The sequence below is a fragment of the Streptomyces sp. NPDC002886 genome, from assembly GCF_042888445.1.
GTDB lineage: Bacteria > Actinomycetota > Actinomycetes > Streptomycetales > Streptomycetaceae > Streptomyces.
This window is the reverse complement of the sequence record NZ_JBIAPV010000003.1, coordinates 1119958-1336438: the sequence shown is the minus strand read 5'-3', so window position 1 is coordinate 1336438 and position 216481 is coordinate 1119958. Positions and strand designations below refer to the sequence as shown.

The window sequence follows — 216481 nt, the reverse complement described above, 5'->3', positions numbered from 1 at the left end:
GGGGGGACCCTGTGGGAGAGTAGGACGCCGCCGAACAATCATTGTAGAGAGCCCCGTACCAGGGAACTGGTACGGGGCTTTTCTGCGTTTACGGGCCAATTAATGTGTGGTCTCGGGATCGGGGGCGTGAAAACCTGTTCCGCATGAACGCCGTGGACCCGATCGACCAGGCGCGACGCCTCGCGCACGACCGCTTTCCCGACGCGCTCGCCGTGATCCTCGCCGGATCCACGGCCGCGGGGCGGGCGACGGGAAGTAGTGATCTGGACATCGCCGTGCTCATCGAGGACGGCGGTAAGACCTGCCGGGAGACGATCCGCTTCGAGGGACGGGTCGTGGAGCTCTTCGTCCACACGCGTGCCGGGCTCGCGGAGCTGTTCGCGATGGACCTGGCCGCCCGCCGGCCCGTGCTGCAGGCGATGTACGTTTCCGGTCTCGTCCTGGTCGACAGGGACGGGGAGGCCGGCCGGGCCCGGGCCCTGGCCGAAGCGGACTTGCGCCGGGGGCCGGTGGCGCTGGACGCCGACACCGTGGAGACCAAGCGGTACGGGCTCACCGACGCGCTGGACGACCTGGGCGACGCGAGCGATCCGGTGGAACGCGTGGTCATCGCCGGGTCGGTGCTGGCCGGCGCCGCCGAGCTGCTGCTCGACCACCACCGGGCCTGGCGGGGCGGGGACGGGAAGTGGCTGCCGCGGCGGCTGCTGGAAGCGGACCCCGAGCTGGGGGACGCACTGCTCGCCGGGCACCTGGAGGCCTGTACGGCCGGGGACCCGACGGCCCTGGCCGCAGCGGCGTACCGCGTCCTCGAGCTGGTGGGCGGACCGCTCCGCGAGGGCTACCGGAGGGTCTGGCGGGGCGCCGCCCATCCGGCGGGCGAGGTCTCGGTCGTGCAGAACGTGGCGATCGACTGTGCGGACGCCTACGAGCTCGCCCGGTTCTGGAGCCGGGTGACCGGCCGTCCCCTGGATCCCGAGTACGGGCCGGGGGACCGGGAGACGCAGGTGGTGATGGCGGAAGGGCCGGTGCTGTACTTCAACCAGGTGCCCGAGCCGAAGACCGTGAAGAACCGGATCCACCTGTGCCTGCGCCCCGGGACCTCGCGCGACCGGGAGGTGGACCGGCTGCTGGCCCTCGGCGCCGGCTTCCTGGCCGATCACCGCAACCCCGACGGTTCGGGCTGGGCGGTCCTCGCCGATCCCGAGGGCAACGAGTTTTGTGTCCTGCGGAGCGAGTCCGACCGGGCGGGCGGTCGGTGAGGATCCGCCGTGAGGATCTTTGGAAGTCCTGCGGATGCCCGGCATGGGGTCCGGATGGATTGGCCCTGACGGCTCGTAGGGTTGTCGCATGGGCTACGACCTCGTCATCTTCGACAACGACGGCGTGCTGGTGGACAGTGAGCCGCTCGCCAACAGCATCCTCGCCGGTTACCTGACCGAGCTGGGGCACCCGACCTCGTACGAGGAATCGCTTCGCGATTACATGGGTGCCGCGGTTCACCGGATCCACGACCTGGTGCGGGAGCGGACCGGGCAGGCGCTGCCGGCCGACTTCGACAGCACGCTGCACGCCCGCACCTTCGCGGCCTTCGAGCGGGAGCTCAAGCCCGTGCCCGGGGTCGAGGGGGTGCTGGCGGCTCTGGTGGAGAGCGGGACCGCGTACTGCCTCGCGTCCTCGGGGAGCCACGAGCGGATCCGCGTCGGGCACCGGGCGGCCGGGCTCGACGAGTGGTTCGAGGAGGAGTGGATTTTCAGCTCGGAGGATGTGGGGAAGGGCAAGCCCGCCCCCGATCTCTTCCTGCACGCCGCCGACCAGATGGGCGTGGCCCCGGCACGGTGCGTGGTCGTCGAGGACAGCCCGCTGGGTGTCCAGGCCGCGCTGGCCGCGGGGATGGACGTGCTCGGGTACACCGCGATGGTGCCCGCGGACCGGCTGCCCGGCGCCACGGCCTACTTCGGCGACATGAACCAGCTGGCCGGGCTGCTCGGCCTGGAGGTCGACACCACCGGGTCCGGGTACACGGGGTACGGCGGCGGGTTCTCGCACTGAGGCGACCGAAGTGAGGCGATCGCAGTGCAGCGATCGCAGTGCGGCGATCGCGCTGACCCAATCGATATGTGATCGCTCTACCCACCGGTAGGTCCGGCGCCTACGCTGAGCCGCCATGACAGCAGACGTGCGGCTGCGCCGCGGGCGCGGGGCGTTGGGATTCAGTTTCTTCGTGCAGGGCGTGGCCTTCGCGCTCCTCGTGACGCGGATCCCCGCCATTCAGGACCGGTACGGGATATCCGACGCGCTGCTGCCCGTCTTCCTGGCCGCCGTGCCGATCCTCGCCGGTGTGTCCAGCGTGGCCACCGAGCACCTGGTGAAGCGGGTCGCGCCCAGCACCGTACTGCGGTGGGCGCAGCCGCTCGTGCTGCTCGCTCTGCTGGGGGTCGGCGCCGGCAGCCGGATGTGGCACGTGGCGCTGGCGCTCGGGGCGTTCGGGCTGTTCGTGGGGGCGCTCGACGCTTCCATGAACATGCTCGGGGTGAGCCTGCAGGGCGCGTACGGCCGCAGCATCATGCTCGGCTTCCACGCCTCGTACAGCCTCGGCGGGATCCTGGGTGCCTCCGCCGCGTGGGCGGGGGCGCACTGGCACCTCTCGCTGTTCAGTTCCTATCTGCCGGCCGTGGTGGTGCTGCTGCCGCTCGCGCTGTTCGCCAGCCGGTTCTACGTGGACCGGGACGGCAAGGCCGCCGGGGCCGACGCGGCCAAGGGGCTCGGGCCGGGCGGGTTCAAGCTGCTGCTGCCGCTGTGCCTGGTGATGGCGTGTGCGTACATCGGGGACTCGACGGTCTCGAACTGGAGCGCCAAGTACCTCCAGGACGTGCTCGGCAGCTCCGAGCAGGCCGCCACCGTTCCGTACAACGTCTACATGGTGACCACCCTGCTCGGGCGGGCCGTCGGGGACCTCGGGGTGCGGCGCTTCGGGGCCGTGGCCGTCGTACGCATCGGGACGGTCGTCGCGGCGGGTGGATTCGCCGTGGTCGCGGCGGCGCCCGGGCCGGCGGTGGGGATGCTCGGCTTCACCCTGCTGGGGTTCGGGCTGTGCGTGATCGTGCCGCAGACCTTCGCGGCGGCGGGCCGGCTCTTCCCGGACTCCTCCGACACCGCCATCGCGCGGCTCAACATCTTCAACTACGTCGGATTCCTCATCGGGGCGCCGCTCGTGGGCGGGATCGGGGACGCCTGGAGCTACCGGGGGGCGATGCTCGTGCCGATGGTGCTGGTACTCGTCACTCTTTTCTATGCCCGCTCGTTCGCCGCGGAGCCCGCCCGATACGGTGTCCGGCATGAGCGGCGAACCGGTGACCGGGCTGTTGATGTGGGACGAGGCGGTAACGAAGTATGACTTCGGGCCGGGCCATCCGATGGACCCGGTGCGGCTCGAGCTGACCATGGGCCTGGTACGGGCCTTCGGGCTCGACCGTGAGCTGGAGGTACGGGCGGGCCGGGCGGCCGGGGACTCGACGCTGAGGCTGGTCCACCGCGAGGACTACGTCGCGGCGGTGCGCGAGGTGTCCGCCGACCCCGGGGTCGCGGACGGCTCGTACGGGCTGGGGACGACGGACGACCCGGCGTTCCACGGGATGCACGAGGCGTCCGCGCTGATCGCCGGGCAGTCGGTGGCGGCGGCCGAGGCGCTCTGGCGGGGGGAAGCCGCGCACGCCGTGAACTTCGCCGGCGGGCTGCACCACGCGATGCCCGGCGGGGCCGCGGGGTTCTGCGTGTACAACGACGCGGCGCTGGCGATCGCGCGGCTGCTGGAACTCGGGGCCGAGCGGGTCGCCTACGTGGATGTCGACGTGCACCACGGGGACGGGGTCCAGGCGGCGTTCTGGGACGACCCGCGGGTGCTGACCGTCTCCCTGCACGAGCACCCTCGGACGCTGTTCCCGCAGACGGGCTGGCCCGAGGAGACGGGCGGGCCGGCGGCGGAGGGGTCGGCGGTGAACATCGCGCTGCCCGCCGGGACCGGGGACGAGGGGTGGCTGCGGGCCTTCCACGCGGTGGTGCCGGAGCTGTTGGAGGACTTCCGGCCTCAGGTGCTGGTGACCCAGCACGGGGCGGATACGCACTTCGAGGACCCGTTGGCCCATCTGGCGGTGTCGCTGGATGCGCAGCGGGCGGTGATGGAGGCGTGCGACGAGCTGGCGCACGCTTGGGTGGAGGGTGGGCGGTGGCTCGCCCTCGGTGGGGGCGGGTACGCCGTCGTGGACGTGGTGCCGCGGTCCTGGACGCACCTGGTGGCCATTGCCGGGCATCGGCCGATCGATCCCGAGACGGCTGTGCCGGGGTCTTGGCGGGATGCGGTGTATGCGCGGACCCGGGAGGTGGCGCCCGGGCGGATGACGGATGGGCGGGTGCCGGGCTTTCGGGACTGGGAGGGTGGTTACGACCCTGCCGATCGGATCGACCAGGCCGTGCTCGCCACCCGGCGGGCGGTGTTCCCGTTGCGCGGGCTGCTGGCCTGAGGAGCCCTGCGGGGCTGTCCCCTACCCGCCCTTCCACCATTCCCCGGGCTGCGCCCGGACCCCCTGGGGCTCCGCCCCAGACCCCGCGCCTCAAACACCGGCGAGGCTGGATACGGCTGGCGTTGGGCCAACGGGTGCGGGATTGGCCAGAACTGGCGAGGTGTCAGGGTTCTTGCGGGAGCATCGGGAGGGTGTTGAGTACCGGCGCGCTGCGTGCGCATCTTCTGGCCGCCCGTCTGGCCGGGCCCGTGGCCACCTCGCGGGAGGAAAGCCTGCGCAGTTACCGGCTGTTCGCGGCGCGGGATCCGCGGGTGCTGCTGGGGCTGGATCCCACGTGGGGGTGGGGCGAGGGGGATCTGCTGCGGCTGATGGCGCAGAAGTGCGGGGTCTCGGCGGATCCCGCGCACGTCAGGGGGCCGGACGTGATCGATCCGGAGCTGACGGTGGCGGGGCTGGAGGCCTTCGCGGAGAGGCTGCGGGCGGCCGCGGACGCGCGGGCCCCGGTGTTGTTCGGGACCGGTCACCCGCACCGGCTCCTGGGGTTCTACGCCAGCTTGGCCGCTGCCCTGTCGGCGGTGGGATGTGATGTCCTCACTCCGGCGCGGGGGGCACCTGTCGACATGCAGACCCGGTTCGGCGTACGCACGCACCGCATCGATTACGTACGAGGGGTCGCACTGGTGCGGGAAGAGGGCGTGCGGCCCGACGGGAGTGACACCGGCGCGCACTCCCATTCGCCGCTGCCGGTTCGGATCGCGCTCGGGGCGCTGGCGGAGGCCGGCGGGCCGTTGCCGGAGCTCGTGGTGGGGGATCACGGGTGGGTCTGCGGCGCAGGTCAGCTCGGTGTGGAGGCGATCGGGCTGGCCGACACCGATGATCCCGCGCTGTTCGTGGGGGAGGCGGAGGGGCAGGTGTCGGTGGCGGTTCCGCTTGATGACGCGGTGCGCGCGGACTACTACCGACCGCTCACTCGCTATGTACTCAATCGGGCGAGTCTGTCGCTTCGTCAGGAGTGGACGTAGCTCCTCTTCCCCACTCGTATCACACGCCCCTACTCTGGTGAGTGAGCGTGCGACGACGGGGCGTAACCGGAGGGGAAGCCGGTGCCCGTCATGCGCGGAAGGTCAAGGTGTGTCATGGCTGCTGGCGAGAGGCCTCTCAGTGAGGTTCAGTTCCTGACCGTGGCGGAGGTCGCCTCGGTGATGCGAGTGTCGAAGATGACCGTGTACCGCTTGGTGCACAACGGACATCTGCCCGCAATCCGGGTGGGCCGGTCCTTCCGGGTCCCCGAAAATGCGGTGCACGAGTACCTCCGCGAGTCCTTTGTGGGGGTGGAATCGGCCTGAGGGCAAGGGTCGGGAGCCCGTGGTTACCCCTCGGGGGCACTCGGATTACAAGCTCAGAGCTCGGGCGGGTAGGCTAGGCCGACGTAGGTCGTGTGGGCCCCGACGCCCCGCACCGAATGAAGAGAAGTGAGCGAGGGTAGTCGTGGGCTCTGTTATCAAGAAGCGGCGCAAGCGGATGGCTAAGAAGAAGCACCGCAAGCTGCTCAAGCGCACCCGCGTCCAGCGCCGTAACAAGAAGTAAACGGCAGCTGTACGTGTTCTCCGCAGCCCCCCCACCATTCTGGTGGGGGGGCTGCGGTGCAGCCGGAGACGGTTGTTCCGATCTAGGGAGGCGCTGAGCTCGTGGGGAAGGTCGTGCTGGTCACCGGGGCTGCCCGGCAGCTGGGGGGCCGCTTCGTGCGGCGGATCCAGCGGGATCCCGAGGTCGAGCGGGTGATCGCGGTCGACGCGGTGACCCCGCCGCACCGGCTCGGCTCGGCCGAGTTCGTCCGTGCGGACATCAGGCAGTCGGGGATCGCCCGGGTGCTGGCGGAGAACGCCGTCGACACGGTCGTCCATCTCGCGGTCACCGGGGGAGCGGCGACGGGCGCGGGCTCCGTCTCGTACGGCACCGTCAAGGAAACCAACGTCATCGGGACGATGCAGCTCCTGGGAGCCTGCCAGAAGTCCCCGACGGTACGGCGGCTCGTGGTGAAGTCCAGTACCAGTGTGTACGGGGGCACCTCGCGGGATCCGGCCGTCTTCACCGAGACCACGCAGCCCAAGTCGCTGCCCACCGCCGGCTTCGCCAAGGACGCCACCGAGGTCGAGGGGTACGTACGGGGCTTCGCGCGCAGGCGCCCCGACGTCGCGGTGTGCGTGCTGCGGTTCGCGAACATCCTCGGGCCCTTCGCCGACTCGGCGCTCGCCGAGTACTTCTCGATGCCGGTGATCCCGACCGTGCTGGGCTACGACCCGCGGCTGCAGTTCGTGCACGAGGACGACGTACTGGACGTGCTGCGCCTCGCCTCGCAGACCAGCGGGCCCGGCGGGCTCAGCGGGACCTTCAACATCGCCGGCGACGGGGTGCTGCTGCTGTCGCAGTGCGCCCGGCGGCTGGGACGGCCGACGGTGCCGCTGCTGCTGCCCGCGGTGACGTGGGTGGGCGCGGCACTGCGGGCGGTCGGGGCGACGGAGTTCTCGCCCGAGCAGATAAGGCTCCTCACGCACGGGCGGGTCGTGGAGACCACGCGGATGCGGGAGGTGCTGGGATTCGAGCCGATGTATACGACCGCCGAGACCTTCGCCGACTTCACGCGGAGCCGGAGCGGCGGGCTGCTCCCTCCGGAGCGGGTCGCGCGGGCCGTGGACCGGGTGGCCGGGATGCTGGACGTGGACATGGATGGAGCGAAGCGATAGTGGCGGACGCCAAGGTCATTCCGTTCGACGAGGACCGGCCGCGACGGCGGTCCTCGCCCGCCCGGCGGGTACGGGTCGCGCCGGAGGCGCCGCTCGCGCCCGCCGCGCAGCCGGTGGAGCTGGTGGAGCCGGCGGTGGAGGCCGTACCGGAGCCGGCCGAGCCGGGGGAGGGCTGGGACCGGCGGATCGCCGGCGGGCTGGCGTTCCTGCGGCGGCGGATCACCGGGGAGTACGAGGTCGACGACTTCGGCTACGACAAGGAGCTGACGGACCAGGTCCTGATGTCCCTGATGCGGCCGCTGTACGACAAGTACTTCCGGGTCGAGGTCAAGGGCATCGAGAACATCCCGAAGGAGGGCGGTGCGCTGATCGTGGCGAACCACTCCGGGACCCTGCCCCTGGACGGTCTGATGCTCCAGGTCGCCGTGCACGACCAGCACCCCGCGCAGCGCCACTTGCGGCTGCTGGCGGCGGACCTGGTGTTCATGCTGCCCGTGGTGAACGAGCTCGCGCGCAAGGCCGGGCACACGCTGGCCTGCGCGGAGGACGCGCAGCGGCTGCTGGAGGCCGGGGAGCTGGTGGGCGTGATGCCCGAGGGCTTCAAGGGGATAGGGAAGCCGTTCGGGGACCGGTACAAGCTCCAGCGGTTCGGGCGGGGCGGGTTCGTGTCGACCGCGCTGCGTGCGGGGACGCCGATCGTGCCCTGCTCGATCGTGGGGGCCGAGGAGATCTACCCGATGATCGGGAACTCGAAGACGCTGGCGAGGCTGCTGGGGATCCCGTACTTCCCGATCACGCCGACGTTCCCGCTGCTGGGGCCGCTGGGGGCGGTGCCGCTGCCGACGAAGTGGACGATCCAGTTCGGGGAGCCGATCCCGACGGACGGGTACGCGGCGGAGGCCGCCGAGGACCCGATGCTGATGTTCAACCTGACGGATCAGGTGCGGGAGCAGATCCAGCACACGCTGTACAAGCTGCTGGTGCAGCGGAGGTCCGTCTTCTTCTGACCGGCAGGGTTGGTGACCGGCGCGGTTGGTGACGCACCGAAGCGCCGGCGGGACTGGATTTCCCAGACCTGCCGGCGCTTCGGCGTGTGGTGCCGGTGGTGCCGACCGGTACTAGTCGGCGTCCTCCGCCTTGATGCCCAGGCCTGGGAGCAGGCCGGGGAGGAGGGGCGGGAGGGTGATGTCCGGGTGGGCGGGCGGCGGGGTGCCGTCCGGCTCGGACGGGGTGGACTGGCCCTGGCCCGTGGGCGGGTCCAGGAGGTTGCCCGTGCCGCCCAGGAGACCGCGCCCGTCCGACGGCGGGGCCTTCGGGGAACCCGAGGTCTGCCCCGCGGGTGGACTGGGGGCCGCCGACGGGGTGCCCGGAGAGGGCGCCGTCTGCTGCTTGCCCGCCGGGGCGCTCGGCTTCGTGGACGGACCGGAGCCGCGGGTCTGTTCCGGAGGCTTCGGGAGCAGGCTCTGGAGCGGCGCGACCTCTTGGTCTATGGCCTGGAAGACCGACTCCACCTCACCGCCGACGTCGGTGAGCTGCGCCGGGAGGTTCCCCCGGAGCTTGGCCCACGCGTCCCGGTGCGAACGGGAGAAGGAGGACAGCGCCTGGATGGGGCCGAGCGAGCCGTCCCGCTCGTACGCGGCCTGGAGCAGCCGGTGGCCCTCCGACGCGTCGTGCTTCATGCCCGCGAGGGCTCGGCGGATCTCGCCGAGGGACTCGTGGTCGAGCGCGCCGAGACGGCCGCGCTCCATGAGCCGACGGGCTTCCGACAGGCGGCTGGAGGCCTGGTCGAGATAGAGCTCGCCCCGGTCCGAATCGCCGTCGGCCATCCCGAGCCGGATGTCCTCCATGCCCCGCTTCACGGGGTACAGATGGTCACCCGGCAGGGCGTCCGTGCTGGCAGCGGCCACTCCGCTGAAGGCCCCCGCGGCCACACCTACGGTGAGACCGCCTGCCGCAATGCCCTTGGACCAGCGGGAGCGGGGCCGCAATTTCCGGAGCGAGGTCGCCCGGTGGGCGCCGCGGCCGGTCCGCTGTTCGGGCACTTGAGGGTCGGCGGCCACGCCGCCCCCGGCCCTCTCTTCCATCACCTTGGCTTCCATGGCGGCAATGAGCTGGGCTCGTTGCACCACTTTGACCTCGGGGTCCAGCACCGGGCGCGGCATTCTTTCGCCGAGCACGCTCGCCAGGGCCAACAACCGGTCGTGGTCGGCAGGTTCGGCAGGTGCCTCGGACTGCTCGGCCGCCGGGTCCGGTTCCGAAAGGTCGGACGGGGTCCGCTCCTCCAGGGCCTGGGCGAAGGCGTTCGCCCGCCGGTGCGGAGTCACGTTCGCGATCACTGGCGGCACCTCCTCTCGTCATGACGATCGACTCCCCAAGGTGTCCGGAAGGTTGCCTTCCTTGAGCACATCCACACTTTCGAGTGAGCGGCTTCAAGCAGGGCTTGTCCAAAGGGAGCCTGCATTCCCCACAACGAGCGGCGCGGCACTTGGGTTACGGACGAAGGATGATCGGACCACAGCGACGTCGGATTCGTCACTGCCGTCCCCGCCGTCCCAGTCGTCGAGGACGGCGGGGACGTCGGTGGAGTCGGTGTCATCAAGGTCATCAGGGAGGGGTACCGGAATGTGAGAGAGGTGGCGTCAGCGGGCGTCGTCGGGGAGCAGGCGGGCCAGCGTGCGGACCGCCCGGTACTGGAGGGTCTTGATGGCACCCTCGTTCTTCCCCATCACCCTGGCCGTCTCGGCGACCGAGAGGCCCTGCAGGAAGCGCAGGGTCACGCACTCCTGCTGCTGCGGATTGAGTTTCCGTACGGCTTCCAGCAGGGCCGCGTTGGAGAGGGACTCCAGGACGGAGTCCTCGGGGGACCGTTCCACCTCGTTGGCGTCGAGCATTTCGCCTGTGGTGACCTCCAGGCGGAAGCGGCTCGACTTGAAGTGGTCGGCGACCAGGTTGCGGGCGATCGTCACGAGCCAGGCGCCGAAGTCGCGGCCCTGCCAGGTGAAGGTGGAGATGCGGCGCAGCGCACGCAGGAAGGTCTCGCTGGTGAGATCCTCCGCGGTCGCCTTGCCGCCGACGCGGTAGTAGATGTAGCGGTAGACGGTGTCGCTGTACTGGTCGTACAGGCGTCCGAAGGCATCGGCTTCGCCGGCCTGGGCGCGTTCGACCAGGTCCATCATGCGGGCCTGGTCGCTGTCCGCGGTGGGGCGGCGGGCGGCCGGCGCGGTGGTCCCGGAGGCTGCGCCCCCGGCGGACGAGCCGCCGGCGCGACCGCGTCTGCCCACCGTTGCCCCGCCGTCGGTCAGGGCATAGCAAGGACCGGCCGGGCCGAGTCCGGCGGGGACCGCGGTGGCGAATGCGGGGGCGGTGTACGCGGTGGGGACGAAGCCGCGCAGCTGGTCGAGGACCGTTGCGCGCAGCGTAGCCAGGCCCGAGGCGTCAACCCCGACAGGTGGGTACACGGGACTCCCAGAGGCAGAGCTTCCATCACGTGCAGTGCGGGACCGTTCACCCGTCGTAGCGACAGATGGCGGTGGCATGCGTTTGAGGAGAATAACGCTTCGTACAGGCAGCGCTACACCCAGTTGCTCAAATCACCGGTTACGACACTTCTGTTGCGTGTCGAGGGCATATTCAGGCACGGATGGTGATCGATTCTTGATCGGTTGGGTGCGCGGAATGCCTGCTTCCACAGTGGCTCGCGACCGAGTGGGGCAGCGCGGAGTGCCGCGCCGGGGGCGCGGGTAGAGGTGAGCGAATGCCCGGGGCGGGGGAGTGCGCCGGGTGTGGTGGGGCGGGAGGCCGGGCAGGGCCCCGTGGCCGCTACTTGCGGCGGCGGTGCAGGGCGATCGCGGCGGCCGTGCCGCCCGCGATCGCGCCGACGCCCGCGGCGGCCGGGACGCCGATCTTCACGGCCTTGCGGCCGGTCCGATAGTCGCGCAGGCGCCAGTCGTTGGAGCGGGCATGCTTGCGCAGTTTTGTGTCGGGATTGATCGCGTACGGATGTCCGACCAGCGACAGCATCGGAATGTCGTTGTGCGAATCGCTGTACGCCGCGCAGCGCGCGAGGTCGAGCCCCTCGGCGGCGGCCAGGGCGCGGACCGCCTCGGCCTTGGCGGGCCCGTGCAGCGGCTCGCCGACCAGCCGCCCGGTGTAGACGCCGTCCACGGACTCGGCGACGGTGCCGAGGGCTCCGGTCAGGCCGAGCCGGCGGGCGATGATCGTGGCGGTCTCGACGGGGGCGGCCGTGACGAGCCAGACCTTCTGGCCGGCGTCGAGGTGGGCCTGGGCCAGGGCGCGGGTGCCCGGCCAGATCCGGGTCGCCATGTACTCGTCGTAGATCTCCTCGCCGATGGACATCAGCTCGGAGACCTTGTGTCCCTTGACGATGGACAGCGCGCTGTCGCGGGCGTCCTGCATGTGCTCGGGGTCCTCGACCCCGGCCAGCCGGAACCAGGCCTGCTGCCAGGCGAAGCGGGCGAGCTCGCGGCGGCGGAAGAACTCCCGCTTGTAGAGGCCGCGGCCGAAGTGGAAGATCGCGGCGCCCTGCATGACGGTGTTGTCGAGGTCGAAGAAAGCGGCGGCCAGGTCGTCCCCGGCGACGGGGAACTCCGGCTCTTCCGGCTCGGCGGGCTCATCGGCCTCGGCGGGCGCCTGCGGGGCCTGTGGCCCGGCGGTCGCGTCCGGTCCGGCTTCCACGTGGTCACGGGAGTCCGTCTCGAGGGAGTCCGCGCCGTCGAAGTCCTCGTCGGCCAGTGCGGACTTGCGGGCGGCCTCGGCCGAGGCCTCGCCTGCCAGCACGCTCCGCGCGGTGGCGGAGCGCCTACGGGGGGTGAGCCATCCCAGAGCGGCCATGACGCGAGCATAGCCACTGTGTTCGGGACTTCCCGAACCGATGGGAGTCGGGGGTGTGAACTCTTCGCCGCGACGGACCGGGCCGGTCGCGGCGGAGGCGCGGGAGAATGGGCGCATGAGTCCTTTGCTGCGCCGTGCCCAGAAGAAGCGTCCGGAGGAGCGGTTGGTCACGCTCATCGGGAAGCCGGGGTGCCATCTCTGTGATGACGCCCAGGAAGTGGTCGAGAAGGTCTGCGCCGAGACGGGTGCACAGTGGGAGAAGAAGGACATTTCTCAGGACGAGGAGTTGTACCGACTGCACTGGGAGCAGATCCCGGTCGTCCTGGTGGACGGCGAGCAGCACACCTTCTGGAGAGTGAACCCTGACCGGCTGCGACGGGCATTGCAGGCTTGAGCCGTCGGGCGGTTACCATCGTGGGCGATTTATGGGGTCTCGGGGGCGTATTGGTGAGGAGTGTGTACCGTTTTGCCCCCTTCGGGAATTGAACGGGTTCGGCGTGTCGCCGGTTCCCGGTCCATACGCCCAAGGCGCGTGACCCCGGTCACTTTGCTCGGACAAAGCGGACACAATCTTTGTGCACGCGTTCACAAAGACATAGCCTGCATTCGACGGGGTGGTCCTGGGACAAGTGGCCACCTGCAGCCCCGCTCATCCCGCAGGAGCATCGTGGCAACTGGCCGAACTCACCGACCGGCGACCCGCAGCCGAGGTATTCCCGAGGCCACTGTCGCCCGGCTTCCGCTGTACTTGCGTGCCCTCACCGCGCTCTCCGAGCGATCGGTGCCCACGGTGTCCTCCGAGGAGCTGGCCGCGGCCGCCGGAGTCAACTCCGCGAAGCTCCGCAAGGACTTCTCCTACCTCGGTTCCTACGGGACCCGCGGCGTCGGGTACGACGTGGAGTACCTCGTCTACCAGATCTCCCGCGAGCTCGGGCTGACCCAGGACTGGCCGGTCGTCATCGTCGGCATCGGTAACCTCGGCGCCGCGCTGGCCAACTACGGCGGCTTCGCGTCCCGCGGTTTCCGCGTGGCCGCGCTCATCGACGCCGACCCGGCCATGGCCGGCAAGCCGGTGGCGGGGATGCCCGTGCAGCACACCGATGACCTGGAGAAGATCATCGAGGAGAACGGCGTCTCGATCGGGGTCATCGCGACCCCGGCGGGGGCCGCCCAGCAGGTCAGCGAGCGGCTCATCGCCGCCGGAGTGACCTCCATCCTGAACTTCGCGCCCACCGTGCTCTCCGTGCCCGAGGGCGTCGACGTGCGCAAGGTCGACCTGTCGATCGAGCTGCAGATCCTGGCCTTCCACGAGCAGCGCAAGGCCGGCGAGGAAGCCGCCGCCCAGGCCGCCGCGGGCGGTTCCGTCGCGGGCGCCGGCACCGGCACCGGTGCGGCTCCGGCCGCCGCCGTCGTGCCGCCCGCCGGCCGGGCCGCCGCCGTCGCGCGCAAGGGCGGCCCCGACGGGGACGTTCCGGCGGTGATGCCGGCATGAGTCTGCTCGTCGTTGGGCTGAGCCATCGCAGCGCGCCCGTGAGCGTGCTGGAGCGCGCCTCGCTGGCCGCCGATGCCAAGGTCAAGCTGCTGCACGACACGCTCGCCGCGGAGCCGGCGGCGGAGGCGGCGGTGCTCGCCACCTGCAACCGCATCGAGCTGTACGCGGACGTGGACAAGTTCCACGCGGGCGTGGCCGAGCTGTCGACGCTGCTGGCGCAGCACAGCGGTGTCGCGCTGGAGGAGCTCACTCCTTATCTCTACGTGCACTACGAGGACCGGGCCGTCCACCATCTCTTCTCGGTGGCTTGCGGGCTGGACTCGATGGTCGTCGGTGAGGGGCAGATCCTCGGGCAGATCAAGGACGCGCTGGCGCTGGGGCAGGAGCTCCACACGGCGGGTCGGCTGATCAACGATCTTTTCCAGCAGGCGCTGCGGGTCGGCAAGCGGGCGCACTCCGAGACCGGGATCGACCGGGCGGGGCAGTCGCTGGTGACCTTCGGGCTGGAGCAGCTCGCCGTGCGGGTGCCGGTGGAGGAGTGGGCCGCGGGGAAGCGGGCGCTCGTCATCGGGGCCGGGTCCATGTCTTCGCTGGCCGCGGCGACGCTGGCGCGGGTGGGTGTGGGCGAGATCGTGATCGCCAACCGGACCGCCGAGCGGGCGGAGCGGTTGGCCGAGATTCTGGTTGCCTCGGGCACCGGGGTTACGGCTTCCGCCGTGCCGATGTCCGCGGTTGCGGATGAGCTGGCCCGGGTGGATGTCGTCGTGTCCTGTACCGGGGCCACTGGGCTGGTGCTGACCGGGGATGACGTGGCCGCGGCCGTGGAGGGGAGCCCTGCGGGGCCGTCCCCTACCCGCCTTTCCACCGTTCCCCTGGGCTCCGCCCCGGACCCCTTCGCGGGTGCGGCGCCGTTGCCGGGGGCCGGCCCCCGGACCCCCGCGCCTCACACGCCGGCGGGGCTGAGTGGTGCCGAGACCCCGGCGGGGCTGGATGTGGCCGCGTCCGTTGACGCCGACCTCGTTGCGCGGCTTGCCGTGCTCGCGGGGGAGGGGCGGCGGATCGCCGATGGCGGGGCCGTGCGGAGCAAGGCGGTCGTCGAGGAGCGGGACGGGTGTCCCGTCGGGCTCGAGGCCCTTGCTTCCGATCCAGGGCGTACCGCCGACGGGCGGGCCGCGCTCGCCGGAGTGGACGCCGGGTCGCTGGAGCTGCACGGGACCTGGGCCGACCAGGGCGAGGCCGCCGCGCAGCGGCAGCAGCCGCGCAAGGGCGTACGGGACCAGGCGGACGCGCAGCCCGTACGGCTCGCGCTGCTGGACCTGGCCATGCCGCGCGACATCGACGCCGCCGTGCACCGGATCCCGGGAGTCAGGCTCGTCGACATCGAGTCGCTCGCCGAGACGAGCGCGGACGCGCCCATGGCCGCGGACGTCGACGCCGTACGCGCGATAGTGGCCGCGGAAGTGGCCGCCTTCGGGGCCGCCCAGCGGGCCGCGCACATCACGCCGACCGTGGTCGCCCTGCGCGCCATGGCCGCGGAGGTCGTCGCCATGGAAGTGGCACGGCTCGACGGACGCGTGCCCGATCTCGACGAGCGGCAGCGGGCTGAAGTGACTCAGACCGTGCGGCGCGTCGTCGACAAGCTCCTCCACGCGCCGACCGTGCGCGTCAAGCAGCTCGCGAGCGAGCCCGGCGGCGCCGGGTACGCCGAGGCGCTGCGCGAACTCTTCGATCTCGACCCGCAGACGGTGGCCTCCGTCAGCCGGGCCGACGAGGCTGACAAGAACCACGACTCAGGACGGGCATCATGAATCCACGTCTCGACCAGCCACTGAGGCTCGGCACGCGGCGCAGCAAGCTGGCCATGTCCCAGTCCGGGCATGTCGCCGAGGCGGTACGGGCGATCACCGGCCGGCCCGTCGAGCTCGTGGAGATCACGACCTACGGTGACGTGTCCCGCGAGAGCCTCTCCCAGATCGGCGGCACCGGCGTCTTCGTCACCGCCCTGCGCGAGGCCCTCGTACGCGGGGACGTCGACTTCGCCGTGCACTCGCTGAAGGACCTGCCGACCACGCAGCCCGACGACCTCGTCATCGCGGCCATGCCGCAGCGCGAGGACCCGCGCGACGCGCTCGTCGCCCGGGACGGCCTGACCTTCGAGCAGCTGCCCGACGGTGCGCGGATCGGTACCGGTTCGCCGCGCCGCAGGTCGCAGCTGCACGCGTACGCCCGCTCGCTGGGGAAGGTCATCGAGACCGTCGCCATCCGCGGCAACGTCGACACCCGGATCGGGTTCGTGCGGGACGGCGAGCTCGACGCGGTCGTGCTGGCCGCCGCCGGGCTCAACCGGATCGGCCGAGGCGACGAGGCCACCGACCTGATCTCCGTGGACAACATGCTGCCGGCCCCGGGCCAGGGTGCCCTGGCCGTGGAGTGCCTGGCGTCCGACACGGACCTGATTTCCGCGCTCGCCGAGCTCGACGACCCGTACACCCGGGCCGCCGTGACCGCCGAACGCGCCCTGCTCGGCGCCCTGGAGGCCGGCTGCAGCGCCCCCGTGGGCGCGCTCGCCGACCTGCTGGCCGACGGGCAGATTGTCAATGAGATGCGCCTGCGTGGAGTCGTGGGAACCCTCGACGGTTCCACGCTGGTGCAGCTGTCCACCACCGGTCCCGTGCCCCAGTCGTACGACGAGGCCATGGCGCTCGGCCGCGAACTCGCGGACGAGATGCTGGCCAAGGGCGCGGCCGGTCTGATGGGGGAGCGGTCGCTTTGAACCCCACAAGCCCAACCACCTCCGCGTTTCCGTCCGTCGCCGTCCAGGGGCACGTCACCTTCCTCGGTGCCGGCCCGGGCGACCCGGGACTGCTGACGCTTCGCGCCGTGGAGGCCCTGGCCGCCGCGGACGTACTGATCGCGGAGCCCGAGGTGCTCGAGGTCGTACGTACGCATGCGCGCGCGGGGGTGGACACGCCACAGCTGACGATTGCTGACGAGAAGTCAGCAGCCGCCGGAGTCCCGGTCATCCGAGATGCCGCCAATCTTGTCATGGAGGCCGCGCGCTCCGGCAGGCGGGTCGTCCGTGCCGTCACCGGCGACCCCGGGCTCGACGGGAACGCGGCCGAGGAGATGCTCGCCTGCGCCACCGGCGGCATCCCCTTCGAGGTCGTCCCCGGCGTCGCGACCGCCGTCGGCGTGCCCGCGTACGCCGGTGTCCCGCTGGCCGGCAAGCAGGGTGCGGACGTGAGGTTCGTGAACGCGCGGACCGCCTCCACGCGCTGCTGGAGCGAGGTGGGCGCCAGCGACGGCATCCTCGTCGTCTCCGCGACGCTGGAGACCGTCTCGGCGGCGGCGGCCGAGCTGATCGGCGCCGGGCGCAAGCCCGATACCCCGCTCACCGTGACCGTGGCCGGTACGACGACCCGCCAGCGGACGTGGAGCGCGACCCTCGGGACCATCGCGCAGGTGTTCAAGCAGGGCAAGATCCTCCCCTCGCCCGAGGGCGCGCGCTCCGTCATAGCCGTGGTCGGTGAGCACGGCGCCGTCGCGCGCCGCGAGGAACTGTCCTGGTTCGAGTCGAAGCCGCTGTTCGGCTGGCGCGTGCTCGTGCCGCGCACCAAGGAGCAGGCAGCCTCGCTCTCCGACCAGCTCCGTTCGTACGGCGCGGTGCCCCACGAGGTGCCGACCATCGCCGTGGAGCCGCCGCGCACCCCGCAGCAGATGGAGCGGGCCGTCAAGGGCCTCGTCACCGGCCGCTACGAGTGGATCGCCTTCACCTCGGTGAACGCGGTCAAGGCCGTCCGCGAGAAGTTCGAGGAGTACGGGCTCGACGCCCGTGCCTTCGCCGGCATCAAGGTCGCCGCCGTCGGCGAGCAGACCGCCGCCGCGCTGGTGGAGTTCGGCGTCAAGCCCGACCTCGTGCCCAGCGGCGAGCAGTCCGCGGCCGGTCTGCTGGAGGACTGGCCGCCGTACGACCCGGTCTTCGACCCGATCGACCGCGTCTTCCTGCCGCGCGCCGACATCGCCACCGAGACCCTGGTGGCCGGGCTGATCGAGCTCGGGTGGGAGGTCGACGACGTCACCGCCTACCGGACCGTGCGCGCCTCGCCGCCGCCGCAGGACACCCGCGAGGCGATCAAGGGCGGCGGCTTCGACGCCGTGCTCTTCACGTCGTCCTCCACCGTGCGCAACCTCGTCGGCATCGCCGGCAAGCCGCACAACGTCACCGTGATCGCGTGCATCGGCCCGGCCACGGCCAAGACGGCCGAGGAGCACGGGCTCCGGGTCGACGTGCTGTCGCCGGAGCCGAGCGTGGGCAAGCTGGCGGAGGCCCTGGCGGAGTACGGGGCCGCGCGCCGCGAGGCCGCGAAGGAGGCCGGGGAGAGCGTGTACCGGCCGAGCGAGCGGCGGCCGGGGGCGCGCAGGCGCCGTACGACCTGATGGCCGTCTTAGCGGCCGCTTCAGCGGTGTTAGTTGGCAGGGCCCGGGTGCGGTGCGCACCCGGGCCCTGTGGCATGTTCGGGCCGTGACGGAACCCACGGATCCCGATGAGGCGGTGGCCGCGCTGTGCGCGGCCGTGGCGGCGTACGACCAGGAGGCGGCCAGGGCGCTGTTGGAGGCCGGCGCGGACCCCGACCGGGTGCTGCCCGACGGGTCGACCCCGCTGCTGCGGGCCGTCGAGGGTGGCTCCCCGGCGATGGCGACGGCGCTGCTCGGCCACGACGCCCGCCCGCGGTTGCCGGAGGCGGAGCGCGGCCGGCTGCTGGACGCGGCCCGGGAGTGGTACGAGGAGGGCGCGCAGGAGCGGCTGCGGCGGCTGACGGGGGCGGCGGGCCCGGCGGACGTCGCGTGGGTGACGGACTCGGAGTACGCCACCGTCCCCGAGATCACCCTCGGAGGGCGGCGCGTACGGGCCGGACACGGCGCGGTCCTGACCGATCTGGAGTGGGCCTTCCGCGTCCTGGCGCCGGTGGCGGAGCTGGTGGCCCGCGGGGCCCGGTCCCCGAGGACGGAGCACGTGGACCGGAACGCGGCGCTGTATGTCCTCAGCAGCCGCGTCAGCGCGCAGACGTGGGGCCAGGCGGTGGCGTTCCGGCACGATCCGGATCCGCTGCGGCGGGCCTTCGTGGTCGACGTGGTCCGGTACCGGCTGTGGGGGTGGTTCGAGACCGCGCACGCGGGCTGGTACGAGAAGGAGTGCAACCGGATCCTCGTCGAGTGGGAGGCCGAGGAGACCGACGCGGGCGTACTGGGCGGGGTGCTGGAGGCGCTGGGCGAGGCGGAGGTGCCCGCCCGGGAGGCCATCGGCTTGCGGCGCGCCGGGCATCCGGAGCCGGGGGTGCGGCGCTGGGTGCCGGGCCTCTTCGACTGGTGGCCGTCCGAGGACGCGACGCGGGTGCTGTCCCCGGAGGTGCGGCGGGCGCTGCGGGTGCTGTGCCGCGACGAGGACGGCGGGGTGCGGGCCGCGGCCGCGGGGGTACTGGCCGGCGAGGAGCCGCAGGAGGAGGACCTGGCGCTCCTGCCGGACCTGCTGCGGGACCCGGACCCGGAGGTCGTACTCCGGACCCTGCGCGGCCTCGGCTCCGTCACCCGCGGTGTGCCGGAGGTCGCCGAACTGCTGGTGCGGTGCCTCGACTCCGACGACCAGGAGGTCCGGCTGGGCGCGGCCCACTGCCTGGCGGTACGGGACGACCCGCGCACCCCGGAGGCCTATGCGAAGGTCGGCCCGCTGGGCCCCGAGTACGAGGGTGACTACCGGGCGGACGGGCTGTGGCGGTGGAAGTGGCGGAACATGCGCGACCCCGAGCCCGATCCCGACCCTTCGTAGCGCACCCCTAATCGCGTGGCGCGCTCCCACGGCCGTGTGGCATGTTCCGGGCATGACGGCACTGGGGGAAGCGGTACGGACGGGCGACCCGGAGGCGGTACGGGAGCTGCTGGAGGGCGGCGCGGATCCGGACGCCCCGGACGGGGACGGACTGCCGCCGCTGTGCGCGGCGGTGGCGGCGTTCGCGTACCGGGCCGCAGAGGTGCTGGTGAGGGCCGGCGCGGACCCGGACCGGGTGCTGCCCGACGGTACGACCCCGCTGCTGCGGGCCGTCGAGAGCGGCTCCCGGGCGGTGGTCGGCGCGCTGCTGTGGTCCCAGGACCTGCCGGCGCCGGAGGAGCGGCTGTCGCAGAGGGAGCGGGCACGGCTGCTGGACGCGGCCCGACGCTGGTACGGGGCGGGTGCGGAGGCGGAGCTGCGGCGGCTGACGGGGGCGGCGGGGCCGGCGGACGTTTCGTCGGTCGAGGAGGAGTGGTGCCAGGTCGAGCAGATCGCGCTCGGCGGGCTGACGGTGCGCGCGGGACACGGAGCCGTACTGACCACCCTGGAGTGGGTGTTCGGCGTTCCGGTTGCCCTGGAGGAGCTGGTGGCCCGCGCCGTCCGGCACACCGACTCGCACGTGGACTGGTTCTCTTCCTCATACCGGCTCGGCGAACGCCTCGCGGAGGGCAGCCGGGAGGTGGTGACGGCTCTGCGGCACCACCCGTCCCCCGTCCATCGCGGCTTCGCCGCCGACTGGCTGCTGACCCGGCAGTGGCACTCCCCGGCCGACGCGTACCCGTACGACGAGGAGGACCGGGAGCTCCTCGCCGCCTGGGCGGACGTGGAGGCGGACCCCGCGGTCCTCGCGGTGGTGCTGTGGGCCCTCACCGAGCACGACGTGGGACATCCGAGGCTGGGGGCCATCGGCCTGAGGTACGCCGTACACCCGGATCCCGGGGTGCGCTTGCGTGCGGTCGACTGCCTGGGCCGGACCGGCGGGCCGTGCCCGGCCGCGGAGGACGGGGCCCTGCGGCTCCTCGTGAGTGACCCCGACGACGTGGTGCGGTACTCCGTCGCCCTGCGCTTCCTGGCGGGGGAGACGGATGTGGACGCCATGCGCGGTGTGATCCGCGACCTGGTCCGGGACCCGCTCAGCCCGATGCGGCGGGTGGCGGCGGACGGCATGGCGGAGTCCGCCGACCGCACGGCCGATGCCACGGAGCTGCTGCTGTCCCTCCTGGACGCGGACGATCGGCTGACCCGGATGATCGGCGCCTACGGCCTGGCTCTGCGGGACCATCCCGGCACCCCGCAGGCGTACAAGAGGGTGGAGGAGCTGGGCCCGCTCCGCGGGCCGGACCACCGGGCGAACGCGCTCTGGGCCTGGCGGGCCCGGCAAGATCCGAAAGAGACGGCCTAGGCTGGTCCCGACTGCTGTCGAAGCTCGAAGAGGCGACTAGAAGATGAGCACGTACGGATCCTTCCCCGGCTCGCGGCCCCGCCGGCTGCGCACCACCCCGGCGATGCGGCGGATGGTCGCGGAGAACCGGCTGCACCCCTCGGACCTGATCCTCCCGGCGTTCGTCCGGGAGGGCATCAGCGAGCCGCTCGCCATCTCGGCGATGCCGGGCGTGGTCCAGCACACCCGGGACACGCTGCGGAAGGCGGCCGTGGAGGCGGTCGAGGCCGGGGTCGCGGGCATCATGCTCTTCGGCGTTCCGGCGGACGAGAACAAGGACGCGCGGGGCACGGCCGGCACCGAGCCGGACGGGATCCTCCAGGTCGCGATCCGCGACGTGAAGGCGGAGGTGGGCGACGATCTGGTGATCATGTCCGACCTGTGCCTGGACGAGTACACCGACCACGGCCACTGCGGTGTCCTGGACGAGCACGGCCGGGTGGACAACGACGCGACGCTGGAGCGCTACGCCGAGATGGCGCAGGTCCAGGCGGACGCGGGCGTCCACGTGGTGGGCCCGAGCGGCATGATGGACGGCCAGGTCGGCGTCATCCGCGACGCGCTGGACGAGACGGGCCACGACGACGTCTCGATCCTCGCGTACACGGCCAAGTACACGTCTGCCTTCTACGGTCCCTTCCGCGAGGCCGTCGCCTCCTCGCTCCAGGGAGACCGCAAGACGTACCAGCAGGACCCGGCGAACGCGCGGGAGTCGCTGCGCGAGCTCGCCCTCGACCTGGAGGAGGGCGCCGACATGGTGATGGTCAAGCCGGCCGGCCCCTACCTCGACATCCTGTACCGGGTCGCCCAGGCGGTCGACGTACCCGTGGCGGCGTACCAGATCAGCGGCGAGTTCGCGATGATCGAGGCGGCGGCGGAGAAGGGCTGGATCGAGCGCGAGCGCGCCATCCTGGAGACCCTGCTCGGCATCAAGCGGGCCGGCGCGGACACGATCTTGACCTACTGGGCGACCGAGGTCGCGGGATGGCTGCGCGCGGAGCGGTGACCGGGGCCGCCCCGCGGGCGCGGGGCGGGTTCAGCGGCGGCGGTTGACGGTCGCGAGCAGCGCCTGGGCCGAGGCGAGGCCGGCGGCGTCCCGCTCCGTCTCCGCCAGGCTGTACATGATCTCGGCGAGCAGGACCGAGAGGCGGCCGTCGTTGACGCGGGTCAGCGGCTCGGAGCCCTCCCAGGCGGCGTCGCGCACGGAGGTGTCGGTGATGCCGCCGGCCGGGACGGCGGCGGTCAGCAGGCGGTTCGCGATGCTGCGTTCCAGGTCGGTGGGGACCCAGGCGCCGCTGTCGAGGTCCCTGGCGAGGTCGAGGGTGTGGCGGCGGAGAGCGGTCGGGGTCATGGCGTGGCCTGCTTTCGCTTCGTGGGTGGGGGGCGTGGAGGGCGGGGCGCGGGCGGCGAGGCGGTCGGCCCGGACCGGTCAGAGGGTCGTGCGGCGGACGGGCTGGGCGAGCGACCGGATCGGGGTGACCCGGGAGGTGAGGCCGGCGGCCGGGAGGTCCCGCAGGACCAGGGAGTGGGCGCGGATCCGGCTGCCGTCGCCGATGGTGACCGGGCCGAGCACCGAGGCGCCGACGCCGATCAGCACGTCGTCGCCGACGACGGGGTGGCGGCGCGCGCCGGGTTCTCCCGCGTGGGACCAGCCGCGGGAGCCGAGGGTCACCCCGTGGTACAGCGTCACGTCGTCGCCGACGCGGGCGGTTTCCCCGATGACGACTCCGAAGCCGTGGTCGATGAAGGCCCGGCGGCCGAGCCGGGCGCCGGCGTGGATCTCCATGCCGGAGAGCTGCCGGCCGACGAGCGTGAGCAGGCCGGCGGCCGTCCGGTGTCCGCGCAGGTGGAGGCGGTGGGCGATGCGGTGGAGCGCCAGCCCGTGCCAGGGCGCGTGCAGCATGGCGTCGCGCCGGCGCGGGCGGGAGGGGTCGCGGGCGACGACCGCGTCGAGGTCCTCGCGGATCTGCCGCAGGAGCGTGATCCGCCCGGCCCCGGGGCAGGGCGCGGTCCCGGGTAGGGACCGGAAGCCGCTCACGGCCGGACCGCCGTCGCCTGCTGGGAGTCCAGCCGGTTGATGCGGTACATCGTGCGCTGGAACAGGTCCTGCGCGGTCAGTACCGGGTAGCGCTCCGGTTCGCGGACCGCGGGCCGGCCGGGGAGCGGGGAGAGGACGGTCCATGGGGTGGGGTGGCAGAACTGCACGATGGAGAGCCTTCCGCCCTGTTGGCCGGGTGCCGCGACGACGCGGTGGACGGCGGCCCGGGCCAGTCCGCCGGTGAGCCGTTCCAGGACCATGCCGACGTTGAGGACGGCATAGCCCTCGGGAACCTCGATCGGCATCCAGGCACCGTCGACGAGCACTTCGAGTCCGGCGGCGGTGGCCCGGGGCAGGGCGGTGATCAGGTCGAAGTCCTGGTGCTCCACCATCCAGACGTGCTCGCCGGAGGGTGCGGCGTCCATCGGCGGGTACCAGGTGGCCCGGTTGACGACGGGGCCGTCCTCCAGCATCTCCTCGAAGTAGCCGGGGGCGGCGCCCAGCGCCCCGGCGATCCGGCGGACCACGTCGAGCTGGAAGGCGGCCATCCGGGCGTGGAGTTCGCCGAGGACGGCGCCGATCCCGGGGACCAGGTGGTCGGGGAAGGCGGCCGGGGGGTAGCGGGCCGGGTAGCGCTCGCGCAGCGGGTGGGCGGCGGGCAGTTGGGCGCCCCAGTGGAACAGCTCCTTCCAGTCGGGGGTGCGGCCCTTCTCACCCTTTTCGATCAGGGGCGGGAGGAACCCGGACTGGCCGTTGGAGCCGGGCAGCCGGGAACCGGCCTTGACTTCCGCGGGCAGCTCGAAGAACGTGCCGAGCCGGCCGTAGGCCTCGTCCAGCAGGGTCTCCGGCACCGTGTTGCGGACCAGGAAGAATCCGTCGCGCAGTGCGGCGCGGACGTGCTCGTCGCCGCCGGTGGTGCCGAGTGCGATCTCCTTGAGCATCGCCGGGCTCTCCTCTCTCCTCCTGCGCCTCAGACCGCGGCGAAGGACAGGGTCAGGTACTTGAGGTGGTGGCCCTCGTAGACGAAGTGGCGGTCGATCTCCAGCCGGCCGGTGGAGCGGAAGCCGTTCGCCTCGTAGAGCTCGGTGACGAGCTCCTCGGTGAGCCACCAGTTCAGGCGCCCGTCCGCGAGCGGGTGGGGGGTGATCGCCCCGTCGGGGCTGAGGAAGACGCTGACCACCCAGACGCCGCCGGGCCGCAGCATCTTGCGGCCGTGCTCCACCCACGGGGCCCAGTCCTCGCGGCGCTGGTGGTGCAGGCAGCCGTTGTCGACCAGCAGGTCGAGGCCCTCGGCGTGGAAGCCGAGGAAGTCGCCCTGGTGGAAGCGGGTCTTTCCGTGCGCGACATCGGGGGTGTCCCAGACGTCGAGCAGGTCGAGGCCGGTGACGTCGGCGTCCAGCCATTCGGCGAGGGAGGCGGTCTGCAGGCCGCGGCCGCAGCCGATGTCCAGGACCCGGGCGGGGCCGGCGCCCGGCTCGGTCTTGTCGGTGGGGGCGGCCGCGATCGTGAAGTGGGTGACGCGGTCGTTGGTGACCGCTCCCGACCAGGAGTCGCGGTTGTCCTTGTACCACTGCTTGAACGAGCTGCGGACGACCTCGCGGTAGCCGCAGTAGTCGCGCTCGGCCGCTTCCGCGTCCGCGGCGCTGCGGCCGTTCACGGTTTCGCGCGTATCAGTTTCCTGCGGCATGCTCCCACTCCTCGATTGTTCCGCGGCCTGCGACGACCGCGACTGCGTTGCGCCCTTGCGGGCCTTGGTCGACTTCCGCCGAGGCGCTGAGCCAGGCCCCGGCGCCGCTGCTGGAGACGGAGATCCCGTGCTCGTGACGCAGGTGGCGCATGGCTTGGAGGGCCTGCGGATAGGCGACGTTCTCGTACGTGAAGAAGTCCTCCGGGAAGGCGGCGAGCAGGGGTTGGCGGATGCCGTGGCCCAGCCCGCCCGTCCCCTGCATGCGGCGGGCGCCGTCGGGCGCGCGCCGGTCTCCGTACGTGGCCTCCGCGGGGAGGACGGCGATGGGCCGGCACTGCGGCCAGGTGCCGGTCAGCGCCATCGCCGTGCCGGCCAGGCTGCCGCCGGTGCCGACGGCCGCGGCCAGCGCGACCGGTTCGACCCCGTAGCCGGAGAGCTGGCCGATGATCTCCGCGCCGGTGTGCTCGCGGTGCATGGCGGCGTTCTCGGCCGAGCAGTGCTGGAGGAGGAGCTGCCGGTCCTCGCGTTCGGCCACGAGGACGGCCTCGTCCATCGCGCCGAGGAAGCCGGTGCCCTCGCGGCTGAGGGTGATCCGCGCGCCGTGCCGGCGCAGGGAGGTCAGCAGCCGCTCGGACGCCCCGTAGGGGACCACCAGGTGCAGGTCCAGGCCGAGTTGGCCGCAGAGCTCGGCCAGGGAGACGGCGAGGCTGCCGCCCGAGTACTCGGTCACGCGCACCTCGGGGGTGCCGGCCGCGGCCACGGCCGTACACAACAGGGCGTATGCGGTACGGGACTTGACGGTGCCCGCCGTGTTGGCGGCCTCGGCCTTGAGCCAGACGCGGCCGCGTCCGGCCCGGCTGGGAACCGGGACCAGGGGGGTGTCCCCGATGCCGGTGCGGATCGCGGCGAGCCCCGGCAGCAGGCGGTGCGCGGCGGCCTCCAGCGGGGCGAAGGCCCGGTTCAGGTCGGCCGGGGCCGGCGCCCGGTCGGTGAGGGCCCGGCAGATGGCTTCGAAGCCGGGCAGGACGGGCGTCGCCCCGGGGGAGACGGCGGTGCTCATGTGGGTCGCTCGCCGGTGGCGAGGCGGAACCCGACGGGGTACAGCGGGCCGGGGAAGGCGCCGTGGCGGCGCCGGGTGCGGGTCAGGTCGCCGAAGCGGGAGAAGGATCCGCCGCGGGCGATCCGGTAGGTGCCCATCGACTCGACCAGGTGGTCGGCGACGAAGGGGCCGTCCGGGTAGGGGGCGTAGTCGTCGGCGGTGAACTCCTCGACGTTGCCGCCCATGTCGTGGGCGCCGTACGGGGAGCGGCCGGCCGGGAAGGCGCCGACCGGGGTGGTCGTGTGGACGCCGGATTCGCGGGTGTTGGCCGCGGCCGGGTCGAAGCCGCCGGGCCACGGGTAGGGCAGGCCTTCGGGGCCCTTGGCGGCGTACTCCCATTCGGCCTCGGTCGGCAGCCGCCACGGGTGTCCGGTGCGCTCGGTGAGCCAGGCGGCGTAGGCGTCGGCGTCCTGGGGGCGGATGCCGGCCACGGGGTGGTTGGCCCGGTCCCAGGGGTAGGCGCCCAGGTACCAGGTGGTGGGGCGCTCCTCGCGGCCGGTGTCGGCCAGGAAGGCGCGGTACTCGCCGTTGGTCACCGGGTAGGTGGCGATCCAGAACGCGTCGAGTTCCACGGTGTGCTCGGGGCACTCCTTGAGGATCCAGGCCTCCTCCACGCCCACGTGCTCCCAGGCGGCGGTGACGTAGCCGGTCTCGTTCTCGGGCAGTCCGATGCGGACGCTCGCGCCGGGCACGTGGGAGGTGGCCGGGCCGGCTCCGGTGGCGGGGTCGGGGATGCGGGGGTCGCCGATGAGGCCGAGGACCGTGCCGGCGGCGAGCCGCTCGGACAGCGGGAGCGCGGGGTCTTCCACGGCGGCGGCGAGTGCGTCGGCGCCGGTGCCGTCGCCGACGGGGGTGCCGGGCGGTCGTACGGCTTGCAGCCGGTCGGGGTCGGCGAGCTCGGCGTGTTCCTTGAAGTGGGGGGAGTGGGCCAGGTCTTCGATGCTCAGCGTCATGCCGCGGCCTCCTGAAGCAGGGCGAGCGTGTGACCGCCGAGTTCGGCCTTGGCGGACAGGTACCGGGAGTTCTCCGCCGTGATGTACACGCCGGTGGGGACGACCCCGGTGATCTCGATGCCGTGCGCGAGCAACTCCCGTACCTTGTCCGGGTTGTTGGTGAGCAGGCGGATCCGGGTCAGGCCCAGGGCGTGGAGCATCGCGGCGGCGGACGCGTAGTCGCGTTCGTCGTCGCCGCGGCCTATGGCGCGGTTCGCGGCGAAGGTGTCGTAGTCCTGGGACTGGAGGACGTAGGTGTCGAGCTTGTTGTAGAGGCCGATGCCACGGCCCTCCTGGCGCAGGTACAGGACGGCGCCGCCGTGCTCCGCGATGTGGCGCAGGGCCTCGTCGAGCTGGGGGCCGCAGTCGCAGCGGGCCGAGCCGAGGACGTCGCCGGTCAGGCACTCGCTGTGCAGCCGCACCAGCGGCGCCTCGGTGTCCTGGGGGCGGGTCGGCACGGTGATCGCGAAGTGCTCGCCGGGGTCGGGCAGGTGGTGGAAGGTGATGAGGTCGGCGCTGCGGTCGCGGACCCGTGAGAGCGTCACGGGGACACGGGCCCGGACGGCGGCCGGGACGGCCCCGGGGGCGGCCGTGGCCGTGGTCGGGTCCGGTGGGGCGTGGTGGGGGGAGTCGGCCGGGCGCGTCATGCGGCCACCTGCTTCCGGTCAGCGCTCAGCGCGATGTCGTCGATGTGGAGGGAGTGCTCGATGCGGGCGGAGCCTGCGGCGTCCTGGCCGACGATGACGATCCGGCCGTCCCAGCCGGCCACGGCCACCCGGCCGTCGGCGAGCTGGAGCATGCAGGACAGGCCCTGCGTGAAGTCGGCGAGGACGCGGCCGGAGGCGAGGGTGCCCGCCGAGTCGGCCCAGTCGACCTGCCAGGAGTAGAGGTTGAAGTCGTACGAGCCGGCCAGGACGACCGGGCGCCGGGTGTCGCCGAGCAGCGCCACGCACTTGACGGACTCGTCGGAGCCCAGCAGCGTCTGCAGCTCCTCGGTGCGCCAGGCGCCGTCCTCGGCGCGCGAGACCCGGCCGACCTTGACGGTGTGGTCGCGGGAGGCGCTGGCGACGGCGGAGCCGTGCGGGCCGTGGAGGCCGGCGACCGCGTTGACCAGGTTGCCGTGCTCCCACAGCTTGGCGCGGCCGCGCAGCGCGCCGGCCTCGATGGTGCGGTCGGTGGCCGCGGAGAGGAACCCGCCTCCGGGCAGCTGGGCCAGGGACTTCACCGAGCCGCCGTGGGCCTCGACGCGCTCCTGGAGTTCGAGGGTCACCGGGTCCAGGACGAGGAACTCGCCGTTGTAGGTGCCCGCGACGATGCGGCCCCCGTCGACGGTGAGGGAGGGGATCGGCGCGCCGAGCCGGGCGCTGGTGGTGCGGGCGCCGTCGTAGCGGATGACCTGGCCCGAGTAGGTGCCGGCGTAGATCGTGTCGCCGTCGGTGGCGAGGGACAGGATCGGGCCGTCGGTCAGCTCGATCGGGGTGGCCCGCGACTGCGTGCCGTCCTCGAGGTGCACGGCGAAGACGGTGCCGCTGTCGCCGCCGATGATGAGCTCCTCGCCGCGGGCGGCCAGGGCGTTGGGGCCGTGGGTGGCGCGATCGGGTCCGGACAGCTCCTCGGCGCTCGCCATCGCGTACAGGTGCGGGGCGTTGCGGAAGGAGCCGGCGGCGACCAGGCCCTGCGCGGCGGAGACGGAGCGCGGCCACACGCGCAGGTCCGCGACGGTGCGCAGGCGCGTGCCGGAGCGGTCGAACCAGTGCAGGGAGCCGTCGTAGGCGCCGACGACGAACGCGGAGTCGTCGTCGGCCCAGTCGACCGCGCGGGCGGCGGAGGTGGAGACCTCGACGGTCAGTACGAGGTCCAGCTCGCGGCTCAGCAGGTCGACGGAGCCGTCGTCGCGGGCCACGGCGAGCAGGTCGCCGGCGCGGGACCAGGCGCAGCCCTCGATGGAGGAGTCGTAGTGGCGCTTGCGCACCGCGAAGGAGCCGGAGGCGGGGTCGCTGACGGCCACGAGGCCGTCTTCGCCGACGGTCGCGGCCAGGCCCTCGGCGCTGACGGAGACCATCATGCAGTGGGCCTCGTGCGAGCCGACCTCGGTGAGGAAGGTGCCGTCGAGCACGGACCACAGGGTGGCGCGGCCGTCTTCGGAGACACAGATCAGGCGTTCGCCGTCGGGGAGCCAGGCGACCGAGTTGATGTCGTCGGTGTGCCGGGCCAGGACGTTGACCAGCGTGGCGGGGCCTTCCAGGGGGACGCGCCAGATGCCGACCGTCTTATCGGCCGAGGCCGTCGCGAGGAGGGTCGGATCGGCCGGGTTCCAGGCGGAGGAGTTGACCAGCCGGCGGTGGCGCAGAGTCGCCGTCTCGGCGGGACGCGAGGGGTCGTCCGTATTCCAGACGATTACCGTTCCGTCGTAGGAGCAGGTGGCGAGGCGGGAACCGTCCGGACTGAAGGCCACGTGGGTGATCGGGGCCGAGTGTCCGGTACCGGATTTTGGAATCGAGATGGTGCGCACGTTGTCTCTGTCCTTTTCTCCAGGTACCTCGGGAGGCCGGGTCCGCTGGTGGTTGTCCAGTTCTCTAAGCTGCAAGTTAAGGGGAAGGCGGGGGCCCGACAATGCGGCTCGGAGCAATATGGGAAGTCGATGGACCTGATGTACTCGGATGCTTCTGTTTGACCTTTCGATAAACTTCTGAGTGGTTATCGGAGGGGATCGGAGCGGGAACGAAACAGGAACAGACCGGGAAGACGTGATGGAGTGAACGGGGTTATTCCCCTTCATCCTTGCCCGCGTCCCGCATTCCCCTCGATGCTGCAGGAGAAGAAGAAGACTCAAGGGGCTGAGCACATGCATGTTGTTCTGCTTGGGACGTCATACGTCAGAGGTTTTGACGTCGTTGCCGACATGGCCGACGACGGAATCGAGGTCAGCTTTGTCACGGCGAGCCTGGACGCCTACCGCGCCGATCCCGGCTTCGAACACATCGCACGGGCCGCACGGGTGGTGGAGGTGGCGGACCTGGCCGACAGCCAGGACCTGACCGCCACGCTGCGCGGCCTGCTCGGCCCCACCCCCGTCGACGGGGTGATCTGTCGCGACGACAACTTCCACTACCGCGCCGCCCTGTTCGCCCGCGACCTGGGCGTGCCGCACGAACTGCCGGAGACGGCGCGGCTGATCGGCGACAAGGCGGCCGTACGGGAACGGCTCGGGAAGGCCGGCATCGGCAGCCTGCGCTGGCGCCGGGTGGTCACCGAGGAGGAGGGGCTGGCGGCGGTCGACGAGATCGGGCTGCCGTGCGTGGTCAAGCCGACGGTCGGGCGCCACTCGGTCGGGGTCACCGTGGCCTGGACCCGGGAACAGGCGGCCGGCGCGCTGGCCGGGCTGCTCGCGGATCCCGCCGGGGGCTCGGGGTCGGGGTCCGGCTCAGGGTCCGGCTCCGGCTCGGGGTCCGGCTCCGGTGACGGGCCCGTCGCGCTCGTCGAGGAGTACGCCGCCGGGCGGCACGTCAGCGCCGAACTGCTGGTCCAGGACGGCCGTACGGTCCTGCTCGGCTTCTCCGAGCGGTCGGCGGCGGCGCCCGGGATCACCGCCGAGCTGGGCGGGCACTTCCCGGCCCGCTTCGAGGGCATGGGCGCGGCGCGCCGGTTCGTACTGGACGCGGTCGAGGCCCTGGGGGTGCGCGCCAGCGCGCTCCACGTGGAGCTGCTGATCACGGCGACCGGCCCCGAGCTGATCGAGGTGAACGGCCGGATCGCCGGCTACGTCGTACCGCGGCAGATGTCGTTGGCGCTGGACCGCTCCATCACCCGGGACCTGGTGGCCGTCGCCACCGGCACGCGGGTCGAGGACGCGGCGCCGCCGGTGGCCACGGTGGCGCTGCGGACGCTGTGGAGTCCGGAGGGCGGGATCGTGCGCGGTGCCGCCCCGGCCGTCTCCGAGCTGCCCGCCGGGGTCATCGACTGCCAGGTGTCCGTCCACCCGGGTGACCGGGTGCGGGCGCTGGCCACCAACCACGACCGGTACGGGTACGTGATGGTCCGCGGCGCCGACGTGGCGAGCGCCGTCGGCCTCGCGGAGGAGGCGGTCGACCTGGTGCGGGAGTCGCTGGCCGTCGCGCCGGTCGCCTCCGGCGCCGGGGAGGGGCCCGAACCCGCGGGCGGTGAGCACCTGGTGCTGCTGCTGCACGGGGACGAGCAGGCCGAGCGGGTCGCGCGGGCCGCGGCCGCGGTGACGGCGAGGCTGACCGTGCTGCGGCGCGACCGGCTCACCTTCGACGCGGTGCGCGCGCGGTTCCTGGCGGCGCACGAGCGCCACCCCGTGGCCGGGGTGCTGTCCTGGTCGGGCGAGTACGAGCGGGAGGCGCGGCAACTCCGGGCCCTGGCCGCGGGCGGGTCCGGCGCAGACTTCGGCGACGACCTGTTCGGCGACGATCCGTTCGGCGAGGATCCGTTCGGCGACGGGCTGTTGGAGGAGACCGTCTTCGTTGCCGACCCCGTGCACACCGTGCTGGCCGTGGCCGGCGGTGGGCGCGTCGACGTGCTCGCCGTCATCGACGAGAGCGGCGACCAGGCCGCCGACGACGCCGGATCCGAGCGGCGGCTGGTCGCGGGGCCGGTGCCCGCGCGGCTGCGGGGCCGTACCGAGGGGGCCGTGCGGGCCGCCGGGATCGAGGGGCCCGTCCGGGTCGTGTTCGGCGGCCGGGACGCGGAGCCGCCGCTGGTGCTGGCCGGGTTCGACCGGCAGGTCCTGGACCTCTACGACGCCGCCCACCGGCGGAGCCTGGTCACGGCGGTCGCCGAGAGCGCGCTGGGCCGGCCCGTGCGCGCGGCGCTGCCCGACGCCGGGCGGGTCGCCATCCAGCGCCACGTCCCCTCGGAGCAGGGCCGCTTCCGCATCGTCGCCGCGACCGACGCCGCCCAGCTCCACGACTTTCCCGAACTGGCGCGCGCGCGGACCCCGCTCGCCCGCGAGGGCGTCCACGACGGACCGGTGACGCGCCTGGAGTACACCGTGGCGGGCCCGAGCGCCGCCCACGCCGAACAGGCGGCCGCCCGGGTCGAACGGGCGCTGGTGTGGAAGACCGAACCGGCCGACCGGACGCACGTCCTGGTGCTGGACCGGCAGGGCCCCAAGGTGTGGACCAGGGGCGACGGCACACCGCTGCTGGACCCGGAGCGGTTCCGGGTCAGCATCCTGAGCTCGGCCGCCGCCGACGCTGAGGGGGCCGCCGCCGACTTCGCCGCGCGGACCGACGTCTTCGACCACGGTTCCGTACGGGTGCTGGCCGGCGCGGTGCACGCGCTGCACCCGGTGGACCGGGTCGCGACCGTCTCCGAGAAGCTGCTGGCGCCGGCCGCCGAACTGCGCACGCTGTTCGGGACGGCCGGCGGCGACCCGGCCACGGCGCGCAAGTTCACCGACAAGGCGGTAATGAAGCGCATCGCCCGCCGGGCCGGGATCCGTACCGCCGACGGGCACCTCGTGCACACGCCCGAGGACGTCACCGACCTCTTCGACCGGCACGGCCGGGTCGTGGTCAAGCAGCGTGACGGCTCCGGGTCGTTCGGGGTGTCGGTGCTCACCGAGCCCGCGCACGTCGAGCGGTGGGTGCGCGAGGAGTTCAGCCCCGGCACCCACCTGTGCGAGGGGTTCGTGGACGGCGACATGTGCCACATCGACGCCGTCGTCCACGACGGCGAGGTGATCTGGGACGTGTCGCGCTACGAGACCGACACCCTGTGCGTCTCCCGGCTGGAGCCGCTGTCCTCGGTCACGGTCGCCGACCCCGCCGTGCGCGCGGCCGCCCGCGACCTGCTCGGACAGGTCGTCGACGCCTGGCACGTCGAGTCCGGGGTGCTGCACCTGGAGGCGTTCGTGGACGCCTCCGGGACGTTCACCTTCTGCGAGGTGGCCGGCCGGCCGGGCGGCGCGGGCATCGGCGAGGCGTTCCGCGCCACCACCGGCGTGGACCTCGTCCACGCCAAGATCCTCACCGACGTGGGCCTGGACCCGAGGACCGGGCGCGTCGAGCCGGTGGGCGCGTACGCGGGCTGGACGGTGCACTTCACGACCGGCGGGGTGCTGCTGGACTTCGACGACTCGGCGGTGGCCGGGGACGCGTACTTCCGCCACGTCCCCTACCGGATCGGGGACCGGGTCCCCGTCCAGCAGTTCTCGGGAACCGGCGCCAGCACGCACGTCTTCGCGGGCGACTCGCACGCCGAGGTCAAGCGGCTGGTCGCCCGCGCGGAGCAGGAGGTGTGGCTGGTGGTCGGGTCGCCGGAGTCCGAGGAGGCCGGCGGATGATCCTCGGCATCCTCGGCAGCCCGTCCCGGAACTCGGTCTCGCGCCGGGTCCTGGAGCTGGCCGCCGCCCGGATCCGGGCGGCCGGGGCGGAGTACGAGCTGCTCGACCTGAGCGTGGAGTACCCCGAACGGCACCGGATCGAGCACTACGAGACCCCGCCGCCGGGCAGCCAGACGGCCCGGCTGCGGGCCCGGATCGCCGGGGTGAGCGGGGCGGTCCTGGCCACGCCGGTCTACCACGGCTCGTACAGCGGGCTGCTCAAGAACGCCCTGGACCACCTGACGAACGACGCCCTGGCCGACCGGGCCGTGGGCCTGATCGCCGCGGGCGGCGGGCCCCGCGGGGCCGGCACCGCCTGCGACCAGATGCGGTCGGTGGTGCGGGCGCTCAGCGGCTGGGCCGTCCCCACCCACGTGGCCTCCACCGGCTCGGACTTCGTGCCGGGGCCCGCGCTGGAGGGGCTGCACGAGCGGATGGACGACCTGGTCGCCCAGCTGCTGTCCTTCCGCTCGGCCCGCGCCCTCGCGCCGGCCCCGGCAGGTGAATCCGTACGCGTACCGGGTCCGCGGCCGCCCGCCTGCTGTTCCGCGCCCCTCGTCAACCACTGACCCGACCGACCCGACCGACCCCACCGACGCACCCGCCCAACCCCACCGACGCACGTCGCAGAAAGGACGCGCCATGACCTCCCACACCGCCCGCCCGTCCGCCGAGGCCGCCGAACAGCCGCACCTGCTGCTGATCTCCGGCGTCGGCGGCCACGCGCCGGCCAAGGCGCTCGATTCGCTGTCCCGTATCAGCACGACGGTCTCCGTCGTCCACATCTCGGCCTGGGGCGACCCGGAACCGGTGCGGGCGGACTGGGCCGCGCGCGGGCTGAGCGGCGAGTTCCGCACCGCGGCCGACCTCGACGACGCCGTCGCCGTGGGCCTCGACCTGAACGAGCGGCTCCCGCTGTCGGGGATCGTCACCTACTCGGAGCTGCTGCTGCGCCCGCAGGCCGAACTCGCCGAGCGGCTGGGGCTGCCGGGGAACACCCCGCAGGCGGTGGCCGTCGCCCAGTCCAAGTCCCGGCAGCGGCGGGTCTTCGCCGAGAAGGGGGTGCCCTCGCCGGGGTTCGCGGAGCTGCACGGGGAGGAGGACCTGGCGGCGGCGGCCCGGCGGATCGGGTTCCCGGCCGTCTTCAAGCCCTCGCTGGGCGCGGGCAGCCAGAGCGTGCGCCTGGTGCGCACGTACGAGGAGCTGCTGGAGGCCTACCGGGCCGGCCGGGCCACGGTGTCGGCGTTCCTGCAGAGCGAGGACGTCTTCCTGCTGGAGGAGCGGCTGGAGCTGGAGGCCGACGGGGAGACCGGCTGGGCCTCGTACTGCAGCGTGGAATCGCTGCTGGCCGCCGGGGAGCGCCACCACCTGGTGGTGTCCGACCGGTTGGCGCTGCACCACGGCTACGCCGAGGAGGGCGCGTCGATGCCGTCCAGGCTCGACCCCGCCGCGCAGGCGGCGGCCGTCGACTGCGCGGACCGGGCGATCGCCGCGATCGGGCTGACGACCGGGGCCGTGCACACGGAGATCGCGCTGACCCCGGCGGGGGCGCGCGTGATCGAGGTCAACGCCCGGGCGGGCGGGCCGATGCCGGTCCTGTTCGAGGTATCGGCCGGCTACGACTACGCCGCGCAGATCGGGCGCAGCGCGCTGGGGCTGGCGCCGGACGCGCGGCCGGAGTTCGGGCGGGCCGCGCTGCTGCGGATGGTGCCGATCCCGGAGGGGGACTGGCGGGTGGCCGCGCAGACCCCGACGCCGGAGCTGCTGGCGTCCTTCCCCGAGCTGGTCTACGTGGCCCCGCGGTTCGGACCCGGACAGCCGGCGGTCCGCGAGCGGACGCTGCACCTGGCCACGTTCATGCTCAGCGCGCCGACGCCCGACGCGGCGCGCGAGCGGTCCCACCTGATCGAGCGGGCGCTGGGCATCGAACTGGAGCCGGCCGCGTGAGCCGGGCCGGTCCGTTCCCCTCCCTCACGACGTTGGGACCGCACTCATGAAGAAGCGCTTCTACGCAACCGGCCTCGCCGACGCCGTCGGGCTCGGCATGCACCTCTCCCTGTCCGTCCTCTTCTTCGACAAAGCCGTCCACCTGCCCAATGCCCAGATCGGGCTGGTCCTCGGCGTCGCCGGTGTCGCCTCGCTGCTGGGCGCCATGCCCATCGCGCGGGCCGCCGAACGCTTCGGCACCCGAAGGATGCTGACGATCCTGTACCTGGTGCGGGCCGCGGCCTTCCTGGGGCTGGCCGCTTCCACCACCTTGGTCGCCGCTCTGCTCGCCTCGGCCGTGGCCGGGCTGCTGAGCCGGGGCATCAGTCCGCTCATCGAGTCGGGACTGATCGCCCGGGCCGGCACCGAGGAGGCGGTCGGTTCGCTCGCCCGGCTCCGGTCGCTGCGCAACGCCGGCATGGCCGCGGGCGCGCTGCCCTCCGGGGCGGCCATCGCGATCGGCGAGGCCTGGGCGTACCAGGCGGTGATGGTGCTGTCCGCCGTCCTGTTCGTCGGGTGCGCCGCCCTCTGCCGTACGTTCGCCGACAGCCGGCACACCGCGCAGGCCGGTGTCTCGCGCACCAGCGTCCTACGCGACCGTGCCTTCCTGCGGATCACCGCCCTCTACGGGGCCCTGACCATGTCGGCGCTGGTCCTCGGCCTCGGCATCCCGCTGTGGGTGGTCCAGGAGACCCAGGCCCCGGCCTGGACGGTCACCTTGGTCCAGCTCCTCAACACCGCTCTCGTCATCGCCCTGCAGGTCCGTGTCAGCAAGGGCTCCGACGACTTCTCCACCGCCCGCAGGATGATGCGGCGCGGCGGACTCGTCTCGGCGCTGGGTGCAGTGGTCGTACCGCTGACGGCGTTCGGAGGCCCGACCGCGGACCTGGCCCTGGTGGTCGCAGCGGCGCTGCTGTTCTCCCTTGGGGAGCTGTACGTCATCGCCGGCACCACCGGCGCCGCCCTGCTGCACATCCCCGAGGGCCGCAAGCCCGCCTATCTCGCCGCCTTCAACCTCGGCTTCGCCGTCACGACCGTGGTCGGGCCCCCGCTCATCACCGCCTCCGTCGGCTGGGCCGTCTGGAGCTGGCTGGGCTGGGCGGTCTACTTCGCCGCGGTCGGACTGGTCGCGATGCGGGTCCCGGCTCCCCCGGCGACCGGCGCCAAGGTGGCGCACACCGTCGGAGCCGACGCGTGAGGCGGGTCGAGGCAGCGCTGGAGCGGGCCCCGCACAATCCCCTCTGCGCGGGCTACCGGCACCCTCGTACGACATGGCTCAGCCCGCCTGCGGCCGCTGCCGGACCCCGGTCGGACTGCCGGACGAAGCCGCCGCCCGAGTGCGGTATGCGGCGTGGGAGGCGCCGATCGCGACGGTGTGGGCGGCCGAAGCGAGAGTGAGGTGACGGTGCCAGCCCTGGAAGGAGCGGCCGGCGAAGTCGCGCAGGCCGGCCTCCTCTCCGGTGGCGGCGCTGTCGAGGGCCGTGCGGTGGGTGAGCTTGGCCATCCGGGTCAGCGCGTCGAGCGAGGTGGTGGTGAGGTCCGTGAGCCAGAACTCGGTCGGCGGGTTGTTCGGGTTGGTCCAGTGGCCCATCAGCAGCCACTGCTGGGGGCTCGGGGCCGCCCGGCGGGCCTGCGGCAGCTCGACGCGGATGCCCGCGACCAGGCCGGTGCGCACGGTCGGGGTGCCGGTGGCCGCGTCGAGCCACTCGACGGGCCGGCGCAGTCCCCGGATGTGCTGGAGCATGTCGCTGACCGGGATGGGGCCCGCCCCGTACCCGGGCATCGCCGTGTCGGCGACCCGCAGCTGGTCCATGGCCCGCAGCCGGGCTATGACGGGAACGCCCGCCGCGTGGAAGCGGCCCAGTACGGTGCTGCTGACGTAGTCGCGGGAGGGGATGACCACCGGGCGGCGCTCGACGTTCCAGCCGAGGACCTCCAGGCCCACCTGAGCGGCGGACTCGCCGGGCGACTTCTCCTCCACCCAGTCCGGGATGTTGGCCTGCCGGCGCTTCTCCTCGTCCTGGAGCCAAGGGGCGGAGAGCGACAGGCTCCAGTTCACCGGGGCGCTCATGGCCTCCGAGGCCATCCACAGCCCGAAGGAGTGCTGGCCGTGCACGGAGTGCCCCAGTTCGGGGACGAAGCGGCGGTCTATGCCCACCGAGCGCTCGCCGGCCTTCTGGATGGGCATGGACTGGATGACCCAGGCCTTGGGGCGGATCATGCGGTCCACGTGGCGGGCCAGGGCCGCGCGCATCGGGGCCCAGTCCCAGGTGGATTCGGTGATGAAGTGGTGCAGCGACTGCTCGGTGCCCGCCCCGCCGACCACTCCGGCCAGGTTCCGGATGGACTTGCGCCCCTCCGCGTAGAGCAGGCCGCGCAGGTACTGCTCGCCGCGGGCCCGCTGGTCGCTGCGGCGCAGCAAGGAGAACAGCTGCGGGCTCAACTCCGCGATCAGGGCCTCCGTCATCCGCGTGTGCTGCTCCGCCAGGGCGGCGGGGCTCATGCCGGGCTGTTCGGGTTGCGCGTGGGCCGGGTGCGCCGGAGGCGCGGTGGTCGTGGTGACAGGTGCCTGATAGGCGCTGTGCGCGGCGGCCGGCCGAGTGCCGGAATGGTGCGCCGTGCGACGTACGGTCCGGTGTCCGCCACCGGGGCCAAATGTCTTCATCTCTGCTCCCGAGTCCGAGTCAGGAAGCCACTCTCGGACCGGGCGTTCCCGCCTCGTTCCCGTTCTGCTACCGCTGCCCCGTAACGCGAGGGATCCGGAATAATGGTCTCGACCAGGAATTATTTGATGACCGGGCAGGGGCGGCATGTCGAATTCGGTGGGGACGCACGTTCGGTTCAACATCCTCGGGCCATTGGAGGGCTGGGTCGGAGGGGAGAGAATCAGACTCAGTGGCCAGATCCATGAGCGAGTTCTGGCCACACTTCTGCTCGAACCGGGAAATGTTGTCCCTGTCGCCCGCCTTGTCGAGGCCGTTTGGGATGAGGAACCGCCGGTCACCGCTTCCCACCAGGTACGCAAGGCCGTAGCGGACCTCCGTCGCCGGATACCGGATGGCGGGAAGTTGATCATTACGGACGGCCCGGGGTATCGCGTCGAGGTGGCCGAGGGGCAGCTCGACCTGCACGAATTCCTGAGCCACGTGCGGGAGGCCCGGACGGCCGCCGGCGAGGGACGTACCAAGGAAGCGGCCGAAAGCCTACGGTCCGCCCTGGCCGTGTGGCGCGGTCCGGTGCTGTCGGGGGCAGGTGGATCGGTGGTGCAGTCGGCCGCCGCGGTGCTGGAGGAGCGCCGGCTGGCCGCCGCCGAACAGCTCTGCGAGATGCGCATGGCCCAGGGGGAGTCCGGGGAGGTCGTCGGCGACCTGCGCACGCTCATCGCACAGCACCCGTTGCGCGAGACCCTGCGCGGCCAGCTCATGCTGGCCCTCTACCGCTCCGGCAGACAGGCGGACGCCCTGGCGGAGTACGCGCAGGTGCGCGAGCTGCTCGTGGAAGAACTCGGCATCGACCCGAGCGCGCGGCTGACCAAGATGTACGAGAACATCCTGCGCGCCTCCCCGGAACTGACCGGACCGGACGCCGCGCCGCCGGGGACCGCGGTCGGTCCCGTGGACGGAGCGGGAACAGAGGAAGCGGACGGGGAGGTGGACGCGAGCGGACCGCCGCCCTGGGCCGCCCGAGTGCGCGGCGCGCCGTGCACCCTTCCGCCCAGCCTCCCCGACTTCACGGGCCGCGAGCGCGAACTGGCCGAAGTGCTGGAGGCGTGCCGCCCCGTGGAGGGGGACGGCCCCCGGGTCGTCGCGGTCGACGGCATGGGCGGCGCCGGCAAGACCTCGCTGGTGGTGCGCGCCTCGCACCAGCTGGCCGAGCAGTACCCGGACGGCCAGCTCTACATCGACCTGCGCGGATTCACCCCCGGCGAGGAGCCGATCTGCCCGGGCGTCACCATCAGCGGCCTGCTGCGCGTCCTGGGCGTTCCCGCGGACAGCATCCCGGACGACGAGGCGGGCCGGATCGGGCTGTGGCGGTCCACGCTCACCGGCCGGCGCCTGCTGCTCCTGCTCGACAACGCCTTCGAAGCCGGCCAGGTGCTGCCCCTGCTGCCGTCCTCCTCTGAGTCCCTGGTCCTGGTCACCAGCCGGGCCCGGCTGCTCGACCTCGACGGCGCCCGGTGGATCTCGCTCGGCGTGATGCCGCCGGAGGAGAGCCGCGCGATGCTCACCGAGATCCTCGGCGACGACCGTGCCTCCCGCGAGCCCGAGGCCGCCGGTGAACTCGCCGAGCTGTGCGGCCACTTGCCGCTGGCGCTGCGGCTGGCGGTGGCCCGGCTGCGCAACCGCCCCCGGTGGACCGTCCGGTACCTGGTCGAGCGCCTGGACGACGAGACGCGCCGGCTGGACGAGCTCAGCGCGGGCGAGCGCAGCGTGGCGGCGACGCTGAACCTGTCCTACCGGGCGATGGAGGTCGAACTCCAGGGCGCTTTCCGCCTGTTAGGGCTGCATCCGGGCGCGGAGGTGGACGTCTACTCGGCCGCGGCGCTGCTGGAGGCGGAGGTCCGCGACGCGGAGGACATGCTGGAGGACCTCCTCGACATGCACCTGATGGTGCAGAACGAGCCGGGTCTGTACGCGTTCCACGACCTGGTGCGCACGTACGCGCTCTCGCTGGGCGACGGGCGGCAGGGCGGGGCGGGCCGGGAGGCGGCCGAGCGGCTGCTCGGGTACTACACGGGGGCGACGGAGGCGGCGTGCGCGCTGCTGTTCCCCACCCGCCGCAAGATGGACCTCACCCCTCCGGACTCCGGGTTCGCGCTGCCGTCGATGCGGCACGAGGACCGGATCCTGGAGTGGTTCGACAGGGAGGCCACGGGCATCCAGGCCCTGTTGGCGCAGGTCGCCCAAGAGGGGTCCCCCCAGCAGGTGTTCGTCCTGGCCCGCAACGCCTCCTTCCACCTGAACATCCGCAGCAGGCACACCGAGTTCGAGGCGGTGTGCCGGGCGGGTCTGGTGGCGACGCGGAACATGGGCGATTCCCAGCTCATTTCCCGGGCCCTCAACAACCTCGGTGTGGCGCGGTGGAAGCTCGGCCGGTTCACCGAGGCCGTGGAGGCGGGGGAGGAGTCGCTCGACTGGACCAGGAAGTCGGGAGACCTGGAGGACCAGGAGGCGACGCTGGGCCTGCTCGGGCTCGTCCACTACGCGCTGGGCAACCTGGAGCGCGCGTACGACTACACGATGCAGGCGCTGAAGCTCGTCGAGGGACGGGACGACGTCCGCATGCCGCACTCGCGGATGGAGGACCTGAACACGGTCGTCTCGGTGTGTACCTCGCTCGGCCGCTACGAAGAGGCGGCCGATGCCGCGCGGCAGTCGATCGAGAGATGCAGACAGCTGCACGTGCCGGGCGAGGAGCTCGTCGCGTGGACGGGCCTGGCCATGGCCCAGTGCGGAATGGGCGAGTTCGACGAGGCGGCGGCCAGCCTGACGAAGGCGATGTCCCTGGAGAGCGCGGCGTGCATGCCGGAGAACCGCGCGCTGGCCCACGCGGTTTCGGCGGACGTCTACGACCGGCTCGGTGACGCGGAGCGCTCGCAGGAGTGCGAGGACAAGGCGTTGTCGCTGATCAGCCCGGCGACCCCGCCGCAGCGCCGGTCCAGGGCGGCGAACTTCCTGGCGCTCAAGCACAGCCGGCACGGCCGGTACGAGGAGGCCCTCGAACTGCACGAGCGGGCTCTCCACTACGCGGAGGCCGCCGGGTACCAGATAGAGGTGGCCCACGCGCTGAACGGGATGGCGGAGGCCTGCCAGAAGCTGGGCCGGCCGGTCGCGGCCGAGTACCAGGAGCGGGCCGACGCGCTCTTCGAGACGATGGGAGTGCCTTCGCGCGGCCGTCGGGTCGTCTGATCGGGCTCCCGTGCTCCGCGCGCGGGAGCGCGGGAGCGCGGGAGCGCGGACAAAACAGTGGTGCCCCGTCCGGATCCGGACGGGGCACCACTGGTGTGCGCGGCGGGGATCTACCGCTGGGGGGACGGTGCCGGCGACGGAGCGTTGGGGCCGCGCTCGTCGGCCAGGACGGTGTGCCCTGTGCTGGTGCCGTTGGACTGGCCGTCAAGCTCGGACGCCACACCCAGACCGAAGGTGAGAGCAACCGCGAAGATACCGACCAGACCAGCAAGCTTACCGCGCATTTCGTTCCCCTAGTTGTCGTTTGAGTCCCGTGCCGCTTTCGACAAACAGAGATTCGCAAGGGGCGTTCCCATGCCGTTCCTACTCGGTTACCGGGGTGAAGGTAACGGAGGGAACGGGCGGGAAGGAAGGGAGAATGCGCGGGTTTCAAGAATTGGACATTGGCTGGAATCGGGCAGATAAATTTCTTGTGAACTTCCTGTCAGAAAAGCGAAATACGCAGTTCCGTTTCGAGACTTGCCAGGTCACGCGTGTGGCCATGGGCGACGATATGGCCGTCCGGTCGGATCAGGTAGTAACCGGCGGCACGGCAACCCGCCTGCGAGGCCGCGTCCTGGCGCCGCAAAAGCACCTGTCGCAGCTGCGGCCACTTCGCCACCACGTGCCCCAGCTCCCGCTCCCATTCCCGGCTGCCGTCGGAGACGACCGCCAAGTGCCAGGAGTGCGGGTCCGCCGAGGGACCCGAGATGCCGTACGCGAGGGCAAGGCGCCGCGGGAAGACCGCGCCGACCTCCAACGCGCCGGGCAGGGCCCTGCGCACGCGGCAGGCCGTCCAGCCCGAGGGCTGCTGGCTGTCGCGGGTGACTTGGTAGGACAGCCGGCGGCCGGCCATCACCGGGGCGTAGAACTCCGAGACGATCCCGGTGCGGTCCAGCAGCCGGAACGCCGCGTCGCGCGCCGCCACGGTCGCCTTGGCCTTGGCCACCCACGCCTTGGTCTGCAGGTCGGTGTCGCGCACGATCTGCCGGGTGACCTCCGAGCGCTCGTCCCCGTAGGAGGCGAGCAGCGAGGAGGGGGATTCGCCGCGGATCACCGCGGCCAGCTTCCAGGCGAGGTTGTGCGCGTCCTGGAGGCCGTTGTTCATGCCCTGCCCGCCGGCAGGGCTGTGCACGTGGGCGGCGTCGCCGGCCAGGAAGACCCGGCCGCGCTGGAACTCGGTCGCCCGCCGGGCGTGGACCCGGAAGACGGCCTTCCAGACCGCCTCCTTGATCCGTACGCCCCGCGGCCCGCGCTCATCGATGATTCCCTGCATCATCGTGGCGTCGACCTCGCCGTCGCCCTGCGGCATGACGGACAGGAACCGGAAGATCCCGCCCGGGATGGGCACGATCACCAGCGCGCCGTTCGCCGACTGGTAGAAGTGGCACTCGTCCGGCGGCAGATACCCCTCGATGTGGGCGTCCACCAGGGCGAAGGCCATCTCGTACGTGGACCCCTCGAAGCCCACGCCCAGTTGGCCGCGCACCGCGCTGCCCGCGCCGTCGGCGCCGACGACGAACGGCACGCGTACCCGCTCCAGGCCCTGGGAGGTCTCCAGGACGGCCGTCACGCCGTCGGTGGCCTCGATCCGGCCGGAGTAGTCCACCCCGTCCAGGGCCAGCAGCCGCACCCCGCGCTCGATCTTGCCGCCGAGCTCGTACAGCTTCTCCGTGAGCAGCCGCTCGGTGACGTGCTGCGGAAGGGTGCGGCACGCCAGGTCGTCGGAGAACCCGAACGAGGCCAGCGGCCGCCGCTCGGAGAAATAGCTCAGCGTGTTGACCCGTACGGACTCCGCGCCGACCGCCACGCCCAGCCCGGTGTCCTCGAGGATGTCGAGGGCACGGGGCCAGACGGACAGCGCCTTGGGCGTCAGCATGGGTTCTGCGGAACGGTCGATCACCCGGACCCGGATGCCGCGCCGCAGCAGCTCTACGGCGGTCAGCAGGCCGGTGGGGCCCGCCCCGACGACCAGCACGTCCAGGTCGGACGGCCGGGCGGCGGGCGCCGCTTCGCTCTCTCTCGTGGTCCGGATCTCGCCGGTGATCAGGTCAGCCATGGCCTCTGGGACTCTCTCAGTCGGTACGGACGCCGGTGGTGGTGGAGTTCTCCGGCTCGGTGGGCAGCCGGTCGAGGCTGATGCCGAAGTGGGTCTTGTAGGCGGCGATGACGGCGGCGTCGTCGCCGAGGACGGTCTTGGTGCGCTGGTCGCCGTCCACGATGTTCAGGTGCCGGCCCTTCAGGGTGACCAGGCCGTTCTCCGTGCGGATCGAGCAGAACAGCGCCTGCAGGAACGAGGAGTCGGGGGCCGTGCGGTACCACCACAGCGAAGGCCCGTAGTCCTCGATCCGGACCGGGGTCTCGACCACCTGGTAGAGCGGGCGGCCGCCGAGCCACAGGTCGACGGTGCCGGGCTGCCCCTCGACGTCCTTGAGCTGGTACTCGCCGTGCGGGTCGCTCTGGACCTCGCGGCTGGTCCAGTCGAGCGGGAAGCGGCTGTTGCGGCCGAAGCCGGTGTCGACGAGGTAGACCTCCTCGCCGATGGTCACCCTCAGCGCGAGGTGGCCGAGCAGCGGGCCGAGGCCGTCCGGCCGGTGCACGCGGCCCGGGAGGATGTCCACCTCGTAGCCGAGGGCCTCCAGTACGAAGCCCAGCGCGGGGTTGACCTCGTAGCAGCCGCCGCCGCGGTTCTCCCGGGCGACCTTGTCGACGGACCGCTTGTCCATGTGGATCTCGCGGCCTTCGAGGTGGTAGTCGAGGTTCTCGAACGGCACCGACAGCACGGCGCGTTCGGCCAGGTGCTTGAGCCCGGCGGCGTCCGGGCGTGCGGGCCGGCTCGCGCCGATCCGGGTCAGGTAGGCGTCGACGGCGGCGTCGTCGATCACGGTTGCGTCCAGCATGGAATCTCCTTGAGGGGTGTCGTCCCCTGGGTGCAGGGGGGAGAGGGGAGAGCGGCCTACCAGCGGATGAGCGACAGGCCGAGGGCCATGCCGCCGCCGAAGCCGGCGAGCAGGACCAGGTCGCCGGCGTTCAGCCGGCCGGAGCGCGCCGCGCGGTCGAGGGTGATCGGTACGGAGGCCGAGCCGGTGTTGCCGTACTCCTCGTACGTGGTCCACGTACGCCCCTCGCCCACGCCCAGGTCGACGGAGAGGTTGTCCAGCATCCGCCCGTTGGCCTGGTGCGGGACGAAGTGGTCGAGGTCGGCGGGGGTCAGGCCGTGCTCCGCGAGGAACCCGCGGATGGCGGGCGGGACGTTGTCGGCCACGAAGTCGCGGACTCCGCGGCCGTTCATGGTGAAGTACTGGAGGCCCTCGGCGAGGGTCTCGGCGGTGGTCGGGATCCGGCTGCCGCCGCCCGGCACCTCGATGAGGTGCCGGTCGGCGGCATAGCTGGCGAGCCGGTTGGCGAGCACGCCGCGCTCGGGCCCGGGCTGGGACCCGGGCTCGTACTCGGCCGGCGTGCCGAGTACGGCCGCGCCCGCGCCGTCGCCGAACAGGATCGTGGTGCGCCGGTCCGTGGGATTGAGGATGCGGGAGTAGACGTCCGCGCCGATGACCAGCGCGTACCCCCCGCCCCCGGCGGCCGCCAGCATGCTCTGGGCCGTGGTCAGGGCGAACAGGAACCCCGTGCAGACACCGTTGACGTCGAACGCGGCCGTGCCCTGGTCGGCGCCGAGTTCGGCGGCGACCACGGCCGCGGTCGGCGGCTGCGGCTGGTCGGGGGTGGAGGTCGCCACCACGATCAGCGACAACTGCGTGGCGCGAATGCCGGCGCTTTCCAGCGCCTCGCGCCCCGCGATCACCGCGAGATCGGATGTGGCCTCATCGGACTTGGCCCAACGGCGATTGCGTATACCGGTTTTGCCGTGGATCCAATCGTGATCGACTCCGGCAGGTGCCCCGACTTCGTCGTTGGAGACGATGTGAGACGGTACGTAAGAGCCCGTACCCAGCACGCCCACCGGAACAGAATTCTGAGCACCGTGCATTCCCGTCGTGATCATTTTGTCGGCTCCTCAACAGCTTGAAACTTATGGTTCCGTCCCGGAGAAAAGCCGACAACGGCGTCCGCGGGACCTTGTCAGGTAGAGCTGCTCGCGGTCCGCGATCAGGCGGCGAGCATGCGCGCCGTCAGCGCGGCGAGCAGGTTCCCGGTGATGCTCGGGCCGTTCAGCGTCAGCACCGATTCCGCGTGGAATTGCATCGAGGCGAAGTGCGGACCGCGCAGCGCGTGCACCTCACCCGTCTGCGGATCGCGGCTGATGTCCACGAGCCCGATTCCGGGGACGATGGCGGAGTCCACCGAGGATCTGGCGGCGAAGGTGTTGTAGAAGCCCACCCGTTCCGTCCGGCCGAAGAGGTCGATCTCCCGCTGCACGCCCTGGTTCGGCTCTTCGCGGCGCACCAGTTCGAAACCGAGGGTGGTGGAGAGCACCTGGTGGCTCAGGCAGACCGCCAGGAAGGGCCGGCGCTCGTCCAGCAGGGTCCGTACGGCCGAGCGCAGGTGGTCGATCTTCGGGTGGCCGCCGTCGCGCGGGTCGCCGGGGCCGGGGCCCATCACGACCAGGTCGTGGCCGTCGAAGGAGTACGCCTCGTCGAACCGGCTGACCGTGACGTCCAGGCCCAGCGAGACGAGCTGGCGGGCGATCATCGCGGTGAAGGTGTCCTCGGCGTCCACCACCAGCACGCGCCGTCCGGACAGCGCCGGGTCCACCGTGAGCCGGTCCTGGTCCTCCTTGAGCCAGTAGTCGGCGATCGTGCGGTTGCGCCCCTCCAGCGCCGCCCGCACGTCCGGGTGGGACGCGAATCTGGCCCGGTTGCCGCGCGATTCGAGCGCCGCGAGCAGTCCGGCCGCCTTCGCCTTGGTCTCGGCCACCTCCGACCACGGGTCGGAGTGACGCACGAGGGTGGCGCCGACGCCGATGCGGACCTCGCCGGCGGTGCCGATGTCGGCCGTGCGGATCAGGATGGAGGAGTCCAGCGCGTGACCGCCCTGTTCGTCACGCCCGATCAGGGCCAGCACGCCGCTGTAGTAACCGCGCCCCTGGGGCTCGTACTTGGCGATGACCGTGGCCGCGCTCTCCAGCGGGCTGCCGGTGACCGTCGGCGCGAAGAGGGTCTCGCGCAGGATCTCCTCCGGCGCGCGCCCGCTGCGGCCCTCGATGAAGTACTCCGTGTGGGCGAGGCGGGCCATCTCCTTGAGGTACGGGCCGTCCACGCGGGCGCCGCCCTCGCAGATCCGGGCCATCATCTTCAGTTCCTCGTCCACCACCATGTACAGCTCGTCGACCTCCTTGGTGTCGGCGAGGAAGTCCATGACCTCCGGCAGGGAGGGGCCGGACGCCGGATAGCGGTAGGTGCCGCTGATCGGGTTCATGACGGCGGTGCCCTCGCGCAGGCTGACGTGGCGCTCGGGGCTGGCGCCGACCAGCGTGCGCTCGCCGGTGTGCACGACGAAGGTCCAGTACGCGCCGGACTCCCGCTCCAGCAGCCGCCGGAAGAGGGTCAGCGCGTGGCCGGTGGAGTACTCGCGGATCTGCGTGGACCAGGAGCGCTTGATGACGAAGTTGGCGCCCTTGCCCTCGCCGATCTCGTCCGAGATCACCCGGCGCACGGTGTCCGCGTACTCCTCGTCGGAGATGTCGAACGCTCCGCCGTCGAGCTCGATCGGCAGGTCGGGGATGAGCGACAGCGCCTCGACCAGCGAGACGCTCTCCTGGTCGGTGACGGTCATCGCGACCAGCGGGGTGTCCTCCTCGGGGGCGGCGAAGCCCCGCTCGGCGATCTGCCGGTACGGGACCAGCGCGAGCACCTCGTGCCGGGCGGCGCCGGTGGCCGGCGCCGTGGCGGCCGCGGCGCCGGGAGCGCGCAGCTCGGCGAGGGTCGCCGCCGTCGCGGTCTCGCCGACGACCACGTCGAGGATGCCGGGGCCGGTGGCCTCGGGACGGTAGAGGAGTGCGAACGGGGGTGGGTCGGCGCCCAGTACGCGGGCCAGCAGCGGTGAGCTCATCCGGCGATCTCCTTCGCGGTGGTGACCACGGCGCAGCGCTTGGCCGCGTAGTCGATGGCCAGCCGGTGTTCCTGCGCGCTGAAGTCGCCGATGGCGTCCGCGACCAGGAAGGTCTCGATGTCGTGGCTGAACGATTCGATGGCCGTGGTCAGGACGCCGACGTGCGCGTACACGCCGCAGATGACCAGCTGGTCGCGGCCCGCGGCGCGCATCCGCTCCAGCAGGTCGGTGTTGAAGAAGGCGCTGTAGCGCCACTTGGTGCAGACCCAGTCCTCCTCGGTGGGGGCGAGCGCGGGCACGACCTCCCGGTCCTCGGGGCTCGTACGCATTCCGGGACCCCAGATGTCGGCCAGCAGGCCGCGCTGCTCGGGGGTCATGCCGCCGGGCTGGGCGGTGTAGGCGACGGGGGCTCCGGCCGCCTTGAAGTGCTCGCGCAGCAGGACGGCGTTGCCGGTGAGCTCCTCGCGCAGCCCGTCGGGGAACGGCGCCAGGAAGTAGCGCTGCATGTCGTGGACGAGCAGCACCGCCCGGTCCGCGTCGAACGACCACTGCGGTACGGAGGTGGGGAGATCTCCCGCGGTGGGGAGGGGATAGGGCTCTATGGTCGGTATGCCGGCCATGGGGTTCCTCTCGGGGTCTCGTTCCTCAAAGGGGTAGAGCGGAAGGGGGAGTTCACGCGCCGAGCGTGGCTCCGCCGTCCACGGTGAGAACGTGCAGGGTGATGTGGGCCGCGCGGTCGGACAGCAGGAAGAGCACGGCTTCGGCGATGTCCGTGGTGCGGGCGAGCTTGCCCAGCGGGATGCCGACCTTGAAGGCGTCGGGGCAGCCCGCGATGGTCTTGGAGGGGCCCTGCTCGTCCTCCCACATGGAGGCGAGCATCGCCGTGTCGGTGGACCCGGGGGCGACGACGTTGCAGCGGATGTTGTGTTTGGCGACTTCCAGGCCGAGTGACTTGGTGAGCATCGTCGCGGCGGCCTTCGAAGCCCCGTAGGCGCCCATTGCGGCACGCGCGGTGCCGGCGGCGTTCGAGGCGACGGTGACGATCGCGCCGCGGCTGCGCGGGATCATCCGGTTGACCGTGGTGCGCGACACCCGGAAGACGCCGCTGACGTTGACCTCGAAGGTCTGCAGCCAGTCCTCGTCGCTGAAGTCCTTGATCTCGCCCATGCGTAGGATGCCCGCGGTGTTGACGAGCATGTCGAGCGGTCCGAGTTCGTGTTCGACGGTGTCGACCACGGCCTCGACCTGCGTGGTGACGGTGACGTCGGCCGGGTAGGCGCGGGCACTCAGCCCGTCGGCTCTCAGCTTGTCCACCGCCTCCTCCAGGCGCTCGGCGTCGCGGTCCACGGCGGCCACTGTCGCGCCCTCCTCGGCGAGCCGGCGGGCGACGGCCAGGCCGATGCCTCCCGCTGCTCCCGTGACGAGGGCGACCTTGTTGTCCATGTCCCAACTCCCTGCTGCTCGCTTAGGTCCGCCACGTCGACACCACGGCGAAGGCCTGGTGAGGATTGAGGCGGGGGTCGCAGAAACTCGTGTAGTTCTCGCCGACCGACTCGATGCGGTCGACGTCGCTCGCGCACTCGGTGACCTTGTCCGGCGTGGTTTCCAGGTGCAGGCCACCGGCGACGCCGCCGTGGTGGACCACGACCTCCTGGAAGCCCCGCACCTCTTCGATGACGGTGTCGACGAGGCGGGTCTTGAGGCCGCCGGGGGCCGAGACGGTGTTGCCGTGCATGGGGTCGGTCAGCCAGATCACCGGGTGGCCGGCCTGGACGACCGCGTCGACGAGCGCGGGCAGCCGTTCGGCCACCAGGTCCGCGCCCATGCGGGCGATGAGGGTGAGGCGGCCGGGCTCGCGCCACGGGTCCAGTCGCCGGCACAGCTCGACCAGCTCCTCCGGATCCATGGACGGACCGACCTTGCAGGCCACCGGGTTGACGACGCCGGCCAGCATGTCCACGTGGGGGCCGTCGATCTGCCGGGTGCGCTCGCCGATCCACGGGAAGTGGGTCGAGGTCAGCAGCGTGCTGCCCTCCTCGTCCCAGCGCAGCATGGGCAGTTCGTAGTCGAGGAGCAGGGCCTCGTGGCTGGTCCACACCGCCGGGCAGATGCCCGAACGGCGCGCCGGGTCGGTCCAGCCCAGGTGGGCCATGGCCTCGGCGGCGGAGTCGTAGCCGGCCAGCAGCCGGTGCGGGTCGGGGATCCGCTCGGCGAGGCTGGCTTCCGGGCCGTTGACCATGTGGCCCCGGAACACCGGGAGTTCCAGTCCGTCGACGATCTCGGTCGGGCGCGAGCGGGGCTTGGCGAACTGTCCCGCGAGCCGGCCGATGCGGACCACCGGGCGGTGCGTGATCATCTTCAGCGTGCCGGCGAGCAGGTCGAGGAGCGCGGACTTGCGGGCGATGTACCCGCCGTCGCACTCGACGGGGTCCTCGGCGCAGTCTCCCGCCTGGACCACGAAGGCCCCACCCGTGGCGACGCGGGCGAGGTGGGAGCGGAGCCGGCGGACGTCCCCGGCGTTGACCAGGGCCGGTCGCCGGGAAAGCTCCTCCTTTACTTTCGGTAGCTCCGGGAAATCAGCCCAGTCGGGCTGCTGGAGAGCGGATTCTGTCCTGACGGTAAGTGGGGCGGTAACCACGGGAAACTCCCAGTCGTGGGCAGCGGGGGGCGCAATTGTCGAAATGGAAGTGCGGCGGAATACGGATGCTGGGCTCAATTTGCGCCAGCTTCCACGGTGGGTGGGTCACTTCGTCAAGTGGTGTCCGGGAACGGAGGCGGTGCCCGTTATCCGGTGCACGTCACCTGACAAACGCGGAGCGCGGGGTTTCCCTAAGCGGCCGGCCCGATCAGAATCCGATTCATGCATGCCGCCTATATCGAACAGCTCGGCCCCGCCGAGGTCATCCGCTACGGCGAGCTCCCCGCTCCGCGGCCGGGACCGTCCGAGGTCCTCGTCGCGGTCGAGGTCGTCTCCGTCAACCACGTCGACACCTTCGTGCGCTCCGGCGCCTGGAGCACCCCGCTCGACTTCCCCTTCGTGATCGGCAGGGACCTCGTCGGCACGGTGCTCGGCGCCGGCCCCGCCGTCGCCCACCGCTTCGCGCCGGGCGACCGGGTCTGGTGCAACAGCCTGGGCCACGACGGCCGCCAGGGCGCCGCCGCCGACCAGGTCGTGGTGCCCGCCGACCGCCTCTACCCGCTGCCCGACGGGGTGGAGCCCGAGGACGCAGTCGCCCTCGCCCACCCGGCCGTCACCGCCTATCTCGCCCTCTTCGACCAGGGCGGGATCACCGCCGGGGACACCGTGCTGGTGGGCGGCGCCGCGGGCAACGTGGGCAGTGCGCTGGTCACCCTGGCGGCGCACGCCGGAGCCCGGGTGATCGCCACCTCCTCGCCGCGCGACCACGCGTACGTACGGGGTCTGGGCGCGGCCGAGGTCCTCGACTACAACCACCCCGACCTGCCGGGGGCGATCCGCGAACTCGCCCCCGACGGGGTGGACATCCACGTGGACACCTCGGGCCGCAACGACCTGGAGACGGCCGTGGACCTGCTGGCCGGCCGGGGCCGGATCGTGCTCCTCGCGGGGTTGCGCACCCGTCCGGTGCTGCCGGTGGGGCCGCTCTACCTCAAGGACTGTTCGGTGCGCGGGTTCGCCATCTCGCACGCCACCGCGGGCCGGCTCGCCGTCGCGGCCGCCCACGTCGGCAAGCTGATGGCGGCCGGGCTGCTGCGTCCGCGCGCCACCGAGGTGCTGCCGCTGTCGGCCGCCGCCGAGGCGCACCGGCTGCTGGACGAGGGCAAGGTGACGGGAAAGCTCGTCCTGCGGACAGGGGCCTGAGCGGAAGCCGGAGTCGGTAATTCCGGAAGTCCGGAAGTCCGTACATCCGCCGATCCGTCGGCGGTCGGATTTACGTGCATCCTGAATTCAAATGGCGTCGTGGAATTGATTTCGCGACGCCGTTCCGGCATGCCCGGATGCGCCCCGGTGTGTTTTCGTCATTGACTTGACGGACCCGGTGGAAGGCCATTGGCCGTCGAATTTCCGGCAGCTAGTTTTCTGGCCATGACGAACTCCATCATTGATTCGACCCCGCTTTTCGAGGTCCGTGCGGACATTCCCGTCGCGGCCACCGCACAGGAGATCTACGACGTCGTCAGTGATCTGACGCGCAGCGCCGAGTGGAGCCCGGAGTGCAAGGGCGGCGAGTGGATCTCGGGCGAGCCCTCCAGCGTCGGCGCGATCTTCCGCGGAGAGAACCTGCGCGCCGAAGACGTCGTCGGCTGGGCCCCGCTGGTCCGCGGCACCTGGTACACCGAGGCCCGCGTCACGGCCGCCGAGCCGGGCCGCACCTTCCGCTGGATGATGCTCACGCACGTCCAGGGCGACCAGGAGTCCATCTGGGGCTTCGACATCGAGCCGGCCGAGCAGGGCCAGGGCTCGGTCCTCGTGCACCACTTCCGGATGGGCGAGGCCACCGCCGGCATCCACAAGATCGTCGCCGATCTCGACGAGGTCCAGCGCAAGCAGTTCATCACCGACTGGACCGAGAAGCTCGAGCGGGACCTCGACGCCACCCTCGCCCGCATCCGCGACGTCGTCGAAGGCCGCTGAGTCCCCTCGCCGCACCGCCGGCGGCCGGCTCCGGCCACCCCCCCCGGGCCGCCGGCGGCCGCTGAGTCCCTTCGCCGCACCGTCGGCGGCCGGCTCCGGCCACCCCCCGGCCGTCGGCGGACCACTTCCCGTACGCCCCCGAAGACACTCTTGAGAGAACGAGGCCATGCTTCTCCAGCGCATAGGAAACAAGGGCATCCGGCTGGGTACGCTCTTCGACCGAGCGGCCGACCGCACCCCCGCCGGCCTCGTGGTCCTGGACCACGACCTGGACATCGCCCCGCAGCTCGGGCGCCGCGCCACCTTCACCGAACTCGCCGACCTGGTCGATGACTTCGCCTCCCGTCTGTGGGCGGCCGGGGCACGGCCCAACCACCACGTCGTCGTGCACAAGTCCGACGGCTTCGACATCTCCCTGCTGGCCTGCGCGATCGCCCGCATCGGCGCGATCCCGGCCCTGCTCTCCCCGAAGCTGGACGGTGAGACGGTCGCCGTGCTGGTCCGCCGCATCGACCGGCCCTTCCTGATCACCGACCAGGACAAGCTCGACCACCACCTGCCGGCCGAGATCTTCGACATCACGGCCAAGGTGCTGCTGACCACGGGTTCCCACGAGGGGGCCGTGGAACTGGCCGACCTCGCCGGCGTCGCCCGCGTCCCGGCCATCCCGATGCCGCCGGACCACCCGACCCTGATCACCCACACCTCCGGCACCACCGGCACCCCGAAGCTGGCCGTGCACACCGGCCACACCTTCGAGTCCCGCTACCGCCCGCAGGCCACGGTGTTCTCGGCCGTCGCCAAGCGCGAACCCGTCGCCCTGCACGTCTCGTTCGTGCACTCCCGGCTGTTCACGGCCATGCCGATCTCGATCCTCCAGGGCCACACCCTGATCGTCCTCAAGGAGGACGACCCGGAGACCGTCGGCGAGATCTTCGCCCAAGTCCCGCCCGGGTTCATCGAGGCCCACCCCAACACGTTCCTGCGCTGGGAGGTGCTGGCCGACGACCCGCGCGGCCCGCTCGCCAACGTCAAGTACTACAGCTCGACCTTCGACGCGATCCACCCGCGCACGGTCAGCATCCTGCTCAACGCCACGAAGCGCCGCAGCCCCCTCTTCGCCCAGGCCTACGGCCAGAGCGAGGTCGGCCCCATCGCGGCCCGCACCTACACCCGCAAGGGCGGCGCGGACTTCGACGGCCGCTGCGTGGGATCGCCGTTCCCCGGCATGACCGGCGTCCGCGTCGTCAGCCGCGACGGCAACCCCGTCTCCAAGACCAATCCCGGTTTCATCGAGATCAAGTCCGACGGCCGCATCATCACCTACCTCGACGAGCACGAGCGCTGGGAGAAGCAGGTCCACGACGGCTGGTGGCGCATGGGCGACCTCGGCTACCGCACCAAGTGGGGCTGCCTGCACCTGCTCGACCGCGAGGTCGACGAGATCCCCGGCATCGGCTCCACGCTGGAGATCGAGGACAAGCTCTTCACCCGGCTGCACGAACTCATCGAGGTCATCATCATCCCCGGCGCCGACGGCGTCCCGATCCCCGTGGTCTGCACCCGCGACGACAAGCCGCTCGACGTGATCGCGTGGAAGTCCGCGGTCATCGGCCTGCCGAAGCTGGCCGACCCGGTCCAGTGGCGCCTCGAGGACGTCCCGCAGACCTCCACGACCAAGATCAAGCGCCTGGAGCTCGCCCGCCTCGTCGCCGCCGGCTCCACCGTCTAGTCCGGGACGGGCGCCGGACCCGGCGCCACCGCCGGGCCCGCCCGTCCCGCTCACCACCTTCCTCCGCAGGCCGGCCCCCGCCGCCGGGGAGCAGGCGCTGCACGACCGCCGCACGGGCCCCGCCCCCCACGGGCGACCCTCACAGCATCGGAGAAACAGCATGAGCAAGTCATCCGTCGAGATCGGCGTCGTCGGTGCCGGGCCCCGCGGCCTGTCCGTCGTCGAGCGCCTCGCCGCCAACGAGCGCGAGAATCCCTCGCACGGCTCGGTCGTCATCCACGTCGTCGACCCGTCGGCGCCCGGCGCCGGCAAGGTCTGGCGCTCCGGACAGTCCCGCCACCTGCTGATGAACACCGTCGCCTGCCAGATCACCGTCTACACGGACGAGAGCTGCAAGATCGACGGCCCCATCGAGCCCGGCCCGAGCCTCTACGAGTGGGCCAAGTCCCTCTCCGTACTCGGCCAGTTCGACGACTACGACGAGGCCACGCTCGCCGAGGCCGCGGCCATCGGCCCGGACACGTACCCGACCCGCGCCTTCTACGGCAGCTACCTCGGAGAGTGCTTCCAGCGCGTCATCGTCGGCGCCCCCAAGCACGTCAGCGTCCAGGTCTACGGCTCCCGCGCCGTCGCCCTCGCCGACACCCAGGGCATCCCCGGCGGCCCCCAGGGCATCCGCCTGGAGGACGGCACCCGCCTCAACAACCTCGACGCGATCATCCTGGCCCAGGGCCACGTCCCCGCCCGCCTGACCCCGCGCGAGGCGCGCACCGCCTCCCTGGCGCGCATCCACTACCTGACGTACCTGACGCCGGGCAACCCGGCCGACGCCGACCTCGCGCAGATCAAGCCCGGCGAGCCCGTGCTGCTGCGCGGTCTGGGCCTGAACTTCTTCGACTACATGTCGCTGTTCAGCCACGGCCGCGGCGGCACCTTCTCCCGCGACGCCGACGGCCACCTCACCTACCAGCCCTCCGGCCAGGAGCCCCGGCTGTACGCCTTCTCCCGGCGCGGCATCCCCTACCACGCCCGCGGCGACAACGAGAAGGGCGCGTACGGCCGTTACTACCCGAAGCTGCTGACCCCGGCCTACGTCCAGGGCCTGCGCCGGCGCGCCGAGGAGGGCGGCACGGTCACCTTCAACGGCGACCTGTGGCCCTTCATCTCCCGCGAGGTGGAGAGCGTCTACTACGGCGCGGTCCTCCAGGCCCGCGGCCGCGGCGCCGAGCGCGAGGAGTTCACCGACCGCTACCTGTCCCTCGCCGAGCCGGCCGAGCGCGTCGCGCTGCTGGCGGAGACCGGCATCGAGGAGAGCGAGCACTGGAGCTGGGAGAAGCTCTCCCTGCCGTACGGGGACACCCAGTTCGCCGACCGCGACGACTTCCAGCGCTGGCTGACCGGCTACCTCCTGGACGACGTGGCCGCCGCCCGCCAGGGCAACGTCACCGGCCCGGTCAAGTCCGCCCTCGACGTCCTGCGCGACCTGCGCAACGAGGTCCGCCTCGCCGTCGACCACGGCGGCCTCGACGGGGACTCGCACCGCGACGACCTCGAAGGCTGGTACACCCCGCTCAACGGCTTCCTCTCCATCGGCCCGCCGGCCACCCGCATCGAGGAGATGGTCGCCCTCATCGAGGCCGGCATCCTCACCCTCACCGGCCCCGGCACCCAGGTCCGCATCGACACCAACTCCCAGACGTACCTGGCCGAGTCCTCGGCCGTCCCCGGCGCCACCATCCGGGCCCAGGTCCTCATCGAGGCCCGCCTGCCCGAGCCCGACCTGCGCCGCACCGCCGACCCGCTGCTCCAGCACCTGCTGGACACCGACCAGGCCAAGCCGTACGTCATCACCGGCGGCCAGGGCGGCTACCAGACCGGCGGCCTCGCGGTCACCGAGCGCCCCTACCGGCTCATCGACGCCCGCGGCACCGCCCACCCGCGCCGCTTCGCCTACGGGGTGCCCACCGAGTCCGTGCACTGGGTCACGGCGGCCGGCATCCGGCCCGGCGTCGACTCCGTCACCCTCGGCGACTCCGACGCCATCGCCCGCGCCGTCCTGGCGCTGCCGACCGTCGCACACGCCCCGGCCGGCATCCGCGCGGTGATCGACGACGACGCCGACGGCATCCTGCCCGGCGTGATCGTATGACCGAGGGAGACCTCACGACCGGGGGAAACCCCCTCATGGACGCCGGCCTGCTCTCCCCCGTGCGGGCCGGCACCCCGGCCGAGGCGGCCCTCGGCGACGAAGCGTGGCTCCAGGCCATGCTCGACGCCGAGGCCGCCCTGGCCAGGGCCCAGGCGGGACTCGGCACCCTGCCGAAGACCGCTGCGGACACCATCACCGGCGCCGCCCGGGCCGAGAACTTCGACCTGCGCGCCCTCGCGCTCGCCGCGCGGGAGACCGCCAACCCGGTCGTCGGCCTGGTCCAGGCCCTCACCGCGGTCGTCCGCGAGGAGGACCCCGAGGCCGCCGAGTACGTCCACCGGGGCTCCACCAGCCAGGACATCTTCGACACCGGCGCCATGCTGGTGGCCGCCCGGGCCCTGCGCCTGGTCCGGGCCGACCTGGCCCGGACCGCGCGGGCCCTGGCGGGCCTCGCGGCCACCCACCGCGACACCCTGATGGCCGGCCGCACCCTGGCCCTGCACGCCGTGCCCACCACCTTCGGGCTCAAGGCCGCCGGCTGGCACCGGCTCGTCCTCGACGCCGACGCCCGGCTCGCCCGGGTGCTGGAGGAGGGCCTGCCGGTCTCGCTCGGCGGAGCCGCCGGAACCCTCGCCGGGTACCTCGAATATGCCGACATCGACCGCCCCGACCTCGCGGCAGACACCGAACACCCCTACCTGGACCGGCTGGTGGACGCCTTCGCCGCCGAGACCGGGCTCGCCCGGCCCGTACTGCCCTGGCACGCGCTGCGCACCCCGCTCGCCGACCTCGCCGCCGCGCTGGCCTTCACCGCCGGCGCGCTCGGCAAGATCGCCGTCGACGTGCAGTCGCTGACCCGGACCGAGGTCGGCGAGGTCGCCGAACCCGCCGGCGTCGGGCGCGGCAGCTCCTCCGCCATGCCGCACAAGCGCAATCCGGTGCTCGCCACGCTGATCCGCGCGGCCGCCTTGCAAGTTCCGGTGCTGGCCGCCGGGCTGACCCAGTGCCTGGTCACCGAGGACGAGCGCTCCGGCGGCGTCTGGCACGCCGAATGGCAGCTGCTGCGCGAATGCCTCCGGCTGACCGGCGGCGCCGCGCACACCGCGGTGGAACTCGCCGAGGGCCTGGAGGTCCGCGCCGACCGGATGCGCGCCAACCTCGGCCTCACCGGGGGCCAGGTCGTCTCCGAGCGGATCGCCGCCCGCCTCGCCCCCCGCCTGGGCAAGGCCGCGGCCAAGCAGCTGCTGACCGAGGCCTCGGCGGTGGCCGCCGCGAGCGGGCAGCCGCTGGGCACCGTACTGACCGGGATGACCGACGCCGGGCACGGGCTCGACGCCGCGTACATCGCGCAGCTGTGCGACCCGGCCCGGTACAGCGGGGGAGCCGGCGCGCTCGTGGACCGGGCACTGGCCGACGCGGAGCCCGCCGCCCCCACTGTCCCCACTGTCCCCGCCGCCCCCACTGTCCCCGCCCTTTCGCCCGCTTCACCCGTCACACCCCCTTCGCATTCCTGACCGGACACACACCCGGACCGCACACGAGGAGGAACCGATGACCGCCCCGAGATCCGCATCCGCCAAGAGCCGCTGGATAGAGGACTGGGACGCCGAGGACGAGCAGTACTGGGAGAACGGCGGCAAGAAGATCGCCCGCCGCAACCTCTACCTGTCCGTGGCCTCCGAGCACGTCGGCTTCTCCGTCTGGAGCATGTGGTCGGTCCTGGTGCTGTTCATGACGCCGAAGATCGGGCTGGGCTTCGCGCCGGACGAGAAGTTCCTCCTCGTCGTCACCCCCACCCTCGTCGGCGCCCTGCTGCGCCCCTCGTACAGCTACGCCGTCACCCGCTTCGGCGGCCGCAACTGGACGGTCTTCGCCTCCGCGATCCTGCTGGTCCCGGCCCTGCTCACCGTGTACTTCATCCAGCAGCCCGGCACCCCGCTGTGGGTGTTCCTGCTGATCAGCGCGCTGGGCGGGGTCGGCGGCGGCAACTTCGCCTCCTCCATGACCAACATCACCAGCTTCTTCCCCCGCCGCCACCAGGGCTGGGCGCTCGGCCTGAACGCCGGCGGCGGCAACCTCGGCGTCGCCGCCGTCCAGCTGCTGGGCCTGCTCGTCATCTCCGTGGCCGGCGACACCCACCCCGCGTACATCGCGGCCTTCTACCTTCCGCTCATCGCCCTCATATCCCTGCTGTGCGCGGCCAAGATGGACAACATCGCCGCCGTACGGACCGACCCCGGGGCCCAGCGGGAGGCGCTCGCGCAGAGCGACACCTGGCTGATCTCGCTCCTCTACATCGGCACCTTCGGCTCCTTCATCGGCTACGGCTTCGCCTTCGGGCTGGTCCTGCAGACGCAGTTCGGCTCCACCCCGCTGGAAGCGGCCTCGTACACCTTCCTCGGACCGCTGCTGGGCTCCTTCTCCCGCCCGTTCGGCGGCTGGCTCGCCGACCGCTTCGGCGGCGCCCTGATCAGCCTCGCCACCTTCGCGGGCATGGCGGTCGGCACGGGCGTCCTGCTCCTCGCCGCCGACCGGCACTCGCTGCCGGTGTTCATCGGCGGGTTCACCGTGCTGTTCGTGCTGAGCGGCATCGGCAACGGATCCGTCTACAAGCTGATCCCCGCGGCCTTCGCCCGCCGCGCCGAGGCCAGCATCGTGGCCGGTCACGACGCCACCGGGGCCTTCGCCTCGGCCCGTCGCCTGGCCGGCGCCGCGATCGGCATCTCGGGCGCGATCGGCGCCCTCGGCGGAGTCGGCATCAACCTGGCCTTCCGCGGCGCCTACGGCGGCGGCGCGGGCAGCGGCACCCCGGCCTTCCTGACCTTCATCGCCTACTACGGCCTGTGCGCGGCGGTGACCTCGGTCGTGTACCTGCGCCGGGAGCGTGCGAAGCCGCCGGTCGCCGCGGCGGGAGCGGGAGCGTCCGGCGAGGTCCGCACGACGGAGAGCATCCATGCCTGAGCGGACCGGGTCCGGTGGTGCGGAGGTACGCACGCACTGCCCTTACTGCGCCCTGCAGTGCGGGACCTTGCTCGCGGCCGGTGACGCGGCCCGTGACGGCGGCGGGGACGGCCGGGCCGACGGGGTCCGCGTCCGGCCCGATGCGGTCACCGTGCGCCCCGATCCCGAATTCCCCGTGAACCAGGGCGGGTTGTGCCAGAAGGGGTGGACCGCTCCGGCCCTGCTGACCACGCCCGACCGGATCCGTACCCCCATGGTCCGCGACGCGTCCGGCGCCCTGGTCCCCACCGACTGGGACACCGCCCTGGACTTCGTGGCCGCCTCCCTGGCCCGGATCCGCGCCGAGCACGGACCCGACGCCGTGGGCGTCTTCGGCGGCGGCGGACTGACCAACGAAAAGGCCTACCTGCTCGGTAAGTTCGCCCGCGTCACCCTCGGGACCTCGCAGATCGACTACAACGGCCGCTTCTGCATGTCCTCCGCCGCGGCCGCCGGCAACGCCGCCTTCGGGCTCGACCGCGGCCTGCCCTTCCCCGTCACCGACCTCGGCTCCGCCGACACCGTCCTGCTCGCCGGGGCCAACCCGGCCGAGACGATGCCACCCCTGATGCGGCACCTGTCCGACGCCCGGCTGATCGTCATCGACCCGCGCCGCACACCCACCGCCGAGCGCGCGGCCCTGCACCTGCAGCCGCGCCCCGGCACCGATCTGGCCCTGGCGCTCGGCCTGTTGCACATCCTGATCGTCGACGGCCACACCGACCGGGCGTACGTGGACCAGCGCACCACCGGCTTCGACGCCGCGTGGAAGCGCGCCGCGTCCTGGTGGCCCGAGCGCGTCGAGAAGGTCACCGGCGTCCCCGTCAGCGACCAGCGCGAAGCCGTGCGGATGCTCGCCGCCGCCGAGCGGGCGTACGTCCTCACCGGCCGCGGCGCCGAGCAGCACAGCAAGGGCACCGACACGGTCGCGGCCTTCATCAACCTGGCCCTCGCCCTGGGACTGCCCGGCCGCGAAGGCAGCGGCTACGGCTGCCTCACCGGCCAGGGCAACGGCCAGGGCGGCCGCGAACACGGGCAGAAGGCCGACCAGCTGCCCGGCTACCGCATGATCACCGACCCGGCCGCCCGCGCCCACGTGGCCGGGGTCTGGGGCGTGGACCCGGACACCCTGCCGGGCCCGGGGCGCAGCGCGTACGAGCTGCTCGACGCGCTCGGCACGGACACCGGCCCCAAGGCGCTGCTCGTCTTCGGTGCCAACCCCGTGGTCTCCGCCCCGCGCGCCGACCACGTCGAGCGGCGGCTGGCCGGCCTGGACCTGCTCGTCGTCGCCGACTTCGTGCCCTCCGAGACCGCCCGCATGGCGGACGTGGTCCTGCCCGTCACCCAGTGGGCCGAGGAGGAGGGAACCCTCACCAACCTCGAAGGCCGCGTCCTGCGCCGCCGCCGGCTGCTCTCCCCACCGCCCGGTGCCCGCTCCGACCTCGCCGTCCTGCGCGGCCTGGCCGTCCGGCTGGGCGACCTTCCCGAGCGCTACCCCGCCGAACCCCGCGCCGTCTTCGAGGAGTTGCGCCGCGCCTCGCGGGGCGGACCCGCCGACTACTCCGGGATCAGCTACGAACGCCTCGACGCCGGGGAGGCCCTGCACTGGCCGTGCCCCTCCGTCGACGGTCCCGCGGAGCACCCGGGCACCCCGCGCCTCTTCCTGGAGCGCTTCGCCCACCCCGACGGACGGGCCCGCTTCGCCGACGTGGAACACCGCCCGCCCGCCGAGGAGGCGCACGCGGAGCACCCGCTCTACGCCACCACCGGCCGGGTGCTCGCCCAGTACCAGTCCGGGGCCCAGACCCGACGGGTGCCCCAGCTGCTCGCTGCGGCCCCCGAGGCGCACGTGGAGGTCCACCCCGACACGGCGGCCCGGGCCGGCCTGACCGACGGCGGCCACGCCCGGGTCACCTCGGCCCGCGGCAGCACCCTGGCCCGGGTCCGCCTGGACCCGACGCTGCGCACCGACACGGTGTTCCTGCCGTTCCACTTCCCGGGCGCCGGGCGGGCCAACCTGCTCACCAACGACGCCCTCGACCCGCGCAGCCGCATGCCGGAGTTCAAGGTCTGCGCGGTCCGGATCGCCCCCGCCGAGCCGGAACTCCCGGACCCCGCTCCGGAGCACTTCGAAGCGGTGGCCGCCGGGGTCGGATCCGTCGACGGCCGCGAGGGCGGCACCGTGCTCCAGGAGGCGCGCTCATGACCGCGAAGCCGATGCCGATGCCGATGCCTGCGCCCGACCCGGCCGGAGCCCCGCTGCTCATCGTCGGGAACGGGCCCGCCGCGCACCAACTGCTGGACCGGTTGCGCCACTTCGGGTGGGACGGGCCCGTCACCGTGCTCGGGGCCGAGGGCGTGCCCGCGTACCACCGGGCGCTGCTCACCTCCGCGCTCGACGGCAGCCTGCCGATCGGGGCGATGGAACTGCCCCCGCCGCCGGGGGACACCACCCTCCACACCGGCGCGTGCGCCGTCCGCGTCGACCGGGTCCGCCGCCTGGTGCACACCGACGACGGGCGCGTCTTCCCGTACTCCCGCCTCGTCCTGGCCACCGGGGCCACCCCGCTGGTCCCCGCGCTGCCCGGCCTGCGCGCGCCCGACGGCGGCCCCGCCGACGGGGTGGCCGTCCTGCGGACCCTCGCCGACTGCGCCCGGCTCACCGACCCGGCGGCGGTGGCCGCCCGCGCCCCGGTGGCCATCCTCGGCGCGGGTTCCCTGGGCGTGGAGGCGGCCCTCGCTCTGGCGGCCAAGGGGCGGCCCGTCACCCTCGTGCACCCCGGGCCCTGGCCCATGGACCACCTCCTGGACCGGGCCGCCGGCACCCTGGTCACGGACCGGCTCACCGCCGCCGGGGTCGAGGTCGTCACCGGCACGGCGGCGGCCTCGTACACCCCGGGCACCGGCGCCACCGGCACCACCGGAGCAGCCAGCTCCGGCGCCACCCTGACCCTCGCCGACGGTCGCGCCGTGCCCGCCCCGACCCTGCTGCTGTGCACCGGGGTGCTGCCCGAGGCCGGGCTGGCCCGGGCCGCCGGGCTGAGCGTGCGCACCGGGATCGTCGTCGACGACCGCCTGGGCACCGACGACCCGTTGATCCATGCCATCGGCGACTGCGCCGAGCACCGCGGCAACCGCGGCGGCTCCCTCGCCTCCGGCTGGGCCCAGGCCGAGGCCCTGGCCCGCCACCTCGCCACCGGCACCAGCGGGGTGGCCGCCGCCCGCCGCGTCCTGCGGCCCCGCATCGCCGGGCCAGGCCTCGTCGTCCTCGGCATGCCCGGCAGCGCCCCCGCGGAGGAGACGGTCATCCTCAACGACGCGGCGAACGGCCGCTACGCCCGCCTGGAGCTCACCGGCGAACGCATCACCGCCGGGGTCCTGCTCGGCTTCGACCGGGCCATCGCCACCACCACCGAGCTGTACGTCCACGACCTGCCCGTCCCGCGCGACCGGCTGAGTCTGCTCCTGGGCCGCGCCCCCCGCTCTCCGAGGAAGGGCCCCGTCGAACTCTGCCCGGACTCCGTCGTCTGCCTGTGCAACAACGTCACCCACCGGGACCTCACCGATGCCTGGCACGCCGGAGCCCGCGAGGTCACCGACCTCGCCGCGGCCACCCGCGCCACGACCGGCTGCGGCGGCTGCACCCGCCAGGTGGAGTCGATCTGCAAGAACCTGGCCTCGACCACCCCGGCTGCCGCGACCGGCGGTTGAGCCGTCGCGGTGGACTCACCCCACGAAGGACACCGCATGAGCGCCCGTACCCGTACGCCCCTCCGCACCCTGGTCGTCATCGGCCACGGCATGGCCGGCCACCGCCTCGTGGAGGAGATCCGCGCCCGCGACGACGGCGAAGGCGACGACGCGTGGCGGGTGGTCGTCGTCGGTGCCGAGCGGCACCCCGCCTACGACCGGGTCAAGCTCTCCTCCGCCCTGGACGGCACCACCCCGGCCGAGCTGAGCCTCGTACGGCCGGGCCTCCTCGAAGACCCCCTGGTGGAGTTCCGCCACTCCACCACCGTCACGGGCATCGACCGCGGGGCCCGCACCGTCACGCTGTCGGACGGCGCCCGGATCGGCTACGACGCCCTCGTGCTCGCCACCGGATCGACCCCCTTCGTCCCGCCCGTGCCCGGCCGCGACCTGCCCGGCGCCTGCGTCTACCGCACCCTCGACGACCTCGACGCCATCCGCGAGGCCGCCACCCGCACCACCACCGGCGTGGTGATCGGCGGCGGTCTGCTCGGCCTGGAGGCCGCCAACGGCCTGCGGCTGCTGGGGCTGACCCCGCACGTCGTGGAGATGGCGCCGCGGCTGATGCCCGTACAGGTCGACGAGGGCGGCGGCCGCGTGCTCGACCGGCTCGTCGGCCGCCTCGGCGTGACCACCCACCTCGGCGTCGCGACCAGCCACATCGAGGCCGGGCCCGACGGGAGGGTGGCCCGGCTGGTCTTCGCCGACGGCACGGCGATCGAGACCGGCCTGGTCGTCTTCTCCGCGGGGGTGCGCCCCCAGGACTCCCTGGCCGGCCCGGCCGGCCTGCCGCGCGGCGAGCGCGGGGGCTTCCTCGTCGACGACCACTGCCGCACCGAGGACCCGTACGTCTGGGCCATCGGCGAGTGCGCGGCCGTCGAAGGGCGCTGCTACGGCCTGGTCGCCCCCGGCTACCGGATGGCCGAAGCGGTCGCCGGACAGCTCCTCGGGCAGGGTCCGACGCGCTTCCCGGGCGCCGACATGTCCACCAAGCTCAAGCTGATGGGCGTGGACGTGGCCTCCTTCGGCGACGCCCACGCGCAGACCCCGGGCGCCCTGGAATTCGTACGGGAATCCGCGGGCGGCGACGTCTACGCCAAGCTCGTCCTCGACGCGGACGGCGAGTCTCTCCTCGGCGGCATCCTGGCCGGCGACGCCACCCCCTACCTCCTCCTGCGCTCCCTCCTGGGCCGCGAACTCCCGGACTCGCCCGAGTCCTTGCTGGCCGCCACCTGAGCCACGCCTGACGGCCGAGTCCGCACACCCACCACCCTGGTGCCACCCCCGGGCCTCCCCCGGGGGTACGGCCGGATCCCCCCCCCGGTGGCAGACCGATCCCCGCGCGCCCGCCCGCCCGCCCTGGCCCTCGCCCGGCACCCGGAGGTCTCCCGGATCGGGGCCGACGACACGATCCGGCCGGCCGAGCCGGACGCGGGCGCACGGCAGCCGACCGCCGCATGCGCCGTGCGCCCCCAGGTCCCGCGTCCCGGACCTGTCGGGCGCGCACGGCGAGGGCCTCGTCATCGCCTCCCTCGACCACACGCACCCGGCCGTGGCCGGCCGGTACCGCGGCCTGAGCGCGGACGGGAGCCACGACCACGACCACAACCGGTACGACCCGGCCGGCATCTGCCCCACCGCGGCCCCTTGCTACAACGCGGACACGGCACAGAGGCATCGGGCGCGCCGGCGCCGCCCCCGACGCCACCGGTCTCGCCGCCAAGGCCCGCGAGGGCATCGGCGCGGGCTGCTCCCGGCCCCTCCGCTGCTCGCCGCCGCCCAGTGGATCCTCGCGCCGACCGACCTGGACGGCCGGAACCCCCGCCCCGACCTCGCCCCGCACATCGTCGACAGCTTCCGGGGCGGCCCCGGCGGCGACGGCCCGGTCCAGGAGCTCGCCGACACCTGCCGCGCCGCCGGCATCTTCCCGGCCTTGGACGACGGCGACACCGCCGCGACCGTGGCCTGCTCTGGTCCGCCGAGCCAGCCCTCACGGAGGACACGGCGGCCACCGAGCCCCTCCTGGACACCACCGCCGCCCCCCTCGGCGCGCTCACCGGCATCGTCCGCTCGGGCGGACGGCCCGTCGCGGGAGCTGAGATCGCCACCGCGGGGCCGACCGTCCGTACGGTGCGCACGGCCGCCGACGGTACGTACCGCCTCCCGGCCCCGTCGGCCACCGACGCCCGGGGCCGCCCCGAGTTCACCCTGCCGTACGGCACGCACGAGCTGACCGCCACGGGCCCTCGGCCGAGCCCGGCCCGCGGCCCCACCGGGCTCTCCGTCACCGGGGGCGCCGCCTTCGACATCGGCCTCGGGACGTGGCGGGCGCGCCGCCCCGTGCACGGCGAGAGCCCCCACCCGGGAGGGTGGGGGCTCTCGCCGTTCGAGCGTCGCCGTGCGGCAGCGACCGGGCCGGGCCGGGGGGATCAGACCCCGGCGGTCTCCGGCCGGCGCTCGTCGGCCGATGCGGCCGGCGTCTGCTGCTCGGGCTTCTTCAGGCCCAGGGCGATCAGCGCGACGATGGCGATGCCGGCGGCGGCGATGAAGACCGCCGTCTGCAGACCGTCGGTGGTGGCGGAGCGCAGGGCGTCGCCGGTCCGGCCCTCGAGGCCGGAGTTGGCGATGGCGACCAGGACGGCGAGGCCGACGGCGCCACCGATCTGCTGGGTGGTGGAGGCGACACCGGAGGCGATGCCCTGGTCCTCGGGAGCGACGCCGATCGCGGCGGCACCGAACATCAGGGTGTAGCCGGCGCCCTGGCCGAGGCCCATGACCAGCAGGCCGGGGACGAGGGCCCAGTAGGAGGCGTCGGTCGCCATGGTGATGCCGAGGACGACGGTGCCGATGACACCGATGACCATCGCGGCGATCATGATGGCGCGGATGCCGTACTTGGTGGCGAGACCGCCGGCGGTCTGGGCGCCGATGGCGATGGCGACCATCGGGATGAGGAAGGCGATGCCGGTCTCGAGCGGGCTGTAGCCGTGGACGCCCTGGAAGTAGACGGTGAGGAAGTACAGCAGGGTGCCGAAGCTGGCCATGTAGAAGAAGGTCACGCCGACGGCGGTGGTGAGGTTGCGGTTGCCGAAGAGGCTCAGCGGCAGCAGCGGGTCGGCCGACTTCTTCTCGATGACGAAGAACGCGACGAGCAGGATCACGCCGAGGGCGAGGGCACCGAGGACGACCGGGGCGGTCCAGCCGGACTCCGGACCCTGGACGAGGGCGAAGACGATCGCCGTGATGCCGATGGTGGAGGTCAGGGCGCCGAAGAGGTCGAAGCTGCGGCCGCTGTTGTTGGTGACGTCGGGCTTGATCAGCGGGAAGGCGAGCAGCATCGCGATGCCGGCCAGCGGCACGTTGACGTAGAAGACGGACTCCCAGCCGAAGGACTCGGTGAGCACGCCGCCGAGCAGGGAGCCGACGATCATGCCGCTACCGCCGGCGGTGCCCCAGACGGCGAAGGCGCGGTTGCGCTCCTTGCCCTCCGCGAAGCTGGTGGAGACCAGGGTCAGGGTCGCCGGGAAGAGGAAGGCGCCGCCGATGCCCTGGATGGCGCGGGCCGCGATCAGTACCTCGGGGGTGCCGGCGAGGCCGCCGAGCAGGGAGGAGCCGGCGTAGAGGCCGAGTCCGAGCACGAACATCCGGCGCGGGCCGAAGAGGTCGCAGGCGCGGCCGCCGAGGAGGAGGAATCCGCCGAAGGCGACGGCGTAGGCGCTGACGACCCACTGGAGGTTCTGGGCGGAGAAGCCGAGGCCGCTGCCGATGTCGGGCAGGGCCACGTAGACGATGTTGTAGTCGATGGAGATGATCAGCTGGGCGAATGCCAGCAGGGCCAGGGTGAGGCCGAGGCGCTTGCGCCGGCCGTCCGTGTTCGTTGACATGGTGTTCGGCTCCGTGGTCGGGGGTTTCGGTGGATCAGGGGTGTGTTCAGGAGGCGAGTTCGTGCGTCACCTGGTCTGCCAGCCGGCGGGCCAGCTCCAGGCGCTTGATCTTGGCCGTGGCGGTGCGCGGCAGCTCGCCGAGCTTCATCTGGATGGGGTCGGCCATGTCCGACTGGTCGGCTATGGCCTTGCGCCAGCGGGCCAGGTCCAGCGGTGCGTCGTCCTTGGTGCAGACGACCGGCACCGGTTCCTGCTTGGGGCCCGGCACGATGACGAGCTCGGTGAGCTCGGGCAGCCGGTGCAGGACGGTGTCCTCGACCTCGAGGGTCGAGTGGATGGTCGGGATCTGGTCGACCTCGCGGTCGAGCAGGTGCAGGCAGCCCCACTTGGTGCGGTAGCCGACGTCGCCGCCGCGCCACCACTCGCCGTCGACCTGCTTGTCGAAGCGCTCGCCCTCGCCGTAGTAGGTCAGGGCGCGGCCCGCGGTCGCCACGTCGATGTAGCCGGGGTTCTCGCGGGAGGGCTTCTTGCCGTTGCGGGCGACCAGGCGGTACTTGGTGATGCCCGGGGTCGAGTAGCCCTGGCAGCGGCCGTCTGCCTTCATGACGGTCTTGCGGGTGTACGGGCGGGCCACCAGCGGGCCGCACTCGCTCTGGCCGTACACCTGGAGGAAGACCGGGTTCGTACGCTCCGAGGCGCGCAGGAACTTGTCCATCGTGCCGGGGTGGATGGCGTCGAAGGTGCTGTTGTAGAAGCGGACCGTCTTGAAGGGCTTGCGGGGGTCGTCGAGGATCGACTCGCATTCCAGGAAGGAGTTGGGGTGCGTCTCGAAGACGCCGGGACGGTACTTGACCATCGCGTCGGCGACCTTCGCCGGCTCGGCGTCGTCCAGGAACACCATCGGCTTGTTGCGCTTCATCATCGCGGCGATGCCGGGGTACATGCGCGAGTGGACATAAGAGACGTGCATCAGGATCGGCTCGCGCTGGCGCAGCATGCTGACGACCTTGTCCTGCCAGCGGTAGCGCGAGCCGACGGAACGGGCCGAGTGCACGACGAGCTTGGGGATGCCGGTGGTGCCCGAGGTGTGGGTCATCAGCGCGTGCGAATCGGGGTGCAGCGTCACCGGCGTGCGCACGGGGGAGCCGGCCAGGTCGGCGAGGGTGATGGCGCCCTCGACCGGCTCGGTCACGGAGATGACCCGTGCGGTGAGCTCCGTGAGCGGGGATTCGGCCAGCGAACCGGTCAGCTTCGCCGCGTCCGTCAGCAGGGTGGGGGAGGGCAGGCGCCCCAGCAGCGCGTTGATGGTCTCCCCGTCGAGGTGGGCGGAGAGCATCACCGGGACGGCGCCGATGCGGGAGGCGGCACAGGCGAAGAGGGTGATGTCGAAGTTGTTGGTCTTGTGGATGACGACGTGGTCGCTGGGCCGGACACCGGTGGCCCAGAGACGGTTCGCCATCTCGGCGATCAGGTCGGCGAAGGTGGCGACCGTGAGGACCTGTCCGACCTCGGGGAGGGCGTCCATGGGGCGGTCGAGGGTGATCGTGTTGGCGCCGAACTCGGCGGCGGCCTCCTCGGCGACGAGGCCGAGATAGAGCGGCGTCTTGTTCTTGGGTATCCGGAGCATGTGTTCACGTTCCCACCGGGGAACTGCGGGCCCAATAGCAGAAGTTTGACTGTGTCAGCTCGATGGGATCAAGTCATCGATCTTGGCGTTAATGCGTCCCCGCAGGCAGAAAAAAGGCCCGTGGCGGGAATTCCCGCCACGGGCCTGAACGCCTGGATTCCTAGATGATCACACGTTACTTCTGAAGGCCGGCCTTGATCGCCGCGGCGATCTCCATCGTGCGGACGGTCTGGTAGCCGATGGCCGCCAGATTGTCGTCGGTCACGTTCTGCGCGAGGTGGCCCGGTACGGCCTGCAGGCCGGACGTGGCGCTCACGCCGTACGGGTTCCCGTTGCTCGGCGCGAGCAGGATCGGGTCGGTGACGCCCGGCGGCACGATGATCGCGCCCCAGTGGTAGAAGACGTTCGACAGGGACAGCAGGGTCGACTCCTGGCCGCCGTGCTGGGTGCCGGTCGAGGTGAACGAGGACATCGCCTTGTTCTTCAGGCCCGCACGGGCGTGCAGTTCGAAGGTCTGGTCGATGAAGTGCTTGAGCGGGCCGGCCATCGAGCCGTAGCGGCCCGGGGTGCCCCAGATGATCGCGTCGGCCCAGTCGAGGTCGTCGATGGTGGCGATCTCCACCTCGCGGCTGCTGCCGCCGGTGTGCTCCTCGTACGCCTGCGTCCACTCGGTGTAGTTGGGGGCGAGCGTGCTCTCCTGGATCTCGGCGACGCGGCGCAGGCGGACCTGGGCACCGGCCTTCTCCGCGGCTTCGGCGGCGGCCACGGCGAGCTTGTGAATGTTTCCGGTGGCGGAGTAATAGACAATCGCGACGTTGGTCATCGGCTCTTCAGTCTCTCTTCGTGGGATCAGGGGTTGACGGTCTCGCGGTCAATTCCCGGCGGATTGTCGATCGCATAGCGCCACGTGCCGTCAGCGCCGCGACGCACCACATCGGTGGCCGTTCCCTCGTGGAGTACGGGAGTTCCGTCCGGCGTGACACCCTTGATCAGATAGTCGCACAACAGCAGTGCCAGATCGCCGTACTCGTAACAGTGGCGGACCGTGAGCTTCATCGGTATTCCGAGGGCCATGAAGCTGCTGGTCGCCGCGCGCCGGCCGTCACCCGTGACGACGTTCCCGGGGGTCAGCACGCGCACCGCGCCGGGCTCGAAGAGGCGGTCTATCGCCTCTAGGTCACGGTCGTTGAAGGCGCGGAGGAACGCGGGGGGCAGCTCGGCGGGCTCGGTGACCCGGGTGGCCGTCGAGGCCGGCGCGACTGGGGTGGTCATGAATCTCTCCTGAGGGATGGGAAGGAGCGGCCCGGTGGGGGGAGGTGGCGTCGGACAGGGAAGGGGGGTCGGGAACTACGCGACGGCGATGCCGGTCGAGCCCTCGGGGCGCACGGGCTCGTCCGGCAGGCGCTCCAGCACCAGGCCGAAGTACTTGTAGTAGGCGTCGAACACCTCGGAGTCGTCCGCCAGCAGCTCCTCGCTGAACCCGCCGTTCACGCGCTTCGTCAGGGTGCGGCCCTTGAGCGTGACGCGGCCTTCGACGGTGGGCAGCGAGCAGAACACGTCCTGCATGAAGGGGGAGTCGGGGGAGGTGCGGAACCACCACAGCGACGGGCGGAACTCGGCCAGTTCGCGCGGCCGGCCGTCGACCCGGTACATCGGCTCGCCGTCCATGAACAGGTCGAACTCGCCCCGGTGTTCCTGCCCGAAGGAGTACACGCCCTGCGGGTCGTACTGCGGCACGTGGGTGCCGAGCACCAGCGGGCGCCAGGGGTTGCGCCGGAAGCCGACGTCGACCAGGTACGCGGAGCCGTCGATGGTCACGCGCAGCATCAGGTGGCCCAGCGGGGCGCCCAGTCCGCCCGGGCGGTGCACCCGGGCGGAGAGGATCTCCACCTGGAAGCCGAGGGCGGTGAGCAGCATCCCGAAGGAAGGGTTCACCTCGTAGCAGGCACCGCCCCGCCCCTGGTGGACGATCTTCTCGAAGATCCGCTCGTCCATGAAGATCTCGCGGCCGTCGATGTGGTAGTCGAGGTTCTCGAAGGGGACCGTCAGCACGTGGCGTTCGGTCAGGTCCGACAGCGTCGCCAGGTCCAGCAGTACGGGGCGGGCGGCGCCGATGTGGGTCAGATAGGCCGAGACCTGTACGTCGTCGAGCATCAGGCGGCGTCCAAGGTCTTGATCACCGAGGCGACCTGGAGGGTGCGACGGGCCTGGAAGGCCGCGGCTTCGAGGTTCTCCTCGGGGACCTGGCCCGGGTTGGCGCCGACCACGGCCGAGGCGCCGTACGGGTTGCCGTTCTTCGGCTTGTAGAGGACCGGGTCGGTCGAGCCGGTGGAGACGATGACCGAGCCCCAGTGGGTGATCGCGTTGTGCAGCGCCAGGATCGCGGAGACCTGGCCGCCGTGGGCGGCGGAGCCGGAGGCGAAGGCGGAGACGGCCTTGTTGAGCAGCTTGCCCTCGATGGACAGCTTCGAGGTGGAGTTGATGAAGTGCATCAGCTGCGGGGCGGCGAGCCCGAAGTGCACCGGGGTGCCGAGCAGGATGCCGTCCGCCCACTCCAGGTCGGCCAGGGTCACCACGGGGACGTCCTTGGTGGCGTCCTGGTGGCCGGCCGCGCCGTCGCGGCTCGCGGACTCGCCGTTCGGGGCTATCTCCGCGATGCGCAGCAGGCGGACCTCGGCGCCCTCCTTCTCGGCCGCGGTGGCGGCGGCTTCGGCGAGCTTGTAGGTGGAGCCGGTGGACGAGTAGTAGATGACAGCGATGTTCGTCATGGCGTACGGAACTCCCTTTCGACCGCCCCCGCTCGTATCCGGTCTTCGTGTGCCGGGGCCTTGAGAAGATCCTGTTGGCTCACCCCCCGCGGAGCCGAGGCCTCCTGTCGCAGTCCGTCAGGTCACGGCCCCGATCCATCAGGTCCACCCCGAAGCCCGTCAACTCCCACCTCGATTACGCGAGTTCAGGGGGGCTCGCGCGGCCCTGCTTCGGGGGCCGGACCCCGCGCCTCGATCGCCGGCGGGGCCGGCTTCGGCCCGGGCCGGGCCGCACGCGAGCGCGGGTGGGCCGACCGACACGCGAACGCGGCGGGGCTGGAGAGTCCAGCCCCGCCGGGGTGTGAGGTGCGTGGTCCGTTCCCAGGGCCGGGCCCTGGGAACGGTGGAAGGGTGCGGAGGGGAACGGTGGAAGGGTGCGTGGGGGACCGGTGGAAGGGTGCGTAGGGGAACGCCGCCCCGCGCGGCGGCACACCCGCAGCCGCCCCCGGGGCCCTACGGACCGGCCACCCCTGGGCGGGGTCCGAGGGCCGGTTCCGGGCCGGTCAGCCGTCGTGAAGCGCCCGCCGCCGCCGGCGGCTGCGACCCGTTGCCACCAGGAGCACCACGCACCCGCCCAGCAGTGCCGACATGAACAGCCCGACCCCCCGCACCTCGCCGAAGGCCAGCGGGATCTGTGCCCCCACCCCGCCCCCGATGTTCAGGGTGAAGCCGTACAGGGCCGTCGCCATGACTCCGTGCGCGGTACCGGCCGCCGTGCCGATCTCCTGGACCACCGCCGGCCCGATCGCCGCCACGCCCAGCATGAACACGAACATCGCCCCGGCCAGCCCCGCGGCCGTACCGCCGAACAGCCCGGCCCCGCAGATGCCGGCCGCGGCCACCGCGAAGGCCCCGGCGCCGCGCGGGCGCGCGGGGATCCGGCCCAGCAGGGGGGAGACGAGGACGCCCAGGATCAGCGCGGGGATCGCCGTCGCGCGCAGGGTCAGCATCGCCTGGCCGTCACCGACCAGCGAGGCGGGCCCGTAGAGCTGCACGCTCGTGTAGACCGCGGTCATGGTGCTGGAGCAGGTGAAGCCGACGATGTAGAGCGGCAGCAGCCCCGTCCAGAGCTTGCGCCGCCCGGCGCCCGCCCGCGAGGCGGCGTCCGGCTCCTCGGCCGGGTCCGCCGCGGCGAGCACCCGGCGCAGGACCAGCGCCCCGGCCAGCAGCAGCGGCGCGGTCACCCAGAAGGTGCCGCGCCAGCCGACGACGGCGGCGAGCAGTTGGGACTCCACCTGGCCGGCGACGATCGTGCCCGCCATGCAGGCGGACACGATCGTCAGCGCGGTCGGCAGTTTCGAGGCGGGCAGGTGCGCGTTCAGGTACGCGTACACCAGCGGTACGTAGACGCCGGCGAACAGGCCCTGTCCGGCCCGCAGCGCCAGCCCCGCCTCGAAGGACTGGGCCAGCGGCACGCACGCGGTGGCCACGGCCAGCGCGCACACCCCGGCGACCAGCACCGCGCGGGTGCCGAAGCGCCGGGCCAGTGCCCCGCTGAACAGCGAGGTCACCGCGTACGTCGCCGCGTACGCGGAGGTCGCCCACGTCGCCGACGCCTGGTCCACCCCCCACGCCCGGCCTATGTCCGGCAGCAGCGGGATCGCCACGTACAGCTGCCCCACCACGAGCATCCCCAGCACGGAGATGGCCGCCACCACGCGGGCCACGGACGGTACCGCCGCCGCAGGGGCGGGACCGCCCTTCCCCAACGCCGGTGGCTCCGCTCCGGGCAGGTCGGTGTAGTGCGGAAATGCCGTGCGATGGCTCATCGTTGCTCCTGGGCTGCGGTGCACCCCGGGAGGGTGCGCCGGTTCGGAGGGGGGTGGGCCGGCGGTCAGCTGCCGTAGGGCGCGAGGGCCTTCTTGGCCTTCAGCGCGGTGCCCCACCATTCGAGGGAGTCGAGCAGGGTCTTGGCCGCGGCCTCCGCCTGCGTCGGGTCGATCAGGGTGCCCTGCTCGTCGAACTGGCCCCACGGGCCGTGGAAGCCGACGGTGTCGCGGACGGTGACGGTGTGGCACTCGGCGAAGATCTGGCGCAGCTGCTCGACGGCGCGCATGCCGCCCGCGAGGCCGCCGTAGCCGACGAAGCCGACCGGCTTGGCGTGCCACTCGGTGGTGTGCCAGTCGATCAGGGTCTTCAGCGAGGCCGGGAAGGAGTGGTTGTACTCGGGGGTGATGACGATGAAGCCGTCGGCGGCGGCCAGGCGCGGGGAGACGCCGGCCAGCACGGCCTTGACCTCGTCCGAGGGCGTACCGGAAAGCTGGTGGGGCAGGTCGTGCTCGATGAGGTCGATCACGTCGATGCTCAGGCCCTCGCGCTGGCGCGCGAAGTCGGCGAACCAGTTCGCGATGACCGGGCCGAAACGGCCGTCGCGGACACTGGCGATGATGACTGCGACGCGAAGCGGCTCAGACATGGAAATACCTCCGGATGTGTGCGGCGGTGCCCGGCCGTACCGGTGTCGGACGGCGCCGATCCGCGCTGATGGACTCCACTCTTTTCCAGGGGACGCAGAATGATCAAGTCCGCATGGGGGAGTACGTCAGCTCGCGGCCGAAACCGTGCGCCCGGAGGCTTGCGCCCGGCCTGCCCGCCGTTCAACTCCCTTCCCCGTCAAGCGCGTCCAGCAGGTGCGCGTTCACCCGCCGCGCCTCCGGTGCGAGCCGGGGCAGCTCCACGACCTCCACGCCGGCCGCGCGCAGCTGGTCCACGCCCGAGCAGGCCGCCACGAACAGGTCCGGCTCCCGCCAGGCGATGACCACCCGCCGCACCCCGGCCGCGAGCACCAGGCGGGCGCAGGGGTCGGGCCGCGAGCGCCGCTCCGAGCAGGGCTCCAGCGTCGAGTAGAGCGTCGCCGAGCGCAGCCGGGGATCGCCCGGCTCCAGCTTGGCCAGCGCGGACTCCTCCGCGTGCACGGTGGGGTCGCCCTCGCGGCTGTACCCGTACGCCAGTTCCATGCCGGCACCGTCCACGAGCACCGCGCCGACCGAGTAGGCGCCCGCGCTCGGCGGGCAGCGCCGCGACAGGCGGATCGCCCGCCGCATCCACTCCTCGTCCGACAGGTGCAACGGGGTCACAGGGCACGCTCCTTGGGCGCGTAGCTCAAGACGACGGCGTCTCCCGCCACCCGCACGCCGAGCAGCCTCATCCGGGCGGACGGCCCGTCCGGGAACGCGCCCGTGCCCACCAGCCGGGGCGCGCCCTCCTGGCCCACCAGTAGCGGGGCCACGGCCACCTGCAGCTCGTCGGCCAGGTCCAGGGCGAGCAGCTGCGTGTGCACGGAGGTGCCGCCCTCCACCATCAGCCGCTCCACGCCCCGCCGGGCGAGCTCCTCCAGCACCCGCACCCAGTCCAACTCCGGCCCGACGCTCACGACGTCGGCCAGTCCCTCGAGCGCCTGGCGCAGCGCGGGCGCGCTCGCGTCCACGGTGAACACCACCTTGTCCCCGCCGCAGTGCCAAAAGCGCAGCTCCGGATCGAGGCGGGGGGAGGCGGTGACGGTGACCTTGAGCGGATCGGCGGGCCGGCCCCGGGCGACGCGCTCGGCGCGCCGCCCCGGATCGCCCACCAGGAGGCGGGGATTGTCCTTGCGCACGGTGCTCGCGCCGATCAACAGCGCGTCGCAGGAAGCGCGTACGGCGTCCACCCGGTCGAAGTCCTCGGGCGAGGACAGCATCAGCCGGTCGGGGCTCGCGTCGTCCAGCCGCCCGTCCACGCTCATCGCGGCGGACAGCAGGACGTACGGTCTGGCGGTCACCGGATCTTCAGGTGGTCGAGGTACGAGCGCACGTTGCGCCGGGTCTCCGGTACGGAGTCACCGCCGAACTTCTCCACGAGGGCGTCGGCCAGCACCAGCGCGACCATGGCCTCGGCCACGATCCCGGCGGCGGGCACGGCGCACACGTCGGAGCGCTGGTGGTGCGCGGCCGCGACCTCACCGGTCGCCACGTCCACGGTCGCCAGCGCCTTCGGCACGGTCGCGATGGGCTTCATCGCGGCGCGGACGCGCAGCAGTTCGCCCGTGGTCAGCCCGCCCTCGGTGCCGCCCGACCGCCCGGAGGTCCGCCGGATGCCCTCCGGCGCGGAGACGATCTCGTCGTGCGCCAGCGAGCCCGGCACCCGCGCCAGCTCGAAGCCGTCGCCGACCTCCACGCCCTTGATGGCCTGGATCCCCATCAGCGCCGCCGCGAGGCGGGCGTCGAGCCGCCGGTCCCAGTGCACGTGCGAGCCGAGCCCCACGGGGACCCCGTACGCCAGCACCTCCACCACACCGCCCAGGGTGTCGCCGTCCTTGTGGGCCCGGTCGATCTCCTCGGCCATCGCCTTCGAGGCGTCGGCGTCCAGGCAGCGCACCGGGTCGGCGTCCAGCCGCTCCACGTCGCCGGGGACCGGGTGGAGACCGTACGGGGCCCTGGCCGCGCCCAGCTCCACCACGTGCGAGACGATCTCGATCCCGGCGGCCTCGGCCAGGAAGGACCGGGCGACGGCCCCCAGCGCGACGCGGGCGGCGGTCTCGCGGGCGCTGGCGCGCTCCAGGATCGGCCGGGCCTCGTCGAAGCCGTACTTCTGCATTCCCGCGAGGTCCGCGTGGCCGGGCCGGGGCCGGGTGAGCGGAGCGTTGCGCCCGGTCTCCTTCAGCTCGGAAGGGTCCACGGGATCGGCGGACATGACCTTCTCCCACTTGGGCCACTCGGTGTTGCCGATCATCACGGCCACCGGAGAACCCAGCGACAGACCGTGGCGGACACCGCCCAGGAACGTCACCTCGTCCTGCTCGAACTTCATCCGCGCCCCGCGCCCGTAACCGAGCCGCCGCCGGGCCAGGTGCTCGCCTACCAGCGCGGTGGTGACCGGAACGCCGGCGGGAAGACCCTCCAGGGTCGCCACCAGCGCCGGTCCGTGGGACTCCCCGGCAGTCAGCCAACGCAACGTGCCCATATCGGACGATCACCCCTGCTCATTGATCCGGAGCGTCACCATAGACATCGCCATCCGGCCATCCGGCGGCCCGCGCTCCGACTCCGTCAGCTCGCCGCGGCCCGCCGCGGTTTGTGACGGACTACCGACGGGCCGCGCCCGGGAGCGGCACCCCTCACCGAGGCTGAAGCCACTCAACACCCCCCAAGTCATCAGCCCTTGTCCCGCACGCATGCGTGCGAGCGGGACGGAACGGAGTGTGGTCCACGTGCTCAGCAGGCGCTCGCTCATCCGCGTGGGAGCCGGTGTCGGTGCCGCTGCCGCGCTGACCGCCGGCACCGCCGGCCTCGTCCCCGCCCAGGCCGTCACGCCCACCCCCTGGAAGACCCTCCAGGGCCGGCTGACCGGTCGGCTGGTCCTGCCCTCCGACGCCACGTACGAGACGGCCAAGCAGCTGCAGCTGGCCCAGTTCGACGCGATCCACCCGCAGGCCATCGCCTACTGCACCGGCGAGGCGGACGTCGCCGCCTGTATCCGCTTCGCCCAGGAGTACGGCCTGGCCCCCGCCGTACGCAGCGGCGGCCACAGCCAGGCCGGCTACTCGACCACCCCCGGCCTGGTCATAGACGTCTCGCGGCTCAACTCCGTGCGCCCCGGCGACACCGTCCACCTGGGCCCCGGCGCCCAGGGCGTCGACGTCCTCGACCAGCTCTCCCCGTACGGGATCCAGGTCGCCTCCGGCACCTGCGCCACCGTCGCGGTCGGCGGCTGGCTGCAGGGCGGCGGACTGGGCTTCGCGTCCCGCAAGTTCGGCATGGGCGCCGACCGGCTGGTCTCGGCCCGGGTGGTGCTGGCGAGCGGGCGCACCGTACGGGCCGCGCAGGACGAGAACCCCGACCTGTACTGGGCCCTGCGCGGCGGTGGCGGCGGCAACTTCGGCGTCGTCACCGACTTCGAGGTGCGGCCCGTCCAGATACCCTCGCTCACCACCTACAACCTCAACTACACCTGGGCGGACGCCGTCCAGGTGATCCTGGCCTGGCAGGACTGGGTGGCCACCGCCCCGCGCGAGCTCTCCGCGGAACTGCTGTTCCTGCTCTCCACCGACGCGCCCGCGGGCACCGAGCCGTACGTGGTGCTCACCGGCGCCTACGCCGGCCCGAAGGCCGACGCCGACCGGGTCCTCGACCGGCTCGTCGCCGCCGTCGGCAAGCCCGCCGCGACCCGGGAGGTCGTGGAGGCCCCGTACCGGGACGCGATGATGAACGTCTTCGGCTGCGGCTCCAAGACCGTCACCGAATGCCACCGCGTCGGCTACTCGCCCGACGCCCAGCTGCCGCGCGACAACTACTCCACCGGCCGCAACATGTTCTTCAAGCAGAAGTGGACCCGCGCCGCCGCCGAAGCGGCCCTGGCCGCCTTCACCGCGGACTTCCGCCCCGGCCAGTTCCGCTTCATGGGCCTCTTCGCGTACGCCGGCAAGATCAACGACACCGCTCCGACCGCCACCGCCTTCGTCCACCGCGACTCGCTGTTCAACGCCGGCTACACGGTGGGCCTGACCAGCCCGAACCTGGTCCAGGAGGACAAGGACCGCGGCCAGGCCTGGGTGGACCGGGGCTTCACGACCATGGACCCGTACTCGGCGCACGAGTCGTACCAGAACTACATGGACCCGGCCCTGACCAACTGGCGCCAGGCCTACTACGGCCAGAACTACTCCCGCCTCCGCTCGGTCAAGCGCGCGTACGACCCGAACCGCTTCTTCCGCTTCGCCCAGGGCATCGACTGACGGACTCGCGGTCCGCCTCCGGGGGGCGCACCCTGGGAACGGGGTGACCCCCTGGAGGTGATGTGCCGTGTCCACTCTCGTCGGATGGCACGTGGAGCTCGAATTCACCGAGGAGGGCCACCGCACCGGTGCGGCGGCCCTGGTCAGACTCGGGGACGGCTCCGAGATACGGGCGCACGGCTACGCCATGCGACACCCCTCCGACCCGGAGCAGCTGAGGGTCGGGGAGGAGATCGCGGGCGCTCGCGCGCTGATGGACATCGCGTCGCAGATGCTGCAGAAGGCGCACTCGGAGATCGATGCGGCGACGGGCCGGCACTCGTACCCGCTGCACTGACGCACCGAGATCCGCAGGTCGCGGCCCGCCCGTGGTCCCGTCCACGGGCGGGCCGCGGCGATCGCGGCTACCGCGTCCGCCGTTCGAAGACGACGGCCGACAGGGCTACGGACACCAGGCCGATGCCCGCGCACCAGGCCAGGGCGGTCCAGGGGGCGTCGCCCGCGGGCTGGGCGAGGAGCAGGGCCCGCAGGGATTCGATCACCGGGGTCAGCGGCTGGTGGTCGGCGAAGCCGTGGAGCCAGCCGGGCATGGTGTCGATGGGGACGAACGCGCTGGACGGGTACGGCAGGAACATCATCAGGAAGGTGAAGCCGCCCGCCGCCTCCGGTGTGCCGGCGAGCAGTCCGAGCGTCGCGGCCAGCCAGGAGATCGCGGTGATGTACGCGACCAGCAGTGCGGCGGCGGCCAGGTAGCCGGACGGAGAGGCCTGCGGCCGGAAGCCGATGGCGAGGGCGACGGCCAGGACCAGGCCGGTGGACACGAGGTTGCGCAGGACCGAGGCCGCGACGTGCCCGGCCACGATCGGGATGCCGCCGATGTCCAGGGACCGCAGGCGGTCGATCACGCCTTCCTTCATGTCGCCGGCGACGCTGACGGCGGTGTTCGCCGCGCCGAAGCCCGCGCAGAGCAGCATCGCTCCCGGGACCACGTAGGTGACGTAGGACGTCCCGGTGTCGATGGCTCCGCCGAAGAAGTAGACGAAGATCAGCATCAGCACGACCGGCAGCATCAACGCCGTTATCAGGACGTCCGGTTGGCGGCTGCTGATGCGCAGGCTGCGGCCGGTGAGGGCCAAGGCCGCCGTGGCGGCGGTGGGGCGGGTCGGCGTGGCAGTGGTCACGGTGGCAGTGGTCGCGGTCGCGGTGGCAGTGGTCACGGAGCGGCTCCCGTCAGGGTGAGGAACACGTCGTCGAGGGTGGCGCCGCGGACCGAGAAGCGGTCCACGGCCGTGTGGTCCGGGTCCAGTGCGTCGAGCAGGGACCGGACGTGGGCGGCGCTGCCGTCGGTGGGCAGGCTGAGGCCGAGTTCCTCCGGGGCGAGGGTCAGGCCGTCCGCGGAGGCCGCGGGTCGCCCCGCGGTCAGCTCGAGCGCGCGCGGGGTCAGGGCGTCGTAGACGGCCCGGCTGGCCAAGGTCAGGTCGAGGCGGTGGCCGGCCACGCGGGACTTGAGCTCCGCGGGGGTGCCTTCGGCGGCGATCCGGCCGCCGGCCAGGACGGCCACGCGGTCCGCGAGCCGGTCGGCCTCCTCCAGGTACTGGGTGGTGAGCAGGATGCTGGTGCCGTCGGTGCGCAGTTCCCGTACGAGTTCCCACAGGTCCTGGCGGCTGCGCGGGTCGAGCCCGGCGGTCGGCTCGTCCAGGAAGATCACCTCGGGGCGGGCGACCAGGCTCGCGGCGAGGTCGAGGCGCCGGCGCATGCCGCCCGAGTAGGTCTTCGCCGTGCGTCCGGCGGCTTCGGCGAGCCCGAAGCGTTCCAGCAGCTCCTCGGCCCGCACCCGGGCCGCGCGCGGGCGCAGTCCGTGGAGGCGGCCCACCATGCGGAGGGTCTCGGCGCCGGTCTGGAGGCCGTCGACGGCCGCGGACTGCCCGGTGAGGCTGATGGCCCGGCGTACGAGGGCCCGCGCGGACGCCGTGTCGTGGCCCGCGACCCGCACGGTGCCGGAGTCCGGCTCGGTGAGGGTGGCGAGGATCCGGACGGTGGTGGTCTTCCCGGCGCCGTTGGGGCCGAGCAGGGCGAGGACGCTGCCGCGCGGCACGGCGAGGTCGATGCCGTCGAGGACGCGCAGGGCGCCGTAGGACTTGGTCAGAGCAGTGGCGTGGATGCCGAGGTCGGTGCCGAGGTCGGCCATGGCGGACTCCGATCTGCGTTCTGCGTATGGGTTACGCGCCATTGCGTAAGTAATACACGGACCTAGGATGTGCGTCAACGACACATGACGGAGAGGTGGAGGGAGGGAGCGGCGATGGCGCACGAAGCGGACGGCGACGAGGACGACGGCACGGGGCTCCCGGCGAGCCTGGCCGTGGCCTGGGGTCTGCGCCAACGCCCCGGCAAGGGCCCGCGCCCCACCCTCACCCTCCAGCGGATCGTGGACGCGGCGGTGTCGCTGGCCGCCACGGAGGGGATGGACGCCGTCTCCATGGGCCGGGTGGCCAAGGAGCTCGGCGCCTCCACGATGTCCCTCTACCGGTACGTCACGGCGAAGGAAGAGCTCTACATCCTGATGGCCGACGCCGGCGTCGGCACCCCGCCGGAGCCGGCCGGCGGGGAGGAGCGGGACTGGCGGGAGCTGCTGTCCGAGTGGGCGTACGCGCAGCGGGCCGTCCTGATGGCGAACTCCTGGATCGTGCGCATCCCGCTCACCGGGGCGCCGGTCAGCCCGAACCAGCTCGCCTGGATGGAACGCGGGCTCGCGGCGATGACCGGGACCGCCCTGCGGGAGAGCGAGAAGGTCTCGGCGATCATCCTCATCGGCGGCCTGGTCCGCAACGAGGCGACGATGGTCGCGGACATGATCGCCGCCATCGTGAAGTCCGGCGTCTCACCGGACCAGGTACTGGGTCGCTACGTACGCACCCTGCGGCTCATGACCGGCCCGGACACGCATCCGGCGGTGACGCGCCTGCTGGAGTCCGACGCGTTCACGGGCGCGGACGAGCCGGACTTCCAGTTCCGCTTCGGCCTGGACCGCATCCTGGACGGCCTGGCCGCGCTGATCAGCGAGCGGTCCACTCCGTAAGGGCGACCCAGGCGGCGGGGGCCAGGTCGAGGACGGGGCCGTGGGGGACCTTGCTGTCGCGGACGTGGACGGTGTCCGGGCAGGTGGCGACCTCTACGCACTGGCCGCCTTCGCTGCCGCTGTACGTGGACTTCTGCCAGGCGATGGCGACTTCCAGGCACTGGCCGCCGTCGGTGTCGCTATAGCTGGACTTGAACCACCTCAGGGCGGCGGTGGGGTTCATGGCTCTCCTAGCAGGCGATCCAACAGGGCCCTCGTCTGCTCGGTGTTGAGGGCCTGAGTTCGCAGCATCGCATACTTGCGGGCCAGGATGCTGACCTCGTCCGGGGTCGAGATCAGCAGGCTTCCGTGCTGTGCTTCGGAGTAGGCGAGGTGCTTGTGATCCGGTGTTTCCAGGATGGTGAACGGCCCGTTCAGACCGGCGTGCGTCGTACGGCCGAAGGGCATCACCTGAAGGGTGACGTTCGGAAGGTCCATACACGCGATCAGGTGGCGTAGCTGCTCTGCGTACACCTCGTCGCCGCCGATACGGTCTTTGAATACGGCTTCCCAGACGATGAAGCTCAGACTCGGCGGGACCTTGCGGTGCAGGATCGCCTGCCGTTTCACGCGCCTGACGGTCAGGTTCTCGATGTCCTCCTCTGCGCGGGCCGGAACGCGAACGCGGAAGAGCGCCCTGGCGTAGTTCTCGGTCTGGAGGAGTCCCGGGAATCGCATGGACTCGTACCAGGACAGCGCGACGGCCTGTTCCTCCAGGTTCATGTACTCCTCTGCCCACGGCGGCGTCACGTCAACGGCCGGCATCTCGTTGGCTGCCACGGCGAGCAGTCCCGGAAGCCCCAGGTGCTGATCCATCAGCTCCGCGACATCCGGCATCAACGCCCGCCGCCCCTGCTCGATGGACGCGATCGTCTCCGCATCCAAACCGACCAACCCCCCGAGCTGCTTCTGCGTCAGGTTCTTGGCGATCCGGGCGGTGGCCACAATCTTCCCGACCATCTTCATGGCCGTCGCGTTCGGCCGTGCGCGTTTCCTCGGTGGCATGACGATGAACTCCCCACCCTCGCGGCTGCACTACCCCGTGCCAACCCGTACTCATCACTGAGTACGGGTTGCCGTACTGCTCCACGCTAGTCACGTAACGCGACGATCGGCGCGTGAATCTGCATACTCAACCCGCCCTCGTGCAAGAGCGCCTCTACCTGCGCTCACCCCAAACCATCGGCGCCGCGCGCCACTTCACACGTGACACCTTGGACGCGTGGGGCAGGGCCTCCCGGCGGGACGACCTGTTGCTCTGCGTGAGCGAGCTGGCGACCAACGCGCTGCGGTACGGGGTCCCGCGCGGCCGGGGTTACCTGCTGCGGCTGCTCACGTACGACGGGACCGTCCGGATCGAGGTGCACGACAGCGGGCCCGGGCTGTCGCGGATCCGGGAGCAGCCGCCGGGGCGGGGACTGCTCCTGGTCGGGGCGCTGGCCGATGCCTGGGGCGTGCTGCCACGGGCTCCCGGGAAGGTCGTCTGGTGCGAATTCCGGGGGCTCGGCTGCTAGCTTCGGCTCCCGGGGAAGTTCGGCCGAGGGGGGTTGGGTCAATGTCGCGTCCGGGCATGGATCTGTGGAAAATTTCTCCCGCTCCCGGCAAGGGAATCATGGGAGGGGATTTCGAGAACATCGCCGGTAGATCTGCCATTTTCGCTTTTGAGGGCGCAGTCATTGCGGCCGTGGGCCTCGCGGCGCCGGCCGCCGCGGACGCGCCTGTAACGGCTGGACTTACTATAGCGTCGAAGAGGTTTTGATCTCCGCGCCAAGCGATGGGTTGGTGCACCGCTCCGGGCTGTTCGGTTGTCTGCGCGGCCTCGGAGCGGTGTCACCTCCGACTCGGAATTACTCACTGAGCGGGGAGGGGGGAATGATGTGCTTTATGCGTGCTCGAGTCATGCCGGTCGCCGTATCTCTCGGGGCGGGTTTGCTGCTGGGCCTGGCGGGCCCCATGGCCGGAAAGTGGGACAACCCGGTTTTTGTCGCCGTGGGTATTGTTTTTTCCAGTGGTTGGCCGTGGGCCTGTTACGCATTTTTGGTGGGATATCTTCGTCAATCGAAGATGGAGTCCGTACTGCTGGCGTCTTTGGGGTTGACTGTCGGCGTAGTCGCCTACTACCTCTTCAAGGATATGAATCCCACCCTTCCGGCTGGAATGGAAGCTACTGCCTCTGTTCCGGTCGAAATGGAATCTGGCGCCCTCGATCGCGGCTCCAGTGGTGATCAAATTCTCGTCTGGGGAGTAGCTGCTTTCGTGTTTGGTGGGCCTTTGGGGCTCATGGGGAACGTGGCGCGAATTCCCGGAGTGGGTGGCCTCCTGTTTCGCCTGCTTGTTCCGTTGATCGCCTTCTTCGAGGCCACTCAGCGATTGAGTACGGAGGCGGACTCGCAGGGGGCGGTTTTCGCCACGACCTGGAACGTCATTCGCGTCGCAGCATGCATGGTCGCCGTGGCGCTCATGGGACACGCACTGTGGAGCTGGCGCGTTCGGCGTAGCCGGGCCGATGGGCGAGCGGAGATTGCCGCGGCCGCGCGGCGTCCCTGACCCCACGGTTGCTTGGAGCAGGCCGCATGGCCGGCGCCGCCCGCCCGAGTGACGGTGTCGAAACGGGCCGGCTGCGTGTGCTCACCGCAGCCGCGCCGTCCCGGCGTCGCTGCAGGCGCTGACCCGGCCCGCCAACCGGGCCATCGCCTCGCGGAGTTCGCGTTCCGCGCCCAGGGGGACGATCGCGGCGCGGCCGGGGACGCGGACGCCGCCCGTCAGGGCTACTCGGGTGGTGCCGTCGGGGGCCGGGGCGGCGGCCATGCCGATGATGAGGAAGCGGCTCTGGAGCCAGCACCAGCCGGGGCGCAGGACGCCGTGGAAGTGGGCCCGTAGGCCGTACTTGCTGCGGGCCAGGGCTTCCACGCGGTCGCCGGTGAGGTGCAGGACGCGCACCGTGCGCATGTCGGGCTGGAAGCGGCCGAACTCGCCCTCCAGGTCCGACATCACCGACCAGACCTCCGGGAGGGGGGCGGGGAGGGTCGCTTCGACGACCTTCGCCCCCGGGATCGCGGCCGCCATGATGTGCAGCCGGGCGATGGTGTCCACTGCGTGCGCGTGCGTCATGCGGACCACGCCTTCCGGAAGCTCGTACGGGCCCGGTGCAGCCGGGACTTGGCGGTGCCCGGCGGGACGCCGAGCAGGGCGGCGGCGGACTCCTCGTCGAGGCCCTCGACGTCGCGGAGGACCAGGACGGCCCGGTGGGCCGGTGAGAGGCGGGCCAGGACGTCCGCGATGTCGGCGGCCAGCTGCGGATCGTCCCGGGCGGGTACGTCGGCCAGCTCGGCCGGCCGGTCGCGGGAGGCGCGCCGGGCGGTGCGGACGGCTTCGCGGACCGCGATGGACCGGACCCAGCCGTACAGCGTCTCCGGGTCACGGAGCGCGCGGAGCGACCGGAAGACCGCGAGCAGGGCCTCCTGCGCGGCGTCGGGGCCGTCCGCGAGGGCGATCGGGTGGCAGATCCGGGCGACGTACGGGGTCAGGTGGTCGAGGAGGTCGTGCAGCGCGAGCGTGTCTCCGCCCCGGGCCGCGCGCGCGAGGGCGACTCCGCGGTCCCGGGCGGCGGGGGTGAGGGAACCCGCGGCCGGGCTGCCGGGCGCGGGGCGCACGGGCCTTGTCGGGCCCGCGGCGGGGCTGCCGGGCACAGGGTCCACCGGCCTCACCGGGCCCGTGGCCGGGCTGTCGGGCGGCCTCAACGGGCCCTGGCCAGCCTCGCCGCCGCCCAGCCGAAGCCCAGGCAGGCGGGCGTGTACAGCGCGAGGTTGAGGGTGCGGAAGGGGCCCTCCGCGGGGGTGGGGAGGAGGCCGGCGGCCCAGCCCAGGCCCGCGAGGCCCCGTACGGCCAGCCCGGCGGCGACGGCGGACGTCACCAGGCGGGCGGGCCGCCCGCCCCGGCCGTGCGCGTGCGCGAGCACGGCGGCGGCTCCGGTCAGGGTGAGCGCGGCGAGCGGCAGGACCACGGGAGGGCCGAAGGACACCTCGGAGCCGAGTACGGCCAGTGACAGGGTCCGCTCGTCGGGGGCGGGCCAGGTCAGGCCCGTGGCCCAGTACAGGTGGACCAGTCCGTCGGCGGCGAGCAGCGCGGCGAGCGCCCGCCCGGTGCGTCTGCGCGTGCGTGTCGCGTTGTTCATGGTGGCCCCCTCGGTGGTGGAACGCTTCGGCAACGTTCCGGCACACGGAGGAGGGGGCTCACAGGGGAAACGTTCCCTGTGAGCCCCGTCACGCCGTCGGGCGGCGACCCGTCAGTCGACGATCTCCGGGCGGGCCTTGATCACCGAGAAGACGGCGCCCTGCGGGTCGGCCAGGACGGCCATGCGGCCGGCCGCCATGTCGAAGGCGGGGGCGATGACGGAGCCTCCGGCGCGGGTGGCGGCGGCCTGGATCTCGTCGACGTCGTCGGCGCTGAAGTACGGGATCCAGTTCGGCGCGGTGCCCGGCGGGAGGGTCTTCAGGTCCATCATTCCGGCCACCGCCCGGCCGTCGACCTGGAACTCCGTGTACCCCGCGGCCTCCGGCATCTCGGAGGCGGCCGTGGTGACCGGGAGGATGGCCCCGTAGAACGCCCTCGCGGCGGGGACGTCGCCGGTGCTCAGCTCGTTCCAGATGAGCGCGCCGTGCTCGTTGACGATGCCGGCCCCGTCGAAGGTGCCGGCCTGCCACAGGCCGACGACCGCACCGGTCGGGTCGGCGATGACGGCCATCCGCCCGAGGTCCATGACGTCCATCGCGCCCATCATGACCGTGCCGCCGGCGTCGGTGACGGACTTGAGGGTGGAGTCGAGGGAGTCCGTGGCCAGGTACGAGGTCCACACCGTCGGGGGCGCCGGGTCGGGGACGGCGCCGTCCGGGGTCATCGCCTTCATGATCCCGGCGACCGGCTTGCCCTTGAGGGTGCAGACGGAGTACCCGCCGGTCTCGGGCGGGCCGATCTCGCCCTGCCAGCCGAAGAGGTCGGCGTAGAAGTCGATGGCGGCCTGCTGGTCGGGAACCATCAGGTCGATCCAGCAGGGGGTGCCGGGCTTGTAGGGGCCGTTCATGTCGGGCACGGGGCCCTCCGTCGAGGTGGGTAGGGGTTGGACGGCCCGTCCCCTACCCGGCAGATGTGGCCGAAATCGGACCGTACGGGTGAAGCGCTGGCGAGATTCTGGACTGCTAGCAGAATGCTTGCGGTGCGACTACTCTTGTTGCATGGCCACTCTGTATGTCCGCGATCTGTCCGATGAAGCGCTCGCCGAGCTGAAGATACGAGCCGCTCGCAACCGCCAGTCGCTGCAGGCGTACGCCCGGACGCTGCTGGAGGAAGAGGCCGCCACGCCGTCCGTCGAGGATGTCGTCGCACGGATCCGTTCCCGGGTGTCCGCCGAGCTGAGCGTGAACGAGGTCCTGGGTGACCTCGACGCCGGACGGCGACGCGAATGATCGTGATCGACGCGAGTGCACTCGTCATGCTCGTCGCCGACGCCGGTCCGGCGGGCGAGGCCGTGCGCGAGCGGGTGGTGGGCGAACGCCTCGTCGCCCCCTACCTGCTCGATGTGGAGGTCGCGCACGCGCTGCTCGGGCGGCACCGTGGAGGCAAGCTCTCCGACCGCCAGCTGGACGTGGCCTGGGACGACTTCGCTGCACTGCCGGTCCGGCGGATGGAGCATCTTCCTGTGCTGCCCCGGGTGCGCGAGCTGTACGCGAACCTCTCCGCGTACGACGCCACCTACGTGGCCCTGGCCGAAGGGCTCCAAGTACCGCTCGTCACCTGCGATGCCCGGATCGCACGGTCCGGGAGTGCTCGCTGCAAGGTCGAGGTGTTCGGGGCGGGTTGAGTCCGCGCGGCTCGGCTCACGCGGGCGGTTCTGCCTCCATGACGGGGGCGTGCTCCTTCGCTCTCGTGTGTAGCGCGGCGGCCCCGCCTCCCGGAGGGGAGACGGGGCCGCCGCTGCGCCGTGGGCCCGGGGTCAGAGCTTCTCGGGGGTGCGGATGCCGAGGAGGGACATGCCCTTGCTGAGGGTGCGGGCGGTCAGGTCGCAGAGGAACAGGCGGTTCTCGCCGACGACGAGCTCGGGCTCGGGCTTCACGACCGGGCACTGCTCGTAGAACGTCGCGAACAGCGAGGACAGCTGGTAGAGGTACGCGGCCACCTTGTGCGGGGCGTACTCCGCGGCCGCCTCGGCGATGAGCTCGCCGAAGTGGTCCAGGTGCAGCCCCAGCGCGCGCTCGGCCGGCGCCAGCTCCAGCTCCGGGTGCGCGACCGGCTCGCGGTCGCCCGCCCTGCGGATGATCGAGCCGATCCGGGCGTACGCGTACTGGAGGTACACGGACGTGTCGCCGGTCAGCGAGACCATCTGGTCCAGGTCGAACTTGTAGTCGCGCGCGGCCGAGGTCGACAGGTCCGCGTACTTCACGGCGCCGATGCCCACGTACTGGCCGTTCTCGACGATCTCCGCCTCGGTCAGGCCGACCTTCTCCGCCTTCTCGCGGACCACGGCGGTCGCCCGCTCGACGGCCTCGTCCAGCAGGTCCACCAGCCGCACCGTCTCGCCCTCACGGGTCTTGAACGGCTTGCCGTCCTTGCCCAGCACGGTGCCGAAGGCCAGCTGCACGGCCTTGGTGTCCTCGTTCAGCCAGCCGGCCCGCCGGGCCGTCTCGAAGACCATCTTGAAGTGCAGGGACTGCCGCGCGTCCACCACGTACAGGAGGGTGGTCGCGCCCAGCTCGCCGACCCGGTCGCGGATCGCCGAGAGGTCGGTCGCGGCGTAACCGAAGCCGCCGTCGGACTTCTGGACGATCAGCGGGGTCGGGTTGCCGTCCGGACCCTTGACGTCGTCGAAGAACACGCACAGCGCGCCGTTGGAACGGACGGCGACGCCCGAGTCCTCCAGCAGCTTGCAGGTCTCCACCAGCATGTCGTTGTAGCCGGACTCGCCGATCACGTCGGGGTCCTGGATGTCCATGTCCAGCTTGTTGAAGACGGAGTAGAAGTAGATCTTCGACTCGTCCACGAACCGCTGCCACAGCGCCAGGGTCTCGGGCTCGCCGGCCTGGAGGTCCACCACCCGGGCCCGGGCCCGCGTCTTGAACTCCTCGTCGGAGTCGAAGAGCGAGCGCGAGGCCTTGTAGAGGCGGTTCAGGTTGGACATGGCCTCCTCGCCGGAGACCTCCACAGCGTCGTCACCGTCCCCGGCGCCCTTGTGGTCCAGCTCGTGCGGGTGCTCCAGCAGGTACTGGATGAGCATGCCGAACTGGGTGCCCCAGTCGCCGATGTGGTGACGCCGGACCACCTTCTCGCCGGTGAACTCGAGGATCTCGACCATCGCCGCACCGATGACCGCCGACCGCAGGTGGCCTACGTGCATCTCCTTGGCCACGTTCGGCTGCGCGTAGTCGATCACCGTCGTACCCGGCTTCGCGGCGAGCGGCACGCCGAGGCGGTCGTCCGCGGCACGGGCCGCCAGCGTCTCGACGATCGCCTTGTCGGTGATCGTGATGTTGAGGAAGCCGGGGCCCGAGACCTCGATCTCCCGGATCAGACCGTCGGTGTCGGAGCCCTCGACGGCCTCGACCACCGCAGTGGCCAGCTCGCGCGGGTTGGCCTTGGCCTTCTTCGCGAGCGCCAGGATGCCGTTGGCCTGGAAGTCGGCCCGGTCGCTTCGTCGCAGCAGCGGGTCGCTCGCACCGGCGTCCGGCAGGGCGGAGGCGAGTGCGTCGGCGACGCGCTGGTTGACGGAGGAAGCGAGGGAAGGGACCGAGGCCATGAGCTGCCGTTCCTGTGAGGTCGTGCCGATGCGCGCACCGGGGTTTCGATTGGGGTTTCCGACAAGGACCGAGTATCCCACGCGGGGGCTGTCCACATCCCGGGATATACGGGCGCCCGGGCGGCGCCGGCCACCCGCCGCCCGCGCCGCGATAAACCTCGGAGCGCTCCCTTCCGTCTGGGAGAATGACGAGAAGCCAGCATTCGAGAACGAAGGACGTGTCGTGGCTCAGAGCGCCCCGAGCAACACCGAGACCGACTGGGTCTCCCGTTTCGCGGACGAGGTCATCGCCGAGGCGGAGCGCCGAGCCCCCGGCAAAACGATTGTCGTCGCGTCCGGCCTCTCTCCCTCCGGCCCGATCCACCTGGGCAACCTCCGCGAGGTCATGACCCCGCACCTGGTCGCCGACGAGATCCGCCGCCGGGGCTTCGAGGTCCGCCACCTCATCTCCTGGGACGACTACGACCGGTACCGCAAGGTGCCCAAGGGCATCCCCGGCGTCACGGAGGAGTCCCACGCCCGGCACATCGGCCGCCCGCTGACCGCCGTGCCCGCGCCCGAGGGCTCCGCCTACCCGAACTGGTCCGAGCACTTCAAGGCCGCCATGGTCGAGGCGCTGGCCGAGCTGGGCGTCGAGTACGACCCGATCAGCCAGACCGAGCAGTACACCGCCGGCACCTACCGCGAGCAGGTGCTGTTCGCGATGAAGCACCGCGCCGACATCGACGCGATCCTCGACCAGTACCGGACCAAGCAGAAGCCGGGCGGCAAGAAGCCGCAGCAGAAGCAGGTCGACGAGGCCGAACTGGAAGCCGCCGAGGGCTCCGGCGCGGCCGCCGAGGACGACGGCAGCGCGGAGGGCACGGAGTACTTCCCGTACAAGCCGTACTGCGCCGAGTGCGGCAAGGACTTCACCACGGTGACGTCCTACGACGACGAGACCACCGAGCTGACCTACGTCTGCACCGAGGACCAGTTCACCGAGACTGTCAAGCTCAGCGAGTTCAACCGCGGCAAGCTGGTCTGGAAGGTCGACTGGCCCATGCGCTGGGCCTACGAGGGCGTGATCTTCGAGCCCTCCGGCGTCGACCACTCCTCGCCCGGCTCCTCCTTCCAGGTCGGCGGGCAGATCGTCGGGATCTTCGGCGGCGAGCAGCCGATCGGACCGATGTACGCCTTCGTCGGCATCAGCGGCATGGCCAAGATGTCCTCCAGCAAGGGCGGGGTCCCGACCCCGGCCGACGCGCTGGAGATCATGGAGCCGCAGCTGCTGCGCTGGCTCTACGCCCGCCGCAAGCCCAACCAGTCCTTCAAGATCGCCTTCGACCAGGAGATCCAGCGGCTCTACGACGAGTGGGACAAGCTGGAGGCCAAGGTCGCCGACGGCTCCGTGCTGCCCGCCGACGCCGCCGCCCACGCCCGCGCCGTACGCGTCGCCTCCCACGAGCTGCCGCGCACCCCGCGCCCCATGGCGTACCGGACCCTCGCCTCGGTCGCCGACATCACCGGCGGACACGACGAGCAGACCCTGCGCATCCTCAGCGACCTGGAGCCGGACCGGCCGCTGACCTCGCTCGACGAGGTGCGCCCGCGCCTGGACCGCGCCGAGAGCTGGATCTCCACCCAGGTCCCGGCCGACCAGCGGACCCTGGTGCGCGAGGAGCCCGACGCGGAGCTCCTGTCCTCCCTGGACGACGAGGGACGCGAATCCCTGCGCCGCCTCGTCGACGGGCTCGACTCGCACTGGTCGCTCGACGGGCTCACCACCCTCGTCTACGGCGTGCCCAAGGTGATGGCCGGCCTCGAGCCGGACGCCAAGCCGACGCCGGAGCTCAAGGTCGCGCAGCGGACCTTCTTCGCCCTGCTGTACCGCCTGCTCGTGACCCGGGAGACCGGGCCGCGCCTGCCCACCCTGCTGCTCGCGGTCGGGGCGGACCGGGTGCGCAAGCTGCTCGCCGTCTGAGGACGTGTGACATGAGGAAGGGCCCGCACCCCCCGGGGGGTGCGGGCCCTTCCTCATGCGCGGTCCTCCGGGGGCCTACGCGATGTGCTCGTTCTCCAGCTCGGTCTGGTAGCGCTGCTTGAGCTGCGGGAAGATCTTGCGGATCAGCGAGGCACTGCGCGGATGCACCACGCCGTACCGGTCGGCCAGCAGTATGTCGAGCTGCTCGGCGGTCAGGACCTCGCCGTTCTCCTCCAGGTGGGAGCGGAACACCTCGTACGCCGCCTCCGCGAACTTCACGTCGTCGTCGCTCGGCGGCTCGCCCTCCGGGAAGGCCTCCTCCTGGCGCGGACCCGGTATCGGCAGCTCCTGCGGCTCCGGCTCCCGCTCCTGCTCCGACCGCTCCTGCTGCTCCTGCTGCTCCGGGCCCGACGGGGGCATGACCGGGGTCGGCTCCAGGCCCTCCACGTACTGCGGGTTGTAGCCGCCCTCGTACGCGGCCTGCGGCGCACGCGGCGCCGCGAACCAGGCGCTGTTGTGCGCGGCCGGCATCGCGGTCGGGTCCACCACGAAGGGGGCGGCGTCGGGGTGGCCCTGCGGGGCCACGGCCCCCGCCGGGCCCTCCGCGTACTGCGTCCCGGGGCCGGCGAGCCGGTGCTGCTGCTGCGCGGCGTCCGCGGGGGCTCCCGCGGCGGCAGGGGCGGCGGCAGCGGCGGGCAGGGCCGCCGCCGTGGCCGGCTGCTGCGCGCCCTCGGCGGCCTCCGCGCCCTCGGCGCCCGCCGGGAGGGCCGGGGCCGTCGGCTCGGCGGCCGGGGGCGGCGGGATGAGGAGCGGCTCGATGCCCGCCGCGGCCAGGCCCTCGGGGGCGGTCTGGGACAGCGGGACGCCGATGCGGGCGAGGCGCAGCGGCATCAGGGCCCCGACGGGGGCCTTGCGGCGCCAGGCACGGCCGTAGCGGGCCTGCAGGCGGGCCTGATAGATCAGCCGGTCCTGCTCCATGCCGACGGCCTGCTCGTAGGAGCGCAGTTCCCACAGCTTCATCCGGCGCCACAGCTTGAAGGTGGGGATCGGCGAGAGGAGCCAGCGCGTGATGCGGACGCCCTCCATGTGCCGGTCCGCGGTGATGTCCGCGATCCGCCCCACCGCGTGCCGGGCGGCCTCCACGGTGACCACGAACAGGATCGGGATCACGGCGTGCATGCCGACCCCGAGGGGATCGGGCCAGGCGGCAGCGCCGTTGAAGGCGATCGTCGCCGCCGTCAGCAGCCACGCCGTCTGACGCAGCAGCGGGAACGGGATCCGGATCCACGTCAGGAGCAGGTCCAGCGCGAGCAGGACGCAGATGCCCATGTCGATGCCGATCGGGAAGACCAGCGAGAAGGAACCGAAGCCCTTCTTCAAGGCCAGGGCGCGCACGGCGGAGTACGAACCGGCGAATCCGATCCCCGCGATCACGACGGCTCCGGCGACCACGACACCGATCAATATCCGGTGCGTACGAGTCAGCTGCATCGCGGCCACCCGCGATCCCCTCCCCTTGTCGAGCTACGGCAGGGCACAGCGTACGCGCGTACGGGGAACACGACGTCGGCGGTCCGGACCCGGCCCTTCCGGGCACCGGCCGGACCGCCGACGACGTGGCACGTCCGAGGAGTTCGGCTCCGAGAGCCGGGCTCTACGAGGGGTCCCAGGAGCCGGGCTCTATGAGCCGGTCCCAGGAGCTCGGTCCCAGGAGCCCGGTCCTAGGAGTTCGACGGAGAGGGCGACTGCGACGGCTGCGCGGACTGCGACGGCTGGGCCGACTGCTCCGGCTGCTGCGCACCGTTCGCGGCCTGGACCGAGGCCACGGTCTCCTTCGCCGCCGCGATGGCGTCCTGGAGCAGCTTGGCCTGGTCCGGAGCGGTCGCGCCCTCGTAGGCCGTGCCGTTGTAGTCGAGCGTGACGACGACGTTCTCCGTGCGCGCGATGACCGAGGTGTTGAAGAAGGCGCCGTCCTTCTTGGTGGTGAAGGTGACCGAGGTGGCCTGGTCGCCGATGCCGCCCGCCTCCTCCGGCTTCACGTTCTCCGCGCCCTCGACGGCCTTCGCCTTCTCGACCTGCTTGGCGTACTCGTCCTCGGCGCGCTTGTTGCCGGTGCCGACCGAGGCGAGCGCGTCGTAGCGGACCAGGGAGATCGAGAGCCAGCGGTACTGCGAGCCCTTCAGACCGGCCTCGTCCAGACCGTTCCAGGTGCAGGTGGCACGGCTGGTGAGGTCGTTGGACTTGGCGGCGGTGCCGTTCGCGTCCTTCGCCTTGGGGACGATCGTCTCGATGGTCTTCGCGGAGACCGCCTTGCACGGCTCCGGCAGCGTGGCGTACGCGGCCTTCTCCAGCGCCTCCTTGGAGGGCTTGGCGCTCGGCTGGGAGGACGAGGAGCTTTCGGACTTCTTGCCGCTGTCGGTGCCCGACTTCTTGCCCGAGTCGGACGAGCAGCCGGCGACCGTGAGGATCACCGGGACGGCTGCGCAGGCGAGGACGCGGGTGAGGCGCGAGGCTGATCGGTGCATGATTCCTTCAGACGTTGTGGGTCTTCGTGCGGGCTCGTTCGGGCCCTCCGGCGGGCGCGGGACCCGAGCAACGGTAGCCCGACCCGGCGCCCGGCTGCTGTGCGCGCCGTCACGGCGGCCCCGTACGCCCCCCTGGGCCGAGGCCGGCTAGTCGTCGAACCGCTCCACGAGGGCCTGCGCCAACTGCCGTGCCCTGTCCTGGGTTTCACCGCTGGGCGGGACCGTGCCGGGGAGCGCGGGCTGGACGCTGTACTCGACGGAGACGATGACATTCGAGGTACGGAACACAATGCGGACGGTGCGCGCCTGCGCGGCGGTGGCCCCGGCCGCGGCGAGCTTGTCGTCCACGAAGGCCTCGTCGCCGAGCCCGTCGAGCACGCGGGAACCGAGCTCCGGCGGGGCGGAGGGACTGCTGCTCGGACTCGGGCTCGTACTCGCGCCCGGAGCGGCGCTCCCGCTCGTGCCCGCGGCCGGTGACGGAGCCCCGGACGGCGCGGGTCCGGACGGCGCGGCCCCGGACGGCGTCGGGCTCGCCGACGGCACCGGGGCGGGCAGGTTGGCGGCGGTGAGCTTGCGGCCGTAGACCTGGCGCGCCTTGTCGTCGTCGCTCGTGGTGGCCCGGTCGTACGAGACCACGCGCTCGAAGTCCACCGACAGCAGCCGGGTCTCGGTCGGGGTCTGCGCGGTCCAGCGGCAGCCGACGCGCCGGTCGGCGTCGTAGGAGGGGTCCGCGACCCCGGCGTAGAGGGCTGCCAGGGCCTCGGGTGCGAGCCCCTCGGCGGCCGGGAGCATGGCCTTGACCTTCTTGCCGTCGACGGCCTTGCAGGGCATGGGCAGGCTGCGGTACTTGCCGGGCTGGGGGGTCGTACCGGGATTGCCGCCGGGCTTCGAGTCGCCGCTGTTGATTCCGATCCCGCCGCCGCCGTCGGTGCAGGCGGTGAGGCCGGCCGTGAGGGCGGCGAGCATCGCGACGGCTGGCAGGACTCCACGTACTCGTACCGTCTTGCGCTGCACGTTCCACCGGCTCCCTTCGGGAAAATGCGTTGCCGCGGCTCGGGCGCGGATGGACACAATGTCTATCGCACACGCTGGTGCCGGCGCCGGTCCTCTGTCGTATTTAGGGCTATGAGCGAGGCTTTTTGCGTTTTCAGGCTTTTGTGGTGTTGACGGGGTGTTGAGGGTGAAATGTCGTACGTAGAAGTTCCCGGGGCGCAGGTTCCCATCAGGATGTGGACCGACCCGGCGTCGGTCGAGGACAGCGCGATGCGCCAGCTCCAGAACACCGCCGGCCTCCCCTGGATCAAGGGCCTCGCCGTCATGCCGGACGTCCACTACGGCAAGGGCGCGACCGTCGGCTCGGTCATCGCCATGAAGGACGCGGTCTGTCCGGCGGCGGTGGGCGTGGACATCGGCTGCGGCATGTCGGCGGTGAAGACCTCACTGACCGCGAACGACCTCCCGGGCGACCTGTCGGGCCTGCGCTCGCAGATCGAGAAGGCGATCCCGGTGGGAGCGGGGATGCACCGGGAGGCGGTGGATCCGGGACGGCTGTACGGCGTCTCGGAGCGGGGGTTCGGGGACCTGTGGGAGCGGTTCGACTATGTCGCGGACGCGGTGAAGTTCCGGCGGGAGCGGGCTTTGCGGCAGATGGGGACGCTCGGGACCGGCAACCATTTCGTTGAAGTTTCAATTGATGTGAACGGGTCGGTTTGGCTCATGCTGCACTCCGGGTCCCGGAACATCGGCAACGAGCTGGCGGACTTCCATATCGGAGTGGCTCGGGGGCTCTCGCACAATCAAGGGCTGATCGACCGGGACCTCGCGGTGTTCCTCGCGGCAACGCCGGAGATGCAGGACTATCGCAACGATCTCTTCTGGGCTCAGGAGTACGCGAAGTTCAATCGTGCCGTGATGATGAGCCTGCTCAAGGAGGTCGTACGCAAGCAGTTCCGCAAGGCCAAGGTCTCCTTCGGACAGGAGATCAGCTGCCACCACAACTACGTGGCGGAGGAGCGGTACGACGGCATGGATCTGCTGGTCACCCGTAAGGGCGCGATCCGAGCCGGCAGCGGTGACTACGGAATCATCCCGGGCTCCATGGGGACGGGTTCGTACATCGTGAAGGGCCTCGGCAACGAGAAGTCCTTCAACTCGGCCTCGCACGGCGCCGGCCGGAAGATGAGCCGGACGGCGGCGAAGAAGCGCTTCTCGACGCAGGACCTGGCCGAGCAGACCAAGGGCGTCGAGTGCCGTAAGGACGCGGGGGTCGTGGACGAGATCCCGGGTGCCTACAAGTCGATCGAGCAGGTCATCGAGCAGCAGACCGACCTGGTCGAGGTCGTGGCGAAGCTCAAGGCGGTCATCTGCGTCAAGGGCTGACCCAAAGGCGTCTGGAGCGACGGAAGGCCGGAACCCGATGGGTTCCGGCCTTCCGTCGCTCCGGGCGGGGTGTGTCGACGGCGTGGGTACGCGCCGCCGGCTCGGCTCGCCGGGTGTGATGTGATCGGCGCGTTTTGGTTGTTCCGGCCCGTGGGGGGGATCTGTCGTGGAGCGTGGGGTTGCTGGTCAGTGGTGTGGGCTCGGGGTTGCTCTCGTGGTCGTGGCGGGGGCTTCCGGATGTTCGGGTGGGAAGGGGGAGGGCGGGGCGAGGGGTGCTGCGCCGTCCGTTTCCGCCGCTCCCGTGGCGCCGGCGCGGGTGATTTCCGTCGCCGATGCCGAGAAGGTGTTCAACAACTACGGGTGGGCGAACTCGGTGGCCGAGGGGAAGGCCGACTTCGCGGCGATCTCCAGGATCCAGACCGGTGCGCTGCTGCAGGAGACCAAGGCGCGGCACGAGCGCAAGAACCTGCACGCGATCGTCACCGGTGGGGACACCGATTTCGCCCGGCCCGTCTTCGTGATCCCGACGGAGCGCGAACAGCCGCGGTATCCGCGTTCGTTCGTCGTGTTCAGCAAGGCCCACTACTTCGAGGAGGACCGTGCGACGGCGGTGCACCACTTCGTCCAGGACGGGCCCGGTGGTGCGTGGAAGGCGGCCGCTGCTTCCTGGGTGTTCGGGGCGCCGGTCAAGGCGGATGCGCCCCCGGCCCGGTTCCTGGAGCGCAAGGAGCTGCTGATGCGGGAGAAGGAGATCGCGGCTCCGAGCACCGAGGTCGTCGCGGGTGCCGTTCTCTCGTCGCGGGCCGATGAGGCTCGCAAGGCCTGCGGGCGGTACGGGGACTACTTGAGCTTCACCGCCCCCCACGGGGAGCGCGAGAGCGAGTACTTCATGCCGGGCTCCCGCACGGGCGGGGTGGTCGACGCGTACAACGCGAAGGACGCCCTGGTCGACGGGCTGGTGCGGGACACCTTCGCGTACGCGCCCACGGGCGGGGACCTGCCGGTGGTGCGGCTCGCGGGCGGCGCTTCGCTGGTGACCTGCACGTACGTGATGTCCGAGCACTCGGAGAACAAGCCGGGGACGAGGTGGTTCGCGTTCAAGAAGGGCAGCGACGTCGAGCGGATGCTGGGCGGGTCCCGGCACTGGACGGTCGCGGACCGGAACTGGGCGGTGACGGCGGTGATCGAGGTTCCGGCGCGGGGGGCGGCTGATGTGGTGACCGTCAACTCCCGTGGTGCGGAGCTGCTTTCCGCGCAAGGAACTCCCTACTAGGGGATTGACGACGGGAGTTGGTCTAGACCAAGGTGTGCCGCATGTGGAGATCCCGTGCGGTTCTTGCCGCGCTCGCGTCGTTGTCGCTCACCGTTGGTGCCGCTCAGGCGGCCGATGCCGTCGGGTCGTCCGAGGGGGCCGCTCCGGCCGCCGCCCCGGCCACCGCTCAGGCCGCTGCCGCCGGCTCGCGGGCCGTCGGGCTGCCGCCCGTCGTATCGCACGTGCCGACCAGCGAGAAGGTCGTGTTCATCACCATCGACGACGGGTGGGCGCACGATCCGGCTGTTGCCCGGACGCTCGTCGACCAGCGGGTGCCCGCTTCGCTGTTCCTGCTGCCGGGGGCGTTCTCGTACGACGCCCAGTACTTCACCGGGCTGGTCGCGCAGGGGCGGTCGGTGAACGTCGAGAACCACACCGTCAACCACTCCGATCTGACGACGCTCGACGCCGCCGGCAAGGACACCGAGGTGTGCGGGGCCGGGGAGCAGCTCGCCGCGGCCTTCGGGCGGGAGCCGAAGCTGCTGCGGCCGCCGTACGGGGCCGTCAACGACGACGTGCGGCTGGCCGCCAAGGCGTGCGGGGTCAAGGCGCTGATCACGTGGACGCACGACTTCACGACGTGGAGCGAGACGCCGGCCACGCCGCGGCTGAACGCGGGTGACATCGTGCTGCTGCACTTCACGCCGACGCTCGGCGCGGACCTGAAGCGGGCCCTGGACGCGGCGAAGGCCGCCGGGCTGAAGCCGGCGGCCTTGATGCCGCACCTGAAGAGTGCCGGGCTGGTGCCTTAGCTGCCGCGGTCCTACAGCTCGCGGTGGAGCTTCGTGTTCGAGGCCTGGGCGCGGGGGCGGACCACCAGGAGGTCGATGTTGACGTGGCTGGGACGGGTCACCGCCCAGGTGATGGTGTCGGCCACGTCGTCGGCGGAGAGGGGCTCGGCCACGCCGGCGTAGACCTTCTCCGCCCGCTCGGCGTCGCCGCGGAAGCGGGTCTTGGCGAACTCCTCGGTCTTGACCAGGCCGGGGGCGATCTCGATGACGCGGACGGGCTGGCCGACGATCTCCAGGCGGAGGGTCTCGGCGAGGACGCGGGCGCCGTTCTTGGCGGCCACGTAGCCGGCGCCGCCCTCGTAGGTGGCGTGGCCGGCGGTGGAGGAGAGCACCACGACCGTGCCGTCGCCCGAGGCGGTCAGGGCCGGGAGCAGGGCCTGGGTGACGTGGAGCGTGCCGATGACGTTGACCTCGTACATCGTGCGCCAGTCGGCGGGGTCGCCGGTGGCGACGGGGTCGGCTCCGATGGCGCCGCCGGCGTTGTTGACGAGCACGTCGCAGCGGTCGAGGGATGCGGCGAGGGCGTCCACGGCGGCGCGGTCGGTGACGTCGAGGGCGTGGGCGGCCGCGGAGTGGCCGGCGGCCTGGATCTCGGCGGCGAGGGCCTCGATGCGGTCCTTGCGGCGGGCGGTGAGGACTACGTGGTAGCCGGCCGCGGCGAGCTGCCGGGCGGTGGCCGCGCCGATGCCGCTGCTCGCGCCGGTGACTACGGCGGTTCGGGTGGCCGTGCTCATGCGGGCTCCTCGTGCGTTCGTGTGCTCGTGCGCTTGTACGGGTGGGTACTGGCCAGCATAGGCCGGTCGCCGCACAGGTCACCGGCCGCGCGGGGGCCGCGGGCCGGGGGGCTCGCCCTCGTTCGTGTGATGGTCCGACCATCGGGCGGGCGGGAGGGCTAGCGTCCGCGCGTGGAGGTGGTCGCGGTGCGCCGAGGTGCCGTACGGAGTGTGGTGATGGCCGGGCTGCTGGTGCTGCTCGGCGGGCTGGGCAGTGGCGTGGGCAGTGCACTCGCCGGGGCCGGGCCGGAGGCCGACGTGGCCTATCACGGGCGGGTCGCCCTGGACGGCGGCCGGCTGCGGATCTTGCTGGTTCCGGAGAACGAGGGTCCGTCCGCCCTGGCGAACGCGACCGTACGGCTGCGCCTGTCGGCCGATCTCGCGGACCGGCAGGAACTGGCGGAGGGCTGTGCGCGGGCCGGGCTGCGCGAGGTGGTGTGCGAGACCGGGGCGCTGCCGCTGCACGGGCGCGGGCGGCACATCGGGCTGGTGCTGCGGCTGAAGGAGCCGGCTTCGGAGGTGGTGGTGCGGGTCGACACGTGGTGGAACGGCGGCGCGACGGACCGGAACCACACCAACAACGAGCACGTGGTGCTGGCCCTGGACACGGGGGACACGTACGCGTTCTGACGCGTAGGGGTGGTCTGACGCGTACGTGCCCTGCGGGTGCGTGCGTGGGCACGGGTCCCCGCTGGTGCGGGGCCCGCCGCTACGGCGTGCCCACGCCGCCGAACTCGGCCATGGCCTCGTCGACGATCCGCTCCAGCCGGGCGTGGTGGGCGCCGCGCCAGTAGACGCGCTCGCAGTCGGCGCACTGGGCGAAGACCTCGTACGAGCGCTGCGTGCCGCTCTCCAGCCGGTCGCCGACGCTGTCCTTGTCGGCCTCGCGCAGGGTCCCGTTGCACGCGGTGCAGCGGGTCCACGGCGCGAGGGCCGGGGCGAACCGGCCGAGGATGTCGCGGACCTGCTCGTCGGGGTTGTCGCTGTAGACGTACGCGCCGGCGAACAGCTCGCGGCGGCGCAGCAGTCCGCGGTCGCGGGAGAGCAGGACGCGCTGCTCGGCGGCGGAGCGGGTGGCCAGGGCCGGGTCGCCGATGTCCTCGTTCTCGTACGCGGCGTCCACGCCGAGCAGCCGCAGGCGGCGGGCGAGGGTGCCGAGGTGGACGTCGAGGAGGAAGCGCAGCGGGGTGGTGCCGGGGACGCCGGGGAGGTGCTGGGGGCGGTCGACGGCGAAGACCTCGACGGATTCGCCGGCCCGGGGCACGTGGGCGAGGGGCGTTTCGGCGCCGTCGACGAGGATCCGGCCGACTTCGGTGAGGGGGACGCCGGCCGATTCGACGACGTGGCCGAGGCTGGAGACGCCGTCGGTGGTGGTCGGTACACGGGTGCCGCGGCGCGCGGGCGCGGCGAACACGTGCAGGTCGGGGGCGAGGGTGAGCTGAATTCCGGGTCCGTTCACGGGGTCAGCATGCCATCGCGGGGCGGGCCGAGGCGGGGGATTTACACCCCCGCGCGCGCGTTCGCGGTCTTGCTCGCATCCGTGTCCGCATCCGCATCCGCATCGGTGTCCGCGCCCGTGTCCGCGTCCGTGCCGGCGGCTACCGCGTCGTGCAGTTCGCGGTGGGCGTTGACCTGGTCGAAGTGGTTCTCGGCCCATTCCTTCACGGAGCTGAGCAGGCAGCCCAGGTTGGCGCCGAGTTCGGTGAGCCGGTAGTCGACGCGGACGGGGACGGTGGGCGTGACGGTGCGGGCGACGAGGCCGTCGCGCTCCAGGGAGCGCAGGGTCTGGGTCAGCATCTTCTGGCTGACGCCGGGGATCTTGCGGCCGAGCTCGCTGTAGCGCATGGTGCGGTCCTCGGCCTGGGTGAGCGCGCTGACGATGAGGCCGACCCACTTGTCGCTGATGCGGGCCAGGAGCTGGCTGGTGGGGCACTCCTTGAGGAAGGCGTCGTAGGACTCGCGGGCCTCTTCGCGGCGGGCTTCGGCGGTACGGGTGGCCATGGGTGCCCCACTTCCGGGTCGGGTACGCACTTCGAGGTACGTACTTACCAATAGAGAGTAGCTCTCCTTAGGTTGGTTCTCACCGGGAACACCGGAACCAGAGAGCGAGCCCGCGGAAGAGGCGATGGCGATGAGCGAGACCCAGCAGACGACCGGCCAGGCGACGGCGACGGCGACGACTACGGCGATGACGACGATGGCGGCGGCGGTGGCCGAGGGCTTCGGCGGCCCCGAGCGGGTGGAGATCGTACGGGTGCCGGTCCCGCGGCCGGGCGCCGGGCAGGTCCGGGTACGGGTCCGGGCGGCCGGTCTGAACCCGGTCGACGGCGCGGTACGGGCCGGAGTCTTCGGCGGCGAGGGGCAGCGGCTCGGCTTCGGCTGGGACGTGGCGGGCGAGATCGACGAACTCGGCGCGGACGTGGCCGGCTGGGCGGTGTCCGACCGGGTGGTCGGCCTGCACTACGGGCCGGTCAAGCCGCTCGGTACGCACGCGGAGTACGCGGTGCTCGACGCGTCGGCGCTCGCTCCGGCCCCCGTGACGGTCGACACGGTGACAGCGGCGGCGCAGCCGCTGAGCGGCCTGACCGCGGCCCGTGCGGTGGACCTGCTGGAACTCCCGGCCGGGGCCGCGGTCCTGGTCACCGGTGCGGCGGGAGCGGTCGGCGGGCTGGCGGTCCAGCTGGCGGCGCGGGCCGGCTACGTGGTGACGGCCCTGGCGGGAGCCGATGACGAGGAACTCGTACGGTCCCTGGGCGCGGCCCACTTCGTCCCGCGCGGCGAGACTCCGGCCGGCGCGGTGGACGGCGTCGTGGACACGGCGGTGCTCGGCGGGCCGGCCCTGGCCCTCGTCCGGGACGGCGGCTCCTACGTCGGCCTGATCCCCCACGCGGCCCCGGCGCCGGAGCGCGGCGTCCGCGTGGTGGAACAGGAGGTGGCGGCGGACGGTGCGCACCTGGCCCGCCTGGTGACGCTGGTCGACGCGGGTGAGCTGACCCTCAGGGTGGCGCGCACCTTCCCCCTGGAGGAGGCCCCAAGGCCCACGCCCTCCTCGCGGACCCGGGCACGCGCGGCCGCATCGTCCTGACGGCCTGAGCGAACTCGGTGAATTGGCGGATATGTCCGGCGTGGGCTGAAACGGCCTATTCGAAGCCGCAACGTAATGAGGGCGGGCCCTGCTCTCGGTAAGATCATTCCGCTAATGCTTCGCCAGCGAGAGACGCCAGGAAAGACCATGAAAATGCGCAGGGCCCTCCCCATTGCCGCCGTCATACCGGCCCTTCTCGCACTGTCCGGATGCAGCGGTGAATCCGCGAAATCCGACGGAAAGAAGCCGGAGGCGAGCGCGAGCGCCGGCGCGAAGAGTGAGCAGAGTGCCGAGGAGAAGAACGCCGCCGAGGCGAAGCGCCTGGGCGCGCTCGACGAAAAGGCCATCGAAAAGGTGGCCATCACCGGCTCGACCGCGGGCTTCGACGCCAAGCCGGTCGCCGCGGCGGACGTCGAGGCCGGCCAGGGCATGGAGGCGGACAAGAAGGTCTGCCAGCCCCTCGCCAGCCTGATCGGTGGTTTCACGCACATTCCGGCCGTGAGCGTGGCGCACCGCTCCCTCCAGCCCGGCGAGGCGACGAACGCGACCGTCGGCTCCATGTGGCTGGCCTCGCACTCGAAGGACAACGCCGTCAAGGTCATGACGGAACTGCGCACGGCCGTCGCCGAATGCCCCGACGGGTTCAAGACGCTGGGCCTCGCGTACGGCAAGGTCGAGGGGCTGCCCGCGCCGAAGCTCGGCGACGAGGCCGTCGGCTACCGGATCACCGGAGACATCGGCAAGCAGAAGGTGCCGATGACCTACACGGTGGTGCGCAGCGGGGGCGTCATCGCGGCGTTCTACGGCGTGAACATGCTGGACGCGGAGAAGGCGGCGATCCCGGAGCCGGTGATCAAGGCCCAGCTGGAACGTCTCTCCGCCCCGACGGGCTGACGGAATAACTAAAAAAAGGGGGGCCTCCCCGGTGCGATGCACCGGGGAGGCCCCCCTTTTTTCGTATCAGTAGACGCTCCCCGATTCCGCCGGGAATTGCGGCGGCCAAGACTCATTCGGGTCGTACAACGACTGTCGTTCGCCCATCAGCTCGTACTCCGCCTCCCGCCAGCTCGGATGACCGCCGACGACGAAACTGTCGCCGTCCTCCTCCAGCATCCAGGTGTAGGCGGCGTCCGCCGCCGGAATGCCGTGCCGTTCGTGGAGCACGGCGAACTCGGTGGCGGTCGCCCGCCGGATGTGGAGCCCGTTGTCGTAGTAGGGCTTGAGGAACATCAGTTCCACGTGCCCGATATAGACCTCGACTCTCGTCGTGGTCTGGTCCGCGAGGGTGGCCTCACTGGTCAGAAAGAGCTGGCGGTGCGAGGGGTTGAACCCGGTCACTCTGAAGAGCCGCCCCTCTCGGACGAAATCCGTCATTCCCATCACTCCTCAGAATTACTCGGGCACGAGCGATCCGTCAGGGTAGGTGAAGCGGGTGGGATAGACCCGCTCGTACTCCCCCTTCGGCCCCTTCGCGGGGTTGAACATGTACCAGTCGATGGACTTCCAGGTGCGCTGGTCCCGCCGGACGGCCGTGCGGAGTCTGCCCATCTCCCAGGCCGTTCCGTTGCCCCCTGCCTGGATCACATCGAACCTGTCGGGGGGAAGTGTGTCCGCTCGAGCCAGGAGCTTGGTCAGCGCCTCGTCGGCGTTCTTGGCGCCGGGGACACCGTCCAAGGACACCGAGATCTTCACGTTGGAGTTGGTCACCGCTTTGTCCACGCCTATCGTCCACAGGGCGCGCAGTCCATTGCCATTGGCGTCGAGTACCTCCGTCGCGAACATCTTGGGGTTGAAGGTTCCCCCGCCGATGGCGCCGGCCAGGTGGTCCGAACCGGCCTTGTTCGGGCCGGCGTTGATGCCGAGGACGACGTGATCGCCGTCCTTGGCCATATCCGCGATGATCTTCTCGCACTGCTTGGCGGCGTCGCTGGGGCCGGCCATCGCGACGGAGAACGCCTTGACCTTGAAGGTCGCGGCGCCCCCTACCTTGCACGCCTTGTCGAGCTGCCGGACGATCCGGTTGACGATGCCCGCGATCGCGGCCTCGGTCAGGCCGATGGTCCGGAGCGCCATGAAGGCGTCCATGAACCGGATGCCCGTCTTGATGGCGGCGTCCGCCGCCATGATCGCGGCCTTCGCCGACCTGAAGATCGGGCCCGCGACGAACCAGCTCGCCGCCCAGGCGCAGTCGCCCCAGCTGCCACCCGAGAGTCCCGGTGTGAGCAGCTTGGCGCAGCCGATGAAGTCGCCGAGTAGGACGTCGATCGGATCGATGCCCGAGTTGAATTCGAGCGGCGTCAGCGTGACCGTGATGGTCTTCGTCTCCGCCGGGCTCACGTCGGGCTTGAGGTAGATCGCGTGCTCGGCCGGGCAGCTGCCCGTGGTGGTCGCGTACGTCTCCCATCCCACCGCGCACATGTACACGTCGACGTGCGCCTTGTACGTGACGTCGGCCGTGATCGTGCAGTTCCCGACGTGGTAGATCGCGCCGCAGTTGTCCTTCTTGACGTTCTTCGGTTCGCCGATGTACTCGAAGTGGTCGAGGATCGCCCACACATCGCCGATCCCGGTGGTGACGCCCTGCCCGATCTGCTCGGCGCTGCCGCCCTTCTCCGAGCGGTCCGCGGCGTTCTGGGCCTCCGTCGCCGCGTCGCGCGCACCCTCGGCGGCCTTCTCCGCCGCCTTCGCGTCGGTCTCCGCCTGGGTGGCGGTGGCGCGGGCGCTCGCGGCGTCCTTCTCGGCCTGGGTGGCCGCGGCGCGGGCCGAGGCGGCGTCCTTCTCCGCCTCGGTGGCGGCCGAGTCCGCCGCTGCGGCGTCCGCCTCCGCGTCCATCGCCGCCGACGACGCCTTCAGGGCGTCCTGGCCGGCCGCCTTGACGTAGCCGTCGGACCGCTTCGCCGAGTCCTGGGCGGCCTTCGAGTCCGCCGCGGCCGCGGAGGCCGAGGCCTGGGCCCGCTGGTACGCCTTGGCGGCACGGGCCGCGTCGGTCGCCGCGGCCGCGGACGACTGCGCCGCGGCCTGCATGTCCGCCGCGGCCTGTGCGGCCAGGGCTTTCGCCTCGGCGGAGAACCCGTCCGCCTGGTTCGCGGCGGCGGCCGCTGCCGCCGCCTGCTGCTGCGCGGCCGTCAGGGACTGCTGCCCCGTCAGCACCGCGAACGCCGCCGAACTGTCGGACTCCTGGTACGGGCCGCCGAGGCTGATCGCCTCGCTGGCCGGGTTGAGCACCGCCTTGGCGGAGTCGCGGGCCGCAGCCGATGCCTGCACGGCCGCGAGGGCCTTGCCGGCGGTGGTCGCCGCCCAGCTGGCGGTCTGTATCGCCTCGCTGCGCGCCGCCGCCGCGTCCGCCTGGGCGACCTTGGACGCTGCGGAAGCCTTCTCCGACTGCTCCTTGGCTCCCTTGGCGTCGGCCGCCGCGGCTATGGAGGCGTCGATGGCCTCGGCCGCCGCGGCGTGCGCCGCTGCCGCCGAACCGGCCGCGACCATGAAGGAGGCCCAAGCGCTGTCGGACGCCTCCCGGGCACGGGACGCGGAGCCCTGCGCCTTGGTGGCGGCCTCACGGGCGTTGACGGCCGCGGTGGTGGCCGCGTTCGCCGACGCGCGGGCGTTGGTGGCGGCGGTGGTCGCCGTGTTGGCGGCGCCCCGGGCCGTGGTGGCGGCGGCACGGGAGCCTTCGGCCGCGTCCGTACCGTCGTCGGCGTCGGCCTGGGCCTCCAGGGCCGCCGCCTTCGCGTTCAGCGAGTCACGCCGTAGCTCGGCCTCCTGAGCCCGGTCACGGGCCGCGACCGCCTCGCGCTCGGCCTTCTCGGCATCACCCCTGCGGTCGGACGCCGTGGCTCCCGCCGCATCCGCCGACTTGCGGGCGTCGCTCGCGATCCGGCCCTGGGCGACGGCGTCGGCCTCGTGGCCCTTGGCCTTGTTCCGCTCGCTCTCCGCGGTGGCCCGGTAGGCCGCCGCGTTGGCGCGCTCCAGTTCGGCGACGGCCCGTGACGCCTGGGCGTCGGCCGCGGCCTGCTTGGCGTCCTTCTCCTCCGCCAGGGCGGTTTCCTTGGCCTTCTTGGCCTTCTTCGCGTTCTCCGCGGCCGAGGCCGCGTAGGCGTCGGCGCTGTCCGCCGCCGCCTTCGCCTGGGCGGCGGCCTCCTGCGCGGCGATGCGGCGGAACTCGGTGTTCACCGCGTGGGCCTCGGTCTGCGCGAGCGCCAGCAGCGTTTGGGACGTCGCGACCGTGGCGTTGGCCGCGTTCAGCGCCGTCTCCGTGGCCTTCGCCGCAGCGGTGGCGGCGGCGCCGGAGGCACGGGCGACCTGCACCGACTGCTGCGCGTACATCAGGCCACGGCCGCGCGGCACCTCGGAGGCGTCCGCGATCGTCCATGCGTCCTGCTGGGCGCTCACCGCGCGCTGGGACGCGGCGGTGGCCAGGGCGGACTGCTCCTTGGCCTTGACGACCAGCGCCGCGACGTTGCCCCGGGCCTTCGTGAGGTCCGTCTGCGCCCGGTCGAACAGGGCTTGCTTCGGCTTCAGGATGGTGCTCGGGTCGGCCGCGAGCTTGTCGTGCCAGTACTTCTGCCACAGCAGGATCTGCTCGGCGAGCCAGGCCTGGCCGATGGCCTCGATCATGTGGTCGGTGGCGGCCTTCGTCGCCGCGGCGGCGTCGGCCTCCGCCCGCATGATCAGGCCGCGCTGCGTGTTCTGGCCCGCGTACTCCGACTCCCACTCGGCCGAAGCCTGGGACACGGCGTCGCTGAGGGCGTTGCGCGGGTCCACGGGGTCGCCGTGGTTGCACGTGGCCCAGGCCTGCTTGAGGTTCTCGACCTCGACGCGGAACGCCGGGGTCCCCTCGGTGACCTTCTTCGCGGGGAAGCCGCCGTACCGCAGGTAGGTGGCGAGGTCGGTGGAGGTGGTGCCGCCCCAGAACATGGTGTTGGTCGCACTGGCGTCGCGCAGCATGGAGTCCGCCGCGAAGTCGTGCCAGTCGTCCTTGCCACGGTTCTGCTCGGTGACCGCCTTCGCCTGGGCGATCGCCCCGGTGCCGGGGTTCGTGTGACCGTCCCAGCCCAGCCGGGTGGACAGCTTCGGCTGCGTGGAGTGGGTGAACTCCATGACCTCGGCGCCGAACTCCGGTGCGTGCAGCGTGATCTGATCGCTGAACGCGCTCATCGCGTACGGCCGGTTGGCGTCCTCCAGGATCGCCGTGCGGGCCGCGATGGCGTCCACGTACTCGTACGCGGCCTTCTTGTCCTGGGCGGTGGCCTGCCCCAGGGGCATCAGCTGGAGCCAGGAGATGTCGCCGATGACCGCGTGCAGCTGCGCGTTGGTCCCGGTGAGGCCCTCGATGGCCTTGGCCTTCGTACGGGCGCCGCCGGCATGCAGGGCGACACCGGTGATGCAGCGCTCCAGGCGCGGGGTGCTCCGGGCGTCACGGATGACGGCCGCCAGCTCGCCCAGCCGGCGCAGTGCGTTGTCGGCGTCGTTGAAGATCGTCCGCATGCCGTCGGAGACCTTCTGGATCGCCAGGGCGAGTGCGGGGATCCGGCCGACGATCACGGAGGACGAGGGGATGTCCACGAGCGCCCAGAGGCAGGCGTCGACGTCCCGCGAGGGCAGGCACTCCTTGACCTTGGCGGCGTCGAGCCGCTCGAAGAGGATCTGCCCGCCCTTGGTCGTCGCCCAGTCGACGACGTTCACGGAGACGGCCGTGAGGCCCTTGCGGTAGTCGTCGACACAGGTCTGCCCACACGAGTCGAGCAGGATCTGCTTCTCGCGGTCACCGAGCGCCGGCCAGTTCGAGGCACCGCCCTTGATGGGGGTGAGGCCCCCGGCGAGGGCAGCCTGGTGCGCGGCCTCGTTCTTCTCGCGCTGCTCCTGCTCGATCTTCTTCGCGGCCTCCTCGGCGGCCGAGCTGTTGCCCGCCGCGTCGGTCGCCTTGCCCTCGGCGTCCTTGGCGGCCTTCTCCGACGCGGCCGCCTTGCGCGCGGCTTCGGCGGCCTCCTCGGCGGACCGGCCGGCCTTCCCGTTCGCCTCGGCGGCGTGCCGCTCGGCGGCGGTCGCCTCACGGCCGGCCTCGGCGGCGATGCCGCTCACCGCACCGGCGGTGGTCCGGGCGCTGAGCGCGTCCTTTCCGGCCTGTGTGACGTGACCGGTGGCGGCGTCGGACGCGCTCTTCGCGCCCTGCTGCGCGGCGGACGCCAGTCCCGCTGCCGTCTGGGCGCTGTTCACGGACTCGACGGCACGCGCCGAGTCGGCCGCCGCGAGGGAGGCCGCCTCGGCAGCGAGCTTCGCGTCACCCGTGGCCTGCGAGGCGGTCTGCTGCGCGGACGTGGCGGCGGCGGCAGCGGCGGTCGCCGTGGCCTTGGCCGCCGCGGCCTGCTGCTCGGCGATCGTCTTCGACGCCTGGCCGGACAGCACCGCGAACGCGGCCGAACTGTCCTTCTCCTGGTACGGCGTGCCGACGGAGATGGCGACGTCGGCGGCGGTGATCGCCTCCCTGGCGCTGTCCCGGGCGGCCAGGGCGGCCTGACCGGCCGCGTACGCACGGCCGACCACGATCGCGGCCGAGTTGAGGGCCTGCGTGGCGCTGGTCGTGGCGGCGGCCGAATCCTGCTGCGCCTTCTTGGCGAGCTCGGTGGCGTTCTCCGAAGCCGTCGCCGCGTTGTCCGCGCGGATCGCGGCCTCCTCCGACGCGTCCAGGGCGGTGGCCGCGGCGACGTGCGCCGTGGAAGCCGCGCCCTGGGAGGCGTAGAAGGCGGACCAGGCCGTGTCGGCATTGGCCTTGGCGCGCTCGGCGGCGCCCTCCGCCGTGGTCGCGGCGCCGCGCGCGGTGACGGCGGCAGTGGTGGCCTGCTCCGCGGCCGTCTGGGCCGCGGTGGCGGACGCGGTGGCCTGGTCGGCGGCCGTACGGGCCTTCGTGGCGGCCGTACGGGTCTCGGCGGCGGCCGCGCTGCTCGCGGCAGCGGTGGCGGCGGCTTCGAGGGCGGCGGCGCGGGCCGCGGTGGCCTGCTTCGCCTGCAGCGCCGTGACCGCCTTCTCCCGCGCGGTCTGAGCGGCCTTCGCCTTCTCGTCGGCCAGTGTGCGCTTCGCGGTCGCGTCAGCGGTCGCGGTGTCCGCGGCCGTACCCGCGCTCGTGGCGCTGGTCTGCTGGGTAGCGGCGCGCTCCTCGGCCTCCTTGGCCTTGGCGCGCTCGGTGACGGCCTTCGTCCGGGAGTCACCCGCGGTGACCTGCTCGGCCTGGGCCTTGGCGCGCTCGGTGGCGGCCGTGGTGGCGGCGGTCTTGGCCTTGTCGCGCTGCTGCTCGGCCGTGGTCCGCGCGGCCTTCGCGGTGTTCGCGCTCTCCGTGGCGGCAGTGGCGTTGGCCTTGGCGCTGTCGGCGGCGGCCTTCGCCTGCTTGGCGGCCTCCTCGGCGGCGACCCGGCGGAACTCGGCCTCGATCGCCTGCGACTCGGTCTGCGCCTTCGCCAGCAGCGCCGAGCTGGTGGCGGCGGTGCCCTTGGCGGCGGCGAGCGCGGTCTCGGTCGCCTTCGTGGCGGCGGTGGCGGCCGCGGCGGAGGCACGGGCCACCTGCACCGACTGCTGTGCGTACATCAGACCCCGGCCGCGCGGGACGAAGGTCGAGTCGGCGATGGTCCAGGCGGCCTGCTGTGCGGTCACGGCCGCCTGTGAGGCGGTGGCGGCCGTCGCCGAGAAGGACTTGGCCGAGGTGACGAGGGCGGCGACGTTGGCACGGTAGCGGGCGATGTCCGCGTCGGCCTTGTCGAGCTTGGCCTTGTCGGGCGCATCGGTGTAGTAGCCGGGCTTCTGGGCGATCCTGTCGCGCCAGAACTTGCTCCACTTCAGGACCTGGTCGGCGAGCCACGCCTGACCGATGGCCTCGATCAGGTCGTCGGTGGCTTCGCGGGCCGCCGCCGAGGCGTCGGCCTCCGCGCGCATGATGCCGGCGCGCTGGACGGCCTGCCCCGCGTACTCCTGCTCCCACTCGACCATCGCGTTCATGACGGGCTCGTTGAGCTTGCGCGACGGGTCGTACGGGTTGGCGTAATCGCAGCCGGCCCAGGCCTGCTTGAGGTCCTCGATCTCGACGCGGTACTCGGGGGTGCCCTTGACGGGCGCCACGGTCGGGAAGCCGCCGCGCTTGAGGTAGGCGGCGATGTCGCTGGAGGTCCTGGCGCTGTTCGCGACCTGGCTGTCGCTGAGCATCGACTTCGACGCCCAGTCGTGGAACTCGTCCTTGCCCTGGTTCCCCTCGGCGATGACCTTGGCGCGGGCCAGGGCCTCGGCGCTGGGCGTGCTGAGGCCGGCCTCACCCAGGCGATAGGCGAGATCCCTCTGAGTGACAGAGGTGAAGTGCGCGACGTCCCGGCCGAACTCCGGTGCGTACCGGGTCAGGCCGGCGTCGGAAGGAGCCGAGAACAAGTAGGGATCGTTGACGGTGGTCAAGGCCTCGTGGCGTGCCTTGACCATGTTGGCGTACTCGTACCCGGCCTTCTCGTCGGCCTTGGAGGCGGTCTTCAACGCGCTGTCGTAGAACCACTCGATGGGGTTGACGATCCCCTTGAGCTGCTCCTCCGTGCCGGCCAGCCCCTCGATGGCCTTGGTCTTCAGCTGGGGGCCGCCGACGTGCAGCGCCACCCCGGCGATACAGCGGTCGAGCCGCCGGCTGCTGCCGATGCTGTTGCGGTACTGGGTGGGGTCGTCCTGTTCCGGCGCCGTCTCGGCGGCGGCCGGGACGGCCTGGATGGTGCCCACCAGGACGGCGGACGCCGTCAGGAGGGCCGTCGTACTGGTCGCCCTGGTCAGGGCCGACCGTAGGCGACGCCGGCGTCTGCCGGCGTCTCTGAGCAAAGACATGTTCCGCCTTGCAATCCCTCGATTGACAGGCAGTGCCGGGACGGGACATGGGTATGGAGGCATCGCGGTTCCGCGCCCGGACATGCTCCCCCGGGGACGCGGCTGCCAGCATGCTCGCCCCCCGACGAACCCGGCGCTACCGCTTGCCTTGTGACGATGTCATCTCCGACCCTCTATGTGAAGATCAAATAAACGTCGCCAAACCCCCAGCAGGGGCCAGGTGGGGGCAAGTTGCCCCTGGGGTGATCGTCTTGTTACCGGCCGGAAAGGAGCCCCTCCCGCACGTGAAACGCCCGGCCGGGGGAGCCCGGTCGGGGGAGCCCGGTCGGGGGAGCCGGGCCGGGCGCCGCACACGGGGTCGCGGTAGGGGTGGTCGCGGTATGAGTACAGGCCCTTGCGGACCTGCCGGCCCGTGGCGGCCTTCACGCGGCTGCCGAAGGTGCCCTTGCCGGTGCCGTTCATGCGCCACGGGCGGTCGGGCGGGGCCGGGGAGTCCTCGTGGGGGGCCGCCCGCAGGGAGGGGAGGCTCGGTCAGGGCCAGACGAGGCAGTACGGCTGGTGCCCGGCTTCGTGCAGCCGGTGGCTGAAATCCTGCCATTCGTGGAGCAGCTGATAGACATTGAAGGCGTCGCGGGGGCCGCCGCGGTCGGGGACCGTGGACCAGATGAAGGCGGCGGCGCCGACCGATTCCTCGCCGATGCCGCGCAGCGGGTCGACGACGGTCATCGGGAGCTTCACGACGGCGTAGTCGGGGTGCAGGACGACCAGCTCCAGCGGGGGCACCTTGTGCAGGGGTATGCCCTCGATGCCGGTCAGGACCATCGCGGCGACGGTCTCCGGCTTGATCTTGGTGAACATGCCGCCCATGCCGAGCTCGTCGCCGCCGAGCTCCTCCGGCCGCATCGTCACCGGGACGCGCGCGGCCGTGGCCCCGTCGGGGGCGCCGAAGTACTTGTACGTCACGCCCATGCCGCGGCCCCTGGGGAGGCCGTCGGGTTCCAGCGCGCTGCCCGGTACGGGTTCTGCCGCGTCCGTGGCACGTCGGCGGTGCTTGCCGCGGCGACGTTCCCGGGCGCGCTGCGGGTCCAGGCCGTCCGTGCCCTCGCCCGGTCCACCACCGCGTTGCATATCTCCACCCGACGTGTCTTGCCTGCCCCGGCCCCGTGACCCCCGCCACGCAGCCTGATCATCATGGCAGTGACCTCCCCCGGGGTGGCGCGGTGAAACGCCCGTCCGCAAGTCAGTCGCGGCCTCTGAGACCATGGCTGGTGTGAGCTACCCGTACCCGTATGAAGCCAAAGTCTCGCAGACTCTCTTTGACCGCGCGTCCCTCGTGACGCCTGGCGGCGTGAACTCTCCGGTGCGCGCCTTCCGCGCCGTGGGCGGAACGCCCAGGTTCATGGTGTCCGGTACCGGTCCGTACCTGACCGATGCCGACGGGCGCGAGTACGTCGACCTGGTCTGCTCGTGGGGGCCGATGATCCTCGGCCACGCCCACCCGGCCGTGGTGGAGGCCATCCAGGCCGCCGTCGTCCGCGGCACCTCCTTCGGTACCCCCGGTGAGGGGGAGGTCGCGCTCGCCGAGGAGATCGTCGCGCGGATCGCACCCGTGGAGCAGGTCCGGCTGGTGTCCTCGGGCACCGAGGCGACCATGTCCGCGATCCGCCTCGCCCGCGGGTTCACCGGCCGCGCCAAGATCGTGAAGTTCGCCGGCTGCTACCACGGGCACGTGGACTCGCTGCTGGCCGCCGCCGGCTCCGGCCTCGCGACCTTCGCGCTGCCGGACACCCCCGGGGTGACGGGCGCGCAGGCCGGGGACACGATCGTGCTCCCCTACAACGATCTGGAATCGGTGCGGGCGGCCTTCGCCGCGCACCCCGGCGAGATCGCCTGTGTGATCACCGAGGCCGCGCCCGGCAACATGGGCGTCGTGACCCCGGGGGAGGGCTTCAACCAGGGGCTCGCCGACCTGTGCCGGGCGAACGGCGCCCTGTACATCTCCGACGAGGTCATGACGGGTTTCCGTACCTCGCGCGCCGGCTGGTACGGCGTGGACGGGGTCACGCCCGACCTGATGACCTTCGGCAAGGTCATGGGCGGCGGCTTCCCGGCGGCGGCCTTCGGCGGCCGCGCGGACGTCATGGGCCACCTGGCGCCCGCGGGTCCCGTCTACCAGGCGGGCACGCTGTCCGGTAACCCGATCGCCACGGCCGCCGGCCTGGCGCAGCTGCGGCTGCTGGACGAGGCGGCGTACGAGAAGGTCGACGCCGTGTCGCTCCAGATCCAGGGGCTGGTGACCGAGGCGCTCACCAAGGAGGGCGTCGCGCACCGGCTGCAGACCGCCTCGAACATGTTCTCGGTGTTCTTCACCGAGGACGAGGTCCGCAACTACGACGACGCGAAGAAGCAGGAGGCCTTCCGCTTCAACGGCTTCTTCCACTCGATGCTGTCGCAGGGCGTCTACCTGCCGCCGTCGGCGTTCGAGTCGTGGTTCGTGTCCACCTCCCACGACGACAAGGCGATCGAGCGCATCGCGGCCGCCCTGCCGGCCGCCGCCCGGGCCGCCGCGGAGGCCACCGCATGAGCGCCGCAGCCGCTGGTGAGGGCAACGAGATCACCGTCGTGCACGTGGTGCGCCACGGCGAGGTGCACAACCCGGACGGGGTCCTGTACGGCCGCCGCGCCGGCTACCACCTCTCCGAGCTGGGCCGCAAGATGGCGGACCGGGTCGCGGAGCACCTGGAGAACCGCGACGTGACCTACGTCGTGGCGTCCCCGCTGGAGCGGGCCCAGGAGACGGCCGCGCCGATCGCCAAGTCGCACGGGCTGGACCTGGCGACCGACGCCCGCCTCCTGGAGGCCGGCAACGTGTTCGAGGGCAAGACCTTCGGCGTCGGCGACGGCGCGCTGCGCCGGCCCGAGAACTGGAAGCACCTGACGAACCCGTTCAAGCCGTCCTGGGGCGAGCCGTACGTCGAGCAGGTCGTGCGGATGATGAGCGCGATCGAGACCGCCCGTGACGCGGCCCGCGGCCACGAGGCGGTGGCGGTCAGTCACCAGCTCCCGATCTGGATCGTGCGGAGCTTCGCGGAGAAGCGGCGGCTGTGGCACGACCCGCGCCGCCGCCAGTGCACGCTGGCCTCGCTGACCTCGTTCACGTACCAGGGGGACGCGCTGGTGTCGGTGGGCTACAGCGAGCCGGCCCGGGACCTGGTCCCGGCGCACCTCCTCGCGGGGGCGAAGCCGGTGAAGGGCAAGTCCAAGGCGTTCGGGGCGTAGGCCCCGGCCCCGGCGGTACCGATGACACGGCCCGGCCCCTTTGGGGCCGGGCCGTGTGCCGTTGGCCAAGACTGGTCAAGACTGGTCAAGACTCAGTCTTATTTCATACAAATACGCCGACTGGCCCGTGTCGCTCTTACGCTTCATCAAATTGTCCGTTTGTATGACATTTTATGAGCGATACGCGCGGCTTCAGCCGAAGAGGAGTGCTCGGGCTCGGACTTGGGGCCGCGGCCGCGGCCGGCATCGCCGGCTGCAGCGTCGGCGGACCGTCCGACGCGGGCGGCGCCGGAGCGAACGACCCGTCGGGCGGTACGCCGCCGGGAGGCCCGGCCGCCCCGTCCGGCCCGGTGGTCAAGCCCATCGGCGACGGATCCACCGCCGACACCGGGCCCCAGCCGCACCAGCCGGCGGCCCCCGTACCCCTCCAGCCGGGCGAGACCCCACCCCAGTTCGTGGTGTTCAGCTGGGACGGCGCGGGGGAGATCGGCAACGGCCTCTTCCCCCGCTTCCTCAAGCTCGCCAAGGACCACGGCGCGGCGATGACCTTCTTCCTCTCCGGGATCTACCTCCTGCCCGAGTCGAAGAAGGACCTCTACCGGCCGCCGAAGAACCCCGTCGGCGCCTCCGACATCGGGTACCTCAAGGACGAGAACGTCCGCAACACCCTCAGGTACGTGCGCGAGGCCTGGCTCGACGGCCACGAAATAGGAACCCACTTCAACGGGCACTTCTGCGGCGGCTCCGGCTCGGTCGGCAGGTGGACCCCGGAGGACTGGCAGAGCGAGATCGACCAGGCCGTGTCCTTCGTCACCAACTGGCGCACCAACACCGGCTGGACCGACCTCGACCCGCTGCCCTTCGACTACCGCAAGGAGCTGGTCGGCGCCCGCACCCCCTGCCTGCTCGGCCAGGACAACCTGCTGCCGACCGCCAAGAAGCTGGGCTGGCGCTACGACTCCAGCTCGCCCGGCGGCCTCCAGCAGTGGCCGGTCAGGCGCGGTGGCCTGTGGGACCTGCCGCTGCAGTCGCTCCCGTTCCCCGGGCACTCCTTCGAGGTGCTGTCGATGGACTACAACATCCTCGCGAACCAGTCCAAGAACACCACCAAGGGCGTCCCGTCCAACTACCCGGCCTGGCGCACCCAGGCCACCGCCGCCTACCTCGGCGGCTTCAAGCGGGCCTACGAGACCAATCGCGCGCCCCTCTTCATCGGCAACCACTTCGAGCAGTGGAACGGCGGCATCTACATGGACGCCGTCGAGGAGGCCCTCAAGGGCATGGCGGACAAAAAGGACGTACGCCTCGTATCCTTCCGTCAGTTCACCGACTGGCTGGACGTCCAGGACCCCAAGGTGCTGGACAAGCTGCGCACGCTCGGCCCCGGCCAGGCGCCGACCGGTGGCTGGGGCACGTATCTCACGGCGGCCTGACCGGGCCCGGGTCAGCACCTGACCAGGGGATTGGCAGACCCCCCGGGGGGCGCGGAAGATCCGCAAACCGCACATGCGAAACTTTTCACATGAGCCTTAGCCGCGCCCCCCGCCGCAGCCGCTCGACCAGCGGCCGCGCCACCCTGCTGACCGCGGTGACCCTCACCGGCGCCCTCACCCTCACGGCGTGCGGCGATGCGGACGGCGGCAGCAAATCCTCCGGGTCCGCCGGAGGCAACTACGTGATGGGCTCCAACGGCATCTCCACGGTCGCCAAGGGCAAGCGCACGGACGCACCCAAGCTCGACGGCGAGACCGTGGACGGCAAGACGCTGGACACCACCACCCTCAAGGGCAAGGTCGTCGTCCTCAACGTCTGGGGCTCCTGGTGCCCGCCGTGCCGGGCCGAAGCCAAGTACTTCGCGAAGGTCGCCAAGGAGCTGGAGGCGGCCGGTCAGCCCGTAGCCTTCGTGGGCATCAACACCCGCGACAACACCAAGCAGAGCGCGACCTCCTTCGAAGAGAACTTCGGGATCACCTACCCGAGCCTCTTCGACCCGGACGGCAAGCTGATGCTCCGCTTCCCCAAGGGCACGCTCAACCCGAACGCCATCCCCTCCACGCTCATCCTCGACAAGGACGGGAAGATCGCCGCCCGCACCCTGGCCGCGGTCAACGAGGAGAAGCTGCGCTCGATGATCGACCCGCTCCTCGCGGAGAAGTGACCTCGTGGTCACCGCACTCTCCGCACTGTCCGGACTCACCGGGCCCGCCGGGCTCTCCGACGCCGTCCTCGCCGCCGACGAGACCGTGAACACGACCGTCCTCAACGGCGGCCTGCTGCTGGCCCTCCCCATCGCCCTGTTCGCCGGGCTGATCTCCTTCTTCTCCCCCTGCGTGCTGCCGCTCGTCCCCGGCTACCTCTCCTACGTGACCGGTGTCAGCGGAGCCGACCTCGCCGAGGCCCGGCGCGGGCGGATGCTGGCCGGTGCGAGCCTGTTCGTCCTCGGCTTCACGGCCGTCTTCACCTCGACAGGCGCGCTGTTCGGCTTCTTCGGGCGGACCCTCGACGCCAACAAGGACGTCATCTCCCAGGTGCTCGGCGGGCTGGTGATCCTGCTCGGCCTGTTCTTCATGGGCGCGATCCCGGGCCTGACGATGCGCGAGTTCCGCTTCCACAAGAAGCCGGCGGTCGGCCTGGTCGGCGCGCCCGTGCTCGGCGTGCTCTTCGGCCTGGGGTGGACCCCCTGCATGGGCCCGACCCTCGCCGCTGTCGGCAGCCTCTCCATCGAACAGGCCACCGCGGGCCGCGGCGCGCTGCTGACCGTGGTCTTCTGCCTGGGGCTGGGGCTGCCGTTCATCGCCACCGCGCTCGCCTTCCGCAAGGCGCTCGGCGCGTTCGGCTGGGTGAAGAAGCACTACGCGTGGGTGATGCGGATCGGCGGCGGCATGCTGATCCTGACCGGTCTGCTGCTCGTCACAGGAATGTGGAGCAGCATCGTCAGCGAAATGCAGAGCTGGACCAACGGCTTCACGGTGGGGATCTGAGGACTACGAGGACATGAGTACGACCGACAAGGCGTCCCCCGAGGCGCCGAACGACTCCGCCGCCACCGAAGCAGCCGCCGAAGCCGAGGCCTCCACCGAGGCCGCCGCCGGCGCACAGCTGTCCACCGCCCCGCTGGAGGACGCCCCCGGCGGCCCCGTGGGCATCGGGGTGCTCGGCTGGGCCCGCTGGTTCTGGCGGCAGCTCACCTCCATGCGTGTCGCGCTGATCCTGCTCTTCATGCTGTCGCTGGCGTCCATCCCGGGCTCGCTGATCCCGCAGAACCAGGTCGACCTGATGAAGGTCGCCGCCTGGAAGAAGGAGCACTCCTCCTGGGTGACCGTCGCCGAGAAGCTCCAGCTCTTCGACGTCTACAGCTCGGTGTGGTTCTCCGCGATCTACCTGCTGCTGTTCATCTCGCTGATCGGCTGCATCCTGCCGCGCTCCTGGCAGTTCGTCGGCCAGCTCACCGGCCGGCCGCCGTCCGCGCCCAAGCGGCTCGACCGGATGCCCGCGTACACGACCTGGCGCACCGACAGCTCCCCGGACGAGGTGCTCGCCTCCGCGCGCGGCCTGCTCGGCCGCCGCCGCTTCCGCAACGAGGCGGGCAAGGGATCGGTCTCGGCCGAGAAGGGCTACCTGCGCGAGGCCGGGAACCTGATGTTCCACGTGGCGCTGATCGTCATGCTGATCGCCTTCGCCTGGGGCCAGTACTTCAAGTCCGAGGGCGGCAAGCTCGTCCTGCGCGGCAAGGGCTTCTCGAACACGCTCACCCAGTACGACGACTTCAAGTCCGGCGGTCTCTTCGACCCGGACGACCTGCCGCCCTTCTCCTTCACCCTGGACAAGTTCGACGCGTCCTTCGAGCGCACGGGCCCGCAGAAGGGCACCCCGCGCGACTTCAAGGCGTACGTCACCTTCAGCGACGGCGCGCACGGCAAGCCCGAGAAGCGCGAGATCCAGGTCAACAAGCCCCTGGTGGTGGACGGCTCCAAGGTCTACCTGCTCGGCCACGGCTACGCGCCGGTCATCTCGGTGACCGACCCCACCGGCAAGGTGATCTACAAGGACGCCGTGCCGATGCTGCCGCAGGACGGCAACCTCACGTCCTCCGGAGCCGTCAAGGTCACCGACGGGTACAAGAACAAGGACGGGAAGTCCGAGCAGCTCGGCTTCCAGACCTGGTTCATCCCGACCTACGCCGGCAAGAACCAGGGCACGATGCTCTCCCAGTTCCCGGAACTGGACAATCCGGCGATGACGCTCAACGCCTACCACGGCAGCCTCGGCGTGGACTCCGGCCTGCCGCAGAACGTCTACCAGCTCGACACGGCGAAGATGGAGATGTTCAAGGACGAGAAGGGCGAGCTCTTCAAGAAGCTGCTCAAGCCCGGCGAGTCCATGGAACTGCCCGGCGGCCAGGGCACCGTCAAGTTCGAGGGCATCGAGCGCTGGGCCACCTTCTCGATCACCCACCAGCCCGGCAGCGGTCTCGCCCTCGCGGGCGCCGTCGCCGCGATCGCGGGCCTCGCGGGCTCCCTCTTCATCCGGCGCCGCCGGATCTGGGTGCGCGCGACCCGCGGCAAGGACGGCGTGACCGTCGTCGAGATGGCGGGACTGGGCCGCAGCGAGTCCGCCAACCTCCCCGAGGAGCTGGCGGTCCTCGCCGGCGCGCTCCACGAGCGGGCGCCGAGCGCGGCGCCCGCCGCCACCGATCCCGAAACCGATCCCGAACCCGCAGAACCTGCCGAAGAAGTCGAAGGGGAGCGCGCGTGATGCAGCTCGCGGCCGCAGCCAACGAGAACCTGGCTCACCTCAGCAACAACCTGATCTACGCGTCCATGGCGGTCTACACCTTCGCCTTCTTCGCCCACATCGCCGAGTGGATTTTCGGCAGCCGCAGCAAGGTGGCCCGTACGGCCGCCGCGCTCACCCAGTCCGGGGCCGGCGGCAAGGCCGCGGCCAAGGCCGCCGCCCCCGCCGTACAGGTGCGGGGCAAGGGCAGCAGCACCGCCGTCCTCGACAAGCCCAAGGTGGTCACGCGCAGCGCCGCCGGCACCCGTGACGTCCCGGACGGCCCCGGCGCGGCCGGCGGCACCGTCCAGGGCGACCTGTACGGGCGCATCGCGGTCTCGCTGACCACCCTCGGGTTCCTCCTCGCGGCGGGCGGGGTCGGCGCCCGCGCGCTGTCGGTGGAGCGGGCCCCCTGGGGCAACATGTACGAGTTCTCGATCACCTTCTCCACGGTGGCCGTCGGCGCGTACCTGCTGCTCCTGGTGCTGAAGAAGAACGTCCGCTGGCTCGGGCTGTTCCTGGTCACCACGGTCCTGCTCGACCTGGGCATCGCGACCACGGTGCTCTACACCGACAGCGACCAGCTGGTCCCCGCCCTGAAGTCGTACTGGCTGCTGATCCACGTCTCCACCGCGATCATCTGCGGTGCGGTCTTCTACATCGGCGCGGCCGGCGCGGTCATGTACCTCTTCCGCGACTCGTACGAGGCCAAGCTCGAGCGGGGAGGCAAGCCGGGCAGGTTCGCCACCTCGGTCATGGAGCGCTTCCCGTCGGCGGCCTCGCTCGACAAGTTCTCGTACCGCATCAACGCGGCGGTCTTCCCGCTGTGGACCTTCACGATCATCGCGGGCGCGATCTGGGCCGGCGACGCGTGGGGCCGCTACTGGGGCTGGGACCCCAAGGAGGTCTGGTCCTTCGTGACCTGGGTGGCGTACGCCTGCTACCTGCACGCCCGCGCCACGGCCGGCTGGAAGGGCCGCAAGGCCGCGTACCTGGCGCTCTTCGCGTTCGCCTGCTGGATCTGGAACTACTACGGCGTGAACATCCTGCTGAGCGGAAAGCACTCGTACGCGGGCGTCTGACCGGCGGGACCGATGGACTGATGGACCGAAGGCCGGAGGGGCCGGGCAGCCGAAAGGCGCCCGGCCCCTCCGGCGTTCCCCGGCCCTCCCGCTCCGTCACCAGGAGGGGCGCAGCGGCGGGAGGGGGCCGTCCCCGTTGAGGGTGCGGACGAGGCGGCCCAGTTCGGTGCGCAGGGCGCCGAGGTCGACGCTGCCGCGGCCGAGCTCGGCCTCCAGCTCGTGCAGGACGCGGCCGGCGGCTCCCAGGTGGGCGGTGGCGGCCTCGGTCAGGACCACGAGCTTGCGGCGGCCGCCCTCGGGGTGCGGGGTGCGGCGCAGGTAGCCGCGCCGCTCCAGGTCGTCGACGAGCTGCCCGGCGGCCTGTTTGGTGACCCCGAGCCGCTCGGCGAGCTCGGTGGCGGTGGCGCCGGAGGGGCCCAGGGCCTGGAAGGCCATGCCGTGCAGGGGGCGCAGGCCGTCGGCGTACCCGTCCTCTTCGAGGCGTCGGGTGAACTCGCCGAGCAGGAGCTGGAAGCCGAGGCCGAGCAGGAAGGCCAGCTCGATGTCGTCGCTCTGGTGGGTGGTCACGCAGACATGGTGACACAAGCGAGTCAAGCTGCTTTACTTAGCGAGTAAAGCAGCTTGACTCACTCTGTCCGAGAAGCGAGGGAACCGCCGTGCGCGTCATCACCCCGTCCCCCGACCAGGTCATCACCACCCCGAACGCGACCATGACCGGCTACGCCTCCCCCAGCCGGGGCAGCGCGGAGCTGAGCACCTGGCACGCCGCCATCCCCGCCGGAATCACCGGCCCCGAGCACTCCGTCAGCCGCGAGCAGGTCTGGACGGTCACCGCCGGAGCCCTGGACGTCACCTGCGACGGCCGCACCGAGAAGGTCGCCGCCGGCGAAGCCGTGGTGCTGCCCCCGGACGTCCTGCGCCGTGTCCACGCCCTGGCCGACACCGAGGTGTACGTCGCCATGTGCGCGGACGGCCTCGTCTCGGTCCCCGGCACCGAGGGCGCCCGCCCCCTGCCCTGGGCGGTGTGAGCCCCGCGGGATCCCTGGTGGCCCGGGCCCGATCGCAGGCCCGGTCCCGGTCCTGGCTCCAGCCCTGGCCCTAGCCCTGGCCCTGGCCCTAGTCCTTTTCCTTCTCGTCCCGCTCCTTCTGGTCCCGCTCCTCGCGGAGGGACTTCAGGAACTCCGGGTTGTCGTCGGGCGCCACCCACTGGCGGCGGCCCTGCCGCGGCCTGCCGGCGCCGCCGGGCACGCGCTTCTTGCCCGCGAACAGCCACACCACCGGACCGACGATCGAGAAGAGCAGGATGATCAGGACCCAGACGACCTTCGGGAGGTGCTTGACCTCTTCCTCCGGCGTGTTCAGGCAGTCGATGAAGGTATAGATGGTCAGCGCGATGATCAGCAGGAACGGCAGATAGCGCAGCACGGTGTGGGACCGACCCCCAGAAGAACGGTGCGGACCGGGCAGGCCCGCCGTGGACTCTTCCAGGGTAGAGGCCCCGCCGCGGTTCGGGCTCTGAGCGGGGATGCCACAATTGCCGCATGGCTTACGACGATCTCCGCTCGCTGCTCCGGGCCCTCGAGCGGGAGGGCGACCTCAAGCGCATCAAGGCCGAAGTGGACCCGTACCTAGAGGTCGGGGAGATCGTCGACAGAGTGAACAAGGCGGGCGGACCCGCGCTGCTCTTCGAGAACGTCAAGGGCTCGGCGATGCCGCTGGCCATGAACGTCTTCGGGACCGACCGGCGACTGCTGAAGGCCCTCGGGCTGAAGTCGTACGCCGAGATCAGCGAGAAGATCGGCGGCCTGCTCAAGCCCGAGCTGCCCCAGGGCTTCATCGGCGTCCGCGAGGCCTTCGGCAAGCTCGGCTCGATGGTGCACGTGCCGCCGAAGAAGGTGAAGGGCGAGTCCGCGCCCGTCCAGGAGGTCGTCCTCACCGGCGACGACGTGGACCTGGACCAGCTGCCGGCCCTCTTCACCTGGCCGAAGGACGGCGGTTCCTTCTTCAACCTCGGCCTGACGCACACCAAGCACCCCGAGACGGGCGTGCGCAACCTCGGCCTGTACCGCCTCCAGCGCCACGACAAGCGCACCATCGGCATGCACTGGCAGATCCACAAGGACAGCCGCAACCACTACGCGGTGGCCGCGGCCCGCGGTGAGCGGCTGCCGGTCGCGATCGCCTTCGGCTGCCCGCCGGCCGTGACGTACGCGTCGACCGCGCCGCTGCCGGGGGACATCGACGAGTACCTCTTCGCCGGGTTCGTGGCGGGCAAGCGGATCGAGATGGTGGACTGCAAGACGGTCCCGCTCCAGGTCCCGGCCCACGCCGAGGTGGTCATCGAGGGCTGGCTGGAGCCCGGGGAGACCCTCCCCGAGGGCCCCTTCGGCGACCACACCGGCTTCTACACCCCGCAGGAGCCCTTCCCCGCACTGAAGATCGACTGCGTGACGATGCGCAAGCGTCCGCTGATCCAGTCGATCGTGGTGGGCCGGCCGCCGACGGAGGACGGTCCGCTGGGCCGCGCGACGGAACGCTTCTTCCTGCCGCTCCTCAAGATCATCGTCCCGGACATCGTGGACTACCACCTCCCCGAGTCGGGCGGCTTCCACAACTGCGCGATCGTCTCGATCGACAAGAAGTACCCGAAGCACGCGCAGAAGGTCATGCACGCCATCTGGGGCGCGCACATGATGTCGCTGACCAAGCTGATCATCGTGGTGGACAAGGACTGCGACGTCCACGACCTCCACGAGGTCTCCTGGCGCGCGCTCGGCAATACGGACTACTCCCGCGACCTCACCGTCGTGGAGGGCCCGGTGGACCACCTGGACCACGCCTCGTACCAGCAGTTCTGGGGCGGCAAGGCGGGCATCGACGCCACGAAGAAGCTGCCGACGGAGGGGTACACCCGGGACGGCGGCTGGCCTGACATGGTCGAGTCCGACCCGGCGACCGCCGCACTGGTGGACAGCCGCTGGAAGGAGTACGGACTGTGAGTCCTGTCGCCATGGGGGGCCCGGCCCTCTTCATCGGTACCGACGAGGTCTACGTGGCCTTGGTGCGCCCGGAGCTCGACCCTGCGGACCCGGGCGTCCGGCTCGCCGCCGAACAGGCGGGCGTCACGCCCGAGGAGTTCGCGGGCCCCGGCAACGTCTGGGCGCTGATGCTCGACCAGGACGGCGAAGGCGACGGCTTCGAGCTGCCCGGCGCGCGGGACATCGAGGCGGACGACTTCGCGGAGCAGCTCCAGCGCGACCTGGTCGCGGGCGAGCCGTTCACGGCGGAGGCGGGGAACTTCCTGCGCCTGGAGGCGCGCCCGACCCCCACCACCTGGCAGCTGACCGCCCACGTCACCCCGCCCGAGGGCCACGCCGCGGGCCCGTGGACCCTGGACCTCGGCACGCTCCCCACGGCCGACCTGCTGGCCGACCTCGAAGACTTCCGGAGAAGCCTCGCATGATGACGACCGCCGACGAACTGCTCGGCTCGTCCGGCCCGGCGCCGCAGCCGGTCGGCAAGGTCAAGGCGTTCCTGCGGCTCGTGATGATCGAGCACTCGGTCTTCGCGCTGCCCTTCGCCTACATCGCCGCGCTCACCGCGATGTACACGCTCGACGAGCGGATGCACTGGACGAAGCTGCTGCTCGTCACCGTCTGCATGGTGGGCCTGCGGACCTTCGCGATGGCCGCCAACCGGATCATCGACCGCGAGATCGACGCGCGGAACCCGCGGACCGCCGGGCGCGAGCTGGTGACGGGCGCCGTCTCGGTCCGCTCCGCCTGGACCGGGGCCGGCATCGCCCTGGCCGTCTTCCTCGGCTCGGCGGCGCTGCTGAACCCGCTCTGCCTGATGCTGGCGCCGATCGCCGTCGTACCGATGGTGGTGTACCCGTACGGGAAGCGGTTCACGAACTTCCCGCACGCCATCCTCGGCATCGCCCAGGCGATGGGCCCGGTCGGGGCCTGGATCGCGATCACCGGCGAGTGGTCCTGGGACGCGGTGATCCTCGGCCTCGCGGTGGGCGTGTGGATCGGCGGCTTCGACCTGATCTTCGCCTGCCAGGACGTGGCCGCGGACCGCGCGGAGGGCGTCAAGTCCGTCCCGGCCCGCTTCGGCATCCCGGCCGCCCTGTGGGGCGCGCGCGGCGCGCACGTCGTGACCACGGGCCTGCTGGCCTGGTACGCGGTGGCGACGGACGCGGGCTGGCTGTTCTGGCTGGGCCTGCTGATCGTCGTGGCGGCCTTCGTCTACGAGCACACCATCGTCACGCCCCACGACCTGTCCCGCCTGAACCGCGCCTTCTTCACGGTGAACGGCTTCATCGGCATGGCCCTGTTCGTGTGCGCCCTGGCGGACCTGGTGGTGCGGGGGCTGTCGCTGTAACTCGATCGTGTGTGCCCTGCGGGATCCGGCGGTTCGCGGGCTGCCCGGGTGAGTAGCGTGCAGCCGTGACCATGCCGGAGAACGACGGCCCGCACTCACGGCTCAGCCGGTTCGAGGGCATGTTCCCCGGCCATCGGACGCAGCTGGTCGAGGGAGCCATCGTCGCGACTCCGCTGAGGCCTTCGACCCGTACAAGGCGCAGTGCACCACGCTGTGGAACCCCGGGCCGGATGGCTACCGGGGCCGGGACGTGATCCCGTACGGGGAGACGGTCACCGTGGAGACCGGTATCGGGAAGGTGGCCGTCGGCACGGCCGGGCTCCCCGTCGACCCCGGCGCCGCAGGCTAGAGCGCCGCCACCTCCGGGCGCGGCCGCGCCGCCGCGGCCACCGCGGCGCCGGCCAGGAGGCCGAAGAGGTGGGCCTGCCAGCTGACCATCGAGTCCGTCGGGAGGGCTCCGGCCAGGAAGGTCGTGCCCCAGACGGCGGCGATGACCACGGCGACGGCCACGCCGATCGGGCTGCGTTCCACGAAGCCGCGCACCAGCAGGTAGCCGAAGAGGCCGAAAATCAGGCCCGAGGCGCCCGCCGTGATGCTGTGGGGCGGGGAGATCAGCCAGACGGCGAACCCGTCGGCCAGGACGATGGCCGCGCAGACGGCCAGGAAGCGGCCTATGCCGCTCAGCGCGGTGACGAAGCCGAGGACCAGCAGCGGGACGCTGTTGGAGGCCACGTGGCCGAAGCCGAAGTGCAGGAAGGGTGCCACGGGGATCCCGCTCAGGCCGTCGGCCTCCCGCGCGGTGATCCCGTAGGAGTCGAGGGCGTGGCCGGTGGCGTAGTCGACGGCCTCGATCAGCCAGAGCAGCGCCACCCAGCCCAGCATCAGCTTCGCGGCGGCCACGGCCCGGCCGGTCCGGCTCCAGGCGAAGGAGCCCGTACGACCCGTACCCCCCGGGTGTGTGCTGCTTCCGCTCATGACGATCCCTCCGCCGTGTCCACCCCTTGAACGTGCGGCCACCTTAGCCAGTGCCCCCCGGCGGTGGCCGGATAGTCTCGGAGGTATGACTGAGGGCAAGCGCACCCCGTGGGTGGTCGGGGTTTCCGGGGCGTCCGGGACGCCGTACGCGGCCGCCGTGATCCGCGGGCTGCTGGCGGCTGGCGAGGGCGTGGACCTGGTGGTGAGCCGGGCGTCCAGGCTGACCCTGCTGGACGAGACGGGGATCGCCTTCCGCGACGCGCACTGGCAGAGCGACCTGGGGGAGTGGCTGGAGCGGGGGGCCGACGGCAAGCCCGGCACCTTCGCGCGCCCGGACCTGGACGGCGTGCGCCACTGGGCGGCGGGGGACCTGGCGGCCGGACCGAGCAGCGGCTCGTACCCGGTGAAGGGGATGCTGATCGTGCCCGCGTCCACGGCCTGCGTGGCCGGGGTGGCGCTCGGGCTGTCGAAGGACCTGCTCCAGCGGGTCGCGAGCGTGACGCTCAAGGAGCGGCGCCGGCTGGTGGTGACGGTACGGGAGACCCCGCTGAGCGGGCAGACGCTGAAGCATCTGGTGAGCCTGGACGAGGCGGGCGCAGTGGTGCTGCCCGCCTCTCCGGCGTTCTACGCGGGTGCGACGCACATCCAGGATCTGGTGGACTTCGTCGCGGGGCGGGTGCTCGACGCGGCAGGGGTGCCGCACGGGCTGTACCGCCGGTGGGAAGGGGAGCTCGGAGGCTCCCGCCCTCCCCGGGGGGCGAGCGGTGGCGCTTAGCGCTTCTTGGCGCGCCCCGGCTTGCGCATCTTGTCGACACGGTGTGCGGCGACGGGCTGGTCGGTGCGGGATCGGTTGGCCAGCTCCTGGAGCTGTCGCATGTGCGCGTAGGCCATCTCGATCGTGTACACGGTGAACCACTCCTGAAAATTGTCAGATCGTCTTTGATCTGTTGAAAGATTCACAGGGTGTCGACCCTGTGTGCCTTTGATTCTATACGTAAACTTGAGGGAATGCCGAATAATGGAAGGTTCCAGGTACATGGACGCGGTGGACAAGCAGCTCATCCAGGCACTTCGTGAGAACGGACGCGCCTCGTACGCCGAGCTGGGCCGGCTCGTGGGCCTCTCCGGCCCCAGCGTCACCGACCGGATCAACCGGCTGGAGACGGCCGGAGTCATCACCGGGTACCGCGCGACCGTGGACGCGGCCTCGCTCGGCCTCGGCGTCACGGCGCTGATCGGGATCTCGCTCTCCGACGCGGCGGACCACGAGGACGTGGCCCGCCGGCTGCGCGACCTCTCGGAGATCGAGGACTGCTGGTTCATCGCCGGCGACGACTCGTACATGCTCAAGGTCCGGGCCGGCGACGTGGACGGGCTGGAGCGGATCATCCGCAAGCTCTCCAGCACCAAGGGCGTCTCGCGCACGCGCACGACGATCGTGCTCTCCACCAAGTGGGAGAACCGGGTCGGGGGCCTGCCGGAAGAAGCCTGAGGTCGCTGAGAGTACGGTTGGGGCGCGGTTGTGGGGCACACGTACCGCGCCGCGGACCGCGCAAGAGCGGGCCTGGGGACAGAGGACAGAGGAGAGGACCGGCATGGACGCTGGGTTCAAGCGTGAGCTGGAGGACAAGGTTCGCTCCGGCGAGCGGCTGACCCGTGAGGACGGCATCGCCCTCTACGAGTCGGACGACCTGGCCTGGCTCGGCGGCCTCGCCCACGAGGTGCGCATGCGCAAGAACGGCGACGTCGTCCACTTCAACGTCAACCGTCACCTCAACATGACGAACGTGTGCACGGCCTCGTGCGCGTACTGCTCGTTCCAGCGCAAGCCGGGCGAGAAGGACGCGTACACGATGCGCATCGAGGAAGCCGTCCGCCTGGCCAAGACCATGGAGGGCGAGAACCTCACCGAGCTGCACATCGTCAACGGCCTGCACCCCAGCCTGCCGTGGCGGTACTACCCGCGCTCGCTCTCCGCGCTGAAGGAGGCGCTGCCGAACGTCTCGCTGAAGGCGTTCACGGCGACGGAGATCCACCACTTCGAGACGATCTCCGGCATGTCGGCCTCCGACATCCTGGACGAGCTGATCGAGGCCGGTCTGGAGTCCCTCACCGGCGGCGGCGCCGAGATCTTCGACTGGGAGGTCCGCCAGCACATCGTCGACCACAACACCCACTGGGAAGACTGGTCGCGCATCCACCGCCTGGCGCACTCCAAGGGCCTCAAGACCCCGGCGACGATGCTCTACGGGCACATCGAGGAGCCGCGCCACCGCGTGGACCACGTGCTGCGGCTGCGCGAACTGCAGGACGAGACCGGCGGTTTCCAGGTCTTCATCCCGCTGCGCTACCAGCACGACTTCGTGGACATGAAGGACGGCAAGGTACGCAACAAGCTCCAGGCGCGTACGACGATGGCGACGGGCGCCGAGGCGCTGAAGACCTTCGCGGTCTCCCGCCTGCTCTTCGACAACGTCCCGCACGTGAAGGTCTTCTGGGTCATGCACGGCGTGCAGACGGCGCAGCTCGCCCTCCAGCACGGCGCGGACGACATGGACGGCTCGGTCGTCGAGTACAAGATCACGCACGACGCCGACAACTACGGCACCCCGAACAAGCTGGGCCGCGAGGACCTGCTGGAACTGATCCGCGAGGCGGGCTTCCGCCCGGTCGAGCGCAACACGCGCTACGAGATCATCCGCGAGTACCCCGGCCCGGACGCGGAACTCCGCGAGACGCCGCAGGCGATGCGGCTCTGACGCCTGACGCCTGACGCCTGGTGTGCCCTGTGGCCCCGGTTCCCCCTGGCGGGGGGCCGGGGCCCTTTGCGCGCGAGATTGAGTAATGGCTAAACTGCCCACATGACCCTTACTTTTGTCTTCGATCCGGTCGTCGACCCCGCCCTGGTCGAGGAGTTCGCCGCGCTCTGGACCGACGTGTCCAACGCCGGCGGCGCGGTGGGCTTCGTACCGCCCGTCACCGTCGAGGACGTCCGCCCCGCACTGGACGCGCACCTCGCCGCGGCCTCCGAGGGCCGCAGCCGGCTGCTCGTCGGGCGCGACGCGGCCGGGCGGGTGCGCGCCGTCGCCGTCATCGCGCTCAACCAGCACCGGCTCCAGCGGCATTGGGTCTGGGTCTACACCGTCATGGTCGACCCCGCCCTCCAGGGCGGCGGCGCCGGTCGCGCGCTGATGGAGGCCGTCGCGGACGCCGCCCGCACGATGGAGGGCATCGACGCGATCCGCCTCGGCTGCCGGGGCGGGTTGGGCCTGGAGCACTTCTACGCCGCCTGCGGCTACAAGGAGGTCGGCCGCGTCCCCGGCGCGATCCGGGTGGCCCCGGGCGACGACCGCGACGACATCACGATGCTGCTGCCGCTGCACTAGTGGGCGGCCTCGCCCTGGCGGCCGCGGCTCCGGCCGCCGCCGGCACCGCGACGGCGGCCGGCACCTCGGCCGCGGCCGACGCCGTCCCGGCCGCCGCCTCGACGCGTACGCCGGGCCCGTGGGGCACCAGCTCCCCGTAGACTCCCAACCCCGACCCGTCCTCCTCCTCGGGCGGCGTCAACGCCCTGGTGTCGGCGGGGAACGGCGCCGTCGTCTCGCTCACCAACGACGGGCTCTCCCGTGCCACCCGGATCCGGCCCGCCGGCAGCACCGCCTGGCTCGCCCCGCAGGCCTGGCCGGACGCCGTCGGGTACAACACCGAGCTGGTCGCGCTCGGCGACGGCTCGGTGCGCCTGGTCTGGCGGGCCAAGCGGGCCGACGACCTCAACAACTACTGGCTGAAGGTGGCCACCCTCGCGCCCGGCGCGACCGCCTTCTCCGAGCCCGAGTGCGTGGCCGCGGTCCCCGAGAAGGGCTACCAGCACCTGGCGGCGGCCCCCGACGGCCGGCTGGTCGCGGTGTGGTCGGTCTTCGGCGTCGTGAAGGCCGCCGGGAAGGCCGGCCCGAAGGCCGAGTGGACCGCTCCGGCCAACCTCAACCAGCAGCCGCCGTCCGGCAGCCGGGACATCTCCTCCATGGACATGGCGGTCGCCAAGGACGGCACGGCCCTGCTGGTGTGGCAATGGCGGGCGAGCAATGCCGTCGTCGCTCTGGAGAAGGCCCCCGGCGCGGCGGGCTGGACCACGGTCAAGGACCTCCCGGTCCCGGGGACGGCAAGGCCGACCTGATCTCGGTCGACAAGGACGGTCACGCCTGGCTGAACGCGGGCAACGGCAAGGGCGGCTTCGGCAACCGGTCGCAGGCCGGCAAGGCCACGAACTGGTCGTACATCCGCATCTCCTAGCGGCACGGGTCCGGGGGGCCGGCTTCGCAGCCCGTCGAAGCCCCCCGGCGCCCTTGTCCGTGGCCCGGGCGTGCTTCACTGGACGGGCACGTACAGCCGTAGGACGACGAGAGAGAAGGGGTCACCGTGTCCCTCAAGCCGAGCGCGACGATCCGTTACACCGCGATGCGCCTGGGGATCTTCGTCGGATGCCTCGTCCTCGTCGCCGGTCTGGTCCGGCTGGGCTGGGTGCCCTCCGGTCTCGGTGACGCCAACCCCGCCTGGGTCGTGCTGCTCGCCCTCGTGCTCTCCGCGCCGCTCTCCTTCGTGCTGCTGCGCAAGCAGCGCGACGAGATGTCCGTGGCCATCTCCGGTCGTGTCGCGGGCGCGAAGGACAAGCTCGCCGCGAACCGCAGCCAGGAGGACGACGCGGTCGACGAGGCCGCGCGCGCCGGCTAGTGCGGAGCAGTTAGCTTCATCACACACCGAAATGCCTCGGCACCGGGTTCGCCCCCGGAACGCCGGGGCTTTCGGTGTTTTCCGGGGGGGTATCGGCGGGATTCCCGGCCCGGGGGCACCGGTTGACCCAAAGGGAGACTTTGAGATTCCCAAAGGTGAAGTGTTAGCGTCTTCAACATGTTGACGACAGCCGCGCACCAGATGACCCCGAGCGTTCCGCTCGTGGCGCGCCTGCACGTCGACCTCTGCCGCCGCGTGTCCGCGGCCTGTTGCTGTTGTCGCTGAGTCCTCGCGACCGGCCCTGACGCAGCAGCGGTCCGCCCGCCCGGCTCTTCGCTTTTCCGGGTGCTGCCGCACCGCATCACCACCCCCCCTCCCGCAGAAACCGCAGATCCACCCGGAGAGTGTCCGTGTCCGCGTCACCGCAGACCCCTGCCGCCGAGGCCCCCGCCCCGGCGAAGAAGTCCTCCTTCTCGTTCCCCTTCTGGGCCCAGATCGTCACCGGCCTCGTGCTCGGCGTTCTGCTCGGCTGGGTCTCCCGCAGCCAGGAGATCAGCTGGCTCGGTACGACCCTGGAGCAGATAGGCGACATCTTCGTCCAGCTCCTGAAGCTGGCCGTCGCCCCGCTCGTCTTCTTCGCCATCCTGGTGTCGATCACCAACCTCCGGAAGGTGAACAACGCCGCGCGGCTCGCCTCCCGCACGCTGCTCTGGTTCATGATCACCTCGCTGATCGCGGTGGCCATCGGCCTCGCGATCGGCCTGCTCACCAACCCGGGTGCCGGCACCGGCCTCACCCCGCAGGACGGCAAGCTACCGAAGCGCGAGGGGTCCTGGCTGGACTTCCTGACCGGCATCGTGCCGACCGACATCATCACGCCGTTCACCGAACTGAACGTGCTGCAGATCGTCTTCCTCGCCGCCGTCGCCGGTATCGCCGCCCTCCAGCTCGGCACCAAGGCCCAGCCGGTGCTGAACCTCGCCGAGTCGGTGCTGGAACTGCTCCAGAAGGCCCTGTGGTGGGTCATCCGCCTCGCCCCGATCGGCACCGTCGGTCTGATCGGCACCGCGATCGCCACCTACGGCTGGGACCTGCTCGGCAAGTACGCCACCTTCACGGTGGACGTGTACGTCGGCTCCGCGCTCGTGATGTTCGGCGTCTACCCGCTGCTCCTGTGGACCGTCGCCAAGGTCAACCCGCTCCAGTTCTTCAAGGGCGCCTGGCCGGCCATCCAGCTCGCCTTCGTCTCCCGCTCCTCGGTCGGCACCATGCCGGTCACCCAGAAGGTCACCGAGCGCCTCGGCGTCCCGAAGGAGTACGCCTCCTTCGCCGTCCCGTTCGGCGCGACCACCAAGATGGACGGCTGCGCCGCGATCTACCCGGCGCTCGCCGCGATCTTCATCGCGCAGATCTTCGACGTGCAGCTCGGCATCACCGACTACCTGCTGATCGCCTTCGTCTCGGTCGTCGGCTCCGCCGCCACGGCCGGTCTGACGGGCGCCACGGTCATGCTGACCCTGACCCTCTCCACGCTGGGCCTCCCGCTGGAGGGCGTGGGCCTGCTGATGGCGATCGACCCGATCCTGGACATGATGCGCACGGCCACCAACGTGGCCGGCCAGGCGCTGGTCCCGGTCATCGTCGCGGCCCGCGAGGGAATCCTGGACAAGGCGGCCTACGCCACCGCCTCCTCGTCCCTCCTGGACGAGCCGGCCCAGACCGAGATCCCGGCCCAGTCCGACGCCGCGGACTCCGCGGACTCTTCGGACTCCTCGGACGCCGACCCGGCGAAGGCCCTCGTCACCGCCTGAGCCCCGCCGCCCGACTGCCGCAGCCCCCGCCCCCGTCCGGGCGGGGGCTGCGGTGCGCCCCGGACGGGGTGACGTGCACAGAGCCGCGACGGGACCGGCGAAATGGGCTGGCGGAAGCCTGCGCGAGCGTGTGACGGTTCGGTCCATGGGCAACTCCAGGGCATATCCCGTCTTCCGGACCACCGACGCGACCGCGGCGTACACGCAGGCCATGCGCCTGTGCGCGCTGCTGGCGGAGTGCGAGGACGAGGTCGGGCTCATGGCCGAGCTCGAGACGGTCGAGGATCTGCGGAAGATGGCCGCGGTCCTGCCCGGGGCGACCTTCCACTACGTCGGCGTCCGAACCGGGTCGAACGGTCACTCCGGATGGTTCGACCTCGATGTGGCGACGACGGAGGACGTCGTACTGGAAGCGCACCTGCCGCTGTACACGCTGGAGGACGCTGCGAGGGGGAGCGCGGAGGAACGCTTCGTGGCGGCCCTCGGCCAGGGCACGGCCGCCATCGGCTGGCATGGCCTGTGGCCGGATGATCCAGAGGCGGACCAGTACGGGATCGCGAAGTACGACGGGGTCCAGGTCGTGTTCCACGGCGATGACGCCCAGTGGGGCCGATGGACCGAACATCACACCGTCTTCGTCCATGTGGACAAATGGGGCGACCTGCCTCGGGCCGAGAAGCTCGCCGCGCACATCGGCGGCGAGGTCCTGGGTGAGGAGCAACTCGGTTGGTGACGCCGTCCCGAGGCGGAGCCCCTCGCGACCGCCTGACCTCCGCCACCCACCACCGCAGCCCCCGCCCCCGTCCGGGCGGGGGCTGCGGTGCCGTCAGGCCGTGCGTACCGCCATCAGCAGGCCGCTCGCCCAGGCCAGGCGGACGCACCGGAAGTCCTTGCGCTCGTCGAGTTCGGCCAGCAGGCGGTCGACGGAGGCCTTGTGGCCGTCCGGCCATCCGGGCTGGGGGAGGAGGTCGTCGATCAGGTAGGTCCCGCCGGGAGCCACCAGTTCCAGGGCCCGGTCGAGGTGGGTGAACTTGCCCGGCCAGGTGTCCGCGAAGACGAGGTCGAAGGGCGGGCCGTCGAAGTCCTCCAGCCACGTACCGCCGTCCCCGGACACGAAGGTCACCCGGGGGTCGGCGCCCAGGTGCTCGCGGGCGATGGCCTGGACGGCGGGGTCGAGTTCGACGGTGGTGAGGCGGGAGCCCCCGTCCATGCCGCCGAGGAGCCAGGCGGCGCCCTCGCCCGCACCGGTGCCGAGCTCCAGGATCCGGCCCCCGGGGCGGCCGGCGGCCAGCACCGTCAGGAGGCTGCCCGTGCGGTCCTCGCAGGACAGGGTGAAGCCCGCGTCGGCCGCCTTGGCGCGCAACGCGGGCAGGGAGTTGGGGAGTTGGTTCGGCGTATCGTCCATGCGGAGATCATGCGAGGGTCCTGCCCGCCGGGGCAAGGCGGATTCCGGCGTCGGGCCGTGCGTCGCCGCCCCGGTGATCCGCTGCGACGCGAACAGGGGGCCGCTGCGGCAGCGTGTCTGCCGGGGCGGCCCCCTGTTCAGGTCGGGGTGGTGCGGGTGGGTCAGGCCTTGATCCAGACCGGTGCGGTCTGGGGGGCGTGGCCGTAGATGTAGTTGGAGAGCGTGCCGTTCGCGTTCAGGACGAGGATGGTGTTGTTGTCCTGGAGGATGAGCGACTTGCCCTTGACGAAGACGGTCTCGGCACCGTCCCAGCTGCCGTGCGAGGTCAGCTGGACGCCGTACAGGCCGTCCTTCTTGACCAGGCGGACCTTCTCGATGCCGGCGAGCTTGTAGACGCCGAGCTTCGGGGAGGTGGTGGTGGCGCCGGTCCAGCTGTGGGTGCCGCCGTCGACGGTGAGGCGGATGTAGCGCTCGCCGACCTTGCGGACGTCCTGGTAGGTGTTGAGCGCCGGGTGCAGGAAGCCCACGCGCTTGCCGTTCTCGATGATGTACGAGCTGAAGACCTGCGGGCCGGCCTTGTACGTCTTGACGGTCAGGCTGCCGTACTTCGTCGTGGAGTAGAGGCTGCCGGTGGCGTTGCAGTCCTTGGGGAGCTTCGGGAACGCGACGGCGGTCCACGGCATGTCGCCGCCCTGGGTGCGGTGCTTGAAGACGGGCGCGGTGGACAGTACGCCGTCGATCCGCAGGCCGGAGGAGAGGTCCAGCGGCTTGGACTGGTCGACCGTGCCCAGCACCTTGCCGTTCTCGTCGCGCAGCTGCGCCTTGGCGCCGGTGTGGGCGCTGTTGGTCAGCTTGACGGTCAGGCCGTGGAACACGGACGGGATGACCGTCGACTTGACGCAGTTCTCGGCGACGACGCTGCTCTTCGCGGGGGAAGCCTGCTGGGCCGGGGAAGAGGCCGCGAACGCCGTGGCGGGGACGGCGATCACCGCGCCGAAGAGGGCGAGGGCGGCGGTGGTGGCGCGGAGGGCGGTGCGCATGACGACTCCTTGAAGCGGTGCTGCGTGGGTGTAAGGAGAGCCGTATGCCGTGGTCTCTTCCGGTGGAGGCCGTTGAGTTCGGGCTGTTGGCTGCAGACAGAAAATTAGTGATCTTGTGCGGGTGGAATGGTCCGGTCCGCGTCACAGGCGTGTGACAGAGCGTTTCCGGTGCGGAGGGAAGCTGTCGGCGGGGGCGTTGGCCGTGGAGCGTCGTGCGCGACGGGCACGGGCGGGCGGTGGCCGCCGCGGGGTACGGGACGTGGCCGGGAGGGGTGGCGCATGTCGGCGTGCTGACGGCGCCGGGGTCGAGGGGGCGGGGACTGGCCCGGGCGGCGGGACCGGCGGCGGTCGCCCACGCTCTCGACGCCCGGTTGCTGCCGCGGTGGCGGGCGCGCACTCCCGCCTCCCGGCGGGTCGCCACCGTGTTGGGCTTCGGGGAACTGGGCTTTCAGCTCAGCGTCGAGCTTGCTTGAGGGCGGTGTCCGTCGCAGGTCGGGCTCGTGTGCGGGGGCTCGGTACCGATCCCGGTGGGCGCGTCATGAAGACGTCGACCGGGTCCTGGGTTTCCACGACGAATCCGTGACGTTCGTAGAGCCGGCGGGCGGCGCTGCCCTGCAGGACGTTCAGGCGCACGGTCATGCCCTGCGCGTCCGTCCGCTCCAGGACCGCGCCCAGTACGGCGGATCCGAGCCCACGGCCCTGATGGTGCGGAGCGAGGTAGAAGTGCTCCAGCCACAGGCTGCCTTCGTCGGGCCGGACCGCGACGCATCCCGCGATCTCGCGGCCGATGACGACGACCGACGTGTGCTGCGGCGAGAAGGCGTCCCGCAGCCGCTGCCGCACCCGGTGCTCGTCGTAGCGCCCGAGGCGTTCCAGGTCCGGCCGCATGACCACGGCCCGCAACTCCGCGATCACCTCGACGTCCGCCGCCACCGCGGAACGCAGCGCCCAGTCCGCGCCGTGCTCCACCGCGGCCGCGACCACCCGTACGGGCACCGCCGTGTTCGCTCGCGTCCCGTTCCCCATCACCCCAGCGTCCATGGCCGGATCATCTCAAACCGCAGCGCCCGTCCCCCGGGCGGTGCGAAATCCGCTGGATCCGCGGCCGCGAACGGGGCACGATCCGGGGGAATCGGGCGAGGCGGGGCGGGGCAGGGCGAGGGGGAGCCGGTTGGACGTGTTCGCGTGCGCGGAGTGCGGTACGGAGCTGACGGCGCCGGTGTCGCGGGTCGCGCTCCCCGTGCACACCCACCACGGGGCGTGGGAGGAGATGCACCCTCCCCTGATGGAGTCCTCGACGTACGCCGTCGACCCCCTGCCCACCGGACCGCCGTGGCGACGGTGGGAGGAGGTCGGAGAGGACGCGGCCGCCCGGCAGGGCGTGTACGCGCCGACGTACTCCGTCTCCTTCGGTGCGCGGAACAGGATCGTCATCGCCCCCGGGGACTCCCGGTCCATGGCCCTGATACCCGAGAAGTGCGAGGGCTACTGCCGGGGCGTGGACGGCCGGGCCGGCCCCAACCTGGCGTGCGAGGGCTGCGGGCGGGCCGTGGCGACCCGCGTGGACGACTGCGGATCGTGGCAGACCGTCTGGCTGGAGCCGGAGGCGGTCGTACGGGCCCCCTCGGGGCTCCCCGCGGGCCCGCCTCCCGACTGGGACGACCTGGAGCGTGCCGAGCACCGTGTCCCGCCCGTCGAGAACGGCGGGTCGTGGAGCCGGCGCTGGGAGGCGGCCCTCGGGGTGGCGCTGGCCCACCTCGTGGTGGCCACGGAGGGGCAGCCGGTGTGCCTTCCCCCGGGCCCCTTCGGCGAGTTGCTCGGCCACGCCGTCCGCCCGTACCTCCCCGTCGCGCCCGGGGCCGGTCGGTGGGGCCGGCCGGGCCGGGGATCGGCACGACCCGCCCCCGCCCCGACGTCCTCCTCGTCCCCCGCCACCCCCTCACGGGCGAGCCCTGGCGCCCGCCCGGCGACGAGGAGGCCGTGGTCGTGCCGCTGGACAGCGGGGTCTGGGCGTACCTCGTCCACCCGCGCGAGACCTCACCGATGCCGGCGACCGGGGTGCTCCCGGAGGGTGTTCTGCGCGACGACTACCCTGTGGGGCCGCCCGACCCCTGGTATCCACTGGTGGCTCACCGGGGGGCCTTCGACCACACCCTGATCCGGCTGCCCGGGGTACGTGCCGTGCGGGCCGCGTCGTGAGGGCCGGGACCCGGTAGGGCCGGACACAACCCCTTGAAAGGACCAGGTGAAACCAACCCCACCCACCCCTCCGGCTCCCCGTCGGGCCTCGCCCGGGACTCGTCACTCTCACGGGTGAACTGTGCCAACTCGGCTGGATTTGTGGATGGTTGCCGGGCATATGCTCGCCCCACACAACCTCAGACATGAGACGACCCCCGCCGGGACTGCAATCCCGAACGAGGGTCTGACCAAACAGGAAGCACTACCTTCCCCATGGCTCCTTCGCAGCTTAGCGCGCCCTCGCGCGCATCGTCCCGTGTTCCCGCCGGGACCCCCCGATCAGGTGTCGACCACGTCAACATCCGGCACTCCGGCCACTTCACCGTGATCGGCAACCACCTGATCCAGCACCGCGAACTGTCGCTGACCGCGATCGCCCTCGGTGCCTACATCCAGTCGCTGCCCGCCGGGGCCCGCATCGGCATCAAGCGGCTCGCGGAGCGGTTCCCGGAGGGGGAGATCCGGATCTCGCGCGCTCTACGGGAGTTGGAGGAGCACGGGTACCTGGAGCGCAGCCGGGTCCGGCTGGCGAGCGGGCAGGTGATCACGCGGACGGTGTCCTACAACCACCCGGCCGCGAAGTGCGGTGCGCTCCCCGCGGCGAGGCCGGGGTCGAAGCCGGGGCCGGCCCCGGAGCCCGGCCCGGAGGCCTCGCCGGAGCCGAAGCCGAAGCCGGAGTCGAAGCCCGCGCCCGAGCCGGAGCCGGAGTCGGAACCGGACCCCGTGCCCGAGCCGGAGCCGGAACCGAAGCCGGAGCCGGAGCCCGCGCCGGGGCCGACGCCGGAACCCGAGTCGGACCCCGAGCCCGAGCCCGCGCCGGAGCCCGAGCCCGAGGCGGTCGCCGTGCTCGCCGGGCTGCGGCGCCGTGATCCCCGGCTGCTGCTCTCCGAGCGCGACGTCGCGCGGCTGGCGCCCGCCGTATCGGCCTGGCTGGAGCGGGGGGTGGAACCCGGCGGAATCGAGCGGGCGCTGTCCGCCGGGCTCCCCGAGCCGCTGCGCAACGCGGCCTCCGTACTGGACTACCGGCTCCGGGCCCTGCTTCCGCCGCCGCTGCCCCCGGTACGGCCGGCGGCATCGGCATCGGCGGCGGGCGACCGGCGGCGCCCGGATCCGCTCCAGAACTGCGACGGCTGCGACCGGGCCTTCAGGGCCCCGGAGCCCGGCCGCTGCCGTACCTGCCCGCCCCCCGAGGTGACGGCGGCCGCCTGAGCGCAGGTGTCTCCGCTCAGGTCCGACTCGCCCGTCAACTCGCCCTGAATTTAAGGGATTTACGGAACCATCCGTGCGGCGGAGGCGTTTCGAACAGTGCTCTTCTTGTGGGAGTCGCCGAGGGGGAGGATGGATAGTGGCCAGTTTGACCAGGAATCAGTGGATCGCCGTGTTGTCCGTGATGGGCACGATCGTCGCCGCGCTGATCACCGCGGTGGCGATGTTCCTTACGAACTCCGACAAGGGGGACGTCAGGAACGACTGCAGCAACTCATCCCAGTGCGCGGGCCACGACATCAACGAGAAGGGATGATGAGGGCGCGGCGATCGGGGGCCGTCAGAGGTGCCGCGCTGGCGGCGAGCGCTGTTCTGGCCCTGTCGTCGTGCGGTGGTACGGAGATCGGCACCCAGAACAACTGCAGCACCGGCGCCGACTGCGCCGGTCACGACGTCAACGGGGCCGATCAGGGCAAGGGCGCCGGCAATGACGATGCCGCGCCTCCGTCCACCCCGTCCACCCCTTCGGCGCCGGAGCAGTCATCGCCTCCGGCCTCGCCGCCCTCGCCCTCGCCCTCCGTCCCGTCGGCCCCGTCGAGCTCCTCCGTGCCGCCGGCGAAGCCGAAGCCGAAGCCGGCCCCGACCCCGAAGGTGCGCTGGCAAGGCCCCCTGCTGCTCTACAGCAACGGGGCGCCGGGGGGCTGGTGGCTGGACCGCGTACCGCCCTCCGGCGCGGGGGTCGGCGATCTCGGCCTGTCGTGCGACTGTCACGCGGGTGAGGTCGAAGGCCACGCGCTCGTGGCGTGGGAAGGGGCGAAGCCGCCGGGCTACCGGGACTGCTCCGCGGTGAAGGGGCTGCTGGCAGGGCGCTCGCTCGTGGCCCGGACGGGGGGCATGGCCTGCCTGATGACGCTGGAGGGTCGCCTCGGCTACTTCACCGTCACCAAGGTGTCCGGACCGTCCGAGTTCGAAGTCGCGGTCACCGTCTGGGACGCCGGCTGACACCGGGGCGCGCCGGACCGGGTGTCCCGGGGGCGCAGACGGCCTAGGCCTCGCGGGCCGCCCGTTCCAGGCGGGCGTGGTGGGCCTGCCACCAGGTGGTGTCGGCCGGCGGGACGCCGGGGTTGGTGGGCTGCATGCCCACCGTGCCGTCCAGGAGTTCGCGGAGGATGTCGGCGTGGCCGGCGTGCCGGTGGGTGTCGGAGACGACGCGGACCACGGCGTGGTGCAGGGAGACCCGGTTGTCGTGGCTCGGCCACCACGGGACCGTGCCGACCGTGTCCAGGGGGAGGGCGTCGAGCGTGGCGTCCGAGTGGGCCCACGCGCGGTGGTAGAGGCCGATGACGTCCGCCCGCGACTGGTCGGGGGTGGCCCACATGTCCGCGTTGGGTTCGGCGTCCTCCGCGACCCAGGGGAGAGGCTCCCCGGAGGGGCGGCCGAAGGTGTCGCCGAGGTAGCCCAGCTCCGTGGTGGCCGCGTGCTTCACCAGGCCGAGGAGGTTCGTGCCGGTGGGGGTGAGCGGGCGGCGGGCGTCGTATTCCGAGAGTCCTTCGAGCTTCCAGAGGAGGGCTTCGCGGGCCGACCGGAGGTAGAAGAGCAGCTCGGCCTTGGGGTTCGGGTCGGGAGAGGTCATGGGGAAAGTCTGGTGCATCGATGATCTTCGGTCACCGGGTTTGTGCGGCGGTGCCAGGGTGCGCGCCGAGCGTGAGGGCCGGCGTGCGCGTGAGGTGGGGGTGTGGGCAGCGTGGCGTGGAGCATCGGTGAAAAGCCGGGCACAGGGGTGTTCAGGGGTGGTTACCGCTAAGTAAATTACCGGCGGTAACACTCCGTCCGGCCAGAGAGGCACGCCGTGACCGCCGAATCGAGCCTGGTGAGGGTCGTCAGTTCCCCGAAGCTCGTCGAACCCGTCAAGACCGTGATCGAGGGGCGGGTGCGCCAGGTGTGGGTGCCCCCGCTGGCCCCGGTGCCGGTCAGCGGGTCCCTCGGGGACATCCCCTTCGACAATGCCCGGGAGGCTCCACGGGACGCCGTACTCGCCCGCAAGGAGCGGGACGGGACCTGGCGGGACGTCACGGCCGCCGAGTTCGCCGCCGAAGTCCTCGCCGTCGCGAAGGGGCTGATCGCCGAAGGGCTGCGCCCCGGTGACCGGCTGGCCATCATGGCGCGGACCACCTACGAGTGGACCCTGCTGGACTTCGCGGGCTGGGCGGCCGGGCTGATCACCGTACCGGTCTATCCGACCTCCTCGGCCATCCAGGCGCGCTGGATCATCCAGGACTCGGGCGCCGTGGCGTGCGCCGTGGAGGACACGGCGCAGGCGCGGATCATCAGCGCGGAGCGGGCCAACCTGCCCTGGCTGCGCCACCTCTGGGAGTTCGACACGGGGGCGCTGGCCCGGCTGGTCAAGGCCGGGGAGCACGTGCCCGACGAGGTCGTCGCGGCCCGGCGGGCCGGGTGCGCGCCGGATTCCGTCGCGACGCTGATCTACACCTCCGGGACCACGGGCCAGCCCAAGGGGTGCGTGCTGACGCACGCCAACTTCTTCGCCGAGGTGGACAATTCGGTGGAGCTGCTGCACCCCGTCTTCAAATCGGTCAGCAAGGACCCGGCCTCGACCCTCCTCTTCCTGCCGCTGTCGCACGTCTTCGGGCGGATGGTGGCCGTCGGGTGCATCCGGGCGCGGGTGAAGCTCGGCCACGCGCCCAGCATCCGCGGCGAGGACCTGCTGGCCGACCTGGCCGGCTTCCGGCCGACGTTCCTGCTGGCGATCCCGTACGTCCTGGAGAAGGTCTACAACACCGCGCGGGCGACGGCCGAGAAGATGGGCCGGGCCTCCTCCTTCGACCGGGCGGCGCGGATCGCGCGCAGCTTCGGGGAGGTGGCGGTCGTGGAGGGCAAGCGGCCCGGGCTGGGCCTGCGGCTGGGCCGGGCGCTCTACGAACCGCTCGTCTACCGGCGGATCCGCGCGGCCCTGGGCGGGCGCGTGCGGTACATCCTGAGCGGCGGCTCCCCGCTCGGCCGGCGCCTCGCCGCCTTCTACACGGGTGCGGGCATCGAGGTCTTCGAGGGGTACGGGCTCACGGAGACGACCGCGGCCGCGACCGTCACCCCGCCGCTGCGGCCCCGGCTGGGCACGGTGGGGTGGCCGCTGCCGGGGACGGCGGTACGGATCGCGGACGACGGGGAGGTGCTGTTGCGGGGGCCGCACGTGTTCGCGGGGTACTGGAACAGCGGCGTGGCGGTGGGCGGGGAGCAGTGGCTGTCCACGGGGGACATCGGGGAGCTCGACGCGGACGGGTATCTCACGATCACCGGGCGGAAGAAGGACATCATCATCACCTCCGGCGGCAAGAACGTGGCCCCCGCACCCCTGGAGGACTGGCTACGGGCCCACCCGCTGGTGGGCCAGTGCATGGTGGTCGGCGACAACCGGCCCTACGTCACCGCGCTGATCACCCTGGAACCGGAGGGGCTCCAGCACTGGCGCCAGATGCGCAAGAAGGTGGGCGTGCCGATCCGGCAGCTGGTGGCGGACGAGGAACTGCGGGCGGACATCCAGCGGGCGGTCGACGAGGCGAACCGCCTTGTCTCGCGGGCGGAGTCGATCCGGCGGTTCGTGGTGCTGGAAGGGGACTTCACGGAGGAGCGGGGGCATCTGACGCCTTCCTTGAAGCTGAAGCGGGGCGCGGTCGCGCGGGACTTCGCGCGCGAGATCGAGGCCCTGTACCGGCCGTCCTGACCCGTCGGTCGGGCCGCAGCCGGGCCCGTGGGTGTACGCGGCGGGGTGGCCCCTGCGGGGCGGGGTCCCCTACCCGCCCTTCGCCCGTTCCCCGGGCTGCGCCCGGACCCCCTGGGGCTCCGCCCCAGACCCCGCGCCTCAAACGCCGGCGGGGCTGGATATGGCCGACGCCGCCGAAAATTCAGCCCCTCCGGCGTTTGAGGAGCGGGGGTCCGGGGGCCGGCCCCCGGCAACGGCGCCGCACGCGGCAGGGGTCCGGGCGGAGCCCGGGGAACGGTGGAAGGGCGGGTAGGGGACCCCAGCCCCGCAGGGCCCACCCCGCCGCACCCGTCAAGGGGCCGGACGGGTGAGGGTCTCGCAGAGCGGGGCGCGAAGGGCGCGCATAGGGTGGGCTCACTGGTCCGGGGGGCCGCTCCAGGAGGGTGCAGTGCACCGTTCCCGTCCCGCAGCCCGCTCGGCATCACGGGCCCGTACGCGAATAGCCGCCGGATTCGTCGGCACCGCCCTGGCCGGCGCCCTGCTCGCAGCCGTGCCCGGCTCGGGACCCGCGCGTACGCCCGCCCGCACTCCCGCGCCCGCGCCGATCCAGTGGGGCGCCTGCCCCGAGCAGCCCGCGCCCGCGGACCTGCGCTGCGGCACCCTCACCGTGCCGATCGACCACAGTGGCGCAACCAAGGGAACCGTACGGCTCGCCGTCGCGCGGCTGCCCGCCACCGGGCCCGCCGGCAAGCGGATCGGCTCCCTCGTACTGAACTTCGGCGGCCCCGGCGCCCCCGGGGTCTCCACCCTCGCCGCCGACCCCAACGCCTTCGCGGAGCTCAACAAGCGCTACGACCTCGTCGCCTTCGACCCCCGGGGCGTCGGCCACAGCGCCCCCGTCACCTGCGGTGGGATGACGCAGGGCGGCGGCGGTGGCACGGCGGCCCCCACGGGCCCCGCCGCCGAGCTCGCCGCCCTGCGGGCCGAAGCCAAGCGCTGCGCGCTCGACTCGGGCCCGGTGCTCCCGTACGTCGGTACCGTCAGTGTGGCCCGCGACATGGACCTGCTGCGCCGGGCCCTCGGGGAGGACAAGCTCGACTACCTCGGCTTCTCCTACGGGACGCGCCTCGGCGCGGTCTACGCCGCGCTGTTCCCGCGCCGCACCGGCCGCATGGTCCTCGACGGTGTCGACACCCTCACCGAGCCGCTCGGCGAGCAGGCCCTGCTGTCGGCGGTCGGCCAGCAGCGGGCGCTGGACGGCTTCCTCGTCTGGTGCGCCCACCGGCAGGACTGCGTCTACGGCACGAACACCCGTACCGCCAAGGAGAAGGTCCAGGCCCTCGTCACCCGACTGGACGCCACGCCGCTGACCGGCGAGGGCGGACTGCGCTTCACCGGCCAGGACGTGGCCGACGCCATCGGGATCGCCCTGTACTCGCGGAAGGCCTGGCCCGCCCTCGCGGACGCGCTCGCGCTCGTGGAGCGGCGCGGCGACCCCGTGGGGCTGATGCAGCTCGGCGGTCCGGAGGAACCGCCACCGCCCGGGGAGGCGCCCGGCACGGGCGCCGCCGCCGTGCCCGCCGACAACGCCGCCGCCGCGCTCGTCGCCGTGAACTGCGCCGACGACCCGGACCGCGGTGACGCCAAGGCCTCCCCGGCGGACGTCGCGCGGGAGCTGGAGGCGCTCCAGCCGGTGTTCCTCGCCGCCTCGCCGATCTTCGGGCCGCGCCAGCTGATGACGGTCCTGGCCTGCTACGGGCGCCCCGCGGGCACCGGTTTCATCCGCGGGATCGACCGCCCCGCGGGCATCCCGCGGATCCTGCTCGTCGGAACGCGCGGAGACCCGGCCACCCCGTACGAGTGGACGGAGGAGACGGCGAAGCGGCTCGGCAACACCGTGGTCGTGGACTACAAGGGCGACGGGCACACCGGGTACGTCGCCTCGCGCTGTGTGCAGGGGTACGTGGACCACTTCCTGATCGACGGCCGGCTGCCGTCGGGGACGCGCTCCTGCCCCGCCGGGGAGTGAGACCGTGGAACACGGCGACCTCCCGGACGGGGCAGCGGCAACGGCCGTTCCCGGGTCAGCAGTTCGGGTGCGTCGAGCGTCCCGCGAAACGGTCCGCGAGCCAGTTGCCCGCCGCCAGGGACTGCGTGATGACCCCGCTGACGTGCTCACCGATCCAGATGGTGTCGAATTCGAGGTTCGTGCCCCGCGCGCACCAGTCGGAGCGCAGCCGGCTGCCGACGGCGTACGGGATGAGCTCGTCGCCGAGCGCGTGGTACTGGTACACGGGCGCGGCCGGGGCGGTGCGCCCGAGCTTGCTCTGGTTCAGCCGGGCCTGCCAGTCGGGCTGCGCGAGCGGGTTGCGGGTGGTCAGGTCGGAGATCCGCTTGAAGGAGCCGGCGATGGAGTCGATCGCGACGCAGTTGTCCTTCATGGCGCCGACCAGGACCTTGCCGGCCGGGTTGAGGTAGGAGTCGAGCTTCAGTTCCGGGAAGGCCGCGTCCTGCCCGGCGGCGGCCATGAAGATGAGGCCGGAGCCGTAGGAGCCGTTGTTGAAGTCGGCGACCTTCAGCAGGTCGGCCGGAACCCCGCCCGTCGCGGTGCCCTTGACCCGCAACTCCGGCGCGTACGAGCCCTGCAGCTCGGCGGCCCAGCTGCTGGCCTGGCCGCCCTGGGAGTACCCCATGATGCCGACGGGCGTCGTGGCGGACAGTCCGGCCTCGGGGAGGCGGGTGGCCGCGCGGGCGGCGTCGAGGACGGCGTGGCCGGCGGAGGGGCCGACGGTGTAGGTGTGCGTGCCGGGAGTGCCGAGGCCCTCGTAGTCGGTGACGACGACGGCCCAGCCGCGCAGGGTGAGCTGCTGGATGAGGTTGGCCTCCATGGCGGTGCCGTACGGGAGGTTGTTGCTCGGCGCGCAGGAGTCGCCCATGCCGACGGTGCCGACGGCGTAGGTGATCAGCGGGCGCGGGCCGGTGCGGCCGTCCTGCGGGACGACGACGGTGCCGGAGACGACGTTCGGGGCTCCGTCGGCGGTCGTCGAGTTGTAGTGGATCTTCCAGGCCTTGGTGTTGGTGGGCTGGCCGGGCAGCGGGTGGAAGGCGGACGGCGCGCTGCTGACGATGTCGCCGGGGCGGGGGGCGGCGGCCTCCTCCGCCTGGGCGGTGGCGGCGGTGGGGATCGCGGCGGAGAGGGCCAGGGCGGCCACTGCGGCGAGTGCTGAGCTTCGGATGCGCATGGGGCGGCTCTCCCAAGGGTCCGGTGGGGGTGTGGGTGAGGAGAAGGTAGTGACCGACCGGTAGGAACGTCGCTGACCGCACAGCTCAGCTTTCCTGGCCCGGGACCGCAGCCGCCCCGCCGGCCCCGCCCACCTTGTCGGCGGGGCCGCGGGGGCGGCACGGACGCGCGACACTCCGGGCGGAATTCAGCCATGCGGACCAACGGGCATGGCGCGGACGCACCATGTGGGGGAGGTGTGGCCGTCGTGACACGCATGCGGAAGTTCGGGAACCGGGTGGCCTCGGGGCTGGCCCTCACGGAGATCGGTATCGGCGCGCAGGCGGCCTGACGGCCCGGCGGCCTCACTCCATACCGCCTCGTAGCGCCAAAAACCTTTGCCTGCTTGCTAGTTGGCGAGTAATTGACGCTTACACAGTCGGGGGTCCGGGTGCTTAATGGTTCCCCGCGCAGTCAACTGCGCGTTCGATTCGGGGGGATCCATGGAATCCAACGGGGCCACCGCACCACCGCCACCGCCGGCCCGGCCGCCTTCGGCCTCGCCGTCGCCGCAGGGACGGCATCTGCCGCCCCTTCCGCCGGGCACGGGGGCGGCGCGCGGCGTGCAGCTGCGGATCAGCCGACGGCTGCTGTGGGTGGGGCAGGCCGCCTATCCGCTGCACAACATCGTCCGGGTGCAGAGCGCCGTCCTGACGCCGGACCGGGTGAGGGCCGTCATCCGGTTCCTGAAGTGGGCGGCGGTGCTGGCCGCCGGCTACGTCCTGGTCGCGTGGTTCGTGGAGGACAACACGAACTACTTGGTGGACGACTACGACTACGGCTACGAGGACGGTTCGAACTCCACCGTCGAGGCGCTGTGGGGCGTCGGGGCCCTCGCGGGGATGTTCCTCGTGGGGCTGCTCGTCTACCGGCTGAGCCGGCCGGACCTGCACGTCATGGTCGTGGAGGTGGCCAGTGCGTCCATCGCGGTGGTGACGCTGCCCGACGAAAGCCAGCTGGACGTGGTCGTCCAGCACGTGGTCCACGCCATCGACCACCCGGAGGCGGAGTTCTCCCTCCGGATGGACCGGGTGGAACTGAACCTGAAGAACTACCACTTCGGCGACAGCGTGAACATCTTCGGCGGGGTGGGCAACTCGGGGGTGGTGAAGACGTGACGGTACCGCCGCAGCCTCCGCAGCCCCCGCCGTCGTCTCCGCCTCCGCAGTCGTCTCAGCCTCAGCCGTCTCCTCGGCCCCCCTCGCAGTCGCCTCCGCTGGTGCCGTTGTGGGTGCCCGCGCCGACTCAGCCGGTGAAGGCGGCCCGGCGGGAGGAGTTCGAGGCGCCCGACCTCGTGCTGCGGGTCAGCAATCGCCTGCTCTGGGTGGGGGAGGCGGTCTATCCCCTGCACAACATCGTCCGGGTGCAGACCTACGTGCTCAGTCCCGACCGCAAGAAGGCAGCCGCCGACTTCCTTCCGTGGCTGCTCCTCGTGCTGGTGTTCTTCGCGGCGCAGACCGTGGACGGCAACGCGCTGGGCATGCTCGCCACGGCCACTCCGGTGGCCTTCCTCGCCTGGTTCTTCGTGCGCCGGCTGACCCGGCCGGACCTGTACGTCATGGGTGTGGAGACCTCCGGTGGTCCCAGCGCGGTGGTGACCCTCGGGGACCGGGCCGAGCTGCGCAGGCTGGTGGCGCGGATCGTCGACGCCATCGAGCACCCGGAGACGGAGTTCTCCCTCTACGTGGCCCAGCCGACGGTGAACATCGGGCACTACGTCCACGTCGGGGACACCGCGAACATCAACGGCTCGGGAAACATCGGAGTGGTGAAGAAATGACCAGGGGAAGCGGCAGCGGCGACTCGTACCACTACGGGGACGAGGTCACCGTGAACGGTTCGGGCAACATCGGCATCGTCAAGAACCAGTCCCCGACCATCGACGCCCGGCAGGCGGCCCCGCTCCTCCCGCAGGAGGCGATCCAGCAGTTGGAGCGGCTGCTCCTGGAGCTGCGCGCCCAGGTCACGCCGGCCGGGGCGAGCACCATCGACCGCAACCTGCCGGTGATCGTCTCCGAGGAGAGTGCCCCGGAGGCGCGGCACGGGGCCCTGATGGCCGTACTGGGCGTCGCGACCTTCGTGGGAGGAGAGGCCGGGCGGTCGATCATCGAGGCGGTGGGCCGGGTCGTGGAGCTCTTGGGCTTGGCCTAGCCGAGGTCGGATATTTGCTAACCGAATAGGTTTGGGTTGGCTGATCCTCTGGGTCGGTGACCAAGAAAGGCTTGCCTTCTTAGGAAAGGCAAGCCTTTCTTGCGTTGCGCCGATTTGCATTCATATACGAGTTAATTGCTAAAGTCCGCTTCGGTAGGCGATGTTCGCCCCGATTCCTCCCCCGAATCCTCCCCGATTCCCACCCCGCCCAGGAGGCACCAGATGAACGCGGCAGTGCGACAGACGGCCAAGCGTCGGGTCATCCACCGGGGTCCCGCCCCCACCCTGCGGACCACGCTGCGCGTCGCCGACCTGCGCGTCGCCGACATCGGCGGTGTCCGGCGCGACGGCCGCCCCGCGACGGGCACCCGCGGTGCCCGCGCCTGTGACTGCGGCGAGCGGACCGAGCGGGGCGGCTGCGGCAGCGGCACGCAGCTGTGCGTGTCCTGCGGCGTCAGCGCCTGCCGGGGCTGCACCGCCCCCGTGTCGGCCTGTACCGCGTGCGAGATGAACGCCTGCACCTCCTGCGACGTCGCCGGCGAAGCCTGCGCCACCTGTGCGGTCAGCGCCTGCCGCGGCTGCAACGCCCCCGCCTCCGCCTGCCGCAGCTGCGAGATGAACGCCTGCCGCTCCTGCGCGGGCAACACCTGCGCGGAGGCCGCCCCCACGGGCTGCTCCGCGACCGGCGCCGCCCCCGCCCCGGCCGCCGCCAAGGCCCCGAAGGGCTCCTGCGGCACCGGCAACGGGGGCTGCGAATGCGGCCTGTTCACCCTCCAGGTGCCCGGCGCCGCGCGATAGCCGCGGCTTGGCTACGGGGTGACTACGGGTTCCCTACGGGGTCACTACTGGTTGACGATGACCTCGTCGATCCGGCTCGCGGCGGTGAAGTGGAAGGCGTCGGCCTGTTCGTAGCGGGCCGTCCAGGACCCGGTCGCGCTGGCGGTGTAGGTCTTGGTGAAGGTGCCGTCGTGGGCGGTCGTGGACTCGCCCATGGCCAGCCACGTGGTGTATCCCTTCGGGCGGAAGTAGATCTGGACGCTCTGGCCGGCGAAGGGATACCAGTCCGGGGCGGAGTGGGTGAGCTTGCCTTTGAGGGTGAGCGGCTTCCCCTTCTTGACCGGCTCGGGCGTGGCGTCGAACCGCGGGATGGCCGTCTCGGTCCGGAAGATCTTGACGGCGGAGGTGGTCCAGCCGGTGGTGCCGTCCGCCGAGTACTGGACCTCCACCTTCAGTGAGGTCGTGCCGGCCGGGATCTCGCCGCGGTCGAAGAAGGCCCCCACCCGCACGGTCTTGTCCGACCGCACCGTGGCCGTGGGGTTCCGTAGGAGGGTCCCCGCCGTGGTGTCCACCTGCACGCGCCGGGACGGCGCGGTCAGCCATCCCGAGGATTCGCCGACCGACCACGCGCCGTCCCCGAGGAACTGCGCGGACAGGGCGAACCGGCCCGCGCCGTTCGTGACGGCGCCGAGCGACTCGCCCCGGACCGGGCTGCCGGCGGGCACCGGCTTCCACGTGCCGTCGGCGGCCTTCCAGGTGACGGTGCCGCCGACCTCGGCCCGCGTCGCGTAGGCGCCGGTCAGCTTCGTGGAATCCAGGGTGATGCGCGCCTCCGCGGGCGCCACGGAGACCTGGACGGAGCCCTGCTCCTTGATGCCGTCCAGCTCGGTCGAGACGCCGATCCGGGCGAGGTCGGGCCCGCCCTCCTCGTACGCGTGGAGCTCCTCGGTGCCCGAGAAGGCGATCCTGGACTCGAAGTGCCCCTGCGCGTCCGCCGTGAACGGGGTGGCGCCGACACCGGTGGGCTTGATCGCGGCGCCCGCGAAGGGCGCCCGCGAGCCGTCGCGCGGGTCGTGGATCCGCAGGGCCCCCGAGAGCAGCGCTCCCGCTGGGCGAGGGACACCCCGTGGGAGACCCGCAGGCCCTCGAAGACCGGCCGGAGCCGGTACCTCACAACTGCCGCGTCCTCGCGGAGGATGGTCTCGCCCTTGGTGCCCTCGTACTCCACGTCGACCTCGTAGTCCCCGAGCGCGGCCAGCTTCAGCGGGCCGGTCAGGTAGTACCGGGACGTGACCTCGCCGACGTCACAGCCGAGGTAGCAGTCGTCCCTCGTGGAGAAGCTCGTGACGGTGGCGACCCGCGTCGTCGTGCCCTTCTGGTCCGCCTCGGTGGGAGGTCCTACCTCGGCGGTAGGTCCTACCTCGGCGGTAGGTCCTACCTCGGCGGTAGGTCCTACCTCGGCGGTAGGTCCCGCCTCGGCGGCAGGCCCTACCCTCCCGACGCGATGCGGTACGCCCCCGGGGTGGTGCCCGTCCAGCGGCGGAAGGCGCGGTGGAAGGCCGTGTCCTCCGAGAAGCCCAGCCGGGCCGCCAGCTCCGCGATGGGCTCGCGGCTCTCCGCAAGTCCGGCGATCGCCGCATCGCGCCGTACGTGGTCCTTCAGCTGCTGGAAGGACGTGCCCTCCTGCTGGAGCCGCCGCCGCAGCGTCGCCGGGGACACCGCCAGGCGCGCCGCCACCTCGCCCAGTTCCGGCAGGCGCGGAGAGCCGCGCAGGGCCTGGGTCAGGGTCCGGCGGACCTGCTCCGCGACCGTGGTCCCGTACGCCGGCCGGGAGAGCAGGTCGAAGGGGGCCCGCCGCAGCATCGCGTCGAGCGCGGGCTCGTCCCGTACCAGCGGGGCCGTCAGCCAGTGCGCGTCGAAGGCCACGGCCGCGCCCGCACCCGTGCGCGTCCCGCCGAAGCGGACCGGGCAGTCGAAGAGCAGCTCGTACTCCTCCTCGTGGCGCGGCGCCGGATACGCGAAGGAGGCGTGGGCCAGGGGGATGCGCCGGCCGATCAGCCAGCTGCTCAGCCGGTGCCAGATGGCGAGCACGCACTCGGTGAGGAACCGCTCCTCGTCCCGCGCGAACTCGTTGCGCACCACGAACCACGCCTGCCCGTCCTCGACTTCGAGCGCCAGCTCCGGCCCGCCCGGGAACAGCCCGTAGAAGGTGGCGGAGCGTTCCACCGCCGCACCGAGATCGCGGCAGCCGAGCGAGGCCCTGCACATCATCGCGAAGGTGCCGGGCCGGCTGGGGACGGTCGACAGGCCCAGGAACTCGTCCTGCGTGGTCCGGTACAGCGCCCGGAACAGTCGCGCGAACTGCGCCGGAGTCACCCGCGCCCGGTCGTCGCCCAGCAGCAGCGGCGGAATCTGCGCCTCCTGGAGCAGCGGCACGACGTCGAGCCCGCGGCCGCGCGCCCCCGCGAGCACGGCGCGCACGTGGTGCACGGTGACCGTCCGCCTCCCCATGGGTCCGACGGTAGCCGCAATGAGCGCTGAGGTCAGTGGGGGTGACGCTTCCGGTCATGCCGCGGACGCCACCGCGGTGCCTAGCGTCATCGGTACGACCCGAGGGGGAGGCGAGCCACGATGAGCGCGAGGAGCCCGATGAGTCCGACGAGCCCGATGAGTCCGACGAGCCCGATAGGCCCGATGAGTGGGAGCGAGACGGACGGCGCCGTGCGGCCGCGCACGCTGGCGCTGTTCACGGAGTGGACGGGCGAGCGGTACGCGGCCGAGACCGCGTTGCGGCACAAGGGCGGCGAGGGCCGCTGGGAGGTCGTCTCGTACGGGCAACTCCGCGCCCGGGTAAGGGAGTCCGGCCGCGCCCTGCTCGGCCTGGGGGTCGCCCCCGGCGAGCGCGTCGCGGTCCTCGCGGAGACCCGGCCGGAGTGGACGTACACCCACTTCGGGGTCCTGGCCGCCGGCGCCGTCCTCGTGCCGGTGTACCCGACGGCCGGGGAGGAGGAGCTCGCCTGGGTACTGTCGGACTCCGAGGCCGTGGTCGTCGTCTGCGACGACCCCGCGCAGGCGGCCCGGGTGGAGGCGCTGCGCCCGAAGCTTCCGGCGCTGCGCGCGGTGGTGGAGATGGACGGGCTGCGCGGCCTCCCCGGCGCGGCGCCCGAAGCCGAACTCCTGGCCCGCGCAGTCGCGGTGGACCCCGCGGCCGACGCCTCCATCGTCTACACCTCGGGCACCACCGGCCTGCCCAAGGGCTGCCGCCTCACGCACGCCAACCTCGGCGCGATCCAGGACGCGACGCTGCCGCTGGTCAAGGGCGGGCCGGGGGACTCCACGTACCTCTACCTTCCGCTCGCCCACCTGCTGGCGCAGCTCATCCAGTTCACCACCCTCTTGGAGGGCGGGGAGCTCTGCTACTTCGGCGGCCGGATCGAGGACGTCATCGGGGAGCTCGCGGAGGCCCGCCCGACGCATCTTCCGTCCGTCCCGCGCCTGTTCGAGAAGCTGCACTCGGTGGTCCTGTCCCTCGCGGAGTCCCAGGAGGGCGGCGCCGCCCGCTTCGCGGAGGCGGTCCGGCTGGGGCTGCTGGCCGCGGAGGGGCGATTGCCGGCGGAGGACCGCGCCGCGACGGCCGCGTACGAGGCTGCCGAGGAATCCCTGTACTCCCTGGTCAGGGGTGCCTTCGGGGGCCGCCTGAAATGGGCGCTGACGGGCGGGGCCCCGATCGCCCCGGCCACCCTCGACTTCCTGCGGGCCTGCGGGATCGCGGTCTTCGAGGGCTACGGCATGACGGAGTCGGGCGGGGTCATCAGCCTCAACCACCCGGGCGGGGTGCGCTACGGGTCGGTGGGCCGGCCGATCGCCGGGTGCGAGGTCCGCATCGCGGAAGACGGGGAGGTCCTGGCCCGGGGGCCCATGATCTTCCCCGGGTACCACGCGAACGACACCGCGACGGCGGAGGCGCTGGACGGGGAGGGCTGGCTGCACACGGGCGACCTGGGGGAGGTGGACGGCGAGGGCTACCTCCACATCACCGGCCGCAAGAAGGAGCTGATCATCACCTCGGCGGGCAAGAACATCACCCCGACCGAGCTGGAGTTCGCCGTGCAGCGCTCCCGCTACGTCTCCCGCGCCGTCATGATCGGCGACCGCCGCCCGCACCCGGTCGCCCTGATCACCCTGGACGCGGAGGAGATCGCCGCCTGGGCCGTACGCGAGTCGGTGACCCTGGACCCGGCCGCCCCCGGCGACCATCCGGCCGTACGGGCCCTCGTCGCGGAAGCGGTCGAGGCGGCCAACGCCACGGTCTCCCGCCCGGCCCGCGTCCGCGCCTTCCGGGTCCTGCCGGGGGAGTTCACCGTGGAGGCGGGAACCCTCACCCCGACGCTGAAACTCCGGCGGCGGGCGGTGGCGGAGCGGTACGCGACGGAGATCGAGGAGCTGTACGGCTGACCAGCGCTCCCGCCGGAGGGGCCGGGGTGCCGCTCCGGCGGGGCGGCGTGGCAGACTCCCTCCCTCGAACGCGGGGGCGAACGACCCCCTGACCTGGGGGCGGGGCTATGAGCAGGACGAAGTGGGCTGCCGTGATGACGGCGGTCATCGCACTCGGAGCCGCGGGCTGCGGCAGCGGCACGGGGGCCGGGTCCAGCCCGGTGTCACCCCGGCCGGAGGGCACCGGGCTGCTCACCCGGGAGGTCGTGCGGGCGGACCTCGACACCTCGGCGGCGGCCGCGGGCGCGCCGGCGAACGACCCCGAGTGGCTCAGCCGGAGCGAGGAGTCGTCGGCCTGGAGGTGCGCAGTCGTCTTCAAGGGGTACGGGACTGAAGCCGAGCCGGTCGACGTGGCCCGGTTCAAGGCGACGGTGCGCGAACTGGACAGGCGCGACTGGGAGGACGCCGGGGAATCGGAGGAGCGCAAGGACGAAGACGAGGTGTACGTCTCCAGGGTGCTCCTCGATCAGCGCGGCTGGAGGATCGTCGCCGAGTACTGGGGGAAGCCGGCCGGCGGCATCATCTCGCTGGTGGCCTTCGACAACGCCTGCGAGGAGAAGCGGCGGGGCGGCGAAGAGGGAGCGGCCGGCTGACCGGTCGCCCTCCTGAACTCCCGTACGGAACAGTCTGCTTAGAGTGACCCCCATCGACTGGCGGGGGAGCCGGTCAGTGAACGGGGAGAGTCATGGCATTCCGCAAGTTCCTGAGCGCCCTCGGCGTCAACGCGCCGGGCGTGGAGACGGTCGTCGAGAACCCGAAGGTCAGCCCGGGTGGGACCGTGCGCGTCGTGGTCACCGCCGTGGGCGGCGGCGCCGACGTGGACATCGAGCGGGTACGGCTGGATGTGGTCGTACGGGCAGAGGACCGCGAGCTCGGAGGCAAGACCTCCTGGAAGCAGCCCTACGTGGTGGCGACGGTCGATCTCGATGGTTTCCGACTGCCCGCCGGTCAGACGGTGACGGTCCGCGGTGAGGTCGTGCTGCCGTGGGAGATGCCGCTCACGCATGCGCTGGGTGCGCCCCTCGTAGGTGGACGGGCCGCGATCCGTACGGAGCTGGCGGTCGACAAGTCCGTGGACCAGGGCGACTTCGACGAGATCGAGGTGCATGCCCTGCCCGCACAGGACGCCATCCTCCAGGGCTACACGGACCTCGGATTCGAGCTGCGTGAGGCCGAGGTCAAGATCGGGTTCCTCCCGGAGATAGCCCCGCGGATGGAGTCCCGGCAGACGCTGGAGTGCTGGCAGGAGATCGACTTCATCTTCCCGGAGTCCTGGAAGCCGGGGCGGCAGGAGCTGGAGACGGTCTTCGTCGCCCGTGAGGACTCCCTCGACGCCCACCCGGGCGGGCTCCCGGCGGAAACCTTCGTCTACGCGACGCTGAACCAGCCGGCCTGGACGCAGAAGCTGGAGAAGCACGTGCTCGGCCACTGGCCGTCCCGCTGACAACGGAAGGCGAGGGGGCCACGGGCAGTGGCCCCCTGTCCTACGCCTCTTCCGTGACCCCACCGAGGAACGCGGCCCAGGCCCCGGGGGCGACGGCCAGCTGGGGGCCGGCGTGGACCTTGGAGTCCCGGATGTGGACGGAGTGGGCGCAGTTGGCGACCTCTACGCACTGGCCGCCTTCGCCACTGCTGTAGCTCGACTTCCGCCAGTCGAAGGCGACTTCGAGGCACTCGCCGCCCTCGCCACCGCTGTAGCCTCCCGCCGCGGCCAACGCCGCCAGTGATTCGGCCAGCACCTCGCACTCACCCCCCGGTTGATCAGTGACGACCAAGGAAACACCGGGCCGCGGCCGTTGGTTCCGAGACCACCGACATCATGGAGCCCATGACGAACAACGGCGGGGAAGCGTACGGCGGGCCGGTGATGTGCCCCGGCTGCGGGACGGGGGACACCGTCCCGGTCGGCGACGTGCGGCGGGGCAAGGACCGGATACGGCTCGCTCCGGCGCCGAACACGTTCGGCGATGGCTGCTCGAACTTCGTCGAGGGCACCGTCATCGCCGGGCTGGCCGTCGCCGCGGCCGCGTACTACGCCGACGACCGGGACTGGCCGTGGCTCCTGCCGGTGGGGATCGTCGCCGGGCTGCTCGTGATGTGGGGGACGATCGCCGTCATCCGGAGCGAGGGCAAGGACAAGCGGCGGGTGCGGGCCGGCGCCGACCGGGCGGCCGCGGCCGCCGAGGGGGCCCGGTTCTGCTCCGAGTGCGACGGGGTGTTCTTCGCGTCGGGCGGTCCGTGGGAGGGCGTGGCGAGCCCGGAGCGGTTCCGCCACCACGTCTGGACGGCCGGCGGGTACGGGGATCAGCTCGACGAGAAGGCCAAGGCGGCGCCAGAGGCGGCCTGACCCGTCCGCCGGCCCGTTACTTCAGGTTCTCGGTGATCAGCTTCTTGAAGGCGTCCGGGGTGATCGAGTCGATGCCCTGGCCCGAGTTCACGGTGAGCTTCTTGCCGTTGATGGAGACGTCCGGCGTGCCCTGCATGTTCTGGTCGTAGAAGGCCTGGCCGACCTTCTCGACCCACGGCATGTAGGTGAGTTCCTTGACCGCCTTGTTGAAGGCGGGCGTGCGCAGCCCCGGGACCTGGTTGGCGAGGTCCAGCAGGGTGGCCGTGGAGCCGAACGTGTCGTCCGTTTCCTTCTCCGGGTGGTTCGCGTAGAGCACCTGGAGGTACTCCATGAACTTCTCCGGGCTCTCGTTCACCGCCGCGCCCAGCGCGTTGACCGCCCGCTTGGAGCCCTTGCCGCCGCCCAGCGCCTTGTCCAGGAAGGTGGCGAAGTGGTACTCGACGCGGTAGGTGCCCGCGTCGGCCTGCTCCTTGAGTGTCTTGCCGAGGCCGATCTCCACGCCCGCGCAGTAGGGGCAGCGCGGGTCGAGCCACACGGAGAGGACGTTCTTCGCGTCGGCCTTGCCGTACGGGATGACGATCCCGTCCTTGCCGGTGGTGTTGGCCGGCTGGACGAAGGGCTTGCCGGCCGCCTCGTCACCGGAGTCCGAGGCGTTCGCCGTGTACAGGCCGATACCGACGGCCAGGGCCAGTACGGCGACCAGCGCGCCGCCGATCAGCACGCGCCCGCGCAGCTTCTCGCGCCGGGCCTGCGCCTCGCGCTCCTCGCGCATCCGCGTCCGGGCCTCGCGCCGCTGGTCCTTCTTGCTGGTTGCCATTCCCCAAGGATAAAGATCGTAGAGCGCTCAAGTAGGTGCCATTGGTGCGAATCGGGCAGGGACCTAAGTCCCTCGTCCGCATCCGGGCAAGGTCCTGTGAAGGGAAGGCGAATGGTGGGCCACATCTCCAGGGGTGCCGGTGAGTCGTGGGCGAAGAACTGATAGACAGTTAACCTCCACGGCCCCGTTCGGCCGTCCGCGCGAAGCAGTATGGGGCGCGCGGAGCGACATGTGAGTTATTTACGTTTTACGGGGGCCCGGACCGGCCGCCGCTCTGGGGGGATCGCCGCACTGTGAAGCCACTTCACCGTCACCTCGTCAACACCTCGCGCAAAGTGGTGTGCACGGCTGCCCTCGCGGCCAGCCTGACCACCGCCGCCGTCGTGACCAACACGCCGATCGCGGGCGCGGGGGAAGCCGAGCCGACGCCCGACAGCCCCCAGGCGACCGATCGCGGTGACGCCCGGCTGGAGCTCCCGGACCTGGTCGCCGACCCGCCGCCGGCGATCCCCGGCGCCGCCAGCCCCGACGGAGCCACCGCGGGCATACCCGCGACCGCCCTCGACGCCTACAAGCGCGCCGGGATCTCGGTGGCCGCGGCCCTCCCCGGCTGCCACCTGCCCTGGCAACTGCTGGCGGGCATAGGCCGGGTGGAATCCGTGCACGCCTCCGGCTACGGGCTCAAGGCCGACGGGTACACCGAGAAGCCGATCCGCGGGCCGCGCCTGGACGGCAACGGCTTCGCCGAGATCAAGGACACCGACAAGGGCGAGTGGGACGCGGACCCGCAGTACGACCGCGCGGTCGGCCCGATGCAGTTCATCCCCTCCACCTGGTCCACCTGGGGCGCCGACGGCAACGCCGACGCCAAGCGCGACCCGAACAACATCTACGACGCGGCACTGGGCGCCGGCCTCTACCTCTGTGCGGGTCAGCGCGACCTCACCAAGGCGGGCGACCTCGACGAGGCGGTCCTCAGCTACAACAGGTCGCGCGACTACGTAAACACCGTGCTCGGCTACATGCGGCAGTACCAGGCCGGCCAGGGCACGACCCCGGTCACGAACCCGCCGGCCACCAACAACCCGACGCCGACCCCCACTCCCACGCCGACGCCGACCCCCACGCCGACCCCGACTCCCAAGCCCACGCCGACCCCCACCACGCCGTCGAAGCCCCCGAAGCCCCCGAAGCCCACTCCGACCCTGGACAAGCTGGTCAGGATCGGCACGCGGGAGCTCACGGCCGAGGCCGGGACCGAGTTCCCGCGCACTCCGCTCATCAAGGCGGTGCTGAGCGACGGCATGCCGGCCGTCGGTCAGCAGATCGTGGTCGCGGTCGACGACGACACCACCGGCCGCACCGTGTTCGCGGCCGACGGCAAGGAATACGCGGTCCTGTACACCGACGCGAAGGGCCTGGTCCGGGTCCCGAAGCTGAAGGCGGGCCGCAAGGCGGGCGACTTCATCCTGCGCGCCACGGCCTACGCGCCTTCGGGCGAGGCCTCCGTGAAGATCGCGGGCAAGGTCACCCCGGCCACGCCGGTCCCCGTCCCGGAGGCGGACCACCTGATCCGCAGCGACGAGAACGCGGGCAAGCCGCTGACCGCGGTGGCCGGCACCGGGATCAAGGGCGTGCAGTTCCTGGCGACGGCGAAGGACAAGCCCGTCGCCGGGGCCAAGGCCACGGCCGGGCTCGGCGCCAAGGACAAGGACGGGAAGTGGGTCCCGGCGGACCCGGCCAAGGCGGGGGAGACCCCGTACTTCCTGGACAAGGACGGCAAGAAGCTGACGGAGCTGGCGCTCCCGGCGACCGGCGCGGACGGCAAGATCGCCCTGCCGGAACTGTCCACCACGGGCGTCGCCGCGGGCACGTACACGCTCCGCGTGCGGATCTCGGACCAGGTGGTGCTCTTCCTGGAGATCACCGTCACCGCGCCCGTGCCCCCGGTCACCGACCCGACCGACCCGCCGGCCACCGAGAAGCCGGCGACGACGCAGTCGGCGGCGACCGAGCGCCGGACCCGCAAGGCCTAGTACCCGAAGGCCCGGTCCCGGAAGGCCTGCCGGAGCACCCCGCCGAACTCGGCGGGGTGCGTGGTCAGGCCGGTGTGCCCGCCGGGGAAGTGCAGCAGCTCCCCGCCGAAGCGCTCGGCGAGGTACGCGGCCGGGCGGTACGGCAGTTCGCCCCGCGCATCCCGGCCGCCGGCGAGCACGAGCCGGTCCGAGACCGCCTCCAGCCGCCGGAGGTCCGGGGAGTGGGCCATGAAGCTCGGCACGATCCGCCCGAGGAAATAGGGCAGGTCGGCCATCGTCCGCGCGGCCCGGGCGGCCGCGTGCGGCGGCAGGACGGCCGGCGCGGGCTGATCGGGAACGGGTGCGTCCCGGTCCGGCTCGCCCTTCAGCCCCGCCGCGAACACCCCCATCGCCGGCATCAGCCCCTCCGCCTCCAGGGTGTCCCGTACGCGGGCGAGGAAGGCGCGGTGCGCAGGGGCGTCCGGGAGCACCTCCACCAACGGCGGCTCGTGCGCCACGAGCCGTACGAAGCGTTCGGGCCGGGCGGCCAGCAGGTGCAGGGCCGCGATCGCGCCCGAACTGGAGGCGAAGACCCGGGCGGGCTCGCCGGGAGACAGCAGGTCCAACAGCCGCAGCGCGTCCTCGGCGTGCTCGGCCACGCTCTGCCCGGCCTCCGGTTCGTCCAGCGGGCTGCGGGACAGGCCGCGCGGATCGTAGGACGCGACGGTGTACTCGGCGGCCAAGGCCTCGGCGACTCCGTCGAAGGCGGCCGCGCCGCCGGTCCCGCCGGGGATCAGCAGCAGGAGCGGGCCCCGGCCGCGCACCTCGTAGTGCAGGGTCGCGCCCGGCACGCGCAGGCGGCCGACGGCCGGGGCGCTCACGCGCAGTCTCCCCGCCGGGCGATGCCGCGCTGCCTCAGCAGGTGGTGCAGGGATTCGAGGGACCAGAGCCAGGAGGCCTGGGGCTCCCGCGCGTGGGCGAAACCACCCGAGGCCTCCAGGGCCACGAACCCGTGGAACGTGCTGCGCAACAGCCGGGCCGCGTCGGTCAGATCGGGCTCCGCCAGCCCGTAGCCGCGCAGCATGCCGTACGTCAGCGCGATGGCGCGGCGCGGCCCGGCGGCCTTCGCGGCCAGCTCGGGGTCGATCTTGCCCGGGGCCTGGGTGGCCGCGTAACGGCCGGGGTACTTGTGGGCGTACTCCCGCCAGGCGTTGGCGAACGCGAAGAGCGCGTCCTTTCCGGCGAGCCCCGCCGTCGCCTCCGCGATGAGCAGCGTCTTCTCGTCCGCCGCCAGCAGCGCGATCCGCCCGCGGAGGTCCTCCAGGCTGCGGACGTGCGCGTAGAGGCTCGCGTCCTGCACCCCGAGCCGCCGCGCGACCTGCGCCATGGTCAACCGGTGCAGCCCGACGTCATCCGCGACCTCGGCCCCCACGCCGGTCACCTTCTCGGCCGTCAGCCCCATCCGCACCATGTGCCCCTCCTGTTGTCCCTAGATTCCTAGGATCCCTAGGTGGTAGCTAGGTTGTCTAGTCAATATCCTAGGAATCCTAGGAAGCGGGGTTTCCGGGGGGTGGTCGGCCGGGGTGTCGGCTGGGGTGGTCGGCTCCGCCGACGGAAAGCGCCCCCGGCACCGTCGAACGGTGCCGGGGGTGGGCTGAGGCCCGGGCCCGTTCGATGACCCGGCCAGGGCAAAGGCAGGAGCCCCGTCGACTCTGCTCGCACAGAGAAGACAGGGCTCCTTGGGTACTGCATATCCAACCGCGATTGGTTGGCCCAGGCGACTAGGCCGGGGTGACGTTCTCCGCCTGCGGGCCCTTCGGACCCTGGGTGACGTCGAAGTTCACCAGCTGGTTCTCCTCAAGGGAGCGGAAGCCGGCGGCGTTGATCGCGGAGTAGTGGACGAAGACATCCGGGCCGCCGCCGTCCTGGGCGATGAAGCCGAAGCCCTTTTCAGCGTTGAACCACTTGACGGTTCCGGTAGCCATGAGCCCTCCTATGGGCCAAAGGGTCGCCCTGCTCCAGAACCTGCTAAGAAGTCTGAAAACTACAAAAGCCTGCGGGTCACATTCTCCGCAGGCCTCGTACTGCAAGGGAAACCAAACTGCAACTTGCGTCGAGCCTAGCACGCACATCCCGGCCGAGACCAGAGGGAAAGATCACGTCACTCGGACGTTTGAGACCCGCCAGACGGCTGACGGAGACGCGGGGGCTAGTCTCGCGATGTGGACGTCAATCGCAGCCGGCCCCGCGTCGGCCACATTCAGTTCCTGAACTGCCTGCCCCTCTACTGGGGGCTGGCCAGAACCGGCACGCTGCTGGACCTGGAGCTGACCAAGGACACCCCGGAGAAGCTCAGCGCGAGCCTCGTCCAGGGCGGCTTGGACATCGGTCCCATCACCCTCGTGGAGTTCCTCCGCAACGCGGACGACCTCGTCGCCTTCCCCGACCTCGCGGTCGGCTGCGACGGTCCCGTCATGTCCTGCGTGATCGTCTCGCAGGTCCCCCTGGACCAGCTGGACGGCGCCCGCGTCGCTCTGGGATCGACCTCGCGAACGTCCGTACGCCTGGCACAGCTGCTGCTCGCGGAGAAGTACGAGGTGCGGCCCGACTACTACACCTGCCCGCCCGACCTGGGCGTGATGATGCAGGAGGCGGACGCCGCGGTGCTGATCGGCGACGCCGCCCTGCGGGCCTCGCTGCACGACGCGCCCCGGCTCGGGCTCGCCGTCCACGACCTGGGGGCGATGTGGAAGGAGTGGACGGGGCTGCCGTTCGTCTTCGCCGTCTGGGCCGCCCGCAAGGACTACCTGGAGCGGGAGCCGGAGGTCGTGCGGAAGGTCCACGAAGCCTTCCTCGCCTCCCGGGACGTGTCCCTGGAAGAGGTCGGCAAGGTCGCGGAGCAGGCGGCCCGCTGGGAGGCCTTCGACGCGGAACTCCTGGAGCGCTACTTCACGACGCTCGACTTCCGCTTCGGTGCCGACCAACTGGCCGGCGTACGTGAATTCGCGCGGCGGACGGGACTCACGACGGGCTATGCGCCCGATGTGAACGTGGAGCTCCTGCCGGTGGCCGTGCCGGGGCATTAGCGCGGCTTATGAGGGTATTCGCCTTTCCGCAGAGCGGAATGGAGCGGAAAGGCGAATGCCCGCCCCGCCGTTTACCGCGAATGCCTCCTCCTTTAACTCCCCGGCTCGCGGCGGGGCCGGGCGCGCGGGCGGGGCCGCCGGGGGACGGTGGCCCTCGCGCCGGGCCTCGCCCCCCCCTTCGCGGGCCCGGACCGGCAGGCCCTGGAACAGACGCCGGCCGGGTTCGAACCGAGCGCCGCCGCCGCGGCTGCCCGAGGGTGCGGCGGGCTCCGCCGCTTCTTGAGGGCGCCCGGTGGCGCTGCTAGCGTGCGTCGCCAAGTCACGGGGTGTGGGGCGGGGGCATGGGATGAGGTTCCGGGAACGGGCGGTCGCACCGGGCCGCGGAGCCGCGGGGGCGGGCTGAGATGGGCATCACGCTGTTCGTGGCCGGGGTCACGCTGTGGGGCGCGGCAGCGGGACTCCTCCTGCCCCGGGCCGCCTACCGGCTCTCCGTCGAGGTGGGCCTGCCCCGGCGCTCGTCCTGCCCGGCCGGCCACCCCCTGACCGGCCCGGCGGGAGGCTGGCTGGGCTTACCCCTCTGCCCCCGATGCGCTGCGGCTCGGGACGCGGCACGGGCTCCGAACGCGGCCTTGGCCCCGGACCCGGCCTCGGACCCAGCCCCGGCCCCGGCTCCGGATCCGACCCCAGGTTCGGACTCGGTCCCGGCGACGGCCCCAGGTCCGGACCCAGTCCCGGCCGAGGTCCCGGACCCGCTCTCGGCTTCGGCCCCGGCCCCGGACCCCGCCGCGGACGGCGGGCCTGGCCACCGGCAGCGGTACCGGGCCCGGCGGCGGGGTGGCTACGCGCCCGTCGGAGGGGCCGCTCTCGCGACCGTCCTGGTGTGTCTCGCGCTCGGGACCGGGGTCGGGGCGCGGCCCGAGCTCGTCGCCTGGCTGCTGCTGGCGCCGTTCACCGTCCTGCTCTGCTTCGTCGACCAAGCCGTGCACCGGCTGCCCGACGTACTGACCCTGCCGCTGGCCGCCACCGCGGCCGTCGCGCTCGGCGTGGCCGCCCTGTTCGCCGGTACCGGCGGATCCTGGACCCGCGCGCTGCTCGGAGGGCTCACCCTCGGGTCCGTGTACCTCGTCCTGCACCTGGTCTACCCGCCCGGCATGGGCTTCGGCGACGTCACCCTGGCCCTGACCGTGGGGCAGGTCCTGGGCTGGTACGGGTGGTTCGTGCTGTTCGCGGGCACCCTCGCCGCCTTCGTCGCGGCGGCCGTGCACGGGTACGCCCAGGTCGCCCTGCGCCGGGTGGAGCGCGGGACCCCGATGGCCTTCGGGCCGTTCATGGCCGGCGGCGCCCTCGCGGGCGTCGTCTACGCGGGCCTGGGCCTGGGCCTGGGTCTCGACCTGGGCTCCGGCCCCGTCCTGGGCGCGGCGCCGGTGCCGTGAGACATCCCGCAGGGGGCCAGACCGAGAGCCGGACGGGCTGGCGTAGGCTGGATCGGTCCGGGGAATCTTGACCGCAGCCGGGCGCCAGCCGAACGACACAGCCGAAAGGTGACGCACCGGTGACCGACCAGGCCGCTCTCCAGTCAGTCCTCGACCGAGCCGCCACTGGGGGCCGGATCACCCAGGAAGAGGCGCTCGACCTCTACCGCCACGCGCCCCTGCACGCGCTGGGCCAGGCCGCCGACGCGGCCCGCCGGCTGCGCTACGCCGGTACCGAGCACATCGCGACGTACATCATCGAGCGCAACATCAACTACACCAACGTGTGCGTCACCGCATGCAAGTTCTGCGCCTTCTACGCGGCCCCCAAGGACACCAAGAAGGGCTGGTCCCGCGACCTCGAGGACATCCTGCGCCGCTGCGCGGAGACCGTCGAGCTGGGCGGCACGCAGATCATGTTCCAGGGCGGCCACCACCCGGACTACGGCGTCGAGTACTACGAGCACCACTTCTCCGCCATCAAGCAGGCCTACCCGCAGCTGGTCATCCACTCCCTCGGCGCGTCCGAGGTCGAGCACATGGCCCGGATCTCCAAGGTGTCGGCCGAGGAAGCCATCCAGCGCATCCACGCCGCCGGTCTCGACTCCTTCGCGGGCGCCGGCGCCGAGCTGCTCCCGGAGCGCCCGCGCAAGGCGATCGCCCCGCTCAAGGAGTCCGGCGAGCGCTGGCTGGAGATCATGGAGATCGCCCACAAGCTGGGCGTCGAGTCCACCTCCACCATGCTGATGGGCACCGGCGAGACCAACGCCGAGCGCATCGAGCACATCGCGATGATCCGCGACACGCAGGACCGTACGGGCGGCTTCCGCGCCTTCATCCCGTACACCTACCAGCCCGAGAACAATCACCTCAAGGGCCGGACCCAGGCGACCGTCTTCGAGTACCTGCGCATGATCGCCATCGCGCGGCTCTTCCTCGACAACATCGCCCACATCCAGGGCTCCTGGCTCACCGTCGGCAAGGAGGCGGGCCAGCTCTCCCTGCACTACGGCGCCGACGACCTCGGTTCGATCATGCTGGAGGAGAACGTCGTCTCCTCGGCCGGTGCCAAGCACCGGTCCAACCGCATGGAGATCATCGACCTGATCCGCAAGGCGGGCCGCACCCCGGCCCAGCGCGCCACGACGTACGAGCACCTCCTCGTGCACGACGACCCGGCCAACGACCCGGTCGACGACCGCGTGGTCTCGCACATCTCCTCCACCGCCATCGAGGGCGGCACCGCCCACCCCGAGCTGAAGCTCATCTCCACGAACTGACGCGCCCGTGCTGACGATCCACACCGCCGAACTCCTCGTGACCGGGCCCTCCGGTCAGGGACCCGCGCCGCTGCCCGGCGGCGCGGTCCTGGTGGAGGGCGACCACATCGCCCGGGTGGGCCCGTACGAGGAGCTCGCCGCGGCCTACCCGCACGCGCGCGCCCGCAGCTGGCCCGGGGTACTGACCCCGGGGCTGCTGGTGCGCGGCGGGGACGAGCTGCTGGAGCGCACGTACTACCCGGACGACCCCTACGAGATCACCGAGCTCGGGACCGAACCGATCAGCGGCGCCGAGGCGTTGGCGGACCTGAAGATGACCGAGCCGCGCTGGGGCAACAGCGCGCGGCGCGGCACGCAGAAGCTGCTCGCCCGCGGGGTGGTCGCGGTGGCCGGCCGGTTCACCAGCCCGGCCGTCCGGACGGCCGTGGTCCGCTCCGGACTCGCCGTCGTCCCGCCCGCCCCCTACGAGGGCCCCGCCTCCCTGGACCCGCTCGCCGGCCGGACCACCGCCGAGGAGGCCTTCCACGGGGTCCTGGAGCCGGGAGCCCCGGCGCGGTTCGCGGTCTTCGCGGTGGCCGGCCCGACGGAACTGCTCGTGGAGGGTCCGACGACCTGCGTGGCCACGGTCATCGGCGGAAGGCTGCTCCACCGCCGCCGCTGAGCCCGGCGGAGTCCGTCTGCCCGCGGCGGTCGCCGCGGACCAGGAAGACGGCCACGAACCCGAAGACGACCATCAGGATCGTGGCCGTCGAGGTGAGGAGCGACCAGCCGCCGGTGTGGTGCGTGACGCCTGCGTCGATGCCACCGCTGGAGAGGATGGTCGTCGGGTCCGTGACGGCGTGGAGGGCGATCGCGGACCAGATGGTGCCGGTGAGGCGCATGACGAGGTACATGCACACGCCGAAGCCGAAGGTGTAGACGACGGTGACGAGCACCGTGTTCACCTTCATCCCGGACAGCACGTTGGTCAGGTGCATGAGGGCGAACAGCAGCGACGAGACCACCATCACGAACCGCTCGGAGTGCCCGGCGCCGCGGAGCAGATCGACCGCGAGGCCGCGCGTCGCGAGCTCCTCGGCGAGCCCCACGCAGACCCCGAGCAGGGCGATGAGGAGGAGCTGCTCCGGCCGCCAGTCGCTCCAGTCGGCGGCCGCGGCATGGCCGACGACGGCGATGAGCGCGAGCGCGGGACCGATCCACATCCAGGGCCGGCCCGAGCCCGTCCGCCTGGCGAAGATCGAGCGGAGCCGGCCGATGGCGGCCGAGAAGCCGAGGAGGGTCACGGCGCCGATCGCGATCGGCAGCACGAGGGTGAAGAAGATGCTCGCGCCCGTCGCCAGTACGTCGTCCTCGTCCACCTCGTCGCCGAAGGCGGCGCCGATGGCGCGCCCGACCAGCAGGTAGTAGGCCAGATATACGACGATCACCAGGACGGCCTTCCCCAGGGTCGGCCGATCGAAGAACCCTCTCCGGGACGTGACCGGACCGTCGTCCACCGGCTGCACCATGACGCACCCACCCGTCTGTTTCTACTCTTTTAGGGCTATCGAACAATAAGCCATGTGAGTGCCTCTTCTGGGCCAATACGGGCGGCCGGGTGCGGGGGACGGGGGCCTGCGAGAATGACGGGGAGGTCCGCCGGACCCTGCCCGACCGTCCGCCGAACCGCTCGCCGAACCACCCGCCGAACCATTCGCACCGCACCCGAGGGGCCCACGCCAGTGACATCCGCTTCCCTGGACAAGCAGCCGCACGAAGTCGCCTCCATGTTCGACGGCGTGGCGGCGAACTACGACCTCACCAACGACGTCCTCTCCCTCGGGCAGGCCCGCCTGTGGCGCAAGGAGGTCGCCAAGGCGGTCGGTGCGCGCCCCGGGCAGCTGGTCCTCGACCTGGCCGCCGGCACGGCCACCTCCTCGCTGCCCTTCGCGGCGACCGGCGCGTACGTCGTGCCCTGCGACTTCTCCCTCGGCATGCTCCGCGAGGGCAAGAAGCGCAACCCCTGGCTCCCGCTGACCGCCGGCGACGCGACGAAGCTCCCCTTCAAGGACGACGTCTTCGACACCGTCACCATCTCCTTCGGCCTGCGCAACGTCCAGGACACCGACGCCGCCCTGCGCGAGCTGTACCGGGTCACGAAGCCCGGCGGCCAGGTCGTGATCTGCGAGTTCTCGCAGCCCACCTGGGCCCCCTTCCGGACCGTGTACACCGAGTACCTGATGCGCGCGATGCCGCCCGTGGCCCGCGCGGTCTCCTCCAACCCCGACGCCTACGTCTACCTCGCCGACTCCATCCGCGCCTGGCCCGACCAGCCGGCGCTGGCCGGACTGCTGCAGAAGGCCGGCTGGTCCAAGGTGGCCTGGCGCAACCTGAGCGGCGGCATCGTGGCCCTGCACCGCGGCACCAAGCACGCGTAGTACGGGGCTGCGGAGATGGACTACCAGGCCCTGCTGGAGCAGGTCGCCACCGACATCGCCCCGCTGATCGGCAGCGGCACCACCGCCGAGTACATCCCGGCGCTGGCGTCCGTCGACCCCCGGCAGTTCGGGATGGCCATCGCCGACCTCGACGGCAACGTGTTCGGGGTGGGGGACTGGCAGACCCCCTTCTCCGCGCAGTCCATCACCAAGGTCTTCGCGCTGGCCCTCGCGCTCGCCGAGGGCGGCGTCAGCCTGTGGGAGCGGGTCGGCCGGGAACCCTCCGGCAACCCCTTCAACTCCCTCGTGCAGCTGGAGTACGAGAACGGCATCCCGCGCAACCCCTTCATCAACGCGGGCGCGCTCGTCGTCACCGACCGGCTCCAGACGCTGACGGGCGACGCGAGCAGCGAACTGCTGCGCTTCCTCCGGGAGGAGAGCCAGAACCCGGAGGTCACCTTCGACGCGGAGGTCGCCGCCTCCGAACAGGAACACGGAGACCGCAACGCGGCCCTGGCCCACTTCATGGCCGCCTACGGGAACATCGACAACCCGGTGCCGATGCTGCTGGAGCACTACTTCTGGCAGTGCTCCATCGAGATGAGCTGCGCCGACCTGGCCCGGGCCGGCCGCTTCCTGGCCCGGCACGGCCTGCGCGCGGACGGCTCCCGCCTCCTCACGCGCAGCGAGGCCAAGCAGGTCAACGCGGTGATGCTGACCTGTGGGACGTACGACGCGGCGGGGGAGTTCGCCTACCGGGTCGGCCTGCCGGGCAAGAGCGGCGTGGGCGGCGGCATCGTGGCAGTGGTCCCCGGCGCGTGCACGCTGGCCGCGTGGAGCCCCGGCCTGGACGCCCAGGGCAACTCCGTCGCCGCGGTCGCCGCCCTGGACCGCTTCACAACCCTGACGGGCCTGAGCGTTTTCTGAAGCCCTCTCGACGTACCCCTCGCACCGCTGCGCCGGGCACCTTTTCGACGCGTCCCTCACACCGCTGCGCGGGCTTCGGGGCGCTGAGCCGGACTCCGTCCGGTGGTGGCTGGTCGGCGGTGGCGCCATGGCCGCCCGTGGCGGGGCTGGTGGGCGGGTGCGGGTGGGTTGGCCCTGCGGGGCTGGGTCCCCTACCCGCCCTTCGCCCGTTCCCCGGGGCTGCGCCCCGGACCCCTGCCGCGTGCGGCGCCGTTGCCGGGGCGGGCCCCCGGACCCCCGCTCCTCAAACGCCGGCGGGGCTGGATTGCCCACCCAGGCGCGGGTTCAGGCCCACGTCGGCCAAATCCAGCCTCGCCGGCGTTTGAGGCGCGGGGTCTGGGGCGCAGCCCCAGGGGGTCCGGGCGCAGCCCGGCACCCCTTCCCAGCCGGTCCGGCGCTTGAGGACCGGGGTCTGGGGCGGAGCCCCGGGGGGTCCGGGCGCAGCCCGGACCCCTGCTCTTCAGCCCGTCCGGCGTTTGAGGACCGGGGTCCGGGCAGCGCCCGGGGAACGGTGGAAGGGCGGGTAGGGGACTTCGCCCCGGGCAGCGGCAACGGTCGCGGCGGGGACCTCGCCCCGCGCAGCGGCGACGGTCGCAGCAGGGGACTTCGCCCCGCGCAGCGGCCACCCGTAGGGCGGCTCCGGCGGAGGGGCGGCCCCGTGCAGCGGGGGTCAGGACGGGGAGAGGGTCAGCTCGTAGCGGCGGGCGGTGCGGGGGCCGCCCGGGATGGGGTGGCGGGCCGCCAGGGTCATGCCCAGGCGCTCCGCCACCGCGATCGAGCGGACATTCGCATCGTCGATCATCGCCACCACATCCCCCACCCCAGCCCCCCGCACCCGATCGAGCGTCGCCAGCGCAGCCGCGTAGGCATAGCCCCGCCCCCACGCGGAGCGGCCCAGCCGCCACCCGATCTCGATCTCTCCCACCGGCCCCCACGCCTTCGACTCCGGCCACGGCTGCGCGCCGGTGAAGCCGATGACCTCACCGTCCGCGTCCAGCAGGGTCCACAGGCAGAAGCCGAGCCGGGCGTCGTGCATCCGCTGCCGGGCGGTGATCTCCTCGTAGAAGGACAGCTCGGCGGGGCCGCCGAGGAACTCCATGACGTCGGGGTCGTGGAAGACCCGGTGCCAGGCGTGCGCGTCCTCGTCCGTGGGCACACGGAGCTGGACGACGGGGAGCGGCCGGGTCGGCGAGGTGGTCACAGGGGGCAGCCCTTCGAATCGCGATCTCTCTCGCTGCATAGACTGCACAGGTCTTGTGCCAATGGGCACCCTTTATCGAGCCTTCGGGAGACCCGCCGTGACCGAGCCCCTCTCCGAGCACTCCGCGGACGTGATCGTCGTCGGGGCCGGGCCCGCCGGCTCGACCACTGCTTATTACCTGGCCAAGGCCGGACTTGACGTCCTGCTCTTGGAGAAGACCGCGTTCCCGCGCGAGAAGGTCTGCGGCGACGGCCTGACGCCGCGCGCCACGAAGCAGCTCGTGTCGATGGGCATCGACATCTCCGAAGAGGCGGGCTGGCTGCGCAACAAGGGCCTGCGCATCATCGGCGGCGGCCAGCGGCTCCAGCTGGACTGGCCGGAGCTGGCCTCCTTCCCCGACTACGGACTCGTCCGCAAGCGCGACGACTTCGACGAGACCCTGGCCCGCCAGGCGCAGAAGGCCGGCGCCCGGCTGTACGAGCGCTGCAACGTGGGCGAGCCCGTACGCGATCCCCGTACCGGCCACATCACCGGCGTGACGGCGAAGCTCGGCGAGGAGAAGACCCCGGTCACCTTCAGCGCCCCGCTGGTGGTCGCGGCCGACGGCAACTCCTCCCGGCTCTCCCTGGCCATGGGCCTGCACCGGCGCGAGGACCGTCCGATGGGCGTGGCCGTGCGGACCTACTTCACCTCGCCGCGCCACGACGACGACTACCTGGAGTCCTGGCTGGAGCTCTGGGACCGGCGCGGTGCCGAGGACCGGCTGCTGCCCGGCTACGGCTGGATCTTCGGCATGGGCGACGGCACCTCCAACGTCGGCCTCGGCATCCTCAACTCCTCCTCCGCCTTCAAGGAGCTGGACTGGCGCGAGGTCCTCAAGGCCTGGTGCGCCTCGATGCCGGAGGACTGGGGCTACACCCCCGAGAACATGACCCAGCCCATCCGGGGAGCGGCGCTGCCGATGGCCTTCAACCGCCAGCCGCACTACACCAAGGGGCTGCTGCTCGTCGGTGACGCGGGCGGGCTCGTCAACCCGTTCAACGGCGAGGGCATCGCCTACGCGATGGAGTCGGGCCAGATCGCCGCCGACGTCATCGTCCAGGCCCACTCCCGCGCCACCCCGGCCCTGCGCGAACTCACCCTGCACAGCTACCCGAAGGTCCTGAAGGAGACCTACGGCGGCTACTACACCCTGGGCCGCGCCTTCGTGAAGCTCATCGGCAACCCGAAGATCATGAAGGTCGCCGCCCAGCGCGGTCTGAGTCACCCGGTGCTGATGAAGTTCACCCTGAAGATGCTGGCCAACCTGACCGACCCGACGGGCGGCGACGCGATGGACCGCGTCATCAACGGCCTTTCGAAGGTCGCCCCCAAGGCCTGATCCTGGCCCGCGGGGCCCCGTACGCGATCCCGTCCGGGGGTCCGTCCGGGGCCTCCCGCTCGGGTTCGGACGCGCCGTGGACCTGGCGGACGCAGCGGGCCAGCAGGACCAGGCCGCAGAGCATCAGGGTTCCCGAGGTCGTCCACTCCAGGCTGAGCGTGAGCGGGGAGCCGGGCTTCTGCCAGGGGCGGGTGGTGGTCAGCAGCCAGCCGCCGAGGGACAGCATGCCGAGTCCGGCGGCCGCCGGGGCGGAGCCCGGACCGGAGACCGGGGCTCCGCCGGATGGGCTGGTCGTCACGGATCACCACTTCCTGGGGCGACTCGGGCGTGCTCGCCCCGGCCATCTTCGCAGGGCCCGGCCCGTTCGGCACCGGATGTCCGCCGGACGGGACGGGGCGGCAAGTCGGTTTCCAGGCAAGAAGTTTGGCTGACCAGCAGGTGAGAAGGCCTTGTCCCGGTACCGGCCGGGCTGTTCAATTCCCGAGAATGAACAGGTCTTCCGGCATACGCCCGCGTCCGCTCGGCCGCACCGCGCCCCGTACCGCCCTCCGCGCCGCCCTCCCGGCCGCCGTCCTGCTGGTGCTGGTCCTGGCCGGCTGTTCGGATCCGGATGGCGGCGGCAGCGCGCAGGGGGAGCCGAAGCTCGGAGAGGTGGCGGTCGCCCCGGCGACCGCCTCGATCTCGCTGCCCCTGGACGCGTACACGGACACCGACGCCGAGACGGCCCGCATGGGACAGGTGCAGCAGCGGCTGCTCTCCCGGTGCATGGCCCGGTACGGGTTCCCGTACGAGGAGGTCAGGACCTCCGGGGCGGCCGGCGCCCAGGGGCCCGAGGGGCGGCACCGGGCGCTCTTCGGGGCGGTCGACGCGGAGTTCGCGGCGGCCCACGGCTACGACACGACCGCGGGCAAGGGACGGCCGGTCAAGCCCCCGGCGAAACCGCTGAGCGAGAGCGCCACCCTGGTCATGCACGGCGAACGGCCGGGTGGACAGCAGGGCGCCGAGCAGCCCCCGGACGCCGCGAGCGAGGAGGAGGCCGCGCAGGTGGACAGCGGCATCGACGTCGCGGGGCAGAAGGTGCCGCCCGGCGGGTGCATCCGGGAGGCGTACCGCAAGCTGTACGCGCCGACGAAGGGCAGCGTGGACCTGCTGTTCCCGTTCGGGCTGGCCTCGGAGGCGCACGAACGCTCCAAGGGAGACTCGCGGGTGGTCGCGGTGCTGGGGAACTGGTCCGCGTGCATGGAGAAGTCGGGGTACACGGGCCTGAAGGATCCCTACGAGGTCGTGCAGAAGCTCGGCCTGGAAGCCGATCCGGGCGGTCCCAAGGCCGTCGTCGCGGCCAAGGCCGACGTCGCCTGCAAGCGCGAGGTGAACCTCGTCGGCATCTGGGCCGCGGTGGAGAAGGCGTACCAGCAGCGGCTGGTGGAGGAGCAGGCCGAGACCCTCGCGCTGTACAAGAAGCAGCGCGAGGCCCGCTACAAGCTGGCGGCGGGGATCATCTGAGCCGCGGGGCCCGTCAGGAGGGCCGGGGCAGGCAGTCGCGGTACGCGTCGCGGTGGTCCCGCTTGAGGGCCTGCCACTGTTCGGAGGTGCCGCCGTCCTTCTGCTGCACCTCGCCCGTGACCGGATCCGGGTCCGGATACCAGGAGATGCCCTTCTCCCGCATGCACGCGGAGGACTTGCGCGCGGCGGCGAGGTCCTGCGCGCTCGCCTGTACGGGGACGGGGGACGGGAGCAGCGACAGGCAGGCCTGCTGCGCCGGGGGGTACTGCGGGCTGTCCTTCTCCACGAAGTGCGGAGCCCCGTCGTCCCCGTAGGAGACGGTCATCCCGTGCTGCCGCATGCACGTGTAGAACGGCACGTCCGCCGCCGCGATCGAGGGGGAGGCGGTGGGCCCGGCCGCGACTCCGGACTTTCCCGTTCCGGACTTTCCCGCGGCTTCCCCGCCCGCGCATCCGGTCAGTACGAGGCACAAAAGGAGTGACGAGGATATTTCGCGTACACGCACGAGGTGTTTCCCTTGCGGTCGGCGGAGTGGAAGGGCGCGCGTTGGTGCGGGAGGGGGAGGCCGGATGGCGACCGGACGGCGACTGGATAGCGGTGGAAAGGGGGCGGAAGGCCGCGGGGGAGCGTAATCGGGTGCCCGGAAAGCGGACAAGTCCGTTACCCGCCATGCTGGTTGTGGCCTGAACAGCCGAGAAGACCCTTGCCCTGCAGTGCTCCGGAAGGTTTAATCCCGGCCGGAATCAATTCCCTGAAGATGGAGAAATCACCCATGAGCACGACTCTTAACAAAATCGCCGCCGGCTGCGCCGCCGCGGTATCCGTCGGCGCCGTTCTCCTGGCTTCGGCCGGTCCGGCCGCCGCCAACACGGAACGCAACGGCTATCTGGAAACCAGCGAGTTCGGGCTTTACTACAACTCCAACCAAGGCGGTTGTGTCTTCGACCTGATGTCCTCGGACTGGAACTTCTACAACAACCTCTTCGTCGGGCCGGAGAACTGCGAGGGCCGGAACCGGGTGACGAACGACGACACCGCGTCCTACCGGAACCGGGACACGTACACCTGGAAGGTGGCCACCGAGACGAACCTCACCGGTCTCATCGGGTCGCTCCCCCCGGGCTATGTGGGCAACGCCAGCGTCAACTTCAAGAACAAGATCACCTCCGCCACGTTCCTCGACTGACGGGGCCGGTACGGCGCTCGACCCCCTCCGGGGCTCCGGGACCTCCCCCGGAGCCTCCGGGCGCCCCCAGGGAGCCTTCAGGACGCCGAAAGGCCGGTACTCCACCCCCGAGCGGGGGAGTACCGGCCTTTCGTGCGTCACCGGGAGCGGCCCGGGACTGCGGGGAGATGTCAGAGGACGCGAACGGCGCCCGTCGGCTTGTCGTAGCTCAGGGAGCGCTCGACGATGCCGGTGCTGGGGTTCTGCGCGCCGACGAACTTGCCGCCGCCGACGTAGACGGCGACGTGGTACGCGCTGCCCTTGGAGCCCCAGTACAGGATGTCGCCCGGCTGAAGGGCGCTCAGGGAGACCGAGGTGCCGGCCGAGGACTGCGCCTGCGACATGCGCGGCAGGCTGATGCCGGCCTGGCGGTACGCGGCCTGGACGAGGCCCGAGCAGTCGAACGAGGACGGGCCGGTGCCGCCCATGACGTACGCCTTGCCGACCTGCGCGCGGGCGAAGTTGACGATGGCGGCGGCGGAGCCGGTCGCGGGGGCCGTGACGGTGCCCTTGCCCTGCGAGGAGCCCGCGGAGGAGTTGCCCTTCGGGGCGGAGGACCCGGAGTTGCTCTGGATCGAGGTGCGTTCCGTGCTGCGGCTGGCGCGCTCGGCCTCGGCCTTGCGGTCCGCCTCGGCCTTGGCCTTGGCCTTCGCCTCGGCGTCGGCCTTCTGCTGGGCGTCGGCCTTCAGCTGCTTGGCCTCGGCGGCGGCGCCCGTGCGGGCGCTCTCCTCCAGGGCGTTGAGCTCGCCGTCGACGGCGGCGGCGCGGGTGTTCTCCGCGGCCTTGGTGACGGACGAGGACACCTCGGCGGCCAGGTCCAGGTCGAGGACCGGCATTTCGAGAGTGGTCTCGTGCACGGGCTCGGCGGAGGGGGTGGCGCTCGCCGTGCCGGCCATGGCCAGGGTGCTGAGGACGCCACCGGCAACTCCGGCGCGGACCGCGAGCTTCGAGGCGCTGCGGCGGGGCTTCCGGTGGCTGGGTATGTGAGCGGTGAGGGACATGGGTACAACCGCTATCAGGGCACGCCGGTTGCGTTCAAGAAACGTGGTCTGCGCCACAGTTGTGCGCGAAGCGGGCTAACCGGGCGCGTCGGACCTCTTATTGACGCCGTAACGGGCGAATCGGGCAGCCACTCACAGGGCTGTGATCATGGGGTTTCCGCAATTAGTCCGAATTGATCCCGGGCCTACCATCCGCCCGCACAGATGGCCAAGCCCCCTTTCGGTACCCCGAATTCCGAGTGGCACAGGTCACAGGAGTGTCACGCGATGCGGACGCTGCGGCCCTCCTGTGATCGAACCGTGAACGCGCCGAGGGCTCGGAGCCGGGCCGCGATCGATCCCGGGGTGCCCCGGGGCGACCTCCGGGGGAGCCCCGGGCCACCTCCGGGTGACCTCGGTCCGACCTCCGGCCACGCTCCCGGCCTCTCTCTGCCCGACCTCCGCCGACCTCCGCCGACCTCCGCCCGACCTCCGCCCGAGCTCCGCCCGGCTTCGCTTCGGCTTCGCTCCGACCTCTGTCTCGACCTCTGCCCCGACTTCGTGAACGCATGCACGCGTCCACTCCCGTACGCGCGGGGTCCCCCGACCGGGGGACGCCGATCCCTTTATCATCACGCGCTCCCCCTCGCCAATTTGCATGCAGAGGCCACGATTTGATAGTGCGACGGGCCTTCCACCTGCGACGACAGGTGCGGATGTCACCTTTGGTGATCATGTGGAAGCTTCACGTATGAAGATCACCACTCATTGGGCTTCATGATCGTTCGTCAGGTGGTGGAGATCACAAACTCGTTGTTGTAACCCGTGTCGCAGATCACAGATGGGCGGGCATAAGATGCGCACCAGTCCGGCTTGTGAACTGCCTCACATGCGAGGCGGGGCGCGCGGCGCCGGCAGCGGTCCAACGGTCAAGGACGACTGGAAGGAGCGAGGAGCGTGAATGCGTACGCGCCCATCCTCGTGCTCGGCGCCCTCGGCGCAGGGTTTGCGATCTTCTCCGTGGTCATGGCCACGCTGATCGGTCCAAAACGGTACAACCGGGCAAAACTTGAAGCGTACGAGTGCGGCATCGAGCCCACTCCCATGCCCGCCGGTGGCGGCCGCTTCCCCATCAAGTACTACCTGACGGCGATGCTCTTCATCGTCTTCGACATCGAGGTTGTCTTCCTCTACCCCTGGGCGGTCACCTTCGACTCGCTGGGGATCTTCGGGCTCGTCGAGATGCTCCTCTTCGTGCTCACCGTCTTCGTCGCCTACGCCTACGTATGGCGCCGCGGCGGCCTGGAATGGGACTGAGGGGCTGAATTTTCCATGGGACTGGAAGAGAAGCTGCCGAGCGGCTTTCTGCTGACCACCGTCGAACAGGCCGCGGGATGGGTGCGCAAGGCGTCCGTCTTCCCGGCCACCTTCGGCCTGGCCTGCTGCGCGATCGAGATGATGACCACCGGAGCGGGCCGGTACGACCTGGCCCGCTTCGGCATGGAGGTCTTCCGCGGATCCCCGCGCCAGGCCGACCTGATGATCGTGGCCGGCCGGGTCAGCCAGAAGATGGCGCCGGTGCTGCGGCAGGTGTACGACCAGATGCCCGCTCCCAAGTGGGTCATCTCTATGGGTGTTTGTGCGTCTTCGGGCGGAATGTTCAACAACTACGCGATCGTCCAGGGCGTCGACCACATCGTCCCCGTGGACATCTACCTGCCCGGCTGCCCGCCCCGCCCCGAGATGCTGCTCGACGCGATCCTCAAGCTCCACCAGAAGATCCAGGGCGGCAAGCTCGGCGTGAACCGGGAAGAGGCGGCCCGCGAGGCGGAGGAGGCGGCCCTCAAGGCGCTCCCCACCATTGAGATGAAGGGGCTCCTGCGGTGAGCGAGGACCCGGCCGTGCACAGCGGCCCCCATGCCGGCGACGGCGACAACGTGCCCGCGCCCCGCGGAGCGGCCGGTCCCGAGGTGATCGGCGTCCGCAAGGGCATGTTCGGCGCCAGCAGCGGCGGCGACACCAGCGGCTACGGCGGCCTCGTGCGCTCCGTGGCCCTGCCCGGCGCGAGCGCCCGCCCGTACGGCTCGTACTTCGACGAGGTCGTCGACGAGCTCGAAGGGGCGCTGGAGGAGCAGGACCTGCTCCCCGAGAACGCCATCGAGAAGGTCGTCGTCGACCGCGCGGAGCTGACCCTCCACATCGCGCGCGAGCACCTGCTCCTCGTGGCGAAGACCCTCCGCGACGACCCGGCCCTGCGCTTCGAGCTCTGCACCGGAGTGAGCGGGGTGCACTTCCCGGACGACAAGGGCCGCGAGCTGCACGCCGTCTACCACCTGCGCTCGCTCACCCACGGCCGGATCCTGCGGCTGGAGGTGACCGCCCCGGACGCCGACCCGCACGTGCCCTCGATCGTCTCGGTCTACCCGACCAACGACTGGCACGAGCGCGAGACGTACGACTTCTTCGGCCTGATCTTCGACGGGCACCCGGCCCTCACGCGGATCATGATGCCGGACGACTGGCAGGGCTTCCCGCAGCGCAAGGACTACCCGCTCGGCGGCATCGCCATCGAGTACAAGGGCGCCCAGATCCCGGCTCCCGACCAGCGGAGGTCGTACAGCTGATGAACACGCAACCGAATCACGCCTCCGCCGACCACGCCTCCGCCGACCACGCCTCGGCCCGCGAGACGACCGAGGGCACCGTCTACACCGTCACCGGCGGCGACTGGGACGAGGTCGTCCAGTCGGCGGCCCGCGCGGACGACGAGCGGATCGTCGTCAACATGGGTCCCCAGCACCCCTCCACCCACGGAGTGCTCCGCCTGATCCTGGAGATCGACGGCGAGACGGTCACCGAGGCCCGCTGCGGCATCGGCTACCTCCACACCGGCATCGAGAAGAACCTCGAATACCGGAACTGGACGCAGGGCACCACCTTCGTCACGCGCATGGACTACCTGACGCCGTTCTTCAACGAGACGGCGTACTGCCTGGGCGTCGAGAAGCTGCTCGGCATCACCGATCAGATCCCGGACCGCGCCTCCGTCATCCGCGTCCTGCTGATGGAGCTCAACCGGCTCTCCTCCCACCTGGTGTGCATCGCCACCGGCGGCATGGAGCTGGGCGCGACCACGATCATGATCTACGGGTTCCGCGACCGCGAGCTGATCCTCGACGTGTTCGAGCTGATCACCGGCCTGCGCATGAACCACGCGTTCATCCGCCCCGGCGGTCTCGCCCAGGACCTTCCGCCGGGCGCCGTGGACCAGCTCCGCGAGTTCGTGAAGACCATGAAGAAGAACCTGCCGGAGTACGACAGCCTCGCCACCGGCAACCCCATCTTCAAGGCCCGCATGCAGGACGTCGGCTACCTCGACCTCACCGGCTGCATGGCGCTCGGCGCCACAGGCCCGGTCCTGCGCTCGGCCGGTCTCCCGCACGACCTGCGCAAGACGGACCCGTACTGCGGCTACGAGAACTACGAGTTCGACGTGCCGACCACCGAGTCCTGCGACTCCTACGGGCGGTTCCTGATCCGCCTGGAGGAGATGCGCCAGTCCCTGCGGATCGTCGAGCAGTGCCTGGACCGGCTGGAGCCGGGCCCGGTCATGGTCGCCGACAAGAAGATCGCCTGGCCGGCGCAGCTCGCCATGGGCCCCGACGGCCTCGGCAACTCGCTCGACCACATCAAGCAGATCATGGGCACCTCGATGGAGTCCCTCATCCACCACTTCAAGCTGGTGACCGAGGGCTTCCGGGTACCGGCCGGCCAGGCCTACGCGGCCGTGGAGTCGCCCAAGGGCGAGCTCGGCGTGCACGTGGTCTCCGACGGCGGCACCCGCCCCTACCGGGTCCACTTCCGCGACCCGTCCTTCACCAACCTGCAGGCCATGGCGGCGATGTGCGAGGGCGGCCAGGTCGCCGACGTCATCGTGGCCGTCGCCTCCATCGACCCCGTGATGGGAGGCGTCGACCGATGACGGCCAATCAGCCCGTATCAGGGGTGAGCCTGGGCATGCCCCAGCTTCCGGCACCCGACTTCGCGCCGGACGTGCGCGCCCGGCTCGAAGCGGACGCGAAGGAGGTCATCGCCCGCTACCCCGACAGCCGCTCCGCGCTGCTGCCGCTGCTCCACCTCATCCAGTCGGAGGAGGGCTACGTCTCGCGCACCGGCATCCGGTTCTGCGCCGAGGTGCTGGGCCTGACGACCGCCGAGGTCACGGCCGTGGCGACCTTCTACACGATGTACCGGCGCAAGCCCTCCGGGGACTACCAGGTCGGTGTCTGTACGAACACCCTGTGCGCGGTCATGGGCGGCGACGCCATCTTCGACGAGCTCAAGGAACACCTCGGGGTCGGCAACAACGAGACCACCGCCGACGGCAAGGTCACCCTCGAGCACATCGAGTGCAACGCGGCCTGCGACTACGCCCCCGTGGTGATGGTCAACTGGGAGTTCTTCGACAACCAGACCCCCGAGTCCGCCAAGGCCATGGTGGACGACCTGCTGGCCGGCCGCCCCGTCGAGCCGACCCGGGGCGCGCCGCTGTGCACGTACAAGGAGACCGCCCGGATCCTGGCGGGCTTCCCCGACGAGCGCGAGGGCGCGGTCGAGGCGACCGGCGGCGCCGGTCACGCCTCCCTGATCGGCCTGCGCATCGCGCGCGGCGAAGCCCCGCACGCCCCGATCGTGCACCCGCGCGGCGAGGCCACCATCGAGGGAGGGGAGTGATGACCGTGTCCACCGAACTGAGTAAGAACGGCACGAGTCCGGAGAAGCTCCTCGCACCCGTCCTGTCGGCCTTCTGGGACGAGCCGCGGTCGTGGACGCTGGAGACCTACCGGCGCCACGAGGGGTACGAGGGCCTGCGCAAGGCGCTCGCCATGACCCCCGACGACCTCATCGCCTACGTGAAGGACTCGGGCCTGCGCGGACGCGGCGGCGCGGGCTTCCCCACCGGCATGAAGTGGCAGTTCATCCCGCAGGGCGACGGCAAGCCGCACTACCTCGTGGTGAACGCGGACGAGTCGGAGCCGGGCACCTGCAAGGACATCCCGCTCCTGTTCGCGAACCCGCACTCCCTCATCGAGGGAATGATCATCGCCTGCTACGCGATCCGCTCGGAGCACGCCTTCATCTACCTGCGCGGCGAGACCGTGCCGGTCCTGCGGCGCCTGCACGAGGCGGTCCGCGAGGCGTACGAGGCCGGGTACCTCGGGGAGAACATCCTCGGGAGCGGACTCAAGCTCGACATCACCGTGCACGCGGGCGCGGGCGCCTACATCTGCGGCGAGGAAACGGCCCTCCTGGACTCCCTCGAAGGCCGCCGCGGCCAGCCCCGGCTGCGTCCGCCCTTCCCCGCGGTCGAGGGCCTGTACGCCTGCCCCACCGTCGTGAACAACGTGGAGTCCATCGCCTCGGTTCCCGCGATCCTGAACAAGGGCAAGGACTGGTTCAAGTCGATGGGGACCGAGAAGTCCCCCGGCTTCACCCTGTACTCGCTCTCCGGGCACGTGGTCGGCCCCGGCCAGTACGAGGCCCCGCTCGGGATCACCCTGCGCCAGCTCCTCGACATGAGCGGCGGCATGCGCCCCGGGCACCGGCTGAAGTTCTGGACCCCGGGCGGCTCCTCCACCCCGATGTTCACCGAGGAGCACCTCGACGTCCCCCTCGACTACGAGGGCGTCGGCGCGGCCGGCTCCATGCTGGGCACCAAGGCCCTGCAGTGCTTCGACGAGACGACCTGCGTGGTGCGGGCGGTGACCCGCTGGACCGAGTTCTACGCCCACGAGTCCTGCGGCAAGTGCACGCCCTGCCGCGAAGGCACGTACTGGCTGGTCCAGTTGCTGCGCGACATCGAAGCGGGCAAGGGGGTCATGTCCGACCTCGAGAAGCTGAACGACATCGCCGACAACATCAACGGCAAGTCGTTCTGCGCGCTCGGCGACGGCGCCGCCAGCCCCATCTTCTCCTCGCTCAAGTACTTCCGCGCGGAGTACGAGCAGCACATCACGGGCAAGGGCTGCCCCTTCGACCCCAAGAAGTCGACCCTCTGGGCCGACACGGAGGTGACCGCATGACCGTGACCACCACAGCGGCCTCCGGCGGCGGGGAAGCGGCGGTCCCGCCCGTGGACCACATCTCCCTGACCATCGACGGCATCGAACTGTCGGTGCCCAAGGGGACCCTGGTCATCCGGGCCGCCGAGCAGCTCGGCATCGAGATCCCCCGGTTCTGCGACCACCCCCTCCTCTCGCCGGCCGGCGCCTGCCGCCAGTGCATCGTCGAGGTCGAGGGCCAGCGCAAGCCGATGGCCTCCTGCACCATCACCTGCACCGACGGCATGGTCGTCAAGACCCAGCTCACCTCCCCGGTCGCCGACAAGGCCCAGCGAGGGGTGATGGAGCTGCTGCTCATCAACCACCCGCTGGACTGCCCGGTCTGCGACAAGGGCGGCGAGTGCCCGCTGCAGAACCAGGCGATGTCCCACGGCAACGCCGAATCGCGTTTCGAGGGCAAGAAGCGGACGTACGAGAAGCCGGTCCCGATCTCCACGCAGGTGCTGCTGGACCGCGAGCGCTGTGTGCTGTGCGCCCGCTGCACCCGCTTCTCCAACGAGATCGCCGGCGACCCGATGATCGAGCTCCTGGAGCGCGGCGCGCTCCAGCAGGTCGGCACCGGCGAGGGCGACCCCTTCGAGTCGTACTTCTCCGGCAACACCATCCAGATCTGCCCGGTCGGCGCCCTCACCTCGGCCGCCTACCGGTTCCGCTCCCGACCCTTCGACCTCGTCTCCTCCCCGAGCGTGTGCGAGCACTGCGCGGGCGGCTGCGCGACCCGCACCGACCACCGCCGCGGCAAGGTGCTGCGCCGGATGGCCGCGGAGGACCCCGAGGTCAACGAGGAGTGGATCTGCGACAAGGGCCGCTTCGGGTTCCGCTACGCGCAGCGCCCCGACCGGCTCACCACCCCGCTGGTGCGCGGGAGCGACGGGGTCCTGGCCCCGGCCAGCTGGCCCGAGGCCCTGGAGGCCGCCGCCAACGGGCTCGCCGCCGCGCGCGGCCGGGCCGGAGTGCTGACCGGCGGACGCCTCACCGTCGAGGACGCCTACGCGTACGCCAAGTTCGCCCGGGTCGTCCTCGACACCAACGACATCGACTTCCGCGCCCGCGTGCACAGCGCGGAGGAGACCGAGTTCCTGGCCTCCTCCGTCGCCGGCATCGGCAAGGACCTCGACGGGCACGGCGTCACCAACGCCTCCCTGGAGGCGGCCCCGGCCGTGCTCCTCGTCGGCATCGAGGCCGAGGAGGAGGCCCCCGGGGTCTTCCTGCGGCTGCGCAAGGCCCACCGCAAGCACAAGCAGCGGACCTTCGCCCTCGCCCCGTTCGCCACGCGCGGCCTGGAGAAGGCGGGCGGCACCCTGCTTGCCGCCGCCCCCGGCACCGAGCCCGAGTGGCTCAACGCCCTGGCCTCGCAGGCCGGCCTGGAGGACGGCGGCCAGGCCGCCGCCGACGCGCTGCGCCTGCCCGGCGCCGTCATCGTGGTCGGGGAGCGCCTCGCGGGCGTGCCCGGCGCGCTGACCGCGGCCGTCCGGGCCGCCTCCGCGAGCGGCGCCACCCTGGTGTGGATCCCGCGCCGGGCCGGAGAGCGGGCCGCCGTCGAGGCGGGCGCGCTGCCGTCCCTGCTGCCGGGCGCCCGCCCGGCCACCGACCCGCGCGCCCGCGACGAGGTCGCGGCCGCCTGGGGCCTGGACGAGCTCCCGCACCGCTACGGCCGCGACACCGGCCAGATCGTCGAGGCCGCGGCGACCCGCGAACTCTCGGCCCTGCTGGTCGCGGGCGTCGAGCTCGCCGACCTGCCGGACCCGGCCCGCGCGAAGCTCGCGCTCCAGGAGGCCTTCGTGGTCTCCCTGGAACTGCGGCCCGGCGAGGTCACCGACCTCGCGGACGTGGTCTTCCCGGTCGCGGCCGTCGCCGAGAAGCCCGGCGCGTTCATCAACTGGGAGGGCAGGGTCCGGCCGTTCGAGGCCGCGCTCAAGCCCGAGCAGATGACCCGCCGGCTCGCCCCCGCCGACTCCCGCGTGCTGCACATGCTGGCCGACGCGGCCGACCGGCCCATCGCGCTGCCCGACGTACACGCCGTGCGCCGGGAGCTCGACGGGCTCGGCCCGTGGGCCGGAGAGCGCGCCGAGGGCCGGCCCGGGGACCGGGCGCTGCTGCCCCGTCCCGGCGCGGGCGAGGCGGTCCTCGCGGGCCACCGGCTCCTCCTGGACCAGGGTCTGCTCCAGGACGGAGACGAGGCCCTGGCCGGTACCCGGCACGAGGCGAGTGCCCGCCTGTCGGCCGCCACGGCCGCCGAGACCGGCGTCAAGAACGGCGACGTCCTCGCGGTGACCGGCCCGGCCGGCTCCGTGGAACTGCCGCTGCGCGTCACCGAGATGCCCGACCGGGTGGTCTGGCTCCCGATGAACTCCACCGGCTCCGGGGTCCTCGCCGACACCGGAGCCCGCCCGGGGGAGCTGGTCCGCATCGGCCCGGCCACCCCCGCCGACACCAGCGACTCCCCTGCGGAGGTGGGCGCGTGAACACCGTTCAGATCGCCGCCGAAGACCTCTCCCTGTTCGGCAGGGACGTCTGGTGGCTCGTCGTCGTCAAGGCGGTGTTCTGCTTCGCCTTCCTGATGGTGACCGTGCTCTTCTCCATCGTGTGGGAGCGCAAGGTCGTCGCCTGGATGCAGCTGCGCATCGGCCCCAACCGGCACGGCCCCTGGGGCATGCTCCAGTCGCTCGCCGACGGCGTGAAGCTGATGCTGAAGGAAGACCTGATCGTCAAGCGGGCCGACAAGGTCGTCTACGTCTTGGCCCCGATCATCGCGGCGATCCCGGCCTTCATGGCCATCGCGGTGATCCCCTTCGGCCCCTCGGGCAACGAGGTCTCCATCTTCGGCCAGCGCACCACGATGCAGCTGACCGACCTGCCGATCGCGATGCTCTACATCCTCGCGGTGGCCTCGGTCGGCATCTACGGCATCGTCCTGGCGGGCTGGTCCTCCGGCTCCACGTACCCGCTCCTCGGCGGCCTGCGCTCCTGCGCGCAGATGATCTCCTACGAGATCGCGATGGGCGCGGCCTTCGCCTCGGTCTTCCTCTACTCCGGGTCGATGTCGACCTCGAAGATCGTCGAAGCCCAGGCGGACCGCTGGTACATCATCCTGCTGCCGGTCTCCTTCATCATCTACGTCATCACGATGGTCGGCGAGACGAACCGCGCCCCCTTCGACATGCCGGAGTCCGAGGGCGACCTGGTCGGCGGCTTCAACACCGAGTACTCCTCCATCAAGTTCGCGCTGTTCATGCTCGCCGAGTACGTCAACATGGTCACCGTCTCCGCGGTCTCGGTCACCCTGTTCCTGGGCGGCTGGCGGGCCCCGGCGCCGATCTCCACGTACTGGGAGGGCGCGAACCACGGCTGGTGGCCGATGCTCTGGTTCGTCCTGAAGGTCCAGCTGCTCCTCTTCTTCTTCATCTGGCTGCGCGGCACGCTCCCGCGCGTGCGCTACGACCAGCTGATGAAGCTCGGCTGGAAGGTGCTGATCCCGGTCTCCGTGGTGTGGCTGATGCTGGTCGCCACCGTCCGGGCGCTGCGCAACGAGAACTACGACTTCCAGGAGATCGTGCTCTACGTCGGCGGCGGGGTCATCGCGCTCCTGCTGCTGTCCTTCGTCGCGGACCTGTTCCGCGACAAGAAGGAGAAGACGGCCCTCGCGGACGCCGAACAGGCGGCCGCCGCCGAACCCTTCGACCCCCTGGCGGGCGGATTCCCCGTACCGCCCAAGCCCGGCCAGCACCTGGCACCCGTACCGCGCAGGCGGCCCCGCAGTGAGCGGGAGCTCATTGTCAGTGGCGCGGCGAATACTGACAGTGACCGAGAGGAGGGTGCTGAGAATGTCTGACAAGTCTGACGCCGAGCAGGGCGAGAAGTGGCAGAACCCGGTGGCCGGCTTCGGCGTGACCTTCAAGGCCATGTTCAAGAAGCGCCTCACCGAGCAGTACCCGGAGCAGGAAAAGACCACCGCACCCCGCTTCCACGGGCGGCACCAGCTCAACCGCCACCCGGACGGTCTGGAGAAGTGCATCGGGTGCGAACTGTGCGCCTGGGCCTGTCCCGCCGACGCGATCTACGTCGAGGGCGCGGACAACACCGAGGAGGAGCGCTACTCCCCGGGTGAGCGGTACGGCCGGGTCTACCAGATCAACTACGCCCGCTGCATCCTGTGCGGGCTGTGCGTCGAGGCGTGCCCGACCAGGGCGCTGACCATGACGAACGAGTTCGAACTGGCCGACTCCAGCCGCGAAGCGCTCATCTACACCAAGGAGCAGCTGCTCTCCGGGCTCACCGAGGGCATGGTCGAGGCACCGCACTCGATCTTCCCCGGCACCGACGACACGGACTACTACCGCGGGCTGGTGACCGGGGCGGCTCCCGGCACGGTCCGTCAGGTGGCCGTGTCCAAGGGCGAGACCGCGGCCTCCGAGGGCGCTTCCGAGGGGGTGGGGGCATGAGCGCCCTCGCCGCAGCCGCCACCCTCACCTCCACCGGTGAGGCCGTGCAGTTCTGGGTCCTCGGCACGGTCGCCGTCATCGGCGCACTGGCCACGATCCTGATGAAGAAGGCCGTGCACAGCGCGCTGAGCCTCGCCGGGACGATGATCATCCTGGCGGTCTTCTACCTCGCCAACGGCGCGTACTTCCTCGGCATCGTCCAGGTCGTCGTCTACACCGGCGCGATCATGATGCTCTTCCTCTTCGTCGTCATGCTCGTCGGCGTCACCGCCGCGGACTCGCTGACCGAGACCATCAAGGGGCAGCGCTGGCTGGCCGCCCTGTGCGGACTCGGCTTCGGCATCCTGCTGATCGCCGGCATCTCCAACGCCAAGCTCACCCACTTCAACGGACTCGGCCGGATCAACTCCGGCGGGCACGTCGAGGGCCTGGCCACGCTGATCTTCACCAAGTACGTGTTCGCCTTCGAGGTCACCGGCGCCCTGCTGATCACCGCGGCCGTCGGTGCGATGGTGCTCACCCACCGCGAGCGCACCGAGCGGGCCGCCACCCAGCGCGAGCTCGCCGAGCGCCGCGTGCGCGCGGGCGTCCAGCTCCCGCCGCTGCCCGCACCCGGCGTCTACGCCCGGCACAACGCCGTGGACGTCGCGGGCCTGCTGCCGGACGGCACCCCCTCCGAGCTCACCGTCAACCAGACGCTGCGCGCCCGCGGCCAGATCAGGGACGTCTCCGGCAAGGCCCTGGACGACCTGAAGGCCCTGGAGCAGCGGTCGTCCGAGCGGCTCGGCCGCGACGCCCTCGGCCACGACGCCCGTGAGGAGGCCTCGAAGTGAACCCGGTCAACTACCTGTACCTGTCCGCGCTGCTGTTCACCATCGGGGCGGCCGGAGTACTGATCCGGAAGAACGCGATCGTGCTGTTCATGTGCGTGGAGCTCATGCTCAACGCCTGCAACCTCGCCTTCGTGACCTTCTCCCGGATGCACGGCAACCTCGACGGCCAGATCATCGCGTTCTTCACGATGGTCGTCGCCGCCGCCGAGGTCGTGGTGGGCCTCGCGATCATCGTGTCGCTGTTCCGTACCCGCCACTCGGCCTCGGTCGACGACGCCAGCCTGATGAAGCTGTAAGGGGTCGCTGTGGAGAACATGATCGCGCTGCTGGTAGCAGCGCCCCTGCTCGGAGCGGCGGTGCTGCTCTGCGGCGGCCGCCGGCTCGACAAGACCGGCCACTGGATCGGCACCCTGTTCGCCGCCGCCTCCTTCGGCATCGGCCTCACCCTCTTCGCCGACATGCTCGGCAAGACCGCCGAGGAGCGGACCTTCCACCAGCGGCTGTTCAGCTGGATCCCGGTGGAGGGCTTCCAGGCCGACATCGGCTTCCAGCTCGACCAGCTGTCGATGACCTTCGTCCTGCTGATCTCCGGGGTGGGCACGCTCATCCACGTGTACTCCATCGGGTACATGGAGCACGACGAGCGCCGCCGCCGCTTCTTCGGCTACCTCAACCTCTTCGTCGCCGCGATGCTGCTCCTGGTCATCGCCGACAACTACCTCCTGCTGTACGTCGGCTGGGAGGGCGTGGGCCTCGCCTCGTACCTCCTGATCGGCTTCTGGCAGCACAAGCCCAGCGCGGCCACCGCCGCGAAGAAGGCCTTCCTGGTCAACCGGGTCGGCGACATGGGCCTTTCGATCGCCATCATGCTGATGTTCACCACCTTCGGCACCTTCGCCTTCGGCCCGGTCCTCGGCTCGGTGTCCGAGGCAGGCGAGGGCAAGCTGACGGCGATCGCCCTGATGCTGCTGCTCGCCGCGTGCGGCAAGTCGGCCCAGGTGCCGCTGCAGTCCTGGCTCGGCGACGCGATGGAGGGCCCGACCCCGGTCTCGGCCCTCATCCACGCGGCGACCATGGTCACCGCCGGCGTCTACCTGATCGTCCGCTCGGGCGCCATCTTCAACGGGGCGCCGGACGCGCAGACCGCGGTCGTCGTGGTCGGCGCGGTCACGCTCCTCTTCGGTGCGATCGTCGGTTGCGCCAAGGACGACATCAAGAAGGCCCTCGCCGGCTCGACGATGTCGCAGATCGGCTACATGATCCTGGCGGCCGGCCTCGGCCCCATCGGGTACGTGTTCGCGATCATGCACCTGGTCACGCACGGCTTCTTCAAGGCGGGCCTCTTCCTCGGCGCCGGTTCCGTGATGCACGGGATGAACGACGAGGTCGACATGCGCAAGTACGGCGGCCTGCGGAAGTACATGCCGGTCACCTTCGTCACCTTCGGCCTCGGCTACCTCGCCATCATCGGCTTCCCGGGCCTGTCGGGGTTCTTCTCCAAGGACCTGATCATCGAGGCCGCCTTCGCCAAGGGCGGCACCCAGGGCTGGATCCTCGGAGGGGTCACCCTCCTCGGTGCGGCGATCACCGCCTTCTACATGACCCGCGTCATGCTCCTCACCTTCTTCGGCGAGAAGCGCTGGCAGCCGGACGCCGAAGGCCACGCGCCGCACCCGCACGAGTCCCCGAAGTCCATGACCATCCCGATGATCGTCCTGGCCTTCGGCTCGGTCTTCGCCGGTGGCTTCTTCGGCATCGGCGACCGCTTCCTGAAGTGGCTGGAGCCCGTCACCGGTCACCAGCACGGACACCCGCCGGTCAGCGCCACGACGGTCACCGCGGCCACCATGGTGGTCCTCGTCATCGGCGTCGCCATCGCCTGGGCGATGTACGGCAGGAAGCCCGTCCCGGTCGTCGCCCCGCGCGGCTCGCTCCTCACCCGGGCGGCCCGACGGGACCTCTACCAGGACGACTTCAACCACGTGGTCCTGGTCCGCGGCGGGGAGCACCTGACCCGCTCCCTCGTCTACGTCGACCACAGCCTGGTCGACGGCGTGGTCAACGGGACGGCCGCCGGAGTCGGCGGACTGTCGGGCCGGCTGCGCAAGCTGCAGAACGGCTACGCCCGCAGCTACGCGGTCTCGATGTTCGGGGGCACGGCGATCCTGATCGCCGCGACCCTGCTGATGAGGGCGGTGTGAGATGAGTTTCCCGCTTCTGACGGTGACGGCCGCGGTCCCCGCGGTCGGTGCGATCCTGACGGCGGCCGTCCCGGCCGCCCGCCGGACCGCCGCCAAATGGCTCGCCCTGCTCTTCTCCGTGGCGACCCTGGCCCTGGCCGTGCTCGTCGCGGTCCGCTTCGATCCCGGTGGCGACCGCTACCAGCTCACCGAATCGCACGCCTGGATCGCCGACTTCGGCGTCCGCTACGAACTGGGCGTCGACGGCATCGGGGTGGTGCTGATCGCACTCACCGCGCTGCTGATCCCCTTCGTGATCGCGGCCGGCTGGCACGACGCCGACCCCCTGGAGACCTCGTCCTCCCGCTGGCGGCCGACCCAGGGCTTCTTCGCCCTGATCCTGCTGGTCGAGGCGATGGTGATCATCTCCTTCGAGGCCACCGACGTCTTCCTCTTCTACATCTTCTTCGAAGCCATGCTCATCCCGATGTACTTCCTCATCGGCGGCTTCGGGGACCGGGCACACTCCGGGTCGGACGAGAACGCGGCCGCGCAGCGCTCGTACGCGGCGGTCAAGTTCCTCCTCTACAACCTGGTCGGCGGCCTGATCATGCTGGCCGCCGTCATCGGGCTCTACGTGGTCGCCGGGAACTTCTCGCTCCAGGAGATCACCGCCGCCCGCGCCGCGGGCACGCTCGACATGGCGACCAACACCGAGCGGATGCTGTTCCTCGGCTTCTTCTTCGCCTTCGCGGTGAAGGCCCCGCTCTGGCCGCTGCACACCTGGCTGCCGAACGCGATGGGCGAGGCCACGGCCCCGGTCGCCGTCCTGATCACCGCGGTCGTCGACAAGGTCGGCACCTTCGCGATGCTGCGCTTCTGCCTCGGGCTCTTCCCCGAGGCCAGCAAGTGGGCCACGCCGGTGATCCTGGTCCTGGCCCTGATCAGCATCGTCTACGGCGCACTGGTCGCGGTCGGCCAGCGGGACATCAAGCGGCTGGTGGCGTACGCCTCCATCTCGCACTTCGGCTTCATCATCCTGGGCATCTTCGCGATGACCTCCCAGGGCCAGTCCGGCGCCACCCTCTACATGGTCAACCACGGGCTCTCGACGGCGGCGCTCATGCTGGTCGCCGGCTTCCTGATCTCGCGGCGCGGCTCCCGGCTCATCGCCGACTACGGCGGCGTGCAGAAGGTGGCCCCGGTCCTGGCCGGCACCTTCCTGATCGGCGGCCTGGCCACGCTCTCGCTCCCCGGCCTCGCCCCGTTCGTCAGCGAGTTCCTGGTCCTGGTCGGCACGTTCGCCCGGTACCCGGTCGTCGGCATCATCGCCACCCTCGGCATCGTGCTGGCGGCTCTCTACACGCTGGTCCTCTACCAGCGCACCATGACCGGCCCCCTCAAGGAGGAGGTCCGCACCATGCCGGACCTGCGCCTGCGGGAGGTCCTGGTGGTGGCCCCGCTGATCGCGCTGCTGATCGGTCTGGGCGTCTACCCGAAGGTCCTGACCGACATCGTCAACCCGGCGGTGAAGCACACCATGTCGGACGTCAAGCAGACGGACCCGAAGCCTGAGGTGGCTGTCGAAGCCAAGAATGGGGAGGCGGCCAAGTGAGCACCCTGACTGCTGCTGCCCAGAACCTGCTGCCGAACCTGGCGGCCGCGGCGCCGATCGACAAGATCCCGGCCCCGCACATCGAGTACGCCCAGCTGTCGCCCACGCTCATCGTGCTGGGCGCGGCGATCATCGGAGTCCTCGTAGAGGCCTTCGTACCGCGCAAGGGCCGTTACTACACGCAGGTGTTCCTCGCCGTGGCCGCGCTGGCCTCGGCCTTCGCGGCGGTCGTCGGGCTCGCCGCCGGCGGGTACGGAAGCTCCAAGGCGCACATCGCGGCCATGGGCGCCGTGGCCGTCGACGGACCGGCGCTCTTCCTCCAGGGCACCATCATCCTGGCCTCGGTCGTCGCGATCTTCACCTTCGCCGAGCGGCGCCTGGACCCGGCCGCCCACGGCAACCGGGTGGACTCCTTCGCCGCGCAGGCGGCGTCCGTACCGGGCAGCGAGAGCGAGAAGGAAGCCATCAAGGCGGGCTTCACCACCACCGAGGTCTTCCCGCTGGCGCTGTTCGCGGTCGCCGGCATGCTGATCTTCCCCGCGGCCAACGACCTGCTGACGCTGTTCGTGGCCCTGGAGGTCTTCTCCCTCCCGCTGTACCTGCTCTGCGCCGTCGCCCGCCGCCATCGGCTGATGTCGCAGGAGGCGGCCGTCAAGTACTTCCTGCTCGGCGCCTTCTCCTCCGCCTTCCTCCTCTTCGGCATCGCGCTCGTCTACGGGTACGCGGGCTCGGTGTCCTACGCGGCGATCGCGGAGGTCGTCGACGGCACCGTGGCGAACATCGACCCGGCGCTCGCCGACACCATGGGCAACGACGCGCTGCTGCTGATCGGCGGCGCGCTGATCCTGATGGGCCTGCTCTTCAAGGTCGGCGCGGTCCCCTTCCACATGTGGACCCCGGACGTCTACCAGGGCGCCCCCACCCCGGTCACCGGCTTCATGGCGGCGGCGACGAAGGTGGCCGCCTTCGGCGCCCTCCTGCGTCTGCTCTACGTCGTCCTCCCGGGCCTGCGGTGGGACTGGCGGCCGGTCATGTGGGGCGTGGCCATCGTCACGATGCTGGCGGGCGCGATCATCGCGGTCACCCAGACCGACGTGAAGCGGCTCCTCGCCTACTCCTCGATCGCGCACGCCGGCTTCATCCTGGCCGGTGTGATCGCCACCTCGGAGCAGGGCGTCAAGTCCGTCCTCTTCTACCTGGCCGCGTACTCCTTCGTGACGATCGGCGCCTTCGCGGTGGTCACGCTGGTGCGCGACGCGGGCGGCGAGGCCACGCACCTGTCGAAGTGGGCCGGTCTCGGCCGCCGTTCCCCTCTCACGGCGGCGGTCTTCGCGGTCTTCCTGCTCGCCTTCGCGGGCATCCCGCTCACCTCCGGCTTCTCCGGCAAGTTCGCCGTGTTCCAGGCGGCGGCGGAGGGCGGCGCCGGAGCGCTGGTCGTGGTCGGTGTCATCTCGTCCGCGATCGCCGCGTTCTTCTACATCCGGGTGATCGTCCTGATGTTCTTCAGCGAGCCGAAGGCGGACGGCCCCACGGTCGCGGTCCCGTCCCCGCTGACGATGACGACGATCGCGGTCGGCGTCGCGGTCACGGTGGTCCTGGGCGTGGCTCCGCAGTACTTCCTGGACCTGGCGGGCAGCGCGAGCACGTTCGTCCGCTGACCTGACCGTACGGAGTACGGCCGAGGGCCCGGCTTCCCCTTCCTGGGGGGCCGGGCCCTTCGCCGTGTGCGGGACTACTCGGTGCGCTGTCGCTTCGGCATGATCTCGGTGAGGTCCAGGTCGATGGGGAAAGGGACGGAGACCTTGAGACGGTCGTGGAAGATTCCGGTGGCCACGTACTTCCGGGTGGCCGGTTCGAGCTCGAAGACGTAGACCACGGCCCGGCCGTCCTTGTGCTCCACGCGCCAGAAATGAGGGATCCCGGCGCGGGAGTACTTGAGGGGCTTGGCCTCGCGGTCTCGGGCAACGGATTCGGGGGACACGACTTCGATCGCGAGTCGCACGGATTCCGCCGGAAGCCGGGTCTGGTGCGGATCCTCGTCTTCTTCCTCGGGTACGACGATCACGTCCGGCTCCGGACGGTTCTGACGGTCGATGTCGATGGTGAACTCTCGTAGCACTTCGAGCCCGTCCGGCGCCAGGGACTCCAGCTGCCGTTCGAAGAATCGCACGGCACGCAGGTGGAATTTGGTCTGCGGACTCACGAAAACCAGGCTCCCGTCGATCAGCTCCGTGTGCGGAGGCAGATTCGGAAGCGTGTCCAGGTCGTCCGCGGTCCAGCCGCCTGCCGGCGGGATCGGCCAGCGGGGCCCCGGATCCGGTTCGGGCTGTGGCGCTGCGGATTCGACGCTCATCAGTGCTCCCATGGGGCGGAGTCTCGCGAATATGCCCAGCGTATCGCCGGGGATCCGCTCGGGACCGTCCGTACGTGTGAGCGGGAGCACCGCGTTGGCCTCTGGAGTCAGTGCGGGTGGGGCATGGGGGTGGTGGTCTTCGGGCAGGTCAGGGCCGGGTTCCAGTTGTGGAAGCGGCCCGCCGGGTTGTCCCGGTACGCCCACAGGTGGAGGTCGTAGTGCTTGGGCATCCCCGCCCAGTGGCCCGGCATCGGTCCGTCGAAGGGCAGGCCGAACATGGTCGGGCGGTCGTCGGTGGTCTTGAAGTCCTGGTCCCGGTCCTTGGACATCCACTCCACGGCCTCCAGCTTGCGGCGGCCGTGCTCGTCCTTCGCGGTGCTGTAGAGCAGCGCCGCCGGCTTGCTGGGGTCCGTCGAACCCCAGTAGGCCTCCTTGACGTAGTGGTAGCCCATGGCGCCCACCCCGAACGGGTTGGTCATGCAGGCCTCGCCGTGCGGCACGTACCCGTCCTTCAGGGCCTGCTGCTCGTCCCCGTACTTGGCCGTCACCCGGATCGCCGTCGCCATGTCCCGCATGGCCTGGGCGTTCCTCGGGTCGGGCGCCGGCCCGTCGACGCCGTGGGCGGGGGCGACGGCGGTCAGGCCGAGGGATATGGCGGCGGCGCAGGTCAGGAAGGCCTTGCGGGGGCGGAGGGACATGGGTGCTCCTGCCGTTCGGGGGTCGGGGCGGAGTCGGGGCTTTCGTCCACGATCCGGGCGCCGCGCCGCCCCTGCACGCGGCGGGGCTCCGAACGGGGGGCGCCGCACGCTTCTTCGGGGCCGGACGGGTGACGTCGGAAGGGCGGGTGGGGGACTTCGCCCCGCAGGGCCACCCGCAGCCGGGGCCGCGGGTGGTGTTCGGACGGGCTACAGGCGGGTCGCGTAGGCGCGGACGTCCGCGTCGGGGTCGGAGGCGGCCGTGGCCAGGGCCGCGGAAGCGGCCGGGTCCGGGCGGTGCGTGCGCAGGGAGAGGACCGCCGCCTTGCGGACGTCCGCGTTCGGGTCCGACAGGGCGAGGGAGAGCGGCGGCACCGCCACCGAGGCGGGGGCCGAGGCCAGGCCGGCGGCGGCTCCGGCCCGGACCTGCCACGCCGGGTCGGAGAGGGAGGAGACGGCTCGCTCCATGTGGCCGCCGGTCAGGGCCACCGCCGCCAGCGCCGCCGCCCGGACCAGCGGGTCCGTGTCGGAGAGCAGCGGGGTCAGGGCGGAGCCGGCCCGCAGGGTGCCCAGGGCCTTGGCCACGGCCACCCGTACCTCCCGCGAGGAGTCCCCGGCGGCGTCGGCCAGCGCGGCCTCCGCGTCCACCGAGACGAGCGCCCGTACCGCCTGGATGCGGACGTCCACATCGGCGTCCCGCAGGGACCGCTCGTACAGGCCGGGCTCCCCGAGCCGCAGGACCCGTAGGGCTTCGAGCGCCGCCGACCGGACCGCCGGATCCGCCACCTCGAGCCCCGCCCGCAGGGCCGCGCCCAGGGCGGGGTCGGGCGGGAGCACCTCCAGCAGTTCGCGCAGCGCCGCCGCGGCGGCCGCGCGGACCGCCGGGTCGGGGTCGGCCAGCCGCTTCCCGAGGGCGGGACCGGCGCCCGCCGGGACGGTTTCGCCGAGCACCGCGACCGCCGTGGCGCGGACCGCCGGGTCGGGGTCGGAGAGGTAGGGGCGGAGGGCGTCCAGATCCGGGGCCTCCTCCGCGAGGGTGAGGAGCTCCAGGATCCGGGGCGAGCCGGGCCCGGACGCGGTGTCCCGGCCGGTCGCCGCGGGGGCCGCCGCCGGGCCTCCGGCCAGGGCCACGCCGACCAGCTCGACCTCGCCCAGGTGCCGGGAGGGCCCGCCCGCCGGGGCGAACTCGGCGACCGGCACCAGATAGGGCTCGACCGGCCGCGCCGTGAACTCCATCGCCCCCGACGGGGACTTGCGCAGGTCCAGGTGGTGCAGCCAGCCCGCGTCATCGCGCTCGGGGTGGTCGAGCCGCTCGTGGTACAGCCCCCAGCGGGACTCGGTCCGCGCGAGCGAGGCCCGCGCCGCCATCTCCGCGCAGTCCCGGATGAAGGAGACCTCCGCGCAGCGCATCAGCTCGTGCGGGGTCGTGGCGCCCATCTCGCCGATCTCCCGCTCCATCCGGGTGAAGGCCTCCACGGCGAGCGACAGCTTCGCGCCCGTCTTGGGCGGGGCCACGTAGTCGTTCACGAACCGCCGCAGCTTGTACTCCACCTGCGGCTGCGGCGGACCCTCCGGGTGGCGCAGCGGCCGATAGATCAGTTCGTGGGCGGCCGCGAGCTGGTCGGCGGGCAAGTCCCCTTCATCCGCCCGGTATCGGGCGGCGTCGGCGCCCGCCAGATCGCCGAAGACGAACGCGCCGATCATGTAGTTGTGCGGTACGGAGGCCAGGTCCCCGGCCGCGTACAGCCGGGGCACGGTGGTGCGGGCGTGGTCGTCGACGCGCACGCCGGAAGCCGAGTGACCGCCGCACAGGCCGATCTCGGAGATGTGCATCTCGATGTCGTGCGTGCGGTAGTCGTGGCCCCGGTTGGCGTGGAAAGTGCCGCGCGTCGGCCGTTCGGTGGTGTGCAGAATCGATTCGACGGCGGCCACGGTCTCCTCGGGGAGGTGACTGAGCTTGAGGTACACCGGGCCCCGGTCGGAGGCCAGTTCGGCGGCGAACTCCGACATCATCTGCCCCGACCAGTAGTCGGAGTCGACGAACCGCTCGCCGTGCCGGTTGACCTGGTAGCCGCCGAAGGGGTTCGCGACGTACGCGCAGGCCGGGCCGTTGTAGTCCTTGATCAACGGGTTGATCTGGAAGCACTCGATGCCGGTGAGCGCGGCGCCCGCGTGGTACGCCATCGCGTACCCGTCACCGGCGTTGGTGGGGTTCTCGTACGTCCCGTACAGATACCCGGAGGCGGGCAGCCCGAGGCGCCCGCACGGCCCGGTCGCGAGGATGACGGCCCCGGCCCGCACGGTCACGAAGGCACCGGTACGGGTGTTGAAGGCGGCCGCGCCGATCGCCCGGCCGTCCTCGGGGGAGGTCAGGACGCGGACGGGCATGACCCGGTTCTCGATCCGGATCAGCTCGCGCATCTCACGGCGGCGCAGCTGCCGGTACAGCACCTTCTTGACGTCCTTGCCCTCCGGCATGGGCAGCACGTACGACCCGGAGCGGTGGACCTGGCGCACGGCGTACTCGCCGTGCTCGTCCTTCTCGAACTTCACCCCGTACGACTCCAGGCGCCGCACCATGCCGAACCCGCGGGTCGCCGTCTGGCGGACCGTGGACTGGTCGACGATGCCGTCGTTGGCGCGGGTGATCTCGGCGACGTAGTCGTCGGGCTCGGCGCGGCCCGGGATGACGGCGTTGTTGACCCCGTCCATGCCCATGGCGAGGGCCCCGGAATGCCGTACGTGCGCCTTCTCCAGGAGCAGCACCCGCGCACCGGCCTCGGCGGCGGTCAGCGCCGCCATCGTGCCGGCGGTGCCGCCGCCGATGACGAGGACGTCGCAGGTCAGTTCCTCGGCGTCGGCGAGCGCGGGGATGTCCATGAGGAGCCTTTCAGAGGGAGTCGAGGATGCGGCGGCGCAGGGCGGAACGGTCCGCCGTGCGCGAGCGGGGGTGCGGTACGTCGATCAGCTCGCCGGTGGCGAGCAGCGCGACGCGGTCGCCGAGGTACAGGGCCTCGTCCACGTCGTGGGTGACGAAGACGACGGTGGCGCCGCTGCCGGCGAGGACGGTGACGAGCAGGTCCTGCATCTCCTCGCGGGTCTGGGCGTCGAGCGCGCCGAAGGGTTCGTCCATCAGGACGGCGCGGGGCGCTGCCACGAGGGCCCGGGCCAGCTGCACGCGCTGGCGCTGGCCGCCGCTGAGCTGGTGCGGGTGCTTGTGCGCGTGCTCTGCGAGGCCCACGCGGGTCAGCCAGTCGGTGGCGGTACGGCGGCGGTCGGCGCGGGTGGCTCCGCGGATGGCCAGGGGCAGCTCGACGTTGCCCCGGACCGTGCGCCAGGGGAGGAGAGCGTCGTCCTGGAACACCAGCGCGCGGTCGGCGTGCGGGCCCGTGACCGGGGTGCCGTCCTGGGTGACGGTCCCGGCGAGCGGCGGCAGGAGCCCGGCGAGGGTCCGGAGCAGGGTGGACTTGCCGCAGCCGGAGGGCCCCACGACGGTGAGCACCTCACCGCCGCCGACGGCGAGGTCGACGCCGTCGAGGACGGAGGCGGCGGCGTGACCCAGACGGACGTCCTCGAGGTGGAGGGTGGCGCCGGTGGGTGGGGCGGGGGCGAGGGTGTCTGTGGACACGGTCCACGTCCTTCCTTTGGTTGTGGGTGCGTGTGGTTGGGCCCTGCGGGGCTGTGTCCCCTACCCGCCCTTCCACCGTTCCCCGGGCGCTGCCCGGACCCCGGTCCTCAAACGCCGGACGGGCTAGAGAGGCAAGGGTCCCGGGCTGCGCCCGGACCCCTGGGGCTCCGCCCCAGACCCCGGTCCTCAAACGCCGGACGGCTGAAAAGAACGACCCCAGCCGGGGGCTGCGTGCTGGGGTCGGGGACGGGGGCGGGGTGGGGTGTTGGCCTGGACGTAAAACGTGATTTGTGGCGCTGGAGCACGCCGGGCCCTGTCGGAGTAGGGGGTAGGGCGCCTAAATCATGCAGTCCAGGCCAACACCCCACCCCGCCCCCGGCACCGACCCCCCACCCGCAGCAACCAAGCCCCGGCACCGGCGCCGCGCCGAACCCGTCAAGCACCCCGCAGGGCGGGGAACTTCGGCCGAGCCGCCACCACCGGCACCGCCACCCGCGACGGAAGCCACCGGGTCAGCCGACGACCCGTACGCTCGACCGCCGTCGACGTGAGCCAGCCCAGCGCGCCGATCGTGGCCATCCCGACGAAGACCCCGGGATAGTCGACGACCGTGTAGTCCTGCCAGGTGCGGTAACCGACCCCGTACTCACCCGAGATCATCTCCGCGGAGATCACGCAGATCCAGGACACCCCGATCCCGACCGACAGCCCGCCGAAGATCCCGGGGAGGGCTCCGGGGAGGACCACCGAGAAGAGGACCCGGGCCCGCCCGCCGCCCATCGTCAGGACGGCCTCCTCCCACACCGGGGACAGCGCGGACACCGCGTGCCGGGTGGAGACCAGGACCGGGAAGAACGCCGCCGCGCAGGTGATGAAGACGATCCCCTGCTCGTTGGACGGGAAGAGCAGGATGGCCACCGGAACCAGCGCGATCGCCGGTATCGGCCGCAGGACTTCGAGCAGAGGCCCCAGCAGGTCCGCCGCGAGCCGGGAGCGGGCGATCGCCGTGCCCACGGTCACCCCCAGGACGGACGCCAGCGCGAAGCCGGTCACGATGCGCCGCAGGCTGAAGCCGAGGTCCTGCCAGTAGGGGCCGGTCGTCGCCCGGTCCGCGAACGTCGAGGCCACCTCGCCCACGGTCGGGAACTGCTCGAAGCGGAGCCACAGGTTGACGTCGAGGGAGGTCAGGAGCTGCCAGGCGGCCAGGGCCGCGGCGAGCGAGGCCAGCCGCAGGAGCCGGCGGCGGGCCGTCACGGGGCCGTGGAGGCCAGGGCCCCGGCCAGGGCCCCGGCTTCGGCGAAGGACACGATCCGCGCCCCGGACCCCGCGTGCTGGTCGGCGTACGCCGTGGCGCCCGACGGGGTGACGAACGCCCGCAGTTCCGCCCCCTCCGCCACCCAGACCGCCTTGTCGGCGAACCAGAGCGTGCCCGTCACCGCGTCGGGGACGTAGGCCGCCCGGACCCCGCCACCACCCGGCAGCCCCGCCGCCGCGATCGCCTTCAGCAGCGCCGCCGGGGTCTCGAAGGTCTGCGTCCGGTCGCCCTCCTTCAGCCACAGCTCCGGCCGGGCCGGCGCCGCGGCCGGGTAGGCCGCGCCCACCGCGGCGCGCGCCAGCGGCGCGGGGTCCACGAAGGCGTCCACGTCGACGGAGTCCACCAGCTTCGCCGCCTTCAGGACGGGCACGTCCTCCTTCAGCGCCGCCAGCAGCTCGGGCCGCAGGGCCGGGTCGAAGGTCGCGATGCCGTTGGCCCCGTTGTAGAGGTACACGACCTCCGGCGGCAGCCCGGTCTCCTTGGCCACCGACTCGGCCGCGGCGACCGGCCGCGTGCGCAGGTACTCGGTCGCCTTGCGCTGCGCCCGCAGGAAGTCGTCCAGGACGCCGGGGCGTTCGGCCGCGAACTTCTCGCGGACCGTGACCCCGTGGAAGGTCGGCAGGTTCAGCTCGGCCCCGTCGTACAGGGCCTTGGCCCGTCCCTCGAAGGCCAGCTGGCCCGGCCAGGCGACGAACTGCGACAGGGCGTCGACACTGCCCGCCTGGAGGGCCGAAGCGCCCACGCTGGGCTGCTGGTTGAGCTTCTCGATGCCCTTCTCGGGATCGATCCCGGCGCGCTGCAGGGCCCGTACGAGGGTCCCGTCGGCCGCCGAACCGACCGAGGTGGACACCTTCTTGCCCCGCAGGTCGGCCAGCGACGCCAGCTTGGAACCGGGCGCGGTGACCACGGTGTTGAGGCCGCCGCGCAGGTTGTAGCCGGTGACGGAGACGAGCCGGGTGGGCTGCTTCAGCTCCTTGCCGCGCGCCGCGTTGATGAGGAGGGGGAAATCGCCCATGGAGCCGATGTCGATCTTCCCGGCGGTCATCTGGGCGGTGATCGGGGCGCCGGTGGCGTAGTCCTGCCAGTCGACCTTGTAGGTGACCCCGTCCTTCTTGCCGCGCGCCGCGAGCTCCTGTTCGAAGTACCCGAGGGAACGCAGGAGCGTACCGGCGGTGACGGTGTTGATGGTCTTGGACTGGTAGCCGACGGTCACGGTGACCGTCTTGGAGCCGCCGTCCGCGCCGGAGGCCTCGGAGCACGCCGTGGCCAGGGAGACGAGGAGGAGGAGAGCGGGAGCGAGCGCTTTCGTACGCATCGAGAACGGGCCTTTCACCGGAGCAGGTAGGGCATGTTGACGGTCACCGCGCCGGTGGGACAGCGGGCGGCGCACGGGCCGCAGTACCAGCACTCGTCCACGTGCATGTAGGCCTTGCCGTTGTCCTCGCGAATCGCGAGCGAGTCGAGCGGACACATGTCGACGCAGAGGGTGCAGCCGTCGATGCACAGGGACTCGTCGATGGTCACGGGCACGTCGCCGCGCTGGGGGACCAGAGGCATGGCTGTCTCCAGGAAAGGGGGGAGGGGGCTACGAGGGCGAGGGGTTACGAGGACTTACGCACCGCGGTGCAGCAGCCCGCTCATGGTGATCCGGTCGCCGCGGAAGCGGATGAACTCCAGGTCCACGGGCCGGCCGTCGCCGAGGTGGGTGAGGCGCTCCAGCATCAGAACGGCGGCCCCGCGCGGGGCCTGCAGGACGGCGGCGGAGTGCGCGTCGGCGTTGACGGCTTCGAGGGTGATCTCGGCGTGCCCGAGCGGCTGCCCGGTCAGGGACTCCAGCAGCCGGAAGACGTCGGTGTTCTCCAGGTCGCAGCCGATCAGGTCCGCGCCGATGTCCAGGGGGACGTACGTGAGGTCGAGCGAGAGCGGCAGCCCGTTCAGGCGGCGCAGCCGCTCGATGTAGAGCACGTCGGAGTGCTCGGGCAGGCGCAGCCGCTCGGCGACGGGGGCCGGGGCGCGGACGGGGCCGACGGTGCGGACCTCGTTGGTGACGCGGCCGTGTTCGTGGAGTGTTTCGGCCAGGCCCTGGAGGCGGTCGAGGCCGTGCGGGTACTTGGCGCAGACGATGACGGTGCCGACGCCGGGGCGGCGTTCGACGAGCTGTTCGCCGCGCAGCAGGTCGAGTGCCTGGCGCACGGTGTTGCGGCCGGCGCCGTAGTCGGCGGCGAGGGTGTCCTCCAGGGGGAGGACGCCGGTGGGGTAGCCGCCCGCCAGGATCTGGTGGCGCAGCAGGTCGGCGAGCTGTCGCGCTTGGTCCGCGCGCAGCCGTCGGCGGCGCGCGGCGGCGACCGGGACGGTGTGTTCGCGGGTGCGTTCGGCTGGCATGGCACGGAACATACCGAGGGGGCCGGGCCGGTGGTGTTGCCGCAGTGTTGCGCCACCCGCGGCTGCCGGCGTACGGCTGCGACCTGCGAGAACGGCGGGGTGGCGGAAAGATCCGCCACCCCGCCGCCGGTGCTCGTCCCGCGATGTGGACTACAGAGTGCCCACGATGCGGCCGGTGACCTCGCCGAGGCCCACGCGGGTGCCGTCGGCGCCCGGGGCCCATGCGGTGAGCGTGACGGTGTCCCCGTCCTCCAGGAAGGTGCGCTTGCCGTCGGCGAGCTCGATCGCGTCGCGGCCGTTCCAGGTGAGCTCCAGCAGCGAGCCGCGCTGGCCGGTCTCCGGGCCGCTGACCGTGCCCGAGCCGTAGACGTCGCCGGTGCGCAGGGAGGCGCCGTTGACGGTCATGTGGGCGAGCTGCTGGGCGGCGGTCCAGTACATCGAGGCGAACGGCGGCCGCGCCACCTCCTGGCCGTTGATGGAGACGGTGATCCGCAGGTCGAAGCCGCCGGGGCGGTCCGCGGCGGAGTCCTCCAGGTAGGGCAGCAGCGGGAAGTCCCGGGTGGGCGGGGCGACGCGGGCCGCGTCCAGGGCCTCCAGGGGGGTGACCCAGGCGGAGACGGAGGTGGCGAAGGACTTGCCGAGGAAGGGGCCGAGCGGCACGTACTCCCAGGCCTGGATGTCGCGCGCGGACCAGTCGTTGAGGAGGAACAGCCCGAAGACGTGCTCCTCGAAGTCGCCGAGGGCCACGGGGCGGCCCTGCTCCGAGGGGGTGCCGACGACGAAGCCGACCTCGGCCTCGATGTCGAGCTTCACGGACGGCCCGAAGACGGGCGCCGGGTCGGCGGGGGCCTTGCGCTGGCCGCTCGGGCGGACGACATCGGTGCCGCTCACCACGATGGTTCCGGCCCGGCCGTGGTAACCGATGGGCAGGTGCTTCCAGTTGGGGGTCAGCGCGTCCCCGTCCGGCCGGAAGATCTTGCCGACGTTCGTCGCGTGGTGCTCGCTCGCGTAGAAGTCGACGTAGTCGGCGACCTCGTACGGGAGGTGCAGCACGACGTCTTCGAGCGGCAGCAGGTGCGGTTCCACGGAGGGCCGGTGGCCGGGGTCGGTGACCCAGGCGGTCAGCGCGCGGCGCACGTCCTTCCACGCGGTGCGCCCCGCGGCGAGCAGCGGGTTGAGCGAGGGCTGCCCGAGCAGTCCGGCGTACGGGGATCCGAGCGCGGCCGCGGCCGCCCCGGCGTCGAGCACGTATCCGCCGATGCGGACACCGATGCGGTGCCGCTCGTCCCCGGCGGTGGAGAACACGCCGTAGGGGAGGTTGTGCGGCCCGAACGGGTCGCCCTCGGGGAGGTCGAGGGGGCTCTGCTGGGGCATGGGGTGCTGCCTCGCTTTCGACGCGGCCCGGGGGTGTCCCGGGAGCTGCTTGACAGGTTAAGGGGCTGGTGGGGCCTGCGGGAGGCCGGATTCAGGCACTATTTGTAAGATTTGTCCGAGGAGGTCCGTATCCTTGGACGCGTGACTTCCGCCCTCCCCTATGCACTCGTGGCCACCGATCTGGACGGGACTCTGCTGCGCGCCGGAGACACCGTCTCGGCCCGCTCCCACACGGCCCTCGCCGCCGCCCGCGCGGCCGGCGCCCGGCACATCATCGTGACAGGCCGCCCCGTCCCACAGGTGCGCCACGTCCTGGACGGGCTCGGCTACGCGGGACTCGCGGTGTGCGGGCAGGGAGCGCAGGTCTACGACGCGTCGGCCGGTCTCCTGCTGCACTCCGTGGCCCTGGACCGGGAACTGGCCGAAGTCGCCCTCGGGAAGATCGAGGCGGAGGTGGGGGAGGTCTACGCGGCGGTCAACCAGGAGGGCCTCGACGCGGAGATGCTGATAGGGCCGGGCTACCGGATGTGGCATCCGCACCTGCCGGTGGTGGCGGTGGCCCGGCGCTCCGACCTCTGGACCTCCCCCATCAACAAGGTCCTGCTCCAGCACCCCCGCCTCTCCGACGACGAGCTGACGGAGATCGCCCGCGGCGTGGTCGGGGACCTGGTCAACGTCACCATGGCGGGGGAGCACACGGTCGAGCTCCAGCCGCCGGGCATCGACAAGGCGAGCGGCCTGGCGGTGGCGGCGGAACTCCTGGACGTCACCGGGTCCTCCACGATCGCCTTCGGTGACATGCCGAACGACATCCCGATGTTCGCCTGGGCGGCGCACGGCGTCGCGATGGCGGGCGCCCACCGGGAACTGCTGGCCGTCGCGGACGAGGTCACCCTCTCGAACGAGGCGGACGGGATCGCGGTGGTCTTGGAGCGGCTGTTCGGCTAGGAGGCGTCTGCCGGCCGGGGGGCGGTCGGCCGTTGCTAGGGTGCGCGTCGATGGGCATCCAAGAGCGCGACCGCAAGGTGTACCGACCCCTGCGCAGGGCCGGCCTCCAGGTGATCCCGGACGCGGTGCCGGCGGGCGCGATGCCGTACGTCGTCGGATACCGCGAAGAGGATGTGACGGGCAGCTTCTCGCACCGCTACGACACCCCGCGGCTGGTCGAACGGCTCAACGCCGACTGGTACGACCTCGCGGAGTCCTCGGGGTTGTTCGACGATCGGCGCGAGTTCCTCCTACAGCTCCCGCAGGGCACCCGTTCGCACCGGGCAGCCCTGCACCACATGCACTTCGGCAACGGGTCGGCGCCCTCGCTCTGGACCCGGGTCCGGCTCCTCGACCGCTGGGACGTCATGGGCCGGGGCGCCGAGTCGGCGTTCCTCGGCGTGCACTCGGGTCACCCGGGCTTCGCGATGATGGCCCTGGACAGCAGCGTCTACATCAGCTGCTCGACGGGTGAGATGGGCATCGACGTGCTCGCCGTGGGCCGCCCGGACCGCTCGGAGAGCGTCCTGCACCACCTGGAACAATGGGCGCGCAACGCCTCCCCCTACGCCGACCGTGAGTCCACGCAGCGCATCGCCGCCTGGCTCGCCGGCCGGCCGGGCCCCTGACGACGCCCCGGCACTGGACACGTTCCGGACGGTGCGGTCACGATGGCCCGCCCTGAGCGAGTCCGCTCCGGGACACTCGCGGGAATCGGCCGAACCCGCCCCGTGCGTACCGTCGCTCCGCGCCGGGGGTCGCTCGCAGCGGTGGGACGTCATCAACGGCTTGTGATCTGCCAGGTGTGGCCGCCCGGGTGGGTGAGGTACTGCCCGCAGCCTTCGCCGCGGGCGGTCGCCGGGCAGTCGGGGAGGGTGAGGACCGCGTCCCCGGGCCAGCGGGCCCAGAGCGCGGTCCCGGGGTTCGGGCCCTCGTGGAGCACGTCCATGTGCGGGCCGGTGTGCCGCTCCAGGGAGCACCGCAGCTCCGGTCCGGCGTCGAGTATCCGGCGGAGTGCCGGCAGCCGTGCCAGCGCGTCGAGGTGTACGGCGGACAGCGCCCCGGAGGCACCGCACGCGCCGGTCACGTGATCCCGCCCCGGGCAGCCGCGAACGCCAGGCAGCCGGTCCAGGCGACCGCCCCCAGCGTCACGGCCACAGCAGCGGCTTCGTCGGCCGTACGGGCTTCCAGCAGCCCGCGCAGGGCCCGTACGGCGGCCCGCCGCGCCAGGGCCGCGTCCAGCCGCGCGCGGAACCGGGCCCGGCGGGCGGGGGCCGACTCGATCCGCCGCGGCTCCGCGAGCGGGCCCCCGCTCACAGCAGCCCCTCCGCGCTGCGCGCGTTGCGCCGGGCGGTCTCCGCGCGGAGCCGCTCCATCGGGTCGGCGGGCCGCACGTCCCGAGGCTCCGCCTCCCACTCCGGCCCGCCCCGCACGGGCCGCAGCGCCCAGTAGGGGCCGGCGAGCCCCCGGAACTCCCCGACCCGGTCGTCGCGGCTCGTGTCCACCACCAGGGTTCCGGGGGCGGGAGCAGGGGGAATGGGCATTCCACACATGGCCGTTCCTCTCCGTAGTGGATTCACTACTCGGTGAGTTCAGCGTGGCGCGGCCGTGGGGACAGTTCAACTTGCCAGTACGGAACGGAAAGTTGGTCACGAGGCTGTGAATCGCAAGGAGTTGAACCCCGAGGCGGGTCCCGAAGCGGCGTTCGGGGCGCGTCTGCGCAGCTCACGGGAGGAGCGCGGCTGGACGCAGGAAGGCCTTGGGGAGCGGATGGGCTTCTCTGCCACGCACATCTCGGCGGTGGAAACCGGGCGCAAGATTTCGACTCTGCGCTTCGCGCGGAGTGCGGACCTGGTCTTCGGCATTGCGGGAACAGAAGACACGTTCGAGCGTCAATGGCGTGAGGTCCGGCACGGGGTCCTGCTGGAGGGATTTCCCGAGTTCCTCGGCTACGAGAGCCGGGCCGTGGAGATCCGGCTCTACGAGGTGGGCGTCATACCGGGTCTGCTCCAGACGCCCGAGTACGCGACGGTCCTCGCCGAGAGCGGGGTCAAGCGGGGCGCCAGCACCCCCGAGCAGGCGGCCGAGCGCGTCACGATCGTCGCGGACCGGCAGGCCGTGCTGGTGCGGACCCCTCCGCCGCTGATCCTCGCGGTGCTCGACGAGAGCTGCATCCGGCGGCCCCTCGGCGGACCCGGCGTCATGAGGGACCAGTTCACGCGGCTGCTCGAATTCGCGGAGCTTCCGAACACCGTGCTCCAGATCGCACCGTTTGCGATGGGGGAGCTGAGGCCGTTCAACCTGCCCGTCACCGTGCTGACGCTGCCGGACCGCTCGATCATGTCCTACGCCGAATCCGCCCAACGGGGCCATCTGGAGCGGGAGAACAACTCGGTGGTGCCCATGCTGACGGCCTACCATCAGCTCCAGGCCGAGGCATGCACCCAGGCGGCATCTGTGGCCATGATCGATCAGCTACGAAAGGGCACCTCGTGACGACCGAATCCCCCCGCTGGTTCACTTCTTCCTACAGCGACAACGGCGGTCAGTGCGTCGAGGTAGCCACCAACCTCGTCGCCTCGCGCGGTGTCGTACCGGTCCGCGACTCCAAGCTCCAGGCGAGCCCCGTGCTGGACGTCTCCGCCGCCGCCTTCGCGGCCTTCGTGGACGGCGTCAAGGCCGTCTGACCGTCGGGCCGGGCCCCGGGCGGCTAGCCCCGGGGCCCGACCCGGCTACCCCGCCGCGCGGGGCAGGCGGCGCTCCCACGTGCGGTGGAAGAGGACCTCGTCGCCCTCGCGGCACACCACCTCGTTCGACGTCAGGAAGCCGCCCTCGTCGCACGAGATCTCCGAGCGGGTCACCACCGAGACGTCCCAGCCCAGCTCCGGGCGGTGCAGGCGGACCGTCCAGGTGGAGTGGGTCCGGGCCGACAAGGGGTCCGCCTCCTGGATCTCGTAGATCTCCAGCGCGTCCTCGCTGAACTCCAGCCCGTCGGGGTAGACACGCGTGCCGCCGTAGCGCGGGTCCACCTCCAGGCGCCACAGGCCGCGCGCGACGTCCCGTACGACCAGCCGTTCCGGGCGAGGGGCGTCGAGGGTCTCCGGGTAGGAGACGCCCAGCGGTTCCGACTGCTCGGGAGCCTCGAAGAGGATCGGTTCCGCGTCGGAGGACGGGTCACGGATGGGGAGTTCCACCGCGCTGCCCGCGGGGTCCAGGGTCCAGCCCGCCTCCGAGCCGGCGCGGGGCCAGATCCACGGCCAGTAGGCCGAGGAGAGGGCGACGCGGATCCGGTGGCCGGGCGGGAAGGAGTGGCCGATGCCGTTCAGCTCGAAGGCCACGTCCTCGTACGAGCCCACCGGCCACGGCACCGCCTTGTCCCGGCCCTGGCGTGCGGAGAGGTTCAGCGCGCCCCGCGTGACCAGGGTCGAGGAGCCGTCCGGGGCCACGTCGCAGAGGCGGGCCACGACCTGGCCGTACGGGACGTCCATGCGCAGGCGGAGGCGGACCACCGGGCGGCCCAGGATCTCCACCGGGTCGGAGCCGTCCGCGACGGGGAACTCGAAGCAGGCCGACTTCGCGTCCTCCTCGCGCTGGTCCGGCGGCAGGTCGGCGTCGTTGCCGAAGGGGAAGAAGCGGCCGGCGTCCAGGCCCGTGTGCTGCGGGGAGGCCACGACGACGGGCGCGCCCTGGAAGGCGTAGGTGACGGGGTCCACGTTCGGCGAGGGCCAGGACGGGTCGCCGACCCAGCGGCCCGGCAGCGTCGGGTAGGTGGTCGCCGGCGGGTGCGACTCGGAGATCCAGGAGCGGAGCAGGGGTTCGGACATGACGCCGGTGTCCTTGCCCTTGAGCCAGTGGTCCCACCAGCGCAGGGTCTCCTGGAGGAAGCCGATCGCGGGGCCCGGGGGCAGTCCCCGGTCGGGGTACTGGTGCGACCAGGGGCCGATCAGGCCGCGGACCCGGTCGGCGGGCAGGGCCGAGACCAGGCGGAGCACCGTGTCGCGGTACGGGTCGTGCCAGCCGCCGACGGCCAGGACGGCCGCGCCGATCGCGCCGTAGTCCTCGCAGACGGAGCCGTGGCGCCAGTACGCGTCGCGGGTCTGGTGGGAGAGCCAGGTGTGGACGAGGGGTTCGACGGCGCCCAGGCGCGACAGCCACTGGTCGCGCCAGCCCTCGCCCGCGTAGAGCGGGTCCGGCGGGCGGGAGGCGAAGGCGAGCATGGTCGCGGCCCATGCGTGCATGTCGACGGCGAGGACGGAGCCGCCCATGTAGTGCACGTCGTTGTCGAAGCGGTCGTCCGTGGAGCAGACGGTGACCACGGCCTTCAACGCCTCGGGGGCGAGCGCCGCGATCTGGAGGCTGTTGAAGCCGCCCCAGGAGATCCCGAACATGCCCACGGACCCCGTGCACCAGGGCTGGGCGGCCAGCCACTCCACGACCGCGACGCCGTCGGCGAGTTCCTGGGCGTCGTACTCGTCGCCCGGGTTCCCGCCGCTGTTGCCGTGGCCGCGCACGTCGACCCGTACGGAGGCGTAGCCGTGGCCCGCGTACCAGGGGTGGCGCTGCCAGTCGCGCGGGGCGGTCCAGTCGGTGAGGCGGTACGGGAGGTACTCCAGCAGCGCCGGGACGGGCTCGTCGGTGACCGGCCGCCAGATGCGGGCGTACAGCTCGGTGCCGTCCGGGAGGGGGATCCGGACGTCCTCGTGGGTGGTCCCGTAGGGGAAATCGGTACGGATGATCATCGGAGCTCTCTCGCCCATCTCCTCGGGAGGGTCAGTGGACAACCGCGGTCAGCGAACAAGGCGAACAAGGCGAACAAGGCAGACAAGGCGGATGAGGCCAACAAGGGACGGTCAGTGCACCGGGTGCATCGTGCGCTTGAGCCACGGGGCGGCCGCGATCACCGCGAGCCCCACCGCCACCGCGATGGCGCCGTTGACGCCGAAGTAGGCGGGGTTGGAGACCTGGCCGTAGAGCTTGACCACCTGCGCCTGGATGCCGTTGGCCAGGGCGAGGGAGAGGAACCACAGGGCCATGGTCTGGCTGGCGAAGGCCTTGGGTGCGAGCTTCGTGGTGGCCGACATGCCGGAGGTCTCGAGGAGGACGTCGCCGAGTCCGAGCAGCAGGTAGGAGCCGATGATCCACCAGGCGGCCATTTTGTACGTGTCGCCCGAGTGCCCCGAGGTCGGGATGACCATCAGGAGGAAGGACAGGCCGCCCAGGATCACGCCGATGGCGATCTTGTTGGAGGCGTGCGGCTGCTTGTGCCCCATCCGGACCCACAGCGCGGCGACGACCGGCGCCAGCAGCACCTCGAACGCGCCGAGCGCCGAGGCGTACCAGCCGGCCGGGAAGGTGAAGCCGAGGATCTCGGTGCGGGCGTTCGTCGAGGCGAGCAGCATCATCGTCGAGTACGCCTGGAAGAGGATGAAATTGAAGGCCACCGAGGCCAGGAAGAGCACGACGTACGGGCGCAGGCGCCCCCGTTCGGCGGCCGTCACCCGGTCGCTGCGGAACATGACGGCGAAGTAGACGATCGGCGCGATCACCGAGATCAGGGTGAGCAGGTCGACGAACCGGTCCATCGTCAGCCAGCCCAGTACCGCCAGAAGGGTGGCGAGGGCGGCGAAGACGAGGATTCCGGCAATGATCTTGATCACGGCCGCGCGCATCGCGTCGGGCGCCAGGGCGAACTCGGCGGAGTGCTTGCGCCCCGCCAGGTGGCGGCGGCCGGCCACGTACTGGATCAGGCCCGCGGTCATGCCGATCGCGGCGGCCGAGAAGCCCCAGTGCCAGCCCTCGTGCTCACCGAGCCAGGCGGTGATCAGGGGGCCGGCGAAGGCGCCGATGTTGATGCCCATGTAGTAGAGGGCGAAGCCGGCGTCGCGCCGGTCGTCGTCCGTCTTGTAGAGCTTGCCGACCATGCTGGCCACGTTCGGCTTCAGCAGGCCGGTGCCGGCGCTGATCAGGCCGAGGCCCACCCAGGTCATGGCGGCGGTCGGCACGGCCATGGCGTAATGGCCGCAGGCGATCAGGATGCCGCCCCAGAGCACGGCGCGGTACGAACCGAGGATCCGGTCGGCGAGCCACCCGCCGGCGACGGAGACGAGGTAGACCATGGTCCCGTAGGCCGCCGAGACGGAGGCCGCGGTGCCCGGGTTCATCCCCAGGCCGCCGTTGGCCACCGCGTCCGCGAAGTAGAGGACGAGGATGGCCTGCATGCCCAGGAACGAGAAGCGCTCCCAGACCTCCAGCCCGGAGAGCGTGGCCAGGCCCCTGGGGTGCCCGAGGAAGGCGTGGTCGTCGCCGGGCGGCGGCTGGTCGGCCTCCGGGTCGGACGAGTCGTCTATATCGGTAGCAGTTCTGGACAAAACGCATTCTCCGGTTGTTTCGGCTGCTCTAGAACATACCGGGGCGCATGGGGCGCCGCCCGGCCGGTAGGGTGCCCGTGGCCGGGCGGGCGCCCTGGGTGATCGAAAACAGACCGGATACGCTGGCTTGAGTGATGGCAGCGACACATCGACAATCCGTGTGATCGTCAAGGTGATCGTCAGCAGACAGGAGTACCCCTCGTGACCGTCGTCGGGCCGTTCGGACTGAGCGTGCGGGACCAGGCTCTTGAGACCGATGTCCAGGCCGGACTGGCCGCCGTCGAGGCGGGTCTGCTGGAAGCCACCAAGAGCGAAGTCCCCTTCATCACCGAGGCCGCGCAGCACCTGGTCCGCGCCGGCGGCAAGCGGTTCCGGCCGCTCCTGGTGATGCTGGCCTCCCGGTTCGGCGATCCCTACGCACCCGGGATCGTCCCCTCCGCCGTGGTCGTGGAGCTCACCCACCTGGCGACGCTCTACCACGACGACGTCATGGACGAGGCGGACGTGCGCCGCGGCGTGGAGAGCTCCAACGCCCGCTGGGGCAACTCCGTGGCCGTCCTGACGGGTGACTTCCTGTTCGCCCGCGCCTCGCACATCCTGGCGGACCTCGGCCCCGAGGCCGTACGGGTCCAGGCCGAGGCGTTCGAGCGCCTGGTGACGGGCCAGATCCTGGAGACCGCGGGCCCGCGCGACGGCCGCGACCCGGTCGAGCACTACCTGGACGTCATGGCCGGCAAGACCAGCTCGCTGGTTGCCGTCTCCTGCCGCTTCGGCGCGATGATGTCCGGCGCCGACGAGATGTTCGTCGACGTCCTCACCCAGTACGGGGAGCGCCTCGGCCTCGCTTTCCAGCTCGCCGACGACGTCCTCGACATCGCCTCCGACTCGCACGAGTCCGGCAAGACCCCCGGCACCGACCTGCGCGAGGGCATCCCGACGCTGCCGGTCCTGCGGCTGCGGGAGATGGCGGCCCAGGGCGGCGACCCCGACGACCTGGAGCTCGTACGGCTCCTGGACGGCGATCTGACGGACGACGCCCGGCACGCCGACGTGCTCGCCCGGCTGCGGGTCCACCCGGCCCTGGAGCAGGCCCGCAAGGACACCGTGCGGTACGCCGAGGAGGCGCGGGCCACGCTGGCCCCGCTGCCCGAGTGCTTCGCGAAGTCGGCGCTGGTGGAGCTGTGCGACGCCGTGGTCCACCGCGCGGGCTGACCGGCGGGACGCGCACACCGGAGATCAGGGGCGAGGGCCCGGCGACCCCTACGGGTGGGGGAGGCCGGGCCCTCGTCATGTCATCCCTGGGGCGTACGCACACTTGGCTCCGGGGGCTGACGCCCCGACCCCCTCTTCTTTGGTCAGATAGAGGCACATCCCCACCAGATCGGGTGAGAGTGGCGGCGAGGGGTGGACGTGGTCGCGGTTGTCGGCCACATCAAGACGGGTAGGTCGCCGCCGTACACACAGAGGTAGGGCAGACAGACATGGGAACGAACGCAAAGACCCGCAAGGCCGCTCGGTACGCCGTACCGGTCGCGGTGTTCGGTGTGGTCGCCGGCACGATCGCGATGGTCCCGGCCTTCGCGAACGCCGGTGGACCGGACCTTCCGAAGGTCACGGCCCAGCAGCTCATCGAGAAGATCGCGGCCTCGGACGTGCAGCAGCTGTCCGGCAGCGCCAAGATCAGCACGGACCTGGGGCTGCCGAGCCTTCCGGCCGGCCTGCTGGGCGGCGGTGGCGGCGTGACCGGCGGCTCCGCGGACCCGCAGGACAAGCTCGCCCAGCTGGCGAGCGGCACCCACACCTTCCGCGTGGCCGCCGACGGCCCCGACCGCCAGAAGCTCACCTTCGTGGACGGCAAGGACGAGTACACCCTCGTCCACAACGGCGACGACGTCTGGGGATACGACTCCAAGTCGAAGGAGGCCTTCCACGAGAAGGCCCCCACCGACAGGACGGACGCCGGCAAGAGCGCCGAGCGCAAGGCCGGCGACGGCCTCCCGGCCTCTCCGCAGGAGATCGCCCAGGAGGTCCTGAAGGCCGCCGGACCCACCACCGGCATCACCGTCGGCGACACGGCCCAGGTGGCCGGCCGCGACGCCTACCAGCTGGTCCTGAAGCCGAAGGGGACCGGTTCGACGGTCGCCTCGGTGAAGATCGCGGTGGACGCGAAGAACGGCGTGCCGCTGCGCGTGCAGGTCCTCTCCACCGACGGCGGCAAGCCGATCGTGGACGCCGGCTTCACGAAGGTGGACTTCTCCAAGCCCTCCGCCGACACCTTCGCCTTCACCCCGCCCAAGGACGCCAAGGTGACCGAGGGCGCGGCCGGCGAGCACGGCAAGGGCAAGGGCGAGGGCAAGGGCGCCGACAAGGGCCTGGACGCGCTCGAAGCCATCCCCGGCCTGGGCGGCCTGACCGGCGGCGCCGACGGCGCCAAGGGCGAGCCGAAGGTCCTCGGCGAGGGCTGGACGTCGATCGCCCGGATCGAGACCGGCGCGACCAACACCCTCAAGGGCCTGGACGACGCGGCCAAGGACAAGAACGCGCCCAAGGGTGCCGCCCAGTTCCTCGACTCGCTCGGCGAGAAGGTCTCCGGGAAGTTCGGCGAGGGCCGCGTCCTGAAGACCCGCGTGGTCAACGCGCTGATCACGGACGACGGCAAGGTCTACGTCGGCGCGGTCACCAAGGCCGAGCTGGTCAAGGCGGCCGACGCCAACAAGTAGCCGACGCCGGCACGGGGTCGATAGAGGCACCCAAGGGTGGGCGGGGACTGTGTCCCTGCCCACCCTTGTGCCGTTCCGGCCCTGCGTACAGCAGCCCCGCTGTACCGTGAAAAGCATGTCGAGACACGTCACCATCCGCCTGGAAGAAGAGTTCCACGAACGCCTAAAGGCGCGAGCGGCGGCCCTGGGCACGACGGTCACCGCGCTGATCACCGAAGTCACGGAACGCGAGCTCGACGAGGACCGGAAGAACTTCCTGTCCGGGATAGAGGAGTTCGCCGACCACTGGGGCTACTTCCAGGAGCGGTTCGGGCATTGAAGATCACCATGGAGTGGGCCTGGACAGCCCTGGCTCACCATCTCCCGTCCGATCCCGCCGTGTGGGATCCCTCCGGAGTGGCCGCCGCCGTGGCCCGGCACCAGAACGACCTCGTCCTGGTCCCCGAGCAGCCCGCCCCGGACACCGCGTGGCGGGCCGCGGCGTTTCTGCACACGCTCGCGGTGTGCCCGGCGCTCGAATCCCCGATGAACGAGTTCTACGCCGCCGCCGCCACCCGCTCGTACCTGCGGGTCGCCGGGGCCAAGCAGTTGCCGTCGCCGGAGGAACTCGGCGATCTGGTGGAGGCCGCGAAGCTGGGGCACGCCGACGTCGCCGCGGTCGCGGAGGAACTGCGGGCCCGGATCCAGGAGCCGCTGTCGGCCTCGCTACGGGGCCTCGCGCAGGACACGTAGGACACGCAGCACCATCGGGGCCTCGTCCGGGTGCAGCCGCAGCTCGGTGGCCCCGTCCGCGGAGCGGAACGCGACGCTGGTCCCGTCGGCGGAGGCGGCCTCCAGGGGCGGGAACTCCGCCGCGCGCGCGGCGCCCGTACGCCCCTTCGCGCGCCAGCGGACCGGCCCGCCCGGCCCGGCCGACCCGCCGGGCGGCAGCTCCAGCAGGCCTTCGGCCCAGGTTCCCCCGGTCAGTTCGCGGTCGCGCAGATCGCAGGGGACGAGGACCGCGCGGCCCTGCGCGTGGTCCGCCAGTCGAGCCCGCCGCCGGCGCCCCTGTACGAGCGGTACGGGGTTGAGGGCCGCGAGGGACTGGGCGAGCAGGGTGAACAGTGCAGCGAGGAGCTCCGGCATGATCCGATCAGATCACACCGGAGCTCCAAAGGACTAGACCAATTGGGGGGTTGGTCCGGCTGGTCGGCCCGGCCGGTCCCCTAGAAGGTGATCTTCCAGCTGTTGATGTAGCCGACGTCCTGCGCGGCCGCGTCCTTGACCCGGAGGTTCCAGACGCCGTTGGCGACCTCGGAGGAGGCGTTGACCGTGACGGACTTGATGATGTTGTCCGCGCTGCCGCCGGTGCGGTTGTGCAGGTTGTACAGGGTGCCGTCGGGGGCGACGAGGTCGACCACGAGGTCACCGATGTACGGGTGGACGATGTTCACGTCGACCTTGGTGGTGGCCGGCGCGTTGCCCGTGACGCCCGAGACCGTGATCGGCGAGTTCACCGCGGCGGCGGGGGAGTCCGGGATGTTCACGTCGGCGGTGTTCTCGAAGGACGGGCCCGGCGGGACCGGGGTGGACGCCCCGAGGTTCCAGATCGCGTAGGCGATGGCGTCGGAGTTGCGGTCCAGGGCGGTGTCGTTGATGTTCGCCGTGGTGTCGCAGGAGGAGTGGTAGCACCGGTCGAAGGCCTGACCGGAGGTGCCGCCCCACTTCGTGGCCTGGGCCGCCGTCTTGGTGTAGTCGGCGCCCGAGAACAGGCCGCCGACCGGGATCCCGGCGCTCTTGAACGGCGCGTGGTCGGACCGGCCGTCGCCCTCGGTCTCGATCTCCGTGGAGACGCCGATGCCCGCGTAGTAGTTCTTGAAGGTCTGCTCGATGGTCGGGTCGTCGTCGTAGACGAAGTAGCCCGGGTTCGGCGAGCCGATCATGTCGAAGTTCAGGTAGCCGGAGATCTTCGACTTCTCCGCGGCCGGCAGGTTGTTGACGTAGTACTTCGAGCCGATCATGCCCAGCTCCTCCGCGCCCCACCAGCCGAAGCGCAGGTGCTTCGTGGGCTGGAGCTGCGCGCGGGAGACGGCGAGCGCCGTCTCCAGGATGCCGGCCGAGCCGGACCCGTTGTCGTTGATGCCGGGGCCGGCGTTGACCGAGTCCAGGTGCGAGCCGGACATCAGGACCGAGTTGGGGTCGCCGCCCGGCCAGTCGGCGATCAGGTTGTAGCCGGTGGCGCCGCTGGAGGTGAAGGTCTGCAGGGTGGTCGTGAAACCGGCCGCGTCCAGCTTGGCCTTCACGTAGTCGATCGAGGCCTTGTAGCCGGCCTTGCCGTGGGCGCGGTTGCCGCCGTTGGCGGTGGCTATGGACTGCAGCTGCGTCAAGTGCGCCTTGACGTTGGCCAGCGGGATGTCGGGCGGCGTGGGCGCGGCGGCGACCGAGGTCGGCGTGGCGAGCGCGGCGGGGGCGGTGGCGGAAAGGAGGCCGGCGACCGCGAGGGCGGTCACGGCGGCCAGACGCCGGGAGACGGACAGGCTCATGTGGGGGCTCCGGGATTCCGTACTGGGGATGTGTGCGGAAACGTGCGGGGTGGAACAAGTGAGCAACGTGCGTCAGTGCGAGCCTGATGGTCAGCGAGGACATGACAGTCCGTCAAGACCTCAATCCGGTCACACCCGTTCGGAAAGCGGACGGAGCGGCCCGTGGGGCCGGGGCGGGAGCACACTGGGGGGATGAACGTGAACGAAGAGACCCGTGCGGCGGTCGTCGAGGCCCAGTGGGCCGGCACGCGGCGGGCCTGGGCGGACAAGCTGGAGCGCCTCGGCTCCGAGGACTGGCGCGCCGGCACCATCGAGGTGCTGGAGGCGGCCTACGAGGACCCGATCCTGCGGCAGCTGTACCCGTACACGAGCCATGGCCACGTGAACTTCAGCAGCACGACCCGCTTCCCCTACGAGGTGGCGGTCCCCTTCGTGATCCCGCTGCCCGACGGACGGTTCCGCGTCATGCGGCGCGATCCCTCCGCGGAGCTCGGCGAGGTGGCCACGGCCGGGGAGGCCGTGACGCTGGTGGTCACGCACGTACCGCCCCGCCTCCGGCTCGCCGCCACGGGGCTGCCGATGGAGGCGTAGGCCGCCCGGGGGCCGGCGGAGCGCGGGCCGCCCGGGTCCGGCGGACACGCGGACGGGCGCGTCCGAAGACGCGCCCGTCGGTGCTGGTGGCCCCGGCTCCGGCCCTACGCGGTCTCGCGCGCCGGGGCCGGGGTCGGGAGCGGGGCCGGGACCGCCGGCGGCATCGGCAGGCCGTCGAGGCGCAGGGCGCGGGAGCGGTGGGCGGTGCGCAGGGCGTCCCAGGTGAGGATCGACAGGGCGACCCAGACCAGGGAGAAACCGGCCCAGCGCGCGGCCGGCATGGCCTCGTGGAAGTACAGGACGCCGAGGCCGAACTGGAAGACCGGGGCCATGTACTGGAGCAGTCCGAGGGTGGACAGCGGGACACGGATCGCGGCGGCGCCGAAGCAGATCAGCGGGATCGCCGTGACCAGCCCGGCCGAAGCCAGGAGGGCGGCGTGGCCCGGGCCCTGCGCGGTGAAGGTGGACTCGCCGCGCGAGCCGAGCCACAGCAGGTAGCCGAGGGCGGGCAGGAACATGATCACGGTCTCGGCCGTCAGCGATTCCAGGCCGCCCATGCCGAGCTGCTTCTTGATCAGCCCGTACAGGGCGAAGGAGAAGGCCAGGATCAGCGAGATCCACGGCGGCCGCCCGTACCCGACGGCGAGGACCAGCACGGCCGCGACGGCGATGCCGACCGCCGCCCACTGCGTGCGGCGCAGGCGCTCGCCGAGCACCAGGACGCCGAGCGCGATGGTGACCAGGGGGTTGATGAAGTAGCCGAGGCTCGCCTCGACGACCGCGCCGTTGTTGACCGACCAGATGTACACGCCCCAGTTCACGGTGACCAGGGCGGCGGCCACCGCCGTGAGGGCGAGCTTGCGCGGCTGGCGCAGCAGCTCGGAGACCCATCCCCAGCGGCGCAGGGCCAGCAGCGCCACGCCGACCACGGCCAGGGACCACACCATGCGGTGGGCGAGGATCTCGATCGCCCCGGCGGGCTGGAGGAGCGGCCAGAAGAGGGGCACGATCCCCCACATCCCGTACGAGGCGAAGCCGTAGAGCAACCCCGTGCGCTGGTCGTTCTGTGCCTTCACGGGACCTCCAGAGCTACTTCAAGCCAACCTGACGACGGTAGCGCCGTACACGCCGAAAGTCATTAGTCTCAGGCGAGATGCTCATGACACCTGGGTGGCGGCCCGGCGGCCGGGACGCGACGAAGCCCGGACCCGCCTCGCGGATCCGGGCTTCGGTGCGCTTCGCCGGGCGCCGTACGGCCGACTAGCCGACGACGGTCCAGGTGTCGTTCCCGCTCAGCAGCGCGCCCAGGTCGCCCTTGCCGCTGCGGTCCACGGCCGTCTCCAGCTGGTCGGCCATGAGCGTGTCGTAGACGGGCCGGCGCACGTTGCGGAAGACCCCGATGGGCGTCTGGTGCAGCGTGTCGGGGTCGGCCAGCCGGGACAGCGCGAACGCGTTGGTCGGGGAGGCCGAGGAGGCGTCGTGGACCAGGATCCGGGACTCGTTCTCCGGGGTCACCGTCACGACCTCCAGGTCACCGGTGGCCACGTTGCGCACGACGCCCTTGGCGTTGTCCACGCCGAAGCGGATCGGCTGCCCGTGCTCCAGGCGGATCACGGCCTCCTGGGCCTGCTCGTGGTCCTTGAGGACCTCGAAGGCGCCGTCGTTGAAGATGTTGCAGTTCTGGTAGATCTCCACCAGCGCCGTGCCCTCGTGGGCTGCCGCCGCGCGCAGCACCTCGGTGAGGTGCTTGCGGTCGGAGTCGACCGTACGGGCCACGAAGGAGGCCTCCGCGCCGATCGCGAGCGAGACCGGGTTGAAGGGGGCGTCCAGCGAGCCCATCGGGGTCGACTTGGTGATCTTGCCGACCTCGGAGGTGGGGGAGTACTGCCCCTTGGTCAGCCCGTAGATCCGGTTGTTGAACAGCAGGATCTTGAGGTTGACGTTGCGCCGCAGGGCGTGGATCAGGTGGTTTCCGCCGATGGAGAGCGCGTCGCCGTCACCGGTGACCACCCAGACCGACAGATCGCGGCGCGAGGTCGCGAGCCCGGTGGCGATGGCCGGGGCGCGGCCGTGGATCGAGTGCATCCCGTACGTGTCCATGTAGTACGGGAAGCGCGAGGAGCAGCCGATGCCCGAGACGAAGACGATGTTCTCCTTCGCCAGTCCCAGCTCCGGCATGAAGCCCTGGACGGCGGAGAGCACCGCGTAGTCGCCGCAGCCGGGGCACCAGCGGACTTCCTGGTCCGACTTGAAGTCCTTCATCGACTGCTTGGCGGCCGCCTTGGGCACCAGCGAGAGCAGGGAGGGGCTGTCGGTCACCTCAGTCATTGATGGCCTCCTTGAGATGGTTGGCGAGCTGCTCGGCCTTGAACGGCATGCCGTTCACCTGGTTGTACGACTGTGCGTCGACCAGGTACTTCGCCCTCAGGAGGGTCGCGAGCTGCCCGAGGTTCATCTCCGGCACCACTACCTTGTCGTAACGCTTCAGGACCTCGCCCAGATTCCTCGGGAACGGGTTGAGGTGGCGCAGGTGGGCCTGCGCGATGGGCAGCCCGGCGAGCCGCAGCCGGCGTACGGCGGCCGTGATCGGCCCGTACGTCGAACCCCAGCCGATCACCAGGGTCCGCGCGCCGTCCGGGTCGTCGACCTCCAGGTCGGGGACGAGGATGCCGTCGATCTTGGCCTGGCGGGTGCGGACCATGAACTCGTGGTTCGCCGGGTCGTACGAGATGTTGCCCGTGCCGTTCTGCTTCTCGATGCCGCCGATCCGGTGCTCCAGCCCCGGCGTGCCCGGGACCGCCCACGGGCGGGCCAGGGTCTGCGGATCGCGCTTGTACGGCCAGAAGACCTCGGTGCCGTCGGCGAGCTCGTGGTTGGGTCCGGCGGCGAACTGGACCTTGAGGTCCGGCAGGTCCGCCACGTCCGGGATCCGCCAGGGCTCGGAGCCGTTGGCGAGGTACCCGTCGGAGAGCAGGAACACCGGGGTCCGGTAGGTCAGCGCGATCCGGGCCGCGTCCAGCGCGGCGTCGAAGCAGTCCGCCGGGGTGCGCGGGGCCACGATCGGCACCGGGGCCTCGCCGTTGCGCCCGTACATGGCCTGGAGCAGGTCGGCCTGCTCCGTCTTGGTCGGCAGGCCGGTCGAGGGGCCGCCGCGCTGGATGTCCACGATCAGCAGCGGCAGCTCCAGGGAGACCGCGAGGCCGATCGTCTCGGACTTCAGCGCCACGCCCGGACCGGAGGTGGTGGTCACGCCGAGCGCGCCCCCGAAGGCCGCGCCCAGCGCCGCGCCGATGCCGGCGATCTCGTCCTCGGCCTGGAAGGTGCGTACGCCGAAGTTCTTGTGCTTCGACAGCTCGTGCAGGATGTCCGAGGCCGGGGTGATCGGGTACGAGCCCAGGTAGATCGGCAGATCGGCCTGCTGGCCGGCCGCGATCAGGCCGTAGGACAGGGCCAGGTTCCCGGAGATGTTGCGGTAGGTGCCGGTCGGGAAGGCGCGGGTGGCCGGGGCCACCTCGTAGGAGACGGCGAAGTCCTCGGTGGTCTCGCCGAAGTTCCAGCCCGCCCGGAAGGCGGCGACGTTCGCCTCCGCGATCTGCGGCTTCTTCGCGAACTTCTGCCGCAGGAACTTCTCGGTGCCCTCGGTGGGCCGGTGGTACATCCAGGACAGCAGCCCGAGCGCGAACATGTTCTTGCTGCGCTCGGCCTCCTTGCGGGAGAGCCCGAACTCCTTCAGCGCCTCGACCGTGAGGGTGGTCAGCGGCACCGGGTGGACGTTGTAGGCGTCCAGGGAGCCGTCTTCCAGCGGGGAGGTCTCGTAGCCGACCTTGGCCATCGGGCGCTTGGTGAACTCGTCGGTGTTGACGATGATCTCCGCGCCGCGCGGCACGTCCGCGATGTTCGCCTTCAGCGCCGCCGGGTTCATCGCCACCAGGACGTTCGGGGCGTCGCCCGGCGTCAGGATGTCGTGGTCGGCGAAGTGCAGCTGGAAGGACGACACACCGGGAAGGGTGCCGGCGGGCGCCCTGATCTCGGCCGGGAAGTTCGGCAGCGTCGAGAGGTCGTTGCCGAAGGAGGCGGTTTCCGAGGTGAAGCGGTCACCGGTGAGCTGCATGCCGTCACCGGAGTCACCCGCGAAGCGGATGATCACCCGATCGAGTCGGCGCACTTCCTTCGACGCGGTGTCGCCCGGGCCCGCGGGGCCCGTGTGGCCCTCGGGGCCCGCGTGGCCGGAATGGCCCGCGGGTTCGCCGTTCGGGCCCGGGGACGTCCGCTGCTCGCCGACGACTGTGCCTTCGGCCCCGTCGGACTGTTCGGCTGGGCTACTGACCTGGCTGGTCACTGAACTGGACCTCCTTCGAGGCGTGAGCACTGCCCAAGGTCCACCCTACGACCGTAGGGATCGCTTTCCCGGGCTGCTCATTTTCTGGACCGCCCCTTCGGCGGTCTGTCCGAATCCGGCCTTACCTGACAGAGTGTCAGTTGATCAAGATCTTAGGTAGGT

The 216481-nt window shown here is 71.7% G+C and carries 199 protein-coding genes and 2 pseudogenes (1 of these 201 cut by a window edge); 113 read left to right on the top strand and 88 right to left on the bottom strand.

What is annotated here, in order from left to right; genetic code table 11:
* Window positions 1-890: 890 nt before the first annotated feature.
* The 9 genes from ACFYYB_RS18440 (at window position 891) to ACFYYB_RS18400 (ending at window position 8268) form a co-directional block, all read left to right on the top strand.
* Window positions 891-1259 carry a VOC family protein gene (locus tag ACFYYB_RS18440; protein WP_389436246.1) on the top strand — a complete coding sequence of 123 codons (369 nt, stop codon included), beginning with the start codon at window positions 891-893 and terminating at the stop codon, window positions 1257-1259.
* Between the two features lie 88 nt (window positions 1260-1347).
* Complete coding sequence (locus tag ACFYYB_RS18435; protein WP_327305255.1) at window positions 1348-2049, top strand: HAD family hydrolase; 702 nt, start codon at window positions 1348-1350, stop codon at window positions 2047-2049.
* Window positions 2050-2164: 115 nt separating this feature from the next.
* Window positions 2165-3394 (top strand): MFS transporter, encoded by a 1230-nt coding sequence (locus ACFYYB_RS18430; RefSeq protein ID WP_389436171.1) that lies wholly within the window; start codon window positions 2165-2167, stop codon window positions 3392-3394.
* Window positions 3366-4517: an acetoin utilization protein AcuC gene (locus ACFYYB_RS18425; protein WP_389436245.1), complete on the top strand. Its 1152-nt coding sequence runs from the start codon at window positions 3366-3368 to the stop codon at window positions 4515-4517. Before ACFYYB_RS18430 ends, ACFYYB_RS18425 begins: the two co-directional genes overlap by 29 nt.
* A gap of 191 nt (window positions 4518-4708) precedes the next feature.
* Entirely contained in the window at window positions 4709-5539 is an 831-nt protein-coding gene (locus ACFYYB_RS18420) for a phosphatase (protein ID WP_389436170.1), read from the top strand.
* Window positions 5540-5653: 114 nt separating this feature from the next.
* Window positions 5654-5863, top strand: coding sequence for a helix-turn-helix domain-containing protein (locus tag ACFYYB_RS18415; RefSeq protein ID WP_162688852.1), 210 nt, complete (start codon window positions 5654-5656; stop codon window positions 5861-5863).
* 142 nt (window positions 5864-6005) lie between these two features.
* Window positions 6006-6104 (top strand): 30S ribosomal protein bS22, encoded by a 99-nt coding sequence (locus ACFYYB_RS18410; protein ID WP_003948845.1) that lies wholly within the window; start codon window positions 6006-6008, stop codon window positions 6102-6104.
* 101 nt (window positions 6105-6205) lie between these two features.
* Window positions 6206-7261, top strand: a complete 1056-nt coding sequence (locus ACFYYB_RS18405; protein WP_389436169.1) for an NAD-dependent epimerase/dehydratase family protein — start codon at window positions 6206-6208, stop codon at window positions 7259-7261.
* Window positions 7261-8268 (top strand): lysophospholipid acyltransferase family protein, encoded by a 1008-nt coding sequence (locus ACFYYB_RS18400; protein WP_389436168.1) that lies wholly within the window; start codon window positions 7261-7263, stop codon window positions 8266-8268. The genes ACFYYB_RS18405 and ACFYYB_RS18400 overlap by 1 nt, the downstream gene beginning before the upstream one ends.
* 111 nt (window positions 8269-8379) lie before the next feature.
* Here the strand turns inward: ACFYYB_RS18400 and ACFYYB_RS18395 are convergent, their stop codons facing one another.
* From ACFYYB_RS18395 to ACFYYB_RS18385, 3 genes are all read right to left on the bottom strand, one after another.
* Window positions 8380-9597, bottom strand: a complete 1218-nt coding sequence (locus ACFYYB_RS18395; protein WP_389436167.1) for a DUF5667 domain-containing protein — start codon at window positions 9595-9597, stop codon at window positions 8380-8382.
* Window positions 9598-9900: 303 nt separating this feature from the next.
* Window positions 9901-10719, bottom strand: coding sequence for an ECF subfamily RNA polymerase sigma factor, BldN family (locus ACFYYB_RS18390; protein WP_266880342.1), 819 nt, complete (start codon window positions 10717-10719; stop codon window positions 9901-9903).
* Window positions 10720-11080: 361 nt separating this feature from the next.
* On the bottom strand, window positions 11081-12112 hold the full coding sequence (locus tag ACFYYB_RS18385; protein WP_389436166.1) for an HAD family hydrolase: 1032 nt from the start codon (window positions 12110-12112) through the stop codon (window positions 11081-11083).
* 115 nt (window positions 12113-12227) lie between these two features.
* Here ACFYYB_RS18385 and ACFYYB_RS18380 point away from each other — a divergent pair, with 115 nt between their 5' ends.
* The 8 genes from ACFYYB_RS18380 (at window position 12228) to hemB (ending at window position 21875) form a co-directional block, all read left to right on the top strand.
* A complete protein-coding gene (locus tag ACFYYB_RS18380) occupies window positions 12228-12506 on the top strand; it encodes a glutaredoxin family protein (RefSeq protein WP_327305248.1) in 279 nt (92 codons plus the stop codon).
* A 273-nt stretch (window positions 12507-12779) separates the two neighbouring features.
* Window positions 12780-13604 carry a redox-sensing transcriptional repressor Rex gene (locus tag ACFYYB_RS18375; protein WP_389436165.1) on the top strand — a complete coding sequence of 275 codons (825 nt, stop codon included), beginning with the start codon at window positions 12780-12782 and terminating at the stop codon, window positions 13602-13604.
* Window positions 13601-15412 carry a glutamyl-tRNA reductase gene (locus ACFYYB_RS18370; protein WP_389436164.1) on the top strand — a complete coding sequence of 604 codons (1812 nt, stop codon included), beginning with the start codon at window positions 13601-13603 and terminating at the stop codon, window positions 15410-15412. Before ACFYYB_RS18375 ends, ACFYYB_RS18370 begins: the two co-directional genes overlap by 4 nt.
* Entirely contained in the window at window positions 15409-16377 is a 969-nt protein-coding gene (gene hemC / locus ACFYYB_RS18365) for a hydroxymethylbilane synthase (RefSeq protein WP_327305245.1), read from the top strand. Before ACFYYB_RS18370 ends, hemC begins: the two co-directional genes overlap by 4 nt.
* On the top strand, window positions 16374-18041 hold the full coding sequence (locus tag ACFYYB_RS18360; RefSeq protein WP_389436163.1) for a uroporphyrinogen-III synthase: 1668 nt from the start codon (window positions 16374-16376) through the stop codon (window positions 18039-18041). Before hemC ends, ACFYYB_RS18360 begins: the two co-directional genes overlap by 4 nt.
* Window positions 18042-18126: 85 nt before the next feature.
* Window positions 18127-19428 (top strand): HEAT repeat domain-containing protein, encoded by a 1302-nt coding sequence (locus tag ACFYYB_RS18355; RefSeq protein ID WP_389436162.1) that lies wholly within the window; start codon window positions 18127-18129, stop codon window positions 19426-19428.
* 52 nt (window positions 19429-19480) lie between these two features.
* The gene (locus tag ACFYYB_RS18350) at window positions 19481-20830 is read left to right on the top strand and encodes a HEAT repeat domain-containing protein (RefSeq protein WP_389436161.1); all 1350 of its coding nucleotides are present in this window, start codon (window positions 19481-19483) and stop codon (window positions 20828-20830) included.
* 43 nt (window positions 20831-20873) lie between these two features.
* Window positions 20874-21875, top strand: a complete 1002-nt coding sequence (gene hemB, locus ACFYYB_RS18345; protein ID WP_389436160.1) for a porphobilinogen synthase — start codon at window positions 20874-20876, stop codon at window positions 21873-21875.
* Window positions 21876-21905: 30 nt separating this feature from the next.
* Here hemB and ACFYYB_RS18340 read toward each other — a convergent pair whose 3' ends face one another.
* The 8 genes from ACFYYB_RS18340 to ACFYYB_RS18305 form a co-directional block, all read right to left on the bottom strand.
* On the bottom strand, window positions 21906-22220 hold the full coding sequence (locus ACFYYB_RS18340) for a hypothetical protein (RefSeq protein ID WP_389436159.1): 315 nt from the start codon (window positions 22218-22220) through the stop codon (window positions 21906-21908).
* A gap of 78 nt (window positions 22221-22298) precedes the next feature.
* Complete coding sequence (locus ACFYYB_RS18335) at window positions 22299-22907, bottom strand: serine O-acetyltransferase (RefSeq protein WP_389436158.1); 609 nt, start codon at window positions 22905-22907, stop codon at window positions 22299-22301.
* Entirely contained in the window at window positions 22904-23848 is a 945-nt protein-coding gene (locus ACFYYB_RS18330; protein ID WP_389436157.1) for an isopenicillin N synthase family dioxygenase, read from the bottom strand. The genes ACFYYB_RS18335 and ACFYYB_RS18330 overlap by 4 nt, the downstream gene beginning before the upstream one ends.
* A gap of 29 nt (window positions 23849-23877) precedes the next feature.
* Window positions 23878-24594 carry a class I SAM-dependent methyltransferase gene (locus ACFYYB_RS18325; RefSeq protein ID WP_389436156.1) on the bottom strand — a complete coding sequence of 239 codons (717 nt, stop codon included), beginning with the start codon at window positions 24592-24594 and terminating at the stop codon, window positions 23878-23880.
* Entirely contained in the window at window positions 24578-25654 is a 1077-nt protein-coding gene (locus ACFYYB_RS18320; protein WP_389436155.1) for a pyridoxal-phosphate dependent enzyme, read from the bottom strand. The genes ACFYYB_RS18325 and ACFYYB_RS18320 overlap by 17 nt, the downstream gene beginning before the upstream one ends.
* Window positions 25651-26646: a formylglycine-generating enzyme family protein gene (locus tag ACFYYB_RS18315; protein WP_389436154.1), complete on the bottom strand. Its 996-nt coding sequence runs from the start codon at window positions 26644-26646 to the stop codon at window positions 25651-25653. The genes ACFYYB_RS18320 and ACFYYB_RS18315 overlap by 4 nt, the downstream gene beginning before the upstream one ends.
* Window positions 26643-27332: a GTP cyclohydrolase II gene (gene ribA, locus ACFYYB_RS18310; RefSeq protein ID WP_389436153.1), complete on the bottom strand. Its 690-nt coding sequence runs from the start codon at window positions 27330-27332 to the stop codon at window positions 26643-26645. The genes ACFYYB_RS18315 and ribA overlap by 4 nt, the downstream gene beginning before the upstream one ends.
* Window positions 27329-29197, bottom strand: coding sequence for a WD40 repeat domain-containing protein (locus ACFYYB_RS18305; protein ID WP_389436152.1), 1869 nt, complete (start codon window positions 29195-29197; stop codon window positions 27329-27331). Before ACFYYB_RS18305 ends, ribA begins: the two co-directional genes overlap by 4 nt.
* A gap of 390 nt (window positions 29198-29587) precedes the next feature.
* On the opposite strand from ACFYYB_RS18305, the gene ACFYYB_RS18300 reads away from it, so the two are divergent.
* The 4 genes from ACFYYB_RS18300 to ACFYYB_RS18285 all read left to right on the top strand — a co-directional run bounded on the left by ACFYYB_RS18300 (window position 29588) and on the right by ACFYYB_RS18285 (window position 36215).
* Window positions 29588-32992 (top strand): ATP-grasp domain-containing protein, encoded by a 3405-nt coding sequence (locus tag ACFYYB_RS18300; RefSeq protein WP_389436151.1) that lies wholly within the window; start codon window positions 29588-29590, stop codon window positions 32990-32992.
* Window positions 32989-33600: an NADPH-dependent FMN reductase gene (locus ACFYYB_RS18295; RefSeq protein ID WP_389436150.1), complete on the top strand. Its 612-nt coding sequence runs from the start codon at window positions 32989-32991 to the stop codon at window positions 33598-33600. Before ACFYYB_RS18300 ends, ACFYYB_RS18295 begins: the two co-directional genes overlap by 4 nt.
* Window positions 33601-33673: 73 nt before the next feature.
* Window positions 33674-34978 carry an acetyl-CoA carboxylase biotin carboxylase subunit family protein gene (locus tag ACFYYB_RS18290; protein ID WP_389436149.1) on the top strand — a complete coding sequence of 435 codons (1305 nt, stop codon included), beginning with the start codon at window positions 33674-33676 and terminating at the stop codon, window positions 34976-34978.
* Window positions 34979-35024: 46 nt separating this feature from the next.
* Window positions 35025-36215 (top strand): MFS transporter, encoded by a 1191-nt coding sequence (locus tag ACFYYB_RS18285; RefSeq protein WP_389436148.1) that lies wholly within the window; start codon window positions 35025-35027, stop codon window positions 36213-36215.
* Between the two features lie 78 nt (window positions 36216-36293).
* Here ACFYYB_RS18285 and ACFYYB_RS18280 read toward each other — a convergent pair whose 3' ends face one another.
* Window positions 36294-37520 carry an IS701 family transposase gene (locus ACFYYB_RS18280; protein WP_389436147.1) on the bottom strand — a complete coding sequence of 409 codons (1227 nt, stop codon included), beginning with the start codon at window positions 37518-37520 and terminating at the stop codon, window positions 36294-36296.
* 307 nt (window positions 37521-37827) lie between these two features.
* On the opposite strand from ACFYYB_RS18280, the gene ACFYYB_RS18275 reads away from it, so the two are divergent.
* On the top strand, window positions 37828-40926 hold the full coding sequence (locus tag ACFYYB_RS18275; protein WP_389436146.1) for a BTAD domain-containing putative transcriptional regulator: 3099 nt from the start codon (window positions 37828-37830) through the stop codon (window positions 40924-40926).
* Window positions 40927-41410: 484 nt separating this feature from the next.
* Here ACFYYB_RS18275 and ACFYYB_RS18270 read toward each other — a convergent pair whose 3' ends face one another.
* The 7 genes from ACFYYB_RS18270 to ACFYYB_RS18240 form a co-directional block, all read right to left on the bottom strand.
* The gene (locus tag ACFYYB_RS18270; protein WP_389436145.1) at window positions 41411-43024 is read right to left on the bottom strand and encodes an FAD-dependent monooxygenase; all 1614 of its coding nucleotides are present in this window, start codon (window positions 43022-43024) and stop codon (window positions 41411-41413) included.
* Window positions 43025-43040: 16 nt separating this feature from the next.
* Window positions 43041-43865 carry an arylamine N-acetyltransferase gene (locus ACFYYB_RS18265; protein WP_389436144.1) on the bottom strand — a complete coding sequence of 275 codons (825 nt, stop codon included), beginning with the start codon at window positions 43863-43865 and terminating at the stop codon, window positions 43041-43043.
* Between the two features lie 56 nt (window positions 43866-43921).
* Window positions 43922-44953 (bottom strand): 3-oxoacyl-ACP synthase III family protein, encoded by a 1032-nt coding sequence (locus ACFYYB_RS18260; RefSeq protein WP_389436244.1) that lies wholly within the window; start codon window positions 44951-44953, stop codon window positions 43922-43924.
* A 119-nt stretch (window positions 44954-45072) separates the two neighbouring features.
* Window positions 45073-46974 carry an anthranilate synthase family protein gene (locus tag ACFYYB_RS18255; protein WP_389436143.1) on the bottom strand — a complete coding sequence of 634 codons (1902 nt, stop codon included), beginning with the start codon at window positions 46972-46974 and terminating at the stop codon, window positions 45073-45075.
* On the bottom strand, window positions 46971-47594 hold the full coding sequence (locus ACFYYB_RS18250; RefSeq protein ID WP_389436142.1) for an isochorismatase family protein: 624 nt from the start codon (window positions 47592-47594) through the stop codon (window positions 46971-46973). The genes ACFYYB_RS18255 and ACFYYB_RS18250 overlap by 4 nt, the downstream gene beginning before the upstream one ends.
* 52 nt (window positions 47595-47646) lie before the next feature.
* A complete protein-coding gene (locus ACFYYB_RS18245; RefSeq protein WP_389436141.1) occupies window positions 47647-48417 on the bottom strand; it encodes a 2,3-dihydro-2,3-dihydroxybenzoate dehydrogenase in 771 nt (256 codons plus the stop codon).
* A gap of 22 nt (window positions 48418-48439) precedes the next feature.
* Entirely contained in the window at window positions 48440-49612 is a 1173-nt protein-coding gene (locus ACFYYB_RS18240; protein WP_389436140.1) for a 3-deoxy-7-phosphoheptulonate synthase, read from the bottom strand.
* A 222-nt stretch (window positions 49613-49834) separates the two neighbouring features.
* Here ACFYYB_RS18240 and ACFYYB_RS18235 point away from each other — a divergent pair, with 222 nt between their 5' ends.
* From ACFYYB_RS18235 to ACFYYB_RS18195, 9 genes are all read left to right on the top strand, one after another.
* Window positions 49835-50815, top strand: coding sequence for an NADPH:quinone reductase (locus tag ACFYYB_RS18235; RefSeq protein WP_389436139.1), 981 nt, complete (start codon window positions 49835-49837; stop codon window positions 50813-50815).
* Between the two features lie 225 nt (window positions 50816-51040).
* The gene (locus tag ACFYYB_RS18230; protein ID WP_389436138.1) at window positions 51041-51589 is read left to right on the top strand and encodes an SRPBCC family protein; all 549 of its coding nucleotides are present in this window, start codon (window positions 51041-51043) and stop codon (window positions 51587-51589) included.
* Between the two features lie 166 nt (window positions 51590-51755).
* Window positions 51756-53321 (top strand): AMP-binding protein, encoded by a 1566-nt coding sequence (locus tag ACFYYB_RS18225; RefSeq protein WP_389436137.1) that lies wholly within the window; start codon window positions 51756-51758, stop codon window positions 53319-53321.
* Between the two features lie 160 nt (window positions 53322-53481).
* On the top strand, window positions 53482-55470 hold the full coding sequence (locus ACFYYB_RS18220; protein WP_389436136.1) for an FAD/NAD(P)-binding protein: 1989 nt from the start codon (window positions 53482-53484) through the stop codon (window positions 55468-55470).
* Between the two features lie 35 nt (window positions 55471-55505).
* Window positions 55506-56984 carry a 3-carboxy-cis,cis-muconate cycloisomerase gene (gene pcaB / locus ACFYYB_RS18215; RefSeq protein ID WP_389436135.1) on the top strand — a complete coding sequence of 493 codons (1479 nt, stop codon included), beginning with the start codon at window positions 55506-55508 and terminating at the stop codon, window positions 56982-56984.
* Between the two features lie 37 nt (window positions 56985-57021).
* The gene (locus tag ACFYYB_RS18210) at window positions 57022-58431 is read left to right on the top strand and encodes an MFS transporter (RefSeq protein WP_389436134.1); all 1410 of its coding nucleotides are present in this window, start codon (window positions 57022-57024) and stop codon (window positions 58429-58431) included.
* Window positions 58424-60676, top strand: coding sequence for a molybdopterin oxidoreductase family protein (locus tag ACFYYB_RS18205; protein WP_389436133.1), 2253 nt, complete (start codon window positions 58424-58426; stop codon window positions 60674-60676). The genes ACFYYB_RS18210 and ACFYYB_RS18205 overlap by 8 nt, the downstream gene beginning before the upstream one ends.
* On the top strand, window positions 60673-62181 hold the full coding sequence (locus ACFYYB_RS18200; RefSeq protein WP_389436132.1) for an FAD-dependent oxidoreductase: 1509 nt from the start codon (window positions 60673-60675) through the stop codon (window positions 62179-62181). Before ACFYYB_RS18205 ends, ACFYYB_RS18200 begins: the two co-directional genes overlap by 4 nt.
* A gap of 36 nt (window positions 62182-62217) precedes the next feature.
* Complete coding sequence (locus ACFYYB_RS18195) at window positions 62218-63456, top strand: NAD(P)/FAD-dependent oxidoreductase (RefSeq protein WP_389436131.1); 1239 nt, start codon at window positions 62218-62220, stop codon at window positions 63454-63456.
* A 1193-nt stretch (window positions 63457-64649) separates the two neighbouring features.
* Here ACFYYB_RS18195 and ACFYYB_RS18190 read toward each other — a convergent pair.
* The 10 genes and pseudogenes from ACFYYB_RS18190 to aroC form a co-directional block, all read right to left on the bottom strand.
* Window positions 64650-66104, bottom strand: a complete 1455-nt coding sequence (locus ACFYYB_RS18190; protein ID WP_389436130.1) for an MFS transporter — start codon at window positions 66102-66104, stop codon at window positions 64650-64652.
* 46 nt (window positions 66105-66150) lie between these two features.
* Window positions 66151-67731, bottom strand: a complete 1581-nt coding sequence (locus tag ACFYYB_RS18185) for a class I adenylate-forming enzyme family protein (RefSeq protein ID WP_389436129.1) — start codon at window positions 67729-67731, stop codon at window positions 66151-66153.
* 175 nt (window positions 67732-67906) lie between these two features.
* The gene (locus tag ACFYYB_RS18180) at window positions 67907-68554 is read right to left on the bottom strand and encodes an NAD(P)H-dependent oxidoreductase (RefSeq protein ID WP_389436128.1); all 648 of its coding nucleotides are present in this window, start codon (window positions 68552-68554) and stop codon (window positions 67907-67909) included.
* Window positions 68555-68580: 26 nt separating this feature from the next.
* Window positions 68581-69003, bottom strand: a complete 423-nt coding sequence (locus tag ACFYYB_RS18175) for a YybH family protein (RefSeq protein ID WP_389436127.1) — start codon at window positions 69001-69003, stop codon at window positions 68581-68583.
* Between the two features lie 75 nt (window positions 69004-69078).
* Window positions 69079-69885, bottom strand: a complete 807-nt coding sequence (locus tag ACFYYB_RS18170) for an arylamine N-acetyltransferase (RefSeq protein ID WP_389436126.1) — start codon at window positions 69883-69885, stop codon at window positions 69079-69081.
* Window positions 69885-70499 carry a flavodoxin family protein gene (locus ACFYYB_RS18165; protein ID WP_389436125.1) on the bottom strand — a complete coding sequence of 205 codons (615 nt, stop codon included), beginning with the start codon at window positions 70497-70499 and terminating at the stop codon, window positions 69885-69887. Before ACFYYB_RS18165 ends, ACFYYB_RS18170 begins: the two co-directional genes overlap by 1 nt.
* Before the next feature lie 542 nt (window positions 70500-71041).
* Window positions 71042-72307, bottom strand: coding sequence for an MFS transporter (locus ACFYYB_RS18160; protein WP_389436124.1), 1266 nt, complete (start codon window positions 72305-72307; stop codon window positions 71042-71044).
* Window positions 72308-72372: 65 nt separating this feature from the next.
* Window positions 72373-72954 (bottom strand): NADPH-dependent FMN reductase, encoded by a 582-nt coding sequence (locus ACFYYB_RS18155; RefSeq protein ID WP_389436123.1) that lies wholly within the window; start codon window positions 72952-72954, stop codon window positions 72373-72375.
* A gap of 181 nt (window positions 72955-73135) precedes the next feature.
* Window positions 73136-74259, bottom strand: a pseudogene (locus tag ACFYYB_RS18150) (dihydrofolate reductase family protein).
* A gap of 32 nt (window positions 74260-74291) precedes the next feature.
* Window positions 74292-75476 (bottom strand): chorismate synthase, encoded by a 1185-nt coding sequence (aroC, locus tag ACFYYB_RS18145; protein WP_389436122.1) that lies wholly within the window; start codon window positions 75474-75476, stop codon window positions 74292-74294.
* A 247-nt stretch (window positions 75477-75723) separates the two neighbouring features.
* Between aroC and ACFYYB_RS18140 the strand changes: the two genes are divergently transcribed.
* Window positions 75724-77247, top strand: coding sequence for an FAD-binding oxidoreductase (locus tag ACFYYB_RS18140; RefSeq protein ID WP_389436121.1), 1524 nt, complete (start codon window positions 75724-75726; stop codon window positions 77245-77247).
* 67 nt (window positions 77248-77314) lie between these two features.
* Complete coding sequence (locus ACFYYB_RS18135; RefSeq protein WP_389436120.1) at window positions 77315-77584, top strand: DUF1876 domain-containing protein; 270 nt, start codon at window positions 77315-77317, stop codon at window positions 77582-77584.
* Window positions 77585-77651: 67 nt separating this feature from the next.
* Here ACFYYB_RS18135 and ACFYYB_RS18130 read toward each other — a convergent pair whose 3' ends face one another.
* Both ACFYYB_RS18130 and ACFYYB_RS18125 read right to left on the bottom strand, forming a co-directional pair.
* A complete protein-coding gene (locus ACFYYB_RS18130) occupies window positions 77652-78428 on the bottom strand; it encodes an ABC transporter permease (protein ID WP_389436243.1) in 777 nt (258 codons plus the stop codon).
* Window positions 78429-78460: 32 nt separating this feature from the next.
* Window positions 78461-79435, bottom strand: a complete 975-nt coding sequence (locus ACFYYB_RS18125; RefSeq protein ID WP_389436119.1) for an ABC transporter ATP-binding protein — start codon at window positions 79433-79435, stop codon at window positions 78461-78463.
* Between the two features lie 114 nt (window positions 79436-79549).
* Here ACFYYB_RS18125 and ACFYYB_RS18120 point away from each other — a divergent pair, with 114 nt between their 5' ends.
* Window positions 79550-80326 (top strand): TetR/AcrR family transcriptional regulator, encoded by a 777-nt coding sequence (locus ACFYYB_RS18120; protein ID WP_389436118.1) that lies wholly within the window; start codon window positions 79550-79552, stop codon window positions 80324-80326.
* On the opposite strand, the gene ACFYYB_RS18115 is transcribed toward ACFYYB_RS18120, so the two are convergent.
* Together ACFYYB_RS18115 and ACFYYB_RS18110 are read right to left on the bottom strand one after the other, a co-directional pair.
* Window positions 80304-80549 carry a DUF397 domain-containing protein gene (locus ACFYYB_RS18115; RefSeq protein WP_389436117.1) on the bottom strand — a complete coding sequence of 82 codons (246 nt, stop codon included), beginning with the start codon at window positions 80547-80549 and terminating at the stop codon, window positions 80304-80306. The genes ACFYYB_RS18120 and ACFYYB_RS18115 overlap by 23 nt on opposite strands.
* Window positions 80546-81331, bottom strand: a complete 786-nt coding sequence (locus ACFYYB_RS18110; RefSeq protein ID WP_389436116.1) for a Scr1 family TA system antitoxin-like transcriptional regulator — start codon at window positions 81329-81331, stop codon at window positions 80546-80548. Before ACFYYB_RS18110 ends, ACFYYB_RS18115 begins: the two co-directional genes overlap by 4 nt.
* Before the next feature lie 152 nt (window positions 81332-81483).
* Between ACFYYB_RS18110 and ACFYYB_RS18105 the strand changes: the two genes are divergently transcribed.
* Both ACFYYB_RS18105 and ACFYYB_RS18100 read left to right on the top strand, forming a co-directional pair.
* On the top strand, window positions 81484-81879 hold the full coding sequence (locus ACFYYB_RS18105) for an ATP-binding protein (RefSeq protein ID WP_389436115.1): 396 nt from the start codon (window positions 81484-81486) through the stop codon (window positions 81877-81879).
* A gap of 385 nt (window positions 81880-82264) precedes the next feature.
* Window positions 82265-82912 carry a hypothetical protein gene (locus ACFYYB_RS18100; RefSeq protein WP_389436114.1) on the top strand — a complete coding sequence of 216 codons (648 nt, stop codon included), beginning with the start codon at window positions 82265-82267 and terminating at the stop codon, window positions 82910-82912.
* 81 nt (window positions 82913-82993) lie between these two features.
* On the opposite strand, the gene ACFYYB_RS18095 is transcribed toward ACFYYB_RS18100, so the two are convergent.
* From ACFYYB_RS18095 to ACFYYB_RS18080, 4 genes are all read right to left on the bottom strand, one after another.
* Window positions 82994-83476, bottom strand: coding sequence for a hypothetical protein (locus tag ACFYYB_RS18095; RefSeq protein ID WP_389436113.1), 483 nt, complete (start codon window positions 83474-83476; stop codon window positions 82994-82996).
* On the bottom strand, window positions 83473-84018 hold the full coding sequence (locus ACFYYB_RS18090; RefSeq protein ID WP_389436242.1) for an RNA polymerase sigma factor: 546 nt from the start codon (window positions 84016-84018) through the stop codon (window positions 83473-83475). The genes ACFYYB_RS18095 and ACFYYB_RS18090 overlap by 4 nt, the downstream gene beginning before the upstream one ends.
* A gap of 83 nt (window positions 84019-84101) precedes the next feature.
* A complete protein-coding gene (locus tag ACFYYB_RS18085; protein ID WP_389436112.1) occupies window positions 84102-84539 on the bottom strand; it encodes a DUF3995 domain-containing protein in 438 nt (145 codons plus the stop codon).
* 111 nt (window positions 84540-84650) lie between these two features.
* Window positions 84651-85445, bottom strand: a complete 795-nt coding sequence (locus ACFYYB_RS18080) for a VOC family protein (RefSeq protein ID WP_389436241.1) — start codon at window positions 85443-85445, stop codon at window positions 84651-84653.
* Between the two features lie 151 nt (window positions 85446-85596).
* Here ACFYYB_RS18080 and ACFYYB_RS18075 point away from each other — a divergent pair, with 151 nt between their 5' ends.
* Both ACFYYB_RS18075 and ACFYYB_RS18070 read left to right on the top strand, forming a co-directional pair.
* Window positions 85597-85827 carry an antitoxin gene (locus ACFYYB_RS18075; protein ID WP_389436111.1) on the top strand — a complete coding sequence of 77 codons (231 nt, stop codon included), beginning with the start codon at window positions 85597-85599 and terminating at the stop codon, window positions 85825-85827.
* Window positions 85824-86222 carry a type II toxin-antitoxin system VapC family toxin gene (locus ACFYYB_RS18070; protein WP_243340105.1) on the top strand — a complete coding sequence of 133 codons (399 nt, stop codon included), beginning with the start codon at window positions 85824-85826 and terminating at the stop codon, window positions 86220-86222. Before ACFYYB_RS18075 ends, ACFYYB_RS18070 begins: the two co-directional genes overlap by 4 nt.
* A gap of 132 nt (window positions 86223-86354) precedes the next feature.
* Here the strand turns inward: ACFYYB_RS18070 and argS are convergent, their stop codons facing one another.
* Complete coding sequence (gene argS, locus ACFYYB_RS18065; RefSeq protein WP_389436110.1) at window positions 86355-88151, bottom strand: arginine--tRNA ligase; 1797 nt, start codon at window positions 88149-88151, stop codon at window positions 86355-86357.
* 223 nt (window positions 88152-88374) lie between these two features.
* Between argS and lysS the strand changes: the two genes are divergently transcribed.
* Window positions 88375-90114, top strand: a complete 1740-nt coding sequence (lysS, locus tag ACFYYB_RS18060) for a lysine--tRNA ligase (RefSeq protein ID WP_389436109.1) — start codon at window positions 88375-88377, stop codon at window positions 90112-90114.
* A 75-nt stretch (window positions 90115-90189) separates the two neighbouring features.
* Here the strand turns inward: lysS and ACFYYB_RS18055 are convergent, their stop codons facing one another.
* The 3 genes from ACFYYB_RS18055 to ACFYYB_RS18045 all read right to left on the bottom strand — a co-directional run bounded on the left by ACFYYB_RS18055 (window position 90190) and on the right by ACFYYB_RS18045 (window position 93653).
* Window positions 90190-91605: a DUF2637 domain-containing protein gene (locus tag ACFYYB_RS18055; RefSeq protein WP_389436108.1), complete on the bottom strand. Its 1416-nt coding sequence runs from the start codon at window positions 91603-91605 to the stop codon at window positions 90190-90192.
* A 230-nt stretch (window positions 91606-91835) separates the two neighbouring features.
* Window positions 91836-92639: a DUF3558 family protein gene (locus tag ACFYYB_RS18050; RefSeq protein WP_389436107.1), complete on the bottom strand. Its 804-nt coding sequence runs from the start codon at window positions 92637-92639 to the stop codon at window positions 91836-91838.
* Between the two features lie 147 nt (window positions 92640-92786).
* Entirely contained in the window at window positions 92787-93653 is an 867-nt protein-coding gene (locus ACFYYB_RS18045; protein ID WP_389436106.1) for a DUF3558 domain-containing protein, read from the bottom strand.
* Window positions 93654-93824: 171 nt separating this feature from the next.
* Between ACFYYB_RS18045 and ACFYYB_RS18040 the strand changes: the two genes are divergently transcribed.
* From ACFYYB_RS18040 to ACFYYB_RS18030, 3 genes are all read left to right on the top strand, one after another.
* Complete coding sequence (locus tag ACFYYB_RS18040) at window positions 93825-95018, top strand: RtcB family protein (protein WP_389436105.1); 1194 nt, start codon at window positions 93825-93827, stop codon at window positions 95016-95018.
* A 316-nt stretch (window positions 95019-95334) separates the two neighbouring features.
* On the top strand, window positions 95335-96291 hold the full coding sequence (locus ACFYYB_RS18035; RefSeq protein ID WP_389436104.1) for a hypothetical protein: 957 nt from the start codon (window positions 95335-95337) through the stop codon (window positions 96289-96291).
* A 41-nt stretch (window positions 96292-96332) separates the two neighbouring features.
* Complete coding sequence (locus ACFYYB_RS18030; RefSeq protein WP_389436103.1) at window positions 96333-97082, top strand: polysaccharide deacetylase family protein; 750 nt, start codon at window positions 96333-96335, stop codon at window positions 97080-97082.
* An 11-nt stretch (window positions 97083-97093) separates the two neighbouring features.
* Here ACFYYB_RS18030 and ACFYYB_RS18025 read toward each other — a convergent pair whose 3' ends face one another.
* Window positions 97094-97855, bottom strand: coding sequence for an SDR family NAD(P)-dependent oxidoreductase (locus ACFYYB_RS18025; protein ID WP_389436102.1), 762 nt, complete (start codon window positions 97853-97855; stop codon window positions 97094-97096).
* A gap of 171 nt (window positions 97856-98026) precedes the next feature.
* On the opposite strand from ACFYYB_RS18025, the gene ACFYYB_RS18020 reads away from it, so the two are divergent.
* Window positions 98027-98524, top strand: coding sequence for a hypothetical protein (locus ACFYYB_RS18020; RefSeq protein ID WP_327305221.1), 498 nt, complete (start codon window positions 98027-98029; stop codon window positions 98522-98524).
* Between the two features lie 79 nt (window positions 98525-98603).
* Here ACFYYB_RS18020 and ACFYYB_RS18015 read toward each other — a convergent pair whose 3' ends face one another.
* On the bottom strand, window positions 98604-99353 hold the full coding sequence (locus ACFYYB_RS18015; protein WP_389436101.1) for a Mut7-C RNAse domain-containing protein: 750 nt from the start codon (window positions 99351-99353) through the stop codon (window positions 98604-98606).
* Window positions 99354-99487: 134 nt separating this feature from the next.
* Window positions 99488-99895 (bottom strand): annotated as a pseudogene (locus tag ACFYYB_RS18010) (winged helix-turn-helix transcriptional regulator); the annotation flags it as partial.
* Window positions 99896-100025: 130 nt separating this feature from the next.
* Between ACFYYB_RS18010 and ACFYYB_RS18005 the strand changes: the two are divergent.
* Window positions 100026-100979 (top strand): NADP-dependent oxidoreductase, encoded by a 954-nt coding sequence (locus ACFYYB_RS18005; protein ID WP_389436100.1) that lies wholly within the window; start codon window positions 100026-100028, stop codon window positions 100977-100979.
* Between the two features lie 147 nt (window positions 100980-101126).
* On the top strand, window positions 101127-101873 hold the full coding sequence (locus ACFYYB_RS18000) for a hypothetical protein (protein WP_389436099.1): 747 nt from the start codon (window positions 101127-101129) through the stop codon (window positions 101871-101873).
* Between the two features lie 66 nt (window positions 101874-101939).
* Here ACFYYB_RS18000 and ACFYYB_RS17995 read toward each other — a convergent pair whose 3' ends face one another.
* The 3 genes from ACFYYB_RS17995 to ACFYYB_RS17985 form a co-directional block, all read right to left on the bottom strand.
* Window positions 101940-102353 (bottom strand): hypothetical protein, encoded by a 414-nt coding sequence (locus ACFYYB_RS17995; protein WP_389436098.1) that lies wholly within the window; start codon window positions 102351-102353, stop codon window positions 101940-101942.
* Between the two features lie 18 nt (window positions 102354-102371).
* Window positions 102372-109817, bottom strand: coding sequence for a polymorphic toxin type 27 domain-containing protein (locus ACFYYB_RS17990; protein WP_389436097.1), 7446 nt, complete (start codon window positions 109815-109817; stop codon window positions 102372-102374).
* A 531-nt stretch (window positions 109818-110348) separates the two neighbouring features.
* Window positions 110349-110786, bottom strand: a complete 438-nt coding sequence (locus ACFYYB_RS17985; protein WP_008738524.1) for a hypothetical protein — start codon at window positions 110784-110786, stop codon at window positions 110349-110351.
* A gap of 292 nt (window positions 110787-111078) precedes the next feature.
* Here ACFYYB_RS17985 and hemL point away from each other — a divergent pair, with 292 nt between their 5' ends.
* The 7 genes from hemL (at window position 111079) to ccsB (ending at window position 118951) form a co-directional block, all read left to right on the top strand.
* Window positions 111079-112401: a glutamate-1-semialdehyde 2,1-aminomutase gene (hemL, locus tag ACFYYB_RS17980; RefSeq protein ID WP_389436096.1), complete on the top strand. Its 1323-nt coding sequence runs from the start codon at window positions 111079-111081 to the stop codon at window positions 112399-112401.
* The gene (locus ACFYYB_RS17975) at window positions 112398-113096 is read left to right on the top strand and encodes a histidine phosphatase family protein (RefSeq protein ID WP_389436095.1); all 699 of its coding nucleotides are present in this window, start codon (window positions 112398-112400) and stop codon (window positions 113094-113096) included. Before hemL ends, ACFYYB_RS17975 begins: the two co-directional genes overlap by 4 nt.
* Before the next feature lie 173 nt (window positions 113097-113269).
* Window positions 113270-114529 carry a hypothetical protein gene (locus tag ACFYYB_RS17970; protein ID WP_389436094.1) on the top strand — a complete coding sequence of 420 codons (1260 nt, stop codon included), beginning with the start codon at window positions 113270-113272 and terminating at the stop codon, window positions 114527-114529.
* 89 nt (window positions 114530-114618) lie between these two features.
* A complete protein-coding gene (locus ACFYYB_RS17965; protein ID WP_389436093.1) occupies window positions 114619-115254 on the top strand; it encodes a TlpA family protein disulfide reductase in 636 nt (211 codons plus the stop codon).
* Window positions 115255-115339: 85 nt separating this feature from the next.
* Window positions 115340-116077, top strand: a complete 738-nt coding sequence (locus ACFYYB_RS17960) for a cytochrome c biogenesis CcdA family protein (RefSeq protein WP_389436240.1) — start codon at window positions 115340-115342, stop codon at window positions 116075-116077.
* Window positions 116078-116090: 13 nt separating this feature from the next.
* Window positions 116091-117851: a cytochrome c biogenesis protein ResB gene (locus ACFYYB_RS17955; RefSeq protein ID WP_389436092.1), complete on the top strand. Its 1761-nt coding sequence runs from the start codon at window positions 116091-116093 to the stop codon at window positions 117849-117851.
* Complete coding sequence (ccsB, locus tag ACFYYB_RS17950; protein WP_389436239.1) at window positions 117851-118951, top strand: c-type cytochrome biogenesis protein CcsB; 1101 nt, start codon at window positions 117851-117853, stop codon at window positions 118949-118951. The genes ACFYYB_RS17955 and ccsB overlap by 1 nt, the downstream gene beginning before the upstream one ends.
* A gap of 96 nt (window positions 118952-119047) precedes the next feature.
* Here ccsB and ACFYYB_RS17945 read toward each other — a convergent pair whose 3' ends face one another.
* Window positions 119048-119518: a MarR family winged helix-turn-helix transcriptional regulator gene (locus ACFYYB_RS17945; protein ID WP_389436091.1), complete on the bottom strand. Its 471-nt coding sequence runs from the start codon at window positions 119516-119518 to the stop codon at window positions 119048-119050.
* 89 nt (window positions 119519-119607) lie between these two features.
* On the opposite strand from ACFYYB_RS17945, the gene ACFYYB_RS17940 reads away from it, so the two are divergent.
* Window positions 119608-119979, top strand: coding sequence for a cupin domain-containing protein (locus ACFYYB_RS17940; protein ID WP_389436090.1), 372 nt, complete (start codon window positions 119608-119610; stop codon window positions 119977-119979).
* Between the two features lie 88 nt (window positions 119980-120067).
* Here ACFYYB_RS17940 and ACFYYB_RS17935 read toward each other — a convergent pair whose 3' ends face one another.
* The gene (locus ACFYYB_RS17935; protein ID WP_389436089.1) at window positions 120068-120376 is read right to left on the bottom strand and encodes a PLD nuclease N-terminal domain-containing protein; all 309 of its coding nucleotides are present in this window, start codon (window positions 120374-120376) and stop codon (window positions 120068-120070) included.
* A 116-nt stretch (window positions 120377-120492) separates the two neighbouring features.
* On the opposite strand from ACFYYB_RS17935, the gene ACFYYB_RS17930 reads away from it, so the two are divergent.
* From ACFYYB_RS17930 to mqnP, 3 genes are read left to right on the top strand one after another with little or no spacing between them, the layout of a single operon-like run.
* Window positions 120493-121950 (top strand): menaquinone biosynthesis decarboxylase, encoded by a 1458-nt coding sequence (locus ACFYYB_RS17930; protein WP_327305209.1) that lies wholly within the window; start codon window positions 120493-120495, stop codon window positions 121948-121950.
* Complete coding sequence (locus tag ACFYYB_RS17925; RefSeq protein ID WP_389436088.1) at window positions 121947-122414, top strand: hypothetical protein; 468 nt, start codon at window positions 121947-121949, stop codon at window positions 122412-122414. Before ACFYYB_RS17930 ends, ACFYYB_RS17925 begins: the two co-directional genes overlap by 4 nt.
* A complete protein-coding gene (mqnP, locus tag ACFYYB_RS17920) occupies window positions 122411-123337 on the top strand; it encodes a menaquinone biosynthesis prenyltransferase MqnP (RefSeq protein ID WP_389436087.1) in 927 nt (308 codons plus the stop codon). The genes ACFYYB_RS17925 and mqnP overlap by 4 nt, the downstream gene beginning before the upstream one ends.
* 345 nt (window positions 123338-123682) lie before the next feature.
* On the opposite strand, the gene ACFYYB_RS17915 is transcribed toward mqnP, so the two are convergent.
* The gene (locus tag ACFYYB_RS17915; RefSeq protein WP_389436086.1) at window positions 123683-124312 is read right to left on the bottom strand and encodes a rhomboid family intramembrane serine protease; all 630 of its coding nucleotides are present in this window, start codon (window positions 124310-124312) and stop codon (window positions 123683-123685) included.
* Window positions 124313-124397: 85 nt separating this feature from the next.
* Here ACFYYB_RS17915 and ACFYYB_RS17910 point away from each other — a divergent pair, with 85 nt between their 5' ends.
* Window positions 124398-125087 carry a UbiX family flavin prenyltransferase gene (locus tag ACFYYB_RS17910; RefSeq protein ID WP_389436085.1) on the top strand — a complete coding sequence of 230 codons (690 nt, stop codon included), beginning with the start codon at window positions 124398-124400 and terminating at the stop codon, window positions 125085-125087.
* On the opposite strand, the gene ACFYYB_RS17905 is transcribed toward ACFYYB_RS17910, so the two are convergent.
* Window positions 125084-125218, bottom strand: a complete 135-nt coding sequence (locus ACFYYB_RS17905) for a hypothetical protein (RefSeq protein ID WP_266905748.1) — start codon at window positions 125216-125218, stop codon at window positions 125084-125086. The genes ACFYYB_RS17910 and ACFYYB_RS17905 overlap by 4 nt on opposite strands.
* 130 nt (window positions 125219-125348) lie before the next feature.
* Between ACFYYB_RS17905 and ACFYYB_RS17900 the strand changes: the two genes are divergently transcribed.
* The 8 genes from ACFYYB_RS17900 (at window position 125349) to ACFYYB_RS17865 (ending at window position 131584) form a co-directional block, all read left to right on the top strand.
* A complete protein-coding gene (locus ACFYYB_RS17900) occupies window positions 125349-125804 on the top strand; it encodes an Lrp/AsnC family transcriptional regulator (protein ID WP_243340137.1) in 456 nt (151 codons plus the stop codon).
* 103 nt (window positions 125805-125907) lie between these two features.
* Window positions 125908-127071 (top strand): aminofutalosine synthase MqnE, encoded by a 1164-nt coding sequence (mqnE, locus tag ACFYYB_RS17895; RefSeq protein ID WP_327305204.1) that lies wholly within the window; start codon window positions 125908-125910, stop codon window positions 127069-127071.
* 102 nt (window positions 127072-127173) lie between these two features.
* Window positions 127174-127698, top strand: coding sequence for a GNAT family N-acetyltransferase (locus ACFYYB_RS17890; RefSeq protein ID WP_389436084.1), 525 nt, complete (start codon window positions 127174-127176; stop codon window positions 127696-127698).
* On the top strand, window positions 127698-127838 hold the full coding sequence (locus ACFYYB_RS17885; protein WP_389436083.1) for a hypothetical protein: 141 nt from the start codon (window positions 127698-127700) through the stop codon (window positions 127836-127838). The genes ACFYYB_RS17890 and ACFYYB_RS17885 overlap by 1 nt, the downstream gene beginning before the upstream one ends.
* 48 nt (window positions 127839-127886) lie before the next feature.
* The gene (locus ACFYYB_RS17880; protein ID WP_389436082.1) at window positions 127887-128486 is read left to right on the top strand and encodes a hypothetical protein; all 600 of its coding nucleotides are present in this window, start codon (window positions 127887-127889) and stop codon (window positions 128484-128486) included.
* A gap of 281 nt (window positions 128487-128767) precedes the next feature.
* Window positions 128768-129040 carry a DUF4229 domain-containing protein gene (locus ACFYYB_RS17875; protein WP_389436238.1) on the top strand — a complete coding sequence of 91 codons (273 nt, stop codon included), beginning with the start codon at window positions 128768-128770 and terminating at the stop codon, window positions 129038-129040.
* A gap of 410 nt (window positions 129041-129450) precedes the next feature.
* A complete protein-coding gene (locus ACFYYB_RS17870; RefSeq protein ID WP_389436081.1) occupies window positions 129451-130851 on the top strand; it encodes a dicarboxylate/amino acid:cation symporter in 1401 nt (466 codons plus the stop codon).
* Between the two features lie 145 nt (window positions 130852-130996).
* The gene (locus ACFYYB_RS17865; RefSeq protein WP_389436080.1) at window positions 130997-131584 is read left to right on the top strand and encodes a hypothetical protein; all 588 of its coding nucleotides are present in this window, start codon (window positions 130997-130999) and stop codon (window positions 131582-131584) included.
* 93 nt (window positions 131585-131677) lie between these two features.
* On the opposite strand, the gene ACFYYB_RS17860 is transcribed toward ACFYYB_RS17865, so the two are convergent.
* The gene (locus tag ACFYYB_RS17860) at window positions 131678-132256 is read right to left on the bottom strand and encodes an O-methyltransferase (protein ID WP_389436079.1); all 579 of its coding nucleotides are present in this window, start codon (window positions 132254-132256) and stop codon (window positions 131678-131680) included.
* 161 nt (window positions 132257-132417) lie between these two features.
* Complete coding sequence (locus tag ACFYYB_RS17855) at window positions 132418-133296, bottom strand: hypothetical protein (RefSeq protein WP_389436078.1); 879 nt, start codon at window positions 133294-133296, stop codon at window positions 132418-132420.
* 212 nt (window positions 133297-133508) lie between these two features.
* Here ACFYYB_RS17855 and ACFYYB_RS17850 point away from each other — a divergent pair, with 212 nt between their 5' ends.
* Window positions 133509-133769 carry a GNAT family N-acetyltransferase gene (locus tag ACFYYB_RS17850; protein ID WP_389436077.1) on the top strand — a complete coding sequence of 87 codons (261 nt, stop codon included), beginning with the start codon at window positions 133509-133511 and terminating at the stop codon, window positions 133767-133769.
* Here ACFYYB_RS17850 and ACFYYB_RS17845 read toward each other — a convergent pair.
* Entirely contained in the window at window positions 133750-134337 is a 588-nt protein-coding gene (locus ACFYYB_RS17845; protein ID WP_389436076.1) for a GNAT family N-acetyltransferase, read from the bottom strand. The genes ACFYYB_RS17850 and ACFYYB_RS17845 overlap by 20 nt on opposite strands.
* A gap of 825 nt (window positions 134338-135162) precedes the next feature.
* Here ACFYYB_RS17845 and ACFYYB_RS17840 point away from each other — a divergent pair.
* The 4 genes from ACFYYB_RS17840 (at window position 135163) to ACFYYB_RS17825 (ending at window position 137745) form a co-directional block, all read left to right on the top strand.
* Window positions 135163-135495 (top strand): hypothetical protein, encoded by a 333-nt coding sequence (locus ACFYYB_RS17840; RefSeq protein ID WP_389436075.1) that lies wholly within the window; start codon window positions 135163-135165, stop codon window positions 135493-135495.
* A 255-nt stretch (window positions 135496-135750) separates the two neighbouring features.
* Window positions 135751-136746: a helix-turn-helix domain-containing protein gene (locus tag ACFYYB_RS17835; RefSeq protein WP_389436074.1), complete on the top strand. Its 996-nt coding sequence runs from the start codon at window positions 135751-135753 to the stop codon at window positions 136744-136746.
* Between the two features lie 145 nt (window positions 136747-136891).
* On the top strand, window positions 136892-137059 hold the full coding sequence (locus tag ACFYYB_RS17830; RefSeq protein ID WP_389436073.1) for a hypothetical protein: 168 nt from the start codon (window positions 136892-136894) through the stop codon (window positions 137057-137059).
* On the top strand, window positions 137059-137745 hold the full coding sequence (locus tag ACFYYB_RS17825) for a hypothetical protein (protein ID WP_389436072.1): 687 nt from the start codon (window positions 137059-137061) through the stop codon (window positions 137743-137745). Before ACFYYB_RS17830 ends, ACFYYB_RS17825 begins: the two co-directional genes overlap by 1 nt.
* 43 nt (window positions 137746-137788) lie before the next feature.
* Here the strand turns inward: ACFYYB_RS17825 and ACFYYB_RS17820 are convergent, their stop codons facing one another.
* Window positions 137789-138376, bottom strand: coding sequence for a DinB family protein (locus ACFYYB_RS17820; RefSeq protein WP_389436071.1), 588 nt, complete (start codon window positions 138374-138376; stop codon window positions 137789-137791).
* Between the two features lie 216 nt (window positions 138377-138592).
* Here ACFYYB_RS17820 and ACFYYB_RS17815 point away from each other — a divergent pair, with 216 nt between their 5' ends.
* Both ACFYYB_RS17815 and ACFYYB_RS17810 read left to right on the top strand, forming a co-directional pair.
* Window positions 138593-140482 (top strand): AMP-dependent synthetase/ligase, encoded by a 1890-nt coding sequence (locus ACFYYB_RS17815; protein WP_389436070.1) that lies wholly within the window; start codon window positions 138593-138595, stop codon window positions 140480-140482.
* Window positions 140483-140909: 427 nt separating this feature from the next.
* Complete coding sequence (locus ACFYYB_RS17810; RefSeq protein WP_389436069.1) at window positions 140910-142490, top strand: alpha/beta hydrolase; 1581 nt, start codon at window positions 140910-140912, stop codon at window positions 142488-142490.
* 55 nt (window positions 142491-142545) lie between these two features.
* Here ACFYYB_RS17810 and ACFYYB_RS17805 read toward each other — a convergent pair whose 3' ends face one another.
* Window positions 142546-143703, bottom strand: a complete 1158-nt coding sequence (locus ACFYYB_RS17805) for a lipase family protein (RefSeq protein WP_389436068.1) — start codon at window positions 143701-143703, stop codon at window positions 142546-142548.
* A gap of 601 nt (window positions 143704-144304) precedes the next feature.
* Between ACFYYB_RS17805 and ACFYYB_RS17800 the strand changes: the two genes are divergently transcribed.
* From ACFYYB_RS17800 to ACFYYB_RS17785, 4 genes are all read left to right on the top strand, one after another.
* Window positions 144305-144859, top strand: a complete 555-nt coding sequence (locus tag ACFYYB_RS17800) for a DUF6232 family protein (RefSeq protein ID WP_389436067.1) — start codon at window positions 144305-144307, stop codon at window positions 144857-144859.
* Window positions 144860-144972: 113 nt separating this feature from the next.
* A complete protein-coding gene (locus ACFYYB_RS17795; RefSeq protein WP_389436066.1) occupies window positions 144973-145521 on the top strand; it encodes a DUF6232 family protein in 549 nt (182 codons plus the stop codon).
* Window positions 145518-145892, top strand: coding sequence for a hypothetical protein (locus ACFYYB_RS17790; protein WP_389436065.1), 375 nt, complete (start codon window positions 145518-145520; stop codon window positions 145890-145892). The genes ACFYYB_RS17795 and ACFYYB_RS17790 overlap by 4 nt, the downstream gene beginning before the upstream one ends.
* A gap of 222 nt (window positions 145893-146114) precedes the next feature.
* Window positions 146115-146690, top strand: a complete 576-nt coding sequence (locus ACFYYB_RS17785; protein WP_389436064.1) for a hypothetical protein — start codon at window positions 146115-146117, stop codon at window positions 146688-146690.
* Between the two features lie 44 nt (window positions 146691-146734).
* Here ACFYYB_RS17785 and ACFYYB_RS17780 read toward each other — a convergent pair whose 3' ends face one another.
* Window positions 146735-147514 (bottom strand): hypothetical protein, encoded by a 780-nt coding sequence (locus ACFYYB_RS17780; RefSeq protein ID WP_389436063.1) that lies wholly within the window; start codon window positions 147512-147514, stop codon window positions 146735-146737.
* A gap of 643 nt (window positions 147515-148157) precedes the next feature.
* Window positions 148158-149180, bottom strand: coding sequence for an AraC family transcriptional regulator (locus tag ACFYYB_RS17775; protein WP_389436062.1), 1023 nt, complete (start codon window positions 149178-149180; stop codon window positions 148158-148160).
* Window positions 149181-149363: 183 nt separating this feature from the next.
* Between ACFYYB_RS17775 and ACFYYB_RS17770 the strand changes: the two genes are divergently transcribed.
* The 3 genes from ACFYYB_RS17770 to ACFYYB_RS17760 all read left to right on the top strand — a co-directional run bounded on the left by ACFYYB_RS17770 (window position 149364) and on the right by ACFYYB_RS17760 (window position 152607).
* On the top strand, window positions 149364-151124 hold the full coding sequence (locus ACFYYB_RS17770; protein ID WP_389436061.1) for an AMP-dependent synthetase/ligase: 1761 nt from the start codon (window positions 149364-149366) through the stop codon (window positions 151122-151124).
* Between the two features lie 107 nt (window positions 151125-151231).
* Window positions 151232-151756, top strand: a complete 525-nt coding sequence (locus ACFYYB_RS17765) for a hypothetical protein (RefSeq protein ID WP_389436060.1) — start codon at window positions 151232-151234, stop codon at window positions 151754-151756.
* 92 nt (window positions 151757-151848) lie between these two features.
* On the top strand, window positions 151849-152607 hold the full coding sequence (locus ACFYYB_RS17760) for a sporulation protein (protein ID WP_389436059.1): 759 nt from the start codon (window positions 151849-151851) through the stop codon (window positions 152605-152607).
* 40 nt (window positions 152608-152647) lie between these two features.
* Here the strand turns inward: ACFYYB_RS17760 and ACFYYB_RS17755 are convergent, their stop codons facing one another.
* The gene (locus ACFYYB_RS17755) at window positions 152648-152902 is read right to left on the bottom strand and encodes a DUF397 domain-containing protein (protein WP_389436058.1); all 255 of its coding nucleotides are present in this window, start codon (window positions 152900-152902) and stop codon (window positions 152648-152650) included.
* Between the two features lie 89 nt (window positions 152903-152991).
* Between ACFYYB_RS17755 and ACFYYB_RS17750 the strand changes: the two genes are divergently transcribed.
* The gene (locus ACFYYB_RS17750) at window positions 152992-153510 is read left to right on the top strand and encodes a hypothetical protein (RefSeq protein WP_389436057.1); all 519 of its coding nucleotides are present in this window, start codon (window positions 152992-152994) and stop codon (window positions 153508-153510) included.
* Window positions 153511-153526: 16 nt separating this feature from the next.
* Here ACFYYB_RS17750 and ACFYYB_RS17745 read toward each other — a convergent pair whose 3' ends face one another.
* Window positions 153527-154327: a thioredoxin domain-containing protein gene (locus ACFYYB_RS17745; RefSeq protein ID WP_389436056.1), complete on the bottom strand. Its 801-nt coding sequence runs from the start codon at window positions 154325-154327 to the stop codon at window positions 153527-153529.
* 293 nt (window positions 154328-154620) lie between these two features.
* Here ACFYYB_RS17745 and ACFYYB_RS17740 point away from each other — a divergent pair, with 293 nt between their 5' ends.
* Complete coding sequence (locus ACFYYB_RS17740; RefSeq protein ID WP_389436055.1) at window positions 154621-156363, top strand: lytic transglycosylase domain-containing protein; 1743 nt, start codon at window positions 154621-154623, stop codon at window positions 156361-156363.
* Here the strand turns inward: ACFYYB_RS17740 and ACFYYB_RS17735 are convergent.
* From ACFYYB_RS17735 to ACFYYB_RS17725, 3 genes are all read right to left on the bottom strand, one after another.
* Window positions 156360-157223, bottom strand: a complete 864-nt coding sequence (locus ACFYYB_RS17735) for an alpha/beta fold hydrolase (protein WP_389436054.1) — start codon at window positions 157221-157223, stop codon at window positions 156360-156362. The genes ACFYYB_RS17740 and ACFYYB_RS17735 overlap by 4 nt on opposite strands.
* Complete coding sequence (locus tag ACFYYB_RS17730) at window positions 157220-157813, bottom strand: TetR/AcrR family transcriptional regulator (RefSeq protein WP_389436053.1); 594 nt, start codon at window positions 157811-157813, stop codon at window positions 157220-157222. The genes ACFYYB_RS17735 and ACFYYB_RS17730 overlap by 4 nt, the downstream gene beginning before the upstream one ends.
* Before the next feature lie 310 nt (window positions 157814-158123).
* Entirely contained in the window at window positions 158124-158327 is a 204-nt protein-coding gene (locus ACFYYB_RS17725) for a cold-shock protein (protein WP_112451444.1), read from the bottom strand.
* 237 nt (window positions 158328-158564) lie between these two features.
* Between ACFYYB_RS17725 and ACFYYB_RS17720 the strand changes: the two genes are divergently transcribed.
* The 4 genes from ACFYYB_RS17720 (at window position 158565) to ACFYYB_RS17705 (ending at window position 162841) form a co-directional block, all read left to right on the top strand.
* Window positions 158565-159428, top strand: coding sequence for a menaquinone biosynthetic enzyme MqnA/MqnD family protein (locus ACFYYB_RS17720; protein WP_389436052.1), 864 nt, complete (start codon window positions 158565-158567; stop codon window positions 159426-159428).
* Between the two features lie 404 nt (window positions 159429-159832).
* Window positions 159833-160861: a prepilin peptidase gene (locus ACFYYB_RS17715; protein WP_389436051.1), complete on the top strand. Its 1029-nt coding sequence runs from the start codon at window positions 159833-159835 to the stop codon at window positions 160859-160861.
* A gap of 119 nt (window positions 160862-160980) precedes the next feature.
* Entirely contained in the window at window positions 160981-162180 is a 1200-nt protein-coding gene (gene mqnC / locus ACFYYB_RS17710) for a cyclic dehypoxanthinyl futalosine synthase (RefSeq protein ID WP_389436050.1), read from the top strand.
* A 7-nt stretch (window positions 162181-162187) separates the two neighbouring features.
* Window positions 162188-162841 (top strand): hypothetical protein, encoded by a 654-nt coding sequence (locus ACFYYB_RS17705; protein ID WP_389436049.1) that lies wholly within the window; start codon window positions 162188-162190, stop codon window positions 162839-162841.
* On the opposite strand, the gene ACFYYB_RS17700 is transcribed toward ACFYYB_RS17705, so the two are convergent.
* Window positions 162807-163688, bottom strand: a complete 882-nt coding sequence (locus tag ACFYYB_RS17700; RefSeq protein ID WP_389436048.1) for a CPBP family intramembrane glutamic endopeptidase — start codon at window positions 163686-163688, stop codon at window positions 162807-162809. The genes ACFYYB_RS17705 and ACFYYB_RS17700 overlap by 35 nt on opposite strands.
* 213 nt (window positions 163689-163901) lie before the next feature.
* Here ACFYYB_RS17700 and ACFYYB_RS17695 point away from each other — a divergent pair, with 213 nt between their 5' ends.
* Window positions 163902-164597, top strand: a complete 696-nt coding sequence (locus tag ACFYYB_RS17695) for a demethylmenaquinone methyltransferase (RefSeq protein WP_389436047.1) — start codon at window positions 163902-163904, stop codon at window positions 164595-164597.
* A gap of 15 nt (window positions 164598-164612) precedes the next feature.
* Window positions 164613-165524, top strand: coding sequence for a glutaminase (locus ACFYYB_RS17690; RefSeq protein WP_389436046.1), 912 nt, complete (start codon window positions 164613-164615; stop codon window positions 165522-165524).
* A gap of 709 nt (window positions 165525-166233) precedes the next feature.
* On the opposite strand, the gene ACFYYB_RS17685 is transcribed toward ACFYYB_RS17690, so the two are convergent.
* Entirely contained in the window at window positions 166234-166764 is a 531-nt protein-coding gene (locus ACFYYB_RS17685) for a GNAT family N-acetyltransferase (RefSeq protein ID WP_389436045.1), read from the bottom strand.
* 97 nt (window positions 166765-166861) lie between these two features.
* Between ACFYYB_RS17685 and ACFYYB_RS17680 the strand changes: the two genes are divergently transcribed.
* Window positions 166862-168145: a geranylgeranyl reductase family protein gene (locus ACFYYB_RS17680; RefSeq protein ID WP_389436044.1), complete on the top strand. Its 1284-nt coding sequence runs from the start codon at window positions 166862-166864 to the stop codon at window positions 168143-168145.
* On the opposite strand, the gene ACFYYB_RS17675 is transcribed toward ACFYYB_RS17680, so the two are convergent.
* Complete coding sequence (locus ACFYYB_RS17675) at window positions 168111-168443, bottom strand: hypothetical protein (RefSeq protein ID WP_389436043.1); 333 nt, start codon at window positions 168441-168443, stop codon at window positions 168111-168113. The two genes, ACFYYB_RS17680 and ACFYYB_RS17675, sit on opposite strands and share 35 nt — an antisense overlap.
* Before the next feature lie 188 nt (window positions 168444-168631).
* On the opposite strand from ACFYYB_RS17675, the gene ACFYYB_RS17670 reads away from it, so the two are divergent.
* The gene (locus tag ACFYYB_RS17670) at window positions 168632-169648 is read left to right on the top strand and encodes a hypothetical protein (RefSeq protein ID WP_389436042.1); all 1017 of its coding nucleotides are present in this window, start codon (window positions 168632-168634) and stop codon (window positions 169646-169648) included.
* A 13-nt stretch (window positions 169649-169661) separates the two neighbouring features.
* Here ACFYYB_RS17670 and ACFYYB_RS17665 read toward each other — a convergent pair whose 3' ends face one another.
* Window positions 169662-170153 carry a hypothetical protein gene (locus ACFYYB_RS17665; protein ID WP_389436041.1) on the bottom strand — a complete coding sequence of 164 codons (492 nt, stop codon included), beginning with the start codon at window positions 170151-170153 and terminating at the stop codon, window positions 169662-169664.
* A gap of 267 nt (window positions 170154-170420) precedes the next feature.
* Between ACFYYB_RS17665 and ACFYYB_RS17660 the strand changes: the two genes are divergently transcribed.
* A complete protein-coding gene (locus ACFYYB_RS17660; protein ID WP_389436040.1) occupies window positions 170421-170834 on the top strand; it encodes a hypothetical protein in 414 nt (137 codons plus the stop codon).
* A 170-nt stretch (window positions 170835-171004) separates the two neighbouring features.
* Here the strand turns inward: ACFYYB_RS17660 and ACFYYB_RS17655 are convergent, their stop codons facing one another.
* The gene (locus ACFYYB_RS17655) at window positions 171005-171874 is read right to left on the bottom strand and encodes a C40 family peptidase (RefSeq protein ID WP_389436039.1); all 870 of its coding nucleotides are present in this window, start codon (window positions 171872-171874) and stop codon (window positions 171005-171007) included.
* Between the two features lie 936 nt (window positions 171875-172810).
* Between ACFYYB_RS17655 and ACFYYB_RS17650 the strand changes: the two genes are divergently transcribed.
* From ACFYYB_RS17650 to nuoN, 14 genes are read left to right on the top strand one after another with little or no spacing between them, the layout of a single operon-like run.
* A complete protein-coding gene (locus ACFYYB_RS17650) occupies window positions 172811-173170 on the top strand; it encodes an NADH-quinone oxidoreductase subunit A (protein ID WP_030010013.1) in 360 nt (119 codons plus the stop codon).
* A gap of 15 nt (window positions 173171-173185) precedes the next feature.
* Window positions 173186-173740: an NADH-quinone oxidoreductase subunit B family protein gene (locus ACFYYB_RS17645; RefSeq protein WP_243339941.1), complete on the top strand. Its 555-nt coding sequence runs from the start codon at window positions 173186-173188 to the stop codon at window positions 173738-173740.
* A complete protein-coding gene (locus ACFYYB_RS17640; RefSeq protein WP_389436038.1) occupies window positions 173737-174477 on the top strand; it encodes an NADH-quinone oxidoreductase subunit C in 741 nt (246 codons plus the stop codon). Before ACFYYB_RS17645 ends, ACFYYB_RS17640 begins: the two co-directional genes overlap by 4 nt.
* Window positions 174477-175835, top strand: a complete 1359-nt coding sequence (locus tag ACFYYB_RS17635; protein ID WP_389436037.1) for an NADH-quinone oxidoreductase subunit D — start codon at window positions 174477-174479, stop codon at window positions 175833-175835. The genes ACFYYB_RS17640 and ACFYYB_RS17635 overlap by 1 nt, the downstream gene beginning before the upstream one ends.
* The gene (nuoE, locus tag ACFYYB_RS17630; RefSeq protein WP_389436036.1) at window positions 175832-176587 is read left to right on the top strand and encodes an NADH-quinone oxidoreductase subunit NuoE; all 756 of its coding nucleotides are present in this window, start codon (window positions 175832-175834) and stop codon (window positions 176585-176587) included. The genes ACFYYB_RS17635 and nuoE overlap by 4 nt, the downstream gene beginning before the upstream one ends.
* On the top strand, window positions 176587-177936 hold the full coding sequence (nuoF, locus tag ACFYYB_RS17625; protein WP_389436035.1) for an NADH-quinone oxidoreductase subunit NuoF: 1350 nt from the start codon (window positions 176587-176589) through the stop codon (window positions 177934-177936). Before nuoE ends, nuoF begins: the two co-directional genes overlap by 1 nt.
* Window positions 177933-180440 (top strand): NADH-quinone oxidoreductase subunit G, encoded by a 2508-nt coding sequence (locus ACFYYB_RS17620; RefSeq protein ID WP_389436034.1) that lies wholly within the window; start codon window positions 177933-177935, stop codon window positions 180438-180440. The genes nuoF and ACFYYB_RS17620 overlap by 4 nt, the downstream gene beginning before the upstream one ends.
* Window positions 180437-181807 carry an NADH-quinone oxidoreductase subunit NuoH gene (nuoH, locus tag ACFYYB_RS17615; protein WP_389436033.1) on the top strand — a complete coding sequence of 457 codons (1371 nt, stop codon included), beginning with the start codon at window positions 180437-180439 and terminating at the stop codon, window positions 181805-181807. Before ACFYYB_RS17620 ends, nuoH begins: the two co-directional genes overlap by 4 nt.
* Window positions 181800-182417 (top strand): NADH-quinone oxidoreductase subunit NuoI, encoded by a 618-nt coding sequence (gene nuoI / locus ACFYYB_RS17610; protein WP_389436032.1) that lies wholly within the window; start codon window positions 181800-181802, stop codon window positions 182415-182417. Before nuoH ends, nuoI begins: the two co-directional genes overlap by 8 nt.
* Window positions 182414-183250 (top strand): NADH-quinone oxidoreductase subunit J, encoded by an 837-nt coding sequence (locus tag ACFYYB_RS17605; protein WP_389436031.1) that lies wholly within the window; start codon window positions 182414-182416, stop codon window positions 183248-183250. The genes nuoI and ACFYYB_RS17605 overlap by 4 nt, the downstream gene beginning before the upstream one ends.
* Window positions 183247-183546: an NADH-quinone oxidoreductase subunit NuoK gene (gene nuoK, locus ACFYYB_RS17600; protein ID WP_112449176.1), complete on the top strand. Its 300-nt coding sequence runs from the start codon at window positions 183247-183249 to the stop codon at window positions 183544-183546. Before ACFYYB_RS17605 ends, nuoK begins: the two co-directional genes overlap by 4 nt.
* Window positions 183547-183555: 9 nt before the next feature.
* Window positions 183556-185451 carry an NADH-quinone oxidoreductase subunit L gene (nuoL, locus tag ACFYYB_RS17595; RefSeq protein ID WP_389436030.1) on the top strand — a complete coding sequence of 632 codons (1896 nt, stop codon included), beginning with the start codon at window positions 183556-183558 and terminating at the stop codon, window positions 185449-185451.
* A 1-nt stretch (window position 185452) separates the two neighbouring features.
* Window positions 185453-187045 carry an NADH-quinone oxidoreductase subunit M gene (locus tag ACFYYB_RS17590; RefSeq protein ID WP_389436029.1) on the top strand — a complete coding sequence of 531 codons (1593 nt, stop codon included), beginning with the start codon at window positions 185453-185455 and terminating at the stop codon, window positions 187043-187045.
* A 38-nt stretch (window positions 187046-187083) separates the two neighbouring features.
* Complete coding sequence (nuoN, locus tag ACFYYB_RS17585; protein ID WP_389436237.1) at window positions 187084-188703, top strand: NADH-quinone oxidoreductase subunit NuoN; 1620 nt, start codon at window positions 187084-187086, stop codon at window positions 188701-188703.
* Window positions 188704-188777: 74 nt separating this feature from the next.
* Here the strand turns inward: nuoN and ACFYYB_RS17580 are convergent, their stop codons facing one another.
* The 9 genes from ACFYYB_RS17580 to fahA form a co-directional block, all read right to left on the bottom strand.
* Complete coding sequence (locus ACFYYB_RS17580) at window positions 188778-189398, bottom strand: Uma2 family endonuclease (protein ID WP_389436028.1); 621 nt, start codon at window positions 189396-189398, stop codon at window positions 188778-188780.
* A 107-nt stretch (window positions 189399-189505) separates the two neighbouring features.
* A complete protein-coding gene (locus ACFYYB_RS17575) occupies window positions 189506-190096 on the bottom strand; it encodes a hypothetical protein (RefSeq protein ID WP_389436027.1) in 591 nt (196 codons plus the stop codon).
* Window positions 190097-190303: 207 nt separating this feature from the next.
* Window positions 190304-192973 carry a fumarate reductase/succinate dehydrogenase flavoprotein subunit gene (locus ACFYYB_RS17570; RefSeq protein ID WP_389436026.1) on the bottom strand — a complete coding sequence of 890 codons (2670 nt, stop codon included), beginning with the start codon at window positions 192971-192973 and terminating at the stop codon, window positions 190304-190306.
* A 10-nt stretch (window positions 192974-192983) separates the two neighbouring features.
* On the bottom strand, window positions 192984-193721 hold the full coding sequence (locus tag ACFYYB_RS17565) for an ABC transporter ATP-binding protein (protein ID WP_389436025.1): 738 nt from the start codon (window positions 193719-193721) through the stop codon (window positions 192984-192986).
* Window positions 193722-194156: 435 nt separating this feature from the next.
* Window positions 194157-194975, bottom strand: a complete 819-nt coding sequence (locus tag ACFYYB_RS17560) for an ABC transporter permease (RefSeq protein WP_389436024.1) — start codon at window positions 194973-194975, stop codon at window positions 194157-194159.
* Entirely contained in the window at window positions 194972-196351 is a 1380-nt protein-coding gene (locus ACFYYB_RS17555) for an ABC transporter substrate-binding protein (protein ID WP_389436023.1), read from the bottom strand. The genes ACFYYB_RS17560 and ACFYYB_RS17555 overlap by 4 nt, the downstream gene beginning before the upstream one ends.
* 14 nt (window positions 196352-196365) lie before the next feature.
* On the bottom strand, window positions 196366-196593 hold the full coding sequence (locus ACFYYB_RS17550; protein ID WP_030710222.1) for a ferredoxin family protein: 228 nt from the start codon (window positions 196591-196593) through the stop codon (window positions 196366-196368).
* A 54-nt stretch (window positions 196594-196647) separates the two neighbouring features.
* Complete coding sequence (locus ACFYYB_RS17545; protein WP_389436022.1) at window positions 196648-197418, bottom strand: GntR family transcriptional regulator; 771 nt, start codon at window positions 197416-197418, stop codon at window positions 196648-196650.
* Window positions 197419-197568: 150 nt separating this feature from the next.
* Entirely contained in the window at window positions 197569-198792 is a 1224-nt protein-coding gene (gene fahA / locus ACFYYB_RS17540; RefSeq protein WP_389436021.1) for a fumarylacetoacetase, read from the bottom strand.
* Between the two features lie 141 nt (window positions 198793-198933).
* Between fahA and ACFYYB_RS17535 the strand changes: the two genes are divergently transcribed.
* Window positions 198934-199740: a Cof-type HAD-IIB family hydrolase gene (locus ACFYYB_RS17535; protein WP_389436020.1), complete on the top strand. Its 807-nt coding sequence runs from the start codon at window positions 198934-198936 to the stop codon at window positions 199738-199740.
* Between the two features lie 50 nt (window positions 199741-199790).
* Window positions 199791-200408 (top strand): hypothetical protein, encoded by a 618-nt coding sequence (locus tag ACFYYB_RS17530; protein ID WP_389436019.1) that lies wholly within the window; start codon window positions 199791-199793, stop codon window positions 200406-200408.
* Window positions 200409-200560: 152 nt separating this feature from the next.
* On the opposite strand, the gene ACFYYB_RS17525 is transcribed toward ACFYYB_RS17530, so the two are convergent.
* The 3 genes from ACFYYB_RS17525 to ACFYYB_RS17515 are packed head-to-tail and all read right to left on the bottom strand — an operon-like array spanning window position 200561 to window position 201323.
* Window positions 200561-200866 carry a hypothetical protein gene (locus tag ACFYYB_RS17525; RefSeq protein WP_389436018.1) on the bottom strand — a complete coding sequence of 102 codons (306 nt, stop codon included), beginning with the start codon at window positions 200864-200866 and terminating at the stop codon, window positions 200561-200563.
* Complete coding sequence (locus ACFYYB_RS17520; RefSeq protein WP_389436017.1) at window positions 200863-201096, bottom strand: hypothetical protein; 234 nt, start codon at window positions 201094-201096, stop codon at window positions 200863-200865. The genes ACFYYB_RS17525 and ACFYYB_RS17520 overlap by 4 nt, the downstream gene beginning before the upstream one ends.
* Window positions 201093-201323, bottom strand: coding sequence for a hypothetical protein (locus ACFYYB_RS17515; RefSeq protein WP_389436016.1), 231 nt, complete (start codon window positions 201321-201323; stop codon window positions 201093-201095). Before ACFYYB_RS17515 ends, ACFYYB_RS17520 begins: the two co-directional genes overlap by 4 nt.
* 115 nt (window positions 201324-201438) lie before the next feature.
* Between ACFYYB_RS17515 and ACFYYB_RS17510 the strand changes: the two genes are divergently transcribed.
* Together ACFYYB_RS17510 and ACFYYB_RS17505 are read left to right on the top strand one after the other, a co-directional pair.
* Complete coding sequence (locus tag ACFYYB_RS17510; RefSeq protein WP_389436236.1) at window positions 201439-202275, top strand: Scr1 family TA system antitoxin-like transcriptional regulator; 837 nt, start codon at window positions 201439-201441, stop codon at window positions 202273-202275.
* The gene (locus ACFYYB_RS17505) at window positions 202272-202466 is read left to right on the top strand and encodes a DUF397 domain-containing protein (RefSeq protein WP_389436015.1); all 195 of its coding nucleotides are present in this window, start codon (window positions 202272-202274) and stop codon (window positions 202464-202466) included. Before ACFYYB_RS17510 ends, ACFYYB_RS17505 begins: the two co-directional genes overlap by 4 nt.
* 45 nt (window positions 202467-202511) lie before the next feature.
* Here ACFYYB_RS17505 and ACFYYB_RS17500 read toward each other — a convergent pair whose 3' ends face one another.
* Both ACFYYB_RS17500 and ACFYYB_RS17495 read right to left on the bottom strand, forming a co-directional pair.
* The gene (locus ACFYYB_RS17500; RefSeq protein WP_389436014.1) at window positions 202512-204518 is read right to left on the bottom strand and encodes a CocE/NonD family hydrolase; all 2007 of its coding nucleotides are present in this window, start codon (window positions 204516-204518) and stop codon (window positions 202512-202514) included.
* A 111-nt stretch (window positions 204519-204629) separates the two neighbouring features.
* On the bottom strand, window positions 204630-206147 hold the full coding sequence (locus tag ACFYYB_RS17495; protein ID WP_389436013.1) for a peptide MFS transporter: 1518 nt from the start codon (window positions 206145-206147) through the stop codon (window positions 204630-204632).
* 201 nt (window positions 206148-206348) lie between these two features.
* On the opposite strand from ACFYYB_RS17495, the gene ACFYYB_RS17490 reads away from it, so the two are divergent.
* The 4 genes from ACFYYB_RS17490 to ACFYYB_RS17475 all read left to right on the top strand — a co-directional run bounded on the left by ACFYYB_RS17490 (window position 206349) and on the right by ACFYYB_RS17475 (window position 209599).
* Window positions 206349-207359 (top strand): polyprenyl synthetase family protein, encoded by a 1011-nt coding sequence (locus tag ACFYYB_RS17490; RefSeq protein ID WP_389436012.1) that lies wholly within the window; start codon window positions 206349-206351, stop codon window positions 207357-207359.
* 269 nt (window positions 207360-207628) lie between these two features.
* On the top strand, window positions 207629-208867 hold the full coding sequence (locus ACFYYB_RS17485) for an outer membrane lipoprotein carrier protein LolA (RefSeq protein ID WP_389436011.1): 1239 nt from the start codon (window positions 207629-207631) through the stop codon (window positions 208865-208867).
* A gap of 115 nt (window positions 208868-208982) precedes the next feature.
* Window positions 208983-209186: a ribbon-helix-helix domain-containing protein gene (locus ACFYYB_RS17480; RefSeq protein WP_239516343.1), complete on the top strand. Its 204-nt coding sequence runs from the start codon at window positions 208983-208985 to the stop codon at window positions 209184-209186.
* Window positions 209183-209599 (top strand): hypothetical protein, encoded by a 417-nt coding sequence (locus ACFYYB_RS17475; protein ID WP_385380657.1) that lies wholly within the window; start codon window positions 209183-209185, stop codon window positions 209597-209599. The genes ACFYYB_RS17480 and ACFYYB_RS17475 overlap by 4 nt, the downstream gene beginning before the upstream one ends.
* Here the strand turns inward: ACFYYB_RS17475 and ACFYYB_RS17470 are convergent.
* Complete coding sequence (locus ACFYYB_RS17470) at window positions 209573-209992, bottom strand: hypothetical protein (protein ID WP_389436010.1); 420 nt, start codon at window positions 209990-209992, stop codon at window positions 209573-209575. The two genes, ACFYYB_RS17475 and ACFYYB_RS17470, sit on opposite strands and share 27 nt — an antisense overlap.
* Before the next feature lie 80 nt (window positions 209993-210072).
* Window positions 210073-211389 carry a M28 family metallopeptidase gene (locus ACFYYB_RS17465; protein WP_389436009.1) on the bottom strand — a complete coding sequence of 439 codons (1317 nt, stop codon included), beginning with the start codon at window positions 211387-211389 and terminating at the stop codon, window positions 210073-210075.
* Window positions 211390-211581: 192 nt separating this feature from the next.
* On the opposite strand from ACFYYB_RS17465, the gene ACFYYB_RS17460 reads away from it, so the two are divergent.
* Window positions 211582-211980: a DUF6193 family natural product biosynthesis protein gene (locus tag ACFYYB_RS17460; protein ID WP_389436008.1), complete on the top strand. Its 399-nt coding sequence runs from the start codon at window positions 211582-211584 to the stop codon at window positions 211978-211980.
* 104 nt (window positions 211981-212084) lie between these two features.
* Here the strand turns inward: ACFYYB_RS17460 and rarD are convergent, their stop codons facing one another.
* From rarD to ACFYYB_RS17440, 4 genes are all read right to left on the bottom strand, one after another.
* Entirely contained in the window at window positions 212085-213056 is a 972-nt protein-coding gene (gene rarD, locus ACFYYB_RS17455; protein WP_389436007.1) for an EamA family transporter RarD, read from the bottom strand.
* 184 nt (window positions 213057-213240) lie between these two features.
* On the bottom strand, window positions 213241-214308 hold the full coding sequence (locus ACFYYB_RS17450; RefSeq protein ID WP_389436006.1) for a 2-oxoacid:ferredoxin oxidoreductase subunit beta: 1068 nt from the start codon (window positions 214306-214308) through the stop codon (window positions 213241-213243).
* Window positions 214301-216319 (bottom strand): 2-oxoacid:acceptor oxidoreductase subunit alpha, encoded by a 2019-nt coding sequence (locus tag ACFYYB_RS17445; RefSeq protein ID WP_389436005.1) that lies wholly within the window; start codon window positions 216317-216319, stop codon window positions 214301-214303. Before ACFYYB_RS17445 ends, ACFYYB_RS17450 begins: the two co-directional genes overlap by 8 nt.
* Window positions 216320-216463: 144 nt before the next feature.
* Window positions 216464-216481, bottom strand: partial view of a response regulator gene (locus ACFYYB_RS17440; RefSeq protein WP_389436235.1) — the end only. The gene runs 642 nt beyond the window's last position; 18 of the gene's 660 nt are visible here — the last part of the coding sequence; the start codon falls outside the window, past its right edge; the stop codon is at window positions 216464-216466.

Coding starts and splice junctions, on each gene's coding strand:
- ACFYYB_RS17575 (WP_389436027.1), bottom strand. CDS start 190,096: ATGTCCCTCCGCCCCCGCAAGGCCTTCCTGACCTGCGCCGCCGCCATA.
- ACFYYB_RS17790 (WP_389436065.1), top strand. CDS start 145,518: ATGACCAGGGGAAGCGGCAGCGGCGACTCGTACCACTACGGGGACGAG.
- ACFYYB_RS18425 (WP_389436245.1), top strand. CDS start 3,366: ATGTGGGACGAGGCGGTAACGAAGTATGACTTCGGGCCGGGCCATCCG.
- ACFYYB_RS17860 (WP_389436079.1), bottom strand. CDS start 132,256: ATGGACGATACGCCGAACCAACTCCCCAACTCCCTGCCCGCGTTGCGC.
- ACFYYB_RS18415 (WP_162688852.1), top strand. CDS start 5,654: ATGGCTGCTGGCGAGAGGCCTCTCAGTGAGGTTCAGTTCCTGACCGTG.
- ACFYYB_RS18370 (WP_389436164.1), top strand. CDS start 13,601: ATGAGTCTGCTCGTCGTTGGGCTGAGCCATCGCAGCGCGCCCGTGAGC.
- ACFYYB_RS17580 (WP_389436028.1), bottom strand. CDS start 189,398: ATGAGCGTCGAATCCGCAGCGCCACAGCCCGAACCGGATCCGGGGCCC.
- ACFYYB_RS17620 (WP_389436034.1), top strand. CDS start 177,933: ATGACCGTGACCACCACAGCGGCCTCCGGCGGCGGGGAAGCGGCGGTC.
- ACFYYB_RS17465 (WP_389436009.1), bottom strand. CDS start 211,389: ATGAGCCTGTCCGTCTCCCGGCGTCTGGCCGCCGTGACCGCCCTCGCG.
- ACFYYB_RS18250 (WP_389436142.1), bottom strand. CDS start 47,594: ATGGCCGGCATACCGACCATAGAGCCCTATCCCCTCCCCACCGCGGGA.
- ACFYYB_RS18265 (WP_389436144.1), bottom strand. CDS start 43,865: ATGCTGGACGCAACCGTGATCGACGACGCCGCCGTCGACGCCTACCTG.
- ACFYYB_RS18320 (WP_389436155.1), bottom strand. CDS start 25,654: ATGAGCACCGCCGTCTCCCCCGGGGCGACGCCCGTCCTGCCCGGCTTC.
- ACFYYB_RS17930 (WP_327305209.1), top strand. CDS start 120,493: ATGGCTTACGACGATCTCCGCTCGCTGCTCCGGGCCCTCGAGCGGGAG.
- ACFYYB_RS17485 (WP_389436011.1), top strand. CDS start 207,629: ATGGGAACGAACGCAAAGACCCGCAAGGCCGCTCGGTACGCCGTACCG.
- ACFYYB_RS17855 (WP_389436078.1), bottom strand. CDS start 133,296: ATGCGCACCGCCCTCCGCGCCACCACCGCCGCCCTCGCCCTCTTCGGC.
- ACFYYB_RS17500 (WP_389436014.1), bottom strand. CDS start 204,518: ATGATCATCCGTACCGATTTCCCCTACGGGACCACCCACGAGGACGTC.
- nuoF (WP_389436035.1), top strand. CDS start 176,587: ATGACCGTGTCCACCGAACTGAGTAAGAACGGCACGAGTCCGGAGAAG.
- ACFYYB_RS17515 (WP_389436016.1), bottom strand. CDS start 201,323: ATGCCCATTCCCCCTGCTCCCGCCCCCGGAACCCTGGTGGTGGACACG.
- ACFYYB_RS17765 (WP_389436060.1), top strand. CDS start 151,232: ATGAGCAGGACGAAGTGGGCTGCCGTGATGACGGCGGTCATCGCACTC.
- ACFYYB_RS17655 (WP_389436039.1), bottom strand. CDS start 171,874: ATGTCCCTCACCGCTCACATACCCAGCCACCGGAAGCCCCGCCGCAGC.
- ACFYYB_RS18275 (WP_389436146.1), top strand. CDS start 37,828: ATGTCGAATTCGGTGGGGACGCACGTTCGGTTCAACATCCTCGGGCCA.
- ACFYYB_RS18110 (WP_389436116.1), bottom strand. CDS start 81,331: ATGAAGATGGTCGGGAAGATTGTGGCCACCGCCCGGATCGCCAAGAAC.
- ACFYYB_RS17700 (WP_389436048.1), bottom strand. CDS start 163,688: ATGGTGCAGCCGGTGGACGACGGTCCGGTCACGTCCCGGAGAGGGTTC.
- ACFYYB_RS18185 (WP_389436129.1), bottom strand. CDS start 67,731: ATGCTCCGGATACCCAAGAACAAGACGCCGCTCTATCTCGGCCTCGTC.
- nuoI (WP_389436032.1), top strand. CDS start 181,800: ATGTCTGACAAGTCTGACGCCGAGCAGGGCGAGAAGTGGCAGAACCCG.
- ACFYYB_RS18380 (WP_327305248.1), top strand. CDS start 12,228: ATGAGTCCTTTGCTGCGCCGTGCCCAGAAGAAGCGTCCGGAGGAGCGG.
- ACFYYB_RS17985 (WP_008738524.1), bottom strand. CDS start 110,786: ATGGGCGTGACGTACAAGTACTTCGGCGCCCCCGACGGGGCCACGGCC.
- ACFYYB_RS18325 (WP_389436156.1), bottom strand. CDS start 24,594: ATGCCGCAGGAAACTGATACGCGCGAAACCGTGAACGGCCGCAGCGCC.
- ACFYYB_RS18255 (WP_389436143.1), bottom strand. CDS start 46,974: ATGAGCTCACCGCTGCTGGCCCGCGTACTGGGCGCCGACCCACCCCCG.
- ACFYYB_RS18085 (WP_389436112.1), bottom strand. CDS start 84,539: ATGAACAACGCGACACGCACGCGCAGACGCACCGGGCGGGCGCTCGCC.
- ACFYYB_RS18330 (WP_389436157.1), bottom strand. CDS start 23,848: ATGCTCAAGGAGATCGCACTCGGCACCACCGGCGGCGACGAGCACGTC.
- hemL (WP_389436096.1), top strand. CDS start 111,079: ATGGCTGGTGTGAGCTACCCGTACCCGTATGAAGCCAAAGTCTCGCAG.
- ACFYYB_RS18385 (WP_389436166.1), bottom strand. CDS start 12,112: ATGGCCGCTCTGGGATGGCTCACCCCCCGTAGGCGCTCCGCCACCGCG.
- ACFYYB_RS18295 (WP_389436150.1), top strand. CDS start 32,989: ATGATCCTCGGCATCCTCGGCAGCCCGTCCCGGAACTCGGTCTCGCGC.
- ACFYYB_RS18260 (WP_389436244.1), bottom strand. CDS start 44,953: ATGCACGGTGCTCAGAATTCTGTTCCGGTGGGCGTGCTGGGTACGGGC.
- ACFYYB_RS18005 (WP_389436100.1), top strand. CDS start 100,026: ATGAGCGAGACCCAGCAGACGACCGGCCAGGCGACGGCGACGGCGACG.
- ACFYYB_RS18125 (WP_389436119.1), bottom strand. CDS start 79,435: ATGGCCGACCTCGGCACCGACCTCGGCATCCACGCCACTGCTCTGACC.
- ACFYYB_RS17990 (WP_389436097.1), bottom strand. CDS start 109,817: ATGTCTTTGCTCAGAGACGCCGGCAGACGCCGGCGTCGCCTACGGTCG.
- ACFYYB_RS17875 (WP_389436238.1), top strand. CDS start 128,768: ATGCGCCTGGGGATCTTCGTCGGATGCCTCGTCCTCGTCGCCGGTCTG.
- ACFYYB_RS18315 (WP_389436154.1), bottom strand. CDS start 26,646: ATGACGCTGAGCATCGAAGACCTGGCCCACTCCCCCCACTTCAAGGAA.
- ACFYYB_RS17845 (WP_389436076.1), bottom strand. CDS start 134,337: ATGGACGCTGGGGTGATGGGGAACGGGACGCGAGCGAACACGGCGGTG.
- ACFYYB_RS17890 (WP_389436084.1), top strand. CDS start 127,174: ATGACCCTTACTTTTGTCTTCGATCCGGTCGTCGACCCCGCCCTGGTC.
- ACFYYB_RS17785 (WP_389436064.1), top strand. CDS start 146,115: ATGAACGCGGCAGTGCGACAGACGGCCAAGCGTCGGGTCATCCACCGG.
- ACFYYB_RS17995 (WP_389436098.1), bottom strand. CDS start 102,353: ATGACGGATTTCGTCCGAGAGGGGCGGCTCTTCAGAGTGACCGGGTTC.
- ACFYYB_RS18025 (WP_389436102.1), bottom strand. CDS start 97,855: ATGAGCACGGCCACCCGAACCGCCGTAGTCACCGGCGCGAGCAGCGGC.
- ACFYYB_RS17805 (WP_389436068.1), bottom strand. CDS start 143,703: ATGCGCATCCGAAGCTCAGCACTCGCCGCAGTGGCCGCCCTGGCCCTC.
- ACFYYB_RS18230 (WP_389436138.1), top strand. CDS start 51,041: ATGACGAACTCCATCATTGATTCGACCCCGCTTTTCGAGGTCCGTGCG.
- ACFYYB_RS17835 (WP_389436074.1), top strand. CDS start 135,751: ATGGCTCCTTCGCAGCTTAGCGCGCCCTCGCGCGCATCGTCCCGTGTT.
- ACFYYB_RS18200 (WP_389436132.1), top strand. CDS start 60,673: ATGACCGCGAAGCCGATGCCGATGCCGATGCCTGCGCCCGACCCGGCC.
- ribA (WP_389436153.1), bottom strand. CDS start 27,332: ATGACGCGCCCGGCCGACTCCCCCCACCACGCCCCACCGGACCCGACC.
- fahA (WP_389436021.1), bottom strand. CDS start 198,792: ATGCCCCAGCAGAGCCCCCTCGACCTCCCCGAGGGCGACCCGTTCGGG.
- ACFYYB_RS18070 (WP_243340105.1), top strand. CDS start 85,824: ATGATCGTGATCGACGCGAGTGCACTCGTCATGCTCGTCGCCGACGCC.
- ACFYYB_RS17730 (WP_389436053.1), bottom strand. CDS start 157,813: ATGGTGCGGATGGGGCTGACGGCCGAGAAGGTGACCGGCGTGGGGGCC.
- ACFYYB_RS18100 (WP_389436114.1), top strand. CDS start 82,265: ATGCCGGTCGCCGTATCTCTCGGGGCGGGTTTGCTGCTGGGCCTGGCG.
- ACFYYB_RS17660 (WP_389436040.1), top strand. CDS start 170,421: ATGAGCACGACTCTTAACAAAATCGCCGCCGGCTGCGCCGCCGCGGTA.
- ACFYYB_RS18225 (WP_389436137.1), top strand. CDS start 51,756: ATGCTTCTCCAGCGCATAGGAAACAAGGGCATCCGGCTGGGTACGCTC.
- ACFYYB_RS17545 (WP_389436022.1), bottom strand. CDS start 197,418: ATGCCAGCCGAACGCACCCGCGAACACACCGTCCCGGTCGCCGCCGCG.
- ACFYYB_RS17480 (WP_239516343.1), top strand. CDS start 208,983: ATGTCGAGACACGTCACCATCCGCCTGGAAGAAGAGTTCCACGAACGC.
- ACFYYB_RS18000 (WP_389436099.1), top strand. CDS start 101,127: ATGAAAATGCGCAGGGCCCTCCCCATTGCCGCCGTCATACCGGCCCTT.
- ACFYYB_RS17775 (WP_389436062.1), bottom strand. CDS start 149,180: ATGGGGAGGCGGACGGTCACCGTGCACCACGTGCGCGCCGTGCTCGCG.
- ACFYYB_RS18235 (WP_389436139.1), top strand. CDS start 49,835: ATGCATGCCGCCTATATCGAACAGCTCGGCCCCGCCGAGGTCATCCGC.
- ACFYYB_RS17690 (WP_389436046.1), top strand. CDS start 164,613: ATGGACTACCAGGCCCTGCTGGAGCAGGTCGCCACCGACATCGCCCCG.
- ACFYYB_RS17550 (WP_030710222.1), bottom strand. CDS start 196,593: ATGCCTCTGGTCCCCCAGCGCGGCGACGTGCCCGTGACCATCGACGAG.
- ACFYYB_RS17715 (WP_389436051.1), top strand. CDS start 159,833: ATGGGCATCACGCTGTTCGTGGCCGGGGTCACGCTGTGGGGCGCGGCA.
- ACFYYB_RS18285 (WP_389436148.1), top strand. CDS start 35,025: ATGAAGAAGCGCTTCTACGCAACCGGCCTCGCCGACGCCGTCGGGCTC.
- ACFYYB_RS17645 (WP_243339941.1), top strand. CDS start 173,186: ATGGGACTGGAAGAGAAGCTGCCGAGCGGCTTTCTGCTGACCACCGTC.
- ACFYYB_RS18300 (WP_389436151.1), top strand. CDS start 29,588: ATGGCCGACGACGGAATCGAGGTCAGCTTTGTCACGGCGAGCCTGGAC.
- ACFYYB_RS18075 (WP_389436111.1), top strand. CDS start 85,597: ATGGCCACTCTGTATGTCCGCGATCTGTCCGATGAAGCGCTCGCCGAG.
- ACFYYB_RS18205 (WP_389436133.1), top strand. CDS start 58,424: ATGCCTGAGCGGACCGGGTCCGGTGGTGCGGAGGTACGCACGCACTGC.
- ACFYYB_RS17450 (WP_389436006.1), bottom strand. CDS start 214,308: ATGACTGAGGTGACCGACAGCCCCTCCCTGCTCTCGCTGGTGCCCAAG.
- pcaB (WP_389436135.1), top strand. CDS start 55,506: ATGGACGCCGGCCTGCTCTCCCCCGTGCGGGCCGGCACCCCGGCCGAG.
- ACFYYB_RS17970 (WP_389436094.1), top strand. CDS start 113,270: ATGAGCGATACGCGCGGCTTCAGCCGAAGAGGAGTGCTCGGGCTCGGA.
- ACFYYB_RS17760 (WP_389436059.1), top strand. CDS start 151,849: ATGGCATTCCGCAAGTTCCTGAGCGCCCTCGGCGTCAACGCGCCGGGC.
- ACFYYB_RS17915 (WP_389436086.1), bottom strand. CDS start 124,312: ATGAGCGGAAGCAGCACACACCCGGGGGGTACGGGTCGTACGGGCTCC.
- ACFYYB_RS17670 (WP_389436042.1), top strand. CDS start 168,632: ATGAACAGGTCTTCCGGCATACGCCCGCGTCCGCTCGGCCGCACCGCG.
- ACFYYB_RS17900 (WP_243340137.1), top strand. CDS start 125,349: ATGGACGCGGTGGACAAGCAGCTCATCCAGGCACTTCGTGAGAACGGA.
- aroC (WP_389436122.1), bottom strand. CDS start 75,476: ATGGGCACGTTGCGTTGGCTGACTGCCGGGGAGTCCCACGGACCGGCG.
- ACFYYB_RS17770 (WP_389436061.1), top strand. CDS start 149,364: ATGAGTGGGAGCGAGACGGACGGCGCCGTGCGGCCGCGCACGCTGGCG.
- ACFYYB_RS18155 (WP_389436123.1), bottom strand. CDS start 72,954: ATGTCTGAGCCGCTTCGCGTCGCAGTCATCATCGCCAGTGTCCGCGAC.
- ACFYYB_RS17825 (WP_389436072.1), top strand. CDS start 137,059: ATGAGGGCGCGGCGATCGGGGGCCGTCAGAGGTGCCGCGCTGGCGGCG.
- ACFYYB_RS18165 (WP_389436125.1), bottom strand. CDS start 70,499: ATGACGAACATCGCTGTCATCTACTACTCGTCCACCGGCTCCACCTAC.
- ACFYYB_RS17470 (WP_389436010.1), bottom strand. CDS start 209,992: ATGCCGGAGCTCCTCGCTGCACTGTTCACCCTGCTCGCCCAGTCCCTC.
- mqnE (WP_327305204.1), top strand. CDS start 125,908: ATGGACGCTGGGTTCAAGCGTGAGCTGGAGGACAAGGTTCGCTCCGGC.
- ACFYYB_RS17955 (WP_389436092.1), top strand. CDS start 116,091: ATGAGTACGACCGACAAGGCGTCCCCCGAGGCGCCGAACGACTCCGCC.
- ACFYYB_RS17460 (WP_389436008.1), top strand. CDS start 211,582: ATGAACGTGAACGAAGAGACCCGTGCGGCGGTCGTCGAGGCCCAGTGG.
- ACFYYB_RS18280 (WP_389436147.1), bottom strand. CDS start 37,520: ATGAGCCCCGCCGCCCTGGCGGAGCAGCACACGCGGATGACGGAGGCC.
- ACFYYB_RS18115 (WP_389436117.1), bottom strand. CDS start 80,549: ATGAACCCCACCGCCGCCCTGAGGTGGTTCAAGTCCAGCTATAGCGAC.
- ACFYYB_RS18270 (WP_389436145.1), bottom strand. CDS start 43,024: ATGGCTGACCTGATCACCGGCGAGATCCGGACCACGAGAGAGAGCGAA.
- ACFYYB_RS17725 (WP_112451444.1), bottom strand. CDS start 158,327: ATGGCTACCGGAACCGTCAAGTGGTTCAACGCTGAAAAGGGCTTCGGC.
- ACFYYB_RS18220 (WP_389436136.1), top strand. CDS start 53,482: ATGAGCAAGTCATCCGTCGAGATCGGCGTCGTCGGTGCCGGGCCCCGC.
- ACFYYB_RS17745 (WP_389436056.1), bottom strand. CDS start 154,327: ATGGCAACCAGCAAGAAGGACCAGCGGCGCGAGGCCCGGACGCGGATG.
- ACFYYB_RS17570 (WP_389436026.1), bottom strand. CDS start 192,973: ATGGACATCCCCGCGCTCGCCGACGCCGAGGAACTGACCTGCGACGTC.
- ACFYYB_RS17590 (WP_389436029.1), top strand. CDS start 185,453: ATGAGTTTCCCGCTTCTGACGGTGACGGCCGCGGTCCCCGCGGTCGGT.
- ACFYYB_RS18170 (WP_389436126.1), bottom strand. CDS start 69,885: ATGCTCGACGACGTACAGGTCTCGGCCTATCTGACCCACATCGGCGCC.
- ACFYYB_RS17975 (WP_389436095.1), top strand. CDS start 112,398: ATGAGCGCCGCAGCCGCTGGTGAGGGCAACGAGATCACCGTCGTGCAC.
- hemC (WP_327305245.1), top strand. CDS start 15,409: ATGAATCCACGTCTCGACCAGCCACTGAGGCTCGGCACGCGGCGCAGC.
- ACFYYB_RS18050 (WP_389436107.1), bottom strand. CDS start 92,639: ATGCACCGATCAGCCTCGCGCCTCACCCGCGTCCTCGCCTGCGCAGCC.
- ACFYYB_RS18180 (WP_389436128.1), bottom strand. CDS start 68,554: ATGACCAACGTCGCGATTGTCTATTACTCCGCCACCGGAAACATTCAC.
- ACFYYB_RS18245 (WP_389436141.1), bottom strand. CDS start 48,417: ATGGACAACAAGGTCGCCCTCGTCACGGGAGCAGCGGGAGGCATCGGC.
- ACFYYB_RS18290 (WP_389436149.1), top strand. CDS start 33,674: ATGACCTCCCACACCGCCCGCCCGTCCGCCGAGGCCGCCGAACAGCCG.
- nuoE (WP_389436036.1), top strand. CDS start 175,832: ATGACGGCCAATCAGCCCGTATCAGGGGTGAGCCTGGGCATGCCCCAG.
- ACFYYB_RS18195 (WP_389436131.1), top strand. CDS start 62,218: ATGAGCGCCCGTACCCGTACGCCCCTCCGCACCCTGGTCGTCATCGGC.
- ACFYYB_RS18040 (WP_389436105.1), top strand. CDS start 93,825: ATGTCGTACGTAGAAGTTCCCGGGGCGCAGGTTCCCATCAGGATGTGG.
- ccsB (WP_389436239.1), top strand. CDS start 117,851: ATGCAGCTCGCGGCCGCAGCCAACGAGAACCTGGCTCACCTCAGCAAC.
- ACFYYB_RS17750 (WP_389436057.1), top strand. CDS start 152,992: ATGACGAACAACGGCGGGGAAGCGTACGGCGGGCCGGTGATGTGCCCC.
- ACFYYB_RS18160 (WP_389436124.1), bottom strand. CDS start 72,307: ATGAGCCATCGCACGGCATTTCCGCACTACACCGACCTGCCCGGAGCG.
- ACFYYB_RS18430 (WP_389436171.1), top strand. CDS start 2,165: ATGACAGCAGACGTGCGGCTGCGCCGCGGGCGCGGGGCGTTGGGATTC.
- ACFYYB_RS18190 (WP_389436130.1), bottom strand. CDS start 66,104: ATGTCAACGAACACGGACGGCCGGCGCAAGCGCCTCGGCCTCACCCTG.
- ACFYYB_RS18350 (WP_389436161.1), top strand. CDS start 19,481: ATGACGGCACTGGGGGAAGCGGTACGGACGGGCGACCCGGAGGCGGTA.
- ACFYYB_RS17820 (WP_389436071.1), bottom strand. CDS start 138,376: ATGACCTCTCCCGACCCGAACCCCAAGGCCGAGCTGCTCTTCTACCTC.
- ACFYYB_RS18095 (WP_389436113.1), bottom strand. CDS start 83,476: ATGACGCACGCGCACGCAGTGGACACCATCGCCCGGCTGCACATCATG.
- ACFYYB_RS18340 (WP_389436159.1), bottom strand. CDS start 22,220: ATGACCCCGACCGCTCTCCGCCGCCACACCCTCGACCTCGCCAGGGAC.
- ACFYYB_RS18030 (WP_389436103.1), top strand. CDS start 96,333: ATGTGGAGATCCCGTGCGGTTCTTGCCGCGCTCGCGTCGTTGTCGCTC.
- ACFYYB_RS17865 (WP_389436080.1), top strand. CDS start 130,997: ATGGGCAACTCCAGGGCATATCCCGTCTTCCGGACCACCGACGCGACC.
- ACFYYB_RS18435 (WP_327305255.1), top strand. CDS start 1,348: ATGGGCTACGACCTCGTCATCTTCGACAACGACGGCGTGCTGGTGGAC.
- ACFYYB_RS18080 (WP_389436241.1), bottom strand. CDS start 85,445: ATGAACGGCCCCTACAAGCCCGGCACCCCCTGCTGGATCGACCTGATG.
- ACFYYB_RS17635 (WP_389436037.1), top strand. CDS start 174,477: ATGAACACGCAACCGAATCACGCCTCCGCCGACCACGCCTCCGCCGAC.
- ACFYYB_RS18120 (WP_389436118.1), top strand. CDS start 79,550: ATGGCGCACGAAGCGGACGGCGACGAGGACGACGGCACGGGGCTCCCG.
- ACFYYB_RS18175 (WP_389436127.1), bottom strand. CDS start 69,003: ATGACCACCCCAGTCGCGCCGGCCTCGACGGCCACCCGGGTCACCGAG.
- ACFYYB_RS17530 (WP_389436019.1), top strand. CDS start 199,791: ATGGGCATCCAAGAGCGCGACCGCAAGGTGTACCGACCCCTGCGCAGG.
- ACFYYB_RS18210 (WP_389436134.1), top strand. CDS start 57,022: ATGACCGCCCCGAGATCCGCATCCGCCAAGAGCCGCTGGATAGAGGAC.
- ACFYYB_RS17555 (WP_389436023.1), bottom strand. CDS start 196,351: ATGCGTACGAAAGCGCTCGCTCCCGCTCTCCTCCTCCTCGTCTCCCTG.
- hemB (WP_389436160.1), top strand. CDS start 20,874: ATGAGCACGTACGGATCCTTCCCCGGCTCGCGGCCCCGCCGGCTGCGC.
- ACFYYB_RS17965 (WP_389436093.1), top strand. CDS start 114,619: ATGAGCCTTAGCCGCGCCCCCCGCCGCAGCCGCTCGACCAGCGGCCGC.
- mqnP (WP_389436087.1), top strand. CDS start 122,411: ATGATGACGACCGCCGACGAACTGCTCGGCTCGTCCGGCCCGGCGCCG.
- argS (WP_389436110.1), bottom strand. CDS start 88,151: ATGGCCTCGGTCCCTTCCCTCGCTTCCTCCGTCAACCAGCGCGTCGCC.
- ACFYYB_RS17605 (WP_389436031.1), top strand. CDS start 182,414: ATGAGCGCCCTCGCCGCAGCCGCCACCCTCACCTCCACCGGTGAGGCC.
- ACFYYB_RS17910 (WP_389436085.1), top strand. CDS start 124,398: ATGACTGAGGGCAAGCGCACCCCGTGGGTGGTCGGGGTTTCCGGGGCG.
- ACFYYB_RS18055 (WP_389436108.1), bottom strand. CDS start 91,605: ATGCAGCTGACTCGTACGCACCGGATATTGATCGGTGTCGTGGTCGCC.